General features: G+C 70.8%; 183 protein-coding genes and 14 pseudogenes (1 of these 197 cut by a window edge). 74 read left to right on the forward strand and 123 right to left on the reverse strand.

Annotation, left to right across the window (positions count from 1 at the left end):
• Window positions 1-268: 268 nt before the first annotated feature.
• Complete coding sequence (locus tag OG900_00005; GenBank protein ID WUH88664.1) at window positions 269-721, reverse strand: NUDIX hydrolase; 453 nt, start codon at window positions 719-721, stop codon at window positions 269-271.
• 176 nt (window positions 722-897) lie between these two features.
• Between OG900_00005 and OG900_00010 the strand changes: the two genes are divergently transcribed.
• Complete coding sequence (locus OG900_00010; protein WUH88665.1) at window positions 898-3,426, forward strand: Helicase associated domain protein; 2,529 nt, start codon at window positions 898-900, stop codon at window positions 3,424-3,426.
• A gap of 229 nt (window positions 3,427-3,655) precedes the next feature.
• On the opposite strand, the gene OG900_00015 is transcribed toward OG900_00010, so the two are convergent.
• Window positions 3,656-4,108, reverse strand: a complete 453-nt coding sequence (locus OG900_00015) for a hypothetical protein (protein WUH88666.1) — start codon at window positions 4,106-4,108, stop codon at window positions 3,656-3,658.
• A 452-nt stretch (window positions 4,109-4,560) separates the two neighbouring features.
• On the opposite strand from OG900_00015, the gene OG900_00020 reads away from it, so the two are divergent.
• The 5 genes and pseudogenes from OG900_00020 (at window position 4,561) to OG900_00040 (ending at window position 7,734) form a co-directional block, all read left to right on the forward strand.
• On the forward strand, window positions 4,561-5,160 hold the full coding sequence (locus OG900_00020; protein WUH88667.1) for a helicase associated domain-containing protein: 600 nt from the start codon (window positions 4,561-4,563) through the stop codon (window positions 5,158-5,160).
• A gap of 127 nt (window positions 5,161-5,287) precedes the next feature.
• On the forward strand, window positions 5,288-5,512 hold the full coding sequence (locus tag OG900_00025) for a hypothetical protein (GenBank protein ID WUH88668.1): 225 nt from the start codon (window positions 5,288-5,290) through the stop codon (window positions 5,510-5,512).
• A gap of 13 nt (window positions 5,513-5,525) precedes the next feature.
• On the forward strand, window positions 5,526-6,068 hold the full coding sequence (locus OG900_00030; GenBank protein WUH95568.1) for a sigma-70 family RNA polymerase sigma factor: 543 nt from the start codon (window positions 5,526-5,528) through the stop codon (window positions 6,066-6,068).
• A complete protein-coding gene (locus tag OG900_00035; GenBank protein WUH88669.1) occupies window positions 6,061-6,765 on the forward strand; it encodes a hypothetical protein in 705 nt (234 codons plus the stop codon). The genes OG900_00030 and OG900_00035 overlap by 8 nt, the downstream gene beginning before the upstream one ends.
• 168 nt (window positions 6,766-6,933) lie before the next feature.
• Window positions 6,934-7,734 (forward strand): annotated as a pseudogene (locus tag OG900_00040) (IS5 family transposase).
• A gap of 151 nt (window positions 7,735-7,885) precedes the next feature.
• Here OG900_00040 and OG900_00045 read toward each other — a convergent pair.
• Both OG900_00045 and OG900_00050 read right to left on the reverse strand, forming a co-directional pair.
• On the reverse strand, window positions 7,886-9,268 hold the full coding sequence (locus OG900_00045; GenBank protein ID WUH88670.1) for a SpoIIE family protein phosphatase: 1,383 nt from the start codon (window positions 9,266-9,268) through the stop codon (window positions 7,886-7,888).
• A 224-nt stretch (window positions 9,269-9,492) separates the two neighbouring features.
• Window positions 9,493-10,944, reverse strand: coding sequence for a transposase (locus OG900_00050; GenBank protein ID WUH88671.1), 1,452 nt, complete (start codon window positions 10,942-10,944; stop codon window positions 9,493-9,495).
• A gap of 266 nt (window positions 10,945-11,210) precedes the next feature.
• Here OG900_00050 and OG900_00055 point away from each other — a divergent pair, with 266 nt between their 5' ends.
• Window positions 11,211-12,662: a transposase gene (locus tag OG900_00055; GenBank protein ID WUH88672.1), complete on the forward strand. Its 1,452-nt coding sequence runs from the start codon at window positions 11,211-11,213 to the stop codon at window positions 12,660-12,662.
• Window positions 12,663-12,982: 320 nt separating this feature from the next.
• On the opposite strand, the gene OG900_00060 is transcribed toward OG900_00055, so the two are convergent.
• Window positions 12,983-13,900, reverse strand: a complete 918-nt coding sequence (locus OG900_00060) for a hypothetical protein (protein WUH88673.1) — start codon at window positions 13,898-13,900, stop codon at window positions 12,983-12,985.
• A gap of 331 nt (window positions 13,901-14,231) precedes the next feature.
• Here OG900_00060 and OG900_00065 point away from each other — a divergent pair, with 331 nt between their 5' ends.
• On the forward strand, window positions 14,232-14,510 hold the full coding sequence (locus OG900_00065; protein ID WUH88674.1) for a helicase associated domain-containing protein: 279 nt from the start codon (window positions 14,232-14,234) through the stop codon (window positions 14,508-14,510).
• A gap of 60 nt (window positions 14,511-14,570) precedes the next feature.
• On the opposite strand, the gene OG900_00070 is transcribed toward OG900_00065, so the two are convergent.
• Entirely contained in the window at window positions 14,571-15,596 is a 1,026-nt protein-coding gene (locus OG900_00070) for a hypothetical protein (GenBank protein WUH88675.1), read from the reverse strand.
• A 71-nt stretch (window positions 15,597-15,667) separates the two neighbouring features.
• Here OG900_00070 and OG900_00075 point away from each other — a divergent pair, with 71 nt between their 5' ends.
• Together OG900_00075 and OG900_00080 are read left to right on the forward strand one after the other, a co-directional pair.
• Window positions 15,668-15,826 carry a hypothetical protein gene (locus OG900_00075; GenBank protein WUH88676.1) on the forward strand — a complete coding sequence of 53 codons (159 nt, stop codon included), beginning with the start codon at window positions 15,668-15,670 and terminating at the stop codon, window positions 15,824-15,826.
• Between the two features lie 57 nt (window positions 15,827-15,883).
• Window positions 15,884-17,121, forward strand: a protein-coding gene (locus OG900_00080) for an IS3 family transposase (GenBank protein WUH88677.1) whose coding sequence is annotated in 2 segments (ribosomal slippage) — window positions 15,884-16,207 and window positions 16,210-17,121 — 1,236 coding nt in all. Because the reading frame shifts where the segments join, the coding sequence is not laid out codon by codon here.
• 276 nt (window positions 17,122-17,397) lie between these two features.
• On the opposite strand, the gene OG900_00085 is transcribed toward OG900_00080, so the two are convergent.
• Entirely contained in the window at window positions 17,398-18,837 is a 1,440-nt protein-coding gene (locus OG900_00085) for a replication-relaxation family protein (GenBank protein ID WUH88678.1), read from the reverse strand.
• Window positions 18,838-19,594: 757 nt separating this feature from the next.
• Here OG900_00085 and OG900_00090 point away from each other — a divergent pair.
• Together OG900_00090 and OG900_00095 are read left to right on the forward strand one after the other, a co-directional pair.
• Window positions 19,595-19,780, forward strand: coding sequence for a hypothetical protein (locus OG900_00090; GenBank protein ID WUH88679.1), 186 nt, complete (start codon window positions 19,595-19,597; stop codon window positions 19,778-19,780).
• 351 nt (window positions 19,781-20,131) lie between these two features.
• On the forward strand, window positions 20,132-20,557 hold the full coding sequence (locus OG900_00095) for a hypothetical protein (GenBank protein ID WUH88680.1): 426 nt from the start codon (window positions 20,132-20,134) through the stop codon (window positions 20,555-20,557).
• 43 nt (window positions 20,558-20,600) lie between these two features.
• On the opposite strand, the gene OG900_00100 is transcribed toward OG900_00095, so the two are convergent.
• Window positions 20,601-21,803 carry an IS110 family transposase gene (locus tag OG900_00100; protein WUH88681.1) on the reverse strand — a complete coding sequence of 401 codons (1,203 nt, stop codon included), beginning with the start codon at window positions 21,801-21,803 and terminating at the stop codon, window positions 20,601-20,603.
• 297 nt (window positions 21,804-22,100) lie between these two features.
• On the opposite strand from OG900_00100, the gene OG900_00105 reads away from it, so the two are divergent.
• The 5 genes from OG900_00105 to OG900_00125 all read left to right on the forward strand — a co-directional run bounded on the left by OG900_00105 (window position 22,101) and on the right by OG900_00125 (window position 27,402).
• A complete protein-coding gene (locus OG900_00105; protein ID WUH88682.1) occupies window positions 22,101-22,832 on the forward strand; it encodes a phosphotransferase in 732 nt (243 codons plus the stop codon).
• Between the two features lie 324 nt (window positions 22,833-23,156).
• Window positions 23,157-24,347 carry an IS110 family transposase gene (locus tag OG900_00110; GenBank protein ID WUH88683.1) on the forward strand — a complete coding sequence of 397 codons (1,191 nt, stop codon included), beginning with the start codon at window positions 23,157-23,159 and terminating at the stop codon, window positions 24,345-24,347.
• A 71-nt stretch (window positions 24,348-24,418) separates the two neighbouring features.
• Complete coding sequence (locus OG900_00115; protein WUH88684.1) at window positions 24,419-24,943, forward strand: hypothetical protein; 525 nt, start codon at window positions 24,419-24,421, stop codon at window positions 24,941-24,943.
• Window positions 24,944-25,072: 129 nt separating this feature from the next.
• Window positions 25,073-25,582 carry a DUF6233 domain-containing protein gene (locus tag OG900_00120; protein WUH88685.1) on the forward strand — a complete coding sequence of 170 codons (510 nt, stop codon included), beginning with the start codon at window positions 25,073-25,075 and terminating at the stop codon, window positions 25,580-25,582.
• Window positions 25,583-25,773: 191 nt separating this feature from the next.
• Window positions 25,774-27,402 (forward strand): ISL3 family transposase, encoded by a 1,629-nt coding sequence (locus tag OG900_00125; protein WUH88686.1) that lies wholly within the window; start codon window positions 25,774-25,776, stop codon window positions 27,400-27,402.
• Window positions 27,403-27,411: 9 nt separating this feature from the next.
• On the opposite strand, the gene OG900_00130 is transcribed toward OG900_00125, so the two are convergent.
• Window positions 27,412-27,924, reverse strand: coding sequence for a hypothetical protein (locus tag OG900_00130; protein ID WUH88687.1), 513 nt, complete (start codon window positions 27,922-27,924; stop codon window positions 27,412-27,414).
• A gap of 287 nt (window positions 27,925-28,211) precedes the next feature.
• Between OG900_00130 and OG900_00135 the strand changes: the two genes are divergently transcribed.
• On the forward strand, window positions 28,212-28,979 hold the full coding sequence (locus OG900_00135) for a phosphotransferase (protein ID WUH88688.1): 768 nt from the start codon (window positions 28,212-28,214) through the stop codon (window positions 28,977-28,979).
• A 58-nt stretch (window positions 28,980-29,037) separates the two neighbouring features.
• Here OG900_00135 and OG900_00140 read toward each other — a convergent pair whose 3' ends face one another.
• Window positions 29,038-29,595 (reverse strand): hypothetical protein, encoded by a 558-nt coding sequence (locus OG900_00140; GenBank protein ID WUH88689.1) that lies wholly within the window; start codon window positions 29,593-29,595, stop codon window positions 29,038-29,040.
• 61 nt (window positions 29,596-29,656) lie between these two features.
• Here OG900_00140 and OG900_00145 point away from each other — a divergent pair, with 61 nt between their 5' ends.
• Entirely contained in the window at window positions 29,657-30,100 is a 444-nt protein-coding gene (locus tag OG900_00145) for a hypothetical protein (GenBank protein WUH88690.1), read from the forward strand.
• A 63-nt stretch (window positions 30,101-30,163) separates the two neighbouring features.
• On the opposite strand, the pseudogene istB reads toward OG900_00145, so the two are convergent.
• Both istB and OG900_00155 read right to left on the reverse strand, forming a co-directional pair.
• A pseudogene (gene istB, locus OG900_00150) lies at window positions 30,164-30,960 on the reverse strand (IS21-like element helper ATPase IstB).
• A gap of 12 nt (window positions 30,961-30,972) precedes the next feature.
• A complete protein-coding gene (locus tag OG900_00155; protein ID WUH88691.1) occupies window positions 30,973-31,527 on the reverse strand; it encodes a hypothetical protein in 555 nt (184 codons plus the stop codon).
• Between the two features lie 504 nt (window positions 31,528-32,031).
• Between OG900_00155 and OG900_00160 the strand changes: the two genes are divergently transcribed.
• Entirely contained in the window at window positions 32,032-34,026 is a 1,995-nt protein-coding gene (locus tag OG900_00160; protein ID WUH88692.1) for an NACHT domain-containing protein, read from the forward strand.
• Here the strand turns inward: OG900_00160 and OG900_00165 are convergent.
• From OG900_00165 to OG900_00185, 5 genes are all read right to left on the reverse strand, one after another.
• On the reverse strand, window positions 33,949-34,389 hold the full coding sequence (locus OG900_00165) for a hypothetical protein (protein WUH88693.1): 441 nt from the start codon (window positions 34,387-34,389) through the stop codon (window positions 33,949-33,951). The genes OG900_00160 and OG900_00165 overlap by 78 nt on opposite strands.
• Window positions 34,386-34,520, reverse strand: a complete 135-nt coding sequence (locus OG900_00170; GenBank protein ID WUH88694.1) for a hypothetical protein — start codon at window positions 34,518-34,520, stop codon at window positions 34,386-34,388. Before OG900_00170 ends, OG900_00165 begins: the two co-directional genes overlap by 4 nt.
• 438 nt (window positions 34,521-34,958) lie before the next feature.
• A complete protein-coding gene (locus OG900_00175; protein WUH88695.1) occupies window positions 34,959-35,159 on the reverse strand; it encodes a hypothetical protein in 201 nt (66 codons plus the stop codon).
• Between the two features lie 527 nt (window positions 35,160-35,686).
• Window positions 35,687-36,577: a hypothetical protein gene (locus tag OG900_00180; GenBank protein ID WUH88696.1), complete on the reverse strand. Its 891-nt coding sequence runs from the start codon at window positions 36,575-36,577 to the stop codon at window positions 35,687-35,689.
• A gap of 210 nt (window positions 36,578-36,787) precedes the next feature.
• The gene (locus tag OG900_00185; GenBank protein ID WUH88697.1) at window positions 36,788-37,387 is read right to left on the reverse strand and encodes a hypothetical protein; all 600 of its coding nucleotides are present in this window, start codon (window positions 37,385-37,387) and stop codon (window positions 36,788-36,790) included.
• Between the two features lie 517 nt (window positions 37,388-37,904).
• On the opposite strand from OG900_00185, the gene OG900_00190 reads away from it, so the two are divergent.
• Window positions 37,905-38,387, forward strand: coding sequence for a hypothetical protein (locus OG900_00190; GenBank protein ID WUH88698.1), 483 nt, complete (start codon window positions 37,905-37,907; stop codon window positions 38,385-38,387).
• Here OG900_00190 and OG900_00195 read toward each other — a convergent pair.
• Window positions 38,384-39,282, reverse strand: a protein-coding gene (locus tag OG900_00195; GenBank protein WUH88699.1) for an IS5 family transposase whose coding sequence is annotated in 2 segments (ribosomal slippage) — window positions 38,384-38,934 and window positions 38,934-39,282 — 900 coding nt in all. Because the reading frame shifts where the segments join, the coding sequence is not laid out codon by codon here. The two genes, OG900_00190 and OG900_00195, sit on opposite strands and share 4 nt — an antisense overlap.
• 12 nt (window positions 39,283-39,294) lie before the next feature.
• Between OG900_00195 and OG900_00200 the strand changes: the two are divergent.
• Window positions 39,295-39,510 (forward strand): annotated as a pseudogene (locus tag OG900_00200) (helicase associated domain-containing protein).
• A 227-nt stretch (window positions 39,511-39,737) separates the two neighbouring features.
• Window positions 39,738-40,799: a hypothetical protein gene (locus OG900_00205; GenBank protein WUH88700.1), complete on the forward strand. Its 1,062-nt coding sequence runs from the start codon at window positions 39,738-39,740 to the stop codon at window positions 40,797-40,799.
• Between the two features lie 304 nt (window positions 40,800-41,103).
• Here OG900_00205 and OG900_00210 read toward each other — a convergent pair whose 3' ends face one another.
• The 7 genes from OG900_00210 to OG900_00240 form a co-directional block, all read right to left on the reverse strand.
• Window positions 41,104-42,951: a hypothetical protein gene (locus OG900_00210; protein ID WUH88701.1), complete on the reverse strand. Its 1,848-nt coding sequence runs from the start codon at window positions 42,949-42,951 to the stop codon at window positions 41,104-41,106.
• The gene (locus OG900_00215; protein ID WUH88702.1) at window positions 42,948-43,430 is read right to left on the reverse strand and encodes a threonine transporter; all 483 of its coding nucleotides are present in this window, start codon (window positions 43,428-43,430) and stop codon (window positions 42,948-42,950) included. The genes OG900_00210 and OG900_00215 overlap by 4 nt, the downstream gene beginning before the upstream one ends.
• A complete protein-coding gene (locus OG900_00220) occupies window positions 43,427-44,575 on the reverse strand; it encodes a hypothetical protein (protein WUH88703.1) in 1,149 nt (382 codons plus the stop codon). Before OG900_00220 ends, OG900_00215 begins: the two co-directional genes overlap by 4 nt.
• 968 nt (window positions 44,576-45,543) lie before the next feature.
• Complete coding sequence (locus OG900_00225) at window positions 45,544-46,782, reverse strand: ATP-binding protein (protein WUH88704.1); 1,239 nt, start codon at window positions 46,780-46,782, stop codon at window positions 45,544-45,546.
• Window positions 46,783-47,261: 479 nt separating this feature from the next.
• Window positions 47,262-47,855: a 2'-5' RNA ligase family protein gene (locus tag OG900_00230; protein ID WUH88705.1), complete on the reverse strand. Its 594-nt coding sequence runs from the start codon at window positions 47,853-47,855 to the stop codon at window positions 47,262-47,264.
• 41 nt (window positions 47,856-47,896) lie between these two features.
• Window positions 47,897-49,150 (reverse strand): IS256 family transposase, encoded by a 1,254-nt coding sequence (locus OG900_00235; protein ID WUH88706.1) that lies wholly within the window; start codon window positions 49,148-49,150, stop codon window positions 47,897-47,899.
• A gap of 284 nt (window positions 49,151-49,434) precedes the next feature.
• The gene (locus tag OG900_00240; protein ID WUH88707.1) at window positions 49,435-49,848 is read right to left on the reverse strand and encodes a hypothetical protein; all 414 of its coding nucleotides are present in this window, start codon (window positions 49,846-49,848) and stop codon (window positions 49,435-49,437) included.
• Between the two features lie 916 nt (window positions 49,849-50,764).
• Between OG900_00240 and OG900_00245 the strand changes: the two genes are divergently transcribed.
• From OG900_00245 to OG900_00255, 3 genes are all read left to right on the forward strand, one after another.
• Entirely contained in the window at window positions 50,765-50,980 is a 216-nt protein-coding gene (locus OG900_00245; GenBank protein ID WUH88708.1) for a hypothetical protein, read from the forward strand.
• A 266-nt stretch (window positions 50,981-51,246) separates the two neighbouring features.
• The gene (locus OG900_00250) at window positions 51,247-51,717 is read left to right on the forward strand and encodes a hypothetical protein (protein ID WUH88709.1); all 471 of its coding nucleotides are present in this window, start codon (window positions 51,247-51,249) and stop codon (window positions 51,715-51,717) included.
• Between the two features lie 5 nt (window positions 51,718-51,722).
• Window positions 51,723-52,406 (forward strand): hypothetical protein, encoded by a 684-nt coding sequence (locus OG900_00255; protein WUH88710.1) that lies wholly within the window; start codon window positions 51,723-51,725, stop codon window positions 52,404-52,406.
• 71 nt (window positions 52,407-52,477) lie between these two features.
• Here the strand turns inward: OG900_00255 and OG900_00260 are convergent.
• The 15 genes and pseudogenes from OG900_00260 to OG900_00330 all read right to left on the reverse strand — a co-directional run bounded on the left by OG900_00260 (window position 52,478) and on the right by OG900_00330 (window position 77,870).
• Window positions 52,478-53,987 (reverse strand): annotated as a pseudogene (locus OG900_00260) (ISL3 family transposase).
• Window positions 53,988-54,158: 171 nt separating this feature from the next.
• Window positions 54,159-54,809 carry a hypothetical protein gene (locus OG900_00265; GenBank protein ID WUH88711.1) on the reverse strand — a complete coding sequence of 217 codons (651 nt, stop codon included), beginning with the start codon at window positions 54,807-54,809 and terminating at the stop codon, window positions 54,159-54,161.
• Complete coding sequence (locus OG900_00270; protein ID WUH88712.1) at window positions 54,757-61,011, reverse strand: ATP-binding protein; 6,255 nt, start codon at window positions 61,009-61,011, stop codon at window positions 54,757-54,759. Before OG900_00270 ends, OG900_00265 begins: the two co-directional genes overlap by 53 nt.
• A 230-nt stretch (window positions 61,012-61,241) precedes the next feature.
• Window positions 61,242-62,015: an ATP-binding protein gene (locus OG900_00275; protein WUH88713.1), complete on the reverse strand. Its 774-nt coding sequence runs from the start codon at window positions 62,013-62,015 to the stop codon at window positions 61,242-61,244.
• On the reverse strand, window positions 62,015-63,700 hold the full coding sequence (locus OG900_00280; protein WUH88714.1) for a Mu transposase C-terminal domain-containing protein: 1,686 nt from the start codon (window positions 63,698-63,700) through the stop codon (window positions 62,015-62,017). The genes OG900_00275 and OG900_00280 overlap by 1 nt, the downstream gene beginning before the upstream one ends.
• Window positions 63,701-63,742: 42 nt before the next feature.
• Window positions 63,743-64,396: a type I-E CRISPR-associated protein Cas6/Cse3/CasE gene (gene cas6e / locus OG900_00285; protein ID WUH88715.1), complete on the reverse strand. Its 654-nt coding sequence runs from the start codon at window positions 64,394-64,396 to the stop codon at window positions 63,743-63,745.
• Window positions 64,363-65,226: a type I-E CRISPR-associated protein Cas5/CasD gene (gene cas5e, locus OG900_00290; protein WUH88716.1), complete on the reverse strand. Its 864-nt coding sequence runs from the start codon at window positions 65,224-65,226 to the stop codon at window positions 64,363-64,365. Before cas5e ends, cas6e begins: the two co-directional genes overlap by 34 nt.
• Entirely contained in the window at window positions 65,223-66,482 is a 1,260-nt protein-coding gene (cas7e, locus tag OG900_00295; protein ID WUH88717.1) for a type I-E CRISPR-associated protein Cas7/Cse4/CasC, read from the reverse strand. Before cas7e ends, cas5e begins: the two co-directional genes overlap by 4 nt.
• 217 nt (window positions 66,483-66,699) lie before the next feature.
• Complete coding sequence (locus OG900_00300) at window positions 66,700-67,248, reverse strand: hypothetical protein (GenBank protein WUH88718.1); 549 nt, start codon at window positions 67,246-67,248, stop codon at window positions 66,700-66,702.
• On the reverse strand, window positions 67,245-68,783 hold the full coding sequence (casA, locus tag OG900_00305) for a type I-E CRISPR-associated protein Cse1/CasA (GenBank protein ID WUH88719.1): 1,539 nt from the start codon (window positions 68,781-68,783) through the stop codon (window positions 67,245-67,247). Before casA ends, OG900_00300 begins: the two co-directional genes overlap by 4 nt.
• Before the next feature lie 384 nt (window positions 68,784-69,167).
• Window positions 69,168-72,011: an HD domain-containing protein gene (locus OG900_00310; protein WUH88720.1), complete on the reverse strand. Its 2,844-nt coding sequence runs from the start codon at window positions 72,009-72,011 to the stop codon at window positions 69,168-69,170.
• 1,108 nt (window positions 72,012-73,119) lie between these two features.
• Window positions 73,120-73,566 (reverse strand): potassium channel family protein, encoded by a 447-nt coding sequence (locus OG900_00315; GenBank protein ID WUH88721.1) that lies wholly within the window; start codon window positions 73,564-73,566, stop codon window positions 73,120-73,122.
• Window positions 73,567-73,733: 167 nt separating this feature from the next.
• Window positions 73,734-74,819 (reverse strand): FUSC family protein, encoded by a 1,086-nt coding sequence (locus tag OG900_00320; protein ID WUH88722.1) that lies wholly within the window; start codon window positions 74,817-74,819, stop codon window positions 73,734-73,736.
• A 1,200-nt stretch (window positions 74,820-76,019) separates the two neighbouring features.
• On the reverse strand, window positions 76,020-76,832 hold the full coding sequence (locus tag OG900_00325) for a helix-turn-helix transcriptional regulator (protein ID WUH88723.1): 813 nt from the start codon (window positions 76,830-76,832) through the stop codon (window positions 76,020-76,022).
• Between the two features lie 9 nt (window positions 76,833-76,841).
• Entirely contained in the window at window positions 76,842-77,870 is a 1,029-nt protein-coding gene (locus OG900_00330) for an aldehyde reductase (GenBank protein ID WUH88724.1), read from the reverse strand.
• Window positions 77,871-79,114: 1,244 nt separating this feature from the next.
• Between OG900_00330 and OG900_00335 the strand changes: the two genes are divergently transcribed.
• A complete protein-coding gene (locus tag OG900_00335) occupies window positions 79,115-81,682 on the forward strand; it encodes an EVE domain-containing protein (GenBank protein WUH88725.1) in 2,568 nt (855 codons plus the stop codon).
• Entirely contained in the window at window positions 81,675-83,039 is a 1,365-nt protein-coding gene (locus OG900_00340) for an McrC family protein (GenBank protein WUH88726.1), read from the forward strand. The genes OG900_00335 and OG900_00340 overlap by 8 nt, the downstream gene beginning before the upstream one ends.
• A 41-nt stretch (window positions 83,040-83,080) precedes the next feature.
• Here the strand turns inward: OG900_00340 and OG900_00345 are convergent, their stop codons facing one another.
• Window positions 83,081-83,827: an HNH endonuclease gene (locus tag OG900_00345; GenBank protein ID WUH88727.1), complete on the reverse strand. Its 747-nt coding sequence runs from the start codon at window positions 83,825-83,827 to the stop codon at window positions 83,081-83,083.
• Window positions 83,824-84,465 carry an AAA family ATPase gene (locus tag OG900_00350; protein WUH88728.1) on the reverse strand — a complete coding sequence of 214 codons (642 nt, stop codon included), beginning with the start codon at window positions 84,463-84,465 and terminating at the stop codon, window positions 83,824-83,826. The genes OG900_00345 and OG900_00350 overlap by 4 nt, the downstream gene beginning before the upstream one ends.
• 36 nt (window positions 84,466-84,501) lie before the next feature.
• Here OG900_00350 and OG900_00355 point away from each other — a divergent pair, with 36 nt between their 5' ends.
• Both OG900_00355 and OG900_00360 read left to right on the forward strand, forming a co-directional pair.
• Entirely contained in the window at window positions 84,502-85,209 is a 708-nt protein-coding gene (locus OG900_00355; protein WUH88729.1) for a cytidylate kinase family protein, read from the forward strand.
• Between the two features lie 8 nt (window positions 85,210-85,217).
• Window positions 85,218-86,054, forward strand: a pseudogene (locus OG900_00360) (DDE-type integrase/transposase/recombinase).
• A 271-nt stretch (window positions 86,055-86,325) separates the two neighbouring features.
• Here OG900_00360 and OG900_00365 read toward each other — a convergent pair.
• Together OG900_00365 and OG900_00370 are read right to left on the reverse strand one after the other, a co-directional pair.
• Window positions 86,326-86,514 (reverse strand): hypothetical protein, encoded by a 189-nt coding sequence (locus OG900_00365; protein ID WUH88730.1) that lies wholly within the window; start codon window positions 86,512-86,514, stop codon window positions 86,326-86,328.
• 8 nt (window positions 86,515-86,522) lie between these two features.
• Window positions 86,523-92,777 (reverse strand): hypothetical protein, encoded by a 6,255-nt coding sequence (locus OG900_00370; protein WUH88731.1) that lies wholly within the window; start codon window positions 92,775-92,777, stop codon window positions 86,523-86,525.
• A gap of 525 nt (window positions 92,778-93,302) precedes the next feature.
• Between OG900_00370 and OG900_00375 the strand changes: the two are divergent.
• Window positions 93,303-94,151, forward strand: a pseudogene (locus OG900_00375) (transposase).
• Here OG900_00375 and OG900_00380 read toward each other — a convergent pair.
• A complete protein-coding gene (locus tag OG900_00380) occupies window positions 94,143-94,949 on the reverse strand; it encodes a transposase family protein (protein ID WUH88732.1) in 807 nt (268 codons plus the stop codon). The pseudogene OG900_00375 and the gene OG900_00380 sit on opposite strands and share 9 nt — an antisense overlap.
• Here OG900_00380 and OG900_00385 point away from each other — a divergent pair.
• From OG900_00385 to OG900_00395, 3 genes are all read left to right on the forward strand, one after another.
• Complete coding sequence (locus OG900_00385; protein ID WUH88733.1) at window positions 94,907-95,308, forward strand: helicase associated domain-containing protein; 402 nt, start codon at window positions 94,907-94,909, stop codon at window positions 95,306-95,308. The two genes, OG900_00380 and OG900_00385, sit on opposite strands and share 43 nt — an antisense overlap.
• 197 nt (window positions 95,309-95,505) lie before the next feature.
• Window positions 95,506-95,838: a hypothetical protein gene (locus OG900_00390; GenBank protein ID WUH88734.1), complete on the forward strand. Its 333-nt coding sequence runs from the start codon at window positions 95,506-95,508 to the stop codon at window positions 95,836-95,838.
• Window positions 95,839-95,927: 89 nt separating this feature from the next.
• Window positions 95,928-96,380, forward strand: coding sequence for a helicase associated domain-containing protein (locus OG900_00395; GenBank protein ID WUH88735.1), 453 nt, complete (start codon window positions 95,928-95,930; stop codon window positions 96,378-96,380).
• Between the two features lie 143 nt (window positions 96,381-96,523).
• On the opposite strand, the gene OG900_00400 is transcribed toward OG900_00395, so the two are convergent.
• A complete protein-coding gene (locus OG900_00400; protein ID WUH88736.1) occupies window positions 96,524-97,912 on the reverse strand; it encodes a hypothetical protein in 1,389 nt (462 codons plus the stop codon).
• 586 nt (window positions 97,913-98,498) lie between these two features.
• Window positions 98,499-98,846 carry a hypothetical protein gene (locus tag OG900_00405; protein WUH88737.1) on the reverse strand — a complete coding sequence of 116 codons (348 nt, stop codon included), beginning with the start codon at window positions 98,844-98,846 and terminating at the stop codon, window positions 98,499-98,501.
• Between the two features lie 350 nt (window positions 98,847-99,196).
• Here OG900_00405 and OG900_00410 point away from each other — a divergent pair, with 350 nt between their 5' ends.
• A complete protein-coding gene (locus OG900_00410; protein ID WUH88738.1) occupies window positions 99,197-102,910 on the forward strand; it encodes a helix-turn-helix domain-containing protein in 3,714 nt (1,237 codons plus the stop codon).
• Between the two features lie 732 nt (window positions 102,911-103,642).
• Here the strand turns inward: OG900_00410 and OG900_00415 are convergent.
• Together OG900_00415 and OG900_00420 are read right to left on the reverse strand one after the other, a co-directional pair.
• Window positions 103,643-103,878: pseudogene (locus tag OG900_00415) on the reverse strand (transposase).
• Window positions 103,879-104,393: 515 nt separating this feature from the next.
• Window positions 104,394-104,591 carry a hypothetical protein gene (locus OG900_00420; protein ID WUH88739.1) on the reverse strand — a complete coding sequence of 66 codons (198 nt, stop codon included), beginning with the start codon at window positions 104,589-104,591 and terminating at the stop codon, window positions 104,394-104,396.
• Window positions 104,592-104,622: 31 nt separating this feature from the next.
• Between OG900_00420 and OG900_00425 the strand changes: the two genes are divergently transcribed.
• Window positions 104,623-105,234, forward strand: a complete 612-nt coding sequence (locus tag OG900_00425) for a hypothetical protein (GenBank protein WUH88740.1) — start codon at window positions 104,623-104,625, stop codon at window positions 105,232-105,234.
• Between the two features lie 51 nt (window positions 105,235-105,285).
• Here the strand turns inward: OG900_00425 and OG900_00430 are convergent, their stop codons facing one another.
• Together OG900_00430 and OG900_00435 are read right to left on the reverse strand one after the other, a co-directional pair.
• Complete coding sequence (locus OG900_00430; protein ID WUH88741.1) at window positions 105,286-106,488, reverse strand: integrase core domain-containing protein; 1,203 nt, start codon at window positions 106,486-106,488, stop codon at window positions 105,286-105,288.
• Window positions 106,489-106,505: 17 nt separating this feature from the next.
• Entirely contained in the window at window positions 106,506-106,889 is a 384-nt protein-coding gene (locus tag OG900_00435; GenBank protein ID WUH88742.1) for a hypothetical protein, read from the reverse strand.
• Window positions 106,890-107,336: 447 nt separating this feature from the next.
• Between OG900_00435 and OG900_00440 the strand changes: the two genes are divergently transcribed.
• The 3 genes from OG900_00440 to OG900_00450 all read left to right on the forward strand — a co-directional run bounded on the left by OG900_00440 (window position 107,337) and on the right by OG900_00450 (window position 112,870).
• Entirely contained in the window at window positions 107,337-107,930 is a 594-nt protein-coding gene (locus OG900_00440) for a helicase associated domain-containing protein (protein WUH88743.1), read from the forward strand.
• 241 nt (window positions 107,931-108,171) lie between these two features.
• Entirely contained in the window at window positions 108,172-108,762 is a 591-nt protein-coding gene (locus OG900_00445) for a hypothetical protein (protein WUH88744.1), read from the forward strand.
• Between the two features lie 310 nt (window positions 108,763-109,072).
• A complete protein-coding gene (locus OG900_00450) occupies window positions 109,073-112,870 on the forward strand; it encodes a hypothetical protein (protein WUH88745.1) in 3,798 nt (1,265 codons plus the stop codon).
• Window positions 112,871-113,307: 437 nt separating this feature from the next.
• Here OG900_00450 and OG900_00455 read toward each other — a convergent pair whose 3' ends face one another.
• Both OG900_00455 and OG900_00460 read right to left on the reverse strand, forming a co-directional pair.
• On the reverse strand, window positions 113,308-114,012 hold the full coding sequence (locus OG900_00455) for a hypothetical protein (protein WUH88746.1): 705 nt from the start codon (window positions 114,010-114,012) through the stop codon (window positions 113,308-113,310).
• A gap of 273 nt (window positions 114,013-114,285) precedes the next feature.
• Window positions 114,286-115,359: a replication-relaxation family protein gene (locus tag OG900_00460; GenBank protein ID WUH88747.1), complete on the reverse strand. Its 1,074-nt coding sequence runs from the start codon at window positions 115,357-115,359 to the stop codon at window positions 114,286-114,288.
• 1,329 nt (window positions 115,360-116,688) lie between these two features.
• On the opposite strand from OG900_00460, the gene OG900_00465 reads away from it, so the two are divergent.
• Together OG900_00465 and OG900_00470 are read left to right on the forward strand one after the other, a co-directional pair.
• Window positions 116,689-117,255: a lytic polysaccharide monooxygenase gene (locus OG900_00465; protein ID WUH88748.1), complete on the forward strand. Its 567-nt coding sequence runs from the start codon at window positions 116,689-116,691 to the stop codon at window positions 117,253-117,255.
• A gap of 374 nt (window positions 117,256-117,629) precedes the next feature.
• The gene (locus OG900_00470; protein WUH88749.1) at window positions 117,630-118,136 is read left to right on the forward strand and encodes a DUF6233 domain-containing protein; all 507 of its coding nucleotides are present in this window, start codon (window positions 117,630-117,632) and stop codon (window positions 118,134-118,136) included.
• A 718-nt stretch (window positions 118,137-118,854) separates the two neighbouring features.
• Here the strand turns inward: OG900_00470 and OG900_00475 are convergent.
• From OG900_00475 to OG900_00500, 6 genes are all read right to left on the reverse strand, one after another.
• Complete coding sequence (locus OG900_00475; protein WUH88750.1) at window positions 118,855-122,040, reverse strand: fibronectin type III domain-containing protein; 3,186 nt, start codon at window positions 122,038-122,040, stop codon at window positions 118,855-118,857.
• 1,584 nt (window positions 122,041-123,624) lie between these two features.
• On the reverse strand, window positions 123,625-124,005 hold the full coding sequence (locus OG900_00480) for a toxin Doc (protein ID WUH88751.1): 381 nt from the start codon (window positions 124,003-124,005) through the stop codon (window positions 123,625-123,627).
• Window positions 124,005-124,241, reverse strand: coding sequence for a hypothetical protein (locus OG900_00485; protein WUH88752.1), 237 nt, complete (start codon window positions 124,239-124,241; stop codon window positions 124,005-124,007). Before OG900_00485 ends, OG900_00480 begins: the two co-directional genes overlap by 1 nt.
• Window positions 124,242-125,589: 1,348 nt before the next feature.
• Window positions 125,590-125,832, reverse strand: a complete 243-nt coding sequence (locus OG900_00490) for a hypothetical protein (protein WUH88753.1) — start codon at window positions 125,830-125,832, stop codon at window positions 125,590-125,592.
• Window positions 125,833-126,020: 188 nt separating this feature from the next.
• A complete protein-coding gene (locus tag OG900_00495) occupies window positions 126,021-127,355 on the reverse strand; it encodes a cytochrome P450 (protein ID WUH88754.1) in 1,335 nt (444 codons plus the stop codon).
• 106 nt (window positions 127,356-127,461) lie between these two features.
• Entirely contained in the window at window positions 127,462-127,860 is a 399-nt protein-coding gene (locus OG900_00500) for a VOC family protein (GenBank protein ID WUH88755.1), read from the reverse strand.
• Window positions 127,861-127,950: 90 nt separating this feature from the next.
• Between OG900_00500 and OG900_00505 the strand changes: the two genes are divergently transcribed.
• Window positions 127,951-128,946, forward strand: a complete 996-nt coding sequence (locus tag OG900_00505) for a YafY family transcriptional regulator (GenBank protein WUH88756.1) — start codon at window positions 127,951-127,953, stop codon at window positions 128,944-128,946.
• 40 nt (window positions 128,947-128,986) lie between these two features.
• A pseudogene (locus tag OG900_00510) lies at window positions 128,987-129,156 on the forward strand (IS1182 family transposase).
• Window positions 129,157-129,171: 15 nt separating this feature from the next.
• Here the strand turns inward: OG900_00510 and OG900_00515 are convergent.
• Genes OG900_00515 through OG900_00525 form a run of 3 tightly spaced genes read right to left on the reverse strand, consistent with a single transcriptional unit; the run spans window position 129,172 to window position 131,024 of the window.
• Window positions 129,172-129,579: a hypothetical protein gene (locus OG900_00515; protein WUH88757.1), complete on the reverse strand. Its 408-nt coding sequence runs from the start codon at window positions 129,577-129,579 to the stop codon at window positions 129,172-129,174.
• A gap of 22 nt (window positions 129,580-129,601) precedes the next feature.
• Window positions 129,602-130,168 carry a TetR/AcrR family transcriptional regulator gene (locus tag OG900_00520; protein ID WUH95569.1) on the reverse strand — a complete coding sequence of 189 codons (567 nt, stop codon included), beginning with the start codon at window positions 130,166-130,168 and terminating at the stop codon, window positions 129,602-129,604.
• Window positions 130,169-130,190: 22 nt separating this feature from the next.
• On the reverse strand, window positions 130,191-131,024 hold the full coding sequence (locus tag OG900_00525; protein ID WUH88758.1) for an alpha/beta hydrolase: 834 nt from the start codon (window positions 131,022-131,024) through the stop codon (window positions 130,191-130,193).
• 322 nt (window positions 131,025-131,346) lie between these two features.
• Here OG900_00525 and OG900_00530 point away from each other — a divergent pair.
• Window positions 131,347-131,688 (forward strand): annotated as a pseudogene (locus OG900_00530) (transcriptional regulator).
• 339 nt (window positions 131,689-132,027) lie between these two features.
• Here the strand turns inward: OG900_00530 and OG900_00535 are convergent.
• The 5 genes and pseudogenes from OG900_00535 to OG900_00555 form a co-directional block, all read right to left on the reverse strand.
• Window positions 132,028-132,981 (reverse strand): hypothetical protein, encoded by a 954-nt coding sequence (locus tag OG900_00535; protein ID WUH88759.1) that lies wholly within the window; start codon window positions 132,979-132,981, stop codon window positions 132,028-132,030.
• A 513-nt stretch (window positions 132,982-133,494) separates the two neighbouring features.
• A pseudogene (locus tag OG900_00540) lies at window positions 133,495-133,686 on the reverse strand (NIPSNAP family protein).
• A gap of 128 nt (window positions 133,687-133,814) precedes the next feature.
• Window positions 133,815-134,609: a maleylpyruvate isomerase N-terminal domain-containing protein gene (locus OG900_00545; protein WUH88760.1), complete on the reverse strand. Its 795-nt coding sequence runs from the start codon at window positions 134,607-134,609 to the stop codon at window positions 133,815-133,817.
• A 9-nt stretch (window positions 134,610-134,618) separates the two neighbouring features.
• Entirely contained in the window at window positions 134,619-136,454 is a 1,836-nt protein-coding gene (locus OG900_00550; protein WUH88761.1) for an MFS transporter, read from the reverse strand.
• Window positions 136,451-137,059: a helix-turn-helix domain-containing protein gene (locus tag OG900_00555; GenBank protein ID WUH88762.1), complete on the reverse strand. Its 609-nt coding sequence runs from the start codon at window positions 137,057-137,059 to the stop codon at window positions 136,451-136,453. Before OG900_00555 ends, OG900_00550 begins: the two co-directional genes overlap by 4 nt.
• A 325-nt stretch (window positions 137,060-137,384) precedes the next feature.
• Between OG900_00555 and OG900_00560 the strand changes: the two genes are divergently transcribed.
• Window positions 137,385-137,978 carry a TIGR00730 family Rossman fold protein gene (locus OG900_00560; protein WUH88763.1) on the forward strand — a complete coding sequence of 198 codons (594 nt, stop codon included), beginning with the start codon at window positions 137,385-137,387 and terminating at the stop codon, window positions 137,976-137,978.
• A gap of 70 nt (window positions 137,979-138,048) precedes the next feature.
• Here the strand turns inward: OG900_00560 and OG900_00565 are convergent, their stop codons facing one another.
• The 7 genes and pseudogenes from OG900_00565 to leuC form a co-directional block, all read right to left on the reverse strand.
• The gene (locus OG900_00565) at window positions 138,049-139,275 is read right to left on the reverse strand and encodes a class I SAM-dependent methyltransferase (GenBank protein WUH88764.1); all 1,227 of its coding nucleotides are present in this window, start codon (window positions 139,273-139,275) and stop codon (window positions 138,049-138,051) included.
• Window positions 139,272-143,279, reverse strand: coding sequence for an amino acid adenylation domain-containing protein (locus tag OG900_00570; GenBank protein ID WUH88765.1), 4,008 nt, complete (start codon window positions 143,277-143,279; stop codon window positions 139,272-139,274). The genes OG900_00565 and OG900_00570 overlap by 4 nt, the downstream gene beginning before the upstream one ends.
• A complete protein-coding gene (locus OG900_00575; GenBank protein WUH88766.1) occupies window positions 143,276-144,544 on the reverse strand; it encodes a M20 family metallo-hydrolase in 1,269 nt (422 codons plus the stop codon). Before OG900_00575 ends, OG900_00570 begins: the two co-directional genes overlap by 4 nt.
• On the reverse strand, window positions 144,541-145,629 hold the full coding sequence (locus tag OG900_00580; GenBank protein WUH88767.1) for a branched-chain amino acid aminotransferase: 1,089 nt from the start codon (window positions 145,627-145,629) through the stop codon (window positions 144,541-144,543). The genes OG900_00575 and OG900_00580 overlap by 4 nt, the downstream gene beginning before the upstream one ends.
• Before the next feature lie 49 nt (window positions 145,630-145,678).
• Window positions 145,679-146,005 (reverse strand): nuclear transport factor 2 family protein, encoded by a 327-nt coding sequence (locus OG900_00585; GenBank protein ID WUH95570.1) that lies wholly within the window; start codon window positions 146,003-146,005, stop codon window positions 145,679-145,681.
• A gap of 111 nt (window positions 146,006-146,116) precedes the next feature.
• Window positions 146,117-146,731: pseudogene (leuD, locus tag OG900_00590) on the reverse strand (3-isopropylmalate dehydratase small subunit).
• 74 nt (window positions 146,732-146,805) lie between these two features.
• Window positions 146,806-148,185 (reverse strand): 3-isopropylmalate dehydratase large subunit, encoded by a 1,380-nt coding sequence (gene leuC / locus OG900_00595; protein ID WUH88768.1) that lies wholly within the window; start codon window positions 148,183-148,185, stop codon window positions 146,806-146,808.
• A gap of 213 nt (window positions 148,186-148,398) precedes the next feature.
• Here leuC and OG900_00600 point away from each other — a divergent pair, with 213 nt between their 5' ends.
• Window positions 148,399-149,394: a TauD/TfdA family dioxygenase gene (locus OG900_00600; protein ID WUH88769.1), complete on the forward strand. Its 996-nt coding sequence runs from the start codon at window positions 148,399-148,401 to the stop codon at window positions 149,392-149,394.
• A gap of 103 nt (window positions 149,395-149,497) precedes the next feature.
• On the opposite strand, the gene OG900_00605 is transcribed toward OG900_00600, so the two are convergent.
• The gene (locus OG900_00605; protein ID WUH88770.1) at window positions 149,498-150,664 is read right to left on the reverse strand and encodes a pyruvate carboxyltransferase; all 1,167 of its coding nucleotides are present in this window, start codon (window positions 150,662-150,664) and stop codon (window positions 149,498-149,500) included.
• Window positions 150,665-150,901: 237 nt separating this feature from the next.
• Between OG900_00605 and OG900_00610 the strand changes: the two genes are divergently transcribed.
• Genes OG900_00610 through OG900_00625 form a run of 4 tightly spaced genes read left to right on the forward strand, consistent with a single transcriptional unit; the run spans window position 150,902 to window position 157,347 of the window.
• Window positions 150,902-152,185, forward strand: a complete 1,284-nt coding sequence (locus OG900_00610) for a glutamate synthase-related protein (GenBank protein WUH88771.1) — start codon at window positions 150,902-150,904, stop codon at window positions 152,183-152,185.
• Entirely contained in the window at window positions 152,163-152,378 is a 216-nt protein-coding gene (locus OG900_00615) for an MbtH family protein (GenBank protein ID WUH88772.1), read from the forward strand. The genes OG900_00610 and OG900_00615 overlap by 23 nt, the downstream gene beginning before the upstream one ends.
• Before the next feature lie 5 nt (window positions 152,379-152,383).
• Window positions 152,384-154,207 carry a non-ribosomal peptide synthetase gene (locus OG900_00620; protein ID WUH88773.1) on the forward strand — a complete coding sequence of 608 codons (1,824 nt, stop codon included), beginning with the start codon at window positions 152,384-152,386 and terminating at the stop codon, window positions 154,205-154,207.
• Window positions 154,208-154,260: 53 nt separating this feature from the next.
• Window positions 154,261-157,347, forward strand: a complete 3,087-nt coding sequence (locus OG900_00625; GenBank protein WUH88774.1) for an amino acid adenylation domain-containing protein — start codon at window positions 154,261-154,263, stop codon at window positions 157,345-157,347.
• A 69-nt stretch (window positions 157,348-157,416) separates the two neighbouring features.
• Here OG900_00625 and OG900_00630 read toward each other — a convergent pair whose 3' ends face one another.
• The 4 genes from OG900_00630 to OG900_00645 form a co-directional block, all read right to left on the reverse strand.
• Entirely contained in the window at window positions 157,417-158,427 is a 1,011-nt protein-coding gene (locus OG900_00630; GenBank protein WUH88775.1) for a LuxR C-terminal-related transcriptional regulator, read from the reverse strand.
• Between the two features lie 16 nt (window positions 158,428-158,443).
• Entirely contained in the window at window positions 158,444-159,448 is a 1,005-nt protein-coding gene (locus OG900_00635; GenBank protein WUH88776.1) for an asparagine synthetase A, read from the reverse strand.
• A 250-nt stretch (window positions 159,449-159,698) separates the two neighbouring features.
• Window positions 159,699-160,247: a helix-turn-helix domain-containing protein gene (locus OG900_00640; GenBank protein WUH88777.1), complete on the reverse strand. Its 549-nt coding sequence runs from the start codon at window positions 160,245-160,247 to the stop codon at window positions 159,699-159,701.
• A 769-nt stretch (window positions 160,248-161,016) separates the two neighbouring features.
• Window positions 161,017-163,623 carry a tetratricopeptide repeat protein gene (locus OG900_00645; GenBank protein WUH88778.1) on the reverse strand — a complete coding sequence of 869 codons (2,607 nt, stop codon included), beginning with the start codon at window positions 163,621-163,623 and terminating at the stop codon, window positions 161,017-161,019.
• A 163-nt stretch (window positions 163,624-163,786) separates the two neighbouring features.
• On the opposite strand from OG900_00645, the gene OG900_00650 reads away from it, so the two are divergent.
• Window positions 163,787-163,945: a hypothetical protein gene (locus OG900_00650; protein WUH88779.1), complete on the forward strand. Its 159-nt coding sequence runs from the start codon at window positions 163,787-163,789 to the stop codon at window positions 163,943-163,945.
• Between the two features lie 217 nt (window positions 163,946-164,162).
• On the opposite strand, the gene OG900_00655 is transcribed toward OG900_00650, so the two are convergent.
• Window positions 164,163-164,816: an HD domain-containing protein gene (locus OG900_00655; protein WUH88780.1), complete on the reverse strand. Its 654-nt coding sequence runs from the start codon at window positions 164,814-164,816 to the stop codon at window positions 164,163-164,165.
• Between the two features lie 362 nt (window positions 164,817-165,178).
• On the opposite strand from OG900_00655, the gene OG900_00660 reads away from it, so the two are divergent.
• A complete protein-coding gene (locus OG900_00660; protein WUH88781.1) occupies window positions 165,179-165,781 on the forward strand; it encodes a hypothetical protein in 603 nt (200 codons plus the stop codon).
• Between the two features lie 98 nt (window positions 165,782-165,879).
• On the opposite strand, the pseudogene OG900_00665 reads toward OG900_00660, so the two are convergent.
• The 3 genes and pseudogenes from OG900_00665 to OG900_00675 form a co-directional block, all read right to left on the reverse strand.
• Window positions 165,880-166,081 (reverse strand): annotated as a pseudogene (locus OG900_00665) (SigE family RNA polymerase sigma factor).
• Between the two features lie 24 nt (window positions 166,082-166,105).
• Entirely contained in the window at window positions 166,106-166,897 is a 792-nt protein-coding gene (locus tag OG900_00670) for a hypothetical protein (GenBank protein ID WUH88782.1), read from the reverse strand.
• A gap of 143 nt (window positions 166,898-167,040) precedes the next feature.
• Window positions 167,041-167,496, reverse strand: a complete 456-nt coding sequence (locus OG900_00675; GenBank protein WUH88783.1) for a hypothetical protein — start codon at window positions 167,494-167,496, stop codon at window positions 167,041-167,043.
• A 488-nt stretch (window positions 167,497-167,984) separates the two neighbouring features.
• Between OG900_00675 and OG900_00680 the strand changes: the two genes are divergently transcribed.
• Together OG900_00680 and OG900_00685 are read left to right on the forward strand one after the other, a co-directional pair.
• A complete protein-coding gene (locus tag OG900_00680) occupies window positions 167,985-168,473 on the forward strand; it encodes a nuclear transport factor 2 family protein (GenBank protein WUH88784.1) in 489 nt (162 codons plus the stop codon).
• Between the two features lie 62 nt (window positions 168,474-168,535).
• Window positions 168,536-168,739 carry a hypothetical protein gene (locus OG900_00685; GenBank protein ID WUH88785.1) on the forward strand — a complete coding sequence of 68 codons (204 nt, stop codon included), beginning with the start codon at window positions 168,536-168,538 and terminating at the stop codon, window positions 168,737-168,739.
• 49 nt (window positions 168,740-168,788) lie between these two features.
• Here the strand turns inward: OG900_00685 and OG900_00690 are convergent.
• Window positions 168,789-168,926, reverse strand: a pseudogene (locus OG900_00690) (NAD(P)H-dependent oxidoreductase).
• A gap of 181 nt (window positions 168,927-169,107) precedes the next feature.
• On the opposite strand from OG900_00690, the pseudogene OG900_00695 reads away from it, so the two are divergent.
• Both OG900_00695 and OG900_00700 read left to right on the forward strand, forming a co-directional pair.
• Window positions 169,108-169,557 (forward strand): annotated as a pseudogene (locus OG900_00695) (hypothetical protein).
• A 6-nt stretch (window positions 169,558-169,563) separates the two neighbouring features.
• Complete coding sequence (locus OG900_00700) at window positions 169,564-170,220, forward strand: ATP-binding protein (protein WUH88786.1); 657 nt, start codon at window positions 169,564-169,566, stop codon at window positions 170,218-170,220.
• A gap of 343 nt (window positions 170,221-170,563) precedes the next feature.
• Here OG900_00700 and OG900_00705 read toward each other — a convergent pair whose 3' ends face one another.
• Complete coding sequence (locus OG900_00705; GenBank protein ID WUH88787.1) at window positions 170,564-171,124, reverse strand: helix-turn-helix domain-containing protein; 561 nt, start codon at window positions 171,122-171,124, stop codon at window positions 170,564-170,566.
• 267 nt (window positions 171,125-171,391) lie between these two features.
• Window positions 171,392-173,551 carry a helix-turn-helix transcriptional regulator gene (locus OG900_00710; GenBank protein WUH88788.1) on the reverse strand — a complete coding sequence of 720 codons (2,160 nt, stop codon included), beginning with the start codon at window positions 173,549-173,551 and terminating at the stop codon, window positions 171,392-171,394.
• Between the two features lie 300 nt (window positions 173,552-173,851).
• Here OG900_00710 and OG900_00715 point away from each other — a divergent pair, with 300 nt between their 5' ends.
• Window positions 173,852-174,115: a hypothetical protein gene (locus OG900_00715; GenBank protein WUH88789.1), complete on the forward strand. Its 264-nt coding sequence runs from the start codon at window positions 173,852-173,854 to the stop codon at window positions 174,113-174,115.
• A gap of 310 nt (window positions 174,116-174,425) precedes the next feature.
• Window positions 174,426-174,665: a DUF6479 family protein gene (locus tag OG900_00720; GenBank protein ID WUH88790.1), complete on the forward strand. Its 240-nt coding sequence runs from the start codon at window positions 174,426-174,428 to the stop codon at window positions 174,663-174,665.
• Window positions 174,666-174,843: 178 nt separating this feature from the next.
• Here the strand turns inward: OG900_00720 and OG900_00725 are convergent, their stop codons facing one another.
• Both OG900_00725 and OG900_00730 read right to left on the reverse strand, forming a co-directional pair.
• Entirely contained in the window at window positions 174,844-175,305 is a 462-nt protein-coding gene (locus tag OG900_00725) for a lamin tail domain-containing protein (GenBank protein WUH88791.1), read from the reverse strand.
• Window positions 175,306-175,646: 341 nt separating this feature from the next.
• A complete protein-coding gene (locus OG900_00730) occupies window positions 175,647-176,123 on the reverse strand; it encodes a MarR family transcriptional regulator (GenBank protein WUH88792.1) in 477 nt (158 codons plus the stop codon).
• A 50-nt stretch (window positions 176,124-176,173) separates the two neighbouring features.
• Between OG900_00730 and pip the strand changes: the two genes are divergently transcribed.
• The gene (gene pip, locus OG900_00735; protein ID WUH88793.1) at window positions 176,174-177,148 is read left to right on the forward strand and encodes a prolyl aminopeptidase; all 975 of its coding nucleotides are present in this window, start codon (window positions 176,174-176,176) and stop codon (window positions 177,146-177,148) included.
• 284 nt (window positions 177,149-177,432) lie between these two features.
• Here the strand turns inward: pip and OG900_00740 are convergent, their stop codons facing one another.
• The 28 genes from OG900_00740 to OG900_00875 form a co-directional block, all read right to left on the reverse strand.
• On the reverse strand, window positions 177,433-178,017 hold the full coding sequence (locus OG900_00740; protein WUH88794.1) for a hypothetical protein: 585 nt from the start codon (window positions 178,015-178,017) through the stop codon (window positions 177,433-177,435).
• Between the two features lie 6 nt (window positions 178,018-178,023).
• The gene (locus OG900_00745) at window positions 178,024-178,476 is read right to left on the reverse strand and encodes an SRPBCC family protein (protein ID WUH88795.1); all 453 of its coding nucleotides are present in this window, start codon (window positions 178,474-178,476) and stop codon (window positions 178,024-178,026) included.
• Between the two features lie 234 nt (window positions 178,477-178,710).
• Window positions 178,711-179,907, reverse strand: a complete 1,197-nt coding sequence (locus OG900_00750) for an acyltransferase (protein WUH88796.1) — start codon at window positions 179,905-179,907, stop codon at window positions 178,711-178,713.
• Between the two features lie 132 nt (window positions 179,908-180,039).
• Window positions 180,040-181,557 carry an acyl-CoA carboxylase subunit beta gene (locus OG900_00755; GenBank protein WUH95571.1) on the reverse strand — a complete coding sequence of 506 codons (1,518 nt, stop codon included), beginning with the start codon at window positions 181,555-181,557 and terminating at the stop codon, window positions 180,040-180,042.
• Between the two features lie 208 nt (window positions 181,558-181,765).
• Window positions 181,766-183,235 (reverse strand): MFS transporter, encoded by a 1,470-nt coding sequence (locus tag OG900_00760; GenBank protein WUH88797.1) that lies wholly within the window; start codon window positions 183,233-183,235, stop codon window positions 181,766-181,768.
• Between the two features lie 176 nt (window positions 183,236-183,411).
• Window positions 183,412-184,170, reverse strand: a complete 759-nt coding sequence (locus OG900_00765; protein ID WUH88798.1) for an SDR family oxidoreductase — start codon at window positions 184,168-184,170, stop codon at window positions 183,412-183,414.
• 155 nt (window positions 184,171-184,325) lie between these two features.
• Window positions 184,326-185,270 (reverse strand): aromatase/cyclase, encoded by a 945-nt coding sequence (locus OG900_00770; protein WUH88799.1) that lies wholly within the window; start codon window positions 185,268-185,270, stop codon window positions 184,326-184,328.
• 23 nt (window positions 185,271-185,293) lie between these two features.
• On the reverse strand, window positions 185,294-186,079 hold the full coding sequence (fabG, locus tag OG900_00775) for a 3-oxoacyl-ACP reductase FabG (protein WUH88800.1): 786 nt from the start codon (window positions 186,077-186,079) through the stop codon (window positions 185,294-185,296).
• Complete coding sequence (locus OG900_00780) at window positions 186,076-186,339, reverse strand: phosphopantetheine-binding protein (protein ID WUH88801.1); 264 nt, start codon at window positions 186,337-186,339, stop codon at window positions 186,076-186,078. Before OG900_00780 ends, fabG begins: the two co-directional genes overlap by 4 nt.
• On the reverse strand, window positions 186,339-187,601 hold the full coding sequence (locus OG900_00785) for a ketosynthase chain-length factor (GenBank protein WUH88802.1): 1,263 nt from the start codon (window positions 187,599-187,601) through the stop codon (window positions 186,339-186,341). The genes OG900_00780 and OG900_00785 overlap by 1 nt, the downstream gene beginning before the upstream one ends.
• Window positions 187,598-188,869: a beta-ketoacyl-[acyl-carrier-protein] synthase family protein gene (locus tag OG900_00790; protein WUH88803.1), complete on the reverse strand. Its 1,272-nt coding sequence runs from the start codon at window positions 188,867-188,869 to the stop codon at window positions 187,598-187,600. The genes OG900_00785 and OG900_00790 overlap by 4 nt, the downstream gene beginning before the upstream one ends.
• 3 nt (window positions 188,870-188,872) lie before the next feature.
• Complete coding sequence (locus OG900_00795; protein WUH88804.1) at window positions 188,873-189,196, reverse strand: TcmI family type II polyketide cyclase; 324 nt, start codon at window positions 189,194-189,196, stop codon at window positions 188,873-188,875.
• 76 nt (window positions 189,197-189,272) lie between these two features.
• Window positions 189,273-190,892, reverse strand: coding sequence for a tryptophan 7-halogenase (locus OG900_00800; GenBank protein WUH88805.1), 1,620 nt, complete (start codon window positions 190,890-190,892; stop codon window positions 189,273-189,275).
• A 36-nt stretch (window positions 190,893-190,928) separates the two neighbouring features.
• Window positions 190,929-191,504, reverse strand: a complete 576-nt coding sequence (locus OG900_00805; protein WUH88806.1) for an NAD(P)H-dependent oxidoreductase — start codon at window positions 191,502-191,504, stop codon at window positions 190,929-190,931.
• 327 nt (window positions 191,505-191,831) lie between these two features.
• The gene (locus OG900_00810; GenBank protein WUH88807.1) at window positions 191,832-192,410 is read right to left on the reverse strand and encodes an ester cyclase; all 579 of its coding nucleotides are present in this window, start codon (window positions 192,408-192,410) and stop codon (window positions 191,832-191,834) included.
• Window positions 192,407-193,009 carry a nuclear transport factor 2 family protein gene (locus OG900_00815; protein WUH88808.1) on the reverse strand — a complete coding sequence of 201 codons (603 nt, stop codon included), beginning with the start codon at window positions 193,007-193,009 and terminating at the stop codon, window positions 192,407-192,409. The genes OG900_00810 and OG900_00815 overlap by 4 nt, the downstream gene beginning before the upstream one ends.
• Complete coding sequence (locus OG900_00820) at window positions 193,006-194,496, reverse strand: FAD-dependent monooxygenase (protein WUH88809.1); 1,491 nt, start codon at window positions 194,494-194,496, stop codon at window positions 193,006-193,008. The genes OG900_00815 and OG900_00820 overlap by 4 nt, the downstream gene beginning before the upstream one ends.
• A 70-nt stretch (window positions 194,497-194,566) precedes the next feature.
• On the reverse strand, window positions 194,567-194,950 hold the full coding sequence (locus OG900_00825; GenBank protein ID WUH88810.1) for a hypothetical protein: 384 nt from the start codon (window positions 194,948-194,950) through the stop codon (window positions 194,567-194,569).
• Between the two features lie 273 nt (window positions 194,951-195,223).
• Window positions 195,224-196,129: a MarR family transcriptional regulator gene (locus OG900_00830; GenBank protein ID WUH88811.1), complete on the reverse strand. Its 906-nt coding sequence runs from the start codon at window positions 196,127-196,129 to the stop codon at window positions 195,224-195,226.
• A gap of 39 nt (window positions 196,130-196,168) precedes the next feature.
• A complete protein-coding gene (locus OG900_00835; GenBank protein WUH88812.1) occupies window positions 196,169-197,239 on the reverse strand; it encodes a hypothetical protein in 1,071 nt (356 codons plus the stop codon).
• Between the two features lie 80 nt (window positions 197,240-197,319).
• Entirely contained in the window at window positions 197,320-198,834 is a 1,515-nt protein-coding gene (locus OG900_00840) for an MFS transporter (GenBank protein WUH88813.1), read from the reverse strand.
• Between the two features lie 28 nt (window positions 198,835-198,862).
• A complete protein-coding gene (locus OG900_00845; GenBank protein WUH88814.1) occupies window positions 198,863-199,516 on the reverse strand; it encodes a hemerythrin domain-containing protein in 654 nt (217 codons plus the stop codon).
• A gap of 1,721 nt (window positions 199,517-201,237) precedes the next feature.
• On the reverse strand, window positions 201,238-201,651 hold the full coding sequence (locus OG900_00850) for a VOC family protein (protein ID WUH88815.1): 414 nt from the start codon (window positions 201,649-201,651) through the stop codon (window positions 201,238-201,240).
• 1,013 nt (window positions 201,652-202,664) lie between these two features.
• The gene (locus OG900_00855) at window positions 202,665-203,123 is read right to left on the reverse strand and encodes a nitroreductase family deazaflavin-dependent oxidoreductase (protein WUH88816.1); all 459 of its coding nucleotides are present in this window, start codon (window positions 203,121-203,123) and stop codon (window positions 202,665-202,667) included.
• A gap of 1,349 nt (window positions 203,124-204,472) precedes the next feature.
• Window positions 204,473-205,024: a flavin reductase family protein gene (locus OG900_00860; GenBank protein WUH88817.1), complete on the reverse strand. Its 552-nt coding sequence runs from the start codon at window positions 205,022-205,024 to the stop codon at window positions 204,473-204,475.
• Window positions 205,025-205,134: 110 nt separating this feature from the next.
• Window positions 205,135-206,796, reverse strand: coding sequence for an NAD(P)/FAD-dependent oxidoreductase (locus OG900_00865; GenBank protein WUH88818.1), 1,662 nt, complete (start codon window positions 206,794-206,796; stop codon window positions 205,135-205,137).
• Between the two features lie 123 nt (window positions 206,797-206,919).
• Entirely contained in the window at window positions 206,920-207,237 is a 318-nt protein-coding gene (locus OG900_00870) for a hypothetical protein (protein WUH88819.1), read from the reverse strand.
• A gap of 391 nt (window positions 207,238-207,628) precedes the next feature.
• Window positions 207,629-208,111: a MarR family transcriptional regulator gene (locus OG900_00875; protein WUH88820.1), complete on the reverse strand. Its 483-nt coding sequence runs from the start codon at window positions 208,109-208,111 to the stop codon at window positions 207,629-207,631.
• Window positions 208,112-208,913: 802 nt separating this feature from the next.
• On the opposite strand from OG900_00875, the gene OG900_00880 reads away from it, so the two are divergent.
• Window positions 208,914-210,062 (forward strand): histidine kinase, encoded by a 1,149-nt coding sequence (locus OG900_00880; GenBank protein WUH88821.1) that lies wholly within the window; start codon window positions 208,914-208,916, stop codon window positions 210,060-210,062.
• 22 nt (window positions 210,063-210,084) lie between these two features.
• Here OG900_00880 and OG900_00885 read toward each other — a convergent pair whose 3' ends face one another.
• Together OG900_00885 and OG900_00890 are read right to left on the reverse strand one after the other, a co-directional pair.
• A complete protein-coding gene (locus OG900_00885) occupies window positions 210,085-210,357 on the reverse strand; it encodes a transcriptional regulator (protein WUH88822.1) in 273 nt (90 codons plus the stop codon).
• A gap of 38 nt (window positions 210,358-210,395) precedes the next feature.
• Window positions 210,396-211,058 (reverse strand): hypothetical protein, encoded by a 663-nt coding sequence (locus OG900_00890; protein ID WUH88823.1) that lies wholly within the window; start codon window positions 211,056-211,058, stop codon window positions 210,396-210,398.
• A 610-nt stretch (window positions 211,059-211,668) separates the two neighbouring features.
• On the opposite strand from OG900_00890, the gene OG900_00895 reads away from it, so the two are divergent.
• The 9 genes from OG900_00895 (at window position 211,669) to OG900_00935 (ending at window position 221,392) form a co-directional block, all read left to right on the forward strand.
• On the forward strand, window positions 211,669-212,931 hold the full coding sequence (locus OG900_00895) for a DUF1205 domain-containing protein (GenBank protein WUH88824.1): 1,263 nt from the start codon (window positions 211,669-211,671) through the stop codon (window positions 212,929-212,931).
• Between the two features lie 5 nt (window positions 212,932-212,936).
• Entirely contained in the window at window positions 212,937-213,536 is a 600-nt protein-coding gene (locus tag OG900_00900) for a dTDP-4-dehydrorhamnose 3,5-epimerase family protein (protein ID WUH88825.1), read from the forward strand.
• A 20-nt stretch (window positions 213,537-213,556) separates the two neighbouring features.
• Complete coding sequence (gene rfbH / locus OG900_00905) at window positions 213,557-214,867, forward strand: lipopolysaccharide biosynthesis protein RfbH (protein WUH88826.1); 1,311 nt, start codon at window positions 213,557-213,559, stop codon at window positions 214,865-214,867.
• 56 nt (window positions 214,868-214,923) lie between these two features.
• A complete protein-coding gene (locus tag OG900_00910) occupies window positions 214,924-216,360 on the forward strand; it encodes an NDP-hexose 2,3-dehydratase family protein (GenBank protein ID WUH88827.1) in 1,437 nt (478 codons plus the stop codon).
• Window positions 216,357-217,361: a Gfo/Idh/MocA family oxidoreductase gene (locus tag OG900_00915; GenBank protein ID WUH88828.1), complete on the forward strand. Its 1,005-nt coding sequence runs from the start codon at window positions 216,357-216,359 to the stop codon at window positions 217,359-217,361. Before OG900_00910 ends, OG900_00915 begins: the two co-directional genes overlap by 4 nt.
• A 56-nt stretch (window positions 217,362-217,417) precedes the next feature.
• Window positions 217,418-218,488 carry a glucose-1-phosphate thymidylyltransferase gene (locus OG900_00920; protein ID WUH88829.1) on the forward strand — a complete coding sequence of 357 codons (1,071 nt, stop codon included), beginning with the start codon at window positions 217,418-217,420 and terminating at the stop codon, window positions 218,486-218,488.
• On the forward strand, window positions 218,473-219,447 hold the full coding sequence (gene rfbB, locus OG900_00925) for a dTDP-glucose 4,6-dehydratase (GenBank protein ID WUH88830.1): 975 nt from the start codon (window positions 218,473-218,475) through the stop codon (window positions 219,445-219,447). The genes OG900_00920 and rfbB overlap by 16 nt, the downstream gene beginning before the upstream one ends.
• A complete protein-coding gene (locus OG900_00930) occupies window positions 219,444-220,385 on the forward strand; it encodes an NAD(P)-dependent oxidoreductase (protein ID WUH88831.1) in 942 nt (313 codons plus the stop codon). Before rfbB ends, OG900_00930 begins: the two co-directional genes overlap by 4 nt.
• 179 nt (window positions 220,386-220,564) lie before the next feature.
• Window positions 220,565-221,392: an NAD(P)H-binding protein gene (locus OG900_00935; GenBank protein ID WUH88832.1), complete on the forward strand. Its 828-nt coding sequence runs from the start codon at window positions 220,565-220,567 to the stop codon at window positions 221,390-221,392.
• A 156-nt stretch (window positions 221,393-221,548) separates the two neighbouring features.
• On the opposite strand, the gene paaF is transcribed toward OG900_00935, so the two are convergent.
• Window positions 221,549-222,808, reverse strand: coding sequence for a phenylacetate--CoA ligase (paaF, locus tag OG900_00940; protein WUH95572.1), 1,260 nt, complete (start codon window positions 222,806-222,808; stop codon window positions 221,549-221,551).
• An 83-nt stretch (window positions 222,809-222,891) separates the two neighbouring features.
• Window positions 222,892-223,281: a hydroxyphenylacetyl-CoA thioesterase PaaI gene (gene paaI / locus OG900_00945; protein ID WUH95573.1), complete on the reverse strand. Its 390-nt coding sequence runs from the start codon at window positions 223,279-223,281 to the stop codon at window positions 222,892-222,894.
• Window positions 223,282-223,478: 197 nt separating this feature from the next.
• Between paaI and OG900_00950 the strand changes: the two genes are divergently transcribed.
• A complete protein-coding gene (locus tag OG900_00950) occupies window positions 223,479-224,675 on the forward strand; it encodes a thiolase family protein (GenBank protein WUH88833.1) in 1,197 nt (398 codons plus the stop codon).
• Between the two features lie 53 nt (window positions 224,676-224,728).
• Here OG900_00950 and OG900_00955 read toward each other — a convergent pair whose 3' ends face one another.
• On the reverse strand, window positions 224,729-225,238 hold the full coding sequence (locus OG900_00955; GenBank protein WUH88834.1) for an FBP domain-containing protein: 510 nt from the start codon (window positions 225,236-225,238) through the stop codon (window positions 224,729-224,731).
• Between the two features lie 71 nt (window positions 225,239-225,309).
• Window positions 225,310-226,188: an NAD(P)H-binding protein gene (locus OG900_00960; GenBank protein ID WUH95574.1), complete on the reverse strand. Its 879-nt coding sequence runs from the start codon at window positions 226,186-226,188 to the stop codon at window positions 225,310-225,312.
• Between the two features lie 159 nt (window positions 226,189-226,347).
• On the opposite strand from OG900_00960, the gene OG900_00965 reads away from it, so the two are divergent.
• Window positions 226,348-226,965 carry a TetR/AcrR family transcriptional regulator gene (locus OG900_00965; GenBank protein WUH88835.1) on the forward strand — a complete coding sequence of 206 codons (618 nt, stop codon included), beginning with the start codon at window positions 226,348-226,350 and terminating at the stop codon, window positions 226,963-226,965.
• Between the two features lie 9 nt (window positions 226,966-226,974).
• Here OG900_00965 and OG900_00970 read toward each other — a convergent pair whose 3' ends face one another.
• Window positions 226,975-227,832 (reverse strand): SAM-dependent methyltransferase, encoded by an 858-nt coding sequence (locus tag OG900_00970; GenBank protein WUH88836.1) that lies wholly within the window; start codon window positions 227,830-227,832, stop codon window positions 226,975-226,977.
• 412 nt (window positions 227,833-228,244) lie between these two features.
• Here OG900_00970 and OG900_00975 point away from each other — a divergent pair, with 412 nt between their 5' ends.
• The 3 genes in view from OG900_00975 to OG900_00985 are tightly spaced (at most 4 nt apart) and all read left to right on the forward strand, a layout consistent with a single transcriptional unit that may run on beyond the window.
• Window positions 228,245-229,138, forward strand: coding sequence for an ABC transporter ATP-binding protein (locus OG900_00975; GenBank protein WUH88837.1), 894 nt, complete (start codon window positions 228,245-228,247; stop codon window positions 229,136-229,138).
• Window positions 229,135-230,163 carry an ABC transporter substrate-binding protein gene (locus tag OG900_00980; GenBank protein ID WUH88838.1) on the forward strand — a complete coding sequence of 343 codons (1,029 nt, stop codon included), beginning with the start codon at window positions 229,135-229,137 and terminating at the stop codon, window positions 230,161-230,163. The genes OG900_00975 and OG900_00980 overlap by 4 nt, the downstream gene beginning before the upstream one ends.
• Window positions 230,164-230,167: 4 nt before the next feature.
• Window positions 230,168-230,686 carry the 5' end (the start) of an iron ABC transporter permease gene (locus OG900_00985; protein ID WUH88839.1) on the forward strand. The gene runs 1,566 nt beyond the window's last position, so 519 of the gene's 2,085 nt are visible here — the first part of the coding sequence; the start codon lies at window positions 230,168-230,170; its stop codon lies beyond the right edge, outside the window.

A 230,686-nucleotide genomic window follows, 5' to 3' on the forward strand; every position in this document is an offset into this window, starting at 1 on the left:
GGTACCACAGCGCTGCGCGCTGTGCAAGCGTCACGCCTCGCTTCGCTCTGCGTGACCGCGCTCCGCGCGGTCTGCCCGGCGTAGCCGGGCCAACCCCTCCGCTTCGCTCCAGGGTTGACGGCCCGCCAACCGGCGGGCTCCGCCCGCCTCCAGGCGGGCCGGGGCCCCTCGCTCCGCTCGGGTCCCGGCGGAGCGCTCCGCGCCCCGCAATCGGTGCGGGAACAGCCGTTCGGTGCGGGCCGTGCAGGGCGGGCAACAAGCAAGCTGGTTAGGAGGGAGGGGGTTCGGTTCGCGGTGTCACCAGGTGGGTGAGGGCGTATGCCGCAAGCTCTGGCGGGCGGAGGTTGAGAGCTGTGAGGGCGTCAGCGGTGGCTGGGATCTGTATGGGATCGAAGGTGCCGACATCAGGGTTGTCGAGCTCCGGGCCATGACGTCGAGCAGGGTCCAGGCTGAGCACTTGAGCTGTGAAGTAGTGGTGGATCACGGCAATCGGGGGGCCGGGTTCGGTGAGGGTGAGTATCGGTGTGGGCGGGCCGATCTCGGCTCCGACTTCTTCCATGACTTCGCGACGAAGGCCCGCTGTCAGGTCAGTGTCGTCGGGCTCGATGGTCCCTCCGACGGCAGTGCAGTAGGGCGTGCCGCCCGGCCAGCCGCGCTGGAGGAAAAGGAGCTGGCCGGCGTCCGTGAGGAGTATGGCGTGCGCTTTGTGACGCGTCTTCATGGTCCGGACGATACAGAGGAGGGGACCTCACCGGGTGTGAACTCTCCTCTCGGCCGCAAGTAGCGGGATGCAGTGCGTCAACTTCTCTTAGCCGCTAGACTCTGGACTCGGGCACCACCCCCGGAGTTCACCCGTCCGGGGCACGCATCGTCCCGGGATGGAAGGGCGTCAAAACCATGGTGGCGGTAGTCACTGCCGAAGCAGAAAACACGGTCGTAGAGATGGACCCGTTCCCGCATCAGATCGAGGGGTCCGATGCGGCGGTGCGGAAACTCGAATTGCAGCCGGGTCAGGAAATGCCCGCGCAGGGTCTGCGGGCGCAGGTCATCGCGGCGACCGGTTCGGGAAAGACTTTCATGGCGGTTTTGACTGCGCGGAAATTGCGGGCGGGCCGGGTACTGGTGCTCGTGCCGACCTTGGATCTGCTAACGCAGATGGCGGCCGCTTGGCGGGCCGGCGGGCGTACGGGGCCGTTCTACGGGATCTGCTCGCTGCGGGCGGAGGATGCGCAGGGGTTGGCGGCGTGCACGACAGACGTGGACGAGCTGGTGGCGTGGACGCGCGGCCTGGAGCAGGTGACGGTCTTCGCCACGTACGCCAGTGTGGGTCTGGGGACGCTCCAGCGGGCGCATGAGGCGGGGTTGGCGCCCTGGTCGCTGGTGGTCGTGGACGAAGCCCACCGGGTCAGTGGACGCGGCTCGAAGCCGTGGGCCGCGATTCACGACAACGCCAAGATTCCGGCTGACCGGCGGCTCTACATGACCGCCACCCCGCGCGTGTGGGAGGCGCCGGAGACCGAAGAGGGCGGCAGCAGCGCGCCCGTGCTGGTCGCGAGCATGGAAGACGACCCGGACGGGCTGTTCGGCAGCGTGGCGTACAAGTTGACGCTCTCGCAGGCCCGCAATCTGGGCTTGGTCGCGGCGTGGCAGGTGGTGTGTGTCGACGTGACCGACCCGGAGCTCCAGGCGGCCGCGCTGCTGGGGATCGAGGCCCGGTCGGACAACGTGCGCGGGAGTCGGCTCGCCGCGTTGCAGACCGCCGCGGTGAAGACGTCGGCGGAGCAGGGTCTGCGGCGCATGCTCACGTTCCACTACCGGACCAGCGAGGCCGAAGCGATGGCGGCCGGGGTGCCGGCGGTCGCGCAGAGGCTGTGGGAGGACGACCCGGAGACGTATCCGGAGCCGGATCGGGTGTGGGCGTCGTGGCTGTGCGGGGAGCACAAGCCCGACCACCGCAAGGCGACCCTGGAGAAGTTCGCCGATCCGGTCGGCGAGCGCGTCGACAGCGACCTGGTCCCCATGCGGCTGCGGCTGCTGTCCAGTGTTCGCATTCTCGGGGAAGGCGTCGACACCAAGGGTTGTGACGCTGTGTTCTTCGGAGATGTGCGCGGATCGGCGGTCGACATCCTCCAGATCGTCGGCCGGGCACTGCGCATGAAGCCGGGAGAAGGCAAGGTAGCGAGCCTGGTAGTGCCGGTTTTTCTCGGCAAGGACGAGGACCCGGACGCCATGCTGACGTCCAAGGGGTACAACGGATTGGCCCGAATTTTGGCTGCGCTCCGTAGTCACGACGCGGACACCATCGAAGCGCTGGCAGAGCAGCAGGCCAACACCCGCCACCGGAAACCCACGGTGGCGGAGATCAAGGCCGCCGGACGGGGCGAAGAGGGCGCCACCTCGGCTCCCGCGCAGAGTCTGCTTTCCTTCTCCACTCCGCGTGATCCGGCCGTGTTGGCGCAGTTCATGAAGCTCCGTATTCTCCAGCCGGAAAATGCGTACTGGCGTCAGGGAATCCAGGCCGCGACCCGGTACGTGAAGGAGAACGGGGATCTGAAAGTCCCCTACTCATTCACCACGCCTGAGGACTGGCAACCCGCTGATTTTCCACTTGGAACATGGATTGCCGATCAGCGGCGGTTCTACAACGCGGGCCAGATGAAGCCCGCACGCGCCAAGGAACTCGAAGAGTTGCAGATGGTGTGGTCGCACTGGGACGTCGCTTTTCAGGAGGGACTGTCAGCAGCGCAGGGGTGGGCGGCCGAACACGGGCACTTCCTCCCGCCCACCACGGCCACCTGGAACGGACACCCTGTAGGGGTATGGGCAAAGAATTTGAGGACCGCGGGTCGGCGGGCGGTGGAGATCGAGGCGCGGCGTGAGGCCGGCCTGCCAGTCGGCTCCACCGCCGGGGCACTGACCGAAGAACGCCGCGACGCCCTAGAGCAGATCGACCCGAGCTGGTGCCCGGCCTGGCCCGTCGCCTGGCAACGCTGCTACAAGCTCTGCCGCAACCTCATCGAGGCCGGCGCCCCACTGCCCGCGCCGAGCGAGGCCACGGTGCAGGGCGAAGACCTCGGGGCGTGGGCGCTGGCGCAGCGCCTGGACTGGGAGCAGCTGCTACCCGCGCAGCAGTGGATGCTCGAGCACATGCTCCACCTGTCCCCCGCAGAGGCGTCTGAGCGGCCTCCAGCGCCCCGCACACAAGCCGACAAGTGGGCGCTGAACATCCAGGCCGCCAAAGAGTTCCACGCCCGCCAAGGCAGCCTCCAGACCGTTCCCCGCAAGGCCGTCGTCCACCTCAGCGAGCCGGACGGGACGGTGACGGACGTGAAGCTAGGGCTGTTCGTCGACAACTGCCGGCGCCGGGCAGACAAGCTGGGCGAGCAGCGACGCGCAGAACTCGACGCGCTCGGGATGCGCTGGTAGGCGACACGGCCGACGCGATCACCGAACTCGACAGCATCGGCGGCTGACCGCGTGCCCGTGGACCCGGCGGCGGGCGGTCGGCCGCACCGCCCTGGGTGAGTGAAATGAGCTCTTCGACGTGGCCACCGATCGGGTGACGGTCGGCGGCCGCGAGCGCAGGACCGGATCGGGCGGCATCGGCGGCTCGATCCGGTCCTGCGGCACCGCAGCAGCGGTGCCGGAACACGCTCTACGCGTGCAGCGGGACCAGTTGGCTCCCCCAGTCGACGGTCAGTGCGGTCGCGCCCTCGGGCACGTTGTCGAAGAACACATCGGGGTCGTCGAGCGTGGCCACGTTGGAATTCCCACGGTCCAGATAGGAGAATTCGTCGTATACGCCTTTGGTGCCGCCGTAGTACAGGCAGACCTTCCAGGTGTACGTGTCGCCGACCAGATAGATGTCGCGCGGCGACTGCCCGTTGTAGTTGATCGTCTGGCCCTGCATGAAGTTACGCCATTCGTACCAGTATCCGGCCAGCGTAATGGTGCGCGTCTGGCATGTATTCGCGTCCGGCGCCGGATAGACGGCGATGGGCTGGGACCTCTCCAGCTTCGCAGTGCTGTACGCGGAGGCCGAGGGTGCGACCGCCATCAGGCCTGCCACGATGGCCGCTCCGAGGACAATGCGGAATCTCTTGTTCATGAGCCCCTCCCCATGCTCAATGCTGAACCTGCCCGTAAGCAGGTCGAGTACTAGGAAGAATGGCATGAGACATTCAGGAAAAGGAGTGGACGGGAGTACAACCTTTGACGCCTGTCCCCTAACGGGCATTTATGTACGAGTTGCGTAATTTATCCGGGCGGATTTTCCGCACCGGGGTCTGCATGTGAACGAAAGAGCACGGGCCCGACGGTGGAATCCTCAGCGGTTGCCGGAGTCGCCGGAGCACCCCGCGAGCGGCCTCACAGGCGGACGGGCCAGAACCGAGCCGGCCTTCGGTGTGCACCGACGGGCGCCGGGACCGTCGGTCTGCTGGTCCAACTTGAGGTGACGCGCCAGGCCATTCAGAAGATGCTCGCCCACTGAAGCACCCATCCCCAGTCCCTCCCCCGAGCCAGGGGCGGCGCCGGGGTGGCGCACTCGAGGAACTGGGCATGATCTGGTCGCACTGGGACGTCGCTTTCCAGGAGGGACTGTCTGCAGCAGCCGCGTGGGCGGCAGAAGCGGGCCACCTCCTCCCGCCCACCACCGCCACCTACCGCGGCTACCCCATCGGCGTCTGGATGAAGAACAACAGGACCGCAGGTCGGAAGGCGGCGGAGATCCAGGCACGGCGCGAGGCCGGCCTCCCCGTCGGATCCACCGCCGGGGCACTGACCGAAGAACGCCGCGACGCCCTAGAGCAGATCGACCCGAGCTGGTGCCCGGCCTGGCCCGTCGCCTGGCAACGCTGCTACAAGCTCTGCCGCAACCTCATCGAGGCCGGCGCCCCACTGCCCGCGCCGAGCGAGGCCACGGTGCAGGGCGAAGACCTCGGGGCGTGGGCGCTGGCGCAGCGCCTGGACTGGGAGCAGCTGCTACCCGCGCAGCAGTGGATGCTCGAGCACATGCTCCACCTGTCCCCCGCAGAGGCGTCTGAGCGGCCTCCAGCGCCCCGCACACAGACCGATAAGTGGGCGGCGAACATGGCCAGCCGACCGGCAGTTCCACGCCCGCGAGGACAGCCTGCAGACGGTTCCTCGCAAGACGGTTGAGCAGCTGGTCGAGCCGGACGGGGCTGTGAGGTGTATATCACGCGCGGCGAGGTCACAAAGGGCGGAGGTGCGTGCACTACATAGTGTCGGCAGGTGAACGGGTCACCGCCGGGGAAGGCAGACGGTGATGGATCCGGTGCTCGGGGGAGGGCTGCTGACGGTGTGTGGCTGGTTGTGTCGGTTGCTGCATATTTGGGTGGCCAGCCGTACCGAACTACGCAGAATCGAGATGCAGCAGCAATGCCTCAGTGAGCGGGTGCGGCATCTGCCGCCCGGCAGCCGTCTGCTGGAACGGCCCGGCAGCGTCGAGGTTGTAACGGGAACGCAGCCGACGGGGATACGCCGTGGCTGAGTCTTCCTCGCCCGTGGCGAGGAGGACGGCACCGGCACCTCCACACACCGACGGGGCGTCGCCCGCGTTAACGACCAGCAGTCTTGAGGACCTCTACCGCGTCGAGATGCCGCAGCTGACACGGTTCCTGGTCCGTGTCGGCGCGACCCCCTACGAGGCTGCCGACGCCGCCCATGAGGCATTCACCATAGCCATCGAGAAATGGGACAGCATCCGGGAACCGCGGGCGTGGCTGCGCAAGGTCGCTCACCGCTGCTATCTGCGTCAGACCGGCCATCGCGACAGGCCATACGACCCGTTGCCCGATCGCCCGGGCGGGACCTGTCCCATCGCCCACGTGACCCTCAAGGAGGGAAATCAGCGGGTCCTGAACGCACTGGCCCAGCTGCCGCCGCTGCAGCGGCACGTCATGGCGTGGTCCCAGGACGGCTTCACCGACCGGGAAATCGCCCAAGCGCTTGATATACGGGAAGACGCCGTGCGGAAGAACCGGAGCCGCGCCCGGCGTCGACTGCAGCAGACTCTCGCTGAGGAGACAGGGGACCGCGATGAGTGAGCACACCGTATCCCAGGAGACGCAAGTCCCCAATGGTGACAGCGTCGCGGTAGAGGGCCGCCCCACGGCTGCCGATACACGTCTGGATCAGCTTCTCGCAGCTGCTGACGAAGAGCTTTCCCAGCGTCTCGACGACGCCCTCGATCTCAAGGGCGGTCTTCGGCACCTCGCTTCCCTTCCTGCCTACCCCGAACGGCCACGGCCGGCAGACAGCCAGGCCAGGGGTGCCTTGCACTGTCCAGGCCGCCGCGTCACCGGGCGTCTTGGCGAAGGCGCCCACATCGATGAAAACCAGCAATTGCAGGAAGCCCTCGATCTCCTGCAACACACCAGCGACCAGTTCCACGGCCTTGTGAGCATGACGAACGACGGCCCGTCCTCCCTGGAAACCGCACGATCCAAGCTGACCCACGCTCAGCTGCTCATCTCGCGGCTCATCACCGAAGCACAAGGCAGGACGCTCACGAGGACGCAGAACACCAAGGCATTCAACGACATCCACGATTGCGTCAACGCGGCCTGGACCACCATCGCGGAGACACTGCAAAGCCCCGCCGCCGACCCCCAGGCCGTGCTCCTCGACGACGCCCTCGACACCCTCGACAGCGCCACGCAACGCCTCGCCCAGGCACACCGCATCCTCGATCACCTCCTCGATCAGATCGGAGAAGACGTCGATCAGCCCCTCCCCGCCTGAGCCGCCCCCACCCGGATGACGCGCTCATCGCTGACCCTGAATACCCAGCTCAACTCCGTGGAGTCCACGCTCGACGTCATCGCCGATTTCACCGACGCATGAGCCGTCCGGACTGCCGCCCGCCTGGGGGCGCGGCAGTCCGGACCCGGTGCTGGAGGGAGGGAAGTCGTGCCGCGGCCACGCTGCTACCCCTCCGACACCTGGGACGACGAATGGGCGCTGATCGAACCCCTGCTGCCGGTCCCGGCCTGCGACACCCCGGCCGGCGGCCGGCCGGAGAAGCATCCGCGGCGGGAGATTGTGGACGCCATCCGCTACGTGGTCGATACCGGCTGCAAGTGGCGGGCGCTGCCGAAGGACTTCCCTCCCTGGCGCACCTGCTACGGCTTCATGGCCCGCTGGGCCGCCGCCGGCGTCATCGGCCAGATCCGTGACAGCTTGCGCAAACGCATCCGCCGCGAGATGGGCAAGGCGCCCGGCGCGGTGGCCACCGTCATCGACTCCCAGTCCATCAAGGCCGCCGACACCGTCGGCAAGGACTCCCGCGGCTACGACGCCGGCAAGAAAATCAACGGCCGCAAACGGCACCTGGTCGTGGACACCAAGGGCCTGCCGCTTTTCGTCATGGTCACCCCCGCCGACATGACCGACCGCAACGCGGCCAAGGAAGTCCTGTTCCGGCTGCGGCTGATGCACCCCGAAATCACCATCGTCTGGGCCGACTCCGCCTACGCCGGACAGCTCGTGACCTGGGCAAAGACCTACCTGAACCTGACCATAAAGACCGTCAGCCGCCCGAAGAACACCCCCGGCTTCGTCGTCCTGCCCCGCCGCTGGGTCGTCGAACGCTCCCACGCCTGGGTCATGCACGCCCGCCGACACGCCCGCGACTACGAACGCCTCATCCAGCACTCCGAATCGCTCATCACCTGGGCCGCGATCACCCTCATGACCAGGCGCATCACCCGCCGGTCCTCCCGCCGCAGCGGACAACCGGCCTCCCGCGAAGCCCACCGCGATTGATCATCGTGGCGCCGGTGGTCACCAGCGCCACCAAGAGCCCACCGGGCCTCGCGTCGGCCCATTCTCGCATCCCACGACCGCCGCCTGACCTGCGGACTCACTGAATCCCTGGCCAACGAACGCGCCAGCATGTCCGCAACCTGGGGAATTTTCCGTTCAGGCACTGGGGGGTGTGTCGACGGTGTCCGGGCTCAGGTGGTGGGGACGCGGAGGACCAGGAGGGCGGCGTCGTCACGGTCGGGCCGAGCGGCCATGATCTTGTCGCACAGTTGGTCGAGGGGGCGCTGGCCAGCGACTCCGTCAGGCGCGCGAGTGAGTGCAGGCAGTCGGCCATGGGCTGGCGGGGGTCTTCGACGAGTCCGTCGGTGTAGAGCAGGAGGGTGGTGCCGGGTTCGAGGGGGTGGGTGTGTTCGGGCTGGGCTTGGGTGGAGTCGACGCCAATCATGATGCCCTGGGCTTCGTCGGAGGCGAGGTAGGTCACGTGCCCCGCGGGGGTGAGCATGAGCGGCGGCGGGTGGCCGGCGTTAGTCCAGCGCAGTCGCCAGGAGCCGTCGGGCTGGGGGTGGAGGGTGGCCAGGATGAGGGTGGCCATGGTGTCGGAGCCGCTGCGGTGCAGTGCCTGGTCCAGGCGCTGCACGATCTGGGCCGGGGCGTGGGGCTGGTCGAGGGTCAGGGCGTACAGCATGCTGGCGAGCAGGTGCATGGTCAAGGCGGAGCTTGTGTCGTGGCCCATGACGTCGCCGACGACGATAGAACAGGCGCCTTCGGGGCCGGGGAATGCCTGGTACCAGTCGCCTCCGACCTGGGGGGTGGCGTGGGCGGGGTGGTACCGGGCGTGGATCTGCAGTGGCCCGAGGTCGGGCAGATCGGGCAGCAGGTGGCGCTGAAGTTCCTCGGCTGCGGTCTTCAGACGCTCGTGGTAGCGGGCGGTCTCGATCACCCCGGCGGCGACGCGGGCCAGCGCGGTCAGGAGGTTCTCGTCGTCCTCACTGAACGGCTGTCCGTCCCGGTGGTCAGTGAGGTAGAGGTTGCCGTAGACGGTGTCCCGGATCCGGATGGGGGTGCCGAGCAGGCTGTGCATCACCGGGTGACCGGGGGGGAATCCGGTGCTGCGCGGGTCGGCGGCCAGGTCCGCCACCCGGATCGGCACCGGCTCGCGCACCAGGTCGCCCAGGATGCCCTCGCCGTGTGGCAGACGACCCACCGCCGCGCGCAGGCCCGGGTCGGCGCCAGTGGTGAACAGGTCCGTGAAGGTGCCGTGCTCGTCCGTCACGCCCAGGGCTCCGTAGCGGGCATCGACCGCCCGGGTCGCCGCCTCCACCACGCGCTGCAGCACCGTCGCCATCTCCAGGTCCGCACCCATTGCAAGGACGCTCTCCACCAGCCGGCCCAGCCTGCGGTCCTCATCCCCGGGGGACTCCTCCAACTGGTGGCCCATCTCCTCCACCAGCGCATGACGTGCCTTCTCCTCCTCCGACATGATCTGTTTCTCTCATCAGGACACAGCTCCCGCCACTCGGGATCTCGAAGCCCAGCCGGACCGATCGTCTTGGAGACGGCGGCCACCGTCTCTACTCTCACCCCCACGCTGTCCCGCCTCCCCGCCCTCCTGAGGTCGACCGAGAGGGTCAAACCACCACCGTTCGATTCCTGAGCTGAGAGAACGCTCACCCTTGGATTGAAAACAGGCACTCAGCTTGGCGTTTATCCCTGCTGCTGTTTCAGGCGGACGTGTTCGGTGAGGGTTGCGACGCGTTTGACGGTTTTCCCGGGCTCATATCGTGGTGCTGGCCTGCGATTTTGTGAGCCGGGTGGGCGTCCGGGGCCTGGTCGGGTGGGTTGGGGCACGGCTGCGGGGCGGGTGGTCTTCGCACGGAGGTGGCGGAACCCTCGGCGGACACGTGCGGGGGTGAGCCGGCGCGGCTGGGCCGGTCGTTCCCAGGGGCGTCGGAGGTCTTCGGCGAGGGGGCGGGCGAGGCGGAGTTGGGTGTGGGCGGTGATGATCAGCCAGGTCCACAGGTCGGCGGTGTGCGGGTCGCGGATCTTGGGGACGGTCCAGCCGAGGGTCTGTTTGAACAGTCGGAAGGTGTGTTCCAGGTCGAATCTGCGGAGGAATGCCTGCCAGCGCAGGTCGATGTCTTCGCTGGTCATCGAGGTGCGTGAGGACCAGAGCCAGACCGGTTTCGGGTCGCGGTCGCCGGGCAGGTGCTCGACCTTCAGGCGGATCAATGTGCCGTGGATCAGGGGGAGTTCGCCGCGGTGGTCGAGCCACGGGCCGCGGGCGGTCAGGCGGGGGTGCATCCGGTCCCAGGCGAGGGTTTCTGCCGTGCCGTAGCGGGTGGTGTCGCAGGAAGTGGCCTGGTCGGGGGTGTGCCAGGAGTCGGGCTTGGCGAAAGTGAGGACACCGCCGTGCTTGCGGGGCTGCCCGCCGCGCGGTGTGGAGCGGCGGGGTCCGGCGTCGCGGAGCATCACCCGGTCCGAGCGCAGCCGGCCGACCAGCTCCACCGGAAGGTCGGCCAGAACATGGGCGAGGCGGGTGATGTCGTAGCCGGCGTCCATGACGATCAGGATGTCCGGGTCACCGACCTTCCATTGCCCGGCTCGCAGGAGGCGGGTGAAGACGTCGCGGAGCTGGGCGGCGGTCACCGCGGTGGCGTCGTCGGCCGGGCCCAGCCGGATCGCGTCCAGCATGGCGGTCCACGATGTGCGCCCGGTTTCCAGGGCGGCGACAAAGGAGTAGGGCCAGCCGGGGATGAACTGGTCGGCACTGCGGCCCCGCCCGTAGACATGGCAGAAGAGCAGGTCCGAGCTGGTCGGGGCGTCGGGCCGCAGCCAGTTACTCACATCGACTGCCAGCACGATCCGCCCGTCGGCAGCACGGGGCAGCGGCGTGGAAGCCAGCAGCCTGCGCAGGCGACGTGGTTCCACCCAGCCATGGTTGACCGCGTCGTACATTGCTCCGTGCCCGCGCCGGTGCTCGGCCGTGAGGGTCAACTCGACCAGGGACTTCACCGGGCCGTCCGCGCAGAGGACCGCGTCGGTGAGCTCGAATAGCGCATCCGCCCTGGTGTAGAGGCAATCGTAGAACTGGACACGAAAGTGGGACAGCACGTCCAGCGCAGCATCAGCGGGACCTGCAGGGGCCAGACTCTTCACCAGCGGCCGTTCCTTCACGCGACGTTGCTTGACACCTCGAAGCGTGAAGAACGGTCGCCCTGCTGTCTCACGAAGAAACCAAGATCAGCAGGTCGGGTGACGGGCGAGGTTAAACACCAAGCTCAGCTTGTGCTTTATCCACTGGGCCGGAACGGCGCCTCGAACGGGATCACTCGTTCGGGAGTTTGCCGGAGGTGGACACGGCCTTCATCTGATCATGTGCCCCGACCAAGGATGCACTTGAACTCGACGAAGGCCGTGGGGGAATGAGTCTGCTGCACCACGATGTCCGGCCGGAGCAGTTCGCGGAAGCGTCACGCTTCCGGGAGGACTTCTTCGCCTGTCTGACCGCGCGGCGTGACGAACTGTTCGAGCTCGCGGACGCGCTGCTATGTGCGGACGGGCCGGTGACGTCGCCGGTGGATCTGACGCTCCTGGCCGAGCACCGGCGTGGGCACGGCGCGCTGTACGACGCGCTCAACCGGGGCCGTCTCGACGCCGACAGGTTGCGGCGGACGTTGGCCGCGCTGCCCCAGCCGAAGGCGGCCGACAACCGGCTCGTCCTGGCTGTGGACGTGAGCAACTGGCTGCGGCCGGACGCCGAGTGCAGCGCGGACAGGCTCTTCTGCCACACCTTCGGCCGCGGCCGGGACCAGCACCTGATGATCCCGGGCTGGCCGTACTCGTTCGTCGCTGCGCTGGAGGCCGGCCGCACGTCTTGGTGCCAGCTGCTGGACGCCGTCCGACTCGGCCCCGAGGACGACGTCGCCAAGGTCACCGCCCGCCAGGTCCGCCGCGTGGTCGAGGACCTCATCGCCGGCGGACGCTGGCGCGAGGGCGGTCAGGACATCCTGGTCATCTTCGACGCCGGCTACGACGCCCCGCGCATGGCCCACCTTCTCGGCGGGCTGCCCGTCGAGATCCTGGGCCGGATGCGCTCGGACCGTGTCATGCGCCGGCCGACACCCACACCGCTGGAGTACGCCCTGGCCTATCCCCAGGGAGGGCGGCCGCCGAAGCACGGCAAGGAGTTCCGCTTCGCCAGGTCCGAGACTTGGGGCGAACCAGACACGGCGACCGTCCAGGTCACTGACCGTTACGGTGCCGCACGGGCGATGGCCTGGGACCGTCTCCACCCCCGCCTCACCACCCGCTCCGCGTGGATCGACCACGACGGCGAACTGCCCATCATCGAGGGGACACTGATCCGCCTGCAGGTCGACAAGCTGCCCGGTGGCGGGCAGCCGCTGCCGCTGTGGCTGTGGTCCTCTGCCATCGGCATGACCGGCACCGATGTCGATCTTCGCTGGCAAGCGTTCCTGCGGAGATTCGACCTGGAGCACACGTTCCGGATGATCAAGCAAACCCTCGGCTGGACCCGACCCAAGCTCCGCACACCAGAGGCGGCGGACCGGTGGACGTGGCTGATCATCGTCGCCCACACCCAGCTCCGTCTTGCCCGGCCACTCGCCGAGGACGTCCGCCGCCCCTGGGAGAGACCGGTCCAACCGAACAGGCTCACCCCGGCCCGGGTCCGCCGGGGGTTCAGGAACCTCCGCCCGACGCTGCCCTGCCCGGCCCGGGTTCCCAAACCGACCCGACCTGGCCCCGGCAGACCGCTCGGCTCGAAGAACCAGCAACCCGCCACCCGCTACGACGTGGGCAAAACCGTCCGGCGCCCCGAGACCATCGCCGAACGCGACCGGATCAGACCATAAGAGAAAAGCTCAGACAACTCTCACGACATCCGACAAAGGGATATCGATCCTGGTGGCGTCGCCGAAGATGTCCACCGTCAACTCGACACGGCCCCGAACATGGTCGACAGCCACGACGGGGCTCGTGAAGTCCGTGAACGGTCCTCCTGTAATCCGCACGTCAGTCCCGATCTGAATGTCCATCTCGTGCGTCACATCGGGCCCTTCGCGCTGCTGATTCGGTCAGCCTGTCGCTGACAGAAGCGAACCTACCCTCCGGCGGAGCGGGGCCGAACGGCCCGGGGCGGGCGGGGAATGTGACCGTTGGTTAAAGCACAAGCTCAGCGTGCCGGGTCGACGTGGGCCTCACGCCGGGATCGGTGGCGGGCGCGGGCGGCGGCCAGTCGTTGCCGTACCTCGTCCTGCGAGGGAAGCGGGGGCGTCGGGCGGCGCTGGGGGACGTGCTGAGTGCCTTGCGGATAGCGCACTTGCGGGCGGCCGCGGGGGCAGGAACACGGCCAGTGCTCGTCGCGGTGCTCGGTCGTGGGAGTCCAGGGCAGCAGGACGGCGGTGATCCGGGTACTGCCGTGGCGGTCGGCCTCCTCCCACAGGCGGTCGGCCACGTCCAGCAGGTCGATCTCCCAGCGCAGGGAGCAGTACGGACAGGCCGGCACCGATTTCGCGTCGGCCTCGATCAGGTTCGCCAGGGCATCGGTGAGCGAGGCGGGCAGGGTGTCGTCAGCGGCCAGCCGGCTCAGGCGGTCGATCTCCTGACCCGGGCCGGGGGTGTACCACTCAAGTCGCAGCATCCGTTGGCTGAGGACCCGGTCACCGCCGTCGGCAGGAACGGCGAGTTGGACGCGGGCGAGCAGGACCTCCGCGCGGGCCTGTCCCATGCGCGGGTCGATTCCGGAGACATCCCACGCCACGCGGTACAGGAGCGGGCCGTCGGCGGGGCCGGGCGGCAGCGCGTAGTCGAGTATGCGCTGATGCGCGGACCGCCCCCGGGGGGTGATCTCCTCCCGGGCCGGTTCCGCCACTGTGAGCGCCGCACCGGGTCCGCCCAATACGCGATGCATCGACACGATCGCGGAGGACCGCGGGGTCACCAGTCGCAGGAGCGGGGCGTGCGCGAGTTCCGGCGCGGGCGGCACCACCACGATGTGGGCGTATCCGGTGAGTTCCCCCTCGGGGACTTCCTCGACATGCCGGAGCCGCACTCCCGCGTCGCTCACGTGCCCGGCTCGCTCAGAATTCATTCCGCCGGCTCCCCTCCCCGCGCGTCACCTCAGCATTGAGCCCGTCCAAGGGGCCGCCCACCAGTTCGACGTATTCGCGACCCTTCCTCGGGGCCCGGCTCCAAGTCGTCATGGTCCGCCCCGTACACCCGCCGCTCGGGCCAGCTTGCATCCATGCCCGGCAGCCTGCCAGCCCCAGACGTCCTCCGGCCTATGAACGCCGGGATCGTTCGCTGGTCGGACCGAGCTGGGCATGCGCTGGTAGAGCCGCGCGAACAAGGGCCGGGCCCGGACCCACCGAGAGGCCGGGCACGACCCTAGTTCGCCGCCATGTGCACCTCGCTGACGCGGGATGAACGGGAACCGGCTGCTGACATCAGCCCGCCACACGGGCGTACAGCGCCCCTGCCGGGGCGGTCCGGGTCACTCCCCACGGGCGGCCAAGGAGTTCCACGCCCGCGAGGGCAGCCTCCAGGCTGTTCCCCGCAAGGCGGTCGTCCAGCTCAGCGAACTGGACGGGTCGCAGATCGCCGTGAAACTGGGGCTGTTCGTCGACAACTGCAGGCGCCGGGCCGACAAGCTGAGCGCGGAACGGCGCCAGGAACTCGACGCACTCGGCATGCGCTGGTGAAGGTGACAGGGGTCAACCCTCGGTAAAATCCTGCCCCTGCCACCTTCACTACCCCGTATCTCAACCCCCGGTGAAGACCCGGTACGCCTCCTCACCCTGGCTGATGACCGCGACCACGCCTGCGGAGGCGGTGGTGATGCCCCGCAACCCGGTCATCACGCGCTCGTAGGCTGTCCGGATACGCCCTGGCTCAGGGTTGTCGGCTTCCTCCGTGAGGAGTTGTGCGTCGCGGACCAGTTGTTCTTGCTGATCCGGTTCCGCACCGAGGCTGGGCGCGAACTGCTGAACCATGGCGGCGAAGTTGCGAAGGGCGCTCACATCGAAGCCGTTGTGGTTGTTCTGCACGACGCTACCTTGCGAGCCCGCGACAACATTCGTTCCGTTGATGCTGTAGTAGTCCCCGGGACGAGTGCGATTCAGGTAGTCACTCACGGACGCTCCAGACAGTACGCAGTCGATGCCGTCGATGGTGATTGCGACGGTCTTGGGCTCGGTGCCGATTTCGTTGACAAGGCCGGAGTGGGTCAGGCGCGCCAGGGCGTAGTGCAGCTCGGTGCCTGTCAGATCACTTCCGGCGAAGGCGGCCTCCACGGCGGTGAGGAATCTCGCAGGGTCAACAGGACGCTGGTCGTGGGCCGTGGTGTAGAGCCAGCGCAGGAAAGCGTCGGTGGCATAGCGATGTCGTGCCGCGGGATCCTCGCGTAGCTGACCAAGACGCCGCAGTTCCACGCGGCCATCGTCAGTGATCCTGTACCGACTGCCGCCGAAGGTGTTCGAGGACTGGATCAATCCGTCCCGCTCCAGGGCGTGCGCAAGGACGTCGACGTCCTCCACCGACTTCCCGAACAGTTCGACGAAGGCCTCCGGACCAACGTAGTTCGCTGTCTCCTCGCCGAACACCATCAGAAGGCGAACAAGCTCCGGGTCATGCTCGATGCCTCCGCCGACAACGCCAGCAGACATGGCGAATCCCCGGCCCTGAACCGGCACAGTGACCGGGTACTTCTTGGCGACCTGCTGGTACACCTTGTTGATCTCCTTGACGTGCCGCTCGATCGCCCGGCGATCAATACCGTCATTCGCCATATCGCCCTCCTGTCCCCATTGCGGAAAATCCTACGGGCGACCACCGACACCGCGAGCCTCTGGCCGACCTCTTGCGCGTCTACGGGCCCGGTAGCGCCCCGGCCACGTACGGTCGCTACGCCCTGGTCGGGCAGCCCGAGGGCCTGGTGGTCTACGAGCGGATGGAGAACGCGCGCCAGCTGCTGTACGGGCTGTGGGACGGGGAGTTGGAGGAAGGGTCCTCCCCCTGAGTGGTGGACACGCTGATACTGGATCTGCTTGATCCGGAGGAAGCGAGAAGACCGCCGATGGCGATGAAGGACTACTCGGACGAGTTCAAGGCCGATGCCGTGGCCCTGTACGAGTCCACACCCGGGGCGATCTACAAGAGCATCGCCGCTGACCTGGGCGTCAACAGGGCGACCCTGCGGGAGTGGGTGCTGCGGGACCGCGAACGCCGTGGCATCACCGCCGCGGCTGCGAAGCCGGGCGCCCAGCCCCGGGAGGCCGTGCCGTCCGCTGATCCGCACGAGCGGGTCCGACAGCTGGAGGCCCGGGTGGCCGAGTTGGAGGCAAGTGAGCGCAAGCTCGCCACCGAGCGGGACATCCTCCGCAAGGCGGCCAAGTATTTCGCCGGAGAGACGAACTGGTGAGGAGCCGCTTCCAGTTCGTTGACGACCACCGGGACACCTACGAGGTGAAGCGGCTCTGCCAGGTCCTGGATGTGAACCGGTCCAGCTACTACAAGTGGCTCGCCGGCGCCGAGGCCCGGGCCACCCGGCAGCGGGAGGACCGGGTCCTGGCCGAGGAGATCCGTCAGGTCCACGGCGAGTCCGGCGGCGCCTACGGCTCCCCGCGAATCACGGCCGAGCTCCGCGAGAAAGGGCGGCGGGTCAACGAAAAGAGGATCGCCCGGGTCATGCGAACGTTCTCCATCACCGGCATCCGCCTGCGCAGACGCGTGCGCACCACCGTCCCGGACCCGGCAGCCTCACCGGTCCCGGACCTGTTCCAGCGGGACTTCACCGCCACCGAGCCGGGTCGCAAATACATGGGCGACATCACGTATCTCCCGCTCGCAGGCGGGGAGTTCCTCTATCTCGCGACCGTGCTGGACTGCTTCAGCCGCAAGGTCGTCGGCTGGTCCATCGCCGACCACATGCGCACCGGCCTGGTCACCGACGCACTGCGGATGGCAGCCTCGACCCGCGGCCGCCTGGACGGCGCAGTGTTCCACTGCGACCACGGAGCGCAATACGGATCCCGGGCCTACGCCGGCCTCTGCGACCAGCTCGGGGTCACCCGCTCGATGGGCGCGATCGGCACCAGCGCCGACAACGCGGCCTGCGAAAGCTTCCACGCCTCCCTCAAACACGAGACCCTCCAGGGCGCCACCGACTACGGCGACTCCGACACCTGCCGCAGAACCGTCTTCGCCTGGCTGACCCGCTACAACACCCGCCGCCGGCACTCCGCCAACGGCCACCTCAGCCCCAACGAATACGAACACCGACACCACACCGCTAAACTCACACTCGCCGCGTGATCAATAACCGCGTGCCCACCTTCACGGGGGAAGGCCCGACACCTACCTGGCCGACCTCGCCTTCGTGTCGATCAACCTTCAGCGAGGTGGGAGCCCCGAAGCGCCAGCCGTATGCAAGATCCAACTGCCTTGTGCAATGTCCCACGCAAGGTAGAGCTGGAATGTGCAAGGTCGCCCCGCAGAGGACACTGCCGCAGGCCTGGACGGGCCTTGAGACCCGCACTACGCTCCAGGCCCTTTCCCGAGCGAACGCGAGGCTGGAGCGAACCCCCACTGTCAGCGGCGGAAGCGCCCCAGAATCCCGCTCGCCTTGCGGGCGGCTTCGGCTTCGGCTGCCTCCTTCGCGGCCTTGGCCGCCTCGCGGCGCTTGCGGTCAGCTTCCTTCTTCGCGGCCTTGCGGATCCGCTCCACCTCGAGCGCGAGCAGTTTGCAGTCCCCGCACAGCTTGGGGTGGCTGTCGGTCGGGGTACCCCAAGCGTCCTCTTCGGACTCCTTCCACCGCTGGTCGGTGAATTTCGTGCCGCAGCGGGTGCACTTCGGCCGGCGGGCCTCACGCTCGGCGGCCTCCTTGGCCCGGAGCTGCTCTACCCGGCGGGCCTCGGCGGCCCGGTAAGCCGCGTCGGCGGCGACTTTGCGAGGGTTGCCCACCGCGTCGTCCAGCGGCTGGAAGCCGGAGCGGCCGAAGCGCCAGAACGCAGGCCCGGCCGGGCCGTGCTCGCGCAAGCGCTCCAGCGTGGTCGCCACGATCGGGATGCACCCGTCGTAGGTGCTGTGCTGCCGGTGGCGCTCGCCCTGCCAGTGGTGAAGGGTGCGTCCCGCGACTTGCTTCATGGTCGCCTTCGCGTTGCGGGGCCCGATCTGGTTGAAGACCAGCAGCACCGGTGGGTGCGGCGCGTCGCCGTAGCCGGTGGGCGTGGCGCTCCACTTCTGGCGCCACATTGGCAGGTCCTCCCCGTTGGTGTCGGTGATCTGCCGGGCGAAGAAGCGGGCGTACTTGTCGAACTTGGCCGCCAGCACGGCGGCTTCCTCAAAGCAGTTGTCGACCTCCACGAACAGCAGCGGCACCCTGCCGTCCGGTACCGCAACGACGATGTCGGCCTGGACGCCGCTCTTGCCCTGCGTCGACCAGGTCCCGGTGTAGGGCAGGTGCACCTCGGTGACGTACGAGCCGAGCGAGCCCAGTCCCGGCTGCGCGGCGGCGGCGCGGGCCGCTTCCACCGCCTCCGGGGGTTCACCGGCCAGCAGGGCCAGGTCCGGCTTCGGGCTGAGCAGGGCCAGGATCGTCTCGTTGACCGACATCGCGTGCTGCGCGCCCGAGCGGCCCGCGCCCCGGGCGGCGCCCCCGATCTCGTTCTTCGGCCGGCCCAGCGGACCCGTCGCGGAGTCCAGCCCCAGCTGGGTGAGCAGCCGCAGGCCCTCCCCGGTACGGGTGTGGCCGCCGAACAGCACCTGCCCCGAGGCGCGCAGGTCCGCCAGCGCCCCACGGTGAGCGGCCGTGCGGGCCTCCTTCCGCTTAGCCGCCGTCGGCTTGGCCGTGTGCCGGTAGGTCAGGTGCGGGGCGGCCGTGCGCTGGATCTGGTCGGCGGTGGCGACCTTCATCACCCCCAGCACCTTCAGCACGTCCTCGCGCAGGGCGTTCGTCGACCCGGCCGGGTTGCCGGCCCGCCTGCGCCGCTTGGTCTGCTCGCCCGGCTGTGTGATCGGTGTGCCTGCCATCAGCCCTGCCTCCCCGCCTCGGTTCACCACTCCCGCCAAGTCGCCGGCCGACCAACGGTCGGGCGGCCAGGCCCACCCCGGCCCGAGGGGCCCCGGGGCTGGGGAGGGGTCCCGGGTGCTCCCGGGAACCCGATGATCCCCCCGCCGTCTGTCATCACAGGGGGGAGAAGAGGGTAGTGACGAGCCGCGCAGCCTGCGGAAACAAGCGCTGACCTGCGGAAACAAAGTACATGCAGATGTCCGGCACGGAAGTGGGTTCCGCAGTGGCATCTCAAGTGCCCAACCGAGTGGCCTGCCAGCCCCGGCCCGGCCGGTTGCACCACCCGGCGGCCCACCTGTCCGGCAGACCCCATCTGTCCAGCATGCACTCTGCGTTGACCCCGCCGGCCACGCCCGCACACCCGCTCTCGCGCCTGTCACTGCCACTCCCTTCCGGCCGCCGACGCCTATCGCCTGCGATCCGGACGGCAGCCTGCAGGCGCACCCCTTGTCCGCAGTCTGTTCCTGCCGGGAAACCGCTGCTGTCCAGGAGAAACGCGAGGGCCGGCCGACCGCGCCGCGGCGTGGACAAGGGGGTGGTCAAGGGGTCGGATCCGGGTGGCGTGCCGCGTAGGTGGCGCGGCACGGCCCCACCCGAAAGTCACACCCGTCACACCCGCCTCAATTTTGTTCATTGCCGGGAAGCGCCGGCTTCTGTCACGAGCGGCCTATGGGCGGGGCAGCACCAGCCCCCGCTACCCGACCGAAGGAGACGGCCATGAGGCGCAGCCCCCGGACCAGCCACCGCATCGACCACCTGGCCCGCCTGGTGGACAACCTGCTCGACGGCCTGGCCGCGCACGGCCGCCCCGCACCGACCGCACCCCAGATCCGCGCGACCCTGCGGGAGCTCCAGCGCGGCCGCGGCCGCCGTGCCCACCGGCGGCCGGGCGCCCGCCGGTAGCCGCGCTGTTCCATCGCGCCCGGATTGCCCAATTCCCCGCCCATACCCACCGTTCCCCACCGTTCCAGACCGATCCGCGCAGCCCAAGGACGGGCGGGTGAGCAGCCGGGGCGGTTGCCAACCGCACGCCCGGGTCGCCGCTTTCCACCGTTCCAGGGCTGTGACCTGCGGTAGTGATGTCCGTGGAACGCGTGTCCTGTGTCATCGAACCTTGACCGATTGCCACCGATTCCTAATGCCGTATGTCAAGCCCCACTGGCCACGCCGAGCGCCGCCCTGGCGTCCCAGGGGTATGGAACGACGGCCTCTATCATGATCGGGACGAGTCGTTGGGGGAGGCGGGATCCGACCGTGGCATACCAACTCACGTTCTTCTGTCGGTCGGACGAGGAGAACGGGCAGGCAGCGGTCAGCCGCCTTCTGGACGAACTCCTGCCAGCTGGTGATCTCCTAGTGGCGCAACGGTCTGGTCCGTTCGTGGACGAGGTTGCCGTGTGCTCGCTGGCGACCAGGGGGCCTGCCGGGGATCCCACGGCTGACTGGCTGGCCCTTGAGTTGCACGTAGGAGTGGAGAGGATCGCGGAGTCGGTGATCGCTGCATCGCCTGGAGACGAACAGGGCATCTGGGGCTGTGACCTGCTCGCAACGGTCACTCTCACCGGGGACACTCCTGACTGGCCGCTCGCCAACCGTATCTGGAAGGCCTTGCTCCACCTCTGGAGCGCAACTCCTTGGGATGAGATGTCCGGATTCGAGATCGCAAAGAGCATGCCGTAGATCGAAACCGTGCGGGCGAGTCCAAGGAGTAATTGACCGAGGCTCAACTCGTCCCAGCAGGTGCGGGCGTCCCTGGCCGTGCTGGCTGGTAGCAGCGTTGGTCGCGCAGGAGTGCCCAGATGACGTTGACGCGTCGTCGCGCCAGGGCGAGGACGGCCTGGGTGTGGCGCTTGCCCTCGGCGCGCTTGCGGTCGTAGAAGCGCCGTGATTCCTCGCAGCAGCGGATGCTGATCAGCGCGGAGGTGTAGAAGACCCGCTGGAGCTTGCGGTTGTAGCGTTGCGGACGGCGGAGGTTGCCGCTGATCTTGCCCGAATCGCGAGGCGCGGGTGCGACGCCGGCGAAGCCGGCGAGCCGGTCCGGACTACCGAAGGCGTCCATGTCGCCGCCGGTGGCGGCCAGGAACTCGGCACCGAGGATGGGGCCCAGACCCGGCAGGCTCGCGAGGATCTCGGCGTGGCCGTGCTCGCGAAATCGGGCGCCGATGAGCTTGTCCATCTCAGCGATCTGCTGGTTGAGCGCTATTACCTGGCTGGCCAGGGTGCGGACCATCCGTGCGGCCATCTTCTCGCCCGGGAGGCTGGTGTGCTGATTCCCAGCGGCCTCCAGCGCCGATTCAGCTATCTGGCCCGCGCCGCGAACCTTGCGGTTTCGCAGCCAGGTCTCCAGCCGCCGGGGGCCGAGGCGTCGAAGCGCGGCGGGGGTCTGGTAGCCGGTCAGCAGGGTCAGTGGTCCGGTGTTGGTGAGGTCCAGTGCCCGGTCCAAGGCCGGAAAAATACCGGTGAGGTGGGCGCGGAGCCTGTTGACGGTGCGGGTGCGGTCGGCGACCAGGTCCGAGCGGTGGACGGTGAGCAGCTTCAGGTCGGTAGCGATCTCGTCACCAGTCCGCAAGAGGTGCAGGTCGCGGCGGATGCGGGCCTGGTCGGCGATGACGGCCGCGTCCTTGGCGTCAGTCTTGCCTTCGCCGCGGTAGCCCTCGGAGGCGCGGTGGATGGCTCGCCCAGAGATGTAGTAGGTGCGTTGGCCGTGGTTGAGGAGCAAGGCGATGGCCAGGGCGGCACCGCCGTCGGCGAGGTCGATGCCCCAGGTCACCTCGTCGCCCAGAGCCAAGACGTCGGCGAGCAGTTGGAGCAGTTCCGGCTCGTCGTTAGCGACGCGTCGCGACAGCAGCCGACCCCCGGTCTCGTCGATCACCACGCAGTGGTGATGGGTCTTACCTGCGTCGATACCGGCCCAGATGGCGGCCACTCGGTTCCTCCGTGCGTCGGACAGTGCGTTCGTGCCACGGACGACGTCGCTGTCGATTCCCTACGGAGCGATCGAGTCGCAATTCCTAATTGGCAGCCGAGTCGTCGTTGGGCGTCGGGCGGCCAATCAGTGGAAGCCACGAGCGGCAGAACCTTGAAAGCCATACCCGACACCCCGGGTGGGCCAACCATACGAAGGGCTCGCCCGATCCCGTGCCAACAAGGTAGGGAACCTTGACCGACGGCCCTGCGCGGGTAGCGGTCGGTGGAGCGTCCAGGTGACATGCAGGATGGAGCTATGGAGAGCGAAGTGCCGTTGTCCGGCGGGCGCATCACCCCTGGTGTAGTCAGGGTCAGCGACACGGTCCGGCGTCCGGTCGCGGCGTCGTCCGCGTTCGTCGTCGAGCTGCTCGGTGGCCTCTGGCAACAGGGCTTCACCGGCGCTCCACGTCACCTCGGGTTCGACGCGGCCGGCCGGCAGGTCCTCAGTTACCTTCCCGGCTGGGTGCCGGCCCGCTTCCAACGCTGGAGCGACCCCCAGGTGGCCGCCGCGGGCGCCCTGCTCCGCGCCTTCCACGACGCCACCCGTGGCAGCCGCCTGGCCGGCCGGCACCCCGTGGTCTGTCACCACGACCCGGGGCCGAACAACACGGTCTTCACGAACGACGTCCCGGTCGCCTTCATCGACTTCGACACCGCCGCCCCCGGCAATCCCCTTGAGGACCTCGGATACATGGCGTGGACCTGGTGCATCTCCTCCAAATCCGACGCTCCGCCCACACCCGCGCAGGCGGCGCAGGTGCGCGTCCTCGCCGACGCGTACGGGCTCCACTCCGCCGCCCGCTCCCGCCTCATCGACGCCACGCTCGACCGCCAGACCCGAAACGCCCATTGGTGGCGCAGCCACCTCGCCAGCCCGCCGCCGCACGTCGCTGATGACCACGAGATCGCCGAACGTATCCGGTGGTCCGAGCGTGAGCACGCCTACACCTCGGTCAATCGCGCGATCTTCCAAGCACACCTGGCCTGACGGGTCGACGCTCGCCCGATCCTCCGACCTGCGTGATCAATCTTCGGTGACACAAACTCCCTTCCGTCAAGGTTCGATGGCAATCGGTCAAGCTTCCCTACGTTGTTGACCGGGACGGGCGAGCCCTTCGTATGGTTGGCCCACCCAGGGGCGTCGGGTGTGGCTTTCAAACTTCTGCCGCTTGTGGCTTCCACTGATTGGCCGCCCGACGCCCCACGACGACTCGGCTGCCAATTAGGAATTGCGACTCGATCGCTCCGTAGGGAATCGACAGCGATGTCGTCCGTCGGGAGGCACCAGCACACCGCACGTTACGGAGGCACGATGACCGCGATCTGGGCCGGCATCGACGCAGGCAAGACCCACCACCACTGTGTCGCGATCGATGAGGGCGGCCGTCGGCTGCTGTCGCGACGCGTCGCCAACGACGAGCCCGAACTCCTTGAACTCCTGGCCGACGTCCTAGCCTTGGGCGACGAGGTGACCTGGGGCATCGACCTGGCCGACGGCGGAGCCGCCCTGGTCATCGCCATCCTGTTCAACCACGACCAGGCCGTCCACTACATCTCCGGCCGGGCCATTCACCGTGCCTCCGAGAGCTACCGCGGCGAGGGCAAGACCGACGCGAAGGACGCCGCAGTCATCGCCGACCAAGTCCGCATCCGACGTGACCTGCACCCCATACGTACCGGCGACGAAACCGTCACCGACCTCAAAATCCTCACCGTCCGCCGCATGGACCTGGTCGCCGACCGCACCCGCACCGTCAACCGGCTCCGGGCCCAACTGTCCGGCATCTTCCCCGGCCTGGAGCGGGCACTCGACGTCACCAACACCGGCCCCCTCATCCTGCTGACCGGCTACCAGACCCCGGCTGCCCTTCGCCGGCTCGGCAGCAAGCGACTGGAGACCTGGCTTCGCAACCGCAGCGTCCGCAACGCCGATCACCTCGCTGAGACGGCCGCCCAGGCCGCCGAACGTCAGCACACCAGCCTGCCCGGCGAGAAGCTGACTGCGCAGATGGTGCACACGCTTGCGAAGGAGGTGATGGCCTTCAACCAGCAGGTTGCCCAGCTCGACAAGCTCATCGAGGCCCGGTTCCGCAACCACCACCACTTCGAAGTAATCACCAGCATGCCCGGCCTGGGCATCATCCTCGGCGCCGAGTTCCTGGCCGCAACCGGCGGTGACATGACCGTCTTCGGCACCTCTGACCGGCTTGCCGGCTTTGGAGGAGTCGCGCCGGTCCCACGTGACTCCGGCAAGATCAGCGGGAACCTGCGGCGCCCCCAGCGATACAGCCGCAAGCTCCAGCGCGTCTTCTACACCTCCGCACTGTTCAGCATCCGAAAGTGCGATGAGTCCCGCCGGTTCTACGACCGCAAACGGGCCGAGGGCAAGCGCCACACCCAGGCCGTCCTCGCCCTCGCCCGCCGCCGCGTCAACGTCTTGTGGGCGCTCCTCCGCGACGAACGCTGCTACCAGCCCGCACCACCGGAACCGGTCGCCGCATGACTCCCCTGCGGCTATGCGTCCCTCCGCACAACCGGTATCCGAATCCCGGCACGTGCGGAAGGATTGGAACCATGCCGGATCCGGTCGAAACCCCGCAGGAGATCTGGGACGCCTGTGCTGCATACGGCGACACGGTGTTCGAGGTCCACGACCAGGTGTCCTGGCAACGGGATCGCCGACTGGACGGCTATGCCGTCTGGCGGATGCCCGCTCCGGCAGCCGACGGTATGAGCAGGACGCTGCTGGCCCTGAGATTTTACGCGTTGTCCAACGACGCCGCCGTCACCACTGGGCATCCCCTGACCGGCGACGACCTGGCCGGAGTTCCCCTCGCCGGCGTGGTCTCCGAGCCGCGGCGGGACTACGAACTCTTCGTCGGCTTCAACGCGGTCGCACCGGACGCCGCCCGCTCCCACTGGATGAACATCCTCAAGCTACTCACCTACGAGCAATGGGGCAGCGCGCTGACGTTGGCCAGGCTGGATGCGGTGATCCGGGAGACGGTCGACCGACTCTCGGCGAGGTACCGGAATCCTGAACTCACAGTCCGCGACCTCAACTACCCATCTCCATATGCCGACTATGAACCGTTATGAGGCATCCCGGCCGGGCACCGAACTTGACAAACGACATTAGGAATCAGTGGCACGGCACAGCGGCCCGGGTGCGGCGGCGGGGAGCGTTCCACCGTGAATTCGAACGGGGAATCGAACTAGGTTTGAGGGGTGAGCGACGACCAGGACCAGGAGCACGGCGTGGGGCAGTCGGCTGCCCTGCCGCAGGCCGACGGGCCGCTGGTCGACGTGACCCTCCCGGACGGGCAGCACCTGTTCGCCGTGGTGAAGTCCCGATGCAGGGAGCCTGACGGCTGGTGGTACGACCTGCAGATCCACCTGCCCAGTCAGAGCAGCGAGCGGGGCCGGCTCCTGGCCCTGCCCGCCGCAGTCGACTTCCGCGCCCCCGCCGCCCTGTGCCGGCCGGTCGACGGCCAGCCCTACGACCAGGTCCCCACCGAGCGACCCGGCATTACCCCGGCCTGGAAGGTCGAAGAGTCGGTCTACTTCGGACCCGATCGGGGCCCGGCCCGCGTCGTGCACCGCGGCGACTGCCGCGCCGCCCGCGACCTCACCCGGCCCGCCAGCACCGAGCAGGCCCGGACCGTCCTCGAGCGACCCGACGCCGCACTCTGCCCGCTGTGCCGACCCGACCGGCCGCTGCGCACCGCCGTGGTGTAGGCGCCGTTCCGGCCGCACCTACGTCAGTGGGCTCCGACGCACTCGCCGTTCCGCGCCCCGAATCGCCGATCCGGGCGCGAACGTAGCGCCGGTGATGGGGATCTTTGAAATCGGCTGTGGCGGAAATTTCGTGACGGCCAGTTCTAAACATCCGTCATGGCCCGTGATGTCCGTTGTCCAGCATGTTGACCGTGGGGGACGAACAGCACTTCTGGGATCTCGTGTGGCCTGACGTCGAGGGACTGATCGTCGATGCGGTGGACGTCGTCGGAAACGTCGTGTGGATCGATCTGCACGCCAGGCAGCCGACGGTGAAGTGCCCTTCGTGCGATGTCTTGGCCTCGCGTGTGCACAGCACGTACATGCGGAGGCTGGCTGACCGTCCGCTGGGGGGCCAGCGGGTGCTGCTCCGCCTGCGGGTCCGGCGGTTCTTGTGCGACAACGGCCTGTGCTCCCGCCGGACCATGGCGGAACAGGTGTCGTGCCTGACCAACCCGTACCGGCGCCGCACCCAGGCGCTCGCCCGGATGGTGCAGGCGATCGGGCTGGCCGTCGGTGGCCGGGCCGGCGCCCGGCTCGCCAGCTATCTGCCAGTGCGAGCGAGCCGGGACATGATCCTGGGGGAACTCCGACGGCTCCCGGACCCGCCGTCCAGCCAGGTCACGGTCCTGGGCATCGACGAGTTCGCGTTCCGCAAGGGCGCCACCTACGGCACCGTGCTGATCGACGTCGAAACACGGCGGCCGATCGACCTGCTACCCGACCGCACCGCGGACGAAGTGGCCACCTGGCTCGCCGACCACCCCGAGATCAAGGTGATCTGCCGGGACCGGTGCAGCACCTTCAGCCAGGCCGCCGCCCGTGCGGCCCCCGACGCGATCCAGGTCGCAGATCGCTGGCATTTACTCCACTCGCTTGCCCGAGCAGTCGAACGCACCGCTCACCAACACCGTGCCTGCCTGCGCAAAGGCGCCGAGACCGGCAATTTGGACCACACCGAGGAGCCGTCGGACTCAGCCGCCCTGGCGGCACTGATCGGACCGCCGGAGCCGAACGACGCACCCGACAGCCAGCTCCTGGCCCGAGTCCGCCAGTGGCACACGGACATCCACCAGCTGCGCGAACGCGGCTGGACGATTAGCGCGATCGCCGACCGCCTGGGCCGCGACCGCAAGACGGTGCGCCACTACCTCACGACCGACCTCGACCAGATCCTCGCCTCGGCCCGAGAGCGCCGCCCCAACGGACACATCAACCGCTTCAAGCCCTACCTGCAACAACGCTTCCGCGGCGGCGCCACCAACGCCGCAGCCCTCTTCCGCGAGATCCGCGAACGCGGCTACCGCGGCAGCCGCGTCGTGGTCACCAAGTACATCGCGACCCTCCGTGCCGGCACCGCCGCCCCGGAACCACGCCAGCCTGTTCCCAGTCCCCGCCGCATCACGACCTGGATCATGCGGCGCCCGGAGAGCTTGACCGACAGCCAGCGCGAACAGCTCGACCGCATCTTGGATGCCTGTCCTGATCTGGCCACCGCCCGTGACCTCGCTCACGAGTTCAGTGCCATTGCCCGCGAACGCCGAGGTCACGACCTCACGCACTGGATGGCCCGTGCTCTCGACCAGGGGCCACAACCGGTCCAGGGCTTCGCGGCTTTCCTCCAGAACGATTGGGATGCCGTCGTCAACGGCCTGACACTCCACTGGAGCTCCGGTGCCGTCGAGGGACAGGTCACACGCATCAAACTGATCAAACGCCGGTCATACGGCCGTGCTTCCTTCGCCCTCTTGCGAACCCTCGTCCTCGCCCAACCACCGTGATCTTCACCGTCAGACGCGTCGCCCGCGCTTGGTCTTCGCGCGCATACGTTCGCGAAGCTCGGCCTGGTAGAAGGCGGCTTTGTCACCGCCCAGCTCGAAGTACTCACAGATGTCGGCGACCGTTTCGGCGACTTCCGCAGTACCCGTGAGCCCGAGCTGGACGAGCCCCCAGAACCCCTCCTGAGCGTGGGTCCGGCATCCGTCGCCCAGACCCGCACCTTCTGTATCCGGCTCATAGTCGCCGGAGCCTGCGGCTACGAACGACAACGTCTGCAGCAGCACGTCTCGGGCCAGTGTCGAGAGGTCGCCCGCAAGCGCGGCCATGATCACGCCGACCGCCGGCGGAGTGCACTCGAAGATGATCGTGCTCTCCTCAACGTGACCATCGAGGGTGTATCCGATCATGTCCCGGGGCGTCTCAGCGGTGATGATCGTCTCGATCAGAAGAGGCACATGGTCCGCAGAATCGCCGCAGCCGCACTCCAACGAAGCCCAATCGACCCGTCGCAGTTCTGCGCGCACCAGCTCACTGACTACCACCGCGGACCCCCAAGAGCCATGCCGGACCCCGCGCCCCGGCGCTAGCGATCAAGCATGACTCAGCTGTCGGCCCCACCGCCATCAGGTGCTTCACGAAATTTCCGCCACAGCCTTGAAATCGGCCGGTGGTGCTCTTCCTCCTCATTTCGTTGGGACTTGGAAGATATGGGGAGGGTGGGGAGCGATGAGCGGGGTTTCGCCTGGCACTATCTGTCGTCATGACTTCTGATCGGTGGAGCACTCACACCATCGTTTTGGGATCCAACAGCGTGACCAAGCGGTTCCGTGGCGAAGATCGTGAGCGTGGTCGGCGTGAGTGGCGCGCATTGGGGTTGCTTGCTCGGTATGCGCCCGGACTGGCTCCAACGCCGTTGGGGGCGGATCTTGCCGCAGCGGAGCCCACTGTGGTGATGTCCAGGCTGGCCGGTGAACCGCTGCGGGGTTTGCTGCTTGACGACGATCAGGTCGAGGCGCTTGCTGCGGCCGTAAAGAGGGTGCATGAAGCGGTGCCGTCGGACGTTCTGGCTGGAGTTCCGCTGCGGCCTGGGCATCAAGGGGAGCTGATCGGACACATCCGTTCGTGGTTCCCTCAAGCCCGCCCTCGGGTCAGTAGCCTGCTAGGTCGGGCTATGGATGAAGGTATGGACTGGCTGGACCGGTCCGGACTGGACACCAGCTGCCAGAAGGATCTTCTGAGTGTCTTCGGGCCCGGGGACGGGAATCTCGCGAACTACCTCTGGGACGGGCTGCGAGTTCAGGTGGTCGACTTCGAGGACTCAGGTCGCAGCGATCGTGCTTTTGAACTGGCAGAGATCACGGAGCACGTGGCCAGCTGGGTGAAGCATCCTCTGGATTCCACGCTCTTCCTGCGGCACTTCGACCTCACGGCGGCCGAAGCGGTGCGATTGACGCACTGCCGCCGCCTCCTCGCCCTCGTCTGGCTGTTCCTGCTCGCCTTTGACGACGCCGACGCGCCAAGGAATCCGCCGGGGACAGCAGATCGGCAAGCCGCTCGATTGATGGACCTGCTCGCCTGATCGATGGTGCCAGTGCTGGCCTTCAGAAGCCAGCACTGGCAGGTGGATCGTGTGTCCGTCAGGGGGCCCGTCGCAGAGGGACGATGTCGGGGATGGTGGTGTGAACGGTGGGTCGTGCGGCTTCGGGTGTCGCCAGCAGCGCGACGATGGTGACGGGCTGGTGGCAGTGGGGGCAGTCGCGGGTGGCGGTGGGTTCCAGGGGGTCGCGTTCGGGGGCTTGAGGCCGCAGTAGCGGGCGGTTGGGGGGTCTGGTCATGATGGAGGGTTCCGTCAGTTCGGGCAGCGCCGGCGGTGCGGTGCGCTGCGGGAGCGGGTTTTCTCCGAGGCGGCGGGCCCGGTCTGCGTCACGTGCCTGGTCGCGTTGGCGTTCGGCATCGCGGCGGCAGGTGGGCGAGCAGTAGACCTGCCGGACGGTTTTGGCCGCGCGGAAGGTGTTGTCGCAGATCGGGCAGGTGCGATCTTCCAGCGCGGCTTCGCTGGTGCGCGAGAGGTCCCGGCAGGTTTTGGAGCAGAAGATCCGGCGGGGGCTGGCGTCGGTGGTGAACCCGGTCTGGCAGTAGGGGCAAGTGTCCGCGTACTTATCCGAGTGCTCCAGCGCGTACGGAGTTGTGTGCACCACTGATTGGTCTCAGCGAAGCCGCTCTCATGGACCGTTCCACTCGCCGTATTCTCGTGTCGTGGCCGACGAGCATGGGGCGACTGACGCCTTCAAGAACCGATGCACGAATGCGGCGCGGACGTTGGAGTCCTGCATCAGCTACTTCATCGAGCGCGTCTCGTTGGACGAGTCCAACGAGGACCGCAAGGACAACACACTGGACGTATGGCTGCGCGAGGGGCCGCGGAAGCCCGATGTGGTGGTCTCGCTGTCCAATCTCTACTCGGTTCGCCCGTGGGAACCCGCACTGGGTTTCTCCTTCATCGATGGGATCTCCCTCGTCCATCTGCCGAAGCTGCCGTTGCCCTGGCCCACCGAGGCGGTCGGCCGACTCGATCGCTCCGAGGGCCTGCCCGAACTGGTCTGGCTGAGGATCGCGGGACCGATCGAAGTCGATGCTGTGGCCGCGACCGTGACCGTTTACCAGGCACAGAGCGATGATGCGGCCTCTGTGTTCCAGTGAGAGCCTGAAGCCGTTCGACGCTCAGGCAACAGCTGCAGTTTGTTGAGACGACTGGTCAAGCGCTCAGGCGACGTCGGTTTCCCGTTCGATGGCGGCGAGGCGGTTTTTGAGCCGGTAGCTGGGGCCGTTGATGGAGATCACGTCGCAGTGGTGCAGGAGGCGGTCGAGGATGGCGGTGGCCAGGACTTCGTCGCCGAACCCCTGTCCCCATTGCCGAAGGACTCGTTGGAGGCGATGGCGACGCTGTTCTTTTCCTCGCGTTCCGTCAGGACCTGGAAGAGGAGTTCGTCGCCGTGGCGGTCGAGTTCCATGTAGCCGAGCTCGTCGATGCACAAAAGATCAACGCGGCCGTAGCGGGCGATGGTCTTGGTCAGCTGTTTCTCGTCGGCGGCCTCGACGAGCTCGTTGACGAGCTTGGTGGCCAGGACGTACTTGACCCGGTAGCCGGCCATCGCGGCTTCGGTGCCGAGTGCGATCAGCAGGTGGGACTTGCCGGTGCCGGAGTCGCCGATGAGGCAGAGCGGCAGACTCTTCTTGATCCATTCACACTTGGCGAGGGTGTGGATCAAGGCCGCGTCGATGTTCGGGTTGGCGTCGAAGTCGAACTTGCGAAGTGACTTGTCGCGGGGAAACCCGGCGTCCTTGATCCGTCGTTCCGAGCGGCGCCGGGCCCGGTCGTCGCACTCGGCCAGCAGCAGTTCGGAGAGGAAGCCCAGGTAGGACATCTGCTCGCGGCCGGCGGTCTCGGCGAGTTCGGGGAACTGGGACCGGATGGTTGGCAGTCGCAGCATCCGGCATGCCTGGTCGACTGCCGCGGTGGCGGCCTGCTCGGTGAGTCCTCGCTGGCGGGGAATGGTCACAGTCGGTCTCCTTCAGGGGGTGGGGCGGTCCGGTCGGCGCAGTCGTAGCAGCTGGTCGTAGTGGGCGACCGAGGGCAGCGGCCGCTTGTCGGGAGGCAGGTGGGCCAGGCGACGGGAAGCCAAGGAAGTGACCTTCGACCGGTCGGCCGTTGGCGGCACGTGTTCTGCGAGGGTGTTGCTGTCCTCTTCCGCAGCCTTGCGGGCCTCAAGCGCGACGGCGTCAGCCGTCAGAGCGCCCGTGTTCAAGGCCGCTGCGAGGCCGGTGACCAGGTGCTCGTGAGGCAGGTGGCGGCCCAGAAGGAGGACTTCGATGAGCGCGCGGGTGCCGTCGCGTTCGCCGTGGGCCTTGACGGCCGCCGCCCACCAGGCGTCGTGGACTGGAGTGAATCTGCCTGCGGAGCGGGCCTGGTCGAGCGCGGTTGCGCCGGGCAGGGCGCCGGGCTTGCGCACGAGGGCCTCCAGGTAGTGGTCCAACTCAAGCCGGGTGCCGCCCTTGGCGATGAGCCGCTCGTGCCGGGCGACCTCCTCGCGGCCTTCGTAGACGATCAATTCAGACGCGTGCAGCATCGCGCGGACACTCCGGCCGATCAGCCGCACTGGCACCGAGTAGCGGTTGGTCCGGACGCTGATCTGGCTGTAGCGGTCGACTCTCAGGGTGAAGTGCCGGCCCGTCTCGAACGGCTCCTCCGGCAGCGGTGCGAGCAGTGGCCGCTCGGCCTCGAAGTACTCGCCGATACGGCGGAGACCCCGACGGCAGTCGACACCGACGCCAATGCGGCCTCGGGCTCGCCAGCGGCCGGGACATGGCCGGCGGCTGCCGTCTGCCCTGGCGGTACCGGATCGTCCGGGGCGCCGTCGGTGGTCGCGTCGGCCCGCGGCGCGGCGGGCAGCCACCTTGCCGGGACTCGCGCGCCCCGCCCAGCAGCAGGCTTCCCGGCGGCAGTCGAGCAGGCTTCGCCCTCCTCAACCTTGGTCACAGTCAGATACCAGACTTGACGCCGGTACTTGGACCGTGCGGGGGTGCGGGACGCTTCAAGGATGGGGGGGACGCGGGTCAGGCAGGTGGGCCTGGTGTACGCGATTGGTCAGGTGGCGACCTTGCTGATCGTGTTGTGGCTGAACCGCCGGTATCACCTTGGCAGCGCGAGCGCTGTAGTCGTGGCGCTGGTGCCGACGCTTCCCGGTGCGTTCCTCGCCTGGGCGGCGTACCGGGACGACCGGGCCGAGGCATCGGCGGACCTGGACCTCAAGTCACGGGCCCTGGCGGCGGCGGTCAGGGTCTCGGAACGGGACCAGGTCGCCAGTCTGTTGGGCGCGGGTGGCCGACGCATCGACGTGAATTTCGAGTACCTGCACGCCACGGGGAACGACGCGGTCCGTACAGCCACACGTGGACATCTCGCGGACGTGCTCGCCTACTACCGCAGCCTGCGCCCTGCCCGGCTGCTGATCACTGGAGCACCGGGGGCGGGCAAAACGCTGCTTGTCCTGCAATTGCTCATCGACATCCTGGACGACCCCGATCGCGGCGACGCTGATCCGGTTCCGGTGCGTTTCTCCCTCGCGAGTTGGGACACGCTGCAGCCGCTGGCCCAATGGCTGGCTGAGCAAATCCACCAGCGCTACGGCACTACGACCGACGTCGCGCAGGCGTTGGTCGACCAGCGGCGAATCCTGCCGGTCCTCGACGGCCTGGACGAGATGGATGACAGCACCACGCCTCTCGGCCGCCGGCGTGCGATAGCCGCCATAGTTCTCCTCAATGACTACCAGGACACGCGGGGCAGTGCTCCCCTGGTGCTGACCTGCCGGGCAGAACAGTACGAGGAACTGGCCAGTGCGGATGTGCACATGCGGGACTCCGCCCGGGTCCAGATCCGTCCCGTCACCCCGCCCCAGGCCACGGCCTACCTCACTGGCCGCGCCGCCGCCCCTGCCCGCTGGGCGACCGTACTGACCGCCCTGGCCACCGATCCTGCCGGGGTCCTGGCCCGTGCCCTGGACACCCCGTGGCGCCTGAACCTGGCCGTCACCGTGTACGAGCAACGCGATCCGGAGACGCACGCGTACGTCCGCGACCCGGCTGACCTGCTGGCTCTGACCTCCCCGGCCGCGGTCCGCGACCACCTGCTCGCCCGCCACCTCCAGGCCGCCACCGCTCAGCACCCGGGCCCCTACACTCCTCGCCAGGTGCACCGGTGGTTAAGCGTCCTGGCCACCCATTTGGCGGGCTCGGCTGGAGCCGAGCCCCGAACCGACCTGCTCCTGCATCAGCTGTGGACCCTCGCAGGTCCCCGCCGCGTCCGTACACTCGATGCGGCTGCCACGGCCTTGCTCGCCCTGGCTTTTGATGCGGCTCTGATGGGCCAGAGCCCGTCAGGATTCTCCCTGGTCCCACTGCCGGGAGTGGTGCTGTTTACGATCTGCTCGGCGTGGTCGGTCACCCTTAATACAGTGCGGCCCCCCAGGAGCGCCCGCAGCCTGGGCCATCCGGCTCGCAGGCGCGGGCTCACCGGGGAGATCGCGGTCTTCCTGGCCACCGCGCTGGCACTCGGGCTGGATATGGGGCTGGCAGGAGGCTGGGGAGGCAAGTGGGGTGGACTCGGCGTGGTGGTCGAGCCCCTGTTAAAGATGCTGTTCGGGATGGGGCTCGCTGCAGTGATCGTCCTGGGCAGCCCAACGATCATCACCGCAATCGGATGGGGGTACATCGTGCCCACAGACCCCCGCCATCCGCTCAGGGACGACCTGATCGTCGGGTTCGCGAGCGGCGCGGCTTTCGGCATCACGCTGGGAACAGCCATCGGAATCACCCTGCAACCAGGAACGGGAGTGATCGCCGGACTGGGCCTCGTCCTGGTGATCGGCTTCTGGCCGTGGTCGCGGTCTGCGGTACGGCGCTACCTGGTGTTCTTGTGTGTGTGCCGGGGCCAACTCCTGCCCTGGCGCCTCGGCGCCTTCTTGAACTGGGCTTACGAAGCGGGCCTGCTACGGATCTCCGGCATCGCCTACCAGTTCCGGCACCGGGAACTGCAAGACTGGCTTGCGACCAACCCCAGACCCTGAATGACCGACGTCAAGAACCCGGGGTCCGGCGGCACCCCCGCAGTCGAAGTTCGTGGTGAGGATGACCTTGATGCTGCCGCGCTTGACCAGCCGGGCGAGGGCGCGGTGCGCGGCGGTGGGCTGCTTGCCGGCGTCCTCACCGTCGGCGGGTTCGAAGTAGCCGGCCAGCAGGGCCTGCCGGGCGGCCGGGGTCGGTGCGGCCTCAGCCAGTAGGCGGGAGTACCCGAGCGGCTCGCCGAACCGGGCCTCCCACCAGGATTCCGGGTCAGCCGCAGCCCGGGCGCCAGCGTCGGGGTCGTCCGGCTCGTGCACGGCGGCGACCTTGGCCACCAGGTCCTGCACGATGCCCCAGCCGGTCTTCACCCCCGAGGCGATCGAGATGCCCGCCCGAGCAGCACCGCGTACACGCCCGGACAGGTGTGCACGTTCAGCGCCAGCGCCATCCGCGCGTCCAGCACCGCACCCGTCCCCGGCACCGCCACCGCGCTCGCCACGGCCCCCACCTCACTTCCAGCCCGGCATTTCACCCCTGGCGGCGAAACCACCACCGGGGCTACCGGAATCGACCCTACCATCAATCTCGTCATAATGACGAGAAGTATTCGCTCCGCGCACCACCGCCGCTCCCGGCGCCGGTGTCGATGCCAGCGCGGACCCGACGCCGCCCCGTACGACATCTGCCAACCGGACCGGCCACTGCGCACCGCCGCGCAGCCAAGAGCACGGGGCCGCGTGCTACTTCGTGGTCGGCTCCCACGGGTCCGCATTTGCTGCAACGATCCGCTTTCATGACAGTCGGAAGCCCCTCCCCTGCAGACGAGTTCGCGGACGACGCGGAGACCGCAAGGCGTGCCTCCGAGGCAATCCAGATCATGGTCGCCGCGTTGGACGCCATAGGCCGCATGAGCGGACCGGTCACGGCACCGGATGTGTCAGCGCGCGTCTTCCCCATCGCCTACGGCTGGTTCGCCGCAATCGTCCGAAACAGCCAGCTGATCGCACTGGCGCACCAGCACGGGCTGCGCCACGAATGTGCGGCCAACGCGCGCTTGATCCTGCAGCACACCCTCGCCCTCCAGTGGCTCGTCGAAGCCGGAGAACCAGCTGCTGGCGCAGTTGAAGACGCTGAGCACCGCCAGATGCGCGCCCTGATCAAGGAAGTCGTGGACACCAGGTGGCCAGTCCCGGCCGGTCTGGCGATGCCGGCCGGAACACCTCCGCCTAAGAAGGGCCGGCTGGCGAACGACTTCGAGAACTTCAAGGACATGTGCAAGCTCTACGACGGCGGCCCTCAGCTGTACGTGCCATACAAGCTGACCTCCAGCAACGCCCATCCCAGCTACACAGGCGCCATGGCGTACCTGGTGCCGGAGACCGGCCAGCTATCCACCACAGCCGTCACGGACACCTACGCCCACCTGGTCGACTCCACCCGCTGCCTGATCCAAGCCGGGCACGCCTTCGCCCCCTGCTTGCCGACACGACGATCGCCAACGCGGTGGGCCAGGCCGAGACGGCGCTCGGCATGCAGTTCGGCTTGTGGCAGCGCCTGCCGGCCTGCCCGACTTTCCGAATCGGCTCGCCCCGGCCGCGCTCGCGCTCCCGCAGGCCGAGCACGTCCCGCCGACTTTCGCCCGGAACGTGCCCCGCAGCAAGGGGCTCAGTCGTCCTCGTTGAGGAGGTGTTCGATCTGCCGGCGAGCGCCCTCTTCGTCTGCCATCCGCTGGCTGCGCTGGTAGGAGCACACCGCGCACTGGCCATAGGCCACCCAGCCCCAGATGTCGTACCCCAGCCCGAAGAACGTCTCGAACCCGCAGACGGGGCAGTCGCGGGCCTCGATCCCCTCGGGATTGGTCTTGGGGTCGTAACCGTTGGGGTTTACGGCCGCCTCCGCGCGGCGTCCCGCTTCGTCGCCGCCGATCAGTTCCAGCAGGGACTGGGCCTGCGCGACTGATAGCCGGCTCTCCTCCCGTGCGCGGGTCCCGTCCTGGTCTGTAATCTCCTCGGTCAAGGTCCCCAGGGCCGGGTGGTCGTCGAGAGCGAGCAGCGCCTCGATGTGGCACCGCTGCAGCCCCCCGTTGCCGCGGCCGTGCCGGGCGTTCCCGCTCAGGTCAATGGCCTCGGTCAACAGTGCCACGTCGACACGCGTGATCACCGGTTCCGGAACAATCCGCGGAACGTCGAAGATGGTGCCCGCCGGTCCCGGCGGCAGCGGCTCAACCGGCGCCGGGTCCTCGATGAGATGCACGCCGGGCGACCCGTCCTCGGCAGCCCTCCCGGCGATCACTTTCAGCAGATCCCGCGCGAAGTAGACGTGGCCGTTCGGCCTCGCTTCCTCCCCCGGCCAGTGCGTCGCGACGATCGCTGCCAGGCCGTTCGACAGGGCCTGGTCAAAAAGCCCCTCGTGCCCGGGCTCTGCGGCGGTGAGGTCCAGCGACTCCACAGGTGCCCTCGGATCGCCCGGATGCTCCTGCAGCGCGCGGTACATCATCGCTGCGCACCTGCCGAAGTAGCGGGCACGGGATTCCTGCAGGTCCTGCTCTGGCTCCATACACACATACTCCCCCGCGCCACCGGAGGACCGCGGCCGGGTCAGGGCGCGGGAATCGGGCGGGCTGCGGCGGTGCCGATCCGGCCGGCCGGGGGCCGGGGCAGGTGGGACAGATGCACGGCTGCTCGGCGCCGTTCGTCGACGCGATCCGCTCCAGCTGGCGTACCAGGTGCGGCCGCTCCCCGGCGGGCTGCTCGGTGATGATCGGCGTCATGGCGTTCTTCCTGGGGGCTGGTAGGAGTCGTTGGGTTGCCGTGCTGGGTCGGCCGACTGGTGCGGCGGCGCCGCGGTTCCACCGCGGCGCTTCTTCGCATTCGGCGCCTCGCGGGCGAGTTCCCCGATCCGGCGCTGCACTTCCTCGAGCCAGGCCAGCCGCTCCGGGGAGAGCACCAGCTGCTGCTCCTGGTCCTCCTGGCCGTCATCGTCCACGTCGGCAGGGTCGGCGAACTGCAGCTGCTCGCACAGGGCCGCGGCGGTCGCCTGGTCGGTCGGCGACGGCTTGCCCGCACGTGTGACGCGGTCGGGTTGGACGGGTCCGGCCGGGGTCCTGGAGGCCCGCACAAGAGCCTGGAGGCTGATGCTGGTGGCCACCGCCCGGGCGTGGACGCTCAGCTGGGGCACGGCGTCCTCCGCCGGCTCGGGGCGGTCTCGCCTGGCGGGCAGCAGCCGGTGCCAGGTGGCGGTGTAGGCGGTGTGCCCGGGCGGCCGCGGCCGGCGGCCCTCCACCGGGGACGGGGTGATGTCGACGCAGTGCGCGCCGATCGCTTCGGCCTGTATGTCCTGACCACTACGCAGGTGGTGTTCGCTCATTACGCGTGCGGCATCCGTGCCGGTGCGGTTGCTCGCGGCGGCCGACGACACTGCGGTACTGAACCTGCGCTCTGAAGTCCCGGTCTCGAAGGTGGACGACACGGCGGAGTTCAAGTTCATTGACCTGTTGCTGCCGCAAATGGAACAACGGCGACAAGTTCGGCGAGGACTTCTTTCGAGGACTCCAACGCCAAGGTATGCAAGCTGGTCAGGGAGCTGAGGATGTGCTCGCCCTGTCCGGTCATGACCCCGTACTGCCGCGATCAGTACGCCCACAGCTTCGTCCTTGGGTCGTGGAGCTTTCGGCGCTGGGGCCCAGATACCGGCGTGTCCTGGGAGAAGCGGCCGCCCGTCCAGTGCGGTCGCACCTCTGACAGAACGGCCGGGTGACGGCCGAGCCCCATATCCTCATGGCTAACCGCAAGGCGCCCCCGCCCTAGGCCGTGTCTGATAATGATCACGTTGCGGCGGCTTCTCTCTGTGGAGTCCGCTGGCTGCCTGTGGGAGGGTCCTGCATGTGATCAGTCAGGATGGTGTCCGGGTCCGCGAGCTCGTACTCATGGACGGAGTTCGCCCGGCGGACGTTGTGCGTGTTCATCGCGAAGCACTTCACGTGCTGCGTTCGAGCATCGACGCAGCCCACATCGATGCCTACAGCGGTGACTTCTGGCCGCCCGAGGTCCTGGACTCATATGAGCGTGCCTTGTCATTGGCTCGGGAGGAGGTCGTGCGCGGTAACCGCTCCAGGCGCTCCGATCCTGGGATGGGCATCGACATTGATGTCCGAGACGACGGACAGTTCGAAGTGCTGTCGGACTTGGCTCCTTACACAATCAACGCCGAAGGCTGGCGGGATGGTCGGCTGGTCTTCAGTGCCAGCGACTCGGGAACCGCCCTGTGGATTGAGGTCACACAGGAACAGGAAGCGGCACTTCTGTCCCGACTGGGTCTGCTGGGGATCCCATCTGGTGTGCTCACCGTCCTGGCGTCCGGGCGCTAAGCGCCTGCCGACCCGGGCTCGCGGAGCCACAAGATCAGCGAGGCAAGGCGGAGTCCGGCCTGGTAGCGGTCCGCGAGCTTGTCGAACCGGGTCGCTACCGCGCGGAACTGCTTGAGCCGATTGAAGCACCTCTCGACAACGTTGCGGTGCTTGTACGCTTCCGCGTCGAAGGCGGGTGGTCGACCGCCCCGGGAACCCCGACGGAGCCGGTTGGCGACCTGGTCAGAGCGTTCAGGGATCGTAACGGCGATGCCATGACGCCTGCACCAGGCACGGATCCCCCGGGACGAATAAGCCTTGTCCGCCAGGACCCGGTCCGGGCGGGTACGTGGCCGTCCCCGCCCGGTACGCGGGACACGGACAGCGTCAAGTACCGCCTCAAACATGGTGGAGTCGTTGACGTTGCCGGGTGTGAGCACGAGCGACAGCGGCAGGCCGCGGCCATCGACCGCCAGGTGAACCTTGGTGGTCAGGCCGCCCCGGGACCGGCCGAGGGCCTGCGACGCCGCCGTACGTTCCGGATCTTCCAGTTTGTCCCCGTCGGCCTCCCCCTTTTGCGGGCGCCGGCGGCGTGCTGATGGGCGCGGTTGATCGTGGAGTCCACCGAAACCGTCCACTCCACCGCGCCCACCGCGTCATCACGGACCTGAACATGCTCCAGCAACTTCGCCCATGTACCGTCCGCATCCCAGCGGGCAAACCGCTCGTAGACCGTCTGCCACGGCCCATACCGCTCGGGCAGATCACGCCACGGCGCACCCGTCCGCAGTCGCCACAGCACCCCGTTGACCACCTGCCGGTGATCCCGCCACGGGCGCCCACACCCGTCCGCACCCGGAAGCAGCGGCTCTATCCGCTCCCACGCCGTATCCGTCAGCTCGCCTCGACCCGTCACAAGATCATTATCAGACACGGCCTAGCGGCCCTCACGCAATGGGTGGAGCGGGAAGGCACCGACCGGCCCGTACCTCGCGGACACGGTGAACAGATCGCAGTCGACGGCGCGACAGAACCAGTGATCATCAAGCTCGGGGTGTGGATCTCCAACACCAAAAGCCGCCGCGACAGGCTCACTACGGAGCAGCGGGCAGCGCTCGCTGAGCTTGGCGTCGAATGGGCGTAGAACTCGGTGAGGGCCCGGCCACTCCGAGCGCCTGATCACCCTCACGCAAAACGTCGAAGGTGGGCAGACAGCATCCGGTCTCGCGCGGCCATGCCGAAAAGATCGGTCGACGGAGTGCCCTGCCGATCTTGGCGGAGCACTCCGCTTCTCCTTTTGGCTTCCCTTGCTGAAAAGGGATGTCCGAGGTGGGTCGTAGCGTTGAGCACAGGTACGTGGAGAGGCAAGAGATGAGCGCGAGTTCCATCCGATCCCAGCTCGAACGCAAAACCAAAGCGCGAGCTGATGCGGAAAAGAAGGTCGGCGAGTTCCGCACCAAAGAGGCCGCCAAGCGGACAAAGGCCACCAGCGAGCGGGCAGCCTCCGCGAAGGCCAGCAGTCCGACGACCGCCAAGAGCAGGCTGAGTGCTGCTGCCCGGTACGAGGACGACGCCAACAAGGCGGCTAAGGAGGCTGGCGCTTGGAGCACCACGGCGGCCAAGTACAGCAAGGAGGCAGCGGATTTGCAGGTGAAGCTCGCGAAGGCCGAGCAGAGCGAGCGTGACGCTGTGGAGAAGATCCGTAGGAGGGAGCAGGAGCAGGCCGAACGGCGTGCGGCAGCTGAGCGGCGGAGTTTCGAGAGCCGTCTGTCGACGACGGAGAGCCAGGTGCGAACGGCGTTGAGGGATCTGCGAGCGCCGAAACCGGAGCCGCTTCGGGTGCTGCTACTGGGCGCATCGTCCGAGGGTGATCTGCGGGTGGGCCGGGAGCAGGAGCGGATTCACGCAGCCGTGCGCAGCGCGACGCACCGGGATCTGGTGAAGCTGGAGGTGCACCCGGCCGCGACCGCGGATGTCCTTCTGAACGGGCTCACCCAGTTCCACCCGCACGTCGTCCACTTCTCCGGCCACAGCTCGGCTGACCTCATCGCATTCGAGCAGGACGTGGAGGAGCACCACAAGGGCGCCATCGTCACCAGCGGCGCATTTGCTCGGGCGATCGGGGCCGTAGACGAGCCGCCGCTGCTGGTCCTGCTGAACTCCTGCCGTTCCGCCCCGCAGGCCGAGAAGCTGATCGGCACCGTCCCTTTCGCGATCGGCATGTCCGACTCGATCGGCGATGTTGACGCGATGACGTACGCCGCCCGCTTCTACGCCGCCATCGCCGACGGCCAATCGGTCGAGGCAGCGCATCTTCTCAGCCAGGCCGCGATCGCGATGAACGGTCTCCCTGACTACGACCTGCCGACCCTGGTCTGTGCCCCCGACGTCGATGCGCGGGCAACGCGCCTTGTCACGCCGCCCCCGGCGTGACAAGGACAGCTGTCCCCCCGATGGGGCGGTCCGCCGGTCCTTCGGTGAACTGCCCTTGTGCCGGACAATCTCTGACCGCTCCCCCGCACGACGGACCCCGGGCCTGCTCAGGCCCGGGGTCTCGTGCTGCCGGCGGGCCAGCTGTTCTCACCCGGGCGCCCGCGAGGGCTGTAACGCGAAGGTGTAACGCACGCCAGTTCCCGCTGGGAAGGGCATTCTGGCAGGTCAGAGGTGAAACGCGGAATCCGCGTTGCACCCCCGTTTCACTGCCGATCCGCTGGGGGGCCTGCCGCACTGCTGAGATTCAGTCCGTAGGCGTCTGCTCTTGGGGCGGGAAGAAGCCGAGCCGCTCTGAGTCGTCGGCGCTGAAGGCGTAGATCCTTGCCTGTTCGGCGATGGCAGCGGGCGGTGTGCCGTTTTCGATGATGATGACTTGGCCGGGGGGGTTGTCGATCAGGTCTTGGTAGAAGTGCTCAACGACGTCGTGGGTCATCAGCTCTGGGTTGGCTTCGCGGTTTTCAGGCTGGCGGTAGGTGACCACGGGTGAGTCGAGCATGATGAATCCGGGGTGGATCAGGCCGCGTGTTGTGTTGCGGCGTGCCAGGGAAACGGTGAAGGCCGCGTGGATGATGGAGCGCATGCCCTGGCCCCGGCTCCCGCGGGGCCTTCCGTCGACTGAGACCTCTGCGGTGGTCGGGTTGTAGGTGACGCGGTTCTCTCCGGGGACATCCCATGCCTGGAGCGTCTGGTGGATCGCCTGCTCGAAGTCTGCGATGTCGGCGGCCGGGATGCCGTCGGCTCTAGCTGGCGGCGGGGCTGGCACGGCATCGGAGAGGGATGCCTTCATGTCTTCCATCTGCTCGATCTGCGCATGAATGGCCAGCTCCTGCTCCAGCCGTGATCGTGCCGCGATGACCTCGCTGGTGTCCGTAGCGAGTGGCTCCAGCTGCTCTTCGAGCGCGCACAGTTCACTGTCGATATGCGTGAGTTGCTCAGCGTGGGCGGCGCTTTCCGCGTTCAGGTCGGCGGCTTGAGCCTCAAGGTCTCCGGTCGTGCTGAGGAGGTCGCGGTGCAGCTCTGTGGTCTTGCGCTGTTCGGCGGCGACTGCTGCTGCCAGTTGCGTCGTCTCGGCCAGGTGATGACCCGGGTGCTGATGTTCTGGCTCTGCTCCGCAGAAGACGCAGGTCCCGGTCTGGAAGTAGCCGAGGAGGTTCCCGGCCTCTCCGACCATCCGCAGGCGTTCGAGGTCGGATTCGTACTGCTGGCGTAGCAGCGTGAACCGGGCCAGCAGCTCGCGCACTTCACTCGCGCGCTGCTGGGCAGCGCTACCGCTGGCTTCCAGGTCTCGGCGGCGGCGCACGAGCGTGGAACGGGACGTGATGAGCTGACTGGTTCGCGACGTGACGGCGTCCAGAGACGATTGCAGGCGGGTCAGCTGTTCGCGCAGCTCGGACTGGTTCGCGGCGATGGTGAGCTTGCTGCGGTTGTCATTGATCAGGCGGTCGAGGATCGCGACCTGGCCTTTGCCGATCTTCTTTTCCTCGCGGGTGGGCGCGGTGGGGCCGGCTGGTTCGTCCGTCCCGGTGAGCAGGAGCTTGAGGACGGACTTCTCACCGGTCTCGTTCTGTGGCATGCCCGTGGTGAGAGTCGGGGGGCGCTCGGCGCCCATCCGGGTGACGTCGATGACGGACAGTCGGACCAGATCTCGGTAGCTGAGTAGCCGCACTTTCCCGAGCGAGTTCCGGAGGATCTTAAGTCCGTCGATGCCCAGCGTCTTGAGGAGGTAGCGGGAGATATTGCCCTGAGAATTGGGGTTGTGCTTGAAACTGAGGGTGGCGTCGGCTGGCCCTGCGGTAAGCGTGCGCACATCGTGGTTGTACACGTCGATAGTGCTGTCTTCGAGACCCCGGGAGAGGGTCATGACCCGGCCGTCGTCGACGCGCAGGCCGAGCAGGATCCGGCTGTAGCCCTTGCTCTCCGGGATGGGCTTGAGTTCACCGGCACCGAGCATGTAGTCCACGGACTTCTCGATATACGACTTACCCGTGTCGGAACCGCCGTAGACGACTGTCAGGCCCGGGTCGAACTCCACGGCCGCTGGCGTCTTCCCCATGCCGAGGAACGTCAGGTGTACCAGCGTCAGTCTGTTCACGGCACGTCCCTTTCGGCTGTCTGAGGGGTGTCTGCGGCGAGGCTGTCGAACCAGCGCTGGGTGATCTGCTTCATGCCGTCGCGGACGTCCGATTCTTCGTGCATGTAGGTGCTGACCAGCCAGGCGGCGCGCTCTGTCAGCAGCCCGAGGTACGGGGCTTCCAGGACGTGGAGGAAACTGGCGGCCTCTTCGGTGGCCCCGTAGAGGAAGCCATCGCTGGTGGCGGTCATGTCGGCCAGGCCGGCCCGCATGAGGACGACCAGTCCTTGTTCGATGAGGCGCCGGCGCATTCCGAGCTCGCCGGGGCCGATGGGCAAGTCGGGGTGGAGGCTGGGCGGACCGTCCGCGAGGTCTCCGCTGTGGAGCATGGCGTGGTCGAGGTAGACGAGCTGGGCGACGTCCAGGCGGCGGGGGAAGGTCTCGGACAGCAGAACCAGGGCCCGGATGCCGACCTCCAGGGAGCTGTTCAGAGGATTCATGTGGACTCCTCTTTGCACCAGGTCAGCGTCAGCTTGTCGTCGTTCTCGTTCGCCAGATGGTGGCACAGGCCTTTGAGGTCGATGACTTTCACGACGGAGCTGAGGATGTTGTGGGGGTTGGGCTTGTGGGCTGCGGCGGCGTCCATGACGGCGTCCAGGCGGTGCTGTCCGCTGGCGTAGTCGCGGTCTTCGATGTCGACCACGGCGTCGTACAGGTCCTTCTCGATCGCCTTGTAGGTCTCCTCGGGGACGCTCTCGCGGGCGAAGACCCGCAGCGACTCCGCGTGGAAGAACGCCTCCCGGTGGCGGGCCATCTTCCGGTTGACCGCTTGGTGATCGCGGACCTGGACAAGTGTTTGTAGGCTGAGGCCGTACGTCTGGTTGTAGACGTCCAGAAGTTTTTGCACGTAAACGGCTTCATCGGCCCTCTGCTCGGCCGGCGCCGGGGCGGCGGCCGGTCGGGGCGGGAGCGGCTTCGGGAAGCGACGAACATGGTGCGGGGTCGTCGCATGCAGCTCGAGGATGTTCTCGATGTCCGCGGCCTCGAACATCGAGAAGTCCGTCTGGCGGGCGAGGTCTCCGACTGCTAGCCGCACGGCCGGGTCAAGATCAGCCCCGAGTTTAGAGTCGGCCTTGTCCCAGGCGTCGAGGAAGTCCTGCCTCAACTTTGGAGGGTTGAGGAGGCGGCGATCAAGGATCGGCCCGATCTTCGGCGCGACGAAGACGTACCGCGTGGGCAGCTCGTACTCGCCCAGCACCTTCGCCGTGAAGATCTTGACCATCTCAGGCCATGCATCGCTCTGCGTCAGCGCCTTGGTGTAGTGCTTGCACTGGTAGCAGTGCCACTCGCCGGCCACACCCTGCACGGTGAGGCACGCTGCGACGTCTGCTCCTCGATCGCCCGCACCGCCCATCCTCTTCACTCGAAGGTACGAACGCCCGTTCCACGTGCCGAAGGCCCGGACCCACTCGACGGTGAAGTCCTCCCAGTCATCGGCCTTGTAGACGTGGGCCAAGAGTTGCTGCGGGGTGAACGCCGGAGCGCCCTGTGGAACCGTGACGACCACCGGAGGCGAGGCCGGCTCTGAAATGCCTTCGAAGACCGGTCTCGCGCCATCACAGCCGGGCTCGAGCTCCCCCGCCACACTTCACCGCCCCCGGCACCGAACCATCCCGCAAGATCACGCAAGTCCTATCATCTCGACTCGCTCAGCGTGAAGACCGGAGAACTCATTGTTCACCCATGTGGGTGAGAGGCGCGGCGTCCAGGCGGTCCAGCCGTTCGTAGGAACGCGGAGCAAACGGACGCGATCCTGGGCCCAGCGCAGGGCGCCTTCGAGCGCCGTGGACAGTAGAGCGGCCGTCTCGCAGGATGACGTCGACAGGCGCCTGCTGGCCGCTGTCGGCCGACAGCTGGTTGGCAGCGAGGCGCCGGACGACGGTGGCGACCGCGCGGGCGTGCCTGGTCGGCAGGAGCGCTAACTCCGCCGTCGCACCTCTGCAGGGTGTCCGGGCCGGTCCACCACCGTCGCAGCCCAGTCCCGCGCCGCCTGCCCGAGGGTGCGCGGGGTCCACTACGGCGGGCTGCGGGGCAGGCCGCCACGACGCGAACTGGTGCCGCTTCCCCGAGGCGCCCTGTCCGCAGTCCTGATCACACCCTCCATCACCAAGGGCTGAGGACAAGGAGAGGGCACAGAGGGGATGTCAGCGCCCCGAAGCGGCGGTATAGACATCGCTACCCCAGGTCAGGGACCCTTTTCGAAGCGGCCCTTGACAGAACGGTGTGCCCAGGCCGTTGCCTACTCGGTTCCGCGCCTAGTTGCACAGTCCGTTGCCCAGCCGGTTACCGAACGGCACCGGGCAAAAGTCCGGGAAACTCCGGCCGCACCGGCCGCCGGCTGCCGGTCGGCCTGCCGGGGGCGGTCGGACTGCTGCGGCGCCCGGCCAGCTCAGGTGACCCGGTCGGCAGGCGCGGCCTCCAGGCGGTCCAGGCGTTCTAGAGAGCACGCACCAGGCGGGCGCGAAAACGCCCCGAGTCCGCGCCCTGCGCCATCTGCCGACCCGACCGGCCGCTGGGCACCACCGCCGCATAACTGCTCCGGGCTTGGTGGCCTTATGCGCCCAACGGGTTTGCTGGGACGGAGTGGAGCTGCTCCAGGATCTTCTCCATACCGAGCAGCCCGGCGTCCAGGCTGATCTGCTGGAGCCAGCTGTCGATGAGGGCCTGGCGCTCCGCCGGGTCTCGCTGGTCGACGCCGGGGTCGGCCAGCAGGCTCGCCCCGCGAGAGGTGCCTGCGTCCAGGATCGAGGTCAGGCCGTTGCCCGCGAGCAGCTTGGGCACGTCCGTGCTGCTTTTGAAGTCCAGGCCAATCGGCTGGGGCACTACCAAGGGGTCGATCCCCGCGAGGACGGCGAGCGCGGCGGTGGCTGGTTCGTCGACCAGCGAGGCTGCCAGGGCGTCGACCAGTTCGTACAGTTGGGCCACGGAAAGGCGCAGGCTACCCGGCTGACTCGAGGTCGTGTGGCTGATGCGTACGAAGACCTCCAGGGTGACCTGCAGGTGCGAGACGGCAGCGCCGTAGGCAGCCGGCAGGTCGACCTTGGCTATGGCCTCCAGCGGGAAGGGCGCCCCTCCCCCCGGGCCGCCCTGCCACAGCAGGCGAACGTTGCGGGCCCGGTTAAAGCCGGAGCGGTGGAACGGGTTCAGGCCCCCGTCTCCCATTGATGAGCACCAGTGGAGCATGGCCCGGTGCAGGGGAGAGGAGTTCAGGGCATCAGCAAGTGCCTGCACACCGCGCTCGGACAGCGGGCTCCAGGTGGCGGAGGCGTCGACCGGCACGAACATGCCCGTACGCACGACGAAGTCGGCTGCCTCCTGCCCGTCGTCACCGCGGGGAAGCTCCGCCGGCGGAAGCCGCATTCCGGTGGCCACCGTCTGGGGTGCGGCCTCGTTGACCAGCTGCGTCAAGCGCGACAGGTCCGCGACCGCGTTGCGTCCGTGAAGGCGGATCGGGGCCGCCCCACTGATCAGCAGCGGGCGCGGCGCTTTGGCGGGGTCGACGCGGACGACCAGGACCATCAGGCCGTCAGTGCCGGGCAGGGCGACGGGGATGATCTCCGGCTCCCACGGCGGTTCCAGTTTCTGGTGGCAGGCGTTGACGATCTGGACGATCGTCGGCTCCGGGACGCCCGTGATCCGGTCGGGCACGTTGCGTTCGGTAACGCCGACCAGGATGAGCCCGCCGTAGCTGTTGGCCATCGCCGCGACCGAGTCGGGGATCTTCTGGGCGTAGCTCTCCTTGTACTCCAAGGTCAAGCTCTCCGGCTGGCCGATGGCGACCAGCTCACGCACACGCTCCAGCGTCACATCGTCAGCGCGGCAGGCGAACAGGGAAGCAGTAGAGGTCACGCGGGCCGCCTGTCCGGCGGATGAACACGGTTGAAGGATTTCACCCGGCCACGCTAGCGAAGCAGGCCGTACCCACGTGCAGATCCGCCTACACAGCTAGAACAGTCAGCAAGGCCGGCTCCAGGTCCTGCCCGCTGCCGTCGGCTTCCGCGCCCCAGCCGCCCTCTGCGAGCCCGTCGACGGCCAGCCCTACGACCAGGTGCCCACCGAGCAGTACGACGTCACCCCAGCCTGCAAGATCGAAGGGGCGTACTTTGGAGCCCAGTGTGGCCCGGCCCGCACCGCACCCCCGGCCCCGCCCCGGCACCGTCTGCCGACCCAACCGGCCTGGCGAACCGCAGCCCCGTGCTCTGACCGCATTGGTTCAAAGGCGTTTCTGCTCTATGCCGGAGCGTGGTGTCTGCCGCCGGTCGGAGCAATTGTCAAGAGTTGTGGATTGACACGCTGCCGGGTTGGCGAGGTGGGGTATTGCTCGATGCGCCGAGCATCGGAAAGTTCGCGTGACACCGCCAGCATTGACCGTCGCTCACGAACAGGCTCACCGACGAAATCGTCGCGGTGACGGGCAACCGGTCGGCCAGTTCCGCCTCCACCTCGCCGAAGATCCGGGATGGCTGCCCATGGGCGACGGTCAGGTGCGGGATGACCTCGGCAAACTGTCCCCCGTAGGGCGGCGCCTCCGGCCATCGTGTGGTAATGGACTCGGTCAGCGCGCGAAGCGGCTGGTCTGGGGTCGGCGCCAGGTAGAGCACGTCAGGGAAGCGGCCAGACTCGTCGAACCGGACCGTGAAGGAGTCATGCCCGGCGATCAGGGTCGTGAGATCACCGATGACCGCGGCACTGATGAGATCGACGTCGAGGAACGGGAAGAGCACCGTCACGTGGGCGGGAATCCCGGCCGCTGCGGAGGCGTCGAATCGCCGACGCCAGTTCTCAACCAGTGGTTCGGCTTCCGCCACCGTGGCAAGCAAGGCGGTCTGACCTGCTCGGTAACGTCCTGACTCTTCTTGGGACACGGTTGGATGTTCTCGGACGGCTTCCGTTCGCGCCACCGGTTTCAGGCAGCGTTGACCTCCTCGCACTCGACCAGGACACCGTTCTCGCACCTCGCCCCGGAGCGGACCAGAGCAACAAGCTGAGCCCCGGTGATCGCCCGCCAGCGAGCCTGGGCCGACTCCACCAGCTTGAACACCATCGCCAGGGCTGCGGCCGGGCTGCCCGCGCCGCGAGTGACCTTCGTGCGGAGCTTGACCGTCGAGAACGTCGACTCGATCGGGTTCGTGGTCCGAAGGTGGATCCAGTGCTCGGCCGGGAAGTCGTAGAACGCCAGCAGCTCGTCCTGGTCATCGGTGATCTTCGCGAGGGCCTTGGGGAACTTGGCGCCGTAGGTCTTCGCGAACGCCTCGATCGCCTTCTCCGCGTGGGTGCGGCTCTCGGCGTTGTAGATCTCCTGCATCGCCTTCGTGGCGCCCGGCTGTGCGGACTTCGGCAGGCAGTTCGTGACGTTGCGGGCTTTGTGAACCCAACATCTTTGCTGCCGGGCAGCGGGAAACACCTCGGCCAGTGCCCGCCACAAGCCCATGGCACCGTCGCCGACCACCAGCTCGGGGTCACGCATTCCGCGTCGCCGGCAGTGGCGCAGCAGGTCGGCCCACGACTCGGTGGACTCGCGTAGGCCCTCTGCCAGCGCGATCAGCTCCTTGGTGCCGTCCAGGCGCACCCCGAGCAGGACCAGGACGCACGAGTGCGTCTGGCCGAGACGGACCTTCGGGTGCACCCCGTCGGCCCACACGTAGACGAAGTCCCGGTCGGACAAGTCCCGGTCCTGGAAGGCGGCGTGGTCCTCGCCCCACTGTTTCGTCAGCCTGGTGACGGTCGCCGGCGACAGACCGGCAGCGCCGCCGAGGAACTGCTCCAGCGCGGGCACGAAGTCTCCGGACGACAGCCCGTGCAGATAGAGCAGGGGCAGCACCTCCGAGATCTTCGGGGACTTGCGGCACCACGGCGCCAGGATCTTCGACGAGAACCGCTTGCGCTCGCCGGTGGCCTCGTCCACGCGGCGGTCGTTCACCCGGGGCGCGGTGACCTCGACCGGACCTGCCGCGGTGACCACGGTGCGGGGCCGGTGATGGCCGTTGCGGACCACCAGGCGCCGCCCGTGATCGTCGGTCTCGGCGGCCAACTCGGCTATGTACTGGTTGACTTCCGCTTCCAGCGCGGCGGCCAGCATGCGGCGGGCGCCCTCGCGGACGATCTCGTCGATCAGGGAGCCGGATTGGGTGGAGCCCTCGTCGGTGACTACGCTCAGCACGGGCATGCCTTCCCGACCCGCGCTACGAACGCGGGCCTACTCGGAGACCATCACAGGATCATCGGGAAGGTACGCCCTCCGCATACCCTCTCGGGCTGATCCACAAGTCCTGAGCATTGCTCGCGTCCGGCAACTGCTGCGCGATGGCATCAGCGACTTCCGGCGTGCAGACGATCTCAACGCCGACGTGCCGGTAGCCGGGGTCGTCTTCCTCTTCTTCTGTGACTGAGCGCCTCAGTTGGCCAGTGAGCGTCTCAGTTGGCCGCACGAAGAACGATCAGCTTTCACGAAGGCGGAGGACCAGACGGGCCCCGTGGGCTCACTCGACTCCGGGGCCGACGGCTCCCGCGCAGCGTTTCAGCCACCAAAGCAATGCGTTCAAGAAGCGCTGCGTTGAGCGCGGTGCGGAGCTGCTTGACCTGCTCCAACTGGTGGTTGATGGCTGACTCGTCTTCGGCGACGCACGGAACGCCAGCCGAGTGGTTGAGGATCTGTTGGCGGATCTTCTGCTGGGCGTCCAGAAGCTCGTCGAAGATCTGGGCGGAGAGGCGGTTCACCTCCTCGCCCACATCCGCCATCACGGCGTAGCTCACCTCCACGTTCTTCAGGGTTGCCTGGCTAGCCTCTTGGTCGAACGCTTCGAGTTGGACTTCAACCCCGGCGCTGAGGCTCTGCTGAGTACGGAGCAGCACGTCCATCCGAGCCCATCCCGTGGTGCGCAGAGACATCAGCTGAGTGATCACCGTGTTGCTGATCAGCTCCGCGCGAGACCAAGACGCTTCCTCCCTCTGGTGCCGACGCTGAACCATCGCCACCCAGATGGCAGCACCCGCGCCAATGGCTGCACCACCCAACCCACTAGCCAGCGACACGAGCGCTGAAGAATCCGCCATTGGGAGAAGCTCCCCAGCCTGAGCCTGTGGGGAACGCACCTGCTCGAAATCACTGTGGCTGAGCAGTGCGCCCGTATCGAGGCCGCGAAGCTGCGACCGCCGAGACCGAGCAGCTCACAGGATCCTGAGAGGTGGGGCAGGTCAAGACGTCACCCGATCGTGCACCAGACCCGATCGCCAACGACCAGGTACTTCAATCGGTACGAGGGTGCTGTGCGCCAGTCGACTGGCGCACAGCACCCTCGTCAGTCGCGGGTCCGGTGGTCCAGGGCGTTGCCAGAGGCTCGGTGGTGGGCGGACTGGTGAAGGCGGTCTGGATGAGGCTGCGCAGGATCTCGGACTTCTCCACCCGGCGACCGTTCCGGCGACGCGGGCGGGGTCGCCTTGGTGCGCCGTCGTACCGTCGCACAATTCCTACGGTCTGCCGTCGTGCCGTCAGCGGCGCTTTGATGAGGTATTTCGGGTGCCAGCCTGTGGTCGACGCGGTGGAGCCTGCTGCTCGCCTCCGCTCCCGGCGCCCTGACTCTGCTCCTGAGCACGGTGATTCCGCAGGACAGCCGGGATCGCCTGGAATTGTGGCGCGAGTGGCTGCGCCGCCGAAGCCGCGAACCCGCCGGCCCGACACAGCCTCCCCTCCCCCACGAACACCCCACACCCCTTCCGGCAGATGATCCGGCAGCAGGCGACACGGGCGGCACGGGCGGCACGGGATGATGAGCGCGTGACCGAGGAAGGCACCGCTCCCATCACCGCTCGGGTGACGTTCGGCACCAAGAAGCAGCTCACCGGCATGCGGTTGCTGTTCAAGACCGAGCGGGCCAGGGCAGGGGCACTGTCGGCGACACCGCAGTGGGACTGGGAATCTTCCCGGCCGAAAGGCCGCCGTGAAACGCGCGCAGTGGACGATGCACCGCGCGCACCTGCGCCAGACCGGTGAGCTGACCGGCGCCCTCGACGCCCGCGTGGCGTCCGGCGTGTAAGCCGAACAGGTGCTGTCCGCGTGCTGGAACACCAGCGCCGACGCCATCGGGCGCCTGCAGGGCTGGCCGCGCCGTCGACGATCGGTGTGCCAGGCGTGCTGGCCGGGCCGACCGCTGCGCAGCGAGGGCAGAAGCGCCTGCGCTTCGCGGCTGGAGCCGGCGCTGACGGGGGGAAATGTGCGAGTTGGCCTCATGCTCGTGACGCCGTGCCTAGCATCGAGGCATGACCTGGGTGGGCGCGGCGTGGTGGGGGCTGTTCGGTGGCTTCGCCGTCGAGGCGCTGGAATTCTGGACGGCCGTACGCCGCCATCACCTGTGGCCTTGGGAGAATCCGGGTGGCGGGCCGACGCTGGGACCCCTGGCCTACGCCACCGCCACCGCCCTGCGGCTCGTCGTCGGGACCGGTGTGGCGGTCGCAGCGCGCACATCCGGGCACAGTGCCACCGCCTGGGTAGCGATGATCGTCGGGGCCGGGACGCCTTCGCTGCTGGAAAGAGTGACAGCGTTCATCCCCTTGGCCGTTCAGGCCAGCGTCACCGCGCTCACCGCCACCACCCCGCGCCTGGGAGAGAGCGCCCAGGCCGCATTCCTCGTCCGGCCCCCGGACCCTAGCTCCACTGAGAACGGCCGCCCCGGCATGACGCCCCCGGACGGCCAGAGCAATGTGTCCGACGGTGAAGGCCAGGGGGAGTGACGGCCGTGCGCGCTGAATCCCTGGCCGGCCGGGTCGTGGCCATCGTCTCGCGCCGTGCTCCAGCGTTCCAGCCGCCTGCAGGCGAACGGACCGGCCTGGCCTGGGCCGTGCGGGCGGCATTGCCGGGCACGCGCCGCCCGGAGGGGGCCGAGGCCGCCACTACGTCCGATGCGCCCCATGCGGTCCCGGTAGCCGATCCTCTCGTGACGGTCGACCCGTCGCGCTGGAGTCAGGTCCAGGCCGCCTCCCTCGCCACCAGCCGCATGCGGTCCGCCAGGATCATGCCGTCCCTCGTCGGGCTCGTCGCCGCGTTTCTCCTGGCCGCGGGCGGCTTCGCGCTGACGACGCTGCATCCCGGCGAGGTCTCGGCGCCGACCGGGCCACGTCCGTCGCCCACCGCGACCCTCGAACCTCAGCAGACAGTCCAGCGGTACTTCCAGGCAATCAACGCCAAGGACTACCGGACAGCCTGGGACCTGGGCGGCCGCAACCTCGACCCGAGCTACAGCAGCTTCATCGCAGGCTTCGCAACCACAGCGACAACCTCCGTCACCGTCCAGTCCGTCACAGGTCACGTCGTCGCCGTGCAGCTGAGCACTCAGGACAAAGACGGCAGCACGCACGAGTACCACGGCACCTACACCGTCGACGACGGCGTGATCACGGCAGGCCACCTGGAGGCCGAGTAGGTGTACTGCCCTGTGGGGGTCTGTCCAGCGAGTGGCTCTGTTCCGTAGTCGGTGGTGACGGTCGGTGGCAGTCATTGGAGCAGGATGCGGTGACGGAGGAGGTCGAATCCTGCTCGGCCGTGCATCTGCCGCATGATCTTCTTTGTTCGGGTGTTGAGGCCTTCGGTGCGGCCGTTGTTCCAGGGCAGGGTGAGGCCGGCGTTGACGGCGGCGCGGTCGAGTTCGAGGCCGTTGCAGAAGCTGTGCAGGTGGGGCAGGTTGGCGCCGCGGGCTTGGGCGATCCATCCGGTGAGCTTGGAGTCGTTGCCCTCGGGCGGGTGTCAGGAGGGCGGCGAATTCGCGGATGAGGGCGGTGAGCTGGGTCATCTCGGGGCAGGCCGCCGTGAGGAGGGCGAGCAGGTCGGTGTCCTTGGTCCACAGGTGTTCGGGGTGGGTGAGCAGGAGCCGGGCGAGGTGCGGGGGGTTGTCACGGGGCGGTCGCCTTCGGCGCGGCCTTGGTTGAGGTAGCGGACCAGCAGGTTGGCGCTGCCGGTGTAGCCCAGCTCCCTGATCTCGTGGAGGAGGTGGGTGACGGGGACGGCCGGGGTCTCGGACCGGCGTCGGCGCAGGTGGTCGCGGTAGGGGTCGACCAGGGTTGGTCGGTAGCGGGGGGCGATGTGGTCGGCGGACGGTTCGGGGCTGCGGGCGTATCGCTTGACGGTGTTCAGGGCGATGCCCAGTCTGCGGGCGCATTCGAGCAGGCCGACGCCCTGGCCGAGGAGGGCGTGGACTTTGTGCCGGCGCTCGCGGGTGGTCTGCTCGCGGACGCCGCCGGGACGGGGCGGGTTGACGGTGGCCCAGCAAGGGGCGTGGGCACGGACTTCGGCCAGGATCTTGTCGCACAGGTTTTTCCACTGGTGCCATCGGTCGCTGACCTGCACCGCATTCGGTAGTGCCCGGCGGATCGCCTCGGCGTAGGTGGCCGAGCCGTCCCGGCACACGGCCTCGACCTCGTACTTCCCACGGAGCCATGCCTCCAATGTGGCGGCGGCCTCGCGGTCGGGCAGGACATCGACGCGCTCCCCGGTCTCAGCGTCGATGATGACCGTGGCGTATCGGTGGCGGCGGCGCAGGGCGAAGTCGTCGACCCCGATCACCCGTGGGACGCGCACTGTCGGCGGCGGGATGCCTCGAAGCAGCCGCAAGGCGGTGGCATAGGACACCGGCGTGGCCAGGAACCGCGCTAGGCGCGAAGCCGCCCGGCCGCATAACTCCTTGACCACCTCCGAGACCTGGCCGGTCAGACGCGTGGTGCGGCGCTGCAGACGCTCCAGCAGCCCAGGGACCTGCTCGCGGAAGGTCTGCCGACGGCAGCCCAGGACTGGACAGACCAGGCGTCGCACCTGGACATCGATGACGACCTGCCGGCCGTCGACCGGCAAATCTGCAACCGTCCGGCCGTGGTAGCCGTGCACCTTGCCCGTCGGGACCCCCACACATCGGGCAGGGGAAGGGAACATTCGGGGTCCGTGCGACGACCCGGATCACCTCATCGTCATCCGCCACATCCTCGATGACCAGAGCAGAAAGCCCTGAAAACACCATTGCTACAGGGGAGTTGGCATCTCGCATACAACGTCAACGACGCCCGTCACCAACCGTCACCACCGACTACGGAACAGAGCCACTCGCTGACAGACCCCTCTGTCCCCCAAAAAAGCCCACCTGGGACACCAGACCAGAGCCACCAAACCCCTCAAGATCGCTACTCCGTCACAAATGCGGCTTGGTCGGCGTGTCCTTGGCGTCATCCGCGAGCAGTGAGCTGACAGTCTCGCGATATCTGTCCGCCAGGTCCACGGCGCGATGGACCTGTGGTACCGGACCGGTCGGCCCGTCCGGGCGGGGGTCCGCGTCGGCAGGTTGCTTCGTCCTGGGTGCTTCGGCGGAGGCGCCTGCGCGGTCGTCACGGCCCGCATAGAGCGCCAGCAGCGCGTGCTCGTCGACGTCGAGCAGCTGTCCGTAGGACTTGAGCCAGTCCTGTTCGGCGTCGACTGGTTCGCCTGCAGTCCCCTCGTCGGCCAGTGCCGCAAGGACTTGGTGGTGGAGTCGCTGAAGTGCAGAGAGCCTGCTGCCTTGCTGGAATCCGAAAGCAGGTTCGTCGATGTTGTTCAGGATCTCCGCCATTCGCCTAGCTCCCGGCGGCGGCCACCCGTTCGGCCAGGCGGTGCGGTGCGCCCACAGGTCGAGGATGGCACGGCGGCACTGCTCGGCCGCGTGGGCGGCCTCCTCTGCCGTTCCGGCCGTCTGTGCATGGTCGGCCGTGGTGATGAGGTCGGCGATGTGGTGGGCGAGCCACCTTGTGAGGGTGTCACTGGTTGCGGTGGCGTCCATTTCGTGGAGGATCTTCTCGCCGAGCTTCATCAGGTCGGTGTTGGAGAGTATCGACCCGCCCGGCTCCGTCGACGAGGTAGAGCCTGCTTCGCTGGGTCCGTGCCTTTGCGGGGCCGTCCGGTCTGAGGTCAATCTGTACCTCCACGATGAGCTGCACGCCGGTGGCGGCGAGGAATCCGAGCAGGTGCTGGCGGACGACGGTGGTGCGGTAGCCCGAGGACTGGACTCGCTGGATACGGTGGCGCGCGTCGAAGTCCTCGTCGGACCACAGCGTGGTCCGTGCCAGGCGGCGTCCCGTCGGATCGAGCAGGGTGTCTCCGGTGGAGGCGACGGTGCACGCGGCCCACTGCCGGAACTCGTCGCCTGGCAGGGGGAGTTCCCAGGCCAGTCCGCGGGCTTGGTGATCGAGCCCGTCAAGGCTCTCGCGCTCGTAGGTGCCCGCGGCAAGCCAGCCGCGCAGCCGGAACGGCCCGTGGTCGACCTCGGCTTCCGTGTCACTCTGCATCGGCAGTCTCCACGACCAGATGTCCTTCGCGGCCTGGAGGGCTCGCTGGAGCGCTCGTGCGTGGGCCGGGCCGACGAGTGCCGATCTGATCGAGACGGTGCCGCGTTCGTCGGGATGGGCGACGTCGGTGCTCGCCGCGACGCACACGTGTTCCGCAAGGGCGCCTTCTGTCAGGCCGAGCAGGGCGTCGAAGTCGGCGGGCCGGGTGCCGGGCCACTTGTCTAGCGGCCGGGTGCCGAACAGGGCGGGCTCTGCCGGGATCGAGGAGCGCAGGTCGGCGCGCCAGGCGGTGGCGGACACGGGGAGATGCCCGGAGAGCCAGTACATCCACGGGTCGTGCTCGTCCTCGTCGTACCTGCCCATACTCACCGGGGTTGCGCAGTCCACCAGTTCGCCAGCGGCGAGCATCATGGCGTGGTACTCCATGTAGAGGTGGAGGCTCTCCTCCGGCGGGATGGACCCGTGACGGTGCATCATGCGTCCGGCGGTCTCCTCGTCGCGCAGTTCCCGGATGTCGGCCATCCAGTCGTCCCTGGAGAGCTGCCACTCCTCGACGATCCACCGTTCGGCCCGTTCGCTAACCTCCGCGATGTCCACGCCGAAGACCCGGGCCAGGGGCGTGAACCAGTACGGCAGCGTGTCGGTGGCATCGAAGGCGTAGCGGGCGCCGGGCCGGTTGCGGTTCTCGTCTCCGAGGGGGCGGTGTCGGCCTCGGGGTGTGTGGCAGGCGGTGGGGCGGTTCGCCCAGGCGAGGTCGCCGGTGTCGTATCCGGGGGTAGCTGCGGCGAGGGTGAGCGCGGTGGTCCGGGCGAGTTCCCTGATCTGGGCGTGCGGGAGGGTGCGATCGGTGGCGGTCGCGGCGATCAACGGCAGGTGGCGAGCCAGAACGGCAGGGTTGTCGTCGGCCACTCGTTGTAGGACGGTGAGCAGCCACACACGGGCCGACAGCCAGTAGAAGCGAAGATCGTGGCTGCGGAAGGCTCCGGCGGTGGTGCTGTGCAGGCATGGGGCCAAGCGGTCGGCGAGGGCCGGGGACAGGGGGCTGTGGGTGTCGAGAAGCAGGCCGCGGGCGGCGTGGGCGGCCTGCCAGCGGACAGCCTTGCGTTGATGTCCGAACGCGCTCCACAGCAGCGAGCCGATGACGTCGGCCGGCGTGGTCGTCGGCGGCAGGCTCGGGCCGGGTGGCGTTGCGGCGGGGACCAAGGTGCGGAGTTCACGGGCGGCGGCGTCGGCCGCCTCGTGCGGTTCGGCGAGTTCGGCGAAGACCAGGGCCAGGTTGAGCATGTGTTCGGCCGTGAGGTGTGGCCGGTGCTCGTGGATCGCGGCCAGGAGGTCGCCGCGGAGGGTCTGTGTCGTGGCGAAGGCGTTGAGCGCTGCCAGCAATAGGCCCGGTACGGCGCCGTGGGTGAGCTCCGGCAGGTGGCGGTTCAGGATGCCGGGCAGTGCCTGGGCGGCCCAGGTCCGCACGCCGGCCCCTGCCTGCCAGGTGCGGATGAGTTCGGCGATCGCCATCAGGACGGCGCAGGCGTCGATCTCGTGGTTGCCCATCAGGGCGAGCGTGGCGTCGAGGGCTTGGAGGCGCTCCTGGGGTGGGGTGTTGTGCACGGTTGCGGCGATGAGCTCCGCCAGTTCCTGGCGGTCGGGGTAGGTCTGGAGGAGACCGTCGAGAAAGGCGCTGTCGGCGAGCCGCCTCCATGCGGGTGCGCCGACGGCGGGTGCCTTGGCCTGGCGCATGCGGCTCGCGAAGGCCTGCCGGCGGCGCTGGGAAAACTCGTCATCGGTCCGGAACGGCATGACCGGATCGAGCATGGCGTGCAGTTCGCTGTCGGTGACGCGGTTGTCCTGCGCCCAGTCGAGCAGGTCCTGGGCGAGGCCGGGCTGTTGCACCGCGGGCACGCTGGAGCGCAGCCATCGGGCGGTGCGTCGCAGTTCCCTGCGGGCCAAGCTGATCCGCTGGGCGTCCCTGGGCAGGGCGTCGAGAAGGGTCAGGGTTGTTGCGGTCCGCTGTTCGGGGTCGTCGATCAGGTGCTGCAGGTAAGAGGCGTCCTGGGGGGTGAGGAATCCGGTGGCGACGGATGCGGTGATCAGCGGGGTGACGGCGTCCGCAAGGGCGTGGCGCGTTTCGTCGTCCCAGCGGCTCGCGGCCGCGAAGGCGGTGGCCGGGCTGAGGGCGGCGGCTGCGTGCAGCAGGTTCTGATAGGGGACGGCGTCCTCGTCCGCGGCATGGTCGGCTGCGGCCTCCCCTGCCACGAGGAGTCGCTCGGCGAGGTCGGTCGCCTGCTGCTCGGAGCAAGCAGGGGTGCCTCGGACCGCAAGGCGGGCGTGTGCGCTCAGCAGGCGGGCACCGTTGTCGTCGATCCCTGCGGCGGCTTCCGTCGCACGGGCGAAGTACATCTCACCGAGGTGCGGTGACACCTGCCCGGCATACTGGGCGCAAGTGGCGAGGAGGTCGACGCGGCCCACCGCGGTGTGCTGGTGTTCCTGGGCGTGGATGGCTGCCCGTTCGCACAGGTCTGCGGCGAGGGCCGGGTCGGTGTTGCGGCTGTTCAGGGTGGCGGCCATGTCGAGCCACAGCCAGGGGGCTTGGCCGTGGACGAGGACCGGGCCGCGGTCGGCGAGGTCGTGGAGCAAACCGGGGTCGCTGGTGTGCGTGCCGGCTGCGAGGATCGCCTCGGTGGCCAGCAGTGCCCACGCCCGGTACGTCTTCGCGCCGCGGAACCAGCGGTGGGCGACGCTGTCGTCCTGCCGCCGGAGTTCCTCCGCAATGGCGGACGGGAGGGCGTCGGCGCCCTCGGCGAGGAGCGCCTGTGCCCGGAGCATGCACATGCGCAGCAGCGGGGTGGCGTGGTCCAGCCATTGCCGCCGGTTGTAGGAGTGGCGGTCGCTGCCGGTGCGGTCATTGGGGTCCGTTCGGAGGTGACTGGGCAGACAGGCGGTGATGTCCGGGTCGCGGCCGTCGAGGACAGCGAGCAGGGCGTGCTGGCGCAGTGCCAGAACGGTGCCCGCCTCCGAATGCCGCATTTCGGACGGAAAGTCGTAGGTGGGACGGAGCCAGTGCTCGGTGAGGCGCCGGGCAAGGGTGCGGTCGCCGTGCTGGGCGGCGCTCTCGCACAGTTGGACCTGCCAGGCGGAGGCCTCTGCAGCTGGTCTGTCCAGGCATGCCTGGACGCATCCGTCGATCCAGGCCCTGTCCGAGGCGTCGAGTCGGTCGCTCAGATGCGCGATGAAGGGGGCGTGGTAAAGCGGCGGGATGTTCAGGGATGCGAGGTCGACCCGTGCCTGCCGCGGAGTGGTGGAAGGGGCGGTCGTGAGGGCGAGGGCTGCCACGGTGTCGAGCAGGTCGGCGGGGCTGGTCCAACGCCTGAGCCAGTGGGCCGCAGCCCCGGGGCCTGACAGCAGGTAGTGGGCGTACGCGCCGGCGGCGAGGTCTTCGGGTTCCAGGGACCAGCCCCAGGTTTCGTGGGAGGGCAGGTCCGTTCGGCGCTGCAGCCATGCTTCGGCGTTGCGCAGGTGTTCGCGGGCCTGCGCGTGCGTGGCGTTGTCGTGGGCGAGAACGACTGCGGCGCGCATGTGGGCCGGGCCGAGCCACGGCTGCGAGGTGTCGCGTACCAGGCGGCGTGCGAGGGTCGGGCGGTTACTGTAGCGAGCGGCGAGACCTGGCCGGGTGCGCAGCAGTTCCGTCAGCGCGGTGGTGGAGAACGTGGCCGTGCAGGCTCGGATGACAAGCCGTGCAGCCTGTACGCCAGTGCTGTTGTCGGCTGCTGCCCGCAGGGCGAGGTCGAGACGGCGGTCGCGGACATCGAGGCGGTCGAAACCGTCCGGGATGCCGGCGGGCGCGGGCTCGTCGAGGACGAGGTCGATGGTTTCGTCCCCGCGGCCGGCGTCGTAGAGGTGGTCTGCAACGTGCGTGGCCGCGTCGGGATCTGTGGCGCGCGTTGCCAGGAACAGGTCGGCGAGGCGGTGGTGGGCCTCGCGAAGGTCGTCGTCGGTGAGCACGCCCATGACGTACGCCTCGAAGTCCTCGTCCCGGAAGGCAATGGTTTCGCCCTCGAGGGTGACACCGGGCTGCAGGCCGTAGGCGAAGGCGGTGATCTGGGCGGTGGTGACGTTAAGGGCCTGCGCGAGCGGTTCGATCCGCACGGGGCGGGACAGGGCAGCCAGGAGCGCGAGCCATCGGAGGCCGCCCGCGTCGGTGCCCGTGGTCTGGAGTGCCGAATTGACCAGGTCTTCGAAGAGGTGATCCGGAGTGGTGCGGCACTGGGCGAGGATGCCGGGGATCCCGTCGCCTTGGGCCGTAGCAACGCTGAGCGCGTAGAACTGGGTCCGGGGATTTCCTGCGGTCGCCCCGTGGAAGAGCGCCGCTTCGGCGTCGGTGGCGCCGGGCGCATAGCGGCGCAGGTGCGCGCCGGACAGGGAGAGGTCGAAGGGGCGCAGCGTGACGGTCGCGGTGGTGCCTTCGGCGAGTTGGGAGATGCGGTGCGAGCGGGCGGTGAGGATCAGGCTCGTCCGGTCGGGCAGGCCCAGGTCGCGCAGCCCCGGCAGGAAGCCTCGCTCCCGCTTACGTTCGGCGGCGGTGGCGGCGTTGTCCACGGCATCGACGACCAGGACGAGACGACCGGTCTCGGGGAGCGTGTCGACGGCCTGCTGGAGCGTGCGGGTGAACTGCTCCCACAGGTCTTCCTCATCGCGGGGTGCTTCCAGGAGCAGCGGGGTTCCGCAGGTTTTCGCCAGGTCGTTAGTGACCTGGGTGATGAACCTGCGCGGGCTGTGGCGGCCCTGCCCGGACTGGAGGTAGCCGCCGGCGCCGAAACAGTCGTACATCACAACGACCGAGCCGGGCGGCAGGCTGTCCTGGAGCTGGGTCATGGTGGTGGACTTGCCGGCTCCGGCGCCGCCGTGGACGAGGACCCGCGCGCCGGGTGCGGCGAGGGCCGCGGCTGCGATCTCGTGGGCGCTGGGCGCGGGCAGCGGGTCGTCGACCTCGGCCAGCATCGGCGGGGCCGGGTAGAGGGTCTGGGCTCCGGGGACGCCGAGGGCGGCCAGGACGTCCGCGCGGCGGATGCCGGGCCGGTGGGCGAGGTCAGGAAGGGCGTGCCGCCGGATGAGGTCGAACAGCTTCAGCGCGGAGGTGTCTGGCTGGTCCGGGGAGTGGGCGGACATCGCGGCGCGGACAGCGAGCTCAAGGCTTACGCGGCCCTGCTGTCCGCAGTCCGAGAGGTCCAGCACCGTCAGGAAGTCGCAGAAGCCGCCGCTGCCCAGGTCGCCCTTCAGGCTCTGGTAGAGCGTGTTGATGACCGTGCGGTCCTGGTCGGTGAGCGCGCTGAGCAGAGCAGCCGCCCGGAGGGTCCCCCGGGTGGCGGCGATGGCCTTCTTGGCTGCTTCGACCGCCCGCGCCAGCCGGGCGTCGACCGGTTGGTTACTGACCAGCTGGATGGTCAGGACACGCAGTGCGTAGTCTCGGCCGTGGGCCTTGGCGAACTTGGTCCAGACGTCGGCGAGGTCGCGAATGATCGCGCGGGCGGTGCCGGTCGGTTTGCCGGTCACCGAGCTGGTGCGTTGCTTGATTTGGCACAGCCGCGACGCCGTCCACGCTTTGTCGGGGCGGGTGGTGCTGTGCTTGAGCTGGGAGATGACGAGCGCGGTGGCCGTCGTGGCGTCCTCGCCGCCGAAGTACTCGGCGACATCGGCTGCCTCATAGGTGTCATCGGGATCATCGACGTGCACCAAGCCCTCGACCGTAAGCACGCGTAGCGTGCTCGCCGGGTCGATCAGGGCCAGGGCCCGCCTAGAGGCCCACCAGAAGTGGTAGTCGTCACCGGCGTTGGACGGTCGTGCTCCCGTGATGTCCCCTCCTCAGTCACCGGGAATTGTTTCAGATCGCGCCTGCACCCGTCGGGTAGCCGAATCGATGAGCAAGCCTGGCGAAGGCGTGAGCCGGCGTTGTGGCCACAGCAGCTCTACTCCGGCCCGTCGAAGCCGTTCATCTTGCGCAGGAGCCAGAGCACTAGCTCGAGGCTGTAGGTGAGTTCGGGGTTTTCCTCCAGCGCCCGTTTGAGTTCGTCGGTGAGCCCGGCCCATGCCCGGAAGTTGCCGTGGCAGCCGGCGTCGTCGATCACCGGGATGTCCGCGGCAGGGGCCGCGCCCCAGACGGGGTGGAACTTGTACACGGCCTCGAGGACTTCGCCAGGTGTGAGGGGGGTGAACTTGGTCCACAGCTTGATGCGGCTCTTCCAGGCGGCCCGGGCGAGCATCTTTCGGCGGAAGTCGTGAGCGCCGACCAGGACGATGGACAGGTGGAGGTCCCGTCTGTCGTACAGGGCGCGCAGGTAGTCCAGGCTGCGGTTGTCGAGTCGCTGGGCCTCATCGCACAGCAGGGTGTGGGGCCGTTGGGCGAGGACGGCGAGGATGGCTGCGTCGCGGGCGGCGTCGCTGGTCAGGTCGCCGGGGACGTTGAGGCCGGTGGCGAGGGCGTGCCGGAAGGCTTTGATGCCAGTGCCCAGGGGTTGGACGGGCACGGTGGCGTCTGGGGCGAGGTCGTGCAGGGTGACGCCGACGGTGAGTGTCTTGCCGGTGCCGTAGTCGCCGTATACGCACATGACTTTGTGCCCTTGGATGGCTGTGGTCAGGTCTTTTTGAGTGCGGAGGGTGGCCTGGGTGGGCACGAGGCTGGCGCCGGGGACTTTCAGGTAGGCCGCCAGGTCGAAAGATGGTGCGGCGGGGGCTTCGGGCATCAGTGGTCGCTCTCTGGGTCGGCTGCGGGCGGCTCGGACGTTGCGCCCCAGGAGACGGTCGGGGGCGGCAGGGGCAGGAAAGGCTCGGCCGGGTACTGCCGCGGCGGCTTCGGTGCCTGTCCGGTCGGTGCGGCGGTGGCCCAGATCGGCGTCGGGACGGGAAGTGGCAGAAGGTCGTCCTGCGGGGCGGGGCCGGCTGTGGGTTCGGGTTCGCCGAGTTCGTGCAGGTGCTGCTTGGCCTGGTCGTGGGACATCGCCTGGGCGTACTGGGGGTGCTGGGGGTCGGTGACGGGGGCGTGGCGCTCGACGCGGAGTTTCTCGGCGCGGTCACGCTTGCGGCGGATCTGTGTGGCTTTGCGGTCGGCGGCCTGGCGTACCTCGAGGCGCTGTTGCGGGGTTGCCTGGTTGGTGGCGATGGCGGAGCCGAGGTGCTTGCCGGTGGTCGCGTCGTACAGTTCGACTTCACGGTCCTGGTTGGGCATGTGCCGCAGCATGACCAGCGTGCCGGCCAACCCGTCGTCGTTCATCCAGGGCGCGATGTAGCGGTTGTTTTTCCAGCTGACGCCCTTGTTCGTGATCTTCCGTGGCTTGTCGGGACCGGCGAGGGTGTAGGTGTGGAGGGCTTCTGCGTCGATGTCGAAGATGACGGTGAGGTCGTCGTCCCATGCCTGTGCCGGTGTGCGGTCGCCCAGGTGGGGTTTGGGCCACCGGTGGTTCCATTCGTCGATCCATCGCTCCACCTTGGCCACGAAGTCCTTGAAAGACATCAGGCCGTCGGTGCTGGCGGGCTTCTTCGATCCGCTGGGCCGGGCTCGGGGCTGCTTGCTGGGCGGGGCGTCTTCGACAAAGCCGGGCAGGCCCTGGAAGAGGTTCGACTTGACGGCACTGTTGAGGCCCTCGACGGTTCCCTTGCGGTCGGGTCTGCGGGGTGGCAGCGGGTGCAGGGGAACACCGAGGTTGCCGAAGGCCTGGCTGACGGCAGTGCTGAGGAAGTCCGCGCCGCGGTCGATGCGGACGGTCTGGGGCCGGCCTCCGAAGGGGCCGTAGGGGCCGCCGCGGGCCAGGGCGGCACGTGCGGCGGCCATGATCGAGCCGCTGTTGGGAAACCCCGGGGTGATGGATTTACCGGGAACTACCTTGGTGGAGCCGTCGATGAACCAGGTGATCCACGGCTTGGCGGGCTGTCCGTCGACGTTGACCCACACGCTCGCCTGGACGTGGTCGCCTTCCCAGACCTGGTTGCGGTGGTCGAAGATCTCCTGGCCGTGGACGGTGTAGCGGCGTGCCGCGCACTCGCCGTGGCGCAGTCCCTCGAGGAATGCTTTGTCGAGGGCGGCGTTGACGGCGCTGTAGAAGGTGGCCAGGCACGGCAGCGGAGGGTCACCTTTGTGGGGGTGGGTGGTCAGGCGCTGCCAGGTGGCGTTGATGTTTCCGCGCTGGATGGCGACTTCGTCGATCATGTTGGCGGTGAGGGTGAAGCGTTTGCGCTGGGCGGGGGTGTAGGTGCCGCCGTGGGCGCGGGCGTTGTCCATCCACCGTTTCACGGTCTTTTCGTCGACGCCGTAGGCCTTGGCGACGATCTTGCGGTGGGGTGTGGTGTCGATGTTCTGCTGTTCCAGTTCCAGCAGGTGCCGGACGGATTCGGTGCGCAGTTCGATGTCCTGCGCGGGGATGTGTGCGGGCATGCGGGGTAGCTCCTGCGCGGGCTGGGCCAGGGGCGGGCGTTGTCAGGCGGGGGCGAGGGTGAGCAGGCCGGCGCCGTAGGCCTTGGCTTTGCCGATGCCCCGGGTCAGGGTGTGGCGCAGCTGGTCGGCGTCGGTGATGGTGGCGTGGCCGTCGAACTGGATGAGGGAGTGGCAGGGGCCGGCGGGATCGCGGCGGTGGAAGGCGCGGATGGTGGCATCGGTGGTGTGGATGACCAGTCCTGCGCGGGCGGCCCGCCGGGTCCACCAGGCGGTGGCGTCGGTTCCGTTGAGGGCGATGCGGCGGCGTGGCTTGTCGGGGTCGGTGGGGTGGGACTGCATGGTGATGGGGTTGGCGGTGATGCGGTAGCGGACGGTCATGCCGCCGGTCAGCAGGCGCAGGATCGGGCTGAGGTCGTGGACGCGGGCGGTTCCGTAGCCGTCCGGCAGGTGGTGCAGCAGCGGGGGGTGGGTGGTCTGGACGATGAGCGTGGGGGCGGGGCCGGGCTCGAGGCGGAAGAGCAGGCCGGCAGTTTGGCGGGGGTGGGGTCCGAGGTTGTCGGGGGCCAGGCGCATGACGGTCTTGTGGAGGGCGACGGTGTCGAGCAGGTCGCGGCGGGCGTCGGGGTTGCTGCGGCGCAGGCGGATGTGGGTGAGGGCGGCGGTCAGGGGGCCGGCGTCGAGGACGGCGGGCGGCATGGCGGCTCCTGGTCGAGCAGGTGGTCGGGTGTGTGGTCGGCGCGGTGGTGGGCGTGCCGGTAGGCCGTCAGGGCGTGCAGGGGCTGGGGGCCTGCGTACAGGTCGGTCGGCAGGGGTTCGGTGGTGGACCACACCGAGTAGGTGGTGTAGGTGCGCTGACCGGGGGTGAAGTCGATGGGGCTGTGGGGCAGTTCGTAGTGGCGGCAGGCGACGGTGGTGTCCGGCTGCTGTTCCCAGATGAAGTCGACGGGCGTGGTGGCCGCCCCTGGCGGCGGGGGTGCGGTCAGGCAGAGGGGCACGGCGGCGCGCAGGGCTGTGACGGGGTCAGGGACCGAGGCGGCCAAGAGGAGGGGCTCGTCGGGGATGCAGCATCGGCGCCCGAGGTAGGGGGCCCAGACGGGGTGTTCCAGGGTGGTGGCGATCCGCTCCACCAGAGGTTCGGGGCCTTGAACGGCGACGGTGAAGACCGCGTCGGCGAGGTAGTCGCGTCGGGTGACCAGGGTGGAGCGGGCAGCGCTGCGGTAGCCGCCTTTGCTCATGCGCAGGCCTTCGCCGTGGGGGAGGCCGCCGCCGACAGTGTGGAAGTCGGTGAGGAGAGTGCCTGGACGGTCGATGCGGATGGTGAAGGTCAGGTCGTGGTAGCTGGGCTCGTCCGGCAGGTCGTGGTGTGGGGTCAGGGCGTGCTGGCGAGGCCTGCCCTGGGCGGCGGCGAACATGCCGATCAGGGCGGAGCGGGTGGGATGGGGGTGGGTGCCGCGTCGGTGGTGGAAGGAGGATGCGCTGCCGTAGGAACTGAGCGGTCCGGCAAGCCGCAGCAGCAGTGTGCTCACGATGCGGCGGCTGCCTGTGCGGGCAGCAGGGCGGTGTCGAGGCTGCCTGCGGCCGGCGGAGTGGTGGGGGTAAAGGCGGCGGCGGTGCAGGCTGTGATGAGGTCGTCGTAGCCGCGGTGTGCGGTGCCGAGCGGCAGGTCGCCGTCGTCGAGGGTGGTGTAGCCGTGGGTGTGGCGGTGGGCGGTGCCCAGGAGCCGGTCGGTGGCGGCGGCGTAGGCGCACAGGGTCTGGATGGCGGTGGTGGTGTAGCCGCCGGCGTGGGGGGCTTTGACGGGCTGTTCGAAGGCGGGTGCGTAGGAGACGGGGCGGCGGTCACGGATGGTGTAGTGGACCAGGTGGGGCAGGGTGTGGGGGGCTGTGCTGGTGCGTTTGGCCTGCGGCATGCTGAGGATGAACGCCTCGGTGAACAGCGCGGTCAGGCGGCGGGCGCGGTCGAGGTCGCCGGTGTTGCGCTGCAGGTCGGTGATGTTCAGGCAGGCGTAGCGGTAGAGGGTCGCGGTGGTGAAGTAGGCGGTGTCCATGTGGGCGCTGCCGGGTGTGTCGGGGCGGGGCCAGTCCTCTACGGTGGTGAACCAGTCGGGTTGCGAGTCGGCGGCGTGGACGCTGAAGGCCGGTGCGATGTCGACGGCGCCGGACACGGTGCCGCCGGGGATGTCGGTGAGCATCCGCCCGAGCAGGTTGATGGTGCCGGTGCGGTCGGTCAGCAGTGCGTTGACGTCGGCGGTGGGCAGCAGGCGCGTGTCCGGGATGGTGCGGCGCTTCTTACCGGCTGGTTTGCGGGCGGTAGGCGGGGGCGTGTCGGGGGCCGCCTGCGGGGCGCGGTCGGCGGCTTTCTTCGCGGCCTGGGTCAGAACCTCGCGGTGGGTCTGGCACAGGGCGGCAAGGCCGGTCAGGACGTCGGCGGGAAGGTAGAGCATGTTTGCGGTGGTCTGCAGTTCTTTGCCTGGGGAGAGGCCTTTCGGTCCGGCGCAGCGCGCGACTTCCGCGGCGGCGAAGGCCGCGAGGTCCGACGGCCAGCCGTCGCCGATCAGGCGCTCGGTGAGGCGGTAGGGCAGGTTGCGGGTGCGGGTGGCGTACTCCTGGGCCTGCTCTTCGATGGTGTGGCGCACGGCGTGTTTCCAGCACTGGGAGGACACGCACGCGCGCACGACGTTCCCGTACGTCAGGGATTTGGGTTCGCCGTCCTGGTCGCTGTTGAGGCGGGAGGCGGGCACGTTGTGCAGGATGTGCAGTTCGAGGAAGCGGGAGGCCATCATGTCTCCGCAAGGTCGGTGGGGGCTGGGGTGTCGCCGCCCACGGCGAGGTGGAACGACAGCGTCCAGGCGCTGGTGATGCGGGCCCGGTCGGTGTCCCACCAGACCAGGTCGTCGAGCAGGACGGCGAAGTCGGTGTCGAGTCCGGCCTGGTCGAGGAGCTTGGCCAGGGCTGGCAGGCGCGGGTGGAGCAGGTCGGTGCTGAGCTTTCCCAGGGCCCTCAGCCGGCGGGTGGCGCTGTCGTGTGCGAGGGCGCGGCGCAGGACGGCCTCGGCGAGGGTGCGGCCCAGGTCGGGGCGGCGGTGCCAGGCATCCCATGCGGCGCGGGCTGCCTCGGGCCCGCTGGTGGTACCACCGGCCGGTCCGGAAGCAGTGGTGCCGGCGGTGGCGTCTGCCGGGCCGCCGGCGGCGCCTGTGGGGGTGCGGGGGTGCGGGTCGGCGCCCGGTGGTGACGCCGGGGTGAGCGGTGGTGGTGTGCCTGCGGCGGTCTCGGCGTGCAGGGGGTGTTGGGGGGCGGTTGGTCAGGCGTGTGCGGGGTGCTGGTGGCGGCGATGAGGGCGGCCACCGTGTAGTGAGCGCGCGGTGCGTACTTGCGGATGGGGTGCCGGAAGACGTGCTCGGCCAGGTAGGAGTGGGCGTCGGCGCAGTGGCTCAGGCCGCGGCCGCGGCTGCGGCTGATCGCCCTGCGGGCACCGGGGTCCTGGCACAGGCCACGGACGGTGTCGATGAACAGGTCGTGGTCGGCGTGGCGTTCAGCAGCTGTCGTCATACGGGGGCCTTGTGGGGTCGCCGGGAGGCGCGGGGGGTTGTGGGGTCCCGCAGCAGGGTTGCGATGGCGGCGGCGAGGACCTCGCCGGCGCGGGCGTGTTGGGGCAGGCTCGCGGTGGACACGGTGCGCAGGGCGCGCACCGCGTCGGCAGCGAACGCGGGTCGGACGGGGGTGTCGGGGGTGTCGTGGATCAGGCGCCAGAACGTGGCTTCGGCCTGCGGCCAGTAGGCGGCGCGGGCGCGTGCGGACCACGCGGGGTTCTTCGCGCCGGGCTTGTGGGGGCGGGCGGTGGCGGCCGGTGGTGAGGTGATCTCTTTCCAGGCGCGGCCGGCGACCTTGCCCAGGAGGTGGCCGAGTTGCTCGGCGGTGGTGCAGCAGTCGCGGATCCTGCGGGCGGTGTCCGGGTCGTGTTCCTGGGCCCAGTTCCAGATCGGCGGGGTCAGCGCGCTGTACCACAGGCGGTTTTTGACCAGGACGACGTCCTGGTCGAAGCCGATTACGCGGACCCGCAGGGCGTCCCGGACGCCTGCGGGCAGGTCGTTGAGGGTGGTGAAGGCGGTCGGGCGGGGGCTGGCGGAGTTCTCCTCGCCGGCCAGGAGCAGCGCATCCAGGTCGCGCCAGACCGAGCGGCCGGTCTCCGCCATGCGCGGGACGCGGCGCGTTTCGACCGGTGCCTTGGGGTCGGTGCGGTAGGCCAGGTAGGGGTCGGTTGCTTCCAGCCGTGGCTGCTGGGTGGCCCAGGTCAGGTAGGCGTCGGTGACGGTCGTGCCGTCAGGTCCCGGTACCAGCAGGACAGCGTGCCGGGAGCGGCCGGTCAGCAGCCTGCCGGGCCAGGTCACCGGTGGCAGCGGTGCCAGCGGCTCGGGGGGAGCCGGCTCTTCCCAGGGGCAGGCGTCGGCGGCGGTGTTCTCGTCGTCGGTCAGCGGCGGCAGGCCCAGCGCCAGGGTCTCCAGAAGAGTGCGGCCCAGCGGGTGGAAGGACAGGGTGCCGCGCAGCGGCCCGGCCGAGCCCTGGCCGCTCGCGGTGCCGCCCGCGGTGCGTGGTGTCAGGCGGCCCGGGTTGCCGTAGTAGTGGTTGATCAGCAGGTGCCACAGGGCCTGGTCGGTGGGAGCCGGTGCAGGGTCGGTGTCGGTGTCCGGTTCGAACCAGCACAGGCTGTCACCCGAGGGCCGCCCCATGATCAGCGCGTTGATCCCGGAAGGGACCCGGCAATGGTCGGCCAGCGAGGCGTCCTGCATCCAGGGCCGCTCAACGTCGAAAGCGTCCCAGGTGTACCGGTCGAAGTAGGCGTCGATACCGGCCGGGTCCAAGCCGCCGCGGGTGTTGAGCAGGTCGGTGCGACGCTGGTTCCACTCCTGCACGCTGGTGCCGGGCTGGTCCAACCCGGTCAGGCGGGCAAGGATCGCGACGAGGATCCGCTGCAAGCCTGCAATGGCCGCGGCGAGGGGAAGCGCAAGATCATGGATCTGGTGGGCGCGGCAGAACAGTTCCCGCAATCCCACAGGCTCTATGTGCTTGCCGGTGCGAACCGGCACCCACGGGCGGGTGTCGACGGGATATCGGGGGCGGTCGGCGGAGGCTGAAGGGCGGGGAGGAATAGGTCACCTCCGTCATGCGAGAACCGGTGCGCGACCCGACGGCCCGGGCGTCGCAAACCCGACCGCTCCCGAACTGCAGCCCAAGAGGCGGTGGTTCAGGCGTGGCCAGTGCGACAGCAGAGCCGAAAGTCACGCCCTGTCACGTTAGCCGCATCCGTACAGATCCCCGTGAATCACTGTATAAATGAGAATTCTTCTCCCCTGGTCTGCTAAAAGCACCCATCGTGGGGGGCGCCCGGCGCCCGGCGCCCGGCGCCCGGCGCCCGGCCGAAGGCGCCGCGCAGCGGAGCCCGTAGGGGGCCACTGTGCGGCGGCGCGCGGTCAGACGGCGGGGGTGTGCTGATGCACCAGGCCGAGTTCGGGGTCGAGGTGCAGCAGGTGGTCACCGAACGCTGTCGGCGCCCGGTCGGCGGTCAGGGGCAGCAGGACCAGGTCGCCCAGCAGAGGGTGGCCCCTCCAGGCGCTGGGCGGCCGCGGGTGGTCGGCGCCCGGGCGGGCCACCCACGCCGCGGGCACCGGCACGCTCCGGCCGAGGAGGGCCCGTACGTGCGCGGGCCGCAGATTCCCTTCGGGTAGTTCGAAACGGCCGGCCGCGTCCAAGGCCAGCCGTCCGTGCGGCGTGCGATAGCAGGGCAGCAGCGGGCGGGGCAGCATCCCCAGGCGGGTGGCGGCCGTCGCAGCGGTCAGCGGCTGGCGGTGCAGGTCGAACAGAGACGCCACGCGGTGCGGCGGCGGGATCAGCTGGGCGGAGCTGAGGTGCTCCTGCGCCCTCACCAATGCGGTGTAAGCGCGGTGCAGTTCGGCGTCGACGGCGGCGCCCTTCTCGGTGTCCAGGAGGGCCTGTACTTCTTCCACCAAGGCGGGCACGGCGTCGGGCAGGAGGAGGGGCTGCCCGGCGGTGCGCGCGGCGAGGACCGCGGCGGTGGCGTGGAGGGTGAACGCGGGGATGTGTGACCAGTGCTTGGGCACGTCCAGTGCGCCGTCCGGGCCGACGGGGTGGCACACCGTCAGGCACGCGCCGGTCTCCCGCACCCACGCAGGCCGCCGTTCCTGCCCGGTCCAGGCGTGCTGGAACCGCCACAGCCGGCCCAGGCGCTGCAGCAGCCAGCCGATCGGGACCAGGTCGCTGATCATCACGTCGACGTCGATGTCGAGGCTGACGTCCAGGACGCTCGTGGTGACCACGACCATCCGCCCGGGATAGGGCCGGTTGCGGCCGAGGGCCTGCCGTACCCGGCGCATCAGGCGCTCGCGCTGCCGGCCGGGGAACCGGGCGTGCAGCAACACCAGATCAGCGGGCTGCCCACCGAAATCCAGGGTGTCGCGCAGGTACCGGTAAGTCTCCTGCGCGTCGGTGACGGTCGCGGCCATCACCGCCGCATATCCCCCGCCGGCCGCCACCGGGGCGACCAGCTCTCCGATCACCGCCAGGCGCTCCCCGGCCTGAACCTGCCGCGGCAGCGGCCCCAGCGGCCGGTACACCACGTCCGCCCGGCCGATCATGACGCTGCGGCGCTGCCGCCCGCGGTGCCGTTCACGGTCGGCAGCCGCCATCACCACGGTGGCGCCCGTACCGGCGTCCGCGATCAGCCACCCCGGATACGGGGCGACCAGCGGCCCGGCCTGAGTGGCGGTGCCGGCCCCCCGCAGGTAGGCGGCAACCAGCCGCTCCCCCGCCCGGGAAGGCAGCGTCGCGGACAGCACCACCACCGGCGTGCCGAACCCGCCCAGCCACACCAGCAGCCGCTCCAACTGGCGGAAGGTGAAGGTGTCCAGGACGTGCGCCTCGTCGATGATCACCGTCTTCCCCGACAGGGCCAGCATCCGCAACGGGCTGTGCCGCACCGGCAAGGCCGCCATCAGTGCCTGGTCCACCGTGGCCACCGTGAACTGCGCCAGCAGCGCCCTGTCCCACCCGCGCAGCCACCGGTCCGGGACCGTGACCGCCTCCCGGGGACGCTCCCGCTCCTCCCCGTCGCCCTCGTCCCACACCGTGTCGTTCCACGGGGCGTCCCGCGTCGAGCCGTGAAGGTCCGCCGCGATCCGCTGGTCGGTATAGGCCCGGTTCAGCCACGGGTGGTGGTGCACCAGGCCCAGCGGCGACCTGTCCGCGCCGTGCGCCTCCACATACCTCGCCGCAACGTCGTAGGCGGCATCCGCCGTCGCCGTCGTCGGCAGCAGCCAGCACCAGCCCGCCGTCCCACAGGCCGCGTTCAGCAACCGCGCCGCTTCCAGACCCGCCGCGGACTTACCACCGCCTGTACCATCCGTCACCAGCACAATCGCACCCCTACCGCCCAGCCCCGCCTGCCCCAGACCCGTCATCAGCGACGCCTGCATCGCATTGGGCTCCGGCAGGCCGTGCGCCCGGGCGAACGGCATTTCAGGCAGTACCACCCGGGTCAGCCCCGCACGGTCCACCAGCCGCGGGGCCTGCGCCCGAGAACCGGCCATGTGCTCGGCCGCACCTACTGCGGGCGCCGACGCCCGCCGAGTCCAGTACCCGCGCTGGCTCACCAACCGGTCCGCGAGCATCACCACACCCGTGATCAGCACAGCCGCCTGCGCCGACATCCGTGACGGCACCGCGTCCACACCCAGCAGATGGTGCACGACCAGCACATACCGACGCCGCAGGTCCGCCCACAGCGGGCCGCCCAGCCTGCCGTCCTGCTTCAGCTCGCCCGCCACGTCCAACGCCAGGTACCCGCCATGATGGCCACCGGCGACCTGCGCCACCCGCACACCGGCGCTCTCGTTGCCCGCCACCTCGAAGCCCAACTCCACCAGCACCGGCAACAGCGCCACCATCGACGCCCGACCGTGCGGCATCCACACCCACCCACCCGCATCAGCCCGCAGCGCCTCCCCCACACGCGCCCACGCCACCGGCTCACACGCCTGAAAAGCACTCGCCTTCCCGATGTCATGACAGGCCGCAAAAAACGCCACCAGCTGGCCCGCCTGCTTCAGCGGCACCCCCAAACCATCAGCGATGAGCCGCCGCTGCCGCGCCGTCAAAAACCATCGCCACAACACCTCCCCCACCGCACCCGCATCCAGCAAATGAAACAACAATGCATACGACTCCCCCGTAGCGCTGTCGAACTTCCCCCAGGGACCCAACGAGATTCCCCCGCGCCCTGCATCTTCCACCACACCCACCAGCACCCACCTCCACAGCCATCACCACGACCGCGACCACGACCACGACCACGACCACGACCACGACCACGACCACGACCACGATGAAGCCCCGCTCAACGAAGCGTCCTCGCCGAAACACCATCGACAGAAAAACACTGGGAAACGACCACAACAGACCACTCAAGGTCATAGATCCGCATGCATCCGACCGACCCCAACGCCCCCGCCGCGAACCGCTGGACAACATGCCCGCAAAAACCACACCATGAACAGCACAGGACGCAAAACCCACCAAGCACAGCGACAACGAACCCAGAAACCAAGTAAAGAAAAAACCAAGCCCACACAACAGCCCAGGTCAGAAAGCCTGCTCCCCCGGCGCGAGGGGGTACCGCGGCCAGGGGTCTTTCCCACCAGGCGGGAAGAAGCTGCTCCCCCGGCGCGAGGGGGTACCGCGCCCTCCTGCACGGCGCCCGCCAGTACCTTGACCTGCTCCCCCGGCGCGAGGGGGTACCGCGGTCTGCCCACGCCACCAGTCAACAGCTGCGTCCTGCTCCCCCTGCACATGGGGGTACCGCGGCCGGCCGCGTGATGTGGCCCGCCTGCGCGTACTGCTCCCCCTACACATGGGGGTACCGCGCCGTAGCCGGTGGCGGTGCCGAGTCCTGCGGCCTGCTCCCCCTACGAATGGGGTACCGCGCTCGGCGGATAGTCCCGGCACCCGCTCGGCATCTGCTCCCCCAGCCGCCGCGTGGGTAACGCGGGCATCGGGGCGAGTTCACGGTGGTGGCGGAACTGCTCCCCCCTACACGCGGGGGTACCGCACGCCGGGCTCGACTTTGGCCACGCTCGTCGCTCTGCTCCCTCTACTCACGGGGGTACCGCGCGGGCGCTACTGAACGTCGTGCGCACCGTCACCCTCCCGGTCAGCCTGCTCCATTTACACCGGGGACGACAGCTAACGCTACGTCTATTGGAACTCCAACCGCAGAGCCCAACTGGCTCGGAGATCAACTGTTGGGAAGAAACATACGCCTGAGCTGCGCCCATAGCCTCTAGAGCCCGGACATGTCGTTAGAGAATAGGCGACAGGCCGTCAGGAACGCCTGGACGCCGAGACCGAAGTTCACAGGAGATCGAGCGTCATCTGCCCCATGGCCAGAATCCGTGCCGCCTGGCTGTGTGGGGTGATGTCCCCGAAACCGACTGTGCTGAATACGGTCAGCGTGAAGTACAGGGCGTCGGTCCGCGACAGCGGTCCGCCGAAACTCTGTGGCGCGCTGCGCTGCAGCAGGTAGTAGGCGGCCGCGTAGAGCGACAGGAAGAGTGGGAGGGTCGTCGCCAGTGCCTCGACCGCCCGCAGCGTGGGCCGAGCGGAGCGCCTGATCACGCCGATCTGCCAGGACAGCAGGACTGCCACCGCTGCCGTGCCGCCGATGAACGCGAAGACGGTGGCGGGGCTGACGGGCGATGCCAGGGGAAGCACGTAGTAAGCGGTGACGAGCAGACCCGTTGACACCAGGGATCGCAGGGCGGCCAGCAGCATGGACAGGCGGTCGCTCTTCGTCTCCATGGCGTCCCTCCCTTTGCCCGGAACCGATGCCCGTGACTGTCCTCGTCACCCGCTGACCAGGGACTCACTCTCCTGGGCGGTCGTCGTCTCCTGCAGCAGGACACGGGGGCGGTCACCGGCCTGGCGGCACGGCGCGCACCAAGCCGTCGACGGATCTCGAAAAGCGTTCAGGCGGGTTGTGGCGGCGTTTTGGCGGTGTGCTTGGCGAGCAGGCCTGCGAGCAGTATGACGAGCAGAGCGATCGCTACACCGCAGAGCGTCCACAGCACCCGGTAGCCTTCGGCGGCGTAGTCGGAGGGCTGCGGAAGGTCCACCAGGATGAGCACTCCGGCGGCGATGGCCGCGGAGTAGAGCGCGTAGTTCCAGAATTTCATCGCCACCCCGTGCATCAGCAGGACGAGCGCGACCACCTCGAGTCCGCGCGTCACCGCGAAAAGCTTGAGTCCGGTTTCACTGGCAGGAATCAGCAGCAGCAGGCCGGCCGCGACGGCGCCGATGGCCGCGCCGGTCAGGCGCTGGGCGGATACGAGCATGGCCTGCGACAGGGTCGGCTTCATCGCGATCATGGCCGCGATCGTCATCCAGTAGCCGTGCGACAGGTTGAGTCCGAAGGCCAGCGCGACGGTGCCGGCCATGACCAGGGCCCGGATCACCGTGAACATGATCAGCGGCGCGGTCAGCTTCCGCCGCGAGATGTCACCAGGGATCTCCTCGACCGGCTGGGGCCGCTCCTGACGCCCGCTGACGAGCCACCAAAGGAACGTCAACACGATCCACAGTCCCGCCCCGCCCGCCCAGGCAACCACCTGAGCCCAGGTGTAGCTGGTGATGCGGGCCGCATGGTGAAGGCTGAACCCGGACGCGAAGGCGATGACGAACCACAGGTTGAGAAGCGTCGCGCTGACGAACCGGTGCACCCCGAACGCGATCGAAAGGCCGGCCACCAGCGTGACCGCGAACGTCGCCAGCACCAGCCACCCCCACGCCTCTCCCCCGATGCCGAATCCCAGCGCGGTCAGCCCGGCGCCGATGGCCGCGAAGACGGCGACATGCCACGCACGGTGTCCCAAGCCGCCTCCCGGGTCAGCCAGCCACGAGAACAGCAGGCCGAACAAGGCGCTCAGAAGGTACTGCTCATGCCCGATCGCCCAGAAGACGACCAGCGGCACCAGCGCCATGTCCAGGAACAACACCCCTCGCGGCCAGTTGAGCCCAGCGGGGGTGAGCTCGAACACCTTCGACAGCCAGCCCACGACCTTCCCCCCGTGAACGGGCTGTCCTTCTCGTCCGCTCGCGCTTGCCATGGCCTGTCCTCGCTCGCCCCAGTTGCCGGGTATGCCGCTCCGGCCCCGCATTCTCCGACGCCACCAAGGCAGCAGCGAAGCGACCCGCGGGGCCCCAACAAACCCGGCGCGCCCACCAGTCGTACGGCGCAAAGGAGCAACCGTATGCCGGGTCGACAGCACCCCGCCCGCTGCCACTCCATTCGGGCTGCGCACCGAGGCTCCGGGCCGCCAGACTGACCTTGCGTCTTCGGCAGCGAAGAGGTCCGCGCTGCTCTGCCGCGCTTCCGGGGCGCGGAGCAGCTCCACGTCCGCGAAGGCCATCCTGGGCAGTTGCTCGCTGGGTGGCCCGCATCTCGCTGGCGGTTAGGCAGCGGTGGGTCGTCAATGCCCGGCTGCGCCTCACGGCGCCTCAGGTGTCAGTGGCTTGGCGTGCACGCATGAACGCGAATGGTATCCGCGTAGTCGGGGGATGCGCTGGAGTCGCTGCGCAAGCGCGCAGGCGGGCAGCAGATGGACACGGCGGCCGTCGGCGCGGGTCGCGCCGCGCAGGGACTTGCCGTCCACCGCGACCGCTGTCCGCACCGGGCCAGACGGCGGGTATTTGTCCTCGTCGGCGGCGCGGGAGGCGTCCGCACGGGCGGTGAGTCAGCCGCCGATCGCTGCGTCGAGGGCGTCGCCGTCGACGCGTTGCAGTACCCGGCGCACGGTCGTCTCACTGGGGGCCCGGTAGGGCCGGTCCGGATCGCGCAGCGCGGCCCCGCAGTGGAGAAGGAGCTGGTCAGGGGCGTCAGCGGCCCACTCTGCGATGGCGCTGAGGGACTCGCTCCGGCCAGGACCGCGCAGGCGGCCAGGGCCAGGACGTACGACAGCGGGTGGCGTCGGCCCCTCAGGCGGCGCGGGTCGGGCAGGCGACGCAGCCGGTCCAGCAGGCCGGGCAGGTCATCGGGACGGGCCGGATCGGAACCGGCGAGTTGGCCCAGCCCGGCGGGGATGGGCGATGATGACGCGGCAGGCAACGGTCTTCCGTTGTGGTGATCAGTGAATTCGACACTCCATGTTCACCGGGATCCGTGCCTGCGCGTCTGCTGTGACCTTCAGCGGCAGTTGACCACCGCGGTCTCGGCTTCGGTGCCGAGTCCGGGCGAGGCGTGCTGTCAGTGCCCGGGGTCAGAGGCTGGTGAGCAGTTGCAGGCGCTCGGCGCTGGGTGAGCCCTGGTCGGCGTGGTAGACGACGAGGAGTTGCTGTGCCTCTGGCCTGAGGAGCTTCTCGTAGCGCAGTTCCAGCTGCCCGACCAAGGGATGGTTGAACCGCGTGTACCCGGCGGCGCGGCGGCGGACCTCCCGTCTGGCCCACAGCGTGCGGAAGCGTTCGCTGGCGACCGTCAGCTCGCCGATGGTCTCCAGGAGTTCGGGATCGGCGTCGTCGATGCTGAGGGTCGCGCGCAGTCCGGAGACGGCTTTGGCGGTCACGTCGTCCCACTGGGGGTAGAGGCTGCGCATCTCGGGCTCGAGGAACACGGCTCGCAGGGGGTTGCTCCCCACGGCGAAGAACGGGCACAAGGCCACAGCCAGGCGGTTGGCGGCGACGACGCGGCCGGATGTCGCCTGGGCGTAGGCGGGTGTGAGGGGCCAGCCGTCGAGCAGGGGCTGGAGGTCGGCTTGGCCCGTCTGGGAGCGGGGACGGCGTCGCCGGGCCGGGGGCGTGGGGTGGGCGAGGCGGTGCAGGTAGGCGACGGCGTCGTCGTCGAGTTGCAGCGCCGCGGCCAGGCTTTCGAGGATCTGGTCGGAGGGGTGCTGGTTGCGGCCCTGCTCCAGGCGCAGGTAGTACTCGGGGCTGATGCCGGCGAGGTGGGCAACCTCCTCCCGGCGCAGCCCCGGGACACGGCGGCGCTCTCCGGCGGCCAGGCCGGCCTCCTGGGGGCTGAGCTGTTCCCGCCGGGCCCGCAGGAAGTGGCCGAGGGTGTCCGCCATGTCGTGCATCCTTCGACGTTAGTCGGCGAGCAGGCCGAGCCGCACCAGACTGCGTGCACTCGCGACAACACTCTCCTCGTTCGAGCGCGGTGCCCCGCCCAGCTGCTCACGGGCCTTGGCGTTGCTGGCCCGGCGGACCACGCCCAGCTGCGGCACCGTCTCGCGCAGCTGCGGGCTGACCGTGGACAGCAGCCGCAGCAGCCAGGCGGGGGCCGACCGGGTGGGGGCCTTCGCAGCCGCTTCGCCCAGCTGGGAGCGAAGGACGAGCGCGATCTGCTCGAAGGAGATCGGCTCGCCTGCCAGTGCCAGGTACCGCTGCCCGGCGGCAGCCGGCGAGGTCATCGCCTTGATGTGCAGGTCGGCGACGTCCCGGACGTCGACGGTATTGGTCCAGATCGGCGGCGCGGCACGCATGGCACCGGTGAGCATCGCGTGGATGATGCGGATCGAGCTGGAGTAGTCGGAACCGAGTACCGGACCGAAGATCCCGACCGGGTTGATCGTGGTGAGTTCCAGACCGTTGCCCTCGGCGGCGATGAAATCCCACGCCGCGCGCTCGGCGACAGTCTTCGACTTGACGTACGGGGTCACGCCGGGCCCGTCCAGGCTCGTCCAGTCGGCTTCCGAGAAGACCCGGTCCGTCGGGCCGTGGCCGTAGCCGACCGCGGCGAACGAGGACGTCAGGACCACCCGCCTGACGTCGGCGTCCCGCGCGGCCCGCAGCACCCGCAGCGCACCGTCGCGCGCCGGGACAATCAATTCGTTCTCGTCCTTCGGACGGGAGGCGGGGAACGGCGAAGCGATGTGCAGAACATAGTCAGCCCCCGCTGCGGCCCTGTCCCAGCCCGCGTCGGAGGCCAGGTCCGCCTCGACGTAGGAGACTCCCTCCCGCCCCGGCGCCTCAGCCACGGAGAGCATCTTTTCGACGTCAGGTTGCCGCTTCAGTGAGCGCAGCGTGGTCGTGACCTTGTGCCCCGACGCCAAGAGCCGCGCGATCGTGTGGGAGCCCAGGAAGCCGGTCCCACCAGTAACGAGTACGTGTGCCATGACGACAGGATCACCGTGCACGACCGCCCGGTTCCAGATCCTGCTGTTACTGGTACCCGCAGGGACAGGCACGACGGCCATGTCGTGAGTGCCCCCAACCAGTCAGTCATGTGGCCAAGTAGCACTGCGGCTGGCCAAGTAGCACTGCGAGCCACATCTGCCTGTCGTTCCATCACGAATCACCAACACGGCGAAGCTGGGGCATCAGGACCATATCCGCTGTATCGGGCCCACCGCGAGAACGACTGAGCCCTGGGCCTCCCACCGGTCAGCGGTATCGCCTGCACCCCCAAGGGCCTCGTCGTCAGTACACGCGGCCGCCACATCTGGCGAGTGGACACGAGCGACGGGGCATACCGGATGGTCACCGCAGTGCCCCTGATCTCCGCCCACGACCGAGGGACGGACACGATCGCCGCACGAGACGACGGAGAACTCGCCGTCCGTCTCCTCGGGGACCGCCGCATTCTGGTGCTGCACCACAGCAACGACTACCAAAGCAGCGAAATCGTAGATCCAGAGGCAGAAGGCGTACCCATGGCCTTCGCATGGGACAACGAAGCCCTGCTCATCGCCGTGCACGACGGCGCACTGCACCGAGTGGAAATGGACGGCACAGCAACAGAACTCACCCGCGTCCAGGGAACACCAGTCGCGATAGCCACCAACCCAGATTCAGTTCACGTTCTCTGTGCATCGTCACCAGGGCGTGCGACCGGAGAGGATTACAACAGGCTCTGGAGCATCCCGCTCGCCGACACCAGCACACCTTTACCAACCCTGGCCAACTCGCCACCACCGCCGCTGGCGAAACCTACGTCGCCGACTTCGGAGCCGGAGCCATCTACCGACTCCTGCCCTAGCCACAGGCAGACCCCGCTGACCATGACAGTCCACCCCCGCGAGCAGACGGGTCGGTCCACGCTTCCAGCCACCCGATGATCATGAGCGTCCAGTCAATGAATCTGATCAGAACCCAAAACACGCAGATCAGATACCACTGCACCCACACGCCAACGCCGATCCTCAGCCCACCCCACAGCAAAGGCAACCGAACCAACTACATGATCAGCTCAGCCCACAGCCCTTCAGAGCGACCATGATCATTGGGCGCGTACAATCCATAACCCGTGCGCGTACCGTAACGCTGCTGTTCCACCGCATAGGGGGCTCAGGCAACAGGATCCCCAGCCCTTGGCTGACGATCTCCGGTACACGGCGCCGTAGTGCGCCATAGTGACAGCATGGAACAGGACGCTCTGGCAGCCGCTGTGGCTGCGTTCAACCGTGCCTCGTACGCCAAGGAGTTGGCGAAGGCCGAGGAGCAGAGGCAGCAGATACTTCGTGAGTTTCCTCTGGAAGGTTGGCCTGAGTTGCCGCTCGAGCGGTATGCGTTGGGGTTCGCCGAGCGGCAGAAGTGGGGTCCGCCCTTCTGTACCCGGATGGAGTTCCATACCGATGCCCTCGGCAGTATCAGGGGCGGCGCCGCCGGCAAGCACATCATGTTCCGCCACCGCAGCGGAGAGTGGAGGCTGTCCGCGCCGCTGAAGGGAATGAACCCCGAGGAAGCGTGGCAGCGACTGCGCAAAGAGTTCGTAGCGGCGTTCGAGACGGCAGGAGCGGGTGCCTTCGACCGGGTGGACGACCTGGAGGTACTCGCCTACGGCCCTGCGCTGGTGACGAAGTCCCTCGCCACGTACTTCCCGGACGAGTTCCTGCCGGTCTACTCCAGCGATCACTTGCGGCACTTCATCGGTCTCCTCGGCGGGTCTGTCTCCGGTGCCCCGGCCTGGCGGTTGAACCGGCGGCTGCGCGAGCTGGTGCTGGCCCGTCCTGAGTTGGAGAACTTGAGCCCGCATGAGGTCGTTCGTCTGCTGTACAAGGCGTTCGACCCGCGGCCGCAGTCCCCGAGGCTCCTGAAGGTCGCCCCCGGGCAGCATGCCGCGTACTGGGAGGCATGCCTGCGCGACGGCCACATCTGCGTGGCCTGGGGGGAAGTGGGCAACCTCGCCGAGTACGGCAGCGACACCGAGCTGCGAGAAGCGCTCACCGAGCACTGGCCGAAGAAGGCAGGTGGGCATCTGGCCCTTGCCCGCCGGCTGCTGGCGTACCGCGATCTCAAGCCGGGCGACCGCATCGTCGCGAACCGTGGCCTGTCTGAGGTGCTGGCCGTGGGGACGGTGACGGACACCGGCTACGCCTACGACGATGCGCTGTCGCCCGAAGCACCGCATCTGGTCGGTGTCTCGTGGGACACCTCGTACGCGCAGGTCCTTGAATCGCCGCAGAACGGATGGCGGCAGACGTTCGGCCCGGTCAGTCAGAAGCTGTGGAAGCAGGTGCAGGCACAGCGGCAGGCGGATTCGGCACCGGCTGGTTCCTCGTCCGGGGAAGAATCCGGCCGCCCGGATTCCGGCGAGGCCCCGGACGTGGCGCTTACTTCCCAGGTCACCCGGGTCGTCGACGCGCTGGAACGCAAGGGGCAGGTCATCCTCTACGGGCCGCCCGGCACCGGGAAGACCCGGCTCGCGCTGAGCGCTGCCATGGCCATAACCGGTATGGCGGACCGGATCGACGCGCCCGTACCGGAGCGCCAAGATGCCGTGAAGGCGATGATGTCGCCGACCGTCCGATCGGCGGAGCGGCCCGCGGTATGGCTGTTCGTCACAAGCCGGAACAAGAGCAACTGGCGCTGGGACGACCTGGAGAAGGAAGGCAGTGCCACCCTCTGGAAGGGCCGGCTTACCCGCAACTACGAGCAGATGCAGCCCGGCGACCTGGTGGTCGGATACGAAAGCAAACCCACGAAGAAGGCCGTCGCCCTGGGACGCATCACCGGCATCGACCTGTCCAACGAGGACGAGTGCGTGAGCGTGGAGTGGGTCCGTCGGCTTGACGGCCCTACCTGGGAGGAGTTCAACACCGATCCGATCCTGAGCCTCAGCGAGCCGAAGGTGCACCGCATGCAGGGCACCGCGTTCCGGCTGACGCCGCGCGAGGCCGAGCGGATCCTCGACCAGGACGAGGGGGAGGACGGCGCCGGATCGGCCCGGCCTACGGTCAGCCTCGTGACCTTCCACCCCTCCTACGGCTACGAGGACTTCGTGGAGGGTTTCAAGCCCGCTCCGGCCGGTGCGGGCAGCGGGCTGTCGCTACGGCTCACTGACGGTGTCTTCTTCGACCTCTGCACCACCGCGGCCGAGGAACCCGACCGCATCTTTCTGCTGATCATCGACGAGATCAACCGTGGTGACCTGCCGCGCATCTTCGGCGAGCTGGTCACCCTCCTCGAGCCCGACAAGCGCGACATGCCAGTGGTCCTGCCCGTCAGCGGCCGATCGTTCTCCGTGCCGCCGAATGTGCGCCTCATCGGGACGATGAACACGGCAGACCGCAGCGTCGGCCACCTGGACGCAGCGATCCGGCGCCGGTTCGCCTTCATCGAAGTGGGTCCTGACGCGGACGTGGTCTCCGGATCAGTGGGGCCGCTGGACCTGGCCGCGTTCTTCGAAGATCTCAACTCCAGGATCGTCCGGTTCCTGGACGCCGACCACCAGCTCGGCCACGCCTTCTTTCTGCGCGACGGCGAGCCGCTCATCAGCGACACGCACCTCGCCGCCGCCTTCCACGACGACATCGTCCCACTGCTGGAGGACTACACCCTCGGCAGCGCTGACCTGCTTCGGGACCTGCTCGGCGGGCTGGTCGATCCGCAGACCGGACGCCTCGCGCTGATACCCGCGGACGAGCTGGCCGCCGCGCTCGCCGCAGAGTTCACCGCCGCAGGCGTCGACGAGGCGCTCGATGGGTGATCCTCGCGGCCGACTTCAGGAGGTCCGCCTGGGAGAGTACGAGTACCGTGAAGTGCGGGGGGAACAGCTGACAGACGCGGATCTGAGCCGCCTGCGGTCGCTCACCGAGCAGCGGTGCCTGAGGGTCTCCGAGACACGGTACGGCTGGCGCATCGAGGCACTGTCGACGGTGGGTGTGCTGGTACTCGACCGCATCCGGCTGGTCATCGAGCCCAAGACCGCGGTGGACGGCAGCCGGCTGGTCAGCTGGCTGTGCTATGCCCTCCATCTGCCGGTCCGGCACGCGGCGACTCCCCGCGGATGGCAGACCGACCGCGCCGGGTTCACGGACCTGGTCATCTCTGCCCTCGTCGCGGAGTGCCGCGCGCTCCTCCTCGGCGGCCTGCGCCGAGACTACGTCCGCCGCGATCTGGTCGAGTCGGTGCTGCGGGGACGTCTGGACCTCGCCGCCCAGGTCTCCCGTCGGTACGGCCAGCTCGACCGGCTCCACCTCCGCGCCTTCGAACGGGACGCCGCCATCTGGGAGAACGAAGTATGCGGCGCCGCCCTGTACCGTGCAGCGCGACTCGCCGACCGCCGGGAGCCGGCGCGGGCGGCAGCCGACACTGCCGCTCTCTTCCCTCAGCCCACTACCCCCGCCGCGGCTGTGCAGATGCTTGCGAGAGCCAGGTACACGCGACTCAACGCACGGTACCGCCCGGCTCACGCCTGGGCCCGGCTGCTCCTCGACGGAGGCGGCATCGACGACCTACTGGTCGATGCCGGGCACACCGCCGATTCCCTGCTACTGCGTATGGAGGTTCTGTGGGAGGCGGTCGTGAGACGGATGGCAGCCGAGGTAGCCGTCGGGATGCACGGGCGCCCGGTGCCGTCCTCCGGCGGCTCGGCGATCAAGGTGTCCGGTGACCGCTCATCCCACTCCCCCTTCCGCCCCGACGTCCTGCTGTGCTTCGCGAACACGCCGCCGACGTTCCTGGCCGTGGATGCCAAGTACAAGCGCTACGACAACAGGTCCATCTCAGCCGGTGACATCCACCAGATGCTCACCTACACCGCCGGATACTCCCCCGAGGGGGCCGGCGCAGCCGTGGTCGTGCACCCCTCCCCATCTGGTGCCATCCACCGCCGTCTTCGCGTAAAAGCACCGCGCGGACAGCTCGCCGAACTGCACGTAGCAGGGATCGACGTACGGCTGTCACCGCAGGACGCGGCGCATGCCTTGGCCCCTGTCCTCGCCGCTGCCCTCCACAGCACCGGCCGCATCCCGGCAACGGCCAGGACGCTCCCTCCAGAGCCGGCGCACCGGCGTGCAGCCGAGGGAGAGACCGTGTCTTCTCCCCGTTCTGCTCGACAGTGAACGTTGGTACCAGCCCGGGCCGTGAAGGCGCTGTGGCAAGCTCAGCCAGTGGGGAGCAGGGCCGTACGGACTACCGGGTCGCGCAGTAAGGCAAGAGTCTCGGGCTCGTCCGCGAAGACGTCTTCGGCTCCTGGTGTGACTGCGTGGTGGAACATGGCGTGGACGACATCGGCGGTCGGCTGTTCCCAGATGTCGCCCGCCCAACGCGTCGCACGCTCCACATCGCCGAGCTCGAAGGCATCGCGCCAACGCTCCAGTAAAAGCGGAGTGAGTCGGTAGGCACGGAGGCGCCCCTCAACAAGAATCCTCCGGTTGAGACCGAATATGGTGATCGTTTCCTTGCCTCTGTCCGAGAGGTCCAGATATACACCTGCAGCAAGTGAGAGGTGTAGGTGCGCGGCAGGATCCTCGCGACTGGGGTCTATCAGTAAGGGCGTTCCGTCGTCGGCAGTCGGGAATTGGTCACGCTTCAGGTGGCTGTTGCACAGGGAGCACGCCAGCAGGTGGTTGTTCCAGTCGAAGGTCCTGAGCGGGTTGACCCGGAGGGGCTCAAAATGATCGATGTCTGTGCCCTGGCTGTCCCCGCAGTACATGCAGCGTTCCAGCCCGGGCGCCATCTCCGCGAGGGTGCTTTTCAGCACCGGGTGTATGTGCTTCCGGACGGTGGTGTGCTTCCATAACTCCCGTGCCCGCTGCCGGGGAACGGATGCCTGTCCTATGTCGCTTGTGTATCCGACCATTTTCGTCAGGGCCGTCTGCGGGAGCGGCACCCGGGTGATGCGGATCATGGTTCCCGCCGGGTGCGGGAGTGGAGCCGGGCTGCGATCTCGTCGACACGGGTTGCCGGGGAGCTGGTCAGCTTGCGTTTGAGGTCACGGTAGTGGGCTTTCTCTTGCTCTGTGGCGTTGCCGCGTACAACGTCCAGTTCCAGGGCTACGAGCTCTTCCCTCTTCTGCTCTGCCTGTTCCGAGTAGGGGGTGTCGAGCCCGAAGAGGTCGGAGAGTACGGCGTCGTCTCCGCTTCCGAAGATGACCCGGTCGTACAGATGCTGGGGCACCGTCTCCACTGGGCTGTCCTCGTCGGGGCCTGGGAGCCTGATCAGGCCGCCCGGGTCGGCCGCCTGGCAGATGTAGGGGCTGTGAGTGGTGACGATGAACTGGATGTTCGGGAAGTGCGTCTTGAGCCAGCCGCCGATTCGCTTCTGCCACGAGACGTGCAGGTGTGCGTCGATCTCGTCGATGATGACGATCCCCGGGCTGGGGACCTTGGGGACGCCGTCAGCGGTGTCCAGGACGAGCTCGCCGAGTCCGCCCAGGCCCGCTGGCGCGCGATCACCGCACCCCACCTCGTCGCCCTCGTCCGAGCCGGCGCCCGCTTCGAACGCGGCATCCTGGTCGAACGCGAGCCAGCGACCGCAGCCTGACATGGGGTGCTAAACCGAGACACCGTAAGAGAGGCAGCAGTGGACCAAGGCACCCGCGGGGAACTCATCCGCAGACTGACCGAGGTGATCACGTCCATCACGACCGCGCACCCGCTCCGGGTCGCCATCGACGGGCCGCCCGCCTCCGGCAAGACCACGCTGGCCGACGAGCTCGCTGTCGTCCTGCGCGCGCAGGACCACGACGTCATCCGCGCGACCATCGACGACTTCCTCTTCCCCCGTGCACAGCGCTACCGGCGCGGCCAGTACTCCGCCGAAGGCTGCTACTTCGACGCCCACGACCACGCCGCGCTGTGCCGAGTCCTGCTCGATCCGCTCGGCCCGGGCGGAAACCGAAGGTTCCAGCACACGGTCTACGACGCCGACACCGACACCCCTTCGTCCCCGCCGGCCACGACCGCCCCCGAAGACGCCGTACTGCTCTTCGACGGCGTCTTCCTCCTGCGCCCAGAACTCATCGACCGGTGGGACCTGAGCATCTTCGTGTCCGTCCCATTCGAGCAGACGATAGATCGCGCCAAAGACCGAGATGCAGCGCTGGCCGGATCATCCATCGCCGACACAGCCGAGATCGAAAGGTCCTGGCGCAACCGCTATATCCCTGCCCAGCAGCTCTACTTCGCCACAGCCCGTCCGACCGACCACGCAGACATCATCGTGCACAACGATCAACTTCAAAGCCCGACCTGGGAAGTCCGACCAAACTCACCGATACACAGGATTTGACAATTGCTCTGGACGTGCTGCACTCGCCCGAGTTCGCCGACATGGCGCCCGCCGAGATATACGCGGTCCTGCTGGACCGGGGCGTCTACCTGTGTTCGGAATCGACGATGTACCGGCTCCTGCGCCGCCACGGTGAGGTCCGTGAACGCCGGCGGCAGGCCGTCCACCCGCCCCGCAAGATCCCCGAGCTCGTCGCCGAGGGCCCAGGCCGCGTCTGGACGTGGGACATAACCAAGCTGAGGGGGCCGGTGAAGGGCGTCTACTACTGCCTCTACACGATCATCGACATCTTCAGTCGCTACACCGTCGGCTGGATGGTCGCCGACCGTGAGAACAAGGATCTCGCCGAACGCTTCCTGTCCGAGACCGTCGCCAAGTACCGCCTCGACCGCGGGCGGTTGACCATCCACTCGGACCGCGGGTCGCCGATGGTCGCGCAGAACGTCGCCCAGATGCCGGCCGGCCTCGGTGTCACCAAGTCCCACTCCAGGCCCAAGACGTCAAACGACAACCCCTTCAGCGAGAGCCAGTACAAGACCCTGAAATACCGGCACGACTTCCCCGAGCGCTTCGGCTCCCTCGAGGACGCCAAGGCATGGTGCACCCGCTTCTTCCACTGGTACAACGAGGAGCATCGGCACTCCGGGATCGGTCTCCACACCCCCTACCACGTGCACTTCGGCCTCGCCGAACGGCTCCGCGACATGCGCGCGGACATCCTCCAGGCCGTCTACGAACGCCACCCCGAACGCTTCGTCCGCAGGCCACTCGAACCACCCAAACTCCCAGGCACCGTCTGGATCAACAAACCGAAGGACGACCCACCGATCCCGACGCAGCGTTAGAACGAACTACCTGCCTCAATCGCTTTGACAGGTTCCGCAGGGCGGTGACGAAGTAGATGACGCGTACCCCGTCGATCTCGTCCGCGTAGTCGCGCAGCGCGGCCGAACTCGCCGCCGTCGTCGCCCTGCTGCTCGCCCGGCTGGGCCCGCCCGCCCCGGCCGTGGCGGCCGAGCCGCTCCCCGCCTCGCCCCGGCCGGGCCCGCACCACTGATACGCGGCGGGCCCGTTCCCCGGTCCACTCGGACCGGGGAACGGGCCCGCCCTGTCGGCTCAGGGCCGCGTCGAGCGCCGCTCACGCAGCCACAGGCCGGTGGCGACCGCCACGGTGCAGATGCACAGCCAGGTCACCAGCTCCCACGCGGGAGGGAACCGCCTGCCGCTGACGAGCCACCCCACGACGAAGGCGACCACGGCGACAGAGACCAGCAGTGCGGTGCGTTTGACGATGTTCGTCGCCATGTTCTCGCCTACCACCAGGTGTGAGTTGCGGAGTGATGGAAGTACGGGTGTCCTCCGTACCAGCTCCAGTGCCAGCCGTAGGAGAAGACCACTTCCCGGTACCTGTAGGTTCCCCAGGCACTGACGGCCTGAGACATGACGCCGACGATGACCCCGACGACGCCCAGGCAGATGGCCGCCCCGATGCCGCCCAGCGCCCAGGAGCACAGCCCGCCGATGAGGCCCGCGGCGCCCCAGAGGTAGCCCTGGTACATCATACGGGCCTGCTGGACGGTGAAACCGAAACCGATGTGCCCCTTCCAGTGGTAGAAGTCGAACAACCAGTACATGCCGGTCAGATCCGAACGGGTCACCGGATTCTGCGTGGCGTAGTCGTACGCGTTGGCACCGACAGTGGGGAGCGGGTCGGTGGACAGGAAGCGGCCGGTGGTCGGGTCGTACAGGCGCACCCCCATCAGCGTGGCGCCGGTGACCGTCTCCGCCGAGCGGAGTTTGCCGCCGAGCCAGCCGTAGCGGACCGCCGCTCCCGTGAGCGGGTTGCCGTACTCGTCGTACGCGAGTGCGGTGGGCGCGGTCGCGGTGTCCAGCGGCAGTTGGACGGTGACGTTGCTGTGCAGATCGGTGAGCTGCAGCACCGTGCCGCCGCCGGCGGTGACGGCGTCGAGGTCTCCGCTGATGCCCCGCACGTTGCGGGTCAGGGTGCCGCTGGTGTCCTCCGCGGTCCAGCTCGGACTGTCCGTGCCGTCGCCGTAGTGGTTGGTCCTGGCGCCCGTCTGGTTCCAGGTGCCGGCGGTGTTCGTCTCGGTCGTCCAGGAGGCCAGACGCTCGGCGGGGTCGAGCGTCCACGTCTGGCGGCTGGCGCCGTCGGCGGACGTCTGCTGGCGGACGAGGTCGTCGGTGTAGTAGCCGATGACGGCGCCCGAGGACTGGGCCGTGGTACGCCCGAAGGCGTCGTAGACGATGCCGCCGTTCCCACCCTGGGTCTGCAGGCGGTCGGCACTGTCGTAGGTGTAGGCGGTGGACACCGGGGTGCCCGCGGTGCCGTCGGGGTTGTCGACGGTGGTGATCAGGCCGGTCCTGTCGGAGTCGCCGTCGAAGGCGTAGGCCCGGTGGGTGGTGGTGCCCTGCTGGGTGTCGTCGACGCGGGTGAGGCGGTCGGCCGCGTCGTAGGCGTAGACCTGGGCACCGGTGTCGGTGGTGTGGCTGGCCTGCTGGCCCTGCACGGTCTGGGTGACCGCATCGGTCGCCAGGATCAGCCCGTCGCTGTCACGTGTGTACGTGCGCGACGTCTGCGTGCCGCTCTCGTCACGCGTGAGGGCCAGGGTGAAGCCCCCGGGCAGGGTCTCGCCGGCCAGGTCGCCGTCGGCATCGTAGGTGGCAGTGAACGTTCCGGCCACCGAGTCGGAACGGGAGGTCTCCAGCCCCCGGGGGTCGATGGCGGTGTCGTAGGTGTAGGTGGTGGTCGAGGGCGCCGAGTCTGTGACCCTCGTCGGCCGGTCCAGCGTGTCGTACCAGGTGGTGGTGGTGTTGCCGGTGCCGTCGGCGTAGGACACCTGCCGGCCCAGGGCGTCGTAGCCGGTGGAGGTCGTCTGGCTCGCGGTGCTGGTGGTGGTCTGCTGGCCGGTGGCCGGATCGTAGGAGAAGGTGACGTCCGGTACAGCGGTGCCCACGCCGCCGGTCACCGAGGTTCCAGTTCTGCGTCCCGCGCCGTCGTAAGTGGTGGTGGTGGTGCGGGCGATGCCGTTCGCGGTGTCGGTGACGGTGGCCGTGTCACCCCAGCGGTCGTAGGTGGTGGTCCTGGTGGGCAGTTGCGCCGGGTTGCTGCCGCCGCCGGTGATCGCGCCGGCCGGGCCGACGGAGCAGACAAGGTCGGCCCATTCGGGTCGGCCGTTGCACGTTCCGGTGCCGGTGGCCGACCAGTAGGTCGTCACCGTCGCACCGGCGTCGGACCCGGTGGACCTGGGCAGTGCGGTCCTGATGACGCGGCCCTGCGCGTCGAAGCCGGTGGTCCTGACCACGTCCAGTCCGGCCGGATCGGTGACCGAGCGGTTGGCCAGGCCCATGACCCAGTCGTAGCCGGTCGTACTGGTCTGCACGTCGCCGTCGCCGGAGTAGGTGTCACCGGCCAGCACCGCCGCGCCCACGACGACGGTCGTCGGCTGGTCGGCCACCGTGGCGGTGCCGTCGGTCGGGCGCCCCTGGTCGAAGGCGGTCACGGTGTGCTGTCGCGCCGGCACGAACGATCCGGCCGGGAGGTCGGTGCCGCCGTCGGCCGCGTGCAGGGGCGAGACGAGGGTCACCATGTGCAGCGGCCCGAACGTCTCCAGCTCGCGTTGGCCGGCGTTGGCCGGGTCGGTGTCCTTGTCGGTGCCGGCGTCCGCCGCCACGCTCATGCTGTTGTAGACCGACAGGGTCGACAGCAGTCGCGCCCGGTCGGCCGTGGCGAGGCCGTCGATGCCCAGTCGCTGCTGTTTGGCCAGGCCGTCGCCGGCCGTGGCCAGCGCCAGCTCCCTGTCGGCGGCGGTCAGTTCGCGCACGGTGTTGCCGAACTGGTCGTACTCGGTAGTGGTGAGGTGCCCGCCGGGGCCGGCGGTGTTGACCTCCCGGCCCGAGGGGTCGGTGTAGGTGACGCTGGCGCGCCGGTATGCGTCGTCGGCCAGCGACGCACCGTCGTGCGAGGCGGGGACGGCATCCGGGGGGAAGACCGCGGTGGCGTCCGAGGGCACGTCGCCCTGCCCCCATGCGGCGACGTCGCTGCTGCCCATGGCGTAGGGCGCGCCGGTGCCGTTCAGCGGAACGTCGTAGACCACGCTGGTGGTCGCGGTGCCGTTGGTCTGGGTGGCACTGCCCGGCGTCAGGGTCGCCCGGGAGGCCGACAGCAGCATGCCGTCGCTCGCGGTGGCGGTGTTGCCCACGTTGCCGTAGGCGAACGTCCACGGCAGTTCACCGGCCGGGGTGAGAGTGGTGATGCGGCCGGCGCTGTCGTAGTCGTAGGCCGTCTTCAACGCGGGACTGATCCGCGGGTCCCACTCCTGGCGGAGCCTGCCGGCGGTGTCGTACGCGTACTGGGCCACCGTCGACGCGGTGGCCGCGGAACCGCCCGGGTCGGTTGCCCACAGCTTGATCTGGGAGACCTGGCCGGCGTAGTCGCCGAAGGTCGAGGCGCCGGCCGTGGTGGCGGTGGCGTAGACGTACTGCAGGACCCGGCATCCCTTGGTCGCCGGCGTGGCGGCGCAGGTGGCCTGGGTGACCGCGGAGGTCGGAGCCACCACGTACTTCGGACGTGCCAGCACCGTGCTGCCCACGGTGACCTTCTCCGAGACCACCTGCGTGGTGGAGTCGGTGGTGGGCAGGAACGTCGAGCTGACCTGCCACGCCGTGGCGGCGGGATCGACCTTGGCGAAGGTGGTGGTCGTGCCGTCGCTGTCCTTCAGCGTGAAGGTACCGGTGAGCGTTCCGGTCAGCGCCAGGTCCTCGGAGCCGGGTTCGGGCTTCCATCCGCCGCCGGTGGTGGCGGTGAAACCGGTCGGGTTCCCGCCTGCGTCGACCAGGGCCACCGAGGTGGCGGAGGTGGCGTGGAGGTAGGACCAGTCGGAGTTGGTGGTCTCCGCGGTGGTGCCGGAGGTCCACTGCGGACCGAAGACGGCCACCTGCCCCTCCTGCGCGGACCCGTTGGCGGGACGGCGCGAGGTGGCACTGCGGGTGACGGACAGGTCGAATCCGGAGGCGTCGGTGGCGCTGATCGCCGCGTCCCCGGTCAGGGCGTTCACTGACGCCGGACCGGCCGTCAGCGACGGGGCGGAGCCGGCGTTGCGGTCCACCGTGACCGTGTTGGCCGGGGAGTTGTCGGCGCTGGTGCCGTCGGTGAAGGCCGCACGGACGTCCACCGGCCCGTCCTGGGCCAGGGTGTCGGTGACGTTCCAGGTCAGTGCGGCCGGTACGCCACCGGGTGCGGCCACGGGCCAGGCACCCGCGGCGGAGCCGTCAAGTGCGCGGACGTCCGCGGTGGGCACGGTGTGCCAGGTGTCGGTCTCACCGATCCGGTACTGGTAGGTCACGCCGGTCTCGGTGGACTTCCCCTGCCCGGCCAGCTCCATCCGGCGGGCCGGACGGTCACCCTGGGCGGGCGAGAGCAGGGCTGCTCCGGCGCCCGCGTAGAAGGTGTAGGTGGTGGCCGTGGAGACGTTGCCGGCCTTGTCGTGCGTCGTGGCGCTCACCACGTGCTTGCCGGCCCGGAACGTCAGGGTGTCGGAGACGGCGGTGCCGGTGGTGGTGTGGGTGTGGGCGGTGCCGCCGTCGAGCGTCCACACCACCGAGGCGGTGTCGGTGGTCGGCGGGGTGAAGGTGAAGGAGCCGGCGAAGTCGCCCGAGGCGTCCGCGGTGCCGGACCAGGTTCCCGCCGGGAAGTCACCCGACGACACGGACGTGGTGGCCGGTGCCCTGGTGTCGACGGTCAGCGTGCGCCAGGCGGTCCAGTCGCTGTTCGGGCTCCACCAGTTCTGGCCGTCGTAGGAGGAGGCGTGCCATTCGTAGGTGCCGTCCGCCAGTGCGGTGGTCGGCGACCAGGTCGCCGTGGCACCGGAGTTGACGTAGGCGGAGTAGCCCGAGGCGACCACGGTGGTGCCGTCGGTCTTGTCGACCTGGAAAAGCTCCTTGACCGTGTCGCTGTCGGCGTCGGTCGCCGATGCCTGCAGGGCCGGCGTGGCGTCGTTGACGCTGGCACCCGTGACCGGCGCGACCTGCGTTGGCTTGGACGGCCGGTGGTTGTAGGTGATCGAGAACGTCGGGTTGTTGGCGAACTTCACCCGGTCCAGGTCGTTGGTCTCGGTGGCGTTGAACAGCCCCATCGTCCAGTTGGTGTTGTGCAGGTCGGCGATCTTCTGCATGCCCGAGGTGACGTCGAAGGTCACCGGCAGGTTGGGGCTGCTGCTGGTGGTGGTGAACGTCGTCGACGCGCTGGGGGAGGGGTAGTTGGGGTTTGCCGCGGTGTCCTTGCACGGCTGCTTGTTCCACGTCGTCGTCGAACTGATGGCGCACGTGGAGAAGGCGTTGACCGTGTCCGTGTTGGTTCCCGACGCCGAGGCGCTACTGACTTTGGTGTTCAGCTTCGCGGACTGGATGACCGCGCCCCAGATCGAGCTGGGGATGCTGAGGTTGTAGTAGGTGCGCTCGATGCCGGTGGGCGAGGAGAAGCCCTGGTAGCCGACGGCCAGGCCGCCGCTGGGCGTCACGCCCCAGTTCGAGGTCGTGGGGTAGGCCTGCTGCACCTCGTCGTAGTGCAGCGTCGAGCCCGACGCCGGGTGCGGCACGTACGCCGGGTCGATGTAGACCGGGAAGACCGTGGACTTCGCCGTCAGCAGCCGGTGGTCGGCGGCCAGGTGCAGTGTGTGGTCCTTCAGCCGCGCGGTGACGCGTGCCTGGTGGGAACGCGAGCCCGGGCCCCGGGCGCTGGAACGGGTTCCGGCGGCCGTCCGCGTGCGGGCTGGGGACGGCGCCGAGCCGGCGGTGTTCGCGCCGGCGGATGGGGCAGCGGTCTCGGCGCTGGTGGCCGAGTCCCACATCACCGGCGCCGGGGAGGTGACCAGCAGCCGGCCGCGGGCACCCTTGACCGTCAGGTTGCCGCCGGCGTCCGTGGCGGCGCTGGTGCCGCTGCCGGTCGCCACACCCTGCACGAGATCAGCCAGGGCCGGATCGGCGGCGGCAGCGGCGGTCCTGACCACCAGCGTCTCCTCCACACCGCCTGTCACCGAAGCGGTGACCTGCAGGTCCACTCCGTCCAGCACGTTCGCGTACGTCGCGGTGTCACCGGACAGCACCGGCATCGCCAGCTTCGACGGCCACGACAGCGACACGCTCCTGCCGTCCACGACCATCGTCGCCAGCGGACCCCCACCACCCCCCGACAGCGACAACGCCGACTCCGTCGCCACCGGTGCGACCTTCCCGTCCGCGCCGAGCTGCAGCGTGGCGTCCAGGTCAGTCCATCCACCGCCGCGCCTGACCCGCACCGGCTGCGCGGAGACGGCGTAGGTCACCGAACCGTCCGGGTTCAGGAACGTCTGCGACGCGTCCGTACGCTCGCTCAGAGCCTCGATGCGCCGGTGCTGCAGACGCGCCATCAGGCGAGCCGACGGCACGTCCTGGGCCTGCGCCGCTCCCAGCGTCGGCGTAGGAGTCGCTGTCACCGCTCCCTCGTGCACCGTTCGCGGTGCGGCGAACGCCACCCCCGAGTTGGCCGCGACGGTCGCCGTCTCGACAGCCATGGCCAGTACCGCCAGCGCCGACACCCGTCTCAGCCATCGTGACGTCCTCTTCGGATTGCCCGGGCCGCGGCGCCGGGCACCCCCCCACGTGATTTCCACCATGCCTCCTCAGAAGCGGCTCAGCCGCTTCGCAGTCAGTAGCCGGGGGATCCTCACACGGCCGGGACGTGCCGCGTAAGGCGTTCAGCGGGACCCCGTTTTCGATGGCAAAGCGAGGGCAAAGTTGCCCCCATCGACTGTCCTGGGAGCCGGTGGGCCGACCCACGTCCATAGACGCCTTCTGCTGTGCAAAACCCCCCGGCAAAACGGCCTCTGATCTCGGCAAACATGCAGGGGGCGTGACAAGGAACACCCGGCCGTGCCCGGCTGCGCACGGCATACCCCTGACGGGCCTCGGAGGGCGCGCGCTGCCTCCCCCGGCGCGGCGGTACGACGCTCCGTCGACGGCCGGGCACCTGGTCGACCCGACCGTCGACGGGGCTGCGTCCGGTGCGGACGGCTGGGCGGCCCAGCGACCCGCTCGTCACCGAGCTCAAGGTCCTCACGCGCCACCGCCGTGACCTGGTCGAGGACCGCACCCGCGTGATCAACCGGCTGCGAGGGCACCCCACCGGCATCTTCCCGGCCCTGGAACGAGCCTTCGACCTGACCAACGCCGGTCCGCTGGTGCTGCTCACGGGCTACCAGACGCCAGCGGCGATACGTCGCATCGGTGCCCGCCGCCTGGAAACCTGGCTGCGCAACCGGAAGGTCCGCGGTTCCGCTCAGCTGGCCGCAACGGCTACCGACGCCGCCGGTAGGCAGCTGACCAGCGTTGCTGGAGAGAAGCCGGCCGCCCTCCTTGTCCACTCAGTGGTCAAGGAGGTCATGCGCCTCAACGGACTTATCGCGGACACCGACAAGCTCATCGCGGCGCGATTCCATGACCACAAGGACGCCGAGGTGATCAGCAGCATGCCGGGTATCGGCCCGTTGCTCGGCGCCGAGTTCCTGGCCTCCACCGGCGGGGACATGAGCGCCTTCGGCACGCCCAACCGCCTGGCGGGATTCGGCGGGGTGGCACCAGCTCCCCGTGACTCGGGCAGGATCAGCGGCAACCTCCGCCGACCGAAGCGGTACAGCCGAGGCCTCCAACGCGTCTTCTACACCTCCGCACTGATCAGCATCCGCAGCTGCGACGAACCACGCCGCTACTACGACCGCAAACGCGCCGAAGGGAAGCCGACGAACCGTCACGAAAGATCGAGGCTGGTGCCGCCGCAGCGCTCCTCCTTGGCTTCAGGACGCCCCAGACTATTGTGTGACTTACGGGATGAGCGTGCTGCCCCAGCAAGCTGTGATGGAGCCATTGAGCCTTTTCCAACCTCAGCTTGACGTCGCCAGGTGAAGCGTGAGGACGGCTTTGACCAGGTTGGTGATGCGGGTCGTGCTGCAGCGGAGCTTGCGCGGCAGCCGCCAGGTTTTGAGCGTGGCCATCGCCTGCTCGCCCAGGGCGCGGATCCTGGCGTGGGAGACGTTGACTGCCTGCTGGCCTGCGGAGAGCGTGTCCCAGCGGCCCCGGTAAGGGACGCGGACCGTGCCGCCGGCCCCTTGATATCCCTTGTCGGCCCAGCAGGGCACGCCGGCGCCGGCCAAGGCGTCGATGATGCCGTGGGTGCGGGCGGCCTTGATGTCGTGGACTGCTCCGGGCAGGGCGGGCGAGGCCCACAGCAGCCGGCCGAAAGGGTCGGCGATGACCTGCACGTTCATCCCGTGCTTCTTGTGTTTTCCCGAGCAGAAGGGGCGGTCGGCGGCGATCCGGTCGATCGGCAGGAGTGTGCCGTCCAGGATCACGAACGCCTTGCGGGCCGCGGTCCGGACGGCCGTGGTGAGGCCGGGGGCGAGGGCTGCCAGGACTTCGACGGCCTCGCCGATGTACCGGTAGACGGTGGCGATCCCGACGCCGAACCCGGCGGCGAGCTGGGCGTAGGTGTGGCCGCAGCGCATGTGGGCCAGGACCAGCAGGGCCTGCCGGTCCGTACTGAGCCGGCGCCACCGCGTCCCGCGCTCGCGGCGCCGGGTGGCCAGCAGACCGGACAGGTACCGCAGGGTTGCGCTGGACAGATCGATCCCGATGGGTAGACAAGCACGTGAAGCTCCGGGCGGACAGGTTGATCTTGGTCGACAACCCATCTACCAGGAGCTTCACTACTTCCTCAACGCCACGCCGACGCCAACTGACCTGCCGCTCCGCCAAGTTGGAAACGGCTCATGCTCGTGTCGCAACTGCACGGACAGACGACACCCCCGAAGAGCCAGACGAGAGGTCCCAGGCGCCCCGTACACAAGCCGACAAATGGGCGGCGAACATCCTGGCCGCCCGACAGTTCCACACCCGCGAAGGCAGCCTCCAGGTGCCCAGGAAGCATGTCGAGGTCGTGGACGGAGTCGAACACAAGCTCGGCATGTTCGTGGACAACGCCCGCAGACGGGCCGACAAACTGACGGCGGAGCGGCACCAGGAGCTGGCCGAGCTGGGCATGCGCTGGTAGCAGCACGCCGCGAAGGACCAGGGCACGGGGCCATGCTGCCCAGCCATGGTGGCGGCTGCGCTCGCCCGGTTCCGACGCTCCACCAGTGAACCCAAAGTGCTCCCGGGACCCTCCAAGCTCTGAAGTGCATCAAGTCCCGTGACATCGCACGTAGCCGACCCGATCCTTGAGACTCAGCACGGCGAGATGGGAGCACAATGATTTCCACCGCACCTGTGATCATCTGGATCGTCGGATTGGTCGCCATCCTCCTGGCGGCAGGCATCGCCAGAAGGCTGACACGAAGGCTCGGGCACGGCCCCTGGCGCGGTCCGTCCTCCGGCAGCAGAAACACCATCGACGACTCCGCCACAGCCGTCCCCGTCAGCGACGCCGGTCACTACGACCGCCACCACAACAACCACAGCCACAGTTCAAGCTGGCTCACCGGCCACCACGACGGCTCCAGCCACGGTGGTGGCCACCACGGCGGCTCCAGCCACAGTGGTGGCCACCACGGCGGCTTCGACGGCGGCGGCCACCACGGCTGATCCACCCTCACCAGGGGGCAAACGAACCCTGGCTCGGATCTACGCGATGCCTTGGAAGCCATCGACCGAGCTGGTGCCCGGCCTGGCCGGTGGCCTGGCAGCGCCGCTACCGGCTGTGCCGGGGCCTCATCGAGGCCGGCACCGAGCTGCCCACCGACCCCGGACAGATCACGCTCCAGGGCGAGGATCTCGGGGCGTGGGTCCAGGCGCAGCGCCTCGGCTGGGACCAGCTGCTGCCCGCGCGGGCCTGGATGCTGGAGAACATGCTCCCCCTGTCCCCGGCGGGGTCGGAGCGGCCGTCAGCGGCCCGCACACAGAACGACGAATGGGCGCTGAACATATCCGGGGCGGCCAAGGAGTTCCACGCCCGCGAGGGAAGCCTCCAGACGGTTCCCCGCAAGGCTGTCGTCCAGCTCAGCGAGCCGGACGGGAGGCAGACCACCGTGAAGCTGGGACTGTTCATCGGCAACTGCCGGCGCCGGGCCGACAAGCTCACGTCGGAGCGGCGGGCGGAACTCGACGCGCTCGGGATGCGCTGGTAGGCGAGCCAGAACGATCGAAGGCAGGCCTCTACGTACCGCTCAGATCTGTTGACCGCGACAGACGTCACCCCGCATACGGCGAAGCCCCCGATTCCCATGCCGGGGGCTTCGCTCGTTCGCGGCCGACGACCGCTCTGGACACGCTAGTTGAGGGCGAGCACCGCGCTGTCGTCCGCCACGTCCGGGTCGTACGTCGGGCGTCCGCCGCCGTCCACACCCCAGAGGACGGCCACTGAGCCCTGCGCGCCCGCGATCACCTGGTCGACCCGGACGGTCACGGTGAAGGCGGCTGTATGCCCGGCCGGTTCGAGGTAGCTGTCGACGCAGTCATACGGACCGTGCGCCGCCGCCTGCGGGTCGTCGTCGGTCTCCGGGTGGCAGTTCGCGGACGAGCCGACCACGGTGGTGCCCGGTGGCAGGGTGACCATGACCCCGAAGTCCGAAATGCTGCGGTCGAACAAGGTCGCCGGACCGTTGTTGGTCATGCTGACGTCGAGCGGGACGGTGTCGCCCTGGGCCGCCTGCGCGGTGGCACCACTGACCGAGAAGTCCGCTGTGTTGTCGGCCTGGAGCGCGGTCATCCGGTCGTCGCTGTTGGGGTCGGCGAACGGGAGCGAGACCTTGCCGACCGGCGCAGTGCTCGGCTGCCCCGGGTCCAGCACCTGGAGCTTGAGCGTGGTGCCCGTGCCCCGCGTCCAGGTGCGGCCGGCCAGCTCCGATTTCAGGAGCGGGTCGCCCTTCGGAGCGGTGATGGTGTCGAGGTAGGTGTACAGGGCGGTCGCAGTGACGTTCAGGTCCACCGGTGTGGCCAGCGCCGCCCGTTCACCGATCAGGATCGGCTGGTCGAAGGTGCACAGCGCCTTCTCGGCCTCGCGATCGTCCGGTACGGAGCTGTACCGGCAGTTGGCGTAGTGCTGGGCGAAGGTCAGGCCGGGCGAGGCGATCAGCAACGCCTGCGCGGCAGCGGCCGGCCGGTCGCCGGTGTTGGTGAACTCCACCGGCTCGCTCACCGTCGAGCCGACCGCGAGCCCGGTGTGCTCAGGCGGCTGGACCTGGTTGAAGGCCGGCCCGCCGATCTGTACGGAGCCGGTGGCGCCCACGAAGGTCGCCGAGTCCGCCATCCCGGTGATCTTGTACGAGGCGGTGGTGCCGGGCGCGACGCCGGCATGGGCCGTCATCGTGAACTGCGGGCCGGCGATCAATTCGCCCGGGCCGCCGGCGGAGAAGAACTCCGAGCAGGTGGCGATCGCGTTGCTCACCGTGCATTCGTCGGGGAAGCTCACGTCGGCGATCCTCGCCAGCTTCCGCGCGTCGACGGTGATGGTGGCGCCGGTCAGCACGCCCGAATCGGTCGTGTACACCAGGTACGCCTGGGCGGTCGTGGCCACGCCGGTGGCCACGGCGGTCGGTACGGCGACCGTCGCGGGGTGCTGCAGGGTGATAACGGGTGCGGTGGTGTCGGCGGCGGCCGGCGTGCCGCCGGACAGCACGCCCAGGGCAGCCACGGTCAGCGCGGCTACGGATAACGCCACCACACGGCGCGGGATACATCTATTCATCAAATCTACTTCCCCCCAGAAGAGTTGCTCCAGACCACGATTGACGCGTCCATGAGCATGACAAGCCCCGTGCCCAGAAGGTTGCACTCCAGCCACCACCGGGTCCTGCCCCCCGCTGCCGGCCCTTCACCACAACGAACACCCCGACCGTCGCCAACGTTCGAGGCCCCCGTGTGGAAGTGGGAGCAGCCACACCCACGACAGCCGATCCGCCCCATCCCCGCCGCTGAACGGCAGCCGCTTGGTCACCCCCTGACAGCAGGCCAACCGGCACCCACACACCCATGACCAGGCAGTCACCAGCCGAACAAGGCTGGCGCACAAGCGCTGCCACCAGCACGCCCCTCACAGTCGGCATCGCAGCCCTGGCCCGGTACCGATCCGCATACGGCCCCGCCCCGCCCCCGGATGATCCGGCGGCGGGGTGGGACATGACCGGCCTGCTTGCACCAGTACGGACCACCGTTCAGGCGGTTACAGGCGGTGACCGCACCCTACCGCCGGTTGTGGATCGCGGGCCGTCGGCGGGCGGCGGCGGCCTGCCGACAGGCGGCCGTAGCTAGCCGTCGGCCTTGGTGGTGTCCTGGATGACGGTTGACACGGACACCGGGTCGTCGGAGGCCCCGGAGTCGTCGACGGCGTCGATCTGGAAGAAGTAGTTTCCCGAGGGCAGACCGTCCCACGTGCCTGAACTGTCCTTGCCGTGGAAGCAGTTGGTCAGTACGTGGGTGCCATAGGACTTGTCAGGGGCGCCGCTGATGTCCTGGCGCAGTTCGATCGTGACGCTCTGGTTGTGCGTCGAAACGCAGCCCTTGAAGATGATCTGGGTGTACGACACGTCGCTCCACCGGCGCGACTGCCACCCGTTGTTGGCCCGCACCATGGAGATGGAGCTGGTCCAGTTCATCGGATGCACCTCGGTGCTGACGCCTCTGGGAGCGCTGGCGGCCGAGGACGTCCCCGCCCCGATCAGGAGCGTAGCCGGTAGGGCGAGTGCGGCGGCCGCCACCGCCAGTTTCGTTCGTAACGCAACCTTCATCTTGATCCCCTCCCCTTGTTGCCCACGACCCTTCGTCGCGGAGCACCTTCCTGTGGGTGCCTGCCGGGCGGCGGGCACATTCCGAGTCCATCAACCGTCGGATTGACCGGCAGGCTGCTTCCGTCACTTGGGTCAATGCGCGCACCCTGCACACTGGGCACCGGTTAATTGACGACCGGCCAGTTGGGCTGACCGGTACAGGGGAGGGGTGGTGGCTGGTGGCGGGGCGTCCTGAGCGTCCGCTGGATCCGGACGCAGGACCGGTACAGCGGCTGGCGTGTGAACTGCGCAAGCTGCGGGAGGAGGCGGGCAGCCCCAGCTACCGCGAGATGGCCCGGCGTACGGGGTGCGGTGCGAGCACCCTGTCCTACGCCGCCGCCGGCGAGCGGCTGCCCACCCTGCCGGTCCTGCTGGCCTACGTTCAGGCGTGCGGCGGCGTAGCCGAGCAGTGGGAGGAGCGGTGGTACCAGGCGGCCTCGGAGGTGGACGAGGAGGAGGTGCCGCTCGATCCGGAGACCGTTGCGCCGTATCGGGGGCTGGAGCGGTTCGAGCCCGGTGACCGCGACCTGTTCTTCGGCCGCGGCGAGCTCGTCTCCCATCTGACGGCGCAGGTGCGCGCCCACCGGTTAGTGGCCCTGGTCGGCGCCTCCGGCAGCGGCAAGTCCTCGCTCCTGCGCGCCGGGCTGGTGCCCGCGCTGCAGAACGGCAGCGGCCCGGTCGCCCGCCCGGCGGTCATCCGCATCCTCACCCCCGGCCCCAGACCGCTGTCCGTGCACGCGGCCGCCCTGGCCCCCGGCCAAGGCGAGGGCGAGGGCGACACCGTGGTCGTCATCGACCAGTTCGAGGAGCTGTTCACCCTCGTCGCGGATGAGACCCAGCGGACGGGTTTCCTGAACCTGGTCCTTGCAGCGGCCCGCGGCGGCCGGCTGCGCGTGGTGATCGCGGTCCGGGCGGACTTCTACGCCCGCTGCGCCGAACACGACGGCCTCGCCCAGGCCCTGCGGGACACCACCATCCTGGTCCCCCCGATGAACCCGGCCGAACTGCGGGAGGCGATCGTCAGGCCGGCCGCGGCCGCCGGGCTGATAGTGGAGCGGTCGCTGACCGCGCGGATCGTGCGGGAGGCATCGGCGGAGCCCAACTGCCTGCCGATGGTCTCCCACGCGCTGCTGGAAACCTGGCGCCGTCGACGCGGCCGGGTACTCACCGAGACGATGTACGAGGCGGCCGGCGGCATCCACGGCGCGATCGCCGCAACAGCCGAGGACCTGTACAGCAGACTGGGCCCGCACGAGGCCGACACCGCCCGCAGGATCCTGCTGCGCCTGGTCACCCCCGGCGACGGCACCCCCGACACCCGCCGCCCCACCACGCACGGCGAACTCGGCGGACTCGGCGAACCCGGCGAACCCGGCGAACCCGGCGAACCCGGCGCCGGATCGGCCGAGACCAGCCGTGTACTGGAGCAACTCGCCCGGGCCAGGCTGCTCACTCTGGACAACAACACCATCGACCTCGCACACGAAGCCGTCATCGCCGCGTGGCCCCGCTACCAGACATGGATCAACGAGGAACGCGCACGCATGCGGATCCAGCGGCAGCTCACCGAAGCCGCCACGGTCTGGCACGACCTCGACCGCGAACCCGGTGCCCTCTACCGCGGCACCCGCCTCGCGGCAGCCGAAGAAGCATTCCCCCCGCCCTGCCGAAAACAGGAACTCACCACCACCGAAACCGCGTTCCTCACCGCGAGCACGCAGGCACACCGCCATGAGCAGCAGACCGCCGCACGCACCACCCGCCGCCTGCGCACCCTCACCGCAACCCTGTCGATCCTCCTCATCCTGGCCATCACCGCGGGCATCACCGCCGTAGCACAAAGCCGCAACAGCGACCAGGCCAGACGCCAGGCCGTCGCCGCCCAGCAGGTCGCGCAGTCCCGGCAGTTCGCCGCCCGCGCCGACGCGCTGGCCGCCACCGACCCCGATCTGGCCTCACTGCTCGCCGTCCAGGCCTACCGCACCTCGCCCACCGCAGAAGCCACCGCCTCCCTGCAGACGGCCGCCGCCCAACCGCTCCGCAGCCGACTCCCCGGCCAGCTCCCGGACATGACGTCCATGGCGTTCAGCCCCGATGGGCAGTCCCTGGCCGCGGGCAGCAGGTACGGCCCGGCGCTCCTGTGGGACCTGCAGTCCGGCCGGGCCCCCACTGCCCTCAGCCGCTCCGGCGGGCCTGTCACCTCGGTGGCGTTCAGCGCCGACAGCCGCGCTGTGCTGCTCAGCCGCTGTGACGGCAAGGTCGAATCGCACAGCACACGAACCTCGGTGGTGCGCACCGTCATCGACGCCCCGGGGAGGGAGTGCAGCGGGATCCTCAGCGCCGACGGGCGGGTCCTGGTCGACACCAAAGGCCTCGGTGACATCCGGATCACCGACATACCCTCCGGACGTCAGCGCGACCGCTTCGTCTCCCACGCGGGCTACGCGAATGCGTTGCTGGCGGTGTCAGCGGACGGACGCACCATGGCTGTCAGCGTCGGCAGCCAGGTGATGGAGCTCGACACCACATCCAGCCGGGTACGGAACCGTTTCACCGTACGGGAAAGCATCGCGGACATTGCACTCAGCGGCAACGGGCAGACCCTGGCCGCTGTGGAAGGAGACGGACAAGACATCCGCACGTGGGACCTGCGCACCGGGCACCAACTGCCCGTCATGAACATCCGCTGGGGCAGCCTTGTCGGCGGCCTGGCCGTCAGCCCCGACGGCCAGACCCTTGCCGCCACCGACGTCCTCACTGTCCGCCTGTGGGACGCACGGTCCGGCCGCCAGCGGACCCTGCCCTCCGGCACGACCCACGCCTTAAACCTCGCCTTCAGCCCGGACGGGGGCACTCTGGCCGCCGCCGACGAGGACGGCACCGTACGGCTGTGGGACACCGTCCCCTTCCGCGCCCAGTTCACCGCTCACAGCGGACTGACCGCAGTGAGCCCGGACGGCCGCACCATCGCACTGGGCGACGGCCACGGGCACGTGCAGCTCCACGACCTCACCACCGGACGCACGCAACAAATCGACGGCGCCACCTCCGCCACAGCCCTTGCCCTCAGCCCCGACGGCCGCCTGCTGGCCATCGTGCGCCCGGAAGAGGTACTACTCAAAGACACCGTCAGCGGACGCACCACACGCCTGCGCGACGAGAGCGTGGGGCCACCTGTGTTCAGCCCGGACGGGGGCACCGTGATCATTGACGGCCACAATGGAAGCCATCAGATCACGGACGTGACGACCGGCCGTGTCCGCGACACCTTGCCTTTGTCTTGCAACGTCCCCGGGATGTGCACCGCAGTGTTCAGCCCTGACGGCAAGACCGTGGCAGTAAACGCGTCAACCGGTGCTGTGTACCTGTGCAACACGGATAAAGGACGCGCGGTCATCGTCCCCGATGCCTCCGGGGCGTCCATTACCGGGATCGGACATGCCGCCCTCGCCTACAGGCCCGACGGGCACACACTGGCCCTCGGCACGGCAGACGGCGTGGTTCGGCTGGTAGACACCGCAAGCCGACACTCCCGGATCCTGACCACCGAACAGACCGACCCCGTGCAAGCCCTGGCATTCAGCCCCGACGGGCGCACACTGGCCGTCGGAGGACGAAGCGGAACCGTCCAACTGTGGGACCCCTCCACCCGCCGCGTCCGGGGCACATTCACCGGCCCCGCATCACCGGTCCGCACGGCCACCTTCGGCCCCGACGGCCACACCCTCATCACCGCCGCGGCCGACGGGACCGTACGCACATGGGACGTCGCGCTACCCACCCCCACCCAGTCCATCGACCGGATCTGCCACGCAGTCCACCGCGACCTCACCCCCGACGAACACGCCCTCTACCTCCCCGACCAGCCCAAACAGCCCATCTGCCCCAACTGACCCGACACCCTCAGCGGACCCCGCACGGCGCAGCCGGGTCAACGCCCGACCCCGTCAGGGATCTCCACACCCAGGACTGCCGATCACGATGAAGGAGCACCACAGGCGATCCGCTCGGGCCGACTTCGCCCGGTCCCAGCAGGCCTCTCCCGCACCCGCTGGTTGCACAAGAACCCGGCCGGCCAGCAGATGCTCGTACAACCCACGGACGGTGCCATGAGTCTGCATCATGGGCCCGTTGGGTCCTCAGCGTGGGGCGGCAGTCATTCCTGGGGGCAGAGCGATGATTGCTCGTCAGTTACTTCGTGGCGGGTTGAGGGTGGCAGCGCTGACGTGGGTGGGAGGGATACTCGTCATCCCCGATCTTCCCGACATCCGCGGCGACCGCCCGACACTGGTATGGGCGACGATCGCGGTCCTGGTCCTTTGCCCATGCACCGCGGCATCCTCGTGGCTGTATGTGAAGCGATCCGAGATGAGCATCGGACTGCGGATCCAAGCCGATTACGGGTTGGCGGAGCAATAGTCAAGACTTGTGGATGAGTTGACCTGCGGCTCAGTGCGAGTTGTGCCGCTGGATGTTGGTCTTGGCGGCGTTGCGGATCCGTTTGGTGCGGCCGCGCTCGGCGAGGAGTCTGGCCGCGTCGGTGTTCTACGCGGTGGCTGCTTTGAGCTGCAGCCAGTTGGATGAGTCGAGGAGGGCGTCCGGGCGCCAGGGCTGTCCCAGCGCCGCTTGCGCTCTCCCGTGGACTCGTCGACGCGGCGGTCGTTCACCCGGGGCGCGGAACCTCGATCGCCCCAGCTGCCGTGGCCACCGTCCGGGGCCGGTGGCGGCCGTTGCGGACCACCAGGCGATGCCCCTGCTCGTCGGTCTCAGCAACCAACTCGGCTATGTACTGGTTGACTTCCGCCTCCAGGGCGGCAGCCAGCATCCGCCGGGCGCCCTCGCGGACGATCTCGTCGATCAGGGAACCGGACTGGGTGGAGCCGTCATCGGTGACTACGCTGAGCGCTGGGCGTGCCTTCCCGACCCGCGCTGTGACGCGGGCCTACTCGGAGACCTTAAGGATCATTCGGGAAGGTACGCCCTCCGCGTGCCCTCCCGGGACCGATCCACAGGTCTTGAGCATTGCTCGTCCTGCGGGCCATCTCCCGATAGGTCGGACTGCCCGCCTCTGCCCGCAGCCTCCGCAACTCAGCCGCTAACAGCTGGATCGGACCCGCACCGGGATCTAACGGCCCTTCAGGACGCCCTACCACCCGCACACCATCCCGTCTTCCCCCACCGTCCACGGGCGGAACCCGTCGCACACTACGCACCCCTCTTCACACCCCACAAGGGCGCTATCAGCCCCTCGGACGGAACCAGACTCCCGGCGCCGTCCAGCCGTCCGGGGTTGTTCCACCTGGTCACAGCGGGCTGCCAGACAATCCCGCCGCCGATGGACTCGGCACACCAACGGTCGGCACGCCGGCGCCTCCGTCAGAAGGGCAAACCTTTGAAGAAGAAATTGAGCAGGTTCATCACATCGCTTGCCGCCTTGCAGAACCGGCCGGCGGAGACCGAAGCGACGGATGCTGCCGGACAGGCCGGTCGCAGCCTCGCGCAGACGACCAGCCAGACCCAGCACACCCTGGCAGCCGTCACCCGGGCGTCCAGGCCTGCAGGTAGCAGGGCCATGCGTAGGGTCTTGGCAGAAGGGGGAACAACTATGCGTATCAAGATGGCCGGCTTAGCAGCTGCTGTCACCGTACTGACCGGCGGGGTGCTCGTGACCGGTGCGGGTGCGGCCGATGCCGCCGCGCCGGCCGCGCAGCAACTGCGGGTCGTCCAGACCACGGCGGGGAACTACACGGACCTGGTGATCTACAACTTCAACGGCCAGGAGATGGGCATGGGCCAGTGGAGCCAGGACCCCCAGGACGGGAACCCGGGGGATGCCCTGAGGGCGTACGACGGGCTGGCTGACGGCTACGCCATCTACGCATACCTCAGCGACGGCCGGGTGGCGACCACCAGCGGACACAACTCCCCGTACTGGAGCGGGTGGGTGGGTCCGAACCTGCCCGAAGACCACACCTACACGATGACGGTCTGGATCAGAAGAACGGCGTCCAGGACCGTTGCTTCTACGCGACCGTCTCATCCTGACGTACGAACATGTTGGCGTCGGCCCCCGAGCAGGTCGGCGCCAACAGCCGTTTTCGCTGCGGAGCCAATCGCATCACGGTGCTCCCCTGCCCAGGCGCCTACGCTCCAGGGCCTCCCCCGAACGGACGCGAAGGCTGGAGCGAGCAGCGCAGCGGCACTGTCGCAGCGGTGACGCATCCGGCCCCGGCCACTGTCACCGGCGTGAGATGCGCGGGCCAGGGCTTCACCGCTCGTCTTCGGCCTTGGGCTCATTCCACAGGCGGGCGAGCTTCTTCACCTTCCTCTTCCGCTTCTCGAACCACTCCGAGCGCCCCCACTCCTCACCCAGACGCTGCTGCTCGGCCGCTTCACGGCGCTGCCTCTCGGCTTCGGCAGCCTCCGCCGCGCGCTCGCGCTGCTTGCGGCGCTGGCGGTACTCGGCTGCCGTGCGGGTGTCGGTGAGCGCCTGGAGCAGCGGCTCGGGCTCCCGGCCACGCTCCTGCGCGACGCGGAACCACACCGGCCCCATCGGGCCGTGCTGCTGCGGGCGGTATGCGTCGGCGAGGGTGACGGCCCGGTGGTCTCGGACCTCCTCGGCGGTGCCGAAGTGCATGCTGGCGGGCGTGTGCCAGCCGATGCCCGAATGCCGGTGCTCGTGGTTGTAGTACGCGATGAACGCCTCGAACCACTCGCGGGCGTGGGCCAGCGAATCGAACCGCTCGGGGTGGTCGGACATGTACTTCACGGTCTTGAAGTGGGCCTCGATGTAGGGGTTGTCGTTGGAGACCCCGGGCCTCGAGTGCGACCTCGTCACCCCGAGGTCGATCAGCAGCTGGGAGACCTTCCTGGAGGTCGTCGACGTGCCGCGGTCGGCGTGCACGGTCTCGGGCACGATGCCGTTGCCGACGATGGTCTCCCGGATCAGCTCCTCGGCCCGCACCGCTGTTTGGGCGGCCTCGACGGTATGGCCGACGATGTAGCGGCTGACGATGTCGATGATGACGTAGGCGTGGTACCAGACGCCCTCGGCCGGCCCGGCCGCCTTCGTGATGTCCCGGGTGAACACCTGGGAGGGCCCGGTGGCGACCAGTTCGGGCACCGTTTTCGCCGGGTGGGTGGCCTGGCGGCGGCGTTCGCCGGACTGGCCCTTCTCGCGCAGGATGCGGTACATCGTGGAGACGGAGCAGTGGTAGCGCCCGGCATCCAGCTCGCGGGCCCATGTCTGCGCGGGTGGCAGCTCGGCGTACTCGCCCGAGTTCATCAGCTCCAGGACCGCTGCCCGTTCCTTCGGTGTGAGGGCCGAGGGCTGGGCCTGCGGTTTGCTGGGCTTTCGCTCGGGCGGGGGCCGCAGCCGGCGGTAGTGGGTGGTCCGGGAGCGGCCGGTCAGCCGGCAGGCCGCCGTGGCACCGGGCTTGTCACCGATGCCGGTGAACGCGTCGTCGACCACCGGTTCGGCGGCAGCGTTCAGTCCGCGCTCTCGGAGATCGTTTCCAAGAGCGCGGAAGCTTTTCCCATGACCTCCAGCGCAGCCTTGTTCCGGGCCGGTTCCTTCTCCAGCCGTTCCACCTGGCGGCGCAGCCTCTCGTTCTCCGCCCCGGCAGCCGACCTCTTCGGCCTCACCGGGCTGGTGCGCTTGTCGACCAGCTTCTCCAGGGCCCCGGCGTCCCGCGCGGCCCGCCATTCCTTGACGCGCGAGTGGTACAGGCGTTCTCGGCGCAGGACCGCACCCTTCTCGTTGTCGGGTGCGGCGTCGCACTCGGCCACGATCCGCAGCTTGTACTCGGGGCTGAGGGTGCGGCGCTTCGGCCGCGCGGCCGGGTCGGGTCCGGCAGGCGTGGTGCTGGTCATGAGGGGGTGGCTCTCCTGTCGTGCCCTCTCAAGCTAACCCGACGAAGCGGGACGTCTCACCCAAGGCTGACAGAGAGGGTTCCCCGAGGTCTTCCACCCCACAGCTGTGGGGATGACTCGATCAAAGCGGTGGCCGTTGCCGAGTAGGCTCGCTCCGCCCCACACGCGTGGGGCCGACTCGTCGCCCTCAACATCGGCCAGCGGCGCTGCGTACTCAACACCTCCTCGCGCTAGAATAAACCTGCAGGTCAGCCCGCCTTTCCCCAGTGGATTCCTCATGACAATGTCCCGGGATTCCTCGCCCGGCGTCAGAAGAAGTCGTCACATCAGCGTCAGCTCTGCGGTTCAACCACTGCGTCGAAACCGCAGGTCAGATCGCCGCTCCGCATAACGCGGGCTGTGACATCCCACCGAGGAAACATCGCGACAGTCGGGCGAGGACACGCAGTGTGGGCCAAGAATCTGAGGACGGCAGGCAGGAAGGCGGCGGAGATCGAGGCGCGGCGCGAAGCCGGCCTGCCGGTCGGCTCCACCGCCGGGGCGCTGACCGAAGAGCGCCGCGACGCGCTCGAGAACATCGACCCGTCATGGCGTCCGGCCTGGCCGGTCGCTTGGCAGCGCTGCTACAAGCTGTGCCGCAACCTCAGCGAGGCCGGCACCGAACTGCCCACCGCCCCTGGGCAGATGACGCTGCAGGGCGAGGATTTGGGGGCGTGGGTCCAGGCGCAGCGGTTGGGCTGGGATGCCCTGCTGCCTGCTCAGGCGTGGATGCTGGAGCACATGCTCCACCTGTCCCCGGCGGAGCCTGAGGAGAGGTCGCAGGCGCCCCGTACGCAGGCCGACAAATGGGCGGCGAACATCCTGGCCGCCCGACAGTTCCACACCCGCGAAGGCAGCCTCCAGGTGCCCAGGAAGCATGTCGAGGTCGTGGACGGAGTCGAACACAAGCTCGGCATGTTCGTGGACAACGCCCGCAGACGGGCCGACAAACTGACGGCGGAGCGGCACCAGGAGCTGGCCGAGTTGGGGATGCGCTGGTAGCCGGAGGCACGGGCAACCGTCCTCGGGGCAGCAGTTGACAGGCACGGCCGAACAGGGCTGCCAATCAATTTCGCGGACGCTCCAATCGTTCTAGCGGAACCCGCAAGGAGGGGACCGCGACCGTGAGGCTGACGGCGAAGTCGGGCTCGGGGCCACTGCCTCCCGGGGGAGGCGGACACGGGGGACCGTGTGAGCCCCGTGTCCGGCCCGTCCGTGAGCATCTGACGACGGAAGGAACACCGTGTACAAGAAGACAAGGGCAAGCCTGGCGGGCATCATCCTCCTCACGATGATGGCGCTCGCCACGATCGCCGGGAGCGGCACGGCGAGCGCCGCGGCCAGCGGCCGTGCGGGGTTCGTGGCCGAGGCCCGCGAGGCCGGGCTGAGCACCAAGCAGGCCACCGGCCTGCAGAGCAAGGTGGACACCTACCTGACCAAGCTGGCCGGGAAGGGCACCCAGGTCTCCCCCAACCAGATCGACCTGAAAGGAGCGGTCCTCAACGTCGCGGTACCCGGGGAGGGCCGGCCGCGTCAACTGGGCGCCGTGAGGCCCGCCGTGGACAACGCCGCCCAGTGCTCGCCCACCGCGGACTACTACTGGTTCTGCGCTTACCAGAACGCGTACCGGGGCGGCGACAACATCGGCATGTATTCATGCGGCGCATATCCCATCCCCTGGTTCACCACGGGTTCGTGGGAGAACAACCAGACCCGTGGCACCGTTCCCACGGCCTACTTCACGGACGGGTCGACCTGGCGGATGCCCGGCGCCTACTACTACGCGTCCGCCGGCGTGAACTGGTCACCCGTGACGCAGATCGTCAACTGCTGACCCTCCTTTTCCACCGGCCTTCGCGCGGAACCCGCGCGAAGGCCGTCACCCGCGGACGGTTCGGACGGCCGAGTCCGTCACGTCGATCCGTTCGCCGGCGCACACTCACGGCGCCGGGCTCCGGCGCACGAGAGCGGGCACCGTGACCGCCCAGCCGCGCCTGCCCCCGGGAGAGGGTCGGACGCATGCTGGCGCGGGACAGCGCGTTCCTGCACGGTTGGTCTCCAAAGCCTCTGCGCAGTCGCACGCTGGGGGCCGGCTCGAGGGTCGATGAGACGCCGTCCAGCACGGAAGGAAGGGGGAATGAGCCATGGGACGCCGGGAGAGCCAACTGGATCCCGAGGCCGGGCCGGTCCAGCGTTTCGCCCACGACCTGCGCCTGCTACGCCAGGAGGCCGGCGGGGTCGCCTACCGTGCCATGGCCGAGAGCGCCGGGTACGCGGCCGCCACACTGTCCGAGGCTGCCGCCGGTGGGCGGCTGCCTTCCCTGCCCGTGACCCTGGCTTACGTGGGTGCCTGTGGCGGGGATGCCGCCGAGTGGGAGAGGCGCTGGTGGCAGGCCTCTCGCGCGGAGGCGGCGCTGCCGGCGGCTGACGACGGAACGCTGGCTCCCTACCGGGGCCTGGCGCGTTTTGAGCCCGGTGACCAGGGCCGTTTTTTCGGCCGGGACCAGCTGATCACCGATCTGGTGCGGCTGACAGGACAGCACCGGTTCGCGGGTCTGGTCGGTACCTCCGGCAGTGGGAAATCCTCGCTGCTGCGGGCCGGGTTGGTTCCGGCCCTGCAAGGCGCCCCGCCCGAGGGCCGTCCGGCGGTGATCCGGATCCTCACCCCAGGGGAGCATCCGGCAAGCGTCCATGCAGGCGCTCTGGTTCCCGTGGGCGCAGAGTCGAAGTCGGACACCTGGGTGATGGTGGACCAGTTCGAGGAGGTCTTCACACTCTGCCAGGACACCGGCCAGCGCAACCGGTTCATCGACCTGCTGCTGACCGCCCTCGCGCCGGGCAGCCGCCTGCGCGTGGTGATCGCTGTGCGGGCTGACTTCTACGGCCGCTGCTCCGAACACCGCGGGCTGGCGGACGCCCTGCGCGCCGCAAACCTGCTCGTCGGCCCGATGAGCCCACAGGAACTGCGGGAGGCGATCGTCAAACCCGCTGCCGCCGGGGGCCTGATCCTGGAACGCGCCCTGACCGCCCGGGTCATCACCGATGTCGTCGACCAGCCCGGCGGCCTGCCCCTGATGTCCCACGCGCTGCTGGAGACCTGGCGCCGCCGCCACGCCCGGACCCTGACCCTGGAAGGCTACGAGGCCGCCGGCGGCGTCCACGGCTCCATCGCCCGTACCGCGGAAGAGGTGTACACCCAGCTCTCCCCCGAGCAGGCCGTTCTCGCCCGCCGCCTGCTCCTGCGGCTGATCACACCAGGTTCGGGGGCTCAGGACACCCGCCGCCCCGCCGCCCGTGCCGAACTCACCGCCTGCAGCCCCGCCGACACCACACTGGTCCTCGACCACCTGGCCCGCGCGCGCCTGGTCACCCTCGACCACGACAGCGTCGACCTCGCCCACGAAGCCCTGATCACCTCATGGCCCCGACTGCACGCCTGGATCGACCAGAACCGCGAACTCCTCAGCCAGCAACGACAACTCACCGAAGCCGCAGCATCCTGGGACCAACTCGACCGTGACCCCGGCGCCCTCTACCGCGGCAGCCGCCTGACCAGAGCAGAAGAGGCCTTCGCCGCCGAAGACCGCGAACACCTCACCCCGGTGGAACGGTCCTTCCTCACCACCAGCCTCGACACCCGCCACCGTGAGCAGCGCACAGCGGTCCACGCCACCCGGCGACTGCGTACGCTGGCAGCCGTTCTCACACTCCTGCTCATCGTCGCTGTCACGACCGCCGCCCTGGCACTGGACGAACGCCGAAGCGCCCTCACCGCCGAACAGCAAGCCCAGTCCAACGCCGACCTGGCACTGGACGAACGCCGAAGCGCCCTCACCGCCGAACAGCAAGCCCAGTCCCGGCAGGTCGCCGCCCAGTCCACGGCCTTACTGAACACCGACTCCGACCTGGCTTCCCTCCTGGCCGTGGCGGCGTACCGCATCAGCCCCACCCGTGAGGCCCTCACCAGCCTCTACGCCGCCGGCGCCGTCCCCCTCCAGCGCCGGCTCACCGGCCACACCGGCGGTGCGCAGTCCGTTTCCTTCAGTCCGGACGGCACTGCCGTCGCCACCGCGTACAAAAACACCGTGCGCGTGTGGGACGCAGCCACCGGCCGCACCAAAACCACACTGACCGGTTTGGGCGACAACCGGATCTCGGTAGGCTTCCGTGCGGACAACCGCGCCCTGGCAGCCACCGGGAACCGTACGGTGAAGGTGTGGGACGTGGCCACCCGTCGGGTCCTGCACACTCTTCACCTCGACACCGACGTGATGTCGATGGCGTTCAGCCCGGACGGCACCACCCTGGCCACCATCGGCGGCGACGGCACATTACTGCTGTGGGACGTGGACACCGGCCACACACGGCGTTCCCCGCATGCCACCGGTACAACGTCCGTGGCCTTCAGCCCCGACGGCCGCACTCTCGCCACCGGCAACGACTACTACGGCGACAACACAGCACAACTGTGGGACACGAGCACCGGCCACCGCCGAGCAGTCCTCCACAGCCCGGCCTCCGTGACGTCCGTGGCCTTCAGCCCCAACGGCCGCACTCTCGCCACCGGCAACGACGACGGCACAGCCCGGGTGTGGGACATCGCCACCCGCCGCAACCGCGCGACCCTGACCGGCTACACCAACGGTGTGCAGTCAGTGGCCTTCAGCCCCGACGGCACCATCCTGGCCACCGGCAGCGGACACGGCACCGTGCAGCTCTGGCCCCTGGTCGGCGACCACGCCCAAGACGCCGTCAGCGGACTCCCCGCGCACCCCGGGTATCCCATCGACGGCCGCGTCCAGGCCACGCTCACCGGACAATCCGGCCCTGTCACGTCGCTCGCCTTCAGCCCGGACAGCCGTACCCTGGCGACCGGCGGCGCCGACGACACCGTACGGGTGTGGAACACCACCCGCGCCCGGGCCGCTCTCCCGGTTCACCTGAGCATGGCGGCGTGGGTGGCGTTCGCCCCGGACGGCCGCACTCTCGCCACCGGCGACCGCGATGGGGTGAAGCTGTGGAACGCAGCCGCCCGCCGCATCCGGGCCACTCTCACGACAGACACCATCAAGGCATCGTCGGTGGCCATCAGCCCAGACGGCACCACCCTCGCCGTCGCGGACCAGACGAGCAGCGTGGAACTGTGGGACCTGACCACCGCCCACCACGCCAGGACCACCCTCAACGGAGGCTCCGACCCCACAACATCAGTGGCCTTCAGCCCCGACGGCAGCACCCTCGCCGTCGGCAGGCACGACGGCACGGTCCAGCTGTGGAACCTGGCCACCCGCCGTGCCGGGACCACTGTCGACGGCCACGTGGGCATCGTCGAATCGGTGGCATTCAGTCCGGACGCCACCACCCTCGCCATCACCGGTCAGGGCAGAAGTATGGATATGGCCACCAACTGGCCTCTCGCCGAGACGCGGCTGTGGAATCTGGGCGGCCACCGCACCACGGCCCTCCTCAAGTACCCAAGCCTTATCACGATATCGGCGGCATTCAGCCCCGACGGCCACACCGTGGCCACCCAGAGCAGCAACGACGACACCGTACGGCTGTGGGACGTGGCCACCGGCCGCACCCGGGCCACCCTCAAGGGCCACACCAGTGGCGTCACGTCGGTGGCATACAGCCCCGACGGCCACACCCTCGCCACCAGCAGCTGGGACGGCACAGTACGACTGTGGGATACGGCCACCGGCTACACCCGGGCCACTCTCACCACACTAAGCGGCGTCACGTCGGTGGCATACAGCCCCAATGGCCGCACACTCGCCACCAGCAGCTGGGACGGCACAGTACGGCTGTGGGACGCCACCCTGCCCGACCCGGCCGGAACAGCCACCCAGATCTGCCGGGCCATCAACCGCGACCTCACCGCACAAGAACGATCCATGTACCTACCCGGACCGACACCCAACCGCATATGCCCACCCTGAACCACAACCCCACGCAGAACGAAACGCTTCTCCATCCACGAGGACGGCCAACGCAACAGTCGCCTTCGCCGAGGGGCTGTCAGCGCGGGAGGGGTGGGCGGCCGAACGCGGCAGCCTCCTGGCACCCACGACAGCGGTCTGGAACGGGCACCCGGTGGGGGTCTGGCTGAAGAATTTGAGGACTGCCGGTCGACGGGCGAGGCGCGCTGCCAGGCGACCGGCCTGCCCGTCGGCTCCACCCTCGGCGCGCTGACCGAAGCACGCCGCGACGCACCCGAGGCCATCGACCCGAGCTGGTGCCCAGCCTGGCCGGTCGCCTGGCAGCGCGCCTACAGGCTGCGCCCGGCCTCAACGAGGCCGGCGGAGCGGGGCCACCAGAGACCCGCCCGACGCGCCGGTGAGGCCGTCCTGGAAGCCGGGACACCCCTCGGGCGATCTCACGCCGCGGCATAGACGGTGAGCCACTCCGCACCACGGGGCCGGTATCCGTAACGCTCGAGGAGCCCCGACACGATCGCGGGGACGTGGCCGGCCCCGTAGACGACGGCCACCCGGATCGGCTCGCCGGCGCGCTGCTCGTGGATCTCGGCGAGCGCGTCGAGCACTCGTCGGTCACGCCGATAGGCCAACGCGTGGTGGACGGCATCGTCGTCGGCCGCCGGCTCCGCCTCCTCGCTCGTCGCCAGGTACTCGACAGCCATGGCTTTGTGGAGAAGGGCACGCGGACCCCACAGCGCGATCACCAAGCCCCCCACGGGAGCCAGAACCATGAGAAAGAGGAGGGTCCACCACGGCAGTGCCCTGAGGTCTGCCGCCGCGTCCGCCGCGGTCGTCTCCAGCCTGATGACCGGAACACCCTCGGGAAGCAGCAACTCGTCCCGCTGCTCCTGCAGTCCGTTGCGCCGCCGCCACGCGGCCAGCCGGTATGCGAGCGTGAGGGTACTCACCACGGCGGACTTCCCCCGGATTCCCTCCACGACTATGAGATCGCATTCCCGGAGCCTCCTGCGGACCTGCGCGAAGAACGTCGGCGGCGCCGCATGCACCATAGGGAAGATCACGAACTCAAGCGGCGTCCCCCTACGCCGCATCGTGATGACAGCCGATCGAATGTCGTACTCCGACACGTCGATGATCTGCATGAGAGCCCCCCGCCGATTCGGCCCGGCCATCTCTCCCTTTCGTCCAGGGACACGGGCCCGACAGGGACCGCGGTTCCCTCCCGTGCGCAACACCTGCTGAGCGCACCGGACGCCCACGGTCGAACCGGAAATGCCGACGCCGATCCGTCATGACCCTCTGCCGGGAGACGGCGACGAAGCCCCCTCACGCTTGCGGACGCAGGCCTGCCTGCACGGGCGTCGCGCATGCTCGAGCGACGCTGGACTCCCTGGTCAGCTTCATGTCCCCGCACTTCACACAAATGGCGCGCCGGGTCGCAGAGGCCTTACCAAGCCGCAGCCCGCCAGCGCGTAGCCGCCGGGGCTGCCATCAGACCTGGAGGCCCTTGACACCCCCGCTACGCACCAGGCCCTGGCCCTCCCCGAGCGGACGCGAAGGCTGGAGAGTGCAGGGGCCGCGCGCTCGCGCTGCTTCCTGCGCTGGCGGTACTCGGCTGCCGTGCGGGTGTCGGTGAGCGCCTTCAGCAGCGGCTCGGGCTCCCGGCCGCGCTCCTGCGCGACGCGGAACCACACCGGCCCCATCGGGCCGTGCTGCTGCAGGCGGTCCAGGGTCGTCATCACCAGCGGGACCTTGCCGGTGAAGCCGAGGTAGAAGCCGCCGTCGCCGTCGTCGCTCGTCCCGTAGCTGTACTCGGCGTGCTCCTGCCCGGCCCAGAACTCGCGGGACAGCCGGCCGACCGCGCGCATGCGGCCCTCCAGCGCGGTGGGGCCGGCCCCGGTGAGCACGATCGCCAGCGGCGGCAGACCCGCAAGGCCGGTGCGGCGGTAGAGCGTCTCCCAGAACGGCACCGTGTTCAGGTCGCCGATCGTGCCGTGGCCGGTGCTGGGAGGAAGTCCCGGGGGCCGCACCCGGCGGGCGTAGAAGTCGGCGTAGGAGGCGACCTTGTCCGCCAGGACGTGCGCGGGCTCGGTGGAGCGGTCGACCTCCACCATCAGCAGCGGCACACATGCGTCCTTGTCCTGGAACACCGCGTCCGCGCGGACGTTGCGCTTGCCCGAGGACGACAGCGGGTGCGCGGCCTCGGTGCGCCAGGAGTCGATACCGCCGATCCCGGCCGAGGCGCCGGGGAGCCTGCCGCCGCGGATGAAGGCAACGGCCGTGGAATTGACGGCCATCGCGTGCGGAGCGCCCCCCGTACCGGCGCCGCGGGCACGGCCGCCCATCACGTCGGGCTCTCGCTTCAGCTTGATCGCGGCGGAGTCCAGGCCGGCCTTCGTCAGGCCCCACAGCTTCTGCGACGGCTCGCCGCGCCGGTCCGGTGCACCGAACTTCCCCGCAGGCCCCGCAGTGCTGCCCTCCGAAAGCACCAGCCTGTCGGCCCGGAGCGCCAGCAGCGCGTTTGCGGATCGCCTTGTTGTCGGACAGGTGCGGGCGTACCAGCTCCATGATCTGCGTCGCGGTCGCCACCTTCAGCACCCCCAGCACCCGCAGCACGTCCTCCCGGTCGCGGACCGCCGACCGCGGCCGCCGCGCCTTCTGCTCCCCCGGTGTCACCGAGCCTGCCGTGTCCGCCACTTGCGCCTCCCCTGCGACGTTCTGCTGTGGAGGCCTTCCATGGTCGCCTGAGCCGCCGACAACCCGCCCCGGCCCCCTTTCGGCCGGCGCATCAGCGGCAGCCAGCGGCCCGGCCCGGGCCCGCCGCAGGCCGAAACCGGCCCTGGACCCCTCGCACCCTGCCGCCCGCCTACGCCGCACCGTCCCCTTCCCCAGGTACGGCCAAGGAGGGTGGAGGGCAAAGGGGTTGTCGGCATCCCCGGTGACCTCGGGACAAGGGGCCTGACCAGGAAGAACGCTCCGGCCGTGCGCGAGGCGGTCGGGTGCACCCTTGGGTGCTGGCTCGGGGACACCCTCGGGGAAGCGGCGGTAGCCGACCCCGTGAGGCCTGCCCCGGGACCGGCCGACAGCGCGCAGAAACCCCGCCGGCGACCACCAGCCGGTGCCCGCCATGCCATTCGCACCGACAGCAGTGCACTTTGCCCAACCTGCTGACCTGCCCGAACCCTGCCCCGCGCCGCTTCCATGTACTTTGCCGCGCCCCAGCAGTGCACTCGGCTGCCGCTCTGCGGGTCCCTCCGGGATGCACCCCGCGCCAGCCGCGCGGGCACCTGCCTCGCGCTCGATTCTGCGCCTGCCACCGCGACTCCCTTCCGCCCGCCGGTGCCCATCGCCGACGAGCCGGACCGCAGCCTGCACGGGCACCCCTTGTCCGCGGTCTGTTCCCACCGGGCAACCCCCGCTGTCCAGGAGAAACGCAAGGACCGGCCGACCATGGCACAGCGTGGTCAAGGGGTTGGTCAAGGGGCGGCATGCCGCCTAGCTAGCACGGGTCGGCCCGGGACGGACGAACCACCCGTCCCGGGCCGGAGCGCTCGGCATACACCGGCCGGGATGGCCGCGCTCTCCGGCTTCACGTCCCTGGACTCGCCTCATTCGAGTGACGCTCCGTAGAAATCGCAGCCACTTAAGGTAACTTACAGTGACCTTCGTTACTCCGCGGCGAGCAGAGCGGCCGGCCCATGCCGCCCGCTTCGCCCCCGCACGAAACGGACACCACCGGCGCCCAGCGCATCGGCGGGGAGCAGAGAGAAGACATGACCACACAAGATCGCGTAGAAGCCGCCCCCCGACACGGGTGGATGACACACCCGCGCTCCCGCGCGGACATCGAGTTCGACGGAGGCTGGCCGTCCAGCGGGCTGGAAGGCGGCAAGTTCTTTCCGGTGAACCAGGTCGGGCTGTCCGACCCGGACGTGCCGACGGACAACCCCAGCGGTCCCAAGCCGGTACCCCCGGACGGCCGGATCGCCAGCAGCGGCAGCGAACCGGCGGCCGTCGCGCTCGACGAGGTCAGGGACTGGCCGAAGGTCGACCTGCAGTCGGGCGCCGACGCCCCCTTCCAGTGGAACTTCAAAATGAAGCACAGGACGCGCCGCTTCAACTACTTCATCACCAGGGAAGGCTGGGACCCCAACGCCCCCCTGAGCCGCGCGCAGTTCGAAAGCGAGCCGTTCGCGACGCACAAGCCCTACGGCGACATCCCCCACCACGAGATGCCCCCCGCTGAGAACGACCCGAACCTCGACAAGCCGCACACGATCACGCTGCCGCACCGCTCCGGATACCACGTCATCCTCGGCGTGTGGGAGGTCGCCGACACCGGCCACGCCTTCTACCAGGTCATCGACGCCAACTTCACCCCGTAGCACCCGAGGTGTGGGCCAGCCGTCCCCGGCCGACCCACGCCCCCACCCGCCACCACGCCCCCACCCGCCACCGCGGCCGCGGCGGCCGGCGGCGAACGCCCGCCGGTAGCCCGCCCGCACGGTCGGCGGAGTTCCATGACGCCGCGATTGCCCCGTTCCCCACCGTTATATGGAGTTACCCGCCCTTGCGTGGCGTTCCACGGGACCAGCAGGTGGGTAGCCGCCCGGGTTGCCCACCTGCTGATCCGGGTCGCCGCTCCACCGTTCCACGGCTGTGACCTGCGGTAGTGATGTCCGTGGAACGCGGCCCGGGTGCGGCGGCGGGGAGCGTTCCACACATGGAATCGAACGGAGAATCGAACTAGGTTGGAGAGGTGAGCGACGACCGGGACCAGGAGCACGGCGAAAGGCAGCCGGCCGCGCTGCCGCAGGGCGACGGGCCGCTGGTCGACGTCACCCTCCCGGACGGGCAGCACCTGTACGCCGTGGTGAAATCCCGGCGCAGGGAACCCGACGGCTGGTGGTACGACCTGCAGATCCACCTGCCCAGCCAGGGCAGCGACCGGGGCCGGCTCCTGGTCCTGCCCGCCCCGGTCGACTTCCGCGCACCGGCCGCCCTGTGCGAGCCGGTCGACGGCCAGCCCTACGACCAGGTGCCCACCGAGCGGCCCGGCACCACCCCGGCCTGGAAAGTCGAAGAGAAGGTGTACTCCGGGCCCGAGCGCGGGCCGGCCCGCATCGTGCACCGCGGCGAATGCCACGCGGCCCGCGACCTCGCCCGGCCCGCCAGCACCGAGCAGGCCCGCGCCGTCCTGACACGCGACGACGCAGCCCCCTGCCCGCTGTGCCGCCCCGACCGGCCCCTGCGCACCGCCGCGTGAGGCGCCGGCCTCAGCCGGGCCGCCTGTAGCCGGGTTGGGGCGGCGGGGTAGCGGTCTCGCTGCGGCGCATGCCCGGCTTGGGCTTCGGTGTCTCGCGGGTGAGCCCGCCGATCCGCGTTGCAGTTCCTCGAGCCAGGCCAGCCGCTCCGGGGAGAGCACCAACTGCCGCTCCTGGTCCTCCTGGCCGTCGTCGTCCGCCCGGCCGGATCGGCGAACTGCAACTGCTCGCACAGCACCGCGGCGCTCGCCTGGTCCGTCGGCGACGGCTTACCGACGCGCGCCGCACGGGCCGGTTTGGACGAGTCCGGCCGGGGTCCTGGAGGCCCGCACAAGGGCCTGCAGGCTGATGCCGGTGGCACCGCCCGGTCGTGAACGCTCGACTGCGGCACGGCGTCCTCCCCGCCCCGGGGCGGTCCCCGCGGGTGGACAGCGGCGGGGACCGCTGCGGGGGCGGCTCGCTGGCGGCGGAGGCGGCTCCCGATCCGGACAACGGGATATCGCCTGGGATGCATATCGCCCGTAGGCGCAGCGACATGGCCTAAGGAGTCGTGCCGTAGCGACCTGGAGACAAGGGTCGCATCACGCTGAGCTGTGTTCCCTTGCCACCGGCCCCACCGGCCCCACCGCCGTGCGGCGGTGGGGCCGGCTTGTTGGTCGCTCCCAGCGTGTTGCTAGGTGTCCGTCTCCGGCGGGTTCGGCCGGCTGGTGCGGAGGAGTGTCAGGAGCAGGTGACCTTCAGTGCGGTGTCGGCTTTGCAGGTGAGCGTGTCGACGCCGTTGTTGGGGTCGCTGGGGTAGGGGCTGGCGGCGGTGCGGGTGAGGGTGAGGGGGTGGCTCGTGCCGGGTGTCATGGCGCCCACCGTGAAGGAGATCAGCGGGGTGATCTTGTCGGTGCCGGCGGGGATGGCTCCCGTGTCGCAGGTGAGGGTGCGGCTCGCGGTGTTGACCGTGCACGAGGAGGGGGCGGTGGGGTTGGTGAAGACGGCCGGGTAGGTGAGCCGGTAGGAGACGTTGGTGGCATCGCTGCCACCGAGGTTGTAGACGTCGGGTGTCACGGTGATGCTGCCGCCGCCCGCGGTCGCCGTCGAGGTGGTCAGGACGGGCAGCGGGTTGGTGGCGGGAGCCGGCGGTGAAAGGGCGGAGGCGGGGCCCTGGCCGCGGCTGTTGACCGCGGTGACCTGGACGCTGGCGTGTCCGGCCTCGATCTGCGGGATGCGGTCGGCGGGGATCGCCAGCGAGGTGGCGGTGCCGGGCGCGGTACCCAGGACGGTCTCGGAGCCGGCCGGGTCGCCGGGGTTGTTCACGACGGTGACCAGGTACTCCTGGATGGGGCTGCCGCCGTCGGCGGGAGCGGTCCAGGTCACGGTGGAGCCGTCCGCGCTGATCGCCGCGGAGTGCGGGGCGGCGGGCAGGCTCGCCCCGTGGTGGTAGGCGGCCTGGGTGACGACGGAGGGGCAGCCGGCCGTGCCGGCGGTGGTGGCGTTGATCAGGTCGGTGAAGTTGCTTCCGGGGTTGGCGGGCGGGGTGTAAAGGCCGCTCTGGCTCACCGTGCCCAGCGAGCCGGCCGCCATCGACCAGACGACGCCCTGCGCGGGGTCGCAGGTCGCCGGCCAGGTGACGGCGTACTGCCTGGCGGCTGCCGCGGCGGCCGCGACCACCGTCGAGCCGGCGGACTTGGCCGCGGTGCGCGGGCTCTCGGCGGCGGCCGCGGGAGCGCTGGACAGGGACGGGATCGGGAACGCCCCGGCGGACTGGTAGAGCGGGAACGTCGTGTTGTAGACGACGCCGCCGAAGGAGAACGTGGTGAGTTTGAAGTCCAGGAGGAAGAACACCGAGACTTTCAGTGGCGCGGTCACCTTCAGCCACGGGTTGGCTGCGGTGTCCGCCGCGATGTCGATGGAGGGTGTGACCTCCAGCTCGGGCCCGGCGACGTCGTAGATGAGGATCTTGAGCGACACGGGGAACGCGAAGGTGACCTTCGCCGCGGCGTTCAGGTCGTAGTTGAACGTGGTGACCGCGTCCTTGGTCAGGTCGGTCTTGTGCGTGTTCCCGCTGCTGTCGCGGTGGACCTTGCCGCCCATGGTCCGCTCGTAGGTGGCGTCGAAGGTGAACGTGATCGAGCCGTCGATCGAGGTCTGGGTGTAGATCGTCAGCGAGGGGCAGAACGCGATCGCGTAGACGATCACACAGCCGGTACCGGCCGGCTTGAGCCTCAGCAGCTCCTCGCGCTGCGTCTCGTGCTTGTAGACGATGCCCAGCTCGCCTTTGATCGACGCCTTCGCGGTCGCGGTGGCGGAGAAGTCGTAGGTGAAGGTCTTGGTGGAGTACCACGAGCCGTTCGGGTCGTCCTGGAAGCTGGCGTTGGCCTCCCAGTTGGTGGTCAGGCTCAGTGCGGCGGTCAGTTTGGCGGTGACCTTGGGGTTGCCCAGCCGCTCCTTGCCCTTGGGGTCGTTCGCGAGCTTCTCGGCCAGGTCCAGGGTGAAGGTCTTGTTGGCGATGGGGATCGCCACCTGCGGCGCCACCGATGCCTGGAAGTTCGGGTTGAGCATCTGGATCTGGTAGCCCTGGGCGCCGGAGGTCGCCTGGTTGCCGTGGGCGGTGAAGTCCAGCGACCGGAAGGCTTGTTGCAGTGCGGCCTGGCTGGTGGTGAGGGTGACCGTGCCGCCCGAGACGCTGATCTTGTCCACGACGCGCAGCAGGCCGGAGTGGGCCAGCGGGTTGGTGCTCCCGCCGACGGCGATGATGTTCTTCACCGCCAGTGCGGTGACCTGGGCGGGCGGATCGGTGAAGACCACGGTGGTGTCGGTCACCTGGGTGATGGCCGCGACGGACGCGTCGGACAGGACCACCGTTCCCGGAGCCAGGATCGGGTGGGGTGCCGCGGTCACCGGGGTGCTGGTGGCACTGAGCTGCCCGTTGTGCTGGGTGCCGGTGACGGTGATCTTGTACTCGACGTCCGGGGCCAGGCCGGTCAGCGTCGTGCTGGTGGTGGTGGCAGGCACGGTCGCCACGATCGGCGGCTGGCCGGGTGCGGCCGCGTCCACGGTGTAGGCGGTGATGGTGTGGCCGCCGTCGTCCAGCGGCGGATCCCAGCTGACCTGGAGGGAGTTGGGGGCGGGCTGGCTGCCGTCGGCGCCGGGCGGGGGCGGTCCGGCGGAGACGTCCTGCGGGGCGCTGGAGGTGTACGCGGGGCGGGCGGCGACCGTGCCGTTCGCCTCGGCACCGACGGTCTGGCTGTCGGACTTGCCGGCCGGCGAGGTGCCGGCCGCGTTGGTGGCGGTGACCGCCACGGAGTAGTACTTGCCGTTGACCAGCCCGGTCAAGGTGGTGTGGATCGCGGTGCCGTCCACGTTCGCGGTCACGCTGGTACCGGGGCCGTTGGGTGTCGCGGTGACCGTGTAGGAGGTCACCGGCGAGCCGTTGGGGTTGGCCGGGTTCCACACGACCAGCAGCTTGGTGTCCCGTCCCAGGACGGTGGCCAGCGTCGGTGCCAGCGGCGGCTTCGGGGTCTGCGGGCCGCCGACGAACGGCGTCGAGACGCCCGACAGCGCCCCGCCGGCGGTGGTCTCGGTGGCCTCGAAGGCGTAGTTGACGTCGTTGGTCAGGCCCGCGACCTTGACCACCGGCGGGTTGGCCGGGTCCGGGTTGAGCACGTGCCCGCTGGCCACCGGCGCCCCGGTGGGATCACCGTTGTCGTCCAGCGCGTAGGCGTGGACGTCGACGCGGGCGACCGCTTCCTGTGCGGTGTCGCCCGCGGTCACGGTCACATGCACCGTGCCGGAGGCGAACGGCTGCACCGAGTCGACCATCGGGGCCTGCAGCGCCTGCGCCGCCACGCTCGACCTTTGCGGCGCGGCCGCGGCCGCGCCCACCGAACCGGCGCCTAACCCCAGCGCCACCACCATGACCAGGGCCGTACTGCCCCACGCTCGCCTGCCGCGGGTTCTCCTGGAAAGCCACATACGCAACGCCCCTCCGCACGCGGGCACACAGAACCCCGCGTGCTCGCTCAACGGATGACATCTCGACAGTGGGCGCAACATCCGGCTCAGCCCCGAACGCACAGCGTGCGGCAGCGCAGCCGCACCCACCGCCGGGAACATAACAACCCAACAGGACGAACATATTCGAACGTCGAAATATACCCACGACCTACGCCAGCCCCTGCACTCATTGACGAAGCCGCCCGTAGACGACAGAACGGTCTTATTCCGTTTTCAGGTCAGGGCGTACCGTCGTCTGCTTGGCCGCGTGGGCCCGCGCTGCAGCGCCGCGTGAGGTGACGGCCTCAGAAGTGCCGCCGGTAGTCCGGTCGGCGCGGCGGTGCCGCGGTCTCGCCGCGGTGCTCGCTCGGCTTGGGCTTCGGTGTCTCGCGGGCGATCCCGTCGATCCGGCGTTGCAGTTCCTCGAGCCGGGCCAGCCGCTCCGGGCTCAGCGCCAGCTGCTGCTCCTGGTCCTCCTGGGCCTCCTGGCCGTCGGCGGCGGGTCGGCGAACTGCAGCCGCTCGTACGGCGCCGCGGCGGTCGCCTGGTCGGTCGGCGACGGCTTCCCCCGCGTGCGGCGCGGGCCGGTTGGACGGGTCCGGCCGGGGCCCTGGAGGCCCGCAGGAGTGCCTTGAGGCGGATGCTGGTGGCCACCCGCCCGGGCGTGGACGCTCAGCTGCGGCACAGCGCCCTCCACCGGCTCGAAGCGGTCTGCGCGAGCCGTCAGCGGCGGGTGCCAAGTGGCGGTGTAGGCGGTGTGAGCGGTGTGAGCGAATCGGGCGTTCGGCCCCTGCGTCCAGGCCCTGCGCCAGATCATGCTGCAGAACTACCACCACGACGCTGCGAGCCGCCTGCGCTGGCGCACCGCCGAGCGCGAAGGCGGGCCCGGGCGATCGTCTCGCCCTACGACATCTCGGCCCACTAAGCCCGCCACCGACACATCATCACCTGGAAGGGCTTCTCGGCTCATCTGACCGAGACGTGTGCCCCCGACAGCCCCAACGTGATCACGGACGTGGCCACCACGGCAGCCACCACGCACGACAGCAAGGTCCTGCCCGGCATCCACACCCGCCTCGCGCGTCGCGGACTGCTGCCCGCCGAGCACCTGGTCGACGGCGGCTACACCTCCCTGCCCCACCAGGAACAAGCCACCCGTGATCACCAGGTCACCGCTTCCGGGCCTCTCCGCGACAACCCCACCCGACAGCATGGGGCTGGTGCAGGGGCGGGTGACAGGTCAAGGTGTCATCCGACCCTGCACCAGCCCCAACTGACCCACCTCAACTATGCAGGTACAAGAAAATCCCATGCCGATCACTGCATTCCGAGACGATCACTGAACTTGCGCCTCAGAGCCTCTCCGGCTTCCGAAGCTTCACAAGAACCCCGGCGCAGAGGCACACCAGATCACAGCAAAAATCCTGGAACGTCCACCGGATCCCCAAGTCAGCGCGCTACTCACCCAGTGATCGCTAGCAGATTTACCAGCGGGCGGTGGGTGGGTCAGATCCGCCAGGTGCGGATGCGGTCGGCGGCGGCGAAGAGGTCGGCTTTTCGGGACTGGATGTCGCGGACCAGGTCCACCAGGGCGCCGTAGGGGGGGTCGATGCCTTCGCCGGAGGCGTGCATGTAGGCGGCGGCGACCTGGCAGGCGTACAGGGAGTTGCGGTACGGCAGGGGCTCCAGGCGTACCAGGGTGTGCAGGAGCGCGGCTGCCCGCCAGGCCGGGTCGGGGGTGGAGGCGTCATGCCGGGGGATCTTCGTCTTGTGGCGCGCGACGGCCGCGACCAGCGCGGAGTAGTCGGCCACCGTCACGTCCTCGGGCAGCGCCTGCTCCTGGACGTCCAGCAGCCAGGGCACGTCGATGTGGAGCACCGGCGGCATCAGGCAGCTTCGCTCCGGCGGGCGGCGGCCGGCGGGACCTCGTCGGGGAAGGCCTCGTCGAACTCCCGCCGGTGCCGGTCGCCGAAGTGCGCGGCGTAGCGGACGAAGAGGGCCCGCTGCTGCTCGCGCAGCGCGAGGTCGTGGAGGTACTGCTTGAGGCTCTTGCCCTCGGCGGCGGCCGCGGCGCGCACCGCCTCGAGCTCCTCGTCGGTGAAGGTGATGTTCAAAGCTGGCATACCCCTGATGGTACCTGACAGGTACCATCAGGGGTGAGGAATCCAGCGGAGCGGCTGATGGACGGCCGACGGGCCCGCCGAGCCGACCGCCGGGATCATCGACTCCCGGTCCGCGAGGGCAGCATCCCCGGGTGCCGGCCGCCACCCGGGGCTACGACGGCGGGAAGAAGGTCCCGGGCCGCAAGCGGCATGGTCACGGACCGCCTCGGCCTGTTGCCGGTCGTCGCGGCCACCGCGGCGAACACCGGCGGCCGCCGCGCCACTCCTGGAACGACCGCGGGCCGCACACCGCACGATCCGCCTGGTCTGGGCAGACGGCGGCTGCACCGGCCCGCTCACCGGCTGGGCCCGCGACAGACCCCGCCGCCTCACGCTCGACATCGTCAGGCAAAGAAGCCGCGGCGTAGTCGCCGCTTCCCGCGCTGCCGAGCAGCAGGCGCGGTCCGAGATGGAGGAAGCGTTGCGGGCCGGCTCTGTTCACGTCTCGTGAACAGAGCCGGCCGCGCCTACGGCAGCCGCTCAACCGCATGCCGGCCAGAAAGCAGCAGCGGCTTGGTCACCACACGACAGACATTGAGGTATTCCAGGGGTGAGGCTGTTTCACTCCGTGACATAGGGGAACCAGCTGGAATCCCTCAACAATATCCACCATCCGACGCCGCATACACACCGCTCGGCCGCCACAGCAGATCGCCGTATCCCACTCTTGCGAATGGTTGCCGCGCCGCGCGGGTCCGGGCCGCTCCGACGGCGTACGGGTCCAGATCATCACCGTTGTCGGGCACGGTCGGTCGGTGTTCGGTGTCGCCGGTGACGGCCGTCCCCTGGACCTGTGCGCGGCCACCGCGGCTTCGACGCCGGTCCCGCCCTGGTCGCCATGCCCGTCACCCCGGGCAGCGCCTCCGACCTCGGCGAGCGGATGATCCTCGCGCCGGTGGCGCTGAACCCGAACCCGGACAGCGACGCGTTGTGGTCCTCCCACGCGGAAGCGGATCGAGCGGGATACGGGCCGCGGCGTGCGCGACGGCGGGGACCGACTGCGCGGTGCTGCAGGCGCTGCGGGCCTGCCTGGGGCGGATGTCCCAGTGGACCCAGCACAGCCGGCGGGTGCTCGCGGAGGTCCGCTACGCCTTGCGGGGGACGGTGCGGCCGGAAGCCCCCCTGCTGCGCCAGGCCTTCGGCCTCGCAGCGATCGGCCGGACCGTGCCCGCATCCTGGGGATGCACCGCCTGTTGCTCCGTCAAAGGCGGAGCAACCTCACGGCGGCACCGACAGCGTGACCCTGTGCCGAGTTCACGAGCCGCACTCTGCCCCGGCAACCGGAAGAGGGGGAGGCGGGCAGGGGCGGTCAAGCCGGGAGGGGGTGGCCTCCGTCGCCCTCTATGACGGTGCGCTCGGCTTCGCCGTGACTGGTGTCCTCGACGATGGTGACGTCCACGGTGCCGTCTCCGGTGGTGTCGAACTGGTACAGGTCGGCCTTGCCGTCGCCGGTGGTGTCGCTCATCCAGACGTCGGGTCTTCCATCGCCGTTGGTGTCGGCACTGAGGAGCAGGTGTTCTTCGGCGGGTATTTCGGTCGTCTCGTCGGTCATGGTGGCCGCGTGCCCCTGGGCGGATTCGGCAAACCGGCGGCTGGGGCGAGCGGTGATGGGGAGTGGCCGCGGACCGGTTCTTCCCGTCGGGCCCGCTGCCGGCGGTCCGGGGTCGGGCTGCAAGGCGGTACCCGGGCCGCCCGGGGCACTGGTGGTGGGCGCAGTCGTCGGGGCTGGGTCCTGTCCGCTCAGCCGGTGGCAGACCGTGCGATGAGCCGCACCGGGAATGACGCCGGCGAGAGGACAAGCCGGGCCGAGCATGTGACCGGCCCTCCGATCGGCGTCAGCTCCCACCGGCCCAGCAGGGACGCCAGGATCACGGTCGCCTCCGCCTGACCGAATTCCTCCCCGATGCATTTGGTGGCGCCCGCGCCGAAGGGCAGGTAGGCGCCGCGCGTGGGCGGTGTGCCTGCGAGCCAGCGGTCCGGTTCGAAGTGGGCGGCATCGTGGTGGAATTCCTCCCGGCGGTGCAGGAGGTAGGGGCTGACCAGCACCATGCTGCCTGCCGCCAGTCGGTGGCCGCCCAGTGTGGTGTCGCGTGTGGCGGTCCGCAGTGTCAGCCAGCCCGGCGGGTAGAGCCGCAGGGTCTCCTTCACGACCCGGCCGATCAGCTTCAGTCGTGGCAGGTCCGCGAAGCCCGCCGCCCGCCCGGCGAGCACCTCGTCCGCCTCGGCCCGTACCGCGGCGAGGACGTCCGGGCGGCCCGACAGCAGGTGGACGGCCCACACCACAGCCGACGACGTCGTCTCCCCGCCGGCCAGCAGCAGCACGGCGACCTGGTCGGAGAGCTCTTGGTGCGACAGTGCGCGGCCCTCCTCGTCCCGGGCTGCCAGCAGCCGCGACATCAGGTCGTCCTGTCCGGTGCCCGGCTCGCCGTAGCCCGCGATGAGCCGGCGCACCTGGGCCTGCCAGTGTGCGAGGGCCCGTGCGTAGCGGCGGTTGCCCGGCGTCGGCAACCGGCCGATGCCGGGCAGTGCCGCCCGGGAGGTGAGGCCGCTGAGGAAGACGTCGAAGGCGTTCCGCAGTTCTCGCGCCTGCTGTCCGTCCAGTCGGGACGAGAACAGCGTGGCGAGTGCCACCCTGGTGGTGAGGTCGAACATGGCCTCGGTGAGGTCGAGTACCTGGCTGTCCCGCCAGTCGGAGGTGGCCGCGGTCACCTGGTCGCGCATCACCTCGACGTAGCCGCGCAGGTGCTCGTGCCGGAAGGCCGGTTGCATCACCAGTCGCTGCCGGCGGTGATCGTGGTATTTGGCGGTCGCGAGACCCGCGCCCATGGCCTGGCGCACTTTGTCGTAGACGGGGCCGGTGCGGTCGAAGCGCCGGAAGTCGGTCAGCACCTCGTGGGCCACGTCCGGGTGGCAGGCCACGAACGCCCGCCAGGGGCCGAGCCGCACCTGCACCAGGTCCCCGTACTCCGGCAGCGAGTCCAGGAAGCCCAGCGGGTCCCGACGCAACCGCAGGAAGTGGCCGACCGCCGGCCGGCTCCCCGGCACCCGCGCGAACTCCGTACCACGATCGCCCACTGTCAGACTCCGTCCCCGCTCACGTCACCCGGTGCCCGCTCGTCCCGGGTGCGGACGCCATCCTTGCCGGACCGTAACCATGCAGGCCGGGCGGCGGTGTTGTCGCTCAGCGAGCGAACTTCTCGATGGCAGCCGGGGTGAGGGGGGTGAAGAAGTTGACGAGGTTGCCGTCGGGGTCGCGGAACAGGAGCGAACGGTTGCCCCAGGGCATCGTGGTGGGTTCGTTGACGAAGTCCTCCACGAAGCCGGTCAGGTTCTTGTGCACGCCGTCCACGTCGTCGACGAGGAATTCGAGGATGACACTGTGGTTGTCGGCCGGGCGGGCGGAGCCGGGCGCGAACAGGGGGACGGTGCGGGTGCTGCCGATCGCGAGGGTGGCCGAGGTGGTCCTGAGCTCCGCGAAGTCCTCGTTGGACCAGTCGGCAGATACTCCGGTGGCGCACTCGTAGAAGTTGACGAGGCGGGCGACGTCGCCCGTGATGATGCGGATAGAGGCAAAGTCCATGGTCTTCTCCTGGTCCGTCGGTGCTTCTGATCGCAAGCTACGACGAATACCGGGCGGAACCCGCCCGGTATATGCGGGAGACTTCGGGGCATGCCTCGCCCCGTTGCCCGCGTGCTCGCCCTGCTGGAACTCCTGCAGTCGGGCGGCATCCGGACCGTGACCGAACTCGCCGATCGGCTCGACGTCGATGAGCGCACCGTGCGGCGATACGCCGGTCACCTCGTCGACCTCGATGTGCCCGTCGAGTCGGTGCGCGGCCGCTACGGCGGCTACCGCCTCGCCCCCGGTTACCGCATGCCTCCGCTCATGCTGAGCGACGACGAAGCGCTCGCCGTGCTGCTCGGCCTGGTCGCGGGTCGGCGAGCCGGCTTGGCCACGGACACGGCGAGTGAGACGGCGGCGGCCAAGATCCGACGAGTGCTGCCCGAGCGGCTGAGCCGCAGACTCGACGCCGTGCTCGGCTCCCTTGCCTTCACGGATCGGCCCGGCGGGGCGGTCGCCCCCGAATCCACGGTCCTGCTCGCGATCGCCGACGCGGTCGACCATCACCGGCCGATCTCGATCCGGTACACAGCCGCCGACGGCCGGCGCAGCGAACGCACACTTCACCCGCACGGGGTCGTCGCCCACTCGGGCCGGTGGTACGTCACGGCTGCGGATCTCACGGCCGGCGAGGACCGGACGTTTCGGCTGGATCGCATCGCCGGGGTGAGGACCCTACCCGGCTCGTTCGAACCGCCCGCCGGACTCGACCCGGCGGAGCGCGTACTGACCGGGCTCGCCACAGCTCCGTACCGGCATGAGGTGGCCCTGCGGATCCAGGGGACGGCCGAGCAGATCCACACCCGGCTTCCCGCCGGCATCGCGATCGTGGAGGAACTCCCTTCCCCGAGCGGCGCAGATCCGCAGGCCGTGCGCTGGTCCCGCGTCGGACTCCGGGTGGAACGGCTCGACTGGCTGCCGGCTGTCCTCGCCTCGCTGGACCGGCCCTTCATCGTCGAACGCCCAGATGAGCTCCGCGGCCTCGTCGAAGCTCTCGCCGAACGGCTCACGAACTCTGCCCGGCGAAGCCCGCCTCACGCATGACGGATCGCTCGGGCCCTCCCCTCCCCCGGTACCGGTTCGACCCGCCCAGGTTCTGCTGATCCCCCGTCGCCGGACGACCGGCTGCCCCAGGACCACCTGGCCCGGTTCGTCGCCCTGGTCGACGATGTGCCGGACCTTACGCCGGTCCTGGCTGACTGCACCGAGAAGCGCGGCTGTCCGCCCTACGGCCCCAGGTCGACGGTGCGGCTGCGGACGGGGAGTCGGTCATGACGACCTTCCAGGTCGCGCTCCGGTGGGGCTGCCCGGCGCGCTGAGCAGCCGGCGCCAGCGCGGTTGTTCGGTGACTGTCACGGTCAGGCACAGCACGGTCGCCGCGGTGGCGGCCCACCAGGGCCAGAGCGCCCACGTTGCCGCTGTGGCGGCTGCGAGCTGCATCAGCACCAGGAGGATCGTCACGATACCGGGCACCGGTACGGGTGTGCCGCCGCCGGGCCTGTCGCCCGGCGTGCTGAAGAGCGCGGGCAGCCCGATCAGTATCGCCACGGCGCCTATCGCCAGGGCTGTCGAGTGCGGCCACAGGGCCCAGGGAGCGCCCACCCACGCGATGAGTTCGGTGAGGAATCGCAGTGCCCCTCGGGCATAGTCGTTCCGGGACGGATTCTTGTCGATCACAGGAGTGGCCGCCTGTCGTTCGTCAGCGGGTGGGCGCTGCGGGCCCGGGGGTTGGCGTGGTGGCCTGGAGTCCCTGGTCGATGAAGGTGATCATCCAGGTGAAGCTGTCGTCGGCGTCTGTGTCGTACTGGAAGCCGCCTGCGACTTCGAGGGTCGAGAACCCGTGCAGCATGCTGCGCAGCATCCGCAGGGCGTGGACCTCCTGGGCGGGGTCCAGGTGGTATCCGCGCAGCACGGCCGAGAGGGAGCTGAGCGCCCGGTTGCCGGCGGGGACGAACGGGTCGTCGGGCCCGTCCGGGCGTGCGCTGTTGACTGCCGTGTACCGGCCGGGATGTTCTCGCACATATGCGCGCATGGCCTGCGCGGCGGCGGCGAGGGCGTCGCCGCCGGCGCGGCCCTGTGTCGCGTCGCGGATGGCGTCGCCGAGTTCGGTCGCGGCCAGGACGGCGATCCGGTGGGCGAGGTCGGCCTGACCGGTGATGTGCTTGTAGAGCGAGGGGGTCTTGACCCCGAGCCGTTCGGCGACCAGGCCCATGCTGAGCTGGGCGAACCCGATCTCGTCGACCAGCGTGGCGCCGGCCTCGGTGATCGACGCCGGGGACAGTCCGGCCCTAGGCAAGGGTCAGCGTCCTGGCCAGGAAGGGCAGGGCCAGCGCGACGACCTTCTCGGGTGTCTGGGCGTGCATGTAGTGGCCGGCGCCCTCGATGACCGCCAGTTCGCCGAGGCCCTGGGGCAGGTCGGCGATGATCCGCTCGCCCTCGGCGCGCGGGTCGGCCCAGTCGGGGTCGGCGCTGCCCTCGATCACCAGGACCGGGCAGGCGACGTTGGGCAACTGCGCGCCGGCGTCGGCGGCGGACTGGCACATGGCCTGCAGAGCCTTCATCCGGCCGGGCTCGCTCATCTTGGCCTCGATGCGGGCCAGTTCGCCGTCCCAGTCGGCGGGCTTGGCCGGGTACGCCAGGTCGAGGTACTTCTTCCAGGCCGGCAGGCTTCCCAGCAGGGCGACCCGCGCCATCCGGGTGGCACCGGACCGGTAGCGCTTCACCCGCATTAGTCCGCCGAGGTCGTTCAGCTGTTTGCGGGTGAACGGTGCCAGTTCGATGACGCCGGCGATCAGGTCGGGCGCGGTGGCGGCCGCGATGGTCGCGGCTCCGCCGCTCATCGACTGGCCGATGATGACGGCCGGGCCGCCGAGGAGGCGCACCAGGGCGACCAGGTCGCCGGCGATGTCGGAGCGGCTGTAACCGTCCCAGCCGAGGCTGGAGTCGCCGCAGCCACGCACGTCGACGTTCGCAACCCGGTAGCCGGCCGCGGCCAGGGCCGGAGCGACGAAACGGTAGGAGTGCCGGCTGTCGCCCAGGCCGTGTGCCAGAACGACGAGAGGGCCCTCACCGATCAGGTCGTAGGCGATGGTGTTGTCGCCGATGGTCAGGTGCTCGGTCATGACTTCCTCCACTGGATTGGCTAACTGCATTAACCATAAGCTAGTGGCGTTAGCCATGTCAACGCACCTCCCGGTCATCGGCTGGTTCCGGCACCCGAGGGTGGCGGTGGGTTTCGGGCCCGGCGCGAGGTAGGACGCGCTCGGCGCCCAGCGCGAAGCCGGGGATGGACGTGCCGGCGAACTCGCCACGACCGGGGTTCTCCGGCGCGAAGTCGATCAGCGCGGACGACGCGCCGCGGTGGCGCCTCCGGCGCCGACGCCTTGGACGAAGCCGACAATCGATCGTCCGTTGCCGGGGGTAGCCATCGGTGGCCGGGCCGGGAACCGGTCGGTCGAACTCGTCGGCGAGCTGTCCCTGGCCAGCAACCGCTTCCGCACCCTGTGGGCACGGCACGACATCAAAGCGCTCGGCTGCACCAGCACCGTCAACCATCCGGTCGTGGGCGAACCGCGCCTCAACCGCGAGAAGCTCGCCGTCGGAGACCTGCTGCTCGTGCTCTACTACCCGGACCAGGACAGCGACGCCGCCGAGAAGCTCCACCTGCCGGCCTCCCTCGCCCCCGCCGGCGGGCAGCAGCCCGCTGCCGCCGTCGACCCGCCGGCAGGCCGCGACGTCGACGCCTGCCACCAGTCGCAGGGCGGCCGGGGCCGACGCAGACCGTGACGCCCTGCTCGCTCCGACCGTTGCCGAGGCGGTCACAAGAGACTCGGGGCGTGCGGGTCCTGGCTGCGTGGCGCTCGGTCGTCGCGGGAGAAGCCAGGCCGACCGTGAGCTTGGACGACCCCGAGTCCACGCCCGAGCCGGTGGAGAGGTTCAGCCGAGACGGCAACGAGGATGTACGGCACCGGGCTTGCGTCCGACCCGCGCCTTTCGCCCGCGTCAGCGGTCCGGCTGCCCGGCTCCGGCCCCGAAGCCGGGGCCGCCGGCAGTTGCCCGCCGGGAGAGGACGGCCGGCCTCCCGGTGGGCCCCGGGTTTCGGGGCGCACCGGGAGCGGGGAGCGGTCAGCCCACGGCTTTCCAGTGGTCGTAGGTGCTGATCATCTGATAGCTGCGGGTCGGGCAGTAGAAGGCGCTGTTCGGCTGGTCGTAGTGAGTGTCGGAGTTCGCGGAGGTCGCGGTGGACCAGGTGCCGTTCTTGCGTACCGCGATGTTGCTGGACTCGAAGGTCAGGCCGGCCATGTCGTCGCAGGAGTACGCTCGTCCGGATGTGCCGACCGAGGAGTACAGCTCCTCGATGTCCCAGCCGTCGGTGCGCCCGGACTGGTTGGTCCCGGACTGCGTGAAGAGGGTGTCCCACCGGCCGGCCGCGTAGTTGTAGAGCGCCGCGGTCCAGGTGTTGCCGGAGGCCGGGGTCTTGACGACCCGTCCGGTGTAGGCACCGCTGCCGTTCGTGTAGGTGCTCAGGAAAGAGCTGTTGATGGGCACCGAGGCCGCGAAGTTGACGCTCCGGCACCAGTCCCAGGCGGATACGGAGCGGACAGTCGGCGTGTAGACCGTGACCAGTTCGACGCAGGAGCCGCCGGGCGGGTACATGGTCGGGGTGTAGATGGTGGTGGCGCTGTTCCTGACAGTGAGCTGGGTGGAGACCGACTGCGTGGCGCAGGAGCCGTCCGAGCCGGACGCCGACTTGAAGGCGGTGCCCTGCGCCGGGTGGATGCTGACCAGCGGCCGGACGGCGGCGCCGCCGGCTCCGGCGCCGAGCGGGCCCTTGTCGGGGATCCCGTACTGCGCGCGGTGCTGCGACGTCAGGGGGGAGAGCAGCCGGTGCACCTCGTCCTGGGACAGGGCGCCCCGGACCGACTGACCGGACACCGCGGTCGAACTGCAGACGCCGACCGCCGCCGGGCCGAGGCCCGCGGCGTCCGGAGAACTCGCGGCGGCGGTGCCGAGGCCGCCGCCCAGGACCAGGGCCGCGCCGGCGGCGAAGATCGCTGCTGCGGTTTTCGGGCTTCTCACGCTGATGAGCTCCTCTCGGGAGGGTGGAGCACCTGACCAACATGCTCATGACAACGCATGGGAGTGCAAAGGAGAAGCCATCTGTCGGCCGACATCCGCGCAGAAGCAGCAGAAAGCAGAAAGCAGAACACACGAGCGGGGGTGAGGCGCGCCGGGTTCTCCTGCCCGGCGGCGTCGGAAAAGGGGGCAACGCACCTCTGCGGACCGAACCGGTGGCCGTGCGCCTCATCGCCACCGGTACGAACCTCTGCCAGGCCGGCAGCCGGTCCTGGCGGCCGGTGGTGGTGCGCGGGAACTCCCCCGCCGGGGCGTCTGTCGACCAGGATCGTCACCAGCGTGTGGGCCCGCTCGCGCCGGCGGCGCAGCCGGTAGGCGCTCGCGCGCAGTTGGGCCCGCAGAAGAAGCGGCGCCGACGCACCGGTCCGGCGATGCAGTTCCTCACGTCGCGCCGGTCGCTCAGGACTGGGCGTCAGCTCCTGCCCCTGAGCGACGGGACCGCAGGGGCAGCGCCGGCTACCGGCGCAGCGGCTGCCTCTGATGCGCGCGGCGGTCAGGGGCCTCGGGGAGCAGGGGGCGCATGAAAGTGCGTTCGTAGCGCAGGACACAGCCGCTGTCGTCCCTGATGCGGTCGGCTTCGATGAAGTCGGGGTCGCGGCCGAACAGGGTGCGGTACTCCTCGTACGCGGCGAGGCTGGGGAAACTGAAGGCAGTACAGCGCCTCCTGCGCCCACCGGCCGCCCCTGTCCCCGCCAGCAGCAGCGAGCAGTGCCCCCCGGCCGCGTGGGCGGGCGGGGCACGGGGGGGTCGTGCTGTGGGGGCGGTGGCGGTGCGGACTACTGCTCCGGGTCCCAGGCCACCAGCTGGTCGAAGATACGCTCGTTGCCCTCCAGCTTCAGGGAGTTGAGCGGAATACGGCCGTAGAAGCCGAGGACCAGCTCATTGGCCGTGCCTCGGGCGGAGGCGTCGGCCGCGTCCGGCTCCTCGCCGGCGGTGGGCCCGGTGCCGGATCCGGGCAGGCGGTCGAGCCGCGCGCCGTCGCCGGAGAGCCGGTTGCGCCAGGAGCGGCCCTCGGCGGCGTGGTAATCGACACGGGCGGGCTCGTGCGGCCAGGCGACCGTCGTCGTGCAGATGGTCGACAGGAACTCCTCGACACCGTCGAGTGCCACCTCGTCCGGCAGCGGCTGCGGGGCGCCCACGGTGAGCTGGGCGTCGTAGGTGTGCACCGCGATCTCCTGGAGCTGGTGCCGGGCGACGGCGCCGCAGGTCCGCGGCGACTGCGACCTGCCCCACCACGTCCAGCAACCGCGGTCCGGGCCGGCCTCCCGCAGCGCGTCCAGCAGTTCCTGCGTCGATGCGGTCAACCAGGCCGGCAGGGCCTGGCGTTCCCGAGGCGCGGACGCGTCGCCCCGCGGGGCGGACTTGGCCGCGGCGTCAGGTCCCGCGGCGATGGTCGCGGCCCAGGCGCGGCGCCCCTCGCCCAGGTGCTGCACCAGATCGAACAGCGTCCACTCGGGACAGGTCGGCACCCGCACATCCAGGCTCGGGGCGGCGGCGACCGCGGCGCGGAAGGCGGCCGACCGTTCGTCGATGAGTCGCAGCAGGTCGGGGAAGTCCAGAGTGTTTCGCACGCCGGATGTCTACCACTGTGCCCCGGGCGACCGCATGCGGATTCCCACAGCCGACGCGGCGGGCGCGCGGCACGGGCCGCGCACCCCCGGACGGCGCGGTGTCCCCGTTCTCATCGACGCGGGAGGTGCCCGTTGTGAACGGTGCGGGCATTGCTCCGGGTGGCGGAACCGGACCGCCGGCCAATCCGGCGGCCAGGCCCGGCCCGGCCGCGCGTACCGCGCCCCGGCCACGCCCCCTTCCGCTTCCGCCCGCCGGCGCAGGCGCCACCAGCGCCGACGCCCCCGCGCGAGCGGGCCGGGCCGGATCGGTCCTGCCCGCCTCCTACGGGCCCGGATCGATCCTGCCCGCCTCCTACGGGCGATGCCACGTCCCCCTCCGTCGCGTGCGCGTTGCCGGCAGTGCACCGCTTGTGCTGCTCCGGCGGGAGCCGTCGGATCCCAGGAGGGCAGGGGCGCGCCGTCAGCGGGGGGTGGTGGCGGGTGCCGAGTCGGTGGCGGGGGGTGGGGATTGGGGGGGGGGGTGTGCGCTGTGCGGTCTTCGGGGGTGTTGCGGGTGCCCAGGACCAGCAGGGTGGTGAGGCCGGCTGCCAGGTAGAGGAGGGCTTGGGCGTTGAGCAGGGGGACGGGGCCCAGGCGGTCGGCCAGGAGGCCCGCGAGGGCCATGCCGATGGCCTGGGCGCCGTTGAAGGCGGTGTAGAAGGAGCCGAGTGCGCGGCCGAGGTGTCCGGGTGGGACGCGTTGCTGGACCATGCCCAGGATGCCGGCGTAGTAGATGCCTCCGGGCAGGCCGACCACGGCGAACAGGCCGATGTAGACGCCGAACGCGGTGGTGGTGGGTGCGTTCCAGATCAGCAGGGCGAGGACGGAGAAGCTGAGGGCGCCCCAGGTGATGAGCGGTTTGGGGTGGACGCGGGTGCCCAGGACGCCCAGTGCCAGGCCGCCCGTGATGCCGCCGATGCCCTGGACGCTGCGCAGCACGCCGATCTGGGCGTCGCTGCCGTGCAGCGTCTTGGCGACGAAGACGACGAACAGGACCACGAACAGGCCCTGGCCGATGGCGCAGAGGATCGCGGACAGGAAGGAGAAGCGCAGCCGGCGGTCGTCCAGGATGACCGCGACGCCCTCCCGCCAGTGCCGGGCGACCTGGCGCAGGCGTGAGGTGCCCGGTCGGCGGGTCGCGGTGGAGGGGTCGGGCGGTGCCGGCCGCGCGGGTGCGGTGGCGGGGGTGGTCTCGGGCCGGCGGATGCGGCTGACGACCGCGGCTGCCAGGAGCAGGCCGGCGACCGAGGCCGCGGCGACCGGCCGGAGCCCTCCGGCGACCATGATGCCGCCCAGCAGGCTGCCGCCCAGCCGCCCGAGGTTGGAGTTGAGGACGACGAGGTTGCTGGCCGCCACGCTCTGTCCGGGGTCGACCAGGTCCGGCAGCAGGGCGTTCTTGGAGGTGAGGACGAACTGCGCGCAGACGGCGCGGCCGGCGATCACGGTGTAGACGAGCCAGAGCAGGTGGCCGGGGGAGACGAGGAGCAGCAGGGCGACCAGGGCCGCGTGGAGCAGGGTGCAGCCGAGGAGCAGGTTTTTGCGGTCGTAGCGGTCGGCGGCGACTCCGGCGAGGGAGCCGACCAGGATGCCGGGGGTGAGTTCGATCAGGAAGGCCAGGGAGGTCGTCCCCGCCGAGCCGGTCATGCGGTAGACGAAGATCGGGATGGCGGTGACGAGCATCCAGTCGATCGTGTCGTCGATGAGCCCGGCCGCCCACAGTGCCCGGAAGCGCGGGTGGCGTATCGGGGAGTTGCGGGCGGTCCCGGTGCGGTCGGGGGGCTTGTGCCTGCGGGGTGTCGCGCTCACCTGGGCTCCTCGGGGCGGTGGAAGGCCTGGAGGCTGAAGCTGATCTCGGATGCCTGGGGCGGGGCCTGCTCGCGGTTGGTGACGATGTACGGCCGCACGAGCAGGTCGATGACCGAGACGAGGTGGACCAGTTCGTCCGGGGTGAGCGTGAGCGCGTAGGTGTCGAACACCGCTGCTCGCTGCCAGGGTTCGTCCAGGGAGCCGAAGCTCGCGAGGAAGGACCTGGCCAGGCGGGTGAGTTCGCCCAGTTCGGCGCCGATGACCGCGGAGTGGGCGGCGAGCGCCTCGGGCCCGTCGCCGTCCGGCAGGAAGTCGAAGCCGGTGGCCACGGCGCGCCAGGGCCGGTCGCGTGCGTCCGCGCCCTGTTCGGCCTCGGCCCGCTCCACGAGTCCGTACCGGTGGAGGAGGCGCAGGTGGTAGCTGCAGTTGGAGGCGGAGTCGCCCGTCGCCTCGGCGCACCGGCTCGCGGTGGCCGGTCCCGTCCGCATCAGGTGGTGGAGCAGGCGCAGGCGCAGGGGGTGGGCGAAGGCGCCCAGGACGCGCACGTCGGTGATCGATACCCGGCCGGGTCCGGTTCCGGGGTCCGCCTGCGGTATGAAAGACATCTTTCAATAGTGCGCCGGTGTCCTCGGCTCCGCAAGCGTGCCGCGCGGCACGGGGTGCTTGAGCAGGCCGTTTCCCGGAGGCCTGCGTGGAGGTGCGTTTCCTTCCGCGGAGGGGGAGGCGGGTTGTGAAATATGTGTTTCATGTGTCGGGGTCCGAGGGGTTCGGGCGGGCGCCCCGTGCGGGGTCGGCGTGTCGGCTCCTCCCCCGCCGCTCCCCGCTCTTCCTCCCGCGGTGGAAATCCGTTCCGCTCCGCCGAGATGTCCGCGTGGATTGGCTAGCCTGCCGGAAAGGACCCCTGGAAGACGAAGAGGAAAGGGTTTCGATATGGCTTTCTCACCCTCGGGTGCGCGCCGTGTCGGCGTGCTGTGCGGATCGCGCGGCGGGCGGACCCCGCTCTATGTGGAGGCCGCCGCCGCGCTCGGCGACGCGCTCGGGCGGCGGGGCGCCGACCTGGTGTACGGGGCGGGCGGCTCGGGTGTCATGGGCGCCGTGTCGCAGGCCGCGTACCGGGCCGGTGCGAGGGTGACCGGGGTGATCCCGCACGCCCTGCACGAGCGGGAGCGGGCCGTCGAGGCCTGCGGCGAGGTCTTCGTGGTGTCCAGCATGCACGAGCGCAAGGCACTGATGTACCGGCTCTCGGATGCTTTCCTGGTGTTGCCCGGTGGATTCGGCACCCTGGACGAATTGATGGAGGTGGCGACCTGGAACCAGCTGGGTTATCACCGGAAGCCGGTCGTGCTTGTCAATGTGGGGGAATTCTTTCAGCCGCTGATATCGATGCTCGACCGGATGGAGGAGGAAGGGTTCTTCACGGCCCGGGAGCGGTCCATCGTCCGGGCCGCGGACGGTGCGGACGCGGCCCTGGACCTGCTGGGCCTGCCCCGCCCGGCGTCCGCTGAGCCGATGGTGCCCGCCTGAGAGCCCGCCGGGAGCGTCTCGCGCCGCGGCCGGCCGGCGCGCACCCGCGCCGGCCGCACGGCCGTCCGCCTCACCCGGGGTGGGTCACCGCTCTGAGGTGCGGGAAGGAGGGCGTGGTGAGGCGGATGCGCAGGTCGCGGAGCTCGTCGCGGGCCGGCGGGCCGCCGCGGGCGGCCAGCAGCTCGCGCAGCGGGCGCGTGCCGTCCGCCTCCGCCGCCAGCCATGGCGCGACCGGCGGCGGGCCGGTGACCAGGGGCTGCGGTGCGTCCAGGGGCCGGTAGCCACCGGAGCGGCCCATCACCCACACCCGCTCGCTCGCGGTCACCGGGGCGAACACGGCGTCGAGGAACGCCTCGTCGCGGTCGGCCTCGCGCAGGGCGGGGAGCGGGTTGTCCGTGCGGCGCAGGTAGAACCACAGCAGCGGGCTGCGGTCGACGCTGAGCGCCTGGGTGACCTGCCAGCGCGTCACGTCGTCCAGTGCCTCGCTCCGGCGCAGCAGTTGGCCGTCCGCGCAGGGTACCCGCCAGTCGTACAGGTCGAGTCCGGTGGCCAGCGGGCTGGCGCAGGGCGCCTCCAGGGCGAGGCCGGCCGCGCGGGCCGTCTCGTGGAGGCTGCGGACGGTGAAGTTGCGCTCGCAGGGGTTGAGCCAGCTGTCGGCGAACTGCTCCTCCGGCTCGCCGAGGTCCGCGCGCAGCCGGCGGGTCAGTTCGCTGTCCCGGGTGAGGGAGCCGGCGGCCCGGCGGGCGAACCACAGGTCCTGTTCGCGGCCGAGCAGCCGCATGGCCTCCTGGAACGCGGTGATCTCTCGCCTGTGGTAGGTGTTGTAGACCATCAGTTCCAGTACGCCGGCGGGCTTGAGTGCCGCGGCGAGGCGGTCCAGGAGCAGTCCGGGGTCGGGGTGGTGGTGGATGACCCCGGTGCACACGACGTAGTCGAACTCCTGGCGGTACCCGGCCTCGCTGATGCCCTCCTCGCGCAGGGTCAGGTTGGGTGTGCCGAGCTGGTCGCGGGCGGTTCGGCACAGGTTCAGGGAGTCGGTGGAGACGTCGCTGCCGACGACCTCGGCGCCGGGGAAGCGCAGGGCGACGATGAGTGCCTGGTTGACTCCGCAGCCCGGTACCCAGATCCGCGCGTCGCGCGGCATCCGGCGGTGGGTGAAGTCGCCCAGTTCCTGGGCCAGGAGCGCCGGGTGGAGGCCGGGGTCGTCGGGTGCGGTGAGCCGGGTGGCGTGCCAGGGGTAGGGGAACTCGGAGTAGAACTCGCCGATGGTCTGTTCGGCGTCGGCGTGCGCGGTCATGCCGTGCCCTCCCCGTCCCCGGTGATCAGTTCCCGCAGTGCCGCGGCCGAGGAGGCGGCGGCGGGCAGCCGCATCATGCCGAGGTGGTCGCCGCCCACCTGGATGTGCTTGACGGGTCCGCCGGCGTGCTCCTGCCACTTGGCGACGAGCAGGATCTGGTCGTCCCCGTCGCGTTCCTGTGAGGTGAGGACCGTCATCGGGCCCTCGTAGGAGCCGACTTCGTAGCCGCCGAGGGTCTCCAGCTGGCGCTGCCAGATGTACAGCACGTCCTGGGGGAAGAGGGAGTAGTCGCGGCAGGTGGACGGGTCGATGCCCATGGCCTGGAACAGGTCGCCGCGCAGCACGGCCTGGAACTCCTCCTCCCGTTCCTCGTCCCCGGCCAGGCCCAGCCGGGAGCGGATGCGCCGCAGTTGGCGTACGTACTGGCGCCAGCGGGTGTTCTCCTGCGGCGGGCTGGGGTCCAGGAGGACCAGGTGGCTGACCTGGCCGCCCAGCGCGCGCAGCCGGCGGGCGGTCTCGAAGGCGATGACGCCGCCCGCCGACCAGCCGACGACGTTGACCGGTCCTGGCACGGCTTCGCGGATCTCGGCGGCGTAGCGGGCGGCGGTGTCCTCCAGCCGGTCGTCGCCGTCGGGGCTCTCGCCGCGCAGGGCGCCGAGGGTGAGCCCGTAGAGGGGGGCCTGGCCGCTGAGCATCTCGACGAGGTGGCGGTAGCAGAAGACGGTCCCGCCCAGCGGGTGGACGAACACGGTGGGTGTGCCGTCGCCGCCGGGGGCGAGCTGGGACAGGCTGTGGCCGCCGGCCGGGCGTGCCCCGTCGGTGACGGCGGCGGCGACCCCGGCGACGGTGGGGTCCTGCAGGAAGCGGGCGAAGGTGAGGTCGGCGCCGAGCAGGCCGCGCAGCCGGGCCACGACGGTCAGGACGAGCAGGGAGTTGCCGCCGAGCCCGAAGAAGTTGTCGTCGGGTCCGAAGGCGTCGGGGGCCAGGCCGAGGACCTCGGCCCAGGCACGGCTGACCGCTTCCTCGGCGGGGGTGCGCGCCCCGCGGGGCGCGGCGGGGCCGCTGGTGCCCCAGGTGGGCTGCGGGAGCCTGGACCGGTCGACCTTGCCGTTGGCGTTGAGCGGGACGCGGGCGAGTTCCAGGAACCGGGCGGGCACCAGGTGTGCGGGCAGGGTGTGGGCGAGTTCCGCGCGCAGGGCGTCGGCGTCGAACGCGGTGCCGGGGTCGGGTACGACGTGGGCGACCAGGGCCCGGGGTCCTGAGGGGGTGCCGGCGGTGGTTACGAGGGCCTGGCGTACGCCGGGGACGGCGGCCAGGGCGGCCTCGACCTCGCCGGGTTCGATGCGGTAGCCGTTGATCTTGACCTGGTGGTCGGACCTGCCGAGGAACTGCGCCTGTCCGTCGGGCAGCCAGCGGCCCAGGTCGCCGGTGCGGTAGAGGCGGGCGCCGGGCGGGCCGAAGGGGTCGTCGACGAACCGTTCGGCGGTGGTCTGCGGCCGGTTGGCGTAGCCGCGGGCCACGCAGGTGCCGCCGATGTGGATCTCGCCGGTGACGCCGGGTGGCACGGGCCGGCGGTCGTCGTCGAGGACGTACATGGTGGTGTTGGGGATGGGCCTGCCGATGGGCAGGGTGGCGGGCTCGTCGCTCTCGCGCGTGCCCGGGGCGGCGGGGGGCGGAATCTCGTACGCGCTGTTGGCGACGGTCGCCTCGGTCGGCCCGTACTCGTTCAGCAGGGGCAGGTCGGGGGCGAGCGCGCGCCAGGCGGTCAGCGCCGCGGGCGGGAAGGCGTCGGCTCCGACGACGAGCAGCCGGGCCAGGCCGCGGGCCTGGCCGGGGGTGAGCTGGGCGGTGAGCAGTTCCAGGTGGCCGGGGGTGAGTTTGACGAAGCTGTAGGGGGCTCCGGCGGCCAGCACCTCGCCGAGGCGGTCCGGTGGCAGGCCGTCGGGGGCGAGCGCGACGGCCTGGCCGGTGAGCAGCGGGGTGTACAGGTTGGGCACCACCATGTCGAAGGCCATGGACGAGAACAGCGGTGCCCCGCCGTCGCCTTCGGCGGCGTAGCGGCGCACGCACCAGTTGAGGAAGTTCGCGAGCCCGCGGTGCTCCACCAGGACGCCCTTGGGCTTGCCGGTGGAGCCGGAGGTGTGGATGACGTAGGCGAGCGCGTCCGGGCCCGGTCCGTCGGGCAGGTCGGTGCCGGGGTGGGCGGCGACGGCGGCCGCTGCCTCGTCGAGGACGACGACGCCGACGCCGAGGGCGGCGGCCCGTCCGGCCAGGGCGGACTCGGTGACGACCAGGCGCGCCCCGCTGTCCTGGGTGACGAACTCCAGGCGGGGGTCGGGGAAGGCCGCGTCCAGGGGCACGTAGGCGGCTCCGGCCTTCCACGCGGCAAGGCAGGCCACCACCAGATCCGGTGAGCGGTGCAGCAGCAGCGCGATCCGGTCGTGCGGGGTCACGCCCCGGGCGCGCAGGTAGCGGGCCAGCCGGTTGGCCCGCCCGTTCAGCTCCTGGTAGCTCAGCGTCCGCCTGTCGCCGCCCAGTTCGCGTACCGCGACGGCGTCGGGGGTGGACCGCGCCTGCTGTTCGAAGAGGCGGTGCACGCAGGTGTCGGCGGGGGCCGTGCGGCCGCCGTCGGCGAAGGCGTGCAGGACGTCGTCGCGGCGGGCCGGCGACATGACGGGCAGGTCGTCCAGCGCGGTGCCGGGCGCGTGGAGTGCGGCGTCGAGCAGGGCGGTGAACCCGTCGGCGAGGGCGCGGACGCCCGTGTCGTCGCAGGCGGTGGTGCGGTAGGTGAACTCGCCGGTGAGTCCGTCGCCGTCGGGCCTGAGGGCGAGCATGAGGTCGGTCTTGGGGGCGTGGTCGGGGAAGCGGAAGGGCGCCGCCGCGCAGCCCGGCAGGCGCAGGGCGGGCGCGGGAGCGTGGTCGAGTTCGAAGAAGACGTTGAACAGCGGGTTGCGCAGCCCGGAGGAGGAGGCGGTGCGCACGGTGTCCAGGACGTCCTCGAACGGCACCCGCACGTGCTCGAAGGCGTCCAGGACGGTGTCGGTCGCCGTGTCGACGGCGTCCCGGAAGGCGGTGCCGGCGGGGGTGGCGGTGCGCAGCGCGAGGGTGTTGAACAGCGGGCCGACCACGTGCTGGGAGTCTTCGGCCAGCCGGGTGGAGGCCGTGGTGCCGACGGTGACCTCCTCGGTGCGGCACAGACGTCCCAGCAGCGCGGAGAACGCTGTCAGCAGCACGGTGTAGCGGGTGGTGCCCGCTTGGCGGGCGAAGGCGTCGACGCGCCGCAGCAGGGCGGGGGGGACCGGGAAGGTGTGGCCGGCGCCGTCCCGGCCGGTGCGTCCGGGGTGTCCGGTCAGCGGCAGGGCCGGCGGGGTCACGCCGTCGAGGCGGCGGCTCCAGTAGGCCAGGCCCTCGGCGTGTTCGGCCTCGGTGACGGCGGCGTGCCGGTGGTAGTCCGGGGTGTCGTCGTGCGTGCCCCGCTCCGCGGGGACGGGATCGTGGGCGCCGCCCGCGGCCGTGCGCCGCGCGTAGGCGCGGCTCCAGGCGTCGTACAGGAGCCGCACGGAGTCGCCGTCGCACACGGCGTGGTGCAGGTGGAGTGCGACGATGTGGTCCTCGGGTGCCAGGCGCAGCAGCATGGCGCGCAGCAGGGGGCCCCGCTCCAGGTCGAAGGGGACGCGTGCGGTCTCGGCGACGAGGTCGCGGGCGGTCGTCTCGGCCTGGGCGGTGGGCAGGCCGGCGAGGTCGGTCTGTGTCGGGGTGGCCGTCAGGTCGGGGTCGACGACCAGGGACAGGCCGCTTCGGCCGTAGCGGGCGAACCGCGACCGCAGCAGGGGCTGCCGGTCGGTCACGTCCCGCAGTGCCTGGTCCAGTGCCGCGGGGTCCAGCGGGCCGGTGAGGCGTGTCGCGGTGGAGACGGTGAACTCCGACCCGATCGGGTCGAGTTGGGAGGCGAGCCACATGCCCCGTTGGATGGGGAGGGCGGGCACGCGGGTGGCGGTGGTCATGTCGTGGTTCCCTCCAGCAGGGTGCAGCCGAGCAGCACGCCCGCGCCGCGGACGAGGTCGGCGGGCGCGGTGTGTTCGTCGGGGGCGTGGCTCGCGCCGTCCTTGCTGGGCACGAAGATCATTCCGGTCGGGGCGACACGTGCCATCCACTGGGCGTCGTGGCCCGCGCCGCTGGGCAGGGTGACGCTGGACAGGCCGAGGGCGTCGGCCGCCCGGCGCACGGCGGCCCGCCGGTCCGGGTCGCACAGGGTGGGGCTCACCCGCTGGACCTCGGTGACGTCGAGGGTGGTGCCGGTCGTGCTCCCCACCTCCCGCGCCTCGGCCCGCAGCCGGTCGAGACCGGTCTGCAGGCTGTCCTCGGACATGTCGCGCAGGTCGACGATCAGGCGGGCCCGGCCGGGGACGACGTTCCACGCCCCGGGCCAGACCTGGCAGTCGCCGACGGTGGCCACGCGGACGGCGCCGCCGGGTCCGGTCAGCGAGGGGACGGCGACGGTCAGGCGGGCGGCGGCCAGGAGCGCGTCGTGGCGGTCCGCCATGGGGGTGGTGCCCGCGTGGTTGGCCTGCCCCCGGACGGTGACCTCGGCGGTGAGGCGGCCTGAGATGCCCTCCACGATCCCGATGTCGGTTCCGGAGCCGGCCAGTACCGGGCCCTGCTCGATGTGCAGTTCGAGGTAGGCGGCCACCGAGCCGGGGTCCCGGCGCACATCGGCGATGCGCCTGCTGTCGCCCCCCGCCGCGTCCAGGACCTGGGCCAGCGAGCGGTCCTGCCCGGCGACCTCCAGGTCCAGCTCGCCCGGTCGCAGGCAGCCCGCGACCGCGCGGGAGCCGAACATGGCGGGGGTGCCGGTGGTGCCCTCCTCGTTGCTGAACGCCATCACGCACAGCGGGCGGTCCAGCACTGTGCCGTGCTCGTGCAGGGTGTGGGCGACCTCGACGGCCGCGAGCACCCCGTAGGCGCCGTCGTAGGCGCCGCCGCCGGGCACGGTGTCCAGGTGCGAGCCGAGGACCAGGGGCCGCCCCGTCCCGTCGCGCCCGCGCCGGGTGCCGACCAGGTTGGCGGCGGCGTCGATGTGCACGTCGAGGCCGGCCTCCCGCATGAGCCCGGCCACGAGCTCCTGGCCTTTGACGTCCTCGCGGCTGAACGCGCGGCGCGTGACGCCGCCCTGGCCGGTGGCGCCGATGGCACGCAGCCGTTCCAGGTTCGCCAGCAGCCGGCCGGCGTCGACGCGTGCGGGCAGCAGCGGTGCGGTCGTCGTGGTCATCCTCGCCGTCCCTCCCCCACCGGGTGCCGCCAGCGGTGGATGTCGGGGACCAGCCCGTGCTGGTGGGCGCGCAGGCGCTCGCGGATGCCCCGGGCGACCGGCCCGGGGGTGCCGTCGCCGATGCGCCATTCCTCGCCGCCGTCGCGGACACCGCCGACGGCGGTGACGACGGCGGCGGTGCCGCAGCCGAAGGTCTCGGTGATCAGGCCCGACTCGCAGCCGGCGCGCCACCGGTCGATCGCGACGGGCTCCTGGACGACCCTGTGGCCGAGCTCGGTGGCGACGGCGATGACCGAGTCGCGGGTGATGCCGGGAAGGAAGGTCCCGCTCAGCGGCGGGGTGACGACGGTGCGGTCGGCGCCGTGGCCGCGTACGAAGAACAGGTTGGCGCTGCCCATCTCCTCGACCCACCGGCTCTCCCTGGCGTCCAGCCAGACGACCTGCTGGGCGCCGGCCCGCCCCGCGGCGAGCTGGGCGGGCATGGTGGGGGCGTAGTTGCCGGGGGTCTTGGCGCTTCCGGTGCCGCCGGGGAAGGCGCGGGGGTAGTCGCGGCAGATCCACGCGGTCACCGCGTCGGCGTCCTGGCCGAGGTAGCTGCCCATGAGGAAGGAGATGAGGACCACGGTGTAGGCGCGGGCGGGGCGCGGCACCAGGTTGGCCTCCGAGGCGAACATGAAAGGCCGCAGGTACAGGCTGTGTCCGGGCCGGTCGGGCACGGCCTCGCGGTTGGCCTCGACCAGTTGCTCCAGGGCGTCGACGAAGAGGTCCTCCGGCAGCTCCGGCATGGACAGGCGGCGGGCGGAGCCGCGGAAGCGGCGGGCGTGGTCGCGGGGCCGGAAGATCGCGAAGGAGCCGTCGGGCTGGCGGTGCGCCTTGAGGCCCTCGATGATCGACTGGCCGTAGTGCAGCACGGCGCTCGCGGGGGACACCGACAGGTTCTGGTGCGGGCCGAGCGCGGGCCCGGTCCAGCCGTTGTCCTCGGTCCACAGCAGGGTCACCATGTGCGGTGTGAAGTCGCCGATCTCTGCCTTCTCGATGCCGGCCTCGCCCCTCACGGTGGCGGGTGCGGCGGTGCTGACGGTCATGTGGGTGTCCTCACGTGCTCGGTGACGGGGCAGCCGCGGGCGGTGGCGGTCAGAAGTCGCAGACGAACAGGAAGGAGTCCCGGCGGGTGAACAGCCCCCCGGGGGCGAGCTCGAAGATCTCCGCGAAGCGGTGGGCCTGTTCGCGGCCGTCGGCGAGGTGGCCGCTGAAAGTGCCGTCGACGGCGACGGCGCCGTCGCTGAGGAGCACCCGGGCCAGGGTGTGGGTGCCGTCGGCGATGGTGCGCTTCTCGCGGTAGTACGACTCGATGGCGTCGCGGCCGGCCAGGGGCGGGCCGCCGGGCCGGTGGTAGACGGCGTTCTCGTCGAACAGTTCGGCGAAGCCGGCGAAGTCGCCCTCGTCGATGCGGCGGTACATGGCGTGCACGGCTTCCTCGGGTGACACGGTCTCCTCCTGGGCGCGACGGCGGCGCCGCGCGCCGCGGGGACCGGCGGCGGGCAAGCACACCGCGGTCGTCGGGGTGGGCGCCCGGCGCTCCTCGTACGCGCGGACGTCGTTCTCGTGGTGCAGGGTGGCGCCGATGGCGTCCTGGCCGCGCAGCAGCCGGATCCGGGTGTCGGCGTCGAGGGCGAAGGGCTGGACGAGCCCGGCGGCGGTGACGGTGAGGTCGCCCAGGTCGATGCGGACCTCGGTGGCCGGGTCCTCGTCGAGGGCGTGCCACAGGGCGTCCACGAAGCCCTGCGGCACGGTGACGGCGTACAGGCCGTTGAGCCAGGCGTTGGCGCGGAAGATGTCGCCGAAGCGGGGCGAGAGGACGGCGCGGATCCCGTGGTCGGCGAGCGCCCAGACGGCGGCCTCGCGCGAGGAGCCGGTGCCGAAGTTCTCGGCGGCGACCAGGACGGTGGCGCCGCGGTGGCGGGGGTCGTCCAGGGCGAAGCCGGGTTCGGCCCGCCGGTCGGCGAACAGGCCCCGGGCGAAGCCGGTCCGCTCGGTGTTCGTGCAGAACCGCGCGGGAATGATCTGGTCGGTGTCCACGTCGCGGATGCGCACAGGGACCGCCGTCCCGGTGTGGGCGGTGGCGGGCGGGCACGGGCCGGACGCGGGGACCGGGGACCGGGGGGCAGGGGGCGCGGACGCGGTCACGGGCGTCTCCTCTCAATCGTCGTCTGCGGCGGCGGGGCAGTGGGCGGGGCAGTGGGCGGGGGGCGGCACGGCCCTCACAGGTCGCCGGGTGCCGCGATCCGGCCGCGCACGGCCGTGGCCGCGGCGACGGCCGGCGAGACCAGGTGGGTACGCGATCCGGCGCCCTGGCGGCCCTCGAAGTTGCGGTTGGTGGTGGAGGCGGACCTCACCCCGGCGCCGAGGCGGTCCTCGCCCAGGCCGACACACATCGAACAGCCCGGCGCCGCACGGAAGTCGGCCCCGGCCAGGGCGAAGACCCGGTCCAGGCCCTCGGCCACGGCCGCCTCGCGCACGCGTGCCGAGCCGGGTACGACGACGGTGTCGACCCGGACCCTGCGGCCCTCAAGGACGACGGCGGCGGCCCGCAGGTCCTCGATGCGGCTGTTGGTGCAGGACCCGATGAACACGGTGTCGACCGCGATGTCCCGCACGGCGGTGCCCGGGGCGAGGCCCATGTAGTCCAGTGCCCGGCGCGCGGCGGCGGCCTCGGCCTCGTCGGACAGGTCGCACGGGTCGGGCACCCGGCCGTCCATCGGCACGCTCTGCGCCGGGTTGGTGCCCCACGACACCCGCGGCAGCACGCGCGTGCCGTCGATCTCGATCTCGCGGTCGAAGACCGCGCCGTCGTCGCCGTGCAGCGCCAGGCCGTCGTAGCGCCCGGCGTCGCGCGGCACGGTGTGCGCCAGGTAGTCGCGCGTGACCTCGTCGGGGGCGACGAGCCCGGCCCTGGCGCTCATCTCGACGGCCATGTTGCACAGCGTCATCCGGCCCTCCATGGACAGCGCCCGCACGCCGGGCCCGCGGAACTCCACGATGTGGCCCTGGGCGCCGCCGGTGCCCACCCGGTTGACCACCGCCAGTGCGAGGTCCTTGGCGGTGCTGCCCGCGGGCAGGGTGCCGGTCACGGTCACCGCCATGTCCCGGGGCCGGGCCAGCGGCAGCGTCTGGGTGGCCAGGACGTGCTCCACCTGGCTGGTGCCGATCCCCAGGGCCAGGGCGCCGAACGCGCCGAGGGTGGTGGTGTGCGAGTCGCAGCACACGGCGGTCATCCCGGGCCTCACCAGGCCGAGTTCGGGCCCGATGACGTGGACGATGCCCTGCGAGGCGGTGCCGAGCCGGTGCAGCGGGATCCGGAACTGCGCGCAGTTGCGTGCCATGAGGCGGCGCTGGTGGCGCCGCGCGGCGTCGGGGTCGACCCGGTCGACCGCGGTCGTGGGGGTGGTGTGGTCCTCGGTGCCCACGGTCAGGTCGGGCCTGCGCACCGTGCGGCCGGCGGCCCGCAGCCCGGCGAAGGCCTGCGGGGTGTTCACCTCGTGCAGCAGGTGGAGGTCGATGTAGAGGAGGTCGTTGCCGGCCCCGGTACGGCGCACGACGTGCTCGCGCCACACCTTCGCGGCCAGTGTCTGGGGTGCCACGGCGGATACCTCCGCATCCGTGATCTCTTCGTCCGGCGCGTTCCCGCCCGGTGCCTCCGGCGCAGGAGGCACCCGGTCGCTTGCTGCGACTCATCGAAACACCCCGGGCGCGCACCGGAATCGACAGCCGTGATGAACTCACTCGCCCCCGGGTGGAGTCCGCTCGGCCGGTCGACCGATGATTCGCGCGGAACACCGGCGGACGATGAGGGAATGGAACCCATTCATGTACTCACCCCGGCCCAGCACGGCGAACTCCTCGCCGTGCTCGGGGCCGTACCGGGAAATCCGTACCGGAACCACGAGGAATTCGTCGCCGGCGTGGCACAGGTGGCCGCTCCGCCGTTCCTGGTGGAGGTGTGCACGCGTATCCGGCAGGACCGGCACAGCGGGCGCAGCGAAGCACACGTGATACGGAACTGCCCCGTCGACCCGCACGTGCCCGAACTCGACCTCGACGATCCGGTGGCGGACAAGTACCGCAAGAAGACGACCTTCGTCGGTGAGGCGTTCCTCGCCCTGATCGCCCGGCTGACCGGCACCCCGCTGATGGCGTACGGCAGCCGGAACAACGGCGACTTCTTCACCGACGTCATCGCGATCAACAAGTACAGCGGCATGAAGACGGGATTCAGCGACAGCGAGCTGCCCTTCCACAACGACCGCACCGCGCACTGGGCGCGTGCGGACCACATCGCCCTGCTCGGCATGCGCTGCCCGCAGGACGAGGTCATCTACACGACGTTCGTCGGCTGCCGCGAACTGCTGCGCAACCTGTCGGAACAGGACCAGCGGATCCTGCGCCGGCCGTACTTCACGACGTCCTTCGACGTCTTCTCACGCGACACCAACAGCAGCCAGCGCTCTTCCGGCGCACACCCGATCCTGGAGGGCGACCACTCGATCCGCTACCTGGAGACGACGACGTCGGTGGTCCCCGAGGCACCGGGCGTGGCCAAGGACGCGCTGCTGGCGCTGAAGAACGCACTGGTGGTCGCCGACAAGCAGCGCCACCGGATGCGCGACGGGGACCTGCTGCTGTTCGCCAACCAGGACGGTCTGCACAGCAGGGACCGCATCGAGATCCTCGACGCCGAACGGGCGGCCACGCGCTGGCTGCTGAAGACGTACGCCTTCCGCGACCGCGCGGCGGCCGACCGCTACGCCGACCGCTGGAAGGACGGGGTGCGGGGCCTGATCGACGACTGACCGCCGCGGTGGCCGACGCCGTCGGGCGGCAGAGGGGGGCGGTGGGAAGCGGACCGCCACGTCCGCTTCCCACCGCCCCTTCCCGCAGGCGGCGGAGCCCGCCTCAGCGGCCCGCCCCGACGGTGAGCAACTCCTCGGCGAGCCGCCGCCTCAGCACGGAGATGTCCTCGCAGTCGCCCCCGGTGCGCTCGCTGATGTGCCGCCGGTACAGGTCCTCCACCTGGTCCTCGCCGAGGTCGACGCCCATCGTGTCGAGCAGGTGCCGCAGCACCGCGCGGCCCGAGTGGCGGGCGATGAGCATGGAGCGCTCCCGGCCGAAGCGCCCTGGCTCCACGAACTCGTAGGTGGACGGGTCCCGCAGGATCCCGGCCTGGTGGATCCCGGCGGCGCTGCCGAAGGCGTATGCGCCGAAGATCGCCTTGTTGCGCGGCTGGTCGAGTCCGATGACGCGGCGCAGCGCCGTGTAGGCGGCGTACATGGCGCTGGTGTCGATGTCCGTGTACAGGCCGAGCGAGGCGTGCTTGTAGGCCAGGATGGCGACCAGTTCCTCCAGTGCCGCGTTGCCGGCCCGCTCCCCGATGCCGCCGAGCGTGGTCTGCACGCCGTCGGCCCCGGCCTGCAGCCCGGCCAGGGTGTTGGCGGTGGAGAGCCCGAAGTCCTCGTGGCAGTGGGTGAACACGCTCACGTGCGGCGGGGCCCAGGAGCGGACCTTGCCGATCATCTCGCCGTACTCCTGCGGCGTCATGCAGCCCGAGGTGTCGGCCGCCACGACGCAGGTGATGCCCGCGTCCGCGCCCGCCTCGATCTGGGCGCGCAGCAGGCTGTCCGAGCCGCGCGAGGAGTCTTCGAGGCCGAGCGAGACGCGGGGCACGCCCAAGCCGCGGGCGTGCCGCACGGATTCGGTGATCTCGTCGATCGACTCCTTGCGGGAGATGCGGCGCTTCCGCTCCAGGTGCAGTTCGCTCGAGGTGGCGAGGATCTGCACCTCGTGCCGGCGGGTGCCGCCCGCGGCCACGGCGCAGTCGATGTCGGCGCGCACGGCGCGGCAGAAGGTGGTGAACCAAGCGCGTGTGAGGTTGCGGGAGATGAGGCGCGTCGCTTCGGCCTCCGAGGGCGAGGAGGCGGGGAATCCGGCCTCGACGACATCCACTCCGAGGGCTTCGATCCGCAGCGCGAGTTCCAGTTTCTGCTGCGGGGTCATGGAATTGCGCGGCGCCTGCTCACCGTCCCTCAAAGTGGTGTCGAAAATCGAAACTCGACGTTCTTCCATCGGTAGCCCCTTTCGCGGCCTTCCAGATGCCCTCATCGACCCATGGATGCGGAGTTCCGGTCAATCATTCTCGCGTGCAACTCCTTCCACCCGGAGGGGAGAAAGACCACCGCGGGAGACACCTGGGCCTCTTTCAGAGGAAGTTGCGGCCGGATGCTCCGGGCGCCGCCCGCCCCCGGGCTACGTTGGTGCCACCCGATGCGACGGGATCTCGCATTCCATTACGGGAGGCCCCCGATGAACGGCATGCTGCGCGCGCCAGGATTTCCGGAGGCCGCTGTGCGCGAGCGCGCCCGCACCGGTATCGAGGCGGCCTTTCCCCCGCTGGACGGCTACGGCAGCACGCTCTACGGCAGCGGCTGGACGGGGCCGGCGCGCGGCGACGACCCGCTGGAGCGGCTGCGGCTGCTTCCGCCGGTGTTCATGGAGCAGCGCCTGGAGAAGCTGATCGACCTGGGGCGCGAGCCGATGCCGTCGGACGTGGACCTGGAGACCGTCATCGGCGGCTTCCCCTCCCGGCTCCCCTTCTACGTCTCGGCGTTCGGGTCGACCGCGGCCGCCCGCGGCGACCTGGGCACCTCGCTGGGCAGGCAGGCGGGCCGGCTGGGGATCCCCCTGGTCGTCGGCGAGAACGTGGTGCCGGTCATCGGCTACGGGCGCCTGGGCGGCCGGCCCGCGAAGGCGCTGCTGGCGCGGATCGAGGCATACGGGCAGGAGAGCGACGGGCGGCACGGGGGGATCGTGGTGCAGCAGAGCACCGAGGACGCCGACGCCGAGGTGTGGAACCTGGTCTACAGCGATCCGGCGGCCCGTCCGTTCCTGGAGGAGGGCCGGCTGGCCTTCGAGCTGAAGACCGGGCAGGGCGCGAAGCCGGGCCTGGGCGGGATGACGCTGCTGGGCACCGCCGCGGCAGCGGCGGTCGAGGAGCAGTACGCGCTGCTGGCGATGCCCGGCGACGGCCGGATGCTGCGCGCCTCCAGTCCGGGCACGTACACCGAGGAGATCCTGCGCCAGCAGATCAACCTGATGCGCAACAACTACCCCCGCGCCCGGGTGTGGGTGAAGCTCCACCCCGGCCGGGACGTCGGCGCCGCCGCGCGCGTGGCCTGGGAGGCCGGCGCGGACAGCGTCACGGTGGACGGCGCCGAAGGAGGCACCGGCTGGGCGCCCGGCGCTTTCCTCGACCACGTGGGACTGCCGCTGTTCGACTGCCTGCTCGCGGCCGGCCGGGGGCCCGGGTGCCTGCTGGCGGGCGGGCGCGTGTGGGAGGGGACGCGGGCGGTGAAGTGTCTGGCCCTGGGAGCCCGTGCGGTGGGCCTGGGCCGGGCGGCCCTCGTCGCCGCCGACGAGGATCCGCAGCGGGGACTGCTGCGCCTGGCGGCCTGTCTCGACCTGGAGGTGCGCATGCTCATCAGCGCCCTCGGCAAGTACGACACGACCACGGTGAACAGGGACGACGTCGGTCCGCTGCCGACCGTACACAAGGAAGAGGTATCCCATGACGCATCCGTTCGAGGATGACTCGGCCCCCTACCTGGTGCTCGCCAACGACCAGGAGCGCTACTCGCTGTGGCCCGCGCAGCTCGCCGTCCCGGACGGCTGGCGGGTGGTGCTGACACGGCGCGACCGGGCGGCGTGCCTGGAGTTCGTGGACCGCCACTTCACCGTGGTCGCGGCCCGTGCGGGCGAGCCGGCACCCTCCCCGGCGAGGTGAGCCCGGTGACGACCCTCGCCGACCTCGTCGCCGGCCAGGCGCAGCGCACCCCGCACGCCGCGGCCGTGATCGCGGACCGGACCACCCTCGACTACGCGACGCTGGCCCGCCGGACGCGGGAGGTGGCCGGCGCGCTGCGCCGCGACGGCATCGGGCCGGGCAGCGTGGTGGCGGTCCGCATGGACCGCTCCCCCGACCTGGTCGTCGCCCTGCTGGGCGTGCTGAGCGCCGGCGCGGCCTACCTGCCGCTCGACGCGAACACTCCGCCGCGCCGCGCCGCGCTGATCCTCGACGAGGCGGCCCCGGACCGGGTACTCACCGCACTGCCCGCGCCGCACGCCTCCGGGGACGACGACCGGGGGGAGCCGATACGGCCGGCCCGCGCCCAGGACCCCGCCTACGTCATCTACACCTCCGGGTCGACCGGGCGCCCCAAGGGCGTCGTGGTGCGGCACGAGGCCATCGTCAGCCATCTGCGGTGGATGCAGCAGGCGGTGCCGCTGGAGGCCGACGACCGGGTGCTGGTCAAGACGCCGGTCAATTTCGACGCGTCCGCCTACGAGTACCTGTGGCCCCTGCTCCACGGCGCCGCGGTCGTCGTCGCGCCGCCGGGCCTGGAGCGGGAACCGCACGGGCTGGCCGACCTCATCGCACACCGGGCCGTGACCACCGTGCAGTTCGTGCCCTCCATGCTGCGGCTCTTCCTGGACGCGCAGGTCACCGACCGCTGCCGTTCGCTGCGGCGGATCCTCTGCATCGGCGAGGCGCTGCCGGTGTCCCTGCGCGACCGCTGCCTGCGCATGCTGGACGCCGAGTTGCACAACCTGTACGGGCCGACCGAGGTGACGGTGGCCGCCACCGCCTGGCACTGCCGTCCGGGCGCGGACCCGGACAGCGTGCCGATCGGCGTCCCGGTGAGCGGCACCGGCGCGCACGTCCTGGACAGGCGGCTCGCCCCGCTGCCCCCCGGCGTGACAGGCGAGTTGTACCTGTCGGGCGTGCAGCTGGCCGAGGGCTACCTCGCCCGGCCGGGGCTGACCGCGGAGCGGTTCGTGGCCAGTCCCCTGGGACCGCCCGGATCCCGGCTGTACCGCACCGGGGACCTGGCCCGGCGGCGGGACGACGGTGTGCTGGAGTACGCCGGCCGGTCGGACCGCCAGGTGAAGCTGCGCGGCCAGCGCATCGAACTCGGCGAGATCGAGGCGGTGCTGTCCGCTCATCCGGCCGTCGCGCAGGCGGCGGTGGTGTGTGCCGGGCCGCCGGGCGGCGATCGCTGGCTGGCCTGCTTCGTGGTGCCCGCGCCCGGCGAGCCCGTGCCCGGCGGGCAGGCGCTGGGCGAGCATCTGCGCGGTTCGCTGCCGGAGTCGATGGTGCCCACCGCGTGGGCCGTCCTCGAGCAGGTTCCGCTGACGGGCAACGGCAAGCTCGACCTGGCCGCGCTGCCCGCCCCGCCCCGGCCCGGCCCGGCGACCCGGCCCGGCGGTCGGGCACCGCAGGCGCGGCCGGTCGAGGGAGGGCTGGAGGCGTGGCTGTGTGCGACGGCCGAGGAGGTGCTGCGCCTGGCCGCCGGGGACGCGGCGCCGGACCGCTCCTTCATCGGTCTCGGCGGCGACAGCCTGGCGGCCATGCGGCTGGTGAACCGGGCGCGTGCCCGCGGCATCGTGATCACGGTGGCCGATGTCATCGGGGGTGACTCGCTGGCCGAACTGGCCTCCTCCGCCGCCGCCTGCCAGGCCACGGCGCACGACCCGGGTGCGGAGCCGGAGCTGCTGCCCGATCTGGCCCCAGGGGAGTACGCGTCCCTGGCGGCGCAACTGCCGCGCGGCTGACCGCTGTCCCGACCGTCCCGACCGTCCCGACCGTCCCGAAGTGGAGGAGGCCCATGTCCGCCCCCGTCATCGACGAGATACTCCCCCTCACCGCGCTGCAGGAGGGCCTGCTGTTCCACACCTTGGCGCAGGACGGGCAGCACGGCGTGTACGTCGCCCAGTACACCGTGCCGCTGGACGGCCCCCTGGACGCGGAGCGGCTGCGCGCGGCGGTACGCCGGGTGCTGGTGCGCCACCCCAACCTGCGGGCACGCATCCACTACCGCGCCAACGGACAGCCGGTGCAGGTGGTCCCGCACGCCGCGGAGCCGCACTGGTCGGTGGCGGCCGGCCGCGACGGGGACGCGGCGCTGCGGACCGCGCGGACCGCCGGCGTCACCGTCCGCGGCGGCCCGCTCCTGCGGTTCGACCTGGTGGCCGAGGACGCCGGGCGGCACCGCCTCGCGGTCACCGCGCACCACTGCGTGCTGGACGGCTGGAGCGCCCATGTGCTGCTGCGCGAGATCTTCGCCGGGTACGCGGAGGAGGACCTGGCGCCGGCGGTGCCCTACCGGCGTTTCCTCAGCTGGCTCGCCGGCCGCGACCGGGCCGCCGCGGAACGGGCCTGGGGGCGGGAGCTGGCCGGCGCCACCCCGACGCTGCTGGCGCCGGGCTCCGGCGGCACGGCACCGCGCTGGTCGACGGCACTCCACACACTGCCCGCGCCCCGGACAGCGGCTCTGCTCGCCCGGACACGGAGCCAGGGCGTGACGCTCACCACCGCGGTGCAGGCCGCGTGGGCGTTGGTGCTCGCGCGGCGGACCGGGCGCGAGGACGTCGTGTTCGGCTCCGTCCTCAGCGGCCGCCCGGCCGAACTCCACGGGGTCCAGGACATGGTGGGCATGCTGGTCAACACGGTGCCGGTCCGGGTGCGGACGGGCGCGGGCACGAGCCTGGCCGGCCTGCTGGCCGACGTGCACACCCACCGCCTGGCCCTGCACCCGCACGACCACCTGGGCCTGGGCGACACCGCCCGGGCCGCGGGAATCGCGGGACCGCTGCTGGACACGACGGTGACCGTGGAGGTGCAGCCCGAAGGCCTGTCCGCTGCGGCGGAGTTCGCCGGGATCCGGGTCGGCGACATCAGCTGCACGGAGACGGCCCACTATCCCGTGACCGTGGTGGTGACGCCCCGCGAGCACCTGGAGGTACGGCTGCACCACGACGCGTCCCGCGTCCCCGAACCGCTGGCCCATGCGCTGGCCGCCGACCTGGCACGCGTCCTGGAGGCCTTCGCGGAGAACCCGGCGACCCGGCCCGCGGACGTGGCACCGTGCGGCCCCGAACAGCGCGACCGGATGCTGGCCGCGGGGCGCGGCGTCCGCTTCCCGCTCCCCCACAGGCCCTGCGTGCACACCGTGTTCTCCGACCGGGCGGCACGCGACCCGCAGGCCACCGCGCTCGTCTTCGGCGACGAGCGCGTCTCGTACGGCGAGCTGGACCGGCGCGCCAACCAGCTGGCGCACCGTCTGACCGGACTCGGCGTCCGCAGGGGCGACTGGGTGGGCGTGCGCCTGGAGCGCGGCCCGCAGCTGGTCGTCGCGCTGCTCGCCGCGCTCAAGTCCGGTGCGGGCCATGTGCTGCTGGACCCGGCGTTCCCCGACGCCCGAACCGCCGAGTGCATCCGGGCGACCGGCTGCCGGGTCGTGGTGAGCGACCGCCCCCTGCCGGCCGCGGCCTGCGGCCCGGACGGCCCGCACACCGTCCGGACCGACGATCCGGCCCTCCTGCACGGCCTGCCGGACACCGACCCGGCAGTGGCGGCCGGCGGCGAGGACCCCGCCTGTGTGCTGTTCACCTCGGGTTCGCAGGGCACGCCCAAGGGGGTGGTGGCGTCGCACCGGGCGGTCGTCGGCAGCCTGGTGGGGCAGGAGTTCGCCCGCGTGACCCCGTCGGACGTGGTCCTCCAGTGCTCCCCGATGTCCTGGGACGCGTTCGCCTTCGAGCTGCTGTCGGCGCTGTTCGCGGGCGCCACGTGCGTACTGCAGCCCGGCGGGACACCCGAGCCGGAGGTCGCGGTGCGCCTCATGTCCGAACACCGCGTCACGGTGGCCCACTTCTCCGCCAGCCTGCTCAACTTCCTCATCGACCAGCACCCCTCGGCCTTCGACACCGTCCGGCTGCTGCTGACCGGCGGCGAGGCCGCCTCACCGGGCCACCTGGAGCGGCTGCTGCGCCGCCGCCCCGCACTGCGGCTGGTCAACGCCTATTCGCCGCTCGAATGCATGATGGTCGCCGTGTGGCGGCCCGTCACCCTGCGCGACTGCCTCGAGGGATCCGTACCGCTGGGCGGCCCCGTCGCCAACAAGCACTTCTACGTCCTGGACGACCGGCTGCGCGTGCTGCCCCCGGGCACGGCCGGCGAGGTGTACCTCGGCGGAGTGGGCGAGGCCCACGGCTACCTGGGCGCGGCCCGCCTGACCGCCGAGCGGTTCGTGGCCGACCCCTACGGCCCGCCCGGGTCCCGCATGTACCGCTCGGGAGACCTGGCCCGCTGGCGTGCCGACGGAACCGTGGAGTACCTGGGGCGACGGGACGACCAGCTGAAACTGCGCGGCTTCCGCATCGAGCCCGCCGAGGTGGAGGCGGCGCTCGCCCGTCACCCGGACGTGGCCGGCGTCCGCGTCCTGGTACGCGCCGAAGGCCCCGGCGACCAGCGGCTCGTCGCCTACGTGCTGCCCCGCCCGGGAGCGGCTCCCGCGGCACGGGAGCTGCGCGCGCAGGCGCAGGCCGAGCTGCCCGAGCATCTGCGGCCGGTGGCATACGTGACGGTGGACCGGTTCCCCACCACCGCGAACGGCAAGCTGGACCGCCGGGCCCTGCCCGCACCCGTATACGCGGCCGCGGCCGCGGCCGCCACCGGGTCCCGCGACGCCCCGGGCGGCCCTGTGCAGGAGCGCCTGTGCGCGCTGTTCGCGGACGTCCTGGGTGTGGAACGGGTCGGTGTCGAGGACGACTTCTTCGACCTGGGCGGCCACTCCATGCTGGCGCTGCGGCTCCTGGGCCGGATCAAGGCGGACTTCGGGCAGGAGGTGCGCCTGCGGACACTGCTGCGCCGCCCGACCGTGGCGGGGCTGGCGCAGCAGCTGGGGCGCTCCTAGAACCGTCGAGGGTGCGCGACAGGTCGCGGCCGCGGCCCACCGGGACGTGTCCGGGCAGGGGGGGTGCCCTCAGATCCCTCCGGGGTGGAAGTCACCGTGCTGGACACCGCAGCCCAGGGCGGCCTGCATGAGCAGGACGGCCTCAAGGCGGTTGCGTACGCACAGCTTGGTCAGGGCGTGGGAGACGTGGCTCTTGACGGTGGCCGGGGAGACCACGAGAGTGCCCGCGACCTCGCCCGTGGACATCCCCTCCGCCAGCAAAGTGAGCACCTCGCGCTCCCTGCACGTCAGGCAGCGCAGGCGGCGTGCCAGGCCGCGCCCGGCGTCCGCCGGCTGCATCGAGACGCACAGCCCGACCAGGTCGGGCGAGAGGACGACGTGTCCGGTCGCGGCGGCGGCTGCCGCCTGCGGCAGGTGGCACAGCGCCCAGTCCTTGCTCAGGCAGCCCGACACCCCCGACGACAGCGCGGCGTCCAGCCGGTGCTTGGTCCAATCGACGCCCACCAGGAGCGACCTGCCCCCGCGGCGCGCCACGTCCTGGGCCTTCAGGACATGGTTCTCCAGCGGGCCGGAGACCAGGATCGTCAGATCGGCCCGGTGCAGCGGCCAGTCGGCAAGCGGCTGCCGGCTGTCGCCGGTGGCGACCAGGCTCACCTGGTCGTCGTCGTCGAGGGTGCAGCCGAAGACCTGGCGGGAGACGGGGTCTCCGTCGAGCAGCAGGACCCGGGGCGGTGCGCAGGACAGTGCCGGCGCCTGCCACGCCCCGCGCGGCAACGGTACGGGGGCGGCGGCGGCCGCGGTCACGGTCACGGTCGGCGCGAGGCCGGCGGGGCGCGGCGGCCGGCTCGGGCCGGTGTCGAGCAGTGCGGTGGCGGGGACCGCGGCGCCCGGCAGGGAGCCGCCGGGGTCCCCCGGCTCGCGGCCCGGCGTGCGCGGACCCGGCACGGACAGACCGGGCGCGTAGGGGCTCCCGACGTTCGGGCCGGGAGCGTAGGGGGCGGCGGAGCAGGACTCGGGCAGGACGGTACCGGTGCCGTGCAGGTGCCCGGCGGAACCGTTCGGGGGCGCGACATGGGGCATGTCAGCATCTCCTTGGTCAGGGCGAGACGACGCCGGGCAGTTTGGGGAAGGCGGTGGCCTGCCACACGTAATCGGCACCCACCAGGTAGCGCGTGAAGCGCTGGATGCCCAGGCCGAAGCCGGCGCTCGGCGGTATCCCCTTCTTCACCTCCTCCAGATACCAGCCGTACTTGGAGGGGTTCTCCCCCGTCTCGCGCATCCGGGTGATCAGGCGCCGGTAGTCCGACTCCCGTTCGCCGCCGCTGATGACCTCGCCGTACCCCTCGGGCATGAGCAGGTCGAACGTGCGCAGTATGCGGGGCCGTTCGCTGTCCTCGCGCTCCAGGAAGACCCGTGAGCCCTTGGGGTAGTCGGTCAGGAACACCGGCCGGGCGCTGCCCTCGGACAAGATGCGCTCGCCCTCCCAGTCGATCTCGGCGGCGGCGCTCTGGGCGTGGCCGCCCTCGACGAGCCGGGCCACCGCGTCCGCGTGGGGCAGCCGCTCGAACGGGGCGGCCGCCATCGCCCGCAGGGCGTCCATGTCGCGCCCCAGGGCGACCAGTTCGCCCTCCGACTCGGCGATCAGGGCGCGCGTGGCGCTGACGATGACGCCCTCGGCCAGGTCCATGGCCTCTTCACGGCTGGTGTTCGCCATCTCGATGTCCAGTTGGTGGAACTCCGCCAGGTGACGCTGCGTGGAGCAGGTCTCCAGCGGCTCCATGCGCACGTTCGGAGCGACGTAGAAGATCCGGTCGTGCGCGAGCAGCGCGGTCTGCTTGTAGACGAAGGCGCTCGTCATCAGCTTGTAGCGGTGACCGTAGAAATCCACGTCGACCTGCTTGGCGCCGCGGATGCCCGGGTCCGTGACCGGGCCGATGACGGGCGGCAGGAGTTCCATGAACCCTGCGTCGCGAAGGAAGTCCCGGGCGTGCCACAGGAAGGAGTTCTGCAGGCGGAGGATGCGGCGGGTGCTGTCGGAGGTGAGGTGTTCTCTCGGTCCGGGTGGAAGCTCCGTGCCGGTCGTCACCACAGGCGTTGACATTCTCAGGCTCCCTGGTTATCGAAGGCTCTCCGAGGCTTTCAGGAGAAGAAGTCCGCCCGATCGATGCTAGGAGAATCCGGCAGCGGATCCGGCATCTTCCGCCGGAATCTGACCGGCATCCGGGGAATCCGCGGGGCCGGGAACCGAAACGGAATGCGCGCCTTCCGAACAGGCCGCCAGGACCGGGCGGCGCGGGGATGAAAGCGCGGCCCGCACGGCGTCAATCCGGGACCGCTCAATCCGTACGGCGTCAATCCGTACGGCGTTCCAGATATACGGAGTCCCCGTCGACGGCGGCCAGTCGCCAGCCGGCGCGGCCCTCCTCGTTGAGCACGCCGGTGACCCGGGCGCGTCCCGCGCCCTCGGGCAGCGGCACGGCCTTGTACTCGTACTGCGGTCCGGGCAGGGGCGGCGTCGGGGACGGTCCGGCGGCAGCGGGGGGCAGATGCCCGCGGCCGGGTGCGGAGATCCCCCCGTCCCGGCGGCGGAAAGGATCTCGATTGTCCTCCAGCAAGCCGAAGTCCGGTGCGCACGGGTCACCCCGGCCGAATCCTGTGCGAAAATTCTGGGCATCCTCGTAGGCGGCGCTCTGCAGCAGTCGCTGAAGAGTGGCGTCCTCTATCCGCAGCGCCTCGGCGAGCAGTTGGACGGTCTCTCTACGGGGATGGCTGACATGGCCCTTCTCCAGGTTCCTTATAGCACGCGAACTCACCGTGGACAGGTCGGCGAGTTGCTGCTGGGTGATGCCGGAGCGCAATCTCGCGCGCATCAGCATCTCCGCGAACTGGCGATTTCCCATGGGATCGCTCCGCAATATCGTGAACCGCGTACTCCGCATGCGGGGGGACGGCAGCCGGTGTCACCGCGCCCGGCCGGCGCCCGGCGACATCGCCCCTTCCACCATAGGGACCTTCCCCGACAGCCTCCAGGCGACGTCACGTGACCGCGACGCTTCGCGACAACCTGTTGCCCGCGGTGCCTGAGACGGGTGTCCTTGCTGGTGGGACGGCCTGGAAGCGGTAGGGCCGGCGTCCCGCTGCGATCACCGGCGACGGGGAGCCGGTGACACCGCCGGGTGCACCGGACCACCGCGCCCCACGCGCAGTGCGATGCGATCTGACCTGCGCGAAGAGGTGCTCCGGGCGCCCGGACGGTGACGGCGCCGGCGCCGGCCGGCGGCGCGCGCGGCCAGGTCCGCCAGTTGGCGTGAACCCGTGGTCCGTTGGATGGAAAACGGTGGAGGGGACAAGAGACTCCTCGCAGCGCGAGGGATTCGCGGGAGGACCGCCGGTGCCGCACCGGGCGCACCAGGCAGGCCTTCCGGCTCCGAGGAGGCGGCGGTGTCGACCTGCGTCGGACCGGTGGGGTCGAGGGCGGACGCCCGCGTCTTCGCTGACCGGTGGGTGGCAGGCCCTGGCGCGTCGGGGTTCCGCCGCCACGAAGCCCAGCGCCTTTCGCAGGCGGTCCTCGAAGGCCGAACGGCACGAGTCTGCCTGGCGGCCGGTCACGCTCGCCTCGGCGTGGGCGGGGCCCGGCCCGCGTCGTGCACCGCGGCGGCTGGCGCGGTTTCAGGAACCGGGGCGGGAGCGGGGTCCAAGGCCGAAGGAAACCGTCCGGAAGTCTCCGTAGAAGGTGGTCTGTTCCAGGTCCGTGAAGTCGCCGGCGAGCACCGACCGGTGCAGGGGCCTCGTCCAGAGCATCGAGCCGGAAAGGCCGGTGCATCGCGGGGCGTGGAGGCCCGCGCTGGAGGGGACCCACTTCTCCATGTCCGGGTCCTCGGCGACGCTGCCGGGCGCGAGCACCTCCCACGCCGGCAGCATCGTCGCCCGGCCGCCGCCCTCGTCGCCGAGTGCCACCTGGGCTCTGCCGGCGTTCAGCTGCGCGCGGGCGATGAGGAGGGGGTCGTCGGTCGGCCGTGCGTCGGCCAGCACCCGGCCCGCGCACTCGGCCGCCACCCCGGCGAGGCAGGCCGGACACATCTCCAGATAGAGGGCGGCGAGGTTGGTCAGGCACAGCAACAGGTCGGGCCGGTCGTCGAGTTCCACGGCGATGCGCAGGGCGCGGCAGAAGTGGTAGACGGCGCAGAGCCCGTAGGCGAAGGGGTCCCAGCCCATCAGGGCGAGCGCCAGGTTGCCGTGCGCTGTCTCCAGGATCCCCCGCGCGGCGTTGTACGGCTTCCCCGACAGGCTCTCCAGGAGCGTGATCGCCTGGGACAGTGTTCGGGCCGCGCCCTTGGGGTCGCCGGACATCCGTTCCGCGTCCCCGAGGGCGATGGTGGCCAGGGCTGCGCTTGCGACGTCACCGAGCGCGGAGTGGATGTTCTTGGCCTGGCGGTGGTGGGCGGCGGCCCGCTGGTAACGGCCCTGCCGGAGTTCGACGAGGCCGAGGCCGTGCAGTGCGAGCCCCCGGGTGGCCTGGTCCGGGGCGGTGTCCAGGGCGCGTTCCAGGTGGGGGCGCGCCTCGTCGTAGCGGTGGGCCACCCGGTAGGCGCTTCCCAGCTCCCGGGACGCCGAGCTCACGTCCCGGCCGGTGCCGGGGCCCGCGTCCAGCACCGCCCGGGCCGCGGTGATCCACTCCTGGACCTCCCAGCGCAGCTCCCAGTAGTACGACATGTGTTCGGTCAGCCGCAGGGCTTCGCGGACCTGGCCGTGCCTGGCTGCCTCGACCAGCGCGCCGGTGACGCAGCGGTGCTCCGCGTCCATCCAGGCCAGCGCTTCCCGGCGCTCCCCGGGCCGGCCGGACACCGCTTTGGTGCAGGTCGGGAGTACCCGTTTGAGGTAGTGGCGGAGCACCCGGGCGTGTGCGGTGTCCCGCTCCTGAGGCACGGCGGTCTCGACGGCGTACAGGCGCAGCAGATCGTGCATGTCCCAGCGGTCGTGCCGCAGGCGCCGTACGAGGTGCCGGCGTGTCAGGTTCCGCAGCAGTGCTTGGGTGTCGATGTTGTCCCGGCCGAGTACGACCGAGGCCAGCTCCGCGCCGGTGTCCGGGCCGGGCGCGATGCCGAGCAACCGGAAAGCGCGCTGGTACTCCTCGGCGAGCGGGGTGAACGACAGCTCGAAGGCGGCGCGCACGGCCAGTGGGCGGTTCTCCGCGTCGGTGTCGTCGACGCTGAGGCGGCCGAGCCGTCGGTGGGTCTCCTCCAGACCCGCCGCCTGGGCGGCGAGCGACTGCGACGGGTCCTCCCGCAGCTGGGCTGCGGTGATCAGCAGCGCCAGCGGGAGGCAGCCGCACAGGCCGGCGAGCCGGGTGGCGGCGGCGGGTTCCGCAGCCGCTCGGCCGTCGTGAAGGGCACGCCCCAGCAGCAGCACCGACTCCTCGGCGGACATCGGCTCCACGGTCAGCGGGCGTCCGGCCGGAAAAGCGGGGAGCGTGTCGCGTGAGGTGACCAGCAGCCGGTGCCGTACCGGCCCGGCGCCCTGGCGCGGCACCAGCTGCTGGAGCGGCCCGGCGGAGGCAGCGTTGTCCAGCACGATGAGCAGAGGGCTTTCGCCGGCGAGCGCTTCGTGCAGACCGCTGATGCGCCTCTCCGGTGCGGACGGCACGCTGTGGCCCAGCTCGCGCAGGATCACCGCGGCGGCCTCACCCGTCGTCAGCTCCCGGGCTGGGCTGAAGCCGTGCAGGTCGACGAAGACCACTCCGTGGAACCAGCCCCGGCCGTAGGCGCGGTGGGCCGCCCGGATCGCCAGGGCCGTCTTGCCGACACCGGGCATGCCGGCGATCACCACGACGCCCTCCTTCGACGAGCCGGGAGAGAGGGCGTCCAGCACGGTGTCGAGGTCGGCTCCGCGTCCGGTGAAGTCCTGCGCGATGTCCGGCAGGCTCCACCGAGGTCCGCGCGGCGAAGGTGCCTGGGTACGGGGTCTCCCGCCGCGCCGGGCGCCGTGCTCCTCGTGCGCCAGCCGCAGTTGCTCCGCCCACCAGCCGTCAGCGGGCGTGTCGGTGTTCCCGTGTGCTTTCGCCAGGCCGCGCAGATGGGCGACCAGGGCGAGGAAGACCGAAGGGTTGGAGGGGAGGGCCTTCCCGAGCAGCCACTGGTTGACCGACGTGGTGCTGACGGTCGCATCCATCGCCTTCAACCGCCGTACCAGAGCATCCTGCTTCGGATGTTCCGCCGACTCGTACAGCTCGCGCAACCGGACCAGTAACGCCGTCGCCTCACGACCCATCACCGTCATGCGCACTCCTGCGAAAGCCTCAGGAAACTCCCTTTTACGGGTCTCACCAGGCTATATGGCGACGCCGCCGGCCAGGGGGCGTTGCCGGAAACCCTCCGGACGGCGGAGAACCGGGGTGTCCCGCGACCCGCACACCGCAACCCCGGTACCGGAAGGCACGCCCATGCTGCCGCACGCGATCGTCCTGCTGCCCATCGCCACCGGCGCCCTGCACGGCGCCGCCGTCGTCACGGCCGCCCTGACCTCCCTGCTCGCCCGTCGCCCCGACCGGCGCCGCGACGCCCGCAAAACCCTCCGGCTGCTGCTCTTCCGCCGGCGTTGAAGCCGCAGCGACCACCGGGACGCCTCCGCCCGTCCCCGCGGCTTCGGGCACCCGGCCGGGCGCTCCGGGTCCGGGAGAGGGAAGCGGGCTGGGACACGCGCCCGGCTGCGCTCCCGACGGGCGCGGTGAAGGTCGGCTTGGCTCTCTCCCGCGGATCCGCGGGCCGGCAGTCGCCTCCCGTGGTTCGCGGGCCCACGGCAGGGCGGCCGGGGCGGGCCTACTCCGGCCAGGCGTTGCGCAAGATGGTGTCGACGAAGTTCGTCCGCTTGAAGGACGGGTCGAAGTAGGCCAGGACGTCGTCGTTCATGGTTCCGAAGGTGGTGTCGGGCCGCTCGGCCATGCCCTCGTAGAAGGCGTGGAGGATCCGGCGCTTGAAATCGGGGCGCGGATGGGCCAGAAGGACGGCGCGCTTGTCGGTGTCGCTGATCTGGTCCAGGTCCAGGCCCAGGACGTCGGTCTCGACCCCGAGGGTGACCACCGCGGTCTCCGGGGCCAGGCGCAGCGGCACCTCGGGGGTGGTGTGCAGGGCGATGGCGAGCCACACGTCGCGGGCGTCGGCCCGGCTCCTGCCGTGTTCGCGCAGGAACGCCTCGGCGGCGTCCGCGCCGTCGATCTCGAAGCGCTGCCCGCCGGTGCGGTACCTGCGGGTCAGACCGAGATCGTGGAACATGCCGCCGACGTAGGCGAGTTCGGGGTCGACCTCGATGCCCCGTGCCCGGGACTTCAGCATCCCCCACAGGAACACGCGCCGGCAGTGGTGGTACAGCGTGTCCCCGTCGGCGGGGTCGTCGGCCGCCTGCCGGGTCACCTCGGTCGCGGCGCGGACCAGGCCGCTGTCGGGGATCTCGATTCCCGCGACGGTCTCGGGCATCTGCGCTCTCCTGCTCGTCGGGCTGCTGCGGTTCGTGTTCGGGCGCCTGGCGGCTCTCTTCGAGTCTCGCTGGCCGCCGGTCGTCCGCCATCCACGATCCGGGACAGGAATCCCTCGGTCCCGGACACGTTTCTGGCCGAGCGGATCTGCGTGGGGCCCCCGGCGGTCGCTTCCGGACGCGGGCACCACGGCGCCGCACCCCCCAGGTGCGGCTCGGCCCGCGGTCGATCCGCCAGGTGGCCAAGGCCGGGTGTCACCCGTGCGGGTCGTGTTCCCCCGATCCGCGATTCCCTCCCTTCGTGACGTCGTCCCGGTGCGCCAGGATCCTCCCCCTCGGCACACCCCTACAGAAGAGGAAGCCCATGGCACACCACACGCTGGCGGGCGCCAGGCGCCTGGCACGGCACCGTAGCCGGATCGCCGCCCTGGCCTCAGCGACCGCGGTCCTGGGAACCCTGCTCGCCGGCGGGCCGGCGTCCGCCGCGGCGGGACCCGACGTCGCCGTCTCCCTGACCCTGGACTCGCCGCGGCCCGGAGAGCCGAACAGCGTCCTCGGGGGGTCCGGGCGCGGCTGGATCACGAACACCGGCGATACCGCCATCCCGGCAGGCGTCAGGGTGTTCTTCACCGTTCGCAACCTCGCCGTACCCCCCTTCATCTGCGCGCACGGCGATTCCAGCCGGATGTGCAACGAGGTCCACGCCGTCGGTGTCCTCGGCGGGGACGGCACCACCGCGGTGCCCGCCCCTGTCATCGACAACGCCGTGTCCCCGTGGGAGATCATCACCACCAGGGGCCTGGCCCCCGGCGAAGCCGTCACCTACCGCTGGACCGTCGGCCACTACGCGCCCTGGCACCGCGTGGCGGCGGTCGCGACGGTCACCTCCCTGCCCCCGGGCATCACCGACGCCGACCGGGGCAACGACACCGCCACCGTCGCACGGCAGGACGGCACCGGCTTCTGACCGTTCTGCGCACAGCTCACGGGGTCCCGGCAACCGCCGGGGCCCCGTCGGCCGGCGGGTCCGCGGTGAGCGCCGACGTCCTGTTCCGGCCCTCCCGGTCAGCTGGGCGGTGTGCGTCCCATCGCCGCGCGCAGGGCCGCGATGCCGCGGGAACCGCATGCCCGAGCCCACGGACAGGCCCAGGGTTTCGGCGCCCTGCGTCCCGGTCGTGTCCGCGAGGCAGCGCGGCACCAGCACCTCGCGCCGGCGGCGCTGCAGCGAGCGCGTCGCCTCCTTGAGATGGTCGCGCTCCAGGATCTCGATCGGCTGACCGGCACGGCCCGCTCAAGGGGCGGGCGGCTCGTGCTCGGTTCGTTCGGTGGCGAGCCTTGTCAGGCGGGCCCGCAGCTCGTCCGGACTGAGTGCCAGCAGTTCGCCGATCGCCTGATCCCATGCGCCCGCGGCCTGCTCCACCGCGGACCGGAACTCCCGTCGCACCGGCCGCCCGGCCACCATGAGGGCGAAGGCGGCCAGGGGCCGCAGCAGCCAGCGCCCGTTCACGGCGACGGTGACGCCCACCTCCCACCGGCCGTCCCGCGCGCGCCGCGGCCGCAGGTGCAGCCGCGCGCGGCCCAGCGGGTGGCTCAGCCGTGCCGTCGCCGGGGCGTGCGCGGTCGGCGGCGTCCCGGGCGTGAGCGCGGCAGCCGTCCACCAAGCGGCCAGATCCACCTGGCCCTTCCCCGCCACCCGCCGCAGCGGTTGGGAGCCCCGCACCCGTATGTCGGCCTCCAGCAGCCGCGGACGGTCGGGGGCGCGCAGTCGCACAGCCGTCCGCGTCGTCCCCTCGTCCGACGTCACCACCTGCTCGACGGCGATCGACCTGCCGCGCTGCCACTGCTGTATGGCCAGGACCGCCGTGCCCGTGCCGCCGGCGTGCGAGAGGTCGTACCGTGCGCCGGGCCGTAGGTGGCGCCCCTTCACCAGCCGCACGTCCGGGACCGTCCGCCCGTCCTCCACGGCGATCGCCTCCCCCCGGCTCCGGGTGGACTGCGCGAAGTCCAGGACCGACTCGGCGAGCTGCCCGAACTGTTCGGGTGTCACGGCGACGACGGAGACGCAATGGTGCAGTACGGTCATGTGTTCCTCCCCGCAGGGCCCCCGTGCCGCGGGGGATCGGCTCGAGCCCGACCGCAGGGTCCGCCCACGGCCGGCGGCGTTGCGTGGCAGCGGCTGCCCGGTGGCACCCGGGAGGGGGCAGCGGGCAGCCGGCCGGGTGCCTCCTACCGGGCGGGCGGCCGCAGCGCCGGGTCCGCGATCATGGCGTCGATCTCCGCGGCGATCCGTTTCGCGGCGAAGGGCCCCGCGAAACGGATGGTGACGACCACGTCGGTGTGCCTCCCGATGACGGCCAGCACACCGCCCCTGGCGGACACCACGCTGTGCAGGGAATCCCATTGCAGGAGTGAGGTCGTGCCCCACAGCCGGACGCGCAGGCCCTGTGGGACCGCGGTGATCCGCCAGCGCAGGCTGCGGAGGTTGGCCGCCGCCCAGGGGATGAAGGCAAGGGCGTAGAGCGGGTCGCGCCACCACGAGGGATCGCCGACGATCGCGACGGCGGCGCCGCCGACGAGGAAGAGGTCCAGGAGTCCGACGGCCACGAGCATTCCGGTGCCCGCCTGCCAGTGGGCCGGCGGCCGCTGCCGGCCGCCTGCCGCTTCCCCCACGGTTCGGCGCATGGTCCCCCCTCGTGATCGCCTCGTCACCGGCGGGTCCGGCCCCGGTTCCGCGTCTCGCCGCGTCTCCGGCGCCACCCGGGGCGCCCCACTCCTTAGGACGTGAGCGGAAACCGTTTGGATCCGTGCCGGTCCGACTTCGGTGGCACGCGACGGGGCGGGAGCGTGCGCTTCGTCGACGACCACGGAAACCCGGATGCGGGTGCCGCACGGCCCCCCAGGCTGCGCCCGCAAGGACGGGCGAGGCGCCGTGTCGACCGCCGGGCCGCGCCGGTCGGCCGGCGGTGCAGCAGCGGCGGCCGGCCCCCGCACGCGCGCCGGCAGCGAGGTCCCGCGCGCCGCGTGGCGCCGGCCCGGCAGCTCGGTCATCGGCCCGGCGCGCGCGGACGCGCTCCGCGGCCACGACGGAGCCCGTCCCTGTCTCACGTAGGCGGCAGGGGTGGCCGGCGGACCCCTGCCGGGCTGCTCCGGCGCTGGGTAGCGTGCCCGGCATGACTACGCTGGAAGCTCTGGCCGCCCGCCTCGACGCGATCGAGGCGGAGCTGGCGCTGCACCGTTTAGCCCATGACTACTGCGTGGGCGCCGACCGTCGCGACCGGCTCCGCTGGGAGGCGGTATGGGCACTGGACGCGATATGGGAGACCGGGCCCAACCGCGTCTTCATCGGGCTGGAGGCCATCTGCGCCGCGGTCGAGCAGCAGTGGCGGACCTTCCCGGTCATGCAGCACGCCACCGCGAACCATACGGTGGCCGTCAGCGGGGACGCGGCGACGGGCCGCTCCGACGTCGTGGTCCTGGCGCAGCTTCCCGACCGCCACTGGGTGGTCGGAGGAGGCAGCTACGAAGACGAGTACCGCCGCAGGGACGGGGTCTGGCGCCTGACGCGTCGCAGGGTGCGGCAGCCCTTCGACGTGCTGCTGACCGCCGGCGGCGGGCCGGCCCCCTTCGGCGGGGCTGTCCGGGTCCACGTCGACCGGTGACGGCGGGCCCGGCCGGCGCCGATGTCCGGTGTCCGGCGGGGGACTTCGGGTAGCCGGTGGGCATGGGACGGCTACGGGGTGCGGGAATCGCGGTCGGCATGTACGCGGCCGGGGTACTGGTGTGGCACTTCGGCGGCCGTACCGGCCACGGGCATCCCTGGGGCCAGTCCTGGCTCGGCGGGCTCGTGCTGGCCGCCGTCGCGGGGCTGTGGACGCTGGCCAAGCGCCGGTGGCGGAGACACCGCGCCCACAGCGCACCGAACTGACGGCAGGCCGGCCCGCGTACGCGCCCCGCCGCGGGACCCCGCCCGCCGCGGCCTTCCGGCCCATCGCGTACAGGTCGCTCACCCGCACCTGGTGCCCGGCCGCCTGGAGGGTGGAGACCGCGAGGTCCTTCAGCGAGCCGTTGAGCGAGCGCGGTTCGGGGTGGGCGCAGACGATGAGCGCCTTCATGGCTGTGGCCTTCGACGGGGTGTGTCGCCACCGATGCCCGGCCCGCCCGGACCGCGTCGTACAGGGGCGCCTTTGTCCGTCGGAGGGGACTTCCTGGCAAAGGCAGGACCACCCCTCGCGGGCCGTGCCGTGCCCGTGATCGGGGGCGTGGACGATCTTGCGGGCTTCCTGGCGCTCGCCCCGCGCCCTGGGCCTGGACGAGACCGAACGCGGGCACCTCCACCGGCTCGCCCGGCAGCGCCGCCGCCGCGCGAAGGCGCCGGGCGGGCCGGTCCGGCCGGAGCTGCTGCGCGTCCTGGACCTGGTCGCCGGCGCGCCCGCGCCGATCATGGGCCACCGGCTCGACGTGCTCGCCGGGAACCTCCTGGCCGGGCTCCTGTTCGGCCGGCCGATACCGGGCCCGGACACCGCACGGCACCTCTTCCTCCAGGAGGCCCAGCGCGGCCTGTACGCGGACGGCGACGACGCGCACCCGGCCGTGAACACCCGGGTCCGCGAGCAGCGCCCGCGGGGCGGGCAGCACGCGGTCGTGCGCGGTGGGGATCGCCGGCCGGGGCAGGCGGGTGGTGTGACCGCCCGGTGGCCGCACCGGGCCGTGCGCGGCGGGCGGTGGAAGGTGTGCTGGCGATGATCGGTGATGGCTGAGCGGTTCGTCGCGGTCTGGGGTGCTCCCGGTGAGGTGGCCCGGGTGCGCCGGTGGGCGCAGCGGCAGGTGGAGGAGTTCGCCTGGCCGACCCGCTGGCACCCCGACGTCGGGGTGCTGGCCCTGGCGGTGTCGGAGCTGGTGACGAACGCGCTGCGGTACGCGGGCGGGCCGGCGGGGCTGCTGCTGGTCTTCGACGCGCGGCGGGTGCGGGTCGTGGTCAGCGACGGCTCGCCGGCCCTGCCGGTGCTGCGGCCGCCTCCCGCGGGCGGGTGGGGGCTGGTGATCGTCGACCGGCTGGCCCGGTCGTGGGGCGCGGTCCCGCACAGCGGCGGCAAGCAGGTCTGGGCCGATTTCACCGCCCCCGGCACCGCGCCCGCTCCCCCGCCGGCTCCCCTGCCGGCCGCCGGCCGCCTGGTGGGTGCCGCGGGCCGTCCTCAGGAGTGCTTGAGCTGTCCGGTGGTGGAGACCGGGAACAGGTCGGCGGCCCCGATCACGCCCAGGAGGCGCTGGACGCTGCTGCTGGGCGCGGCCAGCAGGATGCTCCCGCCCTGGCCCAGCGCGGTCTGGCGGGCCTGCAGGAGCACCGTGAGGAAGGTGGAGTCCGCGAACGTCACACCGGCGAGGTCGAAGACCAGGTGGGGATGGTGACCCAGCGCCCGGTCCACCGCCTCCTGCAGCAGGCCGACCGTGTCCAGGTCCGCCTCCCCGCGCACGGTGACCACGCTGGGAGACCCCAGCGCACAGGAGACCGACAGCTGCGGTCCGTCCTGCGGAGCGGCATCAGCGAAAGAGTCCACGGGCGCTCCCCATTTCGAACTGTTGTCGGTTAAGCCTGGCACAGTCGCAGTGGGCCACGCGACGCCGGGGGCAAAAGATCAGCCCAAATGGTAGGGGCGGGAACAGGCGTGCCCGTGAACGGGACCGGGCCGGCAGGGACAGCGGGAGTGCTGAGCTTCACCCGGGCGACGGCCCTACGCCCCCGCGTGCCTGGTCAGAAGCCGATCTCGATGTAGTCGATGTGGTTGATCCGCACCTCTTCCAGGGAGCGGGCGCGGCGGCCGCGGTCGCGGAAGTAGAGGTCGCGCAGGCCCTCGGCGACGATCGCCTGCAGGTCGGTCTCGCCCGCCCCGGCGGCCTGCGCGTCGAACAGGCGGGCGGCGTAGGCCGGCGGGAGGTGCTGGGTCAGCAGCCGGGTCCGGTCCTGGTCGCTCGACCCGGGGGCGCCGGTGTAGCCGAGCTGCGCTCGCGTCTCGACCGTGATGCCGCCCGACGTCGCGGCGTGCCTGCGGGCGCGGGCCTTCACCCGCGGCTGCCAGTCGCGGCGTACCTCCCGCTCCAGGCGGGCGGCCAGGTCCTTGCGGGGCCGGCGCAGCGTGCCCTTGAGATACCGCTCCACCGTGCGCTGGGAGACCCCCAGGCGGTCGGCCACGACCCGGGTGGAGCCCTTGGCCTGCTTGAGCAGGAACCGCATCCGCGCCTGCGCCGACTTCGGCACCGGGCGGGTCGCGGCGGCCGCGCTCGCCCGCTCCAGGCTGTCCTGCAGCTTGCCCACGCCCTACTCCCCCCCGCCCGGGGTGCCGTGCGGGGCAGCGGGGCCCCGCTGCCCGTTCCTGTGGATCATCGCGCCTCCCTGCCGGGCCGCCCCGGGCCGTTCGCGGATGCCGGGACGGCCCGTTCAGGATAGGGACCCCGCAGCCCCCGGGACGTTCAGGGCCGCGGCCCGGGGTAGGGCCCGGCAGGGGCGGCAGGCGCTCCCGGTGGCACCGCAGAGCGGCCGGGTCGAAGGCGTCGGGGGCGGACGCTTGCGGGTGCCCGGTGCCTACGGCTCGTCGGCCTTGATGTGCCGGGCCGGGTTGGTCTCCTGCTCCAGCAGCTCCACCGCCCAGTACAGCGGCCGCGTGCCCTCGTGCTTGACCATGCCGGGCGAGACGCCGAGGCGGAAGGTGCCGGGGGCCGGCTTGCCCGCCGCGTCGTAGGGCAGCACGTCCAGCGGCGACGGGCCCGCCGACGGGTAGAGCGCGCAGTCCGAGAGCACCGCGATCGGCGTCAGCGCGCCCGGGCCGGGCAGCACCGTCCACACCCCGCCGACCCGGGCCGCCGGGCGCATACCGCCGGTGGCGGCCGCGACCTTGAGGAGCTTCCTGTGCATGTTCACCCGGGCCGCGGCCACGACGGCCGCGCGGATGTCGGGGCGCCAGGTGGGGCGCTCCAGCGCCGGCCACCGCTCCCCCGGCCGGTAGGCGGCGCCCTGCGGGCGCTCGCGCAGCTTCCCGATGCCGCCCTTGACCGTCGACTTGATCGCGGAGAGCACCGCGGCAAGACCGGGGTCGGCCTGCCGGTGGGCCGCCATCGCCGCGAGGAACTGCCCCGCGCTCAGATCGGCGGTCACCCCCAGGTCGGCCATCGTCTGCTTGTACGCCGCGGACAGGTGCTTGTACCAGGGGTCGAGGTAGGGGCCCGCGTCCCTGCGCACGTACGCCTCGATCGGCGCGACGGCCAGCGGCAGGCCGTAGGTGTCGATCAGCTCGGCGGCGTAGGCGACGGTCGGGGTGGCGTACCAGGCCGGGCCGTCGGGGCGGTGGCCGTGCGGGGTGAACGGGTTGGGCAGCCGGGGGTCCATGCCGATACCGGACAGGTCCACCAGCCACGACCCCGGGACGGTCTTGTCGAACCGCGGCGCCTTCACGTGCTCCGGCCCCGACAGGCCGACCGGCAGGCGGTTCGCGGCCGCGAGGAACGCGGTGTTCACATCGACGCCGACCGCGAACTGCTTCGCGCACTCGGCGTCGGTGAGCGCCTGCGGGTCGCGGGCCCAGTCGAACGCCTCCTCGTCCAGGACGTCGGCCTGCGTGCGCTGCTGCCCGCGCGGGAACGACGCGGCCACCACGGGGTGTTCGTCCGGGGCCTCCGGCGGCGCCGGGTCGACCGCTGCGGTCAGCGAGCCGGGCACCGGCCCCGGGGCCCAGGTGCCGGCCGTATCGTCCCTGACCGCCCGGGTGGGCGGGCGCAGCGCGGTCATCAGCTCCAGCCCGGCCACCGCGGTGGAGCCGCGCGGGGTCAGCACCCGGGCGGCGTAGAGGGACAGCACGCGGGCGAGCTCCGCCGGCGGCAGCCGGTCGGCGGCCGCCCAGGCCCGGGAGTCCAGGGCGCCCCACGGCAGCACGGCCAGCTGCACGCACTGCCGCTGCCGCCCCTGCGCGGGCCGGTAGATCCGGGCCCACGGGCCGAAGCCGCGCTGGGTCAGCTGCCACTTCGCCTTCGCGATCTGGCGTACGGCCGCGTGGTCCTCCGGCAGCCGCAGCGCACGCCGGTCCTCCAGAGCCTCCGGCAGCCCCAGCCGGGCCGCGCCGGCCGCCGTCACCACGACCAGCGGGTCGGAGTCCCTCCCCCACGGGTGAAGCCGCACCGCCCCGAGCCTGCCCTGCGCGAGCGTCCACTCCACCAGCTCCGGCACCGTCGCGGCCGGGCACTCCAGCACCAGGCCGCCCGCGCAGTACAGCAGGCCGTCGCCGTCCAGCACGCCCAGCGGCCCGTGCGCGAACCGCGGATCCGCGGCGGCGGGGGTTGCACCGGCGGCAGGCCGGCGCGGCGCGGGCGCGGCGGCTTGCGGACGCCGCGGCGCGGGCCCGGCCTGCGGCGCCGGGGGTGCGGGGACGGCGGGCGTCTGCGGTACGGCGGCGGCCGGCTGCGGTCCGGGTACCGGGGCGGCCGGGGCCTGCGGGGCGGGGAAGCGTGCGGCCAGGCCCTCCAGGAGCCGGGCGTAGGCGGCGCGCTGCGGCGGGCGCGGCTCCGTACGGCCGGACTCCCAGTTCCCCACGGCCTCCCTGCGCGTATCGACCGCCTTGGCGACCTGCGCCTGGCTCAGCCCGGCGGCCTCCCGCAGCCGCCTGCGCTCCGCCGGCGGCGGCAGGGCCTCCGCGGCGGCCACCCGCTCCAGCAGCTCGTCGACCGCGCCGAACAGCTCGTCCTCCGTGGGCATACCGCACACCTCCAGGCCCCGACCCTATCTCGAATCGCACATCGGATAGCGTGCGAATCGCGCACCTGGGAGGGGTGTCACCCGCCGCTGCCGGGGCGCGCGGACGCCCCCGGGCGTGCGCGGCACGCCACGAGCCGGGCGGACCCGGTCGTGCGGGGACGGGCCCGCCTCGCGGCCGGGCCGACCTGGGCGGCGCGGGCCGGGGGGCGGGGGAACCGGGTGGGCTCGCGGGGTGTCCTTCATGGCGTCCGCCCCGGAGGGGGCGTGCGGGTCGAGGTGGGGGATGCGATGAAGCGGCGTATGACGAGATGTCTGGTTGCGGCGGTGTCCGCTGTCATCGTGGTGTCGGCACTGTCCGGATGCTCCAGCGACCGGCGGGGGCTGGGGGATTCGCCGGTCTCCGGCCACCGCGGGGACGACACTCCGGCCGACGTCACCAACTTCCCCGACGGGTTCGCGAACATCGCGACCAAGTGCGTCGCCGGGGCCCCGGGTTACCGCGCGTTCGTCACCACGCGCGAGGCCGCGCCCGTCGTACTGGCCGACCCCGCCTGCAAGGGCTGACCCGCACCCGGCACGCGGTCCGGCACGCGAGGCGGCGGGGAGCCGTGGCCGACCGGGCCGTGCGCGGCGGGGGCGGACCTGGCGGCGACCGTGCCGGCGCCGTACGGCGCGAGGCCGGCTCTGCGCTGCCGCCGCGTATCGAGGTGGGTGCTTGTTCCTCAGGCGGGCGGCTGCCGGCAGGGGCGCCCGGGGCGGGCTGTTTCGCGGCGGGCTGGTCGGGCAGCCGCAGCGGGAGGGCGGCTTCGCCACGGGCCCCTTCCGGTCGCGGGCAGGCGCCCCGGGGCAGGCGTATGCGGAAAGGCGGATCCCCATGGACACAGCGGTGCGGCAGACCACCGAGCTGGCGTCTTCGGGCGTCGTGGCGTGGGCTGTGATCTTCGGCATCATCATCGTGGGGGTGCTGATACTCGCCTTCTGGTGGGGGGCCAAGGCGGTCGCGCGCCGGCGCGGGGCAGGGCGGGCGCCGCAGCCGCGCGCCGGGTCGTGGCACGAGCCGCAGCAGAGCGAGGTCCACCACTCCGCGCGGGCGGCACGCCGCCGGGCGAAGTGACACCCGCCCGGCCGACGGGGCCCAGGCGTGCGCGCCCGAGGCGCCGGAGGGCGCCCGGTGCGCACGCCGTCGCCGCGCAGGCCGTCGCCCGCCCGTACCCGCCCGGCCGGGCACACGCCGGCGCGCCCGGCCGCCCCTGCGGGCGGCCGGGCGCGGGTCCACCGGCCCGGGGGCCGGGTCAGCGGTGGTGGTGGTGGCGGCGTCCCCACGACTCGGTGTCGACGACGTGTCCGCGGCTGTCGCGCAGCGTCGCGGTGTCGGAGGCGTCCCACACCGCGATGCGGCTGCCCTGGTACAGGTCGCGGCCGGTGTCGCGGCCGTTGCCGGCGTGGACGCGCACCGACTGGTGCCCGCGCAGCGTGACGTGGCCGAACCAGTAGGTGTGGTGGTCGGAGTCGCTGAGGGTCCAGCGGTCCAGGCTCACCGGGCGGCCGGAGGTGTTGGTGACGGTGACCCACTGCTCGTTCGGCGACCGGTGGGAGCGGCCCGGGGCCGCGTGCTGGACCTCGCCGAGGACCACCTGCGGGCGCTGCTCGTGACGCCGGCCGTGGTCGGCGGCCGCCGCGGGCAGGGCCGCGGCGGCGAGGGCGGAGCCGGCCACCAGGGCGGTCGCGGTCAAGCGGAAGGCGATACGGGACACTTGGTCCCCTTTCGTGCGGGCACGGCCGGAGCCGTACCAATGGTGCTATTACTCCCGGCCGGTGCCGAGATGCACCACTGTGGCCCGGATACCGGCCCGGCCGGAGGATCACCGGGACGACGTTACGAATTCCGGACATATCGGTAACTGTTGGATGCGGCGGGCACGGACGGTGCCGGCCGGGCGCGCCGCCGCGGGCCGGCCGCGCGACACGCCTGCGGCTACCGGCACACGACGCGCCCGGCGGCGGCCGCGGCGGCGAACACGCGTCCTAGGGGTGCCCGCGTCCGGGGGCGCGGAAGGTAACGGGCCGCGCCGCCGGCGCCCGGGGCCGTGCGGGCCTACCGCTGGCGGGCGTCCGCGATGCGCAGGCCGAACGGGCGGCGTTCGATCGCCCGGGACACCTGGGTCAGCAGGTCGGCCAGCGGCATCGGCAGCTCCGCGTCGAGTTCCCTCATCGCCGCCGCTGTCGCGTTCCACTCGGCCTGGATCCGGGGCAGCAGGGCGTGGGCCCTGTCGGTCAGCTCGACCAGGCGGCGGCGGGCGTCACGGGGGTCGGCGGTGTGGGTGACCAGGCCCGCGCGGGCCATCTGGGCGGCGGTCTGGCTGGCGGCGGAGTGGGTGACGCCCAGTGCGGCGGCCAGGTCGCGGACCGGCAGCGGGCCGTGGGCCAGCAGGGCGCGGACGACCGGGGAGAAGCGGGGCCGGTAGTCGGGCAGGCCCTGCTCCCGGTAGACCCCGGCCACGTCGCCGTCGAGCAGTTCCAGGACGTGGCGCAGCAGGGTGCCGACGGCCGCCGGGTCGGGGGGGTTCCTCACCCTGATAATGTAACAGTGCTGTCAGATCGGAGCAGGGGGGTGCGTCGCACATGGCCGGGCTCTATCCCCCCGTCGAGCCGTACGAGCACGGGGTGCTCGACGTCGGCGACGGGAACCGCGTGTACTGGGAGGCCTGCGGGAATCCTGCGGGCAAGCCGGCGGTGGTCCTGCACGGCGGGCCCGGGTCGGGGGCGGGGGCGTTCTGGCGCCGGCTGTTCGACCCGGCGGCCTACCGTGTCGTGCTGTTCGACCAGCGCGGGTGCGGGCGCAGCACGCCGGACGCGGCGCAGTGGGGGACCTCGCTGGCGGCGAACACCACCGCGCACCTGGTCGCCGACATCGAGCTGCTGCGCGGGCACCTGGGCGTCGGCGAGTGGCTGGTGCTGGGGGGCTCCTGGGGGGTGACGCTGGCGCTGGCCTATGCCGAGCGGCATCCCTCGCGCGTCTCGGAGCTGGTGCTCTTCAGCGTCACCAGCACCACCCGCCGCGAGGTGGAGTGGATCACGCGGGACATGGGGCGGGTCTTCCCCGAGCAGTGGGCCCGCTTCCGCGACGCGGTGCCGCAGGCGGCGCGCGGGGGCGACCTGGCCGAGGCGTACGCGGTGATGCTCGCCGACCCCGATCCGCGGGTGCGCGAGCGGGCGGCGGCCGAGTGGTGCCGGTGGGAGGACGTGCACGTGGCCACCCACGGCGGCCACCGGCCCGATCCCCGCTACCTCGACCCGCGCTTCCGGCTGCGCTTCGCCCGCCTGGTCACGCACTACTGGCGGCACGCCGGCTTCCTCGGCGACGGGGAGCTGCTGCGCGGTGCGGGAAGGCTCGCCGGGATCCCCGGGGTGATGGTCCACGGGCGGATGGACATCAGCGGGCCGCCGGACATCGCCTGGCAGCTGGCGCAGGTGTGGGCCGACGCGCGCCTGGTGCTGGTCGACCGCGAGGGGCACGGGCTGTCGGGGGACGCCACCAGGGCCGCCGTGCTGGCGGCCACCGACGCCTTCCGCCCCGCCGGGGCGAGCGCCGGCTGACCTGCCGGGCCGTCGGGCCCGGCGGCCCGGCAGGTCAGCGGAGTTGTTTTTCCAGGTCCTTCCAGCGGCGCCGCTCCTGGGGGGCAGTGCGGAGAGCGGGGTGACCTGCTCGGGGTGGCCCGGCGCCGCGGGCCGGGGGGGCGCGGGCGGGTGCCGGGGCGGGTGGGGGATGCAGACCATCAGGTATCCGAAGTCCCGCAGGCACCGCAGGAGGAAGAGGAGGGCCCAGCGCAGCGGTGCGGGCATGGGCGCCGCCTCCTTGTTCTGCCGGGGCCCGGCGGCTGTCAGGCCAGGCAGTGTGCGGCGATCTGGCCGACCGCGGCGGACGCGGGCAGGCCGCGGTCGCGGGCCGCGACGGCGGCCGAGCGGACCGAGGCCTCCCACCGCGGGGCGTAGGGCTCGTGCAGGGTGCCGCAGGCGTAGGCGCACTGCAGGCCGGCCTCCGAGCGCACGGTCAGGCCGAACTCGGCGGTCGGGCCCTCGCTGTCGATGTCTCCGAGGCCGAAGACGAGCGTCGCGCAGCGCACCGCGTCGACGGTGCCCCGGCGCAGCGGCAGCGGCACCGGGCCGAGGCCGGCCAGGCGCAGTCCGGCGTACGGGTCGGGTTCGATGACCGCGTCCAGGTCCAGTGGTGCGCTGCCGGTGCCGGCGTGCGGTTCGGCGCTGATCCGCAGTCCCAGCCTCGTCGGGTCGCCTGCGTCGGCCAGGTCCAGTGCCACCGGCACGATCAGTGATCCGGTGACGCCGTAGCCGCGGTAGCCGCCGATCCGGGTCTGCAGGATCCGGTGCGCCTGCCGGGTGAAGGCGGCGGTGTCCGCGGTCCCGTACCGCAGGACGACGGTGTTCTCGTACCGGCTCAGGCCGCGCATGGCCGGTTACCGCCGGTCGGTTTCGACCGCGCGTTTGACGCGCTCCAGTGTGGCCTGCATGCCGTCGACCATCAGCTGCTCGCGGTCCCTGCCCAGGAGCCTGCTGGCGGTGATGATGCGCGCCGGTATCGGCAGCGGTCCGGCGTGCTCGCGCCACTCGGTGACCAGGGTGCCGCCGGCCTGCGGCTCCAGGCGGTAGCCCCAGCGCATCCGCGATTCGGCGACCTCGAAGGCGAAGCGCTTGGGCGCGTCGTACTCCAGTACCGTGCAGGTCGTCGTCCAGCGCACGACGCCGCGCTTGTTGGTGCCCTTGAAGACCGCGCCGGGTCCGGGCTCGGCCCCGCTCTGCCAGCGGCCGCCTTGGTTCTCCGGGCTCCACTCGCCGTAGCGGGTGGGGTCGGCCACGACCGCCCACACCGCCTCCGGGGCGGCGCCCACCCAGATGCTGACCTCGTCCATGGCTGTCCTCCAAAAAGTGCGCCGCCCGGCACCGGCCGTGGCAGCGGGTTCGTGATCGACGCGGGGATGGCGCCGGCGTCCGGGCATCCCGGCACCGGCACGGCACGGCAAGACAAATCGGCAGGAAGAACGGCGATCGATACGGCAGTAACACGCGGGTGCGGTAGGTCGGTGGGCCCGGCCCGGCCGGGGCGCGGGAGCGCTCCGGCCGGGCCGGGCGTAAGGCGGTACCGGTCAGGCGGAGGCGCGCTCGGCTCGCGCGGCTCGCGACTGGCTGAAGTACCGCACCATCGGGCGTTCCACGAAGGTGTTCAGCACCCAGGCCGCCGCCAGGCACAGCGTGGCGTATGCGGCGATCGCCCCGTAGGCCTGGCCGTCGGACCACCGCTGGTGGCCGGCGAACAGGCGGGTGAGGGTGACGAGCATGACGGCGTGGATCATGAAGAACGCGAAGGACAGGTCGCCGAGGCGGACCATGGGCCGGCTGCTCATGATCGATCGGCGGCCGCGGCCCTCCGCCGCTGCGGCCGCCGGGATCAGCAGGGCCAGCGGCACCACGGTGGCCGCGTCGAAACGGTAGAGGAAGGGCAGGGAGAACGTCAGGAAGAACCCGCCGACCGCCAGGAGCGCGGCGGCGGTGGTCGGGACCGGGATCCACCGGCCGGTCAGCACGATCCGGGCCATCAGCATGCCCAGGGCGAACTCCAGCAGCCTGACCGGCGGGAAGGCGTAGACCAGCCACATCTGGTCGGGTGTCACCGGCAGTCCCATGGGGCCTGCGGCGCCGTGGACTCCCGGCAGGAGGGCGTAGACCAGTGCCGGGACCGCCACGACCAGGCCCGCGGTGATACCGGCCGCGGCCCACAGGGCGCGCGGGGGGATCTTGCGGATCAGGGCGTACAGCAGCGGGAAGCACAGGTAGAACAGCGCCTCGCAGGACAGTGACCAGCTCGGCGGGTTCACCCCCAGCTGGACGTCCAGGTGCGGTGTCCAGGCGTGCAGCAGCAGCAGGTTGGGCAGCCACAGCCGCGGTGCGGTGGCCTTGGTGCCGGTCATGAAGCCCACCGAGGCGAACAGCACCATCGCCGCGGCGAAGGTCACGACGTGGTTGGGGTAGATGCGTACCAGGCGGCGGCGGTAGAACCGGCCGGGGGTGTCGCCCTTGCGGGCGGCCCAGGTCAGGACGAAGCCGCTGAGGATGAAGAAGAACGACACCCCGATCGGGCCGAAGCAGGTGAACCAGCGTGCCGCCCTCCCGGCGGTGGCGCCGGTGAACGGGCTGATCTGCGGCTGGGTGGTGTGGAAGACGAAGACCATCGCCGCGGCGACCGCGCGCATCCCGGTCAGGGAGTGCAGGCGGTTGCGGGGTGCGGGTCTGGAGGTCTGCGGCAGCGACGGCGTGGGTTGCTGAGGCGGTGCCTGTGTGACCACGGGTGACTCCTTTCGGTTGGTGGTGCTCTTGGGGATTGGAAGCGGTCGTGGTGGTGCCGGCTGCTGCCGCCACCGATCGCCTCGCCCGTCGAAGAGCACCCCGAAAGGGGTGTGGGGCTGGGGCCCCCCTTGCTACTGCGGGGGGTTGCCGTGCTTGCGGTGGGGCAGCTCGGCGTGTTTGCCGCGCAGCATCGCCAGTGCGCGGATCAGGACCTTGCGGGTGTCGGCCGGGTCGATGACGTCGTCCACCAGGCCGCGCTCGGCGGCGTAGTAGGGGTGCATCAGCTCGGCCTTGTACTCCTTGATCCGGTACTGGCGGGCTGCCTCGGGGTCCGGGGCGGCGCTGATCTCCCGGCGGAAGATGACGTTCGCGGCGCCCTCGGCGCCCATCACGGCGATCTCGTTGGTGGGCCAGGCCAGCGCCAGGTCGGTGCCGATCGAGCGGGAGTCCATGACGATGTAGGCCCCGCCGTAGGCCTTGCGGAGCACCAGTGAGATCCGCGGCACGGTGGCGTTGCAGTACGCGTAGAGCAGTTTCGCGCCGCGGCGGATGATGCCGTGGTGCTCCTGGTCGACTCCCGGCAGGAAGCCGGGCACGTCGACCAGGGTGACCAGCGCGATGTTGAAGGCGTCGCAGAACTGCACGAAGCGTGCCGCCTTCTCGCTGGCGTCTATGTCCAGCACGCCGGCCGAGGCGGCGGGCTGGCTGGCGACCACGCCGGCGACCTCGCCGCCCAGGCGTGCCAGTGCGCACACCACGTTCGGCGCCCAGGCGGTGTGCACCTCGAAGAACTCGCCGTCGTCGGCGAGCTCTTCCAGGACGTGGTGGATGTCGTAGACCCGGGCGGGGTCGGCCGGCACCAGGTCCAGCAGGGCGGGGTTGGCGCGCTCTGCCGGGTCGTCGGTGGGCGCGCCGGGGGGCAGCTGCCGGTTGTTGGAGGGCAGGTAGGACAGCAGGTGGCGCACGTCCTGCAGGCAGGTGGCCTCGTCGTCGTAGACGAAGTGCGACACGCCCGAGACGGCGGAGTGCACGTCGGCGCCGCCCAGGCCGTCCTGGGTGATCTCCTCGCCGGTGACCGCGCGGACCACGTCGGGGCCGGTGATGAACATCTGGGAGGTCCCGCGGACCATGAACACGAAGTCCGTCAGCGCCGGCGAGTAGGCCGCGCCGCCCGCGCACGGGCCGAGCATCACGCTGATCTGCGGGATGACGCCGGAGGCGCGGGTGTTGCGCTGGAAGATCCCGCCGTAGCCGGCGAGCGCCGAGACGCCTTCCTGGATGCGGGCGCCGGCGCCGTCGTTGAGCGAGACGATCGGCGCGCCGGCCGCCAGGGCCATGTCCATGATCTTGTGGATCTTCGCGGCGTGGGCCTCGCCGAGGGCGCCGCCGAAGATCCGGAAGTCGTGGGCGTAGACGAACACGGTGCGGCCCTCGACGGTGCCCCAGCCGGTGACGACGCCGTCGCCGTGGTACCGCTTGGCCTCCAGGCCGAATCCGGTCGCGCGGTGCCGGCGCAGTCCTTCGACCTCGGTGAACGAGCCCGGGTCGAGCAGCAGGCCGATGCGCTCGTGGGGGGTGAGCTTGCCGCGGGCGTGCTGGCGCTCGGTGGCCGCGGCGCCGGTCCCGGCGCGGGCCCGCTCCTTGATCATGCCGAGTTCGGCCAGCCGCTCCCGCTGGGACCGGGGCCCGGAACGCTCCCCGCCGGGCTGGGCGTGCGGGGTCTCGGAGCTCGCGACAGTCGTCATGGGTGGAGTCAACCTTCGCCTGTGGAGGGAGGGGCCGGACCTGGCGGACCGGGCAGCCTGGGCTGACCGGGCGGGGGGTGCGGGTCGGGCCGGTGCGGCAAGGGTGCGGGGGTCAGGGCTGCTTGGCGCCGGCTCCTGCCTGGGCGGGGCGCGGCAGCGGGGCGGGGCGGCGGCGCGGTGCGGTCAGTGCCGCCACCATCCCGACCGCCCCGATCCCGACCACCAGCCATATCGCCGGCCGCAGTGCGGAGCTGTGCCCGGGGCCGTCGGCCAGGCCGGACTGGAACAGTGCCGCGGCCGCGGCGGGGGCGACCACCGCGGCGATCTGCACGGCGCTCTGGTAGAGGGCCGCGGCCCCGCCGCGTTCGGCCGGCGGCAGGTCGGCGGTGGCCTGGGTGTTCAGCGCCGCGAAGGACAGGACGAAGCCGGCGCCGACCAGCAGCATCGTCGGCAGTACCGCGGTGAGGTAGTCCGGGTGCGCCGGCAGCCGCACGTAGAGCAGGTAGCCCGCCACCGGTGGCAGGGCGCCGTAGGCGATCAGCCGCCTGGTCCCGAAGCGGGCGATCATCCGCCCGGAGCGCAGGGCGAGCAGGGCCAGCGGGACGCTGGCCGGCAGGATCGCCAGCGCCGTCCTCAGCGGCGACCAGCCCTGGCTGGTCTGGAACTGGAAGGTGATGACGACCAGCAGCGCCAGGTAGGAGCCGTTCAGTGATCCCGCGCCCAGTGCCGAGCGCAGCATGCCGGCCCTGCCGGTGCGCGGGGGCAGGCGCAGCAGCGGGTCGGCCGCGGCGCGCTCGACGGCGGCGAACAGTGCGCCCAGGGCGGCGAAGCCGGCAAGGCCGCCCCAGACGCGCACGCTGGAGACGCCGTGGCCGGCCGACGAGGCGATCGCCAGGTCCAGGCAGACCAGTGCCCCTGTCGCGGTGGCCGCGCCGGCCAGGTCGTAGCGGCGGCGCGGGCCCGCGGCCGGGGCGGCGGCCGGGATCATGCGCAGTCCCAGCAGGAACAGCAGCAGTGCCGCGGGCGCCGGGGCGGCGAACGTCCACCGCCAGCTGATGTCGGTCAGCAGGCCGGACAGCAGCAGCCCGCCGGTGAACCCGCCGGCGCCGAAGACGGTGTACACCGAGATCGCCCTGCTGCGCGGGGGTCCCTCGGGGAAGGTGTTGAGGATGATCGCGAGGCCGGTCGGCGCGGTCAGTGCCGCGCAGAAGCCCTTGACGACCCGGCAGGCCACCAGGACCGCGAAGCTCCCGGTCACACCGGCCAGCAGCGAGGCGGCCGCGAAGGCCAGCAGGGCCAGCAGGTACGCGCGGCGTGCGCCGTGGATGGCCACCACCCGGGCGCCGAAGAGCATCAGGCCGCCGAAGCCGATCGCGAAGGCGGTCATCGCCCACTGGGCGGTGCTCGGGGCGAGGTGGAAGCCGGCCCCCACCGCCGGCAGCGCGACGAGCGTCGCCGAGACCTCCAGGGAGTCGATGAGCATGTTGCCGGCCAGCACGGCCAGCAGGCCCCACCGCGGGGCGGGGTCCCCGGCCGGCGGGCGGGCCGCGGGCCCGGCGGCCGGGTACTTGGCGGTCTTCATCATCCGGCTCCCGCGGGTCGAGGTCAGCGATCGGCGGCCGGCCGGTGACGGACCGGCAGGCGGCTGGTGGGCGGCTGGTGTCGGGGGTGGGGCCGGGCCGGTCGTCGACGTCGGCGGCCGGCCCCCGGCGTGCGGGGGCCGGCGGGCGGCGTCGGCGGCCGGCCCGGCCAGCGGGGTCACAGCAGGGTGCCGCCGCTGGCGTCGATGAACGCGCCGGTGATCCACCGGGCGTCCTCGGAGCACAGGAACGCCACCACGTCGGCGACGTCCTCGGGTTCGCCGACCCGGTTGAACGCCGACATCGAGGCCATCGCGGTGACGACCTCGGGCATGGAGAAGACCGGGTTGTCGTTGCGGGTGATGCCCGGGGCGACGCTGTTGACGGTGATCCCGCGCGGGCCGAGGTGCTTGGCGAAGTGCAGCGCGAGCATCTCCACCGCGCCCTTGGACATCGCGTAGGCGATCTCGTCGGGGTTGGAGGTGCGGGTCAGGCCGGAGGAGATGTTGACGATGCGGCCGCCGTCGGCCATGTTCTGCAGGGCCCGCTGGATCAGGAAGAACGGCGCCTTGGCGTTGACCGCGTAGATCCGGTCGAACTGCTCGGAGGTGGTCTCCTCCGGGGAGATCCCGCCCAGCACGCCGGCGTTGTTGACCAGGATGTTCAGCGTGGTGGCCCCGGCGTGCTCGCTCAGCCCCGCCTCCAGGGCGGCGAACAGGTCGGCGACGTCGCCGGGCACGCCGAGTTCGGCGCCCACCGCGAAGGCCTTCCCGCCGGCCTGGCGGATCGTCTCCACGACCGCTTCGGCCTCGTCCTTGCCGCTGTTGTAGTGCACCGCGACCAGCGCGCCGTCGGCGGCCAGGCGCAGCGCCATGGCGCGGCCCATGTTGCGGCTGGCGCCGGTGACGAGCGCGGTCTTGCCCGAGAGCTTGCCCATGTGGTCCTCCTCGAAGTGTCGTCGAAAAAAGGGGGGGGCCGCCGCGGACCTCGTGGCGGCCGGTGCCCGGCCCCGGAGCCCGATCCGGCGGCCCGGCCCTGAAGAAGAAACGCGCCGAACGCCGGCGGTTCAGCGGTCGGCGCCGAACCCGGTGGTCAGCGGCGGGATTCGGCGTAGGTCTTGGCGTGTCCGAGGGTGGCGCGGCTGTTGGTGCTCAGTGCGTCCTGGACGTGGGCCTTGCCTTCCGCGACGCCGGCGTCGGGTCCCAGGTAGGCGGTGACGTTCTCGGCCTTGAGGACGACGGTGTGCTGGGAGGTGGCCGCGACGCCGGTGGCGGTGGGCTGGAAGGTCCAGCAGCCGGTGTGCAGGTCCATCAGGGCCGGCAGGGTGGTCTGCTTGTAGACGATCCGGTCGTGGGGGAAGCAGACCCGGTAGGACTTGGTGGTGTGCACCGACCCGTTGGGGGACATGGTGTCCATCTCCAGTTCCTGCAGGCCCGGTTCGCTCTCGCCGAGGTTGACCCGGACCACGTGCGGCAGGCGCTGCGACCACAGGTCGGCTTCGTTGATGAAGTCGTAGACGTCCTTGGGGTCGCCTTGGATGTGGACGGTGTCGGCGAAGGACCAGGTCAGCTTCTCCGAGCCGACCACCAGTTCGAGGTTGGTGCGCAGCGCGGCCAGCTCCGAGCGGGAGTTGCCGTCCACGGCCTGCTCGATCCAGGCCAGGCCCTCGGGGTCGTCGCCGATGGCCCGGTAGTCGTGCAGGAGCCTGACCCGGGAGGACTCCGCGGAGAGCGGTTCGATGATCCAGGCGCCGCCCATCGCGGCGACCGGGGGGGTGGAGACCTCCTGGCGGAAGTCGATGCGCAGGGTGTCGGGGTGCAGGGCGCGCTGTGAGGTCCAGTTCTTGGGGGCGCCGTTGGCGGTGGCCCAGACCCGGATGCGTTCGTGGCCGGGGCCGTGGCCTGCTTGGTCGACGTGGATGGTCGGCGGGAAGATCCGCGGCCAGTTCTCCACCTCGGCGATCAGCCGGTAGACCTCGCGGGCCGGGGCGGCGACGGTGATCTCGTGCTCCACCTCGCGGACGACGGGGGTGTCCATTGCTCGTTCCTCCCTGGCTGGGTTCAGAAGTTGCCCAGGCCGCCGCAGACGTTCAGCGCCTGGGCGGTGATGGAGGCGGCCGCGTCCGAGGCCAGGTAGCCGACCAGGCCGGCGACCTCCTGCGGCGTGGAGTACCGGCCGAGGGGGATCTTCGCGGTGAAGCGCTCCAGGATCGCCTCCTCGGTGGTGTCGTAGGCCACCGCGTAGCCTTCGCGGACGCGCTGGGCCATGGGGGTCTCCACATAGCCCGGGCAGACCGCGTTGACGGTGATGCCGGTCGGCGCGAGTTCGTTGCCGAGTGCCTTGGTGAAGCCGACGACGCCGTGTTTGGACGCCGAGTAGGGGGCGCCCAGGACGACGCCCTGCTTGCCGGCGGTGGAGGCGATGTTGATGATCCGCCCGCGGGTCTTGTGCCGCATCCCGCCGGTGGTCAGGACCTCGCGGGTCAGGCGGAAGACGCTGTTGAGGTTGGTGTTGATCACGTCGTGCCACAGTTCGTCGGGGATGTCGGCGGTCACTCCGCCGCCGCTGCGGCCGGCGTTGTTGACCAGGACCTCGACGGTGCCCATGTGGTCGACGGCGGCGGCGACGAAGTCGCGTACCGAGGTGTCCTCGCGGACGTCCAGGGTGCGGCCGGCGACGTCGTGGCCCTCGGCGCGCAGTTCCTTGACGGTGGCCTCGATGCCGGCCGCGTCGCGGGCGCCGATGAAGACCCGGTGGCCCTGGGTGGCCAGCAGCCGGGCGACGGCCAGGCCGATGCCGCTGGTGGCGCCGGAGACCAGGGCCAGCGGCCCGCCCGGGGTGCTCATGCCGCCACCGTCAGCAGTTCGTTGACCGCGGCGATCAGTTCGCGGGGGGTGGCGTGGACGGAGAGGACCGACTCGTCCAGGGCGACCTCGTACTCGGTCTCGATGCGGCCGCCGGTCTCCAGGATCGCCAGTGATTCGTAGCCGATCGCCTCGAAGCCCTCGTCGAGGATGTCGCCGTCGAGGTCGACGGCCTCGTCGGCGCCGGCGCATTCGATCAGGATGCGCTTGAGGTCGTCCAGGGTGAACTGCCGAGCGGTCATCAGCGTGTCCTTTCTGTGTGGTCCGGCCCGGCCTGCGGCCCGGCGGCGTGGGCGGTGCGGGCCCGGACCACCAGCGCGGAGTTGAAGCCGCCGTATCCGCGGGCCAGCACCAGAGCGGTGCGTACCGGGGTGGGGCGGCCGCGGCCGGTGACCAGGTCCAGGTCGTAGTCGGCGGCCGGTTCGATGTTGACGGTGGGCGGGATGACCGAGTCGCGGATGGCCAGCAGCGCGGTCGCGGTGTCCAGGGCGCCCGCCCCGCACGACAGGCGGCCGGTCATCGTCTTGGGTGCGGTGACCGGCACGCCGCGCGGCCCGAAGACCGCGCCGATCGCGTCGGCCTCGGCGCGGTCCAGTTCGGGGATGCCGGCCGCGTCGGCGAAGACCACGTCGACCTGTGCGGGGCGGACCCCGGCGTCGTCCAGGGCGACTTCGATCGCCTTGCGCAGGCCCGCGCCGCCGGTGGCGTCGCGGGGGTCGAAGGTGGAGCCGTAGCCGGCGATCTCGCCGTAGATGCGGGCGCCGCGCAGGGCGGCGGCGTCGGCCTCCTCCAGGACCAGGATCGCGCCGCCCTCGCCGGGGACGTGGCCGCGGGCGTCGGCGTCGAAGGGCAGGTAGGCGCGGGCCGGCTGGTCGCTGGTGCTCATCCGGCCCGCTGCCAGCTGCGCGACCCAGCCCCACGGGCAGATCGTCGCGTCGACGGCGCCGGAGACCATCAGGCGGGTGCCGGCGCGGATCTGCCGGCGGGCCTGGGCCAGTGCGTCCAGGCCGCCGGCCTGGTCGCTGACGACGACGCCGCTGGGGCCCTTCATGCCGTGCCGGATGGAGATCTGGCCGCTGTTGACGGCGTAGAACCAGGCGAAGGACTGGTAGGCGCTGACGTGCTGGCTGCCCCTGCTCCACAGTTTGCGCAGCTCGCCCTGGCCGAACTCGAAGCCGCCGGCGGAGCTGGCGGTGACCACGCCCATGTGGTAGCCGTCCAGGCCGCGCGGTTCGATCGCCGCGTCGGCCAGCGCCCAGTCGGCGGCGACCAGCGCCATCCGCGTCATGTGGTCGGTCTGTACGATCATCCGGCCCGTCAGATGGTCCTCGGCGACGAAGCCCTGGACCTCGCCGGCCAGGCGTGCCGGGTACTGCGAGGGGTCGAAGCGGGTGACCCGCCCGATGCCGGATTTCCCGGCGCGGGTGGCGTCCCAGTAGGGGGCGGCGCCCAGCCCGTTGGGCGAGACCACCCCCAGGCCGGTGACCACGGTCGTCGCCGTCATACCGGCCTCCGCTCGGGACGGGTGAGGACCATCGCGCTCTGGAAGCCGCCGAAGCCGCTGCCGACGGTCAGCACGGTGTCGGTGTGCCAGTCCCGTGCGGTCAGCGGCACGTAGTCCAGGTCGCATTCGGGGTCGGGGGTGTGCAGGTTCGCCGTCGGCGGCACCACGTTCTGCGCCATCGCCAGTACCGAGGCGGCGATCTCGATCGACCCGATCGCGCCCAGGGAGTGGCCGACCATCGACTTGATGGAGCTGACCGGGACCTTGCGGGCGTGCTCGCCCAAACTCAGCTTGAACGCCGCGGTCTCGTGCCGGTCGTTCTGCTTGGTGCCCGAGCCGTGCGCGTTGATGTAGTCGATGTCGGTGGCGTTCATCCGGGCCTGGTCCAGGGCCACCGAGATCGCCTCGGCCATCTCCAGGCCGTCCGGGCGCAGCCCGGTCATGTGGAAGGCGTTGCAGCGGGAGGTGTAGCCGGCGATCTCGGCGTAGATGTGCGCGCCGCGCCGCCGGGCGCTGTCCAGTTCCTCCAGGACGAAGATCGCCGAGCCCTCCCCCAGCACGAAGCCGTTGCGGGTCCCGTCGAAGGGCCGCGAGGCGTGCTCGGGGTCGTCGTTGCGGGGCGTGGTGGCCTTGATCGCGTCGAAGCACGCCAGGGTGATCGGTGAGATCGGCGCGTCGGTCGCACCGGTGATCATCACCTCGGCCGAGCCCTCCCTGATCACCTCCACCGCGTAGCCGACCGCGTCGATGCCCGAGGTGCAGCCGGTGGAGACCACCGTGGTGGGGCCCTGCGCGCCGACCTTCCAGGCCACCTCGGCGGCGCTGGAGGAGGGCACCAGGTAGTTGTACAGGTGCGGTACGGCGTACTCGTGGTCGACCAGGTCGTGCCGGCCGCCGTCGCTGACGACGCGGTACTCCTGGTCCAGGCCCATCGTCGCGCCGACCGCGCTGCCCAGGGCGACGCCGACCCGGTAGGGGTCCATGGCCTGGACGTCCAGGCCGGAGTCGGCGACCGCCTCGGCGGTCGCGACGACCGCCAGCTGCGCCGAGCGGTCCATCCGGCGGATCTCCTGCGGGCTCAGGCCGAACAGCTCGGGATCGAAGTCGATCTCGGCGGCGACCTGGGAGCGGAACGGCGTCGGGTCGAAGAAGCTGACCCGGCGGGTCGCGGTGCGGCCCTCGGACAGCAGGCTCCAGAAGTTCTTGACGCCGATGCCGCCGGGGGCCAGCACGCCCACCCCCGTGATGACGACTCGTCGGGTGGACACGTCTTAGCCCTCCCAGCTGTAGAACCGCGTCGCCAGAGCGTCGGCCGGCGAGCGCCAGGTGGCCGGGTCGTAGGGCTGGATGAACGGCTTGAGGTCGTCGCTGATCTTCATGAAGCGCGGGTCGACCTTGGCCTGCTCGATCCGCTCGCCGCCGTCGGTGTCGTCGAAGTCCTGGACGTGGAAGTACAGGCCGCGGAACTGGAACAGCTGCCGGCGCCGCGTCCCCATCAGGTGCGGCATCTCGGTGCGGTCGAACTCCGCGAACAGCCGGGCCACGTCGCCGTCGCCGCCGGGTTCGATCCGGGCGACGATCAAGCTGCTGTGCATATCACTACCCTCATTTCGGTCCGGCCCGGTCCTGGTGCCTGCCCGAGGACCCGGTAGGGGTGGGGAAGGGGCAAGGTCAGGCGAACAGCGACCGCATGTGCTGCGGGGAGCGGTTGCGCCCCCACTGGCCGAGGCGCTCCAGCAGCTCCGGCGTCGCCTCGAAGTAGCGGTTGTCGGGCTCGCCCAGCTCCAGCGGAGCCGGCACGAACGGGGTGTCGCGCAGGTAGGCGAAGATCCGCTCCGCGCCTGCCGCGGGTTCCAGCTCGCCGGCCTCGACGGCCTGGCAGGTCTGCCGGGTGAAGGCCAGGAGGGCGCTGATGTCCTTGCCGACCGGGGCGGGCAGGCCGGGCGTGTCGGTCTTCTCCAGCTCCAGCAGCACCTGCTCGTCACCGGTGGCCTTGAAGTCCCGCAGCGCGTTCTCGATCCGCATCGTCGGCAGGATGCTCGTGGTCTTCCACACCCGGGTGACCGCGTTCCACAGCTCGTAGTGGCGGAAGCCCACGAACGAGCAGTAGACCAGGTCGTCGTGGACGTCGTAGAGGCCCTGCTGGAGGTCGTCGATGTACGCGAACCGCTCGGTGGACCAGTCGCCGTCCCGGGACGCGGCGATCAGCCGCCACGCCAGGGAGTTGACGACCTCAAGGGTGTTGGTCAGGCCGCGCGAGTACAGGGCGTCGATGAAGCCCGCCGCGTGCGAGGTCAGCGTGTAGCGCTCGCCGACGGTGTTGGACGCCGAGTACTGCAGGCGCCCGGTGCTGATCCACGGCCGTACCGCCCGCGCGCCGGTGAACTGCTCGGCGATCTGCGGGAACCGCTGCAGAAAGGCGTCGAACTCCTCCTGCGCGCTGCCCTCGGGCTTGGGGTGCACCCGCTCGTCCAGGGTCAGCCCCACACTGCACAGCGTGCTCAGGGCGCCCTCGTGGTTGTCGAACGGGATCACCCACAGCCACCCGCCGTCGAAGACGTGGTGCAGCGTGCCGTGGTGCCAGGGGCTGGGGTTCTTGTGGGCCTGCGCCGCCGAGGCGTCATCGAAGGGGGTGACCCCCACCATGTGCGTGAACAGGCTCCGCGAGTGGTGCCGGGCCCGCGGCGGGTCGTCGCGCAGGTTGAACGCGTCGGCCGTCGGCGAGCGGTAGCCGGCCCCGTCGACGAGGTACCTGGCCCGGAACTGGGCGCCCTGCGCGGAGCGCAGCACCACCCCGGAGTCCGGGTCGATGTCGATCGAGGTGATGCGGGTGTCCAGACACGGGTCGGCCCCGCAGTCCACCGCCAGGTTGAACAGGTACGCGTCGGAGTCCTGCCGGAACAGGTGGCACTCGGTGCGCTGCCACTCGGGGATCACCAGCTGGTTGATCTGCTCCGGGCGCTGCGGCTGGCCCTCGACGTGGTAGACGAAACCGAAGTTCGACTTCCTGCCCGACATCGGGCTGACCTTGTCGTTGACGCCCCGGAAACTGGCCAGCGGCTCGATCTCGGGAACCCCGTACCGCTCGGCGATGATCTTCGTCATCGACGAGGTGTAGGGGATCGTCGACTCCCCCACGGCGAACCGCGGATGCGTGCCGGCGTCCATCAGCAGCACCTTGACGCCGTTGCGGGCCAGGACCGCGCCGAGCATCCCGCCGGCCATGCCCGCGCCCAGGATCGCCACGTCATAGGTCTGGTCGTCGGCCGGCGCCTTGCCGTTGTCTCCCATGATTCTTCCCTCCACGGTGTGGCTGTTCGGGTCCGCTCAGGTGCGGTAAGGGCGCTTGGCCTTGGCGGCCCGCAGCGCGTCGGCCCACCAGACGAGCTGGTCGAGCATGACCTTCGCCGCCTCGTTGCACCCCTGCGCATCGGGGGCGAACGCACCGGCGGTATCGAAATGGCTCAGGATCCGGGGGAAGATCGCGATATCCTTCATGGCCACGCAGTGGAACTCCCCCAGGACCTGCCGCAGGTGCTCCACCGCGCGCACACCGCCGGCCATGCTCAGCCCGTAGGTCACGAACCCCACCGGCTTGGCTTCCCACTCGGCGTTGTAATGGTCGATCAGCGTCTTCAAAGGCCCGGGGATACCCCGGTTGTACTCCGGCACGACGAACACGAACGCGTCAGCCGCGGCCAGCACCGGCCGCAACGCGGCCACCTCGGGTGCGGCCGGGTCCAGGTCGTCGGGCAGCCGGTGGTCGACCAGGTCGACCACCTCGGCCACCAGGTCGCCGCGCTGCCCGGCCTGCCCGGTGAACCACTGCGCCACCTGCGGCGCCAGACGCCCCGCGCGGACCGAGCCCACGACGACGACCACCCGGATCGGTTCGGTGGACACCCCAATCCCCTCCCATCGCCTCCCGCCCCCGCCCCGCCCGGGCCCACCCCCCCAAGCCCCCGGACACACCCCCCGGGGTTCCGCCCCCGACCGGCGGGGACAGAACCCGAACAAAAAAGGGGGGGGTGGGCGGGGGTGCGGGGGGCCGGGCCCGGGGGCGGGAGCCGCCTTGCCACCGGTCGGAAAAAGAAAAAAATGAGGCCCGGGGCGCACCAGCGGCCCGGGCACAACCCGCACAGCACACCCCCCCGCCCCGCCCCCCGCAGACACAAGAAAAAAAAGGGGGGGTGGGGCGGAGGGGGTGTCACGGTCGGCGTCGCGTGACGGTCAGGAAGAGGAGTTCGCCGGCTGCGGACGCCCGCCGGCCGGCGGACCACCCGCCGGCGGACCGCCCATCGGACGCCCGCCAGGACCGCCAGGCCCCCCGGGACCGCCGGGGCCGCCGCCCGGGCCGCCGGGGCCGCCGGGGCGGCCGCCGCCGGAGACGGCCTGCAGGGTCCGCATCAGCGTGAAGTTGTCGACCAGGCCCCACCGCTCGGCGATCCGGTCGTCCTCGAAGCGCAGGATCAGCAGCGCGTGGTGCTCGACATCCATATCGGTGGCCGGGATACCCAGGAACGGGCCGGTGTGCTTGCCCTTCATCACCCACCGGATCGCCGAGCGGTCGCCCTCGGAGACCACGTCAAGCACCTCGTACTTGATGTCGCTGAACGACCGGTGCTGCATCTCGATGGTCATCTTGAACGACGCCGGGCCGCGCACCGAGTCGTCGTAGCTGCCGTGGCTCTGGTAGTCCGCGGTCAGATACCGGTCCGCGACACTCAGGTCCCCGTCGTTGAGGCCCTTGTTGTAGACGATGTCGATGATCTCCCGCTGCCGCTCGACACTGGGAACGTCCTTGGTCATGCTGTCCCTTCCTTCCATGTGGTGATTGCCTGTTCTCCGTCTGTACCGGTCATGACCCGGGCGATCGAACGGATGCCCGGACCGGTGGTCCACACCACCCGCAAGGCCAGCCGGTGCAGCCGCCAGCCCGCCCCGGTACGGCGCGCCGTACCCTCGAACCGGCCGCCGAGATAGAAGTGCGCCGCCGACGCCGGCGGCGGCAGCGACCCGTGGTGCACGTGGATGGCCACCACGTTCCAGGCCAGGGACGCGGCATCGCCGTCCACCTCGATCGCGTAGTGCGACACGTTGTGGTGGGTCCGCTCCCAGTGCCCCATGAAGCCCCGGGTGAAGTCCTCCACCCCGGCGATCCCGCTGTGGGAGCCGGGCGGGAAGTCCAGCTCCACGCCGTCGGTGAACACCGAGCGCGCCCACCGCTCGTCGAAGGCCCCCTCGTCCAGGGCCCGCAGGTAGCGGTCGGCCAGGTCGGCCAGGTCCGCCCGGTCCGACAGCCGCCGCACCGCGGCGGCCACGTCGAAGGCGGCCCCCGCCCCGCGCCCGGCCGGCACCTCGTGCCCGGCCGGCACCTCGTGCCCGGCCGGCAGCTCCACGGCCGTCACGGCCGGCCCGCCCCCGCCTCGCGCGGCGCCCCGAACCAGCCGCGCAGGGCCTCGTCCAGGCCGCCCGCGGTGCCCGGGTCGATCCAGGCGATGTACCCGTCGGGGCGCACCAGCACCGCCCGCGCCGCGGCCAGCGGGTCGTCCCCGGCAAGGCCGGGCAGCGTCCCGGTGACCACGTCGACCCGGTCGCCCCACGGGGCGGCGGCCGCCCGCAGCCCCTCGTCGTCGGCCAGGTCCAGCAGCAGGCCCCGCGCGGTGCGCAGCAGCTCGAAGACCGGCCCGGTGCCCGCCGACGTCGCCAGGTCCCGGTTCGGCAGCCGCTTGCCCAGCACGGGGCTGTCGCCCGCGCCGACGTCGTAGCGGATCTCCAGCCCGGAGACCATCGCGATCAGGTGCTTGGCGACCACGTCGTAGCCCAGCAGCTCGGTGAACAGGTCCCGCATCGGCTGGACCTCGTCACCGGACAAGAACAGCAGCCCCTGCGCCTGGGTGTTCATCAGCAGCCGACGGCCGATCGCGTGCCGCTCGGCGTGGTAGGTGTCCAGCAGCCCCTCGGGCGCCCAGCCGTGGACCTGCGCGGCCAGCTTCCACCCCAGGTTCACCGCGTCCTGGATGCTGGTGTTCATCCCCAGCCCGCCGGCCGGCAGGTGGATGTGCGCCGCGTCCCCGGCCAGCAGCACCCGCCCGCGCCGGTACTCCGTCGCCTGCCGCGTCGCGTTACCGAACGAGCTCAGCCACACCGGCTCGGCATGGCTGATGTCCTCCCCCGTCAGCCGCTTCCACGCATCGGAAATCTCCGCGAACTCGATCGGCGACGTCCGCCGCCTGGGCGGCGTGCCCCGCTCGCACACGATGAACCGCTGCACCCCGTCGGTCGGCGGGGTCGCCATCACCATCCCGCCCGGATACGACTCCCCGATCATCCGCGGACGCACGTTCGTGCCCCGCAGATCGGCCAGGAACATCTCCATCGACGCCCCCGTGCCGGGGAAGTCGAACCCCATCGCCTTGCGGATCATGCTGCGCCCGCCGTCACACCCCACCAGGTACTTCGCCCGCAGCTCCTCGAACCCCCCGGGCCCGCCGATCTGCGCGGTCACCCCGTCCTGGTCGGCCAGGACCCCCACGCACTCGTACCCGCGCCGGAAATCCACCCCGATATCGGCGGTCCAACCCGCCAGCATCGCCTCGGTCTGCGACTGCGGCAGCGTCTTGCCCGCGAAATGCGCCCCCTCCAGCATCCCGAAGTCCAACGGCAGCCCACCGAAATGACCGACGTTGCTCACCTCGAAAGGCGGCAGCCGCGGCAGCAGCCCGCGCTGGTCGAAGACCTCCATCGTCCGGGCGGTGAACCCCAGACCCCGCGACTCACCGGTCGGCGCCGCCAGCTTCTCCAGCACCGTCACCTCGACACCGGCCAACCGCAGCTCACCGGCCAGCATCATCCCCGCCGGACCGGCGCCGACCACGATCACATCCGTATTCATGGGTACCTCTCGTCACAATGGGCAACCGGGATTGAGGACAGGGAGGATCCGCCGCGCACCGCGGTCCGGATCACTGGGCCGGCGCCAGCTGGGCAGTGGTCTCAGCGGCGATCGAGAAGATCACCGCGCCCTCCGCGTCGAAGACCTCCGCGGTGCCGGTGCCCACGAACGCCGTACCGAACAGCTTCGCGTCGATGTTGATGATCAGATGATCGATACCGGTCACCTCGGTATCACCCGACACACCCGAATCGCCCTCGTGCAGCCGCTCGGTGATGGTGAAGACGAACGTGTCCTCACCCGTCATCCGCCACTCCCCGTGGCCACCGGTCTCCGCGGTGTTCAGATGGGCCGACCCATCGGCATCCAGAGCGATGGTGAACTTCTCGACCGTGGTGCCGTACGAAACCGAACCGGCCCACAGGCCGACCAGCTGGTCGACGACTTGGGACATGACTTCCCCACTTTCTGCAGGTGTCGATGGGTGGGCGCGGGCACACGCGCGAAACGGCCCACCCCCGGCCGGGCAAGAACAAGGACGGGGAGGACCGCTTTTCACACACAGGAACAAGAACAGGAACAGGAACATCGGGCAGGAACATCAGGCAGGAACATCGGGCAGGAACATCAGGCAGGAGCAGCGGGCAGGAGCAGGCACCGCCCGCACCACGCCCGCGCCTGGGGGGCCGGCCCCCGGGGGGGCCGAGTCAGGGGCGGGGCGGGGTGGTCAGTGGGCGGTGGGGGCCGCCACCGGGGCGGCGATCACCTTGTGGATCAGGGTGTGCAGCTCGGCCTCGGCCTGCGGGCCGCCGAACATCTCCACGATCTCGGCCTGCAGGCCCTCGACCGCACCGGTCAGATACGCCAGCCGCTCCCGGCCCAGCCCGGTCAGCTCCAGCGCGTAGCGGCGGCGGTCGTCGGGGTCCTGGCCCCGGGTCACCAGGCCCTTGCCCGCCAGCTCGTCGACGATCAGCGCCGCGGCCGGCTCGGTCAGCGCCAGATACCGGGCGAACTGCTGCTGCGGGCACGGCCCGAGCCGGCCGATCGCCGAGAGCGCGCCGAAGTCCCGCACCCGCATCCCCGCGTCGGCCACCAGCGCGTCACCGCGCCGCCGCAGCAGGTAGAACACCTGCGTGATCAGGTACTCGGTACTGACCGTGCTCGGAGTGCGGTCCGGCTCGCCCAGCACCGTGCGCAGCAGCTCGTTGAGCCGGTCGCGCTCGGGGGCGGTCAGGTTCGCCGTCACCAGCCGGTCGCGCTCGAGGACCTGCGACTGCATCCCGGCCAGCGCCGCGTGCCCGGCCTCGGTCAGCGACAGCACGTAGGAGCGCCGGTTGTCCGGATTGCGGGTACGGGTGACATAGCCGGCCGCCTGCAGGCGGTCGATCAGCTTGACCATGATCGTCCGGTTGATCTCCAGCCGCTCGGCCAGCGCCTGCTGCGAGGTGCCGTGCCCGTCGGCGAGACCGGCCAGGACCGCGTAGTCGCGGGCCTGCGTACTGCGGTCGGCGGTGGAGGAGACATGCGCGAACGCCCGGCGCATCAGATACGGCAGGAACCGGGTCAGCTCCGGTGCCAGCGGGGCGCCGGCCAGCTCAGCGGCGGTACCCCCGTGCGAATCCGGGTCCGCCATCGTCCAACGCCTCCTCCTGGCCTGTTGCGGGCCCTGCTGTCAATCATAGAACGAGTGCGAACTGAGGAATCCCCGCAGCCGCTGCGTCGCGGCGTTCGCCGCCGCGGCGTACCGCTCGTCGGGCAGCAGCGCCTGGTGCCGCACCGCGACCTCGGCCAGCTTGATCGCGTGCTCGTCGCCCAGCTCGACCGCGTCGGCCACCAACTGCTCGGCGGAAGGCACCCCGGCGCCCCCCGCAACACCGCCACCGGGGGATGTGGAGGGTGCGGGGGGGCCGTAGTAGCCGCGGATACCGAAACTGCAGTGCCGCGCGGCCAGATAGGAGGACCACTGCTGGTCGGCCGGCAGGTGGGGCAGGACCAGCCGGACGGCCGCCGGACCGGTGATCGCGTGGATCAGCGGCACCGGATGCCCCGCCCGGGTCGCCGCGTAGTGCCCGCACGCGTCGGCGACCAGGTCGTCCAGCGCGGCCAGCGCCGCACCCCGCCCACCGTCCTCACCGCCCTCGTCCCCGCCGCTGTCGCCGGCGGCGGGAGGGAGCGGCTCGGCCGCCTGCAGCGCGGCCGCGTCGCGGACCGAGTAGCGGGCCGCCCAGTAGCCCAGCCCGTGCGCCAGCTCACGCCGGTAGAGCTCACCGGCCGCACCGCCATCCGTACTGCCGCCCGTACTGCCGGTGTCGGTGGTGTCGGCGTGGGCGATGGCCCGTACCGCGTGCGCGGTGCGGATCACGCCGTGCGTCATCACTCCCGACATGCCCGGCACCAGGCGGGGCCACCACCTGGCCAGGACCTCCTGCCAGGGGTGCAGTTCCAGCTCCCGGTCGAACAGGTCCCACCAGTCGGTGACGCGGTCGAAGTCGCCCAGCGCGGAGCGCCAGTCCGTCTCGTCCGCGGCGGTCAGCGGGAAACGCGGGGTGGGCAGGTCCTTGTAGCGGCGGTGGGCGAGGTTGCCCTCGACCCAGGTCGCGACGTCGTCGGCGTAGCCCAGGGTGGCCATGGCCTCGGCCGCCATCGGCGCGTGGTTGACGAGCATGGTGCCGTGCTCGTAGCCGACCGAGCGCAGCCGCTCCAGAGCGCCGCCCATGGCATCGGTGTACGTCAGTGCGGTCATCGTCTCGTCAGCTCCCAGCGCCGATGGTGTACCGGTGCCATCCCGGGCCGGGGGGCCGGCCGGCCCCCCTGTCGTCTCTTCTAGGCCGTCTGCGCCTCCGCCCCGGTGTCGGCGCCGGCCCGGGCCTCGGCCTGCGCCCTGCCCTGCGGGGTGTCGGCGAAGGGGGTGATGGTCAGCCAGGCGACCACGATGCCCACCAGGTACAGGCCGACAGCGACCTTGAACCCCGCGGTGTAGCCGTCGACCAGGGCATCGGGAAGCGCGGTGCCCTTCGCGGCGTGCTGGGTGGTGGTCGCGGCGACCGTCGCCAGGCCCGCCAGGCCCAGCGCACCGCCGATCTGGCTGCTCGCGGTCAGCAGCGAGGAGCCGATACCGGCCTCGGAGCTGTCGATACCGCGCACCCCGATCCCGGTGGCGACCACGACCGTCGCACCCAGGCCCAGCCCGGTGACCAGCGAAGCGGGCAGGACCATCCCGTAGACGCTGGAGCCCACGCTCAGGAACGCGAACCACCCCGAGCCCGCCGCCGCGATCAGCAGTGCCAGCGACAGCGCGACCCGCTCCGGGGTACGCGCCAGCAGCACCGGCCCGACCCCGCCGGCCGCGATACCGAACCCGATCGCCAGCGGCAGGTACATCAGCCCCGTGCGCAGCGCGGAGTAGCCGAGGACCTGCTGCATGTACAGCGTCAGGAAGAAGTACGTCGCGAAGCTGCCCGTCGACATCAGCAGCGTCACGATGTTCGCCCCCGTACGGCCCCGGTCGGAGAGGACCTCACGCGGGATCATCGGCAGCTCGCTCGTGCGCTGGATCACCGCGAACGCGCCCAGCAGCACCGCGGCGGCGATCAGCCCGGTCACCACGACCGGATCGCTCCACCCGTGCTCGGCGACCCGGTCCACGGCGAAGACCAGCGAACCGGCCCCCAGCGTCGCCGCGACCGCCCCGGGGATGTCGATCCGGGTCCGCTTGGCCGGCTCGCCCTCGCTCAAAGCGTTGACGCCCGCCAGGACACCGATCACGACGGGCACGTTGACCAGCAGCACCCACCGCCAGGACGCGTAGGTGGTCAGCACACCGCCCAGCACCAGGCCCAGCACCGACGCCAGACCCGTCACCCCCCCGTACAGGCCCAGCGCCTTGGTACGGGGCTTGCCCTCGGGGAACGTCGCGATCAGCAGCGACAGCGCACCCGGCGTGGCGACCGCCGCACCGACACCCTGGATCGCCCGGAAAGTGATCAGCGTGCCGCCGTTGGGCGCCAGCCCCCCGGCCAGCGACGCCGCACCGAACAGCACCAGCCCGGCACTGAAGACCCTCTTACGACCATAGACGTCACCGACCCGCCCGGCGACCAGCAGCAGCCCGCCGAACGTCAGCGAGTACGCGTTGATCACCCAGTTCAGGTTCGACAACGAGATGTGCAGCGCGTTCTGGATCCTCGGCAGCGCCACGATCATGATCGTGCCGTCCAGGACGACCATGAACCGCGCCAAAGCGATCACCCAGGTCGCCACACCGAGCCGGCGCCCGTCGGCGGGCGGATCCACAACGGCCACGGGCGGGTCCGTCGTGGCTCCTTCGTACTGTGACATGCGGGGATTCCTCCGGGGGGCTCGAAGATCAGCCGGTGGTGCCGGCTGCAGGCGTCCAGAGAGAGAGCCGGTCGTAGGCGGCCTTCCACTCACCCTCGTACTTGGTACGGCCCCAACCGGGAAGCCGGCCCAGCACGGTCTCGACCCAGTCCGCGGCGGCATCGTCCAGCAGCCAGGGCATGTACGTACCCACGTCCTCGCCGACCTTCTTCAGATGCACCGCAGCGAAGTGCGACCACTCCTCCTGCGTCAGCGTCGAATCGACCAGGGCCAACCCCTCGGCCTCCTCGTGCTGCAGATGCCCGCGCAACGAGGTGTTCAGCTCCGCGACCAGCTCACCCAGCCGCGCCGGACCGTTCTCGGCATCGACCAGCGCCGCGTCCATCCCCGCCAGCAGCGGATCGATCTGCGCGTGCTCGGCCTCCATCGCGTGCAGCAGCGCAATATCCTGACCACCGGCCAGCCGCTGCTCCATCAGACCCCACACCGTGTCGTCCTCGGTGGTGTGGTGGATACCCAGATACGTCTTGAACAGCTTCCACCCCAACGCGGTCCGCATGACCGTCCGCGGGTCATCGCTGACACCCTCAGCGACCTTCGCAATACGGTCCAGCTCACGCCGGAACGCATCATGGATGGTCAGCATCATCGTCATGTCCAGCTTGTACTCGCCGCCAGTCATGTCCAGCTCCTCTCTCCACACACCACGCTACCGGATACAACGGCAACCATCAACGCCTACAACTAATGACGCCCCGAACAGCACAAACCCTTAACGATCAAGACGGATAACAAACCCCCACCGGGAGACCAAGGACACACCCCACACCCCGCACCCCGCCCCGCGGACAGGCCGACGAACACCCCCACACACCGGACCACCCACCAGACAGCACCCACCAAGCAACAACCGGCCACGCACCGGGCGATGCGGGCCGCGCAGCGCCGACCAAGCGGTACCGGCCGAGCGGTACAGGCCACGCGGTACCGACCACGCGGTGCGGGCCGGGCGGCGCCGGCCAAGCGGTACCGACGACGCAGTGCGGGCCAAGCGGTACGGGCCACGCGGTACGGGCCACGCGGTACAGGCCGGGCACCGGGCGATGCGGGCCGGGCAGCGCCGGCCAGGCAGCGCCGGCCAAGCGGTACAGGCCGGGCAGCGCCGACCAAGCGGTACCGACGACGCAGTGCGGGCCAAGCGGTACGGGCCACGCGGTACGGGCCGAGCGGTACCGGCCACGCGGTACCGGCTAAGCAGCGCCGACCAAGCGGTACCGGCCAGGCAGTGCGGGCCAAGCGGCGCCGGCCACGCAGTACAGGCCGGGCAGCGCCGGCCAAGCGGTGCCGACCAGGCAGTGCGGGCCGAGCGGTACCGGCCACGCGGTACCGGCCACGCGGTACCGGCCACGCGGTACCGGCCAAGCGGTACCGGCCAAGCGGTACCGGCCACGCGGTACAGGCCACGCGGTACCGGCCAAGCGGTACGGGCCAGGCGGTGCGGGCCGGGCGGTGCAGGCCGCACCCCACCGGGGCAGGGCACGGCAACCGGGTGAACTCACCGCGCAGTTGGCCACCGCAAAAGCGGCAACCAGCCCACCGTCGGGCGCAGTTGGCCACCCCCTGGCAGAAGGACACACCGCACGGCAGTCGGGCCGCCGTACCGGGCAGTCACCCGGCAGGCACAACAACCACACCCCCGCCAGGGGCAGTCACCCGCCCCGGAACAGGGCGGACAGCCGGCGGCAGCCACCCGCCCCGCGGTCGGATGAGGCGATCGGCCCCCCGGGGTCGCAGTGGGACAGCCGAGTAGACGCTCGGGGCGGGCCGTCCCGAGCAGGTACTGGGTACTCGGCCCCCCGAACTGGAGGGCGGCAACCGGCGGTAGCCACCCGGGGCCGGGGCGCGGCACCCGGACAGGTCTCGGGGCCGTAGCCCACCCCCGGGCAGGGGCGACCGGGCGTCCGATCGGGGTGGCAGACCACCCCGGACAGACCCACGGCACAGCAACCGACCGCCCCGGGCAGAGGCGACCGGGCCGGCACCCGGGGTGGTCGCGCATCCGGGCACAGCAACCGGGCACCCGCCGACCGCAATCGCCCACCTCGTGCACAACCCCGGCCACCGGGTGCCCCGGGGTCGGGGCGCGGTGCCGGGTGGTGCCGGGTGGTGCCGGGTGGTGCCGGGTGGTTGTTGCCCGCTCCGGGTCTGCCGGCCACCGGACAGGCCCGGAGCGGGCCCCGGCCCGGCGGCCCGCAAGTCCGGTGGCGGTGGCTCCCCTTCACGGAGCACCGGCCCCCGGATACGCGCCGCCGGCCGCCCGAACCGGGGCCCGCCCCCGGCCCCGCGCACCACGCCCCCCAACAGGGGGCAGGAGGCGGGGCCGGGGCGGCACCCCGCCTCTTCTCAGGCCTCGATCTCGTCCGGCGCGGGGGTGTCGAAGGAGTACACGTGCAGCTTGATGCCGTCCGGGTCGTGGAAGAACACGATGTAGCCGATCGCCGCGATCCGCAGACCGGAGTTCTCCACACCCTCCGCGTTGAGGTGATCGACCCAGGACTGCACCTCGGCCTTGCCCTGGACCGCGAAACTGACCGGGTCGAACCCGGACAGCGAGTCCGACAGCTCCTTGTTCTCACGGAACGCCAGCAGGGTGTTGTCCAGACCGGTGAGCTTGCCCACCGAACCCCGGACGATCCCCTCGTCGTCCTTGAACTCCATCGTCGTGGCAAAACCAAAGACACGGCCGTACCAGTCGATCGAACGCTGGATGTCGCTGACCGCGAACTTCACATGGTGAATCCCGCCGAGTGCCGGCATGACAACTTCCCTTCCCTGGTTACCTGCACATGAAAAAACCCTTGACCAAGAGCTGCCCCGCAAACCCCGGCAGCGACACACGGCAACCAGCACCGCGCACCGACCCACCGCGGATTGCGGGACAGCCCTTACCCACAAAACGCCCGCCCACCGCCCACACCCACGGCCAGACGAACCACACCCACCACCAGAAACCCCGGGCAGCAACCCCGGCCAGAAACCCACGGCACAGCAACCGACCGCCCCGGGCAGAGGCGACCTGGCCGACACCCGAGGTGGTCGCGCATCCCGGGCACAGCAACCGGACACCCGCCGACCGCAATCGCCCACCTCATGCACAACCCCGGCCGGCAACCCCGACCGGGAGCCCCCGCACGGCGGACAGCCCGCACCCACCGCCAGGACCCCCGTCAGGCAACCCCCGGCCGGGCAGGCCACGGCCGGACAACCACACCCCCCACCAGGGCAACCCCGCCGGGAACCCCCGGCCGGGCAGGCCGCACCCACCGCCAGGAGCCCCGTCAGGCAACCCCCGGCCGGGCAGGCCGCACCCACCGCCAGGGCAACCCCGCCGGGAACCCCCGGCCGGGCAGGCCGCACCCACCGCCAGGAGCCCCGTCCGGCAACCCCCGGGGCCGCGAGGGGGGCGGGCTGGCGCCGGGGCCCGGTCGCGAGCCGCACGGCCGGATCGGCCGCCCACCGCCCAGGCCCCCGCCGGGAACCCGGCCGGGAAACCGGCCGGGAAACCGGCCGGGAAACCGGCCGGGAAACCCCGAGGGGCCCCGAGGCGCGGGCCAGGGCCTGTCGTTCGGATCTCCGTGGAGGAACGAGCGGTGTCCGGTGCGTGCGGCGGCAAGGCGGAGGAAGGAGGCGACGCGGAGGGGGCACCCCCCGGCCCTCGGGCCGGGGCGAGTCGTCGACCGACGACAACGCTGGGGCCACCTCCCGCCGAAGGCAGGAGGAAGACGCGCGTGCCGGACACCGCGACGCCGCGGAGACCCGGACGGCAGACCCTAGCGCCGGGACCCGGTCGGGTCCCCGCTGCGGGAACGCCCCGCCCCACCCTCAAAACCCGCCGCGCCGTCCGGGGCCGCCGGCGCCGGAGACAGGGTCAAGAACTCCGTGACCCGCAGCACCTTCAACGCCAACCGCAGACTCCGCCGGATACGCACCGTCCCGTCATCAGCCGCCAGCACCGGATCCACCAGAGCCACCCGGCGGCGACGCACCACCAACTCGCAACCACCCGCCGCCCGCACGTTCTTGACCCAGTCCGTCCCCGACCCGTACGGCAACGTCACCACATACGCACCCTGATGCCGGAAAACCTTCACCGGCGTCCGGTACTCCCGCCCCGACACCCGCCCCCGATGCACCACCAGCCCAAAACCCGGCATCCGCCCGAACAACGGACCCGCGACACGATTACCCAACGCCTTGTTGAACCGCGCCCAACCACGACCCAAAGTCATAACAGGGGTACTCCTCACCCGAAGACACCCCCACCCCCACCCCACAACCCCCGGGCAGAACGCACAGGCATCAAAACGTCAGCCCCCCACAACCCCCAAGGGACCCAACCCACAAGACCACACCGAACAACCACCACACCAGCCGGCCAGACAGCCGGACCGGCAGCCAGACACCCAGCAACCCCACCACAAGCGAACCCACCCCGACCGACACCACCCCCGCACCGCCACGCCACGCCACACACACCGCAACACCCCGACGAGCACGGCAACACCACAACAGCCACAACAGCCACACACACCGGACAACAGACTCCGGCAGACACCCCGACACCGGCAGGTTCCGGCAGGTTCCGGCAGACATCGCGAACCTGCGGATACCACCGGCTTCAGCGGGCACACGCCAGGTTGCAGGGCAACCAACACCAGGACCCGCCAGACACCACCGCCAGGCTCAGCACGTACCACCAGGCCACTCGGCCGGCACCACGACACGCGCCAGGCTCCCACACGCCTCGCAAAGCCCCACAGGCCGCGACACGCACCACCGGCCGGCCCCGCCAGACGCCACGACACACACCCGCCACACCACAGCGCCCAACACCACGCCACGCCCCGCCCCGGCCCGGCCCGGCCCGGCCCGCAACCCCACACTGCGAGCACCGCGACACCCCGGACGAGCACGGCAACACCGCAACAGCCACACGGCAGCCCGCAAGAAGCACCAGCACCCGGCCGACACCGCCAGCCCGCAGAAACCACCAGGACCCGGCCGACACCGCCAGGACCCGGCAGGCACCCGCCAGGACCCAGCGGGCACCGCGACGCTCAGTCGGCACCGACACGCTCACCCGGCACCACCACACCCCGGCACGCACCGCCCACCGCGGGCACCACCAGGTTCCGGTGGACATCACGAAACGGCCGGCAGCACCAAGACACGGCAGCCACCGCCAGCCCGCAGAAACCACCAGGACCCGGCCGACACCGCCAGGACCCGGCAGGCACCCGCCAGGACCCGGCAGGCACCCGCCAGGACCCGGCAGGCACCCGCCAGGTCCCAGCGGGCACCGCGACGCTCAGTCGGCACCGCCCCGGGCCCAGCCTACGGCCCAGGGCCCCGGCGAACGGGGCCCGGGGCGGGCGCCCCGCGAACCGGGCGGAACCCCGCCCCGAGGGCCGGGAACCCGGGAACGGGCGCGCACCCCGCCCCGAAGGGCCGGGGCACCCGGCGAGGGACACCCCGGGAACCCGGCGGCCCGGGAGCACCCCGGGCCGGGGACCGGGGGGGTCGGGGCCGGGGGGGTCGGGCCGGGGGGGTCGGGCCGGGGGGGTCGGGTGGGGGTGGGTCAGCCGTCCCACCTGGCGTACGCCGCGCGCAACTCCTCCTCCAAGCGGCCGAAAGACCCCTCGAAGAACGTCAGCGGCTCCTGCCGGCGCCGGTGCACACCCAACTCCACGACCTCGCCCACCACGATCATGTGATCACCGCCCGGATACTCCGCACGGACATCACAATCCATATACGCCAGCGACTCACCCAGCACCGGCACCCCCCGCGCACTCCACGCCGAGAACACCCGCCCCGCAGCCGGCGCCTGCCTCCCTGCGAAGACCTGCGCCAACTGCTCATGACGACGCGCCAGCAGATTCACCGCGAACCGCCCGCCACGCGTCAACTCCCCGCGCAGCCGCGACTCACGATGGATACAGAACAACACCAGCGGCGGATCCAACGACACCGACGTGAACGAGTTCACCGTCGTCCCGTCACCGTCCTCGCCCTCACCCGCCGAGATCACCGTCACCCCCGTGACGAACATCCCGCACACCCGCCGCAACGACCGCCCGTCCGCGGGAAACACATGATGCGCCGCCTCGACCACCCCGTCCGCACCCACACCCGCACCCACCGGCACGGACGCCCCCGCCGGCGCCGGCGCGGAGGCCGACGCGGGAGCGGACGCGGGAGCGCCGGCCGCGGAAGCGCCCGGCCCCGCCCCGGACACCACTAGAGCAGCTTCCGCGCACGCGGACCGGCCTTGACCCCGCCGGACACCACGAAACGGGTCAGCTTCCGCATATCCGGACCCGCCGAGAACAACCCCCACCGCACGAACCGCGCCACATGCAGCGTGTTCGGCGCGACGAACCGCGTCGCCGGATCCTTCCACCCGAACGTCGGATTCACCTCCGGGCTGTCCTGCACCACCTTCAAGATGATGTCCGCAGCCTCGTCACCGGTCAGCTCACCGACCTCGTACTTCTCACACGTCTCCGCCGTCACCTCGAGAATACGCTGGAACGTCGTACTCTCCGGCCACCACAACCCCGGATTCTCCGTCTTCTCCAACGCCTGGAAATGCTTGTTGTCCCCGTCCACCACATACCGCAGCCGCGCACCGGTCAACCGCATCACACCCGGAGTGATGAAACACCCCCACACCCGGAACACCGCATTCCACAACCGGAAGTGCGAGAACGAGATCAACGCACTGTTCACCAGATCGTCGTTGAAGTCCAGCAGACCCGCCTCGAGCTTCTCCACATACTCGAACCGCTCCTCGGAGAAGTCATCGTCCTTCAACGCCTGCAACACCCGCGACGCCAGAGCGTCCACGACCTCCATCGTGTTCGACAGCCCACGCGAGAACAACGGGTCGATGAACCCCGCCGCATGCGACATCAAACACCACCGGTAACCCACCGACTTCCGCGACGAATACTGCAACCGCCCCGTCGACACCCACTCACGCACCGGCCGCGCACCCTCGAACTGCCGCTTGATCGCCGGATACTTCTCCAGGAACGAATCGAACTCCTCCTGCGGCGTCACACCCTCCGGCTTCGGATACACCCGCTCGTCCAACTGCAGACCCACACTCACCAACGGATTCTTCGACTTCTTGTAGTTGTTGAACGGGATGATCCACAACCACCCCCGGTCGATCATGTGATGCATCGTCCCCTTGTGCCACTTGATCGGCGGACGATGCTCCCGCGGAACATCCACCACATCATCGTACGGCTTGATCCCGATGTAATGATTGAACAACGACCGCGAATGATGCTTGAACCGCGCCGGCTTCTCCCGCAGATCAAACTTCTCCGCCAACAACGAACGGAACCCCGAAGCATCGATCAGATACCTCGCCCGGAACACCTCACCATTCGCCCCCGTCACCGTCACACCATCCGCATCGAACTCCAGATCCTCAGCCCGCCACTGCTGACGAACCTCCACCCCATACCGCACCGCCGTATGGAACATCCACGAATCCGTGTCCTGCCGGAACATATGCGAATTCTGCGCCAACACCCGCGGAATCGCGAACTGCGTCGACTCCGCCGGATCCGGCTCCACACCCACCACATGCCGCTGAAAACCAAAATGCACCTTCACCCCATGCGAAGGCCCCACCACACGATTCGTCACCCCCACCTTCGCCAACGACGCCAACTCCGGCACCCCATACCGCTCCGCCAGAATATGCAACCACTCCGCCAACTGCGGCGTCTGCGACTCACCGATCGCCATCCGCGGATGCGACCCCGCATCCACCAACACCACACTCACACCCTGCGACGCCAACACCGTCGCAACCGTCGACCCCGCCAACCCCGAACCCAACACAAACACATCACACACCCGCACCCCACCAACACCCACCATCACACAACTCCCCTCACAGAGAACCGAATACCAGTCAGCGACACGTACTCACGTACCAACCCGAACAACACCGTCGGCCACCACGGGAAATGCGGGTGGATGGCCGGGCGGATCACCGGCCGGTCAGGCCCGACGCGATCCCGTGACGCTGATCTTCGGCAGCAGCCGGCTGACCTTGGAATAGCCGGACAGGGTGTCACCGGCGAAGGTGACGTCGAATTCGAGGTTCAGCTTCGCGGGCTTGGTCACCGACTGGCGCCAGGTCACCTGGCGGCCCTCCGGGGTCTCCTTGCTGACCACATTCGCCAGCGACACCGTCTCGGCATCGCTGGCGGCGGTGCCGGCGATGAGGCCCGCGGTGTCGGTGAAGGTGTAGACGACCTTCAGGTCCCCCACCGGGGATTTCACGATCACGTCCCAGGTTCCGGCGATCGAACTCACAGCGGCTTCCTTTCGGCAGCAGGAGCAGGAAAGCCCGCGCCCCGGACTCGATGACGAGCCGGGCTGCACGGGCTGGGTGGTGCTTTGAGGGGATCCGCGGGAGGCTGCCCGGTCCTGTTCCGGGCACAGCTCGACCGCCGGAAGTAGCGTGACATAAGCGGGCGAACCCCGTCAATATCGCGTGATTCAGAGCATGAAAAAAGCGACGCAGAGTGCGCCGCCGGGATGTCCTGGCAGGTCGTCACACCGGCCGGGGATCCAGCCGGGACGATTCACCTGGAGGGACAGATTCGGATCGGGACACAAATCTGCCGTCGGTCGTTATCGTGACACGCGCCCTGAGCCCACGTCAATCCCGGCTTTCACAGCGCCGGTCGGGCAGGCGCCGGCCTCACATCGGGGCGGCGGGCCACCCGGCGCGCCGGGCCGGCGGACGCTCCAGCAGCTCGGCGTCGATCCGTGCTGTCATCTCGGCCAGGGTGCGGCTGGTGACCGTCAGGTCCTCCGAGGGAATGCCCAGGTAGAGCCGGGTGATGGCCTCGTCGAACACGCCCCGGACCCGGCGCTGGAAATCCAGCCCCTCAGCGGTGGCACGGACCGGACATCCCCCGCCGGGCACGATCGCCAGCAGCCCGGCCGCGAGTAACTCGCCCACCACCGCGCCGGCGAGGTGCCGGTCCACCTTCGTGGCGATGGCCAACCGGGCTACCAGCCGGTCCCGGTCCAGCTCGTTCGGGCTCAAGGTGCTGATGTTGAGTGCGATCCACTGCTGGTGCGAGGCGCCGGCCTCCCCCAGGACAGCGTCCAGCAGCGCCCGGTGGGCCGTCTCGGCCCTGCCGAGGACCCGCGGATCGAGGATCGGGCCAGTGGTCATGGCTGCTCCCTGTTCAGGCTCGGCGCCCAGGAGCGCCTAGGAGGAGACAATGTTTAGCAGACCCAAGGGCTTCGTCAACGTCTGTCGTGATGACAGGGTTCTTCTCACTTCAGCCCTGCCAAAACCAGGCACGTCCCCGGGGGTGCGGGGACCGGCCGCGCGTCCGGCGCGGCAGCCCGTCCCGCGGCGCCGGACGCGCCAGGCGTCAGCGCAATCCAGGAGGTGTTCGTGGTCTCATCGCACCGGCTCGGTGCGAGGAGATGCCCGGCGTCCTGACCTGCCTCGTCACGCGCCACGGCACGTGGCGGGCGGTCACCGGGCGGGGCCTCGGAACCGGAGCCGTATGAGATCGCGACTACCGCTCGACCGGCGGCTCACGCATACTGCGGACAATCGAACCTCTACGGACCGACGTCCCGGAAGGTCGCGACAGCGGGCGAGCCGATCGCCCGTGGCCCGGCCCGCCGCGCCACCGAGGGGCCGGGGCGACGCGGTGCTGCCCGCTCGTGCGCCACCCGTGTGCTGCCGTCCGTTCCGCCGTCCGTGCCGCAGCCTGTGTCCCACCTGGCGACCGGGGCCGGGGCTCTGTGTGTTCGCGGCGCTGCCGGGGCCGGACCTGTCCGAAGAACAGCGAGAACCCGGTCGAGAACTGTCATCGGCTACGAGCCGTTTTCATCCGAGCCCGTCCTCACTCGCTCCCCGGAGGTTTGTGGTGGTCTTCGCAGCCGACCGTGACAGTGACACTGCGCCCAGCAGGAGTGGGCCGCCGGGAACCTCGCTCCCCCACACGGCCCGCTCGATCATGTCGATGGTGCTGGGCTGCTACCTGTGCATCGGCCTCATCGCCATCTACTCGGGCCGGCCCTCCGGCCTCGACTTCACCGTCGAGGCCTTTTTCGTCGGCGGCGTCGTCGCCATGCAGTATCTGCATTCGTCCTCGAACGCCGCCATGTGGACGCGCAAGCGCAGGACCTGGTCGCTGGGGGCCCAGGGGCTGTGCGTCTTCCTGCCGCTGGTCCTTTTCAACCAGAGGTGGGGCGGGGGCGCGGGATTCCTGGCCGGGTCCTGTCTGCTGCTGTTCAGCGGCCGGTGCGCGTGGGTCCTGTCCGTCGTCCCGACGGCGCTGGTCCTGCTCAGCTCCCTGCACGCCCGGGTGCCCTGGGAAATGACGCTCGGGTACATGGGCTGCGCGTTTCTCACCGGGCTGGTCGTCTACGGCATGAGCCGACTGTCGAACATGGTCGCCGAGGTCCATGCGGCGCGCGAGGAAATGGCGCGGATGGCCGTGATGAAGGAGCGGCTGAGAATCGCTTCCGATCTGCACGACCTGCTCGGCTACAGCCTTTCCGCGATCGTCCTCAAAGGCGAGCTGACCCGGCGTCTGATCGACTCCAACCCGGAGCGTGCGCTCACCGAGATCCGTTCGGTCCTGGAGATTTCACGGCAGGCGCTGTCCGACATCCGCACGGTGGCCCAGGGCTACCGGGACATGTCGCTGGTGGCCGAGGCCGCATCCGCGCAGGCGCTGCTGGCCGCCGCCGGCATCGAGACGGCGGTCTCCATCGAGGTCGGCGCTCTCCCCCGGGTCCAGGACACCATCCTGGCCACCGCGCTGCGCGAGGGGGTGACGAACATGCTGCGGCACGGCGACGTCCGCGGCTGCGAGATATCCGCTGTCCGGGACGGCCGCGCGGTCCGCCTGGAGATGGTCAACGACGGCTTGCGGCAGCCTGCGGGGGCCGCGGTCCCGGCGCGTGCCGGGATGGGGCTCGAGAGCATCGAGCGCAGGGTGTCGTCGGTGGGCGGCTCTGTGTCGACGTCGATCACCGAGGACGGACGCTTCCATCTCGTGGTGACGGTCCTGCTGGACGGCGCCGGGAAGGGCCCTTTCCTGGCGGCCGCGGGGCGGAACGGAACCGGGTCGACCGTCGGCCGGCAGGGGCGGCGGTGAGGCGGGGCCGGACCCCGCGGGCCTAGCGGCGGCCCGTCCGGGGCGCCTGCGCGGCGGGCGGGGCGGTCTCTGCGGACGGCGCGGCGTCATCGGTCCCGCCGCCGGCGGGACCCTTGCCCCGGCCCGCGGCCGAGCGGGCCTCGGCCAGCGCCAGCAGCTCCTCCAGGTCGTACTCGGCCCGTCCGGGCCTGCCGTGGCGGGTGAGCTTCCCGCGGCTGGCCCATTTGCGCACGGTGGCCTCGGTGACCCCCAGGGCCAGGGCGGCGAGTTGGGTGGGTACGGTACGCGGCGGCACCGAGGGGACGGTACGCGGAGGCACCGCGGGGACCCCGGTCACGCGTCGGCCCGCCGGCCGAACCGCAGCCACTGCTGCGGGGACAGGACGTGGCCGGCGCCGCAGCTGACGGCGAAGACCTCGCCGGGCTGTGCGCTGGACCGCACCGGGCTGGTGCACTCGGGCTCCGGACAGCGCCCCAGCTCCCGCGGCGCCGGTCCGGCGTCGACGGCCTGGCGTGCCGCCTTCTCGACGGTGACGATCTCGCTGACGAAGTCGTCGGCGGCCGGGTGGGCTAGCAGCCAGCCCAGGTGGGCGGCGACGAAGGTGGCCAGGTCCCGGACGGTCCGCCCGCGCGGCGCGGAGGCCCTGCGCTCGCCGACGACCATGTCGGACCAGGAGGCGAGGACGGTGACCATGTCGCTGCGGGCGTCCATGGCCCGCTCGTTGAGGGCCATCCCCATCGACCGGCTGCCGCTGACCCGCTGCCGGAAACCGCCCAGGGCCGGACCCAGCGCGTCCTCGCACGCGGCGTAGAGCCGCGGCAGCGCCCGTAGCGTCGTCCCGACGCGTTCGCCGCACACCGGGCACAGCCGGTGCCCGGCGGCCAGCCGCTGCGGCCGGTGCTCGCCGAGCGCGTCGTGTCCGGAACAGTACCGCGCCTCCGGAAGCGGCCGCGCCGCCCCCTCGCGGTGAGCCCAGCCCCGCTGGACCTTGTGCACGCCGATCACCCCACGTCGGTCGGCCGTCTCCGGCGTCTTCGCAGCTCGGCGCACTCGCCGGCTGCCTGTTCAGCATGCCGACGGCGGCCCGGACCGCGACAGTGCCAGGGTCACCGGTTCGATGTGACGAGGGGGGCCGGAGGTATGTGAAGGAATCACATGGACCGGGTGCGTACCGCAGGGTCCGCTGTCGAACGGCAGGTCAGGGCGGCGGGCCCGGTCGGTGGCGGGCCGCCGGCGGGGCCCGGTCGCGCTGTGGATCGGCTCGTCCGGCGGTCCGCGGTGGCGTCCGGGCCACCTGGAGGGGCGCCAGCGACGGGCGTGCCGAAAGTGAATCAACGGGGTTGACGCTCTTTCAGGGGCGTGTCACGATACGGGGCAACGGCTGATTCGTGCCTTGACCCGGATCCGCCGTTCTCCCCGCATCGTTCGACTGGACCCCTGGTCAGCGTGTTGACGTGCCGGGATTTCCCTGCGGCGCACCGCGCCGCTTTTTTCATGTCCTCGCACGCGCCGGCACCGATGGCTGCATGTCATGCCCACGCATGTCATGGCGGCGGGCCGGCCTTTACCGATCTGTTGACATCACGGACGACGAAAAGGGACTGCCATGCGGGTTCTCATTGCGTTCGCGCCGCTGACCGCCCATCTGTACCCCTGCGTTCCGCTGGCCTGGGCGCTGCAGAGTGCCGGGCACGAGGTGCGGCTTGCCAGCAGCACACCACTGGCCGAGCAGATCAGCGCCGCCGGCCTCACCGCCGTCCCGCTCGGCGGCGGCCCGGCGTCGGCGATGCCGGACATCCCCAAGGAGGGGCTGGACCGGTTCAGCGAAGCGCTCGGCTTCGAGCCCGGCTCCGACGACGCCCGGCTCTGGGAGGCCATCCGCTACTTCACGGTGCTGGCCTGCGCGCAGTACTACCCGGACGCCGAGGGACGGGCGCCGTTCGCCGACAACCTGGTCCAGTTCGCCCGGGACTGGCAGCCGGACCTGGTGATCTGGGACCCGGCCTGCGCCCCGGGGTCGGTCGCGGCCCGTGAGTCCGGGGCCGCGTCCGCCCGGCTGCTGTGGGGTCCCGACTACTTCCCCTGGATCCACGGGAGGCTCGCAGACCGCGCAGCCCAGCGCGGCTCGCAGCCCGACCCGCTCGCCGAGACGCTGGCCCCGATATACAGCCGGTTCGGCTACGAGTACTCCGCGGACCTGCTGATGGGCGACTTCACCGTGGACCCGCTGCCCTCGCAACTGCCGCTGCCCGAAGGGCTGCGCCGGGTGCCGATGCGCTGGGTGCCCTACGCCGGCGGGTCCCAGGTGCCGGAGTGGCTGGCCAAGCCGCCGGCGCGGCCCCGGGTGTGCCTCTCGCTGGGCGTCAGCGGGCGCGGGATCTTCACCGGCCCGGACCAGCGGGTCGCGGCCGCGCTCGAGGCGGTCGCCGGCATGGACGTCGAGGTGGTGGCCACCGTCAACGCCAACCAGCTGGGCGAGGACCAGAAGATCCCCGACAACGTACGGATCGTGGACTACCTGCCGCTCACCCAGGTGATGCCGACCTGCTCGGCGATCATCCACCACGGCGGCTTCGGCACCTTCTTCTCGGCGGCCGTGCACCGCGTACCGCAGATGATCATCGTGGAGGAGCTGGGCAGCGCACTGTCCAGCACCCGCTACCTGGAGTCCAGGAGCGCGGGTGTGGCCCTTCACAGCGACGGTCTGACGGCGGCCCAGATGGGCGGCGAGCTGACCCGGCTGCTGACCGAGCCGAAATTCCAGCAGGGGGCCGACGCGGTGTACGCGGACATCACCGCCGCCCCGAGCCCCGGCGAGATCGTACCGATCCTGGAGCGGATGGCCGCGCAGCACCGCACCCGGGGCTGACGGGCATGGACGTGGTCGAGACCCGGGTGCCGGGTGCGTTCGTGTTCACCCCGAAGCAGATCCCCGACGAGCGGGGCGTGTTCTTCGAGGCCCTCCGCTGCGACCAGGTCGAGGAGGTCACCGGGCTGCCCTTCCGGCCCGAGCAGATCAACTACTCGGCCTCCCGGCGGAACACCCTGCGCGGCATCCACGGAGTGGCGGTGCCGCCGGGGCAGGCGAAATACGTCACCTGCGTGCGCGGCGCGCTCCGCGACGTCGTCGTCGACCTGCGGGTGGGGTCGCCCACCTTCGGCGAGCACCACGTGTCCCTGCTGGACGCCGGGTCGGGGCGCTGCGTGTACGTGCCGGAGGGTGTCGGGCACGGATTCCTGACGCTCACCGAGGACGCCTGCATCTGTTACGTGGTCTCCACGCGGTATGTGCCGGGCACCCAGATCGACATCAACCCGCTCGACGCCGACCTGGCGCTCCCGTGGGGTTTCACCGAGCCGCCGCTGGTGTCGAAGAAGGACGCGCAGGCGCAGAGCATGCGTGAGGCGCTCGCCGCAGGGGTGCTCGCGCACTGGCCGGGCGCCGTGCTGGAGAGCACCGAGGGCAGGCACTGACGATGGAAGGCGGGCAGGGCATGCAGGCAGAGCAGTCACGACAGCAACTGGTGGAGATGGTCAGGAAATACCACAGGGAGGTCCAGCAGGACTCGGCCTTCGTCCCCGGGGTCACGGAGATCTGGCCGTCCGGGGCGGTGCTGGACGAGGACGACCGCGTGGCACTGGTCGAGGCGGCGCTGGACATGCGGATAGCCGCCGGGCCCAGCTCCCGCCGGTTCGAGTCGCGGTTCGCCCACAAGCTGAAGCGGCGCAAGGCGCACCTCACCAACTCCGGGTCCTCGGCCAACCTGCTCGCGCTGTCCGCCCTGACCTCCCCGGTGCTGGAGGACCAGCGGCTGCGGCCGGGCGACGAGGTCATCACGGTGGCCGCCGGCTTCCCCACCACCGTCAACCCGATCCTGCAGAACGGTCTCGTGCCGGTCTTCGTGGACGTGGAGCTGGGGACCTACAACACCACGGCCGAGCGGGTCGCCGCGGCGATCGGGCCGCGTACCAGGGCGATCATGCTGGCCCACACGCTGGGCAACCCCTACCCCGCCGGGGAGATCGCCCGACTCGCCGACGACCACGAGCTGTTCTTCGTGGAGGACAACTGCGACGCGGTCGGCTCGCTGTGCGACGGGCGGCTGACCGGCACCTTCGGGGACCTGAGCACGGTGAGCTTCTATCCCGCGCACCACCTCACCATGGGCGAGGGCGGCTGCGTCCTCACCTCGAACCTGGCGCTGGCCCGGATCGTGGAGTCGATGCGCGACTGGGGACGGGACTGCTGGTGCGAGCCGGGAGAGAACAACAAGTGCCTCAAGCGGTTCTCTTACCAGATGGGGACGCTGCCCGAGGGCTACGACCACAAGTACATCTTCTCCCACGTGGGCTACAACCTGAAGGCGACCGACCTGCAGGCGGCGCTGGGGCTGACCCAGCTCGCCAGGCTCGACGAGTTCTGCGATGTGCGGCGGCGCAACTGGCGGCGGCTGCGCACGGGTCTTGACGGCACTCCGGGTCTGATCCTGCCCGACGCGACGCCGAACACCGACCCCAGCTGGTTCGGGTTCGTCATCACCGTCGACCCGAAGGCGCGCTTCACCCGGGGCGAGCTGGTGGCCCACCTCGAAGAGCGCAGGATCGGCACCCGGCTGCTCTTCGCCGGGAACCTGACCAGGCACCCGGCTTACCACGACCAGCCGCACCGGGTGGCCGGGGACCTCACCAACAGCGACATCATCACCGACCACAGCTTCTGGGTCGGCGTCTACCCCGGGCTCACCGAGGAGATGCTCGACTACGTGATCGCCACGGTCCAGGAGTTCGTGGCCGGCCGTGGATGACCGCGGTCCCGTGATGCCGCTTGTCCACGACCCACATCCGGTTAGGGAGTCCTCCCATGTCCCAGAACGCCCTGCTGCGCCCCCGCGCCGACCTCGAGTTACCCGGCAGGCTGGCCGTTTCGCTCACCACCACGCGCGGCGCGGTGATGAGCACCGAGGATTTCCCTGGCTGGCTGGACCGGCACCGGCAGGCGCACAGCTTCCGCGTGGACCGGATCCCCTTCGGCGAGCTGGACCGCTGGTCCTTCCACCCGGAGACCGGGAACCTGGTGCACGACAGCGGCCGCTTCTTCACCGTCGAGGGGCTGCACGTCACCACCGAGGCCGGGCCGCACCGGGAGTGGTACCAGCCGATCATCAAGCAGGCCGAGGTGGGCATACTCGGGATCCTGGTGAAGGAGATCGACGGGGTCCTGCACTGCCTCATGCAGGCCAAGATGGAGCCGGGCAACCCCAACCTGCTGCAGCTGTCGCCGACGGTGCAGGCCACCCGGAGCAACTACACCCGGGTGCACGAGGGCGCGGCGGTGCGGTACCTGGAGTATTTCCTCCAGCCGGGCCGGGGCCGGGTCCTGGCCGACGTGCTGCAGTCGGAGCACGGCGCGTGGTTCCACCGCAAGAGCAACCGCAACATGATCGTCGAGGTCGACGACGACATCGAGCCGCACGGCGACTTCTGCTGGCTGACCCTCGGGCAGATCGGCGAGCTGCTGCACCTGGACAACGTCGTCAACATGGACTCCAGGACCGTGCTGGCCTGCGCCCCGATCGGGGCCGTCGACCCGGAGCGGGCGCGCGACCCCTTCGTGGCGGCGCTGGCCAGGTCCCGCAACGCCGGGGCGCTCTACTCCGACGTCGAGCTGCTGTCGTGGTTCACGGCGGAGCGGGCGCGGCAGAGCGTGCGGGCCGAGCGGGTGCCGATGGCCGGACTGCCCGGCTGGAGCAAGGGCACGCACGCGATCGACCGGCCCGACTCCCGGTTCTTCCGGGTGGTCGCGGTGGCGGTGCAGGCCGGCAGCCGGGAGGTGAGCCGGTGGACCCAGCCGCTGATCGAGCCGCGGGGGCTGGGCATCACCGCCTTCCTCACCCGGCGGATCGACGGGGTGCTGCACGTCCTGATGCGGGCCAGGGCGGAGGCCGGGTTCCTGGACGCGCTGGAGCTGGGGCCCACCGTGCAGTGCGTGCCGGGCAACCACGACAACCTGCCGCCCGAGGACCGCCCGGCCTTCCTCGACCTGGTGCTCTCCGCCGACCCGTCGATCGTGCGGTTCGAGGCGGTGCACTCCGAGGAGGGGGGCCGCTTCCTGAACGCCGAGAGCCGCTACATGGTGCTGGAACCCGACGAGGACGAGGTCCCGCTCGATCCGCCGCCCGGCTTCTGCTGGGTGACCGTGGGCCAGCTGACGTCGCTGGTGTGCCACAGCAACTACGTCAACGTGCAGGCCCGCAGCCTGCTGGCGTGCCTGAACGGGATGCTTGCGGGCACCCGGTGAGCGGACGGCGCGCGGCGGTGCGGATCGGGGTGCTGGGCTGCGCCGACATCGCGCTGCGCCGGATGCTGCCGGCGATCGCCGCCCGCCCGGGTGTGGAGCTGGCGGCGATCGCCAGCCGGGACCCGGCCAGGGCGGCGGAGCAGGCCCGGGTGTACGGCTGCGCGGCCGTGTCCGGCTATGCCGGGCTGCTCGACCGCGACGACGTCGACGCGGTGTACGTGCCGCTGCCTGCGGCCCTGCACGCCCAGTGGGTGGCGGCGGCGCTGCGGGCGGGCAAGCACGTGCTGGCGGAGAAGCCGCTCACCACGGACGCGGCCCGGACCGCGCAGCTGCTCGACCAGGCCGCCGCGTCCGGCCTTGTGCTGATGGAGAACGTGATGTTCGTCCACCACGCGCAGCATGCCGAGGTGCGGCGGCTGCTGGCGGCGGGCGCCATCGGCGAACCGCGGTCCCTGCACGCCTCCTTCGCCGTCCCCGCGCTGCCCGACGACAACATCCGCTACCGGCCCGAGCTGGGCGGCGGGGCCCTGTGGGACGTGGGCGTCTACCCGGTCCGGGCAGCACTCCATCTGCTCGGGGCCGACCTGCGGGTGGCAGGCGCGGTGCTGTCGGCGCCTGCCGGCCGCCAGGTGGAGACCTCCGGCGCCGCCCTGCTGGCGACCGCGTCCGGGGTGACCGCGCAGCTCACCTTCGGTCTCGAACACGCCTACACGTCGGCATACGAGATACGCGGCAGCGCGGGCCGGATCAGCGTGGACCGGGCCTTCACCCCTCCCGCGGACCACGTACCGGTGCTGCGGGTGGCGCGCGGGTCCGGGGTGGAGGAGATCCGGCTCGCCCCCGACGACCAGGTGGGCAACACCGTGGCGGCGTTCGCGCGGGCGGTGCGGGCCGGGGCCCACGACGACCCCGACTGCCTCGGGCAGGCGCGGCTGCTCCAGGGGGTACGCGACGCAGCGGGCGGGGCGCGGCGGGACGTCCAGGCACTGGCCTCGACCTGACGTGGGGTTGCGGACCCGGCTGGAGGCCAGCCGGGACAAGCGGAAGGAGAGATCACGTGAAGGCTTTGGTCCTTGCGGGAGGTGCGGGAACCCGGCTGCGGCCGATCACGCACACCTCGGCCAAGCAACTGGTGCCGGTGGCGAACAAACCCGTGCTCTTCTACGGGCTGGAGGCGATCGCCGAAGCCGGGATCACCGACGTCGGCATCGTGGTGGGCAGCACCGCGCAGGAGATCGAGCGCGCCGTCGGGGACGGGTCGGCTTTCGGCCTGAAGGTCACCTATCTGCCGCAGGAGGCCCCACTGGGCCTCGCGCACGCGGTGCTGATCGCCCGCGAGTACCTGGGCGACGACGACTTCGTCATGTACCTCGGGGACAACTTCCTGATCGGCGGCATCACCGAGCCGGTGGAGCGGTTCCGCAGGGAGCGCCCCGCCGCCCAGATCATGCTGACGAGGGTCGCCGACCCGCGCGGCTTCGGTGTGGCGGAACTGGACACCGAGGGGCGGCTGATCGGTCTTGAGGAGAAGCCCGAGAAGCCCAAGAGCGACCTGGCGCTGGTCGGGGTCTTCCTGTTCACCGCCGCGGTGCACCCGGTCGTGGCGGCCCTGACCCCCTCGGACCGCGGGGAGCTGGAGATCACCCACGCCGTGTCGGGGCTGATGGACGCCGGTTACCCGGTGGAGGCGACGATCACCGAGGGCTACTGGAAGGACACCGGCAGCGTCGCGGACATGCTGGAGGCGAACCGGCTCGTCCTGGAGGAGATGGAGCCCGAGGTCGCCGGCACCGTGCGCGACTCGGAGCTGATCGGCCGGGTGACGGTGGCGCCGGGCGCGGTGGTGCGGCGTTCGCGCATCGTGGGCCCGGCCATCATCGGGGCCGGCTCCCTGGTGGAGGACTCCTACGTGGGGCCTTTCACCTCGATCGCGGAGGACTGCCAGATCATCGACAGCGAGCTCGAATACTCCGTCGTCCTGGGCGGCGCCGCGATCCGCGGAGTGCGGCGCATCGAGGCATCCCTCATCGGCCACGAGGTGGAGGTGACCCCGGCGCCGCGGACGCCCCGGGCGCACCGTCTGATCCTCGGCGATCACAGCAAGGTGCAGATATGCGCGTCCTCGTGACCGGCGGCGCCGGCTTCATCGGATCGGCCTACGTACGGGAGCTGCTCGCCGGTGCCTACCCGGCCTGGCAGGGCGCCCAGGTGACCGTGCTCGACCTGCTCACCTACGCGGGCAACCTCGCGAACCTGGCCCCGGTGGAGGGGCGGTTCACCTTCGTGCATGGCGACATCGGCGACACCGCCCTGCTGGACCGGGTGGTGCCGGAGCACGACGTGGTGGTGAACTTCGCGGCCGAGTCCCATGTGGACCGCTCGATCGCGGGGGCCGGCGACTTCGTGCGCACCAACGTGCTCGGTGTGCAGCGGCTCTTCGACGCCTGCCTGAGGGCCGGGGTCGGCCGTGTCGTGCACATCTCCACCGACGAGGTGTACGGCTCCATCGACTCCGGTTCGTGGGACGAGACCGCGCCGCTGGCGCCGAACTCGCCCTACGCCGCCTCGAAGGCGAGCAGCGACCTGCTGGCGCGCGCCTACCACGTGACCCACGGCCTGCCCGTGGTCGTCACCCGGTGCGGCAACAACTACGGGCCCTACCAATACCCCGAGAAGGTCATCCCGCTCTTCGCGACGCGGCTGCTCACCGGGGGCACGGTGCCGCTGTACGGGGACGGCGGGAACGTGCGGGACTGGATCCACGTCACCGACCACTGCCGCGGCATCCAGGTCGCGGCCGAGCGGGGTCTTCCCGGCGAGGTCTACCACATCGCCGGCACCCGCGAGCTGACCAACGTCGAGCTGACGGACCGGCTGCTGACCGCCTGCGGGGCGGGCTGGGACCGGGTCGACAAGGTGCCGGACCGCCTCGGCCACGACCGGCGGTATTCCCTCACCGACGCGAAACTGCGGGCGCTCGGCTACGCGCCGCGCATCCCGTTCGAGGAGGGACTGGCCGCGACCGTCCGCTGGTACGCCGAGAATCCCGCCTGGTGGCGGGAGTCGGTCCAGGGAGCGCACCGGTGAACGGCGACCGCTCAGACGGGCTGCGCCCGGTCGTCGCGGTCCTGGGGGCGACCGGCACCATCGGCAGGCAGGTGGTCTCGGCTTTCGAGACGACGGGCTACCCGGTCCTCTCTGTCGCCAGGACGCGCCCGCCTGCGGTCTCCGGGCACGCCTTCGTCGCGGCGGACCTCTCGGCGGCCCCGATCGCGGAGATCGCCGGGCTGCTCACGGCGGCCGGTGCCCGGGTGGTGGTCAACGCCAGCGGAGGCTGGCTCGCGTCGCCGGAGGAGAACCAGCGGGCCCACGTCGACCTCGTCGAGCGTCTGCTGCGCGCGGCGGAGATGATGCCCGCGCCGCCGCGGTTCGTCCAGATCGGCTCCGTCCACGAATACGGTCCGGTGCCGCACGGCACGGTGATCGAGGAGTCGTACGAGCCGAAGCCGCGGACTCCCTACGGGCTGTCGAAGCTGGCCGGTTCCGACGCCGTGCTGCGGGCCGCCAGGGAGGGCCGCGTGCCGGGTGTCGTCCTGCGCGCGGTGAACGTCTTCGGGCCGGGCACGGCGGGCGTCGGCTTTCTCGGCTCTGTGGTGCGCGGGCTCCGCGGGCTCACCCCCGGGGACCGGCTGCGGCTCACGGTGAGCAGGTCCCAGCGGGACTTCGTCGACGTACGGGATCTGGCGGACGCGGTCGTACGGGCGGCGGAGTCCTCGCTGGCCGGACAGGCCGTCAACATCGGCCGGGGCGAGGCGCTCGACATGAGCGACCTGCTCACGCTGCTCGCCGCCGAGGCCGGGTACGGCCCCGACGTGCTGGATCTGGCCAGCGGTTCCGTGCGCTCGCACGGCGGGGACTGGACGCGGGCCGACATCCAGCGCGCCGGCCGCCTGCTGGACTGGGCGCCGAAGACCTCGGTCCGCCAGTCGCTGCGGGACATGTGGGAGTCCACCGCTGCCCGCTGACGGCCCATGAGCCGCGCGGGCACACGATGTCCACTGTTGGGACTCTTGTTCACATTTTAGGTGATTTGTCGATGCAGACCGGCAGATTCGCGATGCGCACCAGCGTTGGCCCGGCCAACGAGATCGGCAACTGTCAGTCACGGGCGCTCCTTGCCGGGGCGTACCGAAGGAGGACTCAGATGATCCTTGTCACCGGCTCCACCGGAAACGTCGGCCGCAACATCGTCCGCGAGCTCCTCGCCGCGGGCGAGGAGGTCCGCGCGCTCACCCGCAATCCCGCAGAGAGCGGCCTGCCGGCCGAGGTCGAGGTCTTCGAAGGGGACTTCACGAAGCCCGACACGCTGGCCCCCGCCCTCGACGGGGTGCAGCGGGCCTTCGTCTTCCCCGTCCTCGGGGAACTCGACGGCTTCCTCGGCCATGCCGTCAGGAACGGTCTGGACAGACTCGTGCTGCTCTCCTCCACCGCGGTCACCTTCCCCGATCCGGGATGGGTCGGCGGAGCGCACCTGCGCAACGAGACGGAGGTGCTGGCCTCGGGCATCGACGCCACTTTCGTGCGCCCCACGGTCTTCATGGCGAACGACCTCGCCTGGGCGGGCCAGATCGCCCAGGGGGGAATCGTCCGCGGTCCCTATCCCAAGGCGGCCATGGCGCCGGTGGACGAGCGCGACACCGGCGCGGTGGCCGCCGCGGCCCTGCTGTCCGACGAGCCTCTCGACCACATCAGCTTCACCGGGCCCGAGTCGCTCGACCAGGTGGAGCGCGTGCGCATCGTCTCGGAAGCGCTCGGGGTGAAGGCCGAGTTCGAGGAGATTTCGCGCGCCCAGGCACACGCGCACCTGGTCCACCACATGCCGGACGCGGCCGCCGAATTCCTGCTCGACCAGCTCAAGGACGCCGCCGGGGGCGGCGGGGCGGAGATCCTCGACCCCGCGTCCGTCATCGGCCGGCCGGCGCACACCTACGCGTCCTGGGTCGAGCACCGCATCGCCGACTTCCGGAAGTAGCCCACCGCCGGTCGAACACGACCGCACCGGGAATGCCGGGCCGGCGGAGGGGCTCGGAGACGACACCCGGCTGTCAGGCTCCGACGGCTGCGCCGGCTGCGAAGGCGGCCGGCGCAGTCCGGGGCTCAGAGGTGTCCGGCGGGTGCCGGAGCGAAGTCACCCGTCGCGCGAGTCGAAGACGCGGCGGATCTTCCCGACCGAACGCTCCAGCGTGTCCGGGGCGACGATCTCCACGTCGACGCTGACGCCCACACCGTCCTTCACCCCTCGCGCGATCGAGCGGGCGCAGGCGTCGTGCCGCTCCGGGGCGCCGCCGGGGCGCGACTCGACCAGGACCGTCATGTGGTCCATCCGGCCGCGGCGGGTCAGCCGCAGCTGGAAGTGCGGGGCGACACCCGGGGTGGACAGGACGATCTCCTCGATCTGGCTGGGGAAGACGTTCACCCCCCGCAGGATGATCATGTCGTCGCAGCGGCCGGTGACCTTCTCCATCCGGCGGAAGGCGGGCCGTGCCGTGCCCGGCAGCAGGCGCGTCAGGTCACGCGTCCGATAGCGGATGACCGGCAGCGCCTCCTTGGTGAGCGAGGTGAAAACCAGCTCGCCGCCCTCCCCCTCGGCCATGACCTGGTCGGTGAGCGGGTCGACGATCTCCGGGAGGAAGTGGTCCTCCCACACGTGCAGCCCGTCCTTGGTCTCCACACACTCCTGGGCGACGCCGGGTCCCATCACCTCGGACAGCCCGTATATGTCGACGGCGTGGATGTCCGTACGCTCCTCGATCTCGGACCGCATCGCCTCCGTCCACGGTTCCGCGCCGAAGACGCCGATCCGCAGCGAACTGGTGCGCGGGTCGACGCCCTGCCGCTCGAACTCGTCGAGGAGGGTGAGCATGTAGGAGGGGGTGACCATGATGATCTCCGGCCGGAAGTCCTGGATGAGCTGGACCTGGCGGGCGGTCATGCCGCCCGAGGCGGGGATGACCGTGCAGCCGGCGCGCTCCGCCCCGTAGTGGGCGCCGAGCCCGCCGGTGAACAGGCCGTATCCGTAGGAGACATGGACCTTGTGCCCGGGACGGCCGCCCGCGGCGCGGATGGAGCGGGCGACGACGTCGGCCCACACCGACAGGTCGTGCTCGGTGTAGCCGACCACGGTGGGGCGGCCGGTGGTGCCGCTGGAGGCGTGGACGCGGCGGACCTGCTCGGCGGGGACGGCGAACATCCCGAAGGGGTAGCCGTCGCGCAGGTCCGCCTTGGTGGTGAAGGGGAAGCGGGCCAGGTCCTCCAGCGTGCGGCAGTCCTCGGGCCGTACCCCGGCGGCGTCGAACTTCTCGCGGTACAGCTCCACATGGTCGTACGCGTGCCGCAGGGTCGCCTGCAGCCGCTCCAGTTGGAGGGCGCGCAACTGCTCGCGCGTCATCCGCTCGGCGTCGTCCAGCAGGTCGCCGGGAAGCGCCTCCCCCAGCCGGCGGCCCTGGTAGCGGGGGCTCGCCGGGGCGGCGCTCACCGTGACGCCTTCGTCGTGGCGGCTCGGCTGTCGCGGCTTCGGCCGCGGAATTCCGCGATGACCTCGTCGCCGCGCAGCACGCTCACGTCGTAGATGCCGCTGCGCCCGAAGCTCACCCTTTCCCGCGCCGTCGCGAGCAGGACGTCGCCCTCGCGGGCCGGTGCGACGAAGTCGATGTCGGCGGCGGCCGCGACGGTGACCGGCCCGCGGCCGTTGCAGGCACACGCGAAGGCGGTGTCGGCGAGCAGGAAGACGTAGCCGCCGTGCGCGATGCCGTGCCCGTTGACCATGGCCGCGGTCACCGCCATCCGCACCGACGCGGTGCCGGCGCCGGTGTGCAGCAGCTCGATGCCCAGGCCCCGCGACGCCGCGTCTGCGGCGAACATCGCCTCCGCCGTGCCGCCTGTCGCCGGTTCAGTGGTCTGGTTCACGTGCGCGCTCCCGTTGTCTCCCGACCGAACATTCGGTTAGCCTGCCGCTTGGTCAAGTAATCAAGCAACCGCGCCGCCTGTCAAGGGCCGGAGCGCACGCCCGGCCGAACCCGCGGGTCGCGGCAGGCCCGCCGCCGACGAGGAGAGCAGAAGTGCCCGACGAGGTCTATCTGGTCGACGGTGCCCGCACCCCGCAGGGACGCTACGGCGGGGCGCTGGCCGCCGTGCGGCCCGACGACCTCGCGGCCCTGGTCGTCGGCGAGGCCCTACGCCGGGCCGGGGCGCCGGGCGAAGCCGTGGACGAGGTGATCCTGGGGGCCGCCAACCAGGCCGGCGAGGACAACCGGGACGTGGCCCGCATGGCGGTGCTGCTGGCCGGCCTGCCGCACACCGTGCCCGGCTACACGGTCAACCGGCTGTGCGCCTCCGGGCTGACGGCCGTGGCCTCGGCGGCGCAGGCCGTCCGCGCGGGAGAGGCGGACCTGGTGGTGGCCGGCGGGGTCGAGTCGATGACGCGGGCGCCCTGGGTGATGGCCAAGCCCGGCACCCCGTGGGCCAAGCCCGGCGAGGTCGCCGACACCGCGCTCGGCTGGCGCTTCACCAACCCCCGCTTCGGCAGCCGCCAGACGCTGTCGATGGGCGAGACCGCCGAGGAGGTGGCCGCCCTGGACGGGATCAGCCGCGCCGACGCGGACGCGTTCGCGCTGCGCAGCCACCGCCTGGCCGTCGCCGCCCAGCAGGCAGGCCGCTTCACCGCGGAGATCGTCCCGGTCGAGGTGACCGACCGCAAGGGCCGTACCACGACGGTCGACACCGACGAGGGCCCCCGCCCGGCCACCAGCGCCGAGCAGCTCGGCGGGCTGCGTACGGTCTTCCGCGAGGACGGCATCGTGACCGCGGGCAATTCCTCACCGCTGTCGGACGGGGCTGCCGCCCTGGTGGTCGCCTCCGCGCGGGCCGTCGAGCGGTACGGGCTCACCCCGAGGGCGCGGGTCGTCACCACCGCGTCCGCAGGCGTGGAGCCGCACCTGATGGGGCTCGGCCCGGTCCCGGCCACGGAGAAGGCCCTCACCCGGGCCGGCTGGAAGGCCGCCGACCTCGACGCGGTGGAGCTGAACGAGGCCTTCGCCGCACAGGCCCTGGCCGTCATCCGCCGCCTCGCACTCGACCCGGACGCGGTCAACGCCGACGGCGGCGCGATCGCGCTGGGCCACCCGCTGGGTTGCAGCGGCGCCCGCATCCTGCTCACCCTCGTCGGCCGCCTGGAGCGCGGCAACGCCCGCCGGGGGCTGGCCACTTTGTGCGTCGGCGTCGGCCAGGGCGTCGCCATGCTGATCGAAAGGCCGTGAGCATCGAGAGCCGCGGGCGTCGTGGGCCGTGAGCGGCAGGGCCGGCCCCTGCGTCAGGCGGCGGAGGCGGTCACCTTGGCGAGGAAGGCGTCCAGATTGCGGCGGGTGCGCGCGATCTGCTCGTCCAGGGTGAGGGTCTCCTCCATGCGCCGGACCAGCGGGGTGGTCTTCTTGCCGCGGATGTAGAGGGAGCACGCCAGGTCCGCGCACATGTACAGGGCGACCGTGTTGCCCTGGCGGCCGGCCGGACCGGCCAGCGGCGCCGCGAGCAGGTCGACGCCGCCACCGCCGTGGCCGGTCAGACACAGGCCGCACAGGCTGCTGCGCAGCAGATTCCGCCGGGCGCCCGGCGCGATCCGCAAGGTCAGGCCGACCGGGTCGCCGCCCGCCGCGGGGCTCACCAGATACGCCCGGTCCGGGGCTCCGGGGTCGCGCCAGCCCAGGAAGTCCAGGTCCGCCCAGGGCAGCTCGGACATCTGCCGGGGCAGGCTGATCCGCTTGGCCTCGCCCTTCGAGCAGTTCACGAAGGAGGCGCGCACTTCGGCGTCGGTCAGGGCATCCATGGCCCGGACGCTACCTCTCCCCCGCCCGCGTCCTCGACCGGTTTTCCCGCCGCCCCGCAGACCCGTGCGGGTCAGGCCGCCATCGCGGGACGCAGGACGTCCTGGCACCACTGCCGGAAGGTCGTCGGGGACGCCGAGCGCGAGGCGTACGGCCCGGTGCCGTACAGGCCGGCGTCGACCGCGGCCGCCATGTCGACGAGGCCGCGCGCCCACGGCTCGCTCATGCCGTGGGCGAGCAGCTCCGCCCGGTAGGCCTCGGCGGGGATCCGCCGGTAGGCGATCGGGCGGTCGAGGACCTCGGACATGATCGCGGCCATGTCGTCGGGTGACAGGTCCTCGGGGCCGGGCAGCGGAAGGTCGTCCTGGCCGGTCCAGGAGCCGTCGAGCAGCAGGGCGGCCGCGGTGGCGGCGATGTCGCGGGTGGCGCAGGCCGGGCCCTTGCGGTCGCCCGCCAGCAGGCCGAAGTAGGTGCCCTGGTTCCTGATCGGGTCGAGCTGCCGGAGGATGTTCTCCATGAAGCCGGGCATGCCGAGCGAGCGGTAGTGCACGCCGGTGCTCTCGATCAGGTGGTCCATCGCGAAGACCGCCGAGATCTGCCCGGCCTTCCTGGCCCTGCCCCGGCCCAGGCTCGACACGCCCACCACCCGGCGTACGCCCTGGGAGGCTATGGCGTCGCACAGCGGCCGGGTGAAGTCGATGGCGTGGCTGTGGAGCCCGGCGGCTCGCGGGTCCGGCGGCAGCACCCACAGGACGGCGTCGGCGCCGGCGCAGACCTCGGCGACGGCGGCGGAGTCGTCCATGGAGCCCTTGACCACCTCGGCCCGCTCGCGGACCTCGGGGGCCAGCCGGGACGGGTCGCGGGCGATGACCCGGACCGGGGCGCCCGCCTCGATGACACGTGCGAGGGTCTGGTGGCCGATACTTCCGGTGGGCGTGGTGACGACGATCATGTGTCTCTCCGATCCGCAGCACAACAGCACGAACAGCACGAACAGCACGACGACACGGTGGCGCGGCAGCCCGGCAGACGCGCGGCCGGGAAGCTGGACAACCGCAGCAGAAGTAAACTCTACCGTACCGTTTACTTCGCGCACAGGAGGGACGGACTCATGGCTCGACGCGGGGACGAACTGCGGGAGCACATCCTGCTCGTCGCGAAGGACGTCTTCCTCGAATCGGGTTTCGAGCGCGCCTCGATGGACACGCTGGCCGCGCGCGCGTCGACCTCGAAGCGGACGCTCTACGCGCACTTCGAGAGCAAGGACAAGCTCTTCCTGGCCGTGGTCGACCTGGTGCGCGAGCTCTACCTGGACCGGCTGCGGACCCCCGGCGAATACGCCGACGACGACACCGAGGCCGTCGTGCTCTACTGCGGCCGCTTCCTGCAGATGCTGCTGTGGGAGCCGACCGTGCGCATGTGCCGCCTCGGCATCGCGGAGGCGGAGCGGCTGCCCGAGGCGTCGGCGCGCTACTACGAGGCCGTCTTCGACTCCGCGCACCAGCGCCTCGCCGACCACATCGGCCTGCGGTACGGGCTGCCGCCCGCGGAATGCACCCGTATCGCGCACGACCTCATCGGGCGCACCCTGCACCCGCGCTTCCCGCGGGCGCTGTTCGGCACCGAGCGATTGCTCACCGAGCGGCCGGAGCGGGAGTCGATCGCCACCGACGTCGACCTCGCGCCCATCCGCGCGGCGGTCGCCGCCGCGCTGCCGCGGGCCCGGTGAGCCGCCGGCCTACGGCTTGATGGCGACGCCCACCCACAGGCTCACGTCGGCGTCCGACACCAGCGGGGTCTCGGCGCGGTCCGTCTCCTCCGGGCGCCAGCGGTGGCCGACGACGATGCCCGGCTCGACCAGGTCGAGACCCTCGAAGAAGCGCTCGACCTCCGCGCGCGTACGCACCTGGGTCGGCGTGCCCGAGCTGCGGTAGACGCCGACCACCTCCGCCCACATCTCGGGGTCGAAGTCCGGCGTGCAGTGGCTGATCGCCAGCGCGGAGCCGGACGGCAGCGCCGCCATCAGCCGGGAGACGATGCCGTACGGGTCGCGGTCGTCGGGGATGAAGTGCAGCAGCGCGTTGAGGCTCAGCACGGCCGGCCGGGACAGGTCCAGCGTGGCCGCCAGCGTCTGGTCGGACAGGATCGCGTCGGTGTCGGTCGCGTCGGCCTGTACGTACGCGGTGCGGCCGGCCGGGGTGCTGCGCAGCAGGGCGCGCGCGTAGTTGAGCACGATCGGGTCGTAGTCGACGTAGACCACCCGCGCGTCCTCGGCGACGGACTGCGCCACCTCGTGCAGATTCGGCGACGTCGGGATTCCGGTGCCGATGTCCAGCCACTGCCTTATCCCGTAGGAGCGGGCCAGCACGCGGGTGGCGCGGTGCATGAAGTCGCGGTTCTCGAGCACACCGAGGAAGACGCCGGGGAAGATGGTGGCGACCTCGTCGGCCGCCTCGCGGTCGGGGCGGTAGTTCGTCCGCCCGCCGAGGAAGTAGTCGTACATCCGCGCGCTGTGCGGGATGTCCGTACGGATACTGGCCTGCAGCTCGGCTGCCGACTCCGACTCCGCGTCGTCGAGAGCTGTCCCGTCCGCCATGTCCACAACCCCGCCGCCACTCGGACCCGGGGCCGCCCCCCGGTGACCACCGGTATCTTCGGCCCCCATCATAGGCCCCGCCGCAGGCCACTCCGCCCGGGTCCCTCCCCAACTTCCCTGCACCCAGGGCATTTTGACCGCGCAAAACCCGGTTGCGCCGAAACCCCGTTCGGCGCGCTCCCGGCGCCCCCGGGCCGGGACCGCTTCGTGGGCGGCGGTCGCCACCGCTCTCGGCCTGACCGCAGGACGCCCGCGCCCGCACCACCCGCCACCGCCTCCGGCACAGACGGTCGCAATCGGGGGCGTCCGGGGCGGAGTCGGAGACATCGGCCCCGGAGGCTCGGGCGCGTGGGGCATCTTCCGCGCCGACCCATGCACGACGCATGAATAAGGTTAGGCTAACCTAAGCTCCATGATGCCTGGCCAGAGAGCCGCCGGCAGTCGGGCGCGCTCGCGCGGCCATGGGCTGTCGGCCACAGGAATGACGGTCGCCTACGACCGGACCGATGTCGTGCACGACGCCGCGATAGCGATCAGGCCCGCCGAGGTGACCGCGCTCGTGGGTCCGAACGGCAGCGGGAAGTCGACGCTGCTGCGTACGCTCGCCCGGCTGCAGCGCGCCCGGAGCGGCACGCTCACGGTCGGCGGCGAGGACGGCGAGGGCGGCAGGAGCGGCGACGCCACGGACGGCTTCGGGCTCGACTCGCGCGAATTCGCCCGGCGCGTCGCGCTTCTGACGCAGGGGCGGCCCACGCCGAGCGGGCTGACCGTGCGCGACGTGGTCGACTTCGGGCGCTACCCGCAGCGGGGGCGCTGGGGACGTCCCGACCCCGGCGGGGCCGCCGTCGTGGACCGGGCACTGGGGCTGACCGGGGTCGCGCACCTCGCCGCGCGCGGCGTCGACCAGCTGTCCGGCGGACAGCTCCAGCGGGTGTGGCTCGCGAGCTGCCTCGCCCAGGAGACCGGTGTGCTGCTGCTCGACGAGCCGACCACGTATCTCGACCTGCGCTACCAGGTCGAACTCCTCGACCTGATCCGCGACCTCGCCGACGGCCACGCGATCGCGGTCGGCGTCGTCCTGCACGACCTCGACCAGGCGGCGGCCGTCGCCGACCGGATCGCCCTGCTCAGCGAGGGGCGGATCGTCGCCGACGGCCCGCCCGGGGACGTGCTGACGCCGGATCGGCTCTCCGAGGTCTACGGCATCCGCATCGACGTCGACACCGACACCTCGACCGGCCGGCTGCGCACCCGCGCGATCGGCCGCCACCACACCCGTACCGAAAGGCGCCACCCCTCCCGATGAGATCCCTCACCACCCTGCCCGCCGGCCGCCGCCTCCTGGCCGCCGCGGCCGCCGCCACCGCCGCGGCGCTCTCCCTGACCGCGTGCGGTACGACCCACTCGGCCGCCGACGCCGCTCCCCCGGCCACCACCGGCTCCGGCGCCACGACCGCCGCCGCGGGCCCGATCACGCTCACCGACGCGACCGGTGCGACGGTGAAGCTGGACGCTCCCGCCACCAGGGTCGTCGGCACCGAGTGGAATGTCGTGGAGGACCTCGTCACGCTCGGCGTCGCCCCCGTGGGCGTCGCCGACGTGAAGGGTTATCAGGCGTGGGACTCCGCGGCCCCGTTGACCAACTCCCCCAAGGACATCGGCACCCGCGGCGAGCCGAGCACGGACACCGTCGCGTCGCTGGACCCCGACCTCGTCGTGGCGACCACCGACCTGCCGGCGTCGGCGGTGGCGCAGCTGCGGAAGATCGCGCCGGTCCTCGAAGTGCGCTCCGCGGACGCGGCCGACCAGATCGGCCTGATGACGAAGAACCTCGGCCTGATAGCCCAGGCGACCGGGACCACGGCGAGGGCGACCGCCGTCGGGCAGGCCTTCGACGCGAAGCTCGCGGCGAGCCGGGCGGCGCTGAAGGCCGCGGGCCTCGAAGGGGTGCGCTACGCCTTCGCCGACGGCTGGGTCCAGTCCGACCAGGTCTCGGTCCGCCCTTTCACCGGCGGCTCCCTCATCGGCGCCGTCAACGAGCGGCTCGGGCTGAAGAACGCCTGGGGGGTCAAGGGCGACAAGGACTACGGGCTGGCCACCACCGACGTCGAGGGCCTCACCAACCTCGGTGACGTGCGGTTCGCCTACATCGTCAACGCCGTCGACGGCGACCCCTTCGCGGACAGCCTCGCGAAGAACGCCGTGTGGAAGTCGCTGCCGTTCGTCAAGGCCGGCCAGGTGGACCGGCTGCCCGACGGTGTGTGGATGTTCGGCGGGCCGGCGTCGATGGAGGCGTACGCCGACGCCGTCGTCGACGCCCTGACGAAGTAGCGCCGTGGCCGTCACCGCACCGCCGCCCGCCGCGGCCACCGCCGAGCAGCCGACCGCGTCGGCGTCCACGTCCCGGGTGGGCGCGGCCGCGGTGACGGCGGCGCTCGTCCTGCTGGTCGCCGTCATCGCCGTCATCGACATCACCCAGGGAACGGCCGCCGTCGGCGCGAGCCAGGTGTGGAAGGCGGTCACCGGCCGCGCCGACCCGGGCGACGCGTCCGTCGTCGTCGCGTCGCGCCTGCCGAGAGCGCTCGCCGCCGTCCTGGTCGGCGTCGCGCTCGGCGCGGCGGGCGCCGCCCTGCAGGCGGTGAGCCGCAACGTCCTGGCCGCGCCCGACACGCTCGCGGTCAGCGCCGGCTCCTACCTCGCGCTGGGGGTGCTCACCGTCACCGGGGCGTCCTTCCCGCTGCTCGCCTCCTCCGGCGTCGCCTTCGCGGGCGGCATGGCGGCGGCGGCCGCCGTGCTCGGGCTGTCCGGGCTGGGGGCCGGGACCGTGCGGCTGGTCCTGGCCGGCAGCGCCCTG

The sequence above is a fragment of the Streptomyces sp. NBC_00433 genome, assembly GCA_036015235.1.
Classification (GTDB): domain Bacteria; phylum Actinomycetota; class Actinomycetes; order Streptomycetales; family Streptomycetaceae; genus Actinacidiphila.

Coding starts and splice junctions, on each gene's coding strand:
- OG900_00005 (WUH88664.1), bottom strand. CDS start 721: ATGAAGACGCGTCACAAAGCGCACGCCATACTCCTCACGGACGCCGGC.
- OG900_00010 (WUH88665.1), top strand. CDS start 898: ATGGTGGCGGTAGTCACTGCCGAAGCAGAAAACACGGTCGTAGAGATG.
- OG900_00015 (WUH88666.1), bottom strand. CDS start 4,108: ATGAACAAGAGATTCCGCATTGTCCTCGGAGCGGCCATCGTGGCAGGC.
- OG900_00020 (WUH88667.1), top strand. CDS start 4,561: ATGATCTGGTCGCACTGGGACGTCGCTTTCCAGGAGGGACTGTCTGCA.
- OG900_00025 (WUH88668.1), top strand. CDS start 5,288: ATGGATCCGGTGCTCGGGGGAGGGCTGCTGACGGTGTGTGGCTGGTTG.
- OG900_00035 (WUH88669.1), top strand. CDS start 6,061: ATGAGTGAGCACACCGTATCCCAGGAGACGCAAGTCCCCAATGGTGAC.
- OG900_00045 (WUH88670.1), bottom strand. CDS start 9,268: ATGTCGGAGGAGGAGAAGGCACGTCATGCGCTGGTGGAGGAGATGGGC.
- OG900_00055 (WUH88672.1), top strand. CDS start 11,211: ATGAGTCTGCTGCACCACGATGTCCGGCCGGAGCAGTTCGCGGAAGCG.
- OG900_00060 (WUH88673.1), bottom strand. CDS start 13,900: ATGAATTCTGAGCGAGCCGGGCACGTGAGCGACGCGGGAGTGCGGCTC.
- OG900_00065 (WUH88674.1), top strand. CDS start 14,232: ATGAACGGGAACCGGCTGCTGACATCAGCCCGCCACACGGGCGTACAG.
- OG900_00070 (WUH88675.1), bottom strand. CDS start 15,596: ATGGCGAATGACGGTATTGATCGCCGGGCGATCGAGCGGCACGTCAAG.
- OG900_00085 (WUH88678.1), bottom strand. CDS start 18,837: ATGGCAGGCACACCGATCACACAGCCGGGCGAGCAGACCAAGCGGCGC.
- OG900_00090 (WUH88679.1), top strand. CDS start 19,595: ATGAGGCGCAGCCCCCGGACCAGCCACCGCATCGACCACCTGGCCCGC.
- OG900_00105 (WUH88682.1), top strand. CDS start 22,101: ATGGAGAGCGAAGTGCCGTTGTCCGGCGGGCGCATCACCCCTGGTGTA.
- OG900_00110 (WUH88683.1), top strand. CDS start 23,157: ATGACCGCGATCTGGGCCGGCATCGACGCAGGCAAGACCCACCACCAC.
- OG900_00115 (WUH88684.1), top strand. CDS start 24,419: ATGCCGGATCCGGTCGAAACCCCGCAGGAGATCTGGGACGCCTGTGCT.
- OG900_00155 (WUH88691.1), bottom strand. CDS start 31,527: ATGCTGCACGCGTCTGAATTGATCGTCTACGAAGGCCGCGAGGAGGTC.
- OG900_00180 (WUH88696.1), bottom strand. CDS start 36,577: ATGGAGCCAGAGCAGGACCTGCAGGAATCCCGTGCCCGCTACTTCGGC.
- OG900_00185 (WUH88697.1), bottom strand. CDS start 37,387: ATGAGCGAACACCACCTGCGTAGTGGTCAGGACATACAGGCCGAAGCG.
- OG900_00205 (WUH88700.1), top strand. CDS start 39,738: ATGAGCGCGAGTTCCATCCGATCCCAGCTCGAACGCAAAACCAAAGCG.
- OG900_00215 (WUH88702.1), bottom strand. CDS start 43,430: ATGAATCCTCTGAACAGCTCCCTGGAGGTCGGCATCCGGGCCCTGGTT.
- OG900_00240 (WUH88707.1), bottom strand. CDS start 49,848: ATGGACGTGCTGCTCCGTACTCAGCAGAGCCTCAGCGCCGGGGTTGAA.
- OG900_00250 (WUH88709.1), top strand. CDS start 51,247: ATGACCTGGGTGGGCGCGGCGTGGTGGGGGCTGTTCGGTGGCTTCGCC.
- OG900_00265 (WUH88711.1), bottom strand. CDS start 54,809: ATGAAGCTCGGCGAGAAGATCCTCCACGAAATGGACGCCACCGCAACC.
- OG900_00275 (WUH88713.1), bottom strand. CDS start 62,015: ATGCCCGAAGCCCCCGCCGCACCATCTTTCGACCTGGCGGCCTACCTG.
- OG900_00280 (WUH88714.1), bottom strand. CDS start 63,700: ATGCCCGCACACATCCCCGCGCAGGACATCGAACTGCGCACCGAATCC.
- cas6e (WUH88715.1), bottom strand. CDS start 64,396: ATGCCGCCCGCCGTCCTCGACGCCGGCCCCCTGACCGCCGCCCTCACC.
- cas7e (WUH88717.1), bottom strand. CDS start 66,482: ATGATGGCCTCCCGCTTCCTCGAACTGCACATCCTGCACAACGTGCCC.
- OG900_00300 (WUH88718.1), bottom strand. CDS start 67,248: ATGACGACAGCTGCTGAACGCCACGCCGACCACGACCTGTTCATCGAC.
- OG900_00315 (WUH88721.1), bottom strand. CDS start 73,566: ATGGAGACGAAGAGCGACCGCCTGTCCATGCTGCTGGCCGCCCTGCGA.
- OG900_00325 (WUH88723.1), bottom strand. CDS start 76,832: ATGCACGACATGGCGGACACCCTCGGCCACTTCCTGCGGGCCCGGCGG.
- OG900_00330 (WUH88724.1), bottom strand. CDS start 77,870: ATGGCACACGTACTCGTTACTGGTGGGACCGGCTTCCTGGGCTCCCAC.
- OG900_00335 (WUH88725.1), top strand. CDS start 79,115: ATGGAACAGGACGCTCTGGCAGCCGCTGTGGCTGCGTTCAACCGTGCC.
- OG900_00340 (WUH88726.1), top strand. CDS start 81,675: ATGGGTGATCCTCGCGGCCGACTTCAGGAGGTCCGCCTGGGAGAGTAC.
- OG900_00345 (WUH88727.1), bottom strand. CDS start 83,827: ATGATCCGCATCACCCGGGTGCCGCTCCCGCAGACGGCCCTGACGAAA.
- OG900_00350 (WUH88728.1), bottom strand. CDS start 84,465: ATGTCAGGCTGCGGTCGCTGGCTCGCGTTCGACCAGGATGCCGCGTTC.
- OG900_00365 (WUH88730.1), bottom strand. CDS start 86,514: ATGGCGACGAACATCGTCAAACGCACCGCACTGCTGGTCTCTGTCGCC.
- OG900_00370 (WUH88731.1), bottom strand. CDS start 92,777: ATGGCTGTCGAGACGGCGACCGTCGCGGCCAACTCGGGGGTGGCGTTC.
- OG900_00380 (WUH88732.1), bottom strand. CDS start 94,949: ATGGGTTGTCGACCAAGATCAACCTGTCCGCCCGGAGCTTCACGTGCT.
- OG900_00390 (WUH88734.1), top strand. CDS start 95,506: ATGATTTCCACCGCACCTGTGATCATCTGGATCGTCGGATTGGTCGCC.
- OG900_00405 (WUH88737.1), bottom strand. CDS start 98,846: ATGAACTGGACCAGCTCCATCTCCATGGTGCGGGCCAACAACGGGTGG.
- OG900_00420 (WUH88739.1), bottom strand. CDS start 104,591: ATGGCCCTGCTACCTGCAGGCCTGGACGCCCGGGTGACGGCTGCCAGG.
- OG900_00425 (WUH88740.1), top strand. CDS start 104,623: ATGCGTATCAAGATGGCCGGCTTAGCAGCTGCTGTCACCGTACTGACC.
- OG900_00435 (WUH88742.1), bottom strand. CDS start 106,889: ATGACCAGCACCACGCCTGCCGGACCCGACCCGGCCGCGCGGCCGAAG.
- OG900_00450 (WUH88745.1), top strand. CDS start 109,073: ATGGGACGCCGGGAGAGCCAACTGGATCCCGAGGCCGGGCCGGTCCAG.
- OG900_00455 (WUH88746.1), bottom strand. CDS start 114,012: ATGCAGATCATCGACGTGTCGGAGTACGACATTCGATCGGCTGTCATC.
- OG900_00465 (WUH88748.1), top strand. CDS start 116,689: ATGACACACCCGCGCTCCCGCGCGGACATCGAGTTCGACGGAGGCTGG.
- OG900_00475 (WUH88750.1), bottom strand. CDS start 122,040: ATGGTGGTGGCGCTGGGGTTAGGCGCCGGTTCGGTGGGCGCGGCCGCG.
- OG900_00480 (WUH88751.1), bottom strand. CDS start 124,005: ATGCCGCCGGTGCTCCACATCGACGTGCCCTGGCTGCTGGACGTCCAG.
- OG900_00485 (WUH88752.1), bottom strand. CDS start 124,241: ATGCCAGCTTTGAACATCACCTTCACCGACGAGGAGCTCGAGGCGGTG.
- OG900_00490 (WUH88753.1), bottom strand. CDS start 125,832: ATGACCGACGAGACGACCGAAATACCCGCCGAAGAACACCTGCTCCTC.
- OG900_00500 (WUH88755.1), bottom strand. CDS start 127,860: ATGGACTTTGCCTCTATCCGCATCATCACGGGCGACGTCGCCCGCCTC.
- OG900_00505 (WUH88756.1), top strand. CDS start 127,951: ATGCCTCGCCCCGTTGCCCGCGTGCTCGCCCTGCTGGAACTCCTGCAG.
- OG900_00525 (WUH88758.1), bottom strand. CDS start 131,024: ATGACCGAGCACCTGACCATCGGCGACAACACCATCGCCTACGACCTG.
- OG900_00555 (WUH88762.1), bottom strand. CDS start 137,059: ATGTCTTTCATACCGCAGGCGGACCCCGGAACCGGACCCGGCCGGGTA.
- OG900_00560 (WUH88763.1), top strand. CDS start 137,385: ATGGCTTTCTCACCCTCGGGTGCGCGCCGTGTCGGCGTGCTGTGCGGA.
- OG900_00565 (WUH88764.1), bottom strand. CDS start 139,275: ATGACCGCGCACGCCGACGCCGAACAGACCATCGGCGAGTTCTACTCC.
- OG900_00570 (WUH88765.1), bottom strand. CDS start 143,279: ATGACCACCGCCACCCGCGTGCCCGCCCTCCCCATCCAACGGGGCATG.
- OG900_00575 (WUH88766.1), bottom strand. CDS start 144,544: ATGACCACGACGACCGCACCGCTGCTGCCCGCACGCGTCGACGCCGGC.
- OG900_00580 (WUH88767.1), bottom strand. CDS start 145,629: ATGACCGTCAGCACCGCCGCACCCGCCACCGTGAGGGGCGAGGCCGGC.
- OG900_00585 (WUH95570.1), bottom strand. CDS start 146,005: ATGTACCGCCGCATCGACGAGGGCGACTTCGCCGGCTTCGCCGAACTG.
- OG900_00600 (WUH88769.1), top strand. CDS start 148,399: ATGGAACCCATTCATGTACTCACCCCGGCCCAGCACGGCGAACTCCTC.
- OG900_00605 (WUH88770.1), bottom strand. CDS start 150,664: ATGGAAGAACGTCGAGTTTCGATTTTCGACACCACTTTGAGGGACGGT.
- OG900_00610 (WUH88771.1), top strand. CDS start 150,902: ATGAACGGCATGCTGCGCGCGCCAGGATTTCCGGAGGCCGCTGTGCGC.
- OG900_00615 (WUH88772.1), top strand. CDS start 152,163: ATGACGCATCCGTTCGAGGATGACTCGGCCCCCTACCTGGTGCTCGCC.
- OG900_00625 (WUH88774.1), top strand. CDS start 154,261: ATGTCCGCCCCCGTCATCGACGAGATACTCCCCCTCACCGCGCTGCAG.
- OG900_00630 (WUH88775.1), bottom strand. CDS start 158,427: ATGCCCCATGTCGCGCCCCCGAACGGTTCCGCCGGGCACCTGCACGGC.
- OG900_00635 (WUH88776.1), bottom strand. CDS start 159,448: ATGTCAACGCCTGTGGTGACGACCGGCACGGAGCTTCCACCCGGACCG.
- OG900_00640 (WUH88777.1), bottom strand. CDS start 160,247: ATGGGAAATCGCCAGTTCGCGGAGATGCTGATGCGCGCGAGATTGCGC.
- OG900_00645 (WUH88778.1), bottom strand. CDS start 163,623: ATGACGGTGATGGGTCGTGAGGCGACGGCGTTACTGGTCCGGTTGCGC.
- OG900_00650 (WUH88779.1), top strand. CDS start 163,787: ATGCTGCCGCACGCGATCGTCCTGCTGCCCATCGCCACCGGCGCCCTG.
- OG900_00655 (WUH88780.1), bottom strand. CDS start 164,816: ATGCCCGAGACCGTCGCGGGAATCGAGATCCCCGACAGCGGCCTGGTC.
- OG900_00660 (WUH88781.1), top strand. CDS start 165,179: ATGGCACACCACACGCTGGCGGGCGCCAGGCGCCTGGCACGGCACCGT.
- OG900_00670 (WUH88782.1), bottom strand. CDS start 166,897: ATGACCGTACTGCACCATTGCGTCTCCGTCGTCGCCGTGACACCCGAA.
- OG900_00675 (WUH88783.1), bottom strand. CDS start 167,496: ATGCGCCGAACCGTGGGGGAAGCGGCAGGCGGCCGGCAGCGGCCGCCG.
- OG900_00680 (WUH88784.1), top strand. CDS start 167,985: ATGACTACGCTGGAAGCTCTGGCCGCCCGCCTCGACGCGATCGAGGCG.
- OG900_00685 (WUH88785.1), top strand. CDS start 168,536: ATGGGACGGCTACGGGGTGCGGGAATCGCGGTCGGCATGTACGCGGCC.
- OG900_00700 (WUH88786.1), top strand. CDS start 169,564: ATGGCTGAGCGGTTCGTCGCGGTCTGGGGTGCTCCCGGTGAGGTGGCC.
- OG900_00710 (WUH88788.1), bottom strand. CDS start 173,551: ATGCCCACGGAGGACGAGCTGTTCGGCGCGGTCGACGAGCTGCTGGAG.
- OG900_00715 (WUH88789.1), top strand. CDS start 173,852: ATGACGAGATGTCTGGTTGCGGCGGTGTCCGCTGTCATCGTGGTGTCG.
- OG900_00720 (WUH88790.1), top strand. CDS start 174,426: ATGGACACAGCGGTGCGGCAGACCACCGAGCTGGCGTCTTCGGGCGTC.
- pip (WUH88793.1), top strand. CDS start 176,174: ATGGCCGGGCTCTATCCCCCCGTCGAGCCGTACGAGCACGGGGTGCTC.
- OG900_00740 (WUH88794.1), bottom strand. CDS start 178,017: ATGCGCGGCCTGAGCCGGTACGAGAACACCGTCGTCCTGCGGTACGGG.
- OG900_00745 (WUH88795.1), bottom strand. CDS start 178,476: ATGGACGAGGTCAGCATCTGGGTGGGCGCCGCCCCGGAGGCGGTGTGG.
- OG900_00755 (WUH95571.1), bottom strand. CDS start 181,557: ATGATCAAGGAGCGGGCCCGCGCCGGGACCGGCGCCGCGGCCACCGAG.
- OG900_00760 (WUH88797.1), bottom strand. CDS start 183,235: ATGAAGACCGCCAAGTACCCGGCCGCCGGGCCCGCGGCCCGCCCGCCG.
- OG900_00765 (WUH88798.1), bottom strand. CDS start 184,170: ATGGGCAAGCTCTCGGGCAAGACCGCGCTCGTCACCGGCGCCAGCCGC.
- OG900_00770 (WUH88799.1), bottom strand. CDS start 185,270: ATGGACACCCCCGTCGTCCGCGAGGTGGAGCACGAGATCACCGTCGCC.
- fabG (WUH88800.1), bottom strand. CDS start 186,079: ATGAGCACCCCGGGCGGGCCGCTGGCCCTGGTCTCCGGCGCCACCAGC.
- OG900_00780 (WUH88801.1), bottom strand. CDS start 186,339: ATGACCGCTCGGCAGTTCACCCTGGACGACCTCAAGCGCATCCTGATC.
- OG900_00785 (WUH88802.1), bottom strand. CDS start 187,601: ATGACGGCGACGACCGTGGTCACCGGCCTGGGGGTGGTCTCGCCCAAC.
- OG900_00795 (WUH88804.1), bottom strand. CDS start 189,196: ATGCACAGCAGCTTGATCGTCGCCCGGATCGAACCCGGCGGCGACGGC.
- OG900_00800 (WUH88805.1), bottom strand. CDS start 190,892: ATGGGAGACAACGGCAAGGCGCCGGCCGACGACCAGACCTATGACGTG.
- OG900_00810 (WUH88807.1), bottom strand. CDS start 192,410: ATGACCAAGGACGTTCCCAGTGTCGAGCGGCAGCGGGAGATCATCGAC.
- OG900_00820 (WUH88809.1), bottom strand. CDS start 194,496: ATGAATACGGATGTGATCGTGGTCGGCGCCGGTCCGGCGGGGATGATG.
- OG900_00825 (WUH88810.1), bottom strand. CDS start 194,950: ATGTCCCAAGTCGTCGACCAGCTGGTCGGCCTGTGGGCCGGTTCGGTT.
- OG900_00830 (WUH88811.1), bottom strand. CDS start 196,129: ATGGCGGACCCGGATTCGCACGGGGGTACCGCCGCTGAGCTGGCCGGC.
- OG900_00835 (WUH88812.1), bottom strand. CDS start 197,239: ATGACCGCACTGACGTACACCGATGCCATGGGCGGCGCTCTGGAGCGG.
- OG900_00840 (WUH88813.1), bottom strand. CDS start 198,834: ATGTCACAGTACGAAGGAGCCACGACGGACCCGCCCGTGGCCGTTGTG.
- OG900_00845 (WUH88814.1), bottom strand. CDS start 199,516: ATGACTGGCGGCGAGTACAAGCTGGACATGACGATGATGCTGACCATC.
- OG900_00850 (WUH88815.1), bottom strand. CDS start 201,651: ATGCCGGCACTCGGCGGGATTCACCATGTGAAGTTCGCGGTCAGCGAC.
- OG900_00855 (WUH88816.1), bottom strand. CDS start 203,123: ATGACTTTGGGTCGTGGTTGGGCGCGGTTCAACAAGGCGTTGGGTAAT.
- OG900_00865 (WUH88818.1), bottom strand. CDS start 206,796: ATGGTGGGTGTTGGTGGGGTGCGGGTGTGTGATGTGTTTGTGTTGGGT.
- OG900_00875 (WUH88820.1), bottom strand. CDS start 208,111: ATGACCACTGGCCCGATCCTCGATCCGCGGGTCCTCGGCAGGGCCGAG.
- OG900_00880 (WUH88821.1), top strand. CDS start 208,914: ATGTCGATGGTGCTGGGCTGCTACCTGTGCATCGGCCTCATCGCCATC.
- OG900_00895 (WUH88824.1), top strand. CDS start 211,669: ATGCGGGTTCTCATTGCGTTCGCGCCGCTGACCGCCCATCTGTACCCC.
- OG900_00900 (WUH88825.1), top strand. CDS start 212,937: ATGGACGTGGTCGAGACCCGGGTGCCGGGTGCGTTCGTGTTCACCCCG.
- rfbH (WUH88826.1), top strand. CDS start 213,557: ATGCAGGCAGAGCAGTCACGACAGCAACTGGTGGAGATGGTCAGGAAA.
- OG900_00910 (WUH88827.1), top strand. CDS start 214,924: ATGTCCCAGAACGCCCTGCTGCGCCCCCGCGCCGACCTCGAGTTACCC.
- rfbB (WUH88830.1), top strand. CDS start 218,473: ATGCGCGTCCTCGTGACCGGCGGCGCCGGCTTCATCGGATCGGCCTAC.
- OG900_00935 (WUH88832.1), top strand. CDS start 220,565: ATGATCCTTGTCACCGGCTCCACCGGAAACGTCGGCCGCAACATCGTC.
- paaF (WUH95572.1), bottom strand. CDS start 222,808: ATGACGCGCGAGCAGTTGCGCGCCCTCCAACTGGAGCGGCTGCAGGCG.
- paaI (WUH95573.1), bottom strand. CDS start 223,281: ATGTTCGCCGCAGACGCGGCGTCGCGGGGCCTGGGCATCGAGCTGCTG.
- OG900_00955 (WUH88834.1), bottom strand. CDS start 225,238: ATGGATGCCCTGACCGACGCCGAAGTGCGCGCCTCCTTCGTGAACTGC.
- OG900_00960 (WUH95574.1), bottom strand. CDS start 226,188: ATGATCGTCGTCACCACGCCCACCGGAAGTATCGGCCACCAGACCCTC.
- OG900_00965 (WUH88835.1), top strand. CDS start 226,348: ATGGCTCGACGCGGGGACGAACTGCGGGAGCACATCCTGCTCGTCGCG.
- OG900_00970 (WUH88836.1), bottom strand. CDS start 227,832: ATGGCGGACGGGACAGCTCTCGACGACGCGGAGTCGGAGTCGGCAGCC.
- OG900_00975 (WUH88837.1), top strand. CDS start 228,245: ATGATGCCTGGCCAGAGAGCCGCCGGCAGTCGGGCGCGCTCGCGCGGC.
- OG900_00980 (WUH88838.1), top strand. CDS start 229,135: ATGAGATCCCTCACCACCCTGCCCGCCGGCCGCCGCCTCCTGGCCGCC.